Source organism: Gilliamella sp. ESL0443 (assembly GCF_019469165.1).
In the GTDB taxonomy this organism is placed as follows: domain Bacteria; phylum Pseudomonadota; class Gammaproteobacteria; order Enterobacterales; family Orbaceae; genus Gilliamella; species Gilliamella apicola_E.
Map to the genome: position 1 here is coordinate 749729 of NZ_CP048263.1, position 230686 is coordinate 980414.

205 protein-coding genes, 6 tRNA genes, 6 pseudogenes, 1 CRISPR repeat array and 1 riboswitch (1 of these 219 only partly in view) are annotated in these 230686 nt (G+C 35.3%); of the genes and pseudogenes, 114 read left to right on the plus strand and 103 right to left on the minus strand.

What is annotated here, in order from left to right; translation table 11 throughout:
• Window positions 1-165 precede the first annotated feature (165 nt).
• Window positions 166-1239: an alanine racemase gene (alr, locus tag GYM76_RS03390; RefSeq protein WP_220225897.1), complete on the plus strand. Its 1074-nt coding sequence runs from the start codon at window positions 166-168 to the stop codon at window positions 1237-1239.
• A gap of 6 nt (window positions 1240-1245) precedes the next feature.
• On the plus strand, window positions 1246-2259 hold the full coding sequence (gene mltG, locus GYM76_RS03395; protein WP_370632608.1) for an endolytic transglycosylase MltG: 1014 nt from the start codon (window positions 1246-1248) through the stop codon (window positions 2257-2259).
• 44 nt (window positions 2260-2303) lie between these two features.
• Here the strand turns inward: mltG and GYM76_RS11075 are convergent, their stop codons facing one another.
• A complete protein-coding gene (locus tag GYM76_RS11075) occupies window positions 2304-2627 on the minus strand; it encodes a YqcC family protein (protein ID WP_370632609.1) in 324 nt (107 codons plus the stop codon).
• A 3-nt stretch (window positions 2628-2630) separates the two neighbouring features.
• Window positions 2631-3167 (minus strand): annotated as a pseudogene (gene ampD, locus GYM76_RS11080) (1,6-anhydro-N-acetylmuramyl-L-alanine amidase AmpD); the annotation flags it as partial.
• Between the two features lie 175 nt (window positions 3168-3342).
• On the opposite strand from ampD, the gene ppdD reads away from it, so the two are divergent.
• The 5 genes from ppdD (at window position 3343) to GYM76_RS03425 (ending at window position 8174) form a co-directional block, all read left to right on the plus strand.
• Complete coding sequence (gene ppdD / locus GYM76_RS03405) at window positions 3343-3774, plus strand: prepilin peptidase-dependent pilin (protein ID WP_220225900.1); 432 nt, start codon at window positions 3343-3345, stop codon at window positions 3772-3774.
• 6 nt (window positions 3775-3780) lie between these two features.
• A complete protein-coding gene (locus GYM76_RS03410) occupies window positions 3781-4899 on the plus strand; it encodes an ATPase, T2SS/T4P/T4SS family (protein WP_220225901.1) in 1119 nt (372 codons plus the stop codon).
• A gap of 6 nt (window positions 4900-4905) precedes the next feature.
• Window positions 4906-6075 carry a protein transport protein HofC gene (gene hofC / locus GYM76_RS03415; protein WP_220225902.1) on the plus strand — a complete coding sequence of 390 codons (1170 nt, stop codon included), beginning with the start codon at window positions 4906-4908 and terminating at the stop codon, window positions 6073-6075.
• Window positions 6075-6830: an A24 family peptidase gene (locus tag GYM76_RS03420; RefSeq protein ID WP_220225903.1), complete on the plus strand. Its 756-nt coding sequence runs from the start codon at window positions 6075-6077 to the stop codon at window positions 6828-6830. Before hofC ends, GYM76_RS03420 begins: the two co-directional genes overlap by 1 nt.
• 177 nt (window positions 6831-7007) lie before the next feature.
• Window positions 7008-8174, plus strand: coding sequence for a M20 aminoacylase family protein (locus tag GYM76_RS03425; protein WP_220225904.1), 1167 nt, complete (start codon window positions 7008-7010; stop codon window positions 8172-8174).
• 54 nt (window positions 8175-8228) lie between these two features.
• On the opposite strand, the gene ygfZ is transcribed toward GYM76_RS03425, so the two are convergent.
• Entirely contained in the window at window positions 8229-9104 is an 876-nt protein-coding gene (gene ygfZ / locus GYM76_RS03430) for a tRNA-modifying protein YgfZ (RefSeq protein ID WP_220225905.1), read from the minus strand.
• A 297-nt stretch (window positions 9105-9401) separates the two neighbouring features.
• On the opposite strand from ygfZ, the gene ilvI reads away from it, so the two are divergent.
• The 13 genes from ilvI to GYM76_RS03495 all read left to right on the plus strand — a co-directional run bounded on the left by ilvI (window position 9402) and on the right by GYM76_RS03495 (window position 26192).
• Window positions 9402-11120 (plus strand): acetolactate synthase 3 large subunit, encoded by a 1719-nt coding sequence (gene ilvI / locus GYM76_RS03435; protein ID WP_220225906.1) that lies wholly within the window; start codon window positions 9402-9404, stop codon window positions 11118-11120.
• The gene (gene ilvN, locus GYM76_RS03440) at window positions 11120-11617 is read left to right on the plus strand and encodes an acetolactate synthase small subunit (RefSeq protein ID WP_065563307.1); all 498 of its coding nucleotides are present in this window, start codon (window positions 11120-11122) and stop codon (window positions 11615-11617) included. Before ilvI ends, ilvN begins: the two co-directional genes overlap by 1 nt.
• Before the next feature lie 64 nt (window positions 11618-11681).
• Window positions 11682-13373, plus strand: coding sequence for an IgaA/UmoB family intracellular growth attenuator (locus GYM76_RS03445; protein ID WP_220225907.1), 1692 nt, complete (start codon window positions 11682-11684; stop codon window positions 13371-13373).
• Window positions 13374-13601: 228 nt separating this feature from the next.
• Complete coding sequence (deoD, locus tag GYM76_RS03450; RefSeq protein WP_065563305.1) at window positions 13602-14309, plus strand: purine-nucleoside phosphorylase; 708 nt, start codon at window positions 13602-13604, stop codon at window positions 14307-14309.
• A 25-nt stretch (window positions 14310-14334) separates the two neighbouring features.
• Complete coding sequence (gene tsgA, locus GYM76_RS03455; protein WP_220225908.1) at window positions 14335-15507, plus strand: MFS transporter TsgA; 1173 nt, start codon at window positions 14335-14337, stop codon at window positions 15505-15507.
• Between the two features lie 150 nt (window positions 15508-15657).
• Window positions 15658-16350, plus strand: coding sequence for a Crp/Fnr family transcriptional regulator (locus GYM76_RS03460; RefSeq protein WP_065734165.1), 693 nt, complete (start codon window positions 15658-15660; stop codon window positions 16348-16350).
• Between the two features lie 79 nt (window positions 16351-16429).
• Window positions 16430-17107, plus strand: coding sequence for an IgaA/UmoB family intracellular growth attenuator (locus tag GYM76_RS03465; RefSeq protein ID WP_220225909.1), 678 nt, complete (start codon window positions 16430-16432; stop codon window positions 17105-17107).
• Between the two features lie 246 nt (window positions 17108-17353).
• The gene (locus GYM76_RS03470) at window positions 17354-18997 is read left to right on the plus strand and encodes an IgaA/UmoB family intracellular growth attenuator (RefSeq protein ID WP_220225910.1); all 1644 of its coding nucleotides are present in this window, start codon (window positions 17354-17356) and stop codon (window positions 18995-18997) included.
• A 201-nt stretch (window positions 18998-19198) separates the two neighbouring features.
• Window positions 19199-20836, plus strand: a complete 1638-nt coding sequence (pyrG, locus tag GYM76_RS03475; RefSeq protein WP_065563301.1) for a glutamine hydrolyzing CTP synthase — start codon at window positions 19199-19201, stop codon at window positions 20834-20836.
• Between the two features lie 46 nt (window positions 20837-20882).
• Window positions 20883-22184: a phosphopyruvate hydratase gene (gene eno / locus GYM76_RS03480; RefSeq protein ID WP_065563300.1), complete on the plus strand. Its 1302-nt coding sequence runs from the start codon at window positions 20883-20885 to the stop codon at window positions 22182-22184.
• A gap of 223 nt (window positions 22185-22407) precedes the next feature.
• Window positions 22408-23334 carry a VirK/YbjX family protein gene (locus tag GYM76_RS03485; protein ID WP_220225911.1) on the plus strand — a complete coding sequence of 309 codons (927 nt, stop codon included), beginning with the start codon at window positions 22408-22410 and terminating at the stop codon, window positions 23332-23334.
• A 93-nt stretch (window positions 23335-23427) separates the two neighbouring features.
• Window positions 23428-24330: a lysine exporter LysO family protein gene (locus tag GYM76_RS03490; protein WP_220225912.1), complete on the plus strand. Its 903-nt coding sequence runs from the start codon at window positions 23428-23430 to the stop codon at window positions 24328-24330.
• Window positions 24331-24659: 329 nt separating this feature from the next.
• Window positions 24660-26192 (plus strand): hypothetical protein, encoded by a 1533-nt coding sequence (locus GYM76_RS03495; protein WP_220225913.1) that lies wholly within the window; start codon window positions 24660-24662, stop codon window positions 26190-26192.
• A 227-nt stretch (window positions 26193-26419) separates the two neighbouring features.
• Here GYM76_RS03495 and GYM76_RS03500 read toward each other — a convergent pair whose 3' ends face one another.
• Window positions 26420-26944, minus strand: a complete 525-nt coding sequence (locus tag GYM76_RS03500; RefSeq protein ID WP_220225914.1) for a methylated-DNA--[protein]-cysteine S-methyltransferase — start codon at window positions 26942-26944, stop codon at window positions 26420-26422.
• A gap of 140 nt (window positions 26945-27084) precedes the next feature.
• Here GYM76_RS03500 and GYM76_RS03505 point away from each other — a divergent pair, with 140 nt between their 5' ends.
• Window positions 27085-28368, plus strand: coding sequence for an MFS transporter (locus GYM76_RS03505; protein WP_065562680.1), 1284 nt, complete (start codon window positions 27085-27087; stop codon window positions 28366-28368).
• A 39-nt stretch (window positions 28369-28407) separates the two neighbouring features.
• Here the strand turns inward: GYM76_RS03505 and GYM76_RS03510 are convergent, their stop codons facing one another.
• From GYM76_RS03510 to GYM76_RS03545, 8 genes are all read right to left on the minus strand, one after another.
• Window positions 28408-29172: a histidine phosphatase family protein gene (locus GYM76_RS03510; RefSeq protein WP_220225915.1), complete on the minus strand. Its 765-nt coding sequence runs from the start codon at window positions 29170-29172 to the stop codon at window positions 28408-28410.
• A gap of 14 nt (window positions 29173-29186) precedes the next feature.
• Window positions 29187-30527: an OprD family outer membrane porin gene (locus tag GYM76_RS03515; RefSeq protein WP_065562678.1), complete on the minus strand. Its 1341-nt coding sequence runs from the start codon at window positions 30525-30527 to the stop codon at window positions 29187-29189.
• Window positions 30528-30664: 137 nt separating this feature from the next.
• Window positions 30665-31495: a histidine phosphatase family protein gene (locus GYM76_RS03520; protein WP_220225916.1), complete on the minus strand. Its 831-nt coding sequence runs from the start codon at window positions 31493-31495 to the stop codon at window positions 30665-30667.
• A 66-nt stretch (window positions 31496-31561) separates the two neighbouring features.
• Window positions 31562-32953, minus strand: coding sequence for a glycoside hydrolase family 1 protein (locus GYM76_RS03525; RefSeq protein WP_220225917.1), 1392 nt, complete (start codon window positions 32951-32953; stop codon window positions 31562-31564).
• A 3-nt stretch (window positions 32954-32956) separates the two neighbouring features.
• Complete coding sequence (locus GYM76_RS03530; protein WP_220225918.1) at window positions 32957-34822, minus strand: beta-glucoside-specific PTS transporter subunit IIABC; 1866 nt, start codon at window positions 34820-34822, stop codon at window positions 32957-32959.
• Between the two features lie 185 nt (window positions 34823-35007).
• Window positions 35008-35847 (minus strand): BglG family transcription antiterminator LicT, encoded by an 840-nt coding sequence (gene licT, locus GYM76_RS03535; protein WP_220225919.1) that lies wholly within the window; start codon window positions 35845-35847, stop codon window positions 35008-35010.
• Between the two features lie 175 nt (window positions 35848-36022).
• Window positions 36023-37891 carry a molecular chaperone HtpG gene (htpG, locus tag GYM76_RS03540; protein WP_065562674.1) on the minus strand — a complete coding sequence of 623 codons (1869 nt, stop codon included), beginning with the start codon at window positions 37889-37891 and terminating at the stop codon, window positions 36023-36025.
• A gap of 215 nt (window positions 37892-38106) precedes the next feature.
• Entirely contained in the window at window positions 38107-39480 is a 1374-nt protein-coding gene (locus GYM76_RS03545; RefSeq protein ID WP_218058410.1) for a sodium-dependent transporter, read from the minus strand.
• Between the two features lie 323 nt (window positions 39481-39803).
• Here GYM76_RS03545 and ubiG point away from each other — a divergent pair, with 323 nt between their 5' ends.
• The 5 genes from ubiG (at window position 39804) to GYM76_RS03570 (ending at window position 48163) form a co-directional block, all read left to right on the plus strand.
• Window positions 39804-40508, plus strand: coding sequence for a bifunctional 2-polyprenyl-6-hydroxyphenol methylase/3-demethylubiquinol 3-O-methyltransferase UbiG (gene ubiG / locus GYM76_RS03550; protein ID WP_220225920.1), 705 nt, complete (start codon window positions 39804-39806; stop codon window positions 40506-40508).
• Between the two features lie 122 nt (window positions 40509-40630).
• Window positions 40631-42094 carry an IMP dehydrogenase gene (gene guaB, locus GYM76_RS03555; protein ID WP_065733929.1) on the plus strand — a complete coding sequence of 488 codons (1464 nt, stop codon included), beginning with the start codon at window positions 40631-40633 and terminating at the stop codon, window positions 42092-42094.
• A 459-nt stretch (window positions 42095-42553) separates the two neighbouring features.
• Window positions 42554-44056 (plus strand): hypothetical protein, encoded by a 1503-nt coding sequence (locus GYM76_RS03560; RefSeq protein ID WP_220225921.1) that lies wholly within the window; start codon window positions 42554-42556, stop codon window positions 44054-44056.
• Window positions 44057-44315: 259 nt separating this feature from the next.
• On the plus strand, window positions 44316-45716 hold the full coding sequence (locus GYM76_RS03565) for a hypothetical protein (protein WP_220225922.1): 1401 nt from the start codon (window positions 44316-44318) through the stop codon (window positions 45714-45716).
• A gap of 986 nt (window positions 45717-46702) precedes the next feature.
• A complete protein-coding gene (locus GYM76_RS03570; protein WP_220225923.1) occupies window positions 46703-48163 on the plus strand; it encodes a hypothetical protein in 1461 nt (486 codons plus the stop codon).
• A 142-nt stretch (window positions 48164-48305) separates the two neighbouring features.
• On the opposite strand, the gene pgm is transcribed toward GYM76_RS03570, so the two are convergent.
• The 3 genes from pgm to GYM76_RS03585 are packed head-to-tail and all read right to left on the minus strand — an operon-like array spanning window position 48306 to window position 50708.
• Window positions 48306-49937: a phosphoglucomutase (alpha-D-glucose-1,6-bisphosphate-dependent) gene (gene pgm / locus GYM76_RS03575; RefSeq protein WP_220225924.1), complete on the minus strand. Its 1632-nt coding sequence runs from the start codon at window positions 49935-49937 to the stop codon at window positions 48306-48308.
• A gap of 57 nt (window positions 49938-49994) precedes the next feature.
• Window positions 49995-50507 carry a hypothetical protein gene (locus tag GYM76_RS03580; protein ID WP_065562668.1) on the minus strand — a complete coding sequence of 171 codons (513 nt, stop codon included), beginning with the start codon at window positions 50505-50507 and terminating at the stop codon, window positions 49995-49997.
• A gap of 21 nt (window positions 50508-50528) precedes the next feature.
• Window positions 50529-50708: a hypothetical protein gene (locus GYM76_RS03585; protein ID WP_065733934.1), complete on the minus strand. Its 180-nt coding sequence runs from the start codon at window positions 50706-50708 to the stop codon at window positions 50529-50531.
• A 163-nt stretch (window positions 50709-50871) separates the two neighbouring features.
• Here GYM76_RS03585 and GYM76_RS03590 point away from each other — a divergent pair, with 163 nt between their 5' ends.
• Both GYM76_RS03590 and gloA read left to right on the plus strand, forming a co-directional pair.
• The gene (locus GYM76_RS03590; RefSeq protein WP_065733935.1) at window positions 50872-51366 is read left to right on the plus strand and encodes a glycine zipper 2TM domain-containing protein; all 495 of its coding nucleotides are present in this window, start codon (window positions 50872-50874) and stop codon (window positions 51364-51366) included.
• A 222-nt stretch (window positions 51367-51588) separates the two neighbouring features.
• Window positions 51589-51996, plus strand: a complete 408-nt coding sequence (gene gloA, locus GYM76_RS03595; protein ID WP_255561379.1) for a lactoylglutathione lyase — start codon at window positions 51589-51591, stop codon at window positions 51994-51996.
• 43 nt (window positions 51997-52039) lie between these two features.
• Here the strand turns inward: gloA and gmk are convergent, their stop codons facing one another.
• Window positions 52040-52669 (minus strand): guanylate kinase, encoded by a 630-nt coding sequence (gene gmk / locus GYM76_RS03600; protein WP_220225925.1) that lies wholly within the window; start codon window positions 52667-52669, stop codon window positions 52040-52042.
• Between the two features lie 170 nt (window positions 52670-52839).
• On the opposite strand from gmk, the gene GYM76_RS03605 reads away from it, so the two are divergent.
• On the plus strand, window positions 52840-53535 hold the full coding sequence (locus tag GYM76_RS03605; RefSeq protein ID WP_220225926.1) for an AzlC family ABC transporter permease: 696 nt from the start codon (window positions 52840-52842) through the stop codon (window positions 53533-53535).
• A complete protein-coding gene (locus tag GYM76_RS03610; protein ID WP_220225927.1) occupies window positions 53532-53855 on the plus strand; it encodes an AzlD domain-containing protein in 324 nt (107 codons plus the stop codon). Before GYM76_RS03605 ends, GYM76_RS03610 begins: the two co-directional genes overlap by 4 nt.
• Before the next feature lie 39 nt (window positions 53856-53894).
• Here GYM76_RS03610 and GYM76_RS03615 read toward each other — a convergent pair whose 3' ends face one another.
• The 8 genes from GYM76_RS03615 to GYM76_RS03650 all read right to left on the minus strand — a co-directional run bounded on the left by GYM76_RS03615 (window position 53895) and on the right by GYM76_RS03650 (window position 62017).
• Window positions 53895-54788 (minus strand): heme biosynthesis HemY N-terminal domain-containing protein, encoded by an 894-nt coding sequence (locus GYM76_RS03615; protein ID WP_220225928.1) that lies wholly within the window; start codon window positions 54786-54788, stop codon window positions 53895-53897.
• Between the two features lie 10 nt (window positions 54789-54798).
• The gene (locus GYM76_RS03620) at window positions 54799-56154 is read right to left on the minus strand and encodes a uroporphyrinogen-III C-methyltransferase (RefSeq protein ID WP_220225929.1); all 1356 of its coding nucleotides are present in this window, start codon (window positions 56152-56154) and stop codon (window positions 54799-54801) included.
• Between the two features lie 8 nt (window positions 56155-56162).
• Window positions 56163-56903 (minus strand): uroporphyrinogen-III synthase, encoded by a 741-nt coding sequence (locus tag GYM76_RS03625; RefSeq protein ID WP_255561405.1) that lies wholly within the window; start codon window positions 56901-56903, stop codon window positions 56163-56165.
• On the minus strand, window positions 56903-57832 hold the full coding sequence (hemC, locus tag GYM76_RS03630) for a hydroxymethylbilane synthase (RefSeq protein ID WP_065562659.1): 930 nt from the start codon (window positions 57830-57832) through the stop codon (window positions 56903-56905). The genes GYM76_RS03625 and hemC overlap by 1 nt, the downstream gene beginning before the upstream one ends.
• A gap of 112 nt (window positions 57833-57944) precedes the next feature.
• Entirely contained in the window at window positions 57945-59312 is a 1368-nt protein-coding gene (gene purB, locus GYM76_RS03635; protein WP_220225931.1) for an adenylosuccinate lyase, read from the minus strand.
• A 37-nt stretch (window positions 59313-59349) separates the two neighbouring features.
• Complete coding sequence (gene hflD / locus GYM76_RS03640; RefSeq protein ID WP_220225932.1) at window positions 59350-59991, minus strand: high frequency lysogenization protein HflD; 642 nt, start codon at window positions 59989-59991, stop codon at window positions 59350-59352.
• A gap of 1 nt (window position 59992) precedes the next feature.
• Entirely contained in the window at window positions 59993-61111 is a 1119-nt protein-coding gene (mnmA, locus tag GYM76_RS03645; RefSeq protein ID WP_220225933.1) for a tRNA 2-thiouridine(34) synthase MnmA, read from the minus strand.
• Window positions 61112-61330: 219 nt separating this feature from the next.
• Window positions 61331-62017, minus strand: coding sequence for a LexA family transcriptional regulator (locus GYM76_RS03650; protein ID WP_220225934.1), 687 nt, complete (start codon window positions 62015-62017; stop codon window positions 61331-61333).
• Between the two features lie 155 nt (window positions 62018-62172).
• On the opposite strand from GYM76_RS03650, the gene GYM76_RS03655 reads away from it, so the two are divergent.
• A complete protein-coding gene (locus tag GYM76_RS03655) occupies window positions 62173-62400 on the plus strand; it encodes a helix-turn-helix domain-containing protein (protein ID WP_065562654.1) in 228 nt (75 codons plus the stop codon).
• A gap of 54 nt (window positions 62401-62454) precedes the next feature.
• Here the strand turns inward: GYM76_RS03655 and tpiA are convergent, their stop codons facing one another.
• Entirely contained in the window at window positions 62455-63219 is a 765-nt protein-coding gene (gene tpiA / locus GYM76_RS03660) for a triose-phosphate isomerase (protein ID WP_065733946.1), read from the minus strand.
• A 100-nt stretch (window positions 63220-63319) separates the two neighbouring features.
• On the opposite strand from tpiA, the gene zapB reads away from it, so the two are divergent.
• From zapB to GYM76_RS03680, 4 genes are all read left to right on the plus strand, one after another.
• The gene (zapB, locus tag GYM76_RS03665) at window positions 63320-63565 is read left to right on the plus strand and encodes a cell division protein ZapB (RefSeq protein WP_065562652.1); all 246 of its coding nucleotides are present in this window, start codon (window positions 63320-63322) and stop codon (window positions 63563-63565) included.
• Between the two features lie 75 nt (window positions 63566-63640).
• Window positions 63641-64942, plus strand: coding sequence for a DUF2868 domain-containing protein (locus tag GYM76_RS03670; RefSeq protein WP_220225935.1), 1302 nt, complete (start codon window positions 63641-63643; stop codon window positions 64940-64942).
• Window position 64943: 1 nt separating this feature from the next.
• Window positions 64944-66302, plus strand: a complete 1359-nt coding sequence (locus tag GYM76_RS03675; protein WP_220225936.1) for a DUF3482 domain-containing protein — start codon at window positions 64944-64946, stop codon at window positions 66300-66302.
• Entirely contained in the window at window positions 66250-66774 is a 525-nt protein-coding gene (locus GYM76_RS03680; protein ID WP_081299493.1) for a C40 family peptidase, read from the plus strand. Before GYM76_RS03675 ends, GYM76_RS03680 begins: the two co-directional genes overlap by 53 nt.
• Window positions 66775-66897: 123 nt before the next feature.
• Here the strand turns inward: GYM76_RS03680 and nifJ are convergent, their stop codons facing one another.
• From nifJ to rsmE, 7 genes are all read right to left on the minus strand, one after another.
• A complete protein-coding gene (gene nifJ, locus GYM76_RS03685) occupies window positions 66898-70434 on the minus strand; it encodes a pyruvate:ferredoxin (flavodoxin) oxidoreductase (RefSeq protein ID WP_220225937.1) in 3537 nt (1178 codons plus the stop codon).
• A 309-nt stretch (window positions 70435-70743) separates the two neighbouring features.
• Entirely contained in the window at window positions 70744-71781 is a 1038-nt protein-coding gene (gene purM, locus GYM76_RS03690; protein ID WP_220225938.1) for a phosphoribosylformylglycinamidine cyclo-ligase, read from the minus strand.
• A 90-nt stretch (window positions 71782-71871) separates the two neighbouring features.
• Window positions 71872-72291, minus strand: a complete 420-nt coding sequence (gene ruvX, locus GYM76_RS03695; RefSeq protein ID WP_065562647.1) for a Holliday junction resolvase RuvX — start codon at window positions 72289-72291, stop codon at window positions 71872-71874.
• A 3-nt stretch (window positions 72292-72294) separates the two neighbouring features.
• The gene (locus GYM76_RS03700) at window positions 72295-72852 is read right to left on the minus strand and encodes a YqgE/AlgH family protein (protein WP_220225939.1); all 558 of its coding nucleotides are present in this window, start codon (window positions 72850-72852) and stop codon (window positions 72295-72297) included.
• 20 nt (window positions 72853-72872) lie between these two features.
• Entirely contained in the window at window positions 72873-73325 is a 453-nt protein-coding gene (locus GYM76_RS03705; RefSeq protein ID WP_220225940.1) for a GNAT family N-acetyltransferase, read from the minus strand.
• 4 nt (window positions 73326-73329) lie between these two features.
• Window positions 73330-74286 carry a glutathione synthase gene (gene gshB, locus GYM76_RS03710; protein WP_220225941.1) on the minus strand — a complete coding sequence of 319 codons (957 nt, stop codon included), beginning with the start codon at window positions 74284-74286 and terminating at the stop codon, window positions 73330-73332.
• Window positions 74287-74484: 198 nt separating this feature from the next.
• On the minus strand, window positions 74485-75210 hold the full coding sequence (gene rsmE / locus GYM76_RS03715; protein ID WP_220225942.1) for a 16S rRNA (uracil(1498)-N(3))-methyltransferase: 726 nt from the start codon (window positions 75208-75210) through the stop codon (window positions 74485-74487).
• Window positions 75211-75308: 98 nt separating this feature from the next.
• Here rsmE and folB point away from each other — a divergent pair, with 98 nt between their 5' ends.
• Genes folB through GYM76_RS03735 form a run of 4 tightly spaced genes read left to right on the plus strand, consistent with a single transcriptional unit; the run spans window position 75309 to window position 77376 of the window.
• Window positions 75309-75677 (plus strand): dihydroneopterin aldolase, encoded by a 369-nt coding sequence (folB, locus tag GYM76_RS03720; protein WP_065562642.1) that lies wholly within the window; start codon window positions 75309-75311, stop codon window positions 75675-75677.
• 12 nt (window positions 75678-75689) lie between these two features.
• Window positions 75690-76697 (plus strand): MBL fold metallo-hydrolase, encoded by a 1008-nt coding sequence (locus GYM76_RS03725; protein ID WP_220225943.1) that lies wholly within the window; start codon window positions 75690-75692, stop codon window positions 76695-76697.
• A 39-nt stretch (window positions 76698-76736) separates the two neighbouring features.
• Window positions 76737-76946, plus strand: coding sequence for a hypothetical protein (locus tag GYM76_RS03730; protein ID WP_141673930.1), 210 nt, complete (start codon window positions 76737-76739; stop codon window positions 76944-76946).
• Between the two features lies 1 nt (window position 76947).
• On the plus strand, window positions 76948-77376 hold the full coding sequence (locus GYM76_RS03735) for an EamA family transporter (RefSeq protein WP_220225944.1): 429 nt from the start codon (window positions 76948-76950) through the stop codon (window positions 77374-77376).
• Here the strand turns inward: GYM76_RS03735 and moeA are convergent.
• The 3 genes from moeA to rsmI form a co-directional block, all read right to left on the minus strand.
• Window positions 77368-78594: a molybdopterin molybdotransferase MoeA gene (gene moeA, locus GYM76_RS03740; protein WP_220225945.1), complete on the minus strand. Its 1227-nt coding sequence runs from the start codon at window positions 78592-78594 to the stop codon at window positions 77368-77370. The two genes, GYM76_RS03735 and moeA, sit on opposite strands and share 9 nt — an antisense overlap.
• 118 nt (window positions 78595-78712) lie before the next feature.
• Window positions 78713-79804, minus strand: coding sequence for a redox-regulated ATPase YchF (gene ychF, locus GYM76_RS03745; protein ID WP_220225946.1), 1092 nt, complete (start codon window positions 79802-79804; stop codon window positions 78713-78715).
• A gap of 158 nt (window positions 79805-79962) precedes the next feature.
• The gene (gene rsmI, locus GYM76_RS03750; RefSeq protein WP_220225947.1) at window positions 79963-80790 is read right to left on the minus strand and encodes a 16S rRNA (cytidine(1402)-2'-O)-methyltransferase; all 828 of its coding nucleotides are present in this window, start codon (window positions 80788-80790) and stop codon (window positions 79963-79965) included.
• A gap of 371 nt (window positions 80791-81161) precedes the next feature.
• Here rsmI and nlpD point away from each other — a divergent pair, with 371 nt between their 5' ends.
• The 6 genes from nlpD (at window position 81162) to GYM76_RS03780 (ending at window position 86134) form a co-directional block, all read left to right on the plus strand.
• Window positions 81162-82181 (plus strand): murein hydrolase activator NlpD, encoded by a 1020-nt coding sequence (gene nlpD, locus GYM76_RS03755; RefSeq protein ID WP_255561380.1) that lies wholly within the window; start codon window positions 81162-81164, stop codon window positions 82179-82181.
• 112 nt (window positions 82182-82293) lie between these two features.
• The gene (gene gpmA / locus GYM76_RS03760) at window positions 82294-83046 is read left to right on the plus strand and encodes a 2,3-diphosphoglycerate-dependent phosphoglycerate mutase (protein ID WP_065562634.1); all 753 of its coding nucleotides are present in this window, start codon (window positions 82294-82296) and stop codon (window positions 83044-83046) included.
• An 88-nt stretch (window positions 83047-83134) separates the two neighbouring features.
• Window positions 83135-83710, plus strand: a complete 576-nt coding sequence (locus GYM76_RS03765; RefSeq protein ID WP_065562633.1) for a thymidine kinase — start codon at window positions 83135-83137, stop codon at window positions 83708-83710.
• A 59-nt stretch (window positions 83711-83769) separates the two neighbouring features.
• Entirely contained in the window at window positions 83770-84978 is a 1209-nt protein-coding gene (locus GYM76_RS03770) for an aldose 1-epimerase family protein (protein ID WP_220225949.1), read from the plus strand.
• 129 nt (window positions 84979-85107) lie between these two features.
• Window positions 85108-85695, plus strand: a complete 588-nt coding sequence (locus GYM76_RS03775; protein WP_220225950.1) for a UbiX family flavin prenyltransferase — start codon at window positions 85108-85110, stop codon at window positions 85693-85695.
• 4 nt (window positions 85696-85699) lie between these two features.
• Window positions 85700-86134 carry a pyridoxamine 5'-phosphate oxidase family protein gene (locus GYM76_RS03780; protein WP_220225951.1) on the plus strand — a complete coding sequence of 145 codons (435 nt, stop codon included), beginning with the start codon at window positions 85700-85702 and terminating at the stop codon, window positions 86132-86134.
• 59 nt (window positions 86135-86193) lie between these two features.
• Here GYM76_RS03780 and GYM76_RS03785 read toward each other — a convergent pair whose 3' ends face one another.
• The 3 genes from GYM76_RS03785 to pdxS form a co-directional block, all read right to left on the minus strand.
• Window positions 86194-86598, minus strand: a complete 405-nt coding sequence (locus GYM76_RS03785) for a GFA family protein (protein ID WP_220225952.1) — start codon at window positions 86596-86598, stop codon at window positions 86194-86196.
• 328 nt (window positions 86599-86926) lie between these two features.
• Entirely contained in the window at window positions 86927-87508 is a 582-nt protein-coding gene (gene pdxT, locus GYM76_RS03790; protein WP_220225953.1) for a pyridoxal 5'-phosphate synthase glutaminase subunit PdxT, read from the minus strand.
• A 2-nt stretch (window positions 87509-87510) separates the two neighbouring features.
• Window positions 87511-88392, minus strand: a complete 882-nt coding sequence (gene pdxS / locus GYM76_RS03795) for a pyridoxal 5'-phosphate synthase lyase subunit PdxS (protein WP_305054773.1) — start codon at window positions 88390-88392, stop codon at window positions 87511-87513.
• 109 nt (window positions 88393-88501) lie between these two features.
• Between pdxS and GYM76_RS03800 the strand changes: the two genes are divergently transcribed.
• The 5 genes from GYM76_RS03800 (at window position 88502) to tenA (ending at window position 92566) form a co-directional block, all read left to right on the plus strand.
• Window positions 88502-89905, plus strand: a complete 1404-nt coding sequence (locus tag GYM76_RS03800) for a PLP-dependent aminotransferase family protein (RefSeq protein WP_220225955.1) — start codon at window positions 88502-88504, stop codon at window positions 89903-89905.
• A gap of 399 nt (window positions 89906-90304) precedes the next feature.
• Window positions 90305-90568: a SemiSWEET family transporter gene (locus tag GYM76_RS03805; protein ID WP_081299490.1), complete on the plus strand. Its 264-nt coding sequence runs from the start codon at window positions 90305-90307 to the stop codon at window positions 90566-90568.
• A gap of 402 nt (window positions 90569-90970) precedes the next feature.
• A complete protein-coding gene (locus GYM76_RS03810; RefSeq protein ID WP_065562626.1) occupies window positions 90971-91204 on the plus strand; it encodes a hypothetical protein in 234 nt (77 codons plus the stop codon).
• A 135-nt stretch (window positions 91205-91339) separates the two neighbouring features.
• A complete protein-coding gene (locus tag GYM76_RS03815) occupies window positions 91340-91744 on the plus strand; it encodes a DUF1161 domain-containing protein (RefSeq protein WP_220225956.1) in 405 nt (134 codons plus the stop codon).
• A gap of 36 nt (window positions 91745-91780) precedes the next feature.
• Window positions 91781-91869, plus strand: a riboswitch (TPP riboswitch).
• Window positions 91870-91921: 52 nt separating this feature from the next.
• The gene (gene tenA / locus GYM76_RS03820) at window positions 91922-92566 is read left to right on the plus strand and encodes a thiaminase II (protein WP_220225957.1); all 645 of its coding nucleotides are present in this window, start codon (window positions 91922-91924) and stop codon (window positions 92564-92566) included.
• Window positions 92567-92612: 46 nt separating this feature from the next.
• On the opposite strand, the gene asnA is transcribed toward tenA, so the two are convergent.
• Both asnA and GYM76_RS03830 read right to left on the minus strand, forming a co-directional pair.
• Window positions 92613-93605 carry an aspartate--ammonia ligase gene (gene asnA, locus GYM76_RS03825; protein WP_065562623.1) on the minus strand — a complete coding sequence of 331 codons (993 nt, stop codon included), beginning with the start codon at window positions 93603-93605 and terminating at the stop codon, window positions 92613-92615.
• 242 nt (window positions 93606-93847) lie between these two features.
• Entirely contained in the window at window positions 93848-94261 is a 414-nt protein-coding gene (locus GYM76_RS03830; protein ID WP_065562622.1) for a hypothetical protein, read from the minus strand.
• A gap of 908 nt (window positions 94262-95169) precedes the next feature.
• On the opposite strand from GYM76_RS03830, the gene GYM76_RS03835 reads away from it, so the two are divergent.
• The 3 genes from GYM76_RS03835 to GYM76_RS03845 all read left to right on the plus strand — a co-directional run bounded on the left by GYM76_RS03835 (window position 95170) and on the right by GYM76_RS03845 (window position 98766).
• Window positions 95170-96498 (plus strand): hypothetical protein, encoded by a 1329-nt coding sequence (locus GYM76_RS03835; RefSeq protein WP_220225958.1) that lies wholly within the window; start codon window positions 95170-95172, stop codon window positions 96496-96498.
• Window positions 96499-96563: 65 nt separating this feature from the next.
• Entirely contained in the window at window positions 96564-97202 is a 639-nt protein-coding gene (locus tag GYM76_RS03840; protein ID WP_220225959.1) for a hypothetical protein, read from the plus strand.
• 106 nt (window positions 97203-97308) lie between these two features.
• Window positions 97309-98766, plus strand: coding sequence for a hypothetical protein (locus GYM76_RS03845; RefSeq protein ID WP_220225960.1), 1458 nt, complete (start codon window positions 97309-97311; stop codon window positions 98764-98766).
• Window positions 98767-98966: 200 nt separating this feature from the next.
• Here the strand turns inward: GYM76_RS03845 and allD are convergent, their stop codons facing one another.
• The 5 genes from allD to allC all read right to left on the minus strand — a co-directional run bounded on the left by allD (window position 98967) and on the right by allC (window position 104305).
• Window positions 98967-100016, minus strand: coding sequence for an ureidoglycolate dehydrogenase (gene allD / locus GYM76_RS03850; RefSeq protein WP_220225961.1), 1050 nt, complete (start codon window positions 100014-100016; stop codon window positions 98967-98969).
• Between the two features lie 23 nt (window positions 100017-100039).
• The gene (locus GYM76_RS03855; protein ID WP_220225962.1) at window positions 100040-100936 is read right to left on the minus strand and encodes a carbamate kinase; all 897 of its coding nucleotides are present in this window, start codon (window positions 100934-100936) and stop codon (window positions 100040-100042) included.
• A gap of 20 nt (window positions 100937-100956) precedes the next feature.
• Window positions 100957-101736 (minus strand): (S)-ureidoglycine aminohydrolase, encoded by a 780-nt coding sequence (gene allE, locus GYM76_RS03860; RefSeq protein ID WP_220225963.1) that lies wholly within the window; start codon window positions 101734-101736, stop codon window positions 100957-100959.
• Window positions 101737-101845: 109 nt separating this feature from the next.
• Window positions 101846-103066 carry an MFS transporter gene (locus tag GYM76_RS03865; RefSeq protein ID WP_065733976.1) on the minus strand — a complete coding sequence of 407 codons (1221 nt, stop codon included), beginning with the start codon at window positions 103064-103066 and terminating at the stop codon, window positions 101846-101848.
• 12 nt (window positions 103067-103078) lie between these two features.
• A complete protein-coding gene (gene allC, locus GYM76_RS03870) occupies window positions 103079-104305 on the minus strand; it encodes an allantoate deiminase (RefSeq protein WP_220225964.1) in 1227 nt (408 codons plus the stop codon).
• Window positions 104306-104703: 398 nt separating this feature from the next.
• On the opposite strand from allC, the gene fdrA reads away from it, so the two are divergent.
• The 7 genes and pseudogenes from fdrA to GYM76_RS03905 form a co-directional block, all read left to right on the plus strand.
• Entirely contained in the window at window positions 104704-106371 is a 1668-nt protein-coding gene (gene fdrA, locus GYM76_RS03875) for an acyl-CoA synthetase FdrA (protein WP_220225965.1), read from the plus strand.
• A gap of 11 nt (window positions 106372-106382) precedes the next feature.
• A complete protein-coding gene (locus tag GYM76_RS03880) occupies window positions 106383-107642 on the plus strand; it encodes a DUF1116 domain-containing protein (protein ID WP_220225966.1) in 1260 nt (419 codons plus the stop codon).
• Between the two features lie 3 nt (window positions 107643-107645).
• Window positions 107646-108572: a DUF2877 domain-containing protein gene (locus GYM76_RS03885; RefSeq protein WP_220225967.1), complete on the plus strand. Its 927-nt coding sequence runs from the start codon at window positions 107646-107648 to the stop codon at window positions 108570-108572.
• Between the two features lie 3 nt (window positions 108573-108575).
• Complete coding sequence (gene allS, locus GYM76_RS03890; RefSeq protein ID WP_065562976.1) at window positions 108576-109499, plus strand: HTH-type transcriptional activator AllS; 924 nt, start codon at window positions 108576-108578, stop codon at window positions 109497-109499.
• Window positions 109500-109549: 50 nt separating this feature from the next.
• Window positions 109550-110782 carry an alanine--glyoxylate aminotransferase family protein gene (locus GYM76_RS03895; RefSeq protein ID WP_220225968.1) on the plus strand — a complete coding sequence of 411 codons (1233 nt, stop codon included), beginning with the start codon at window positions 109550-109552 and terminating at the stop codon, window positions 110780-110782.
• 192 nt (window positions 110783-110974) lie between these two features.
• Window positions 110975-112246, plus strand: coding sequence for an MFS transporter (locus tag GYM76_RS03900; protein ID WP_220225969.1), 1272 nt, complete (start codon window positions 110975-110977; stop codon window positions 112244-112246).
• An 85-nt stretch (window positions 112247-112331) separates the two neighbouring features.
• Window positions 112332-112766 (plus strand): annotated as a pseudogene (locus GYM76_RS03905) (amino acid ABC transporter ATP-binding protein); the annotation flags it as partial.
• A gap of 78 nt (window positions 112767-112844) precedes the next feature.
• Here GYM76_RS03905 and fabB read toward each other — a convergent pair.
• Entirely contained in the window at window positions 112845-114056 is a 1212-nt protein-coding gene (gene fabB, locus GYM76_RS03910) for a beta-ketoacyl-ACP synthase I (RefSeq protein ID WP_065562982.1), read from the minus strand.
• 310 nt (window positions 114057-114366) lie between these two features.
• Here fabB and GYM76_RS03915 point away from each other — a divergent pair, with 310 nt between their 5' ends.
• Together GYM76_RS03915 and GYM76_RS03920 are read left to right on the plus strand one after the other, a co-directional pair.
• Window positions 114367-115632 (plus strand): putative DNA modification/repair radical SAM protein, encoded by a 1266-nt coding sequence (locus tag GYM76_RS03915; RefSeq protein ID WP_370632610.1) that lies wholly within the window; start codon window positions 114367-114369, stop codon window positions 115630-115632.
• Window positions 115633-115635: 3 nt separating this feature from the next.
• Window positions 115636-116415 carry a TIGR03915 family putative DNA repair protein gene (locus tag GYM76_RS03920; RefSeq protein WP_065562983.1) on the plus strand — a complete coding sequence of 260 codons (780 nt, stop codon included), beginning with the start codon at window positions 115636-115638 and terminating at the stop codon, window positions 116413-116415.
• Between the two features lie 45 nt (window positions 116416-116460).
• Here GYM76_RS03920 and GYM76_RS03925 read toward each other — a convergent pair whose 3' ends face one another.
• Window positions 116461-117219, minus strand: a complete 759-nt coding sequence (locus tag GYM76_RS03925) for an MlaA family lipoprotein (RefSeq protein WP_220225972.1) — start codon at window positions 117217-117219, stop codon at window positions 116461-116463.
• A 119-nt stretch (window positions 117220-117338) separates the two neighbouring features.
• Between GYM76_RS03925 and GYM76_RS03930 the strand changes: the two genes are divergently transcribed.
• A tRNA-Arg gene (locus GYM76_RS03930) sits at window positions 117339-117410 on the plus strand.
• Window positions 117411-117949: 539 nt separating this feature from the next.
• On the opposite strand, the gene GYM76_RS03935 is transcribed toward GYM76_RS03930, so the two are convergent.
• Window positions 117950-118564: a type VI secretion system-associated protein TagO gene (locus GYM76_RS03935; RefSeq protein ID WP_065563035.1), complete on the minus strand. Its 615-nt coding sequence runs from the start codon at window positions 118562-118564 to the stop codon at window positions 117950-117952.
• A gap of 91 nt (window positions 118565-118655) precedes the next feature.
• On the opposite strand from GYM76_RS03935, the gene GYM76_RS03940 reads away from it, so the two are divergent.
• Window positions 118656-119060, plus strand: coding sequence for a tail fiber assembly protein (locus tag GYM76_RS03940; RefSeq protein WP_220225973.1), 405 nt, complete (start codon window positions 118656-118658; stop codon window positions 119058-119060).
• 3 nt (window positions 119061-119063) lie between these two features.
• On the opposite strand, the gene GYM76_RS11030 is transcribed toward GYM76_RS03940, so the two are convergent.
• The gene (locus tag GYM76_RS11030) at window positions 119064-119636 is read right to left on the minus strand and encodes a serine O-acetyltransferase (RefSeq protein WP_255561383.1); all 573 of its coding nucleotides are present in this window, start codon (window positions 119634-119636) and stop codon (window positions 119064-119066) included.
• A 480-nt stretch (window positions 119637-120116) separates the two neighbouring features.
• A tRNA-Val gene (locus GYM76_RS03950) sits at window positions 120117-120193 on the minus strand.
• A gap of 300 nt (window positions 120194-120493) precedes the next feature.
• Between GYM76_RS03950 and recQ the strand changes: the two genes are divergently transcribed.
• The 5 genes from recQ (at window position 120494) to ruvB (ending at window position 126889) form a co-directional block, all read left to right on the plus strand.
• Entirely contained in the window at window positions 120494-122323 is a 1830-nt protein-coding gene (gene recQ, locus GYM76_RS03955; RefSeq protein WP_220225974.1) for a DNA helicase RecQ, read from the plus strand.
• A 249-nt stretch (window positions 122324-122572) separates the two neighbouring features.
• The gene (gene dnaX, locus GYM76_RS03960) at window positions 122573-124639 is read left to right on the plus strand and encodes a DNA polymerase III subunit gamma/tau (RefSeq protein WP_220225975.1); all 2067 of its coding nucleotides are present in this window, start codon (window positions 122573-122575) and stop codon (window positions 124637-124639) included.
• Window positions 124640-124672: 33 nt separating this feature from the next.
• On the plus strand, window positions 124673-125011 hold the full coding sequence (locus GYM76_RS03965) for a YbaB/EbfC family nucleoid-associated protein (protein WP_065563043.1): 339 nt from the start codon (window positions 124673-124675) through the stop codon (window positions 125009-125011).
• Window positions 125012-125257: 246 nt separating this feature from the next.
• A complete protein-coding gene (ruvA, locus tag GYM76_RS03970) occupies window positions 125258-125866 on the plus strand; it encodes a Holliday junction branch migration protein RuvA (RefSeq protein WP_220225976.1) in 609 nt (202 codons plus the stop codon).
• A gap of 18 nt (window positions 125867-125884) precedes the next feature.
• Window positions 125885-126889: a Holliday junction branch migration DNA helicase RuvB gene (gene ruvB, locus GYM76_RS03975; RefSeq protein ID WP_267331857.1), complete on the plus strand. Its 1005-nt coding sequence runs from the start codon at window positions 125885-125887 to the stop codon at window positions 126887-126889.
• A 78-nt stretch (window positions 126890-126967) separates the two neighbouring features.
• Here ruvB and cysK read toward each other — a convergent pair whose 3' ends face one another.
• From cysK to yfbV, 3 genes are all read right to left on the minus strand, one after another.
• Complete coding sequence (gene cysK / locus GYM76_RS03980; protein WP_065563046.1) at window positions 126968-127933, minus strand: cysteine synthase A; 966 nt, start codon at window positions 127931-127933, stop codon at window positions 126968-126970.
• A gap of 310 nt (window positions 127934-128243) precedes the next feature.
• A complete protein-coding gene (gene priC / locus GYM76_RS03985; protein WP_220225978.1) occupies window positions 128244-128750 on the minus strand; it encodes a primosomal replication protein PriC in 507 nt (168 codons plus the stop codon).
• Window positions 128751-128760: 10 nt separating this feature from the next.
• Complete coding sequence (yfbV, locus tag GYM76_RS03990) at window positions 128761-129210, minus strand: terminus macrodomain insulation protein YfbV (protein ID WP_220225979.1); 450 nt, start codon at window positions 129208-129210, stop codon at window positions 128761-128763.
• Window positions 129211-129401: 191 nt separating this feature from the next.
• Here yfbV and GYM76_RS03995 point away from each other — a divergent pair, with 191 nt between their 5' ends.
• The 4 genes from GYM76_RS03995 (at window position 129402) to GYM76_RS04010 (ending at window position 136870) form a co-directional block, all read left to right on the plus strand.
• Window positions 129402-130607 carry an acetate kinase gene (locus tag GYM76_RS03995; RefSeq protein ID WP_220225980.1) on the plus strand — a complete coding sequence of 402 codons (1206 nt, stop codon included), beginning with the start codon at window positions 129402-129404 and terminating at the stop codon, window positions 130605-130607.
• 67 nt (window positions 130608-130674) lie between these two features.
• Window positions 130675-132819, plus strand: coding sequence for a phosphate acetyltransferase (pta, locus tag GYM76_RS04000; protein WP_065734033.1), 2145 nt, complete (start codon window positions 130675-130677; stop codon window positions 132817-132819).
• Between the two features lie 366 nt (window positions 132820-133185).
• The gene (locus GYM76_RS04005) at window positions 133186-133662 is read left to right on the plus strand and encodes a toxin-activating lysine-acyltransferase (protein ID WP_065563051.1); all 477 of its coding nucleotides are present in this window, start codon (window positions 133186-133188) and stop codon (window positions 133660-133662) included.
• A 19-nt stretch (window positions 133663-133681) separates the two neighbouring features.
• On the plus strand, window positions 133682-136870 hold the full coding sequence (locus GYM76_RS04010; protein ID WP_220225981.1) for an autotransporter outer membrane beta-barrel domain-containing protein: 3189 nt from the start codon (window positions 133682-133684) through the stop codon (window positions 136868-136870).
• 315 nt (window positions 136871-137185) lie between these two features.
• On the opposite strand, the gene GYM76_RS04015 is transcribed toward GYM76_RS04010, so the two are convergent.
• Window positions 137186-137650 (minus strand): MarR family winged helix-turn-helix transcriptional regulator, encoded by a 465-nt coding sequence (locus GYM76_RS04015; RefSeq protein ID WP_065563053.1) that lies wholly within the window; start codon window positions 137648-137650, stop codon window positions 137186-137188.
• A gap of 3 nt (window positions 137651-137653) precedes the next feature.
• Window positions 137654-138085 carry a hypothetical protein gene (locus GYM76_RS04020; protein WP_065563054.1) on the minus strand — a complete coding sequence of 144 codons (432 nt, stop codon included), beginning with the start codon at window positions 138083-138085 and terminating at the stop codon, window positions 137654-137656.
• Between the two features lie 327 nt (window positions 138086-138412).
• On the opposite strand from GYM76_RS04020, the gene guaA reads away from it, so the two are divergent.
• Window positions 138413-139996 (plus strand): glutamine-hydrolyzing GMP synthase, encoded by a 1584-nt coding sequence (guaA, locus tag GYM76_RS04025; protein WP_220225982.1) that lies wholly within the window; start codon window positions 138413-138415, stop codon window positions 139994-139996.
• A gap of 236 nt (window positions 139997-140232) precedes the next feature.
• On the opposite strand, the gene GYM76_RS04030 is transcribed toward guaA, so the two are convergent.
• Entirely contained in the window at window positions 140233-140982 is a 750-nt protein-coding gene (locus tag GYM76_RS04030) for a glycosyltransferase family 25 protein (RefSeq protein WP_220225983.1), read from the minus strand.
• A 202-nt stretch (window positions 140983-141184) separates the two neighbouring features.
• Between GYM76_RS04030 and GYM76_RS04035 the strand changes: the two genes are divergently transcribed.
• Together GYM76_RS04035 and GYM76_RS04040 are read left to right on the plus strand one after the other, a co-directional pair.
• Window positions 141185-141655, plus strand: coding sequence for a YhcH/YjgK/YiaL family protein (locus GYM76_RS04035; RefSeq protein ID WP_220225984.1), 471 nt, complete (start codon window positions 141185-141187; stop codon window positions 141653-141655).
• Window positions 141656-141682: 27 nt separating this feature from the next.
• Window positions 141683-142621, plus strand: coding sequence for a sugar kinase (locus GYM76_RS04040; protein ID WP_220225985.1), 939 nt, complete (start codon window positions 141683-141685; stop codon window positions 142619-142621).
• A gap of 87 nt (window positions 142622-142708) precedes the next feature.
• Here GYM76_RS04040 and GYM76_RS04045 read toward each other — a convergent pair whose 3' ends face one another.
• On the minus strand, window positions 142709-143446 hold the full coding sequence (locus tag GYM76_RS04045) for a cyclase family protein (RefSeq protein ID WP_255561386.1): 738 nt from the start codon (window positions 143444-143446) through the stop codon (window positions 142709-142711).
• Window positions 143447-143762: 316 nt separating this feature from the next.
• On the opposite strand from GYM76_RS04045, the gene uvrA reads away from it, so the two are divergent.
• The 5 genes from uvrA (at window position 143763) to truC (ending at window position 149612) form a co-directional block, all read left to right on the plus strand.
• Window positions 143763-146597 carry an excinuclease ABC subunit UvrA gene (gene uvrA / locus GYM76_RS04050; protein WP_370632611.1) on the plus strand — a complete coding sequence of 945 codons (2835 nt, stop codon included), beginning with the start codon at window positions 143763-143765 and terminating at the stop codon, window positions 146595-146597.
• Between the two features lie 43 nt (window positions 146598-146640).
• Complete coding sequence (gene plsY / locus GYM76_RS04055) at window positions 146641-147240, plus strand: glycerol-3-phosphate 1-O-acyltransferase PlsY (RefSeq protein WP_141673967.1); 600 nt, start codon at window positions 146641-146643, stop codon at window positions 147238-147240.
• A gap of 144 nt (window positions 147241-147384) precedes the next feature.
• Window positions 147385-147990, plus strand: coding sequence for a recombination mediator RecR (gene recR / locus GYM76_RS04060; RefSeq protein ID WP_220225987.1), 606 nt, complete (start codon window positions 147385-147387; stop codon window positions 147988-147990).
• A gap of 73 nt (window positions 147991-148063) precedes the next feature.
• The gene (locus GYM76_RS04065) at window positions 148064-148885 is read left to right on the plus strand and encodes a pyridoxal phosphatase (RefSeq protein ID WP_220225988.1); all 822 of its coding nucleotides are present in this window, start codon (window positions 148064-148066) and stop codon (window positions 148883-148885) included.
• A gap of 16 nt (window positions 148886-148901) precedes the next feature.
• Window positions 148902-149612 carry a tRNA pseudouridine(65) synthase TruC gene (gene truC / locus GYM76_RS04070; RefSeq protein WP_220225989.1) on the plus strand — a complete coding sequence of 237 codons (711 nt, stop codon included), beginning with the start codon at window positions 148902-148904 and terminating at the stop codon, window positions 149610-149612.
• Window positions 149613-150090: 478 nt separating this feature from the next.
• Here the strand turns inward: truC and GYM76_RS04075 are convergent, their stop codons facing one another.
• The 7 genes from GYM76_RS04075 to GYM76_RS04105 all read right to left on the minus strand — a co-directional run bounded on the left by GYM76_RS04075 (window position 150091) and on the right by GYM76_RS04105 (window position 155274).
• On the minus strand, window positions 150091-151149 hold the full coding sequence (locus GYM76_RS04075) for a tyrosine-protein phosphatase (RefSeq protein WP_220225990.1): 1059 nt from the start codon (window positions 151147-151149) through the stop codon (window positions 150091-150093).
• 14 nt (window positions 151150-151163) lie between these two features.
• Window positions 151164-151979: a PTS system mannose/fructose/sorbose family transporter subunit IID gene (locus GYM76_RS04080; RefSeq protein ID WP_065563530.1), complete on the minus strand. Its 816-nt coding sequence runs from the start codon at window positions 151977-151979 to the stop codon at window positions 151164-151166.
• Window positions 151976-152767: a PTS sugar transporter subunit IIC gene (locus GYM76_RS04085; protein ID WP_065563529.1), complete on the minus strand. Its 792-nt coding sequence runs from the start codon at window positions 152765-152767 to the stop codon at window positions 151976-151978. Before GYM76_RS04085 ends, GYM76_RS04080 begins: the two co-directional genes overlap by 4 nt.
• Before the next feature lie 45 nt (window positions 152768-152812).
• The gene (locus GYM76_RS04090; protein WP_065563528.1) at window positions 152813-153286 is read right to left on the minus strand and encodes a PTS sugar transporter subunit IIB; all 474 of its coding nucleotides are present in this window, start codon (window positions 153284-153286) and stop codon (window positions 152813-152815) included.
• A gap of 11 nt (window positions 153287-153297) precedes the next feature.
• Complete coding sequence (locus GYM76_RS04095; RefSeq protein WP_220225991.1) at window positions 153298-153729, minus strand: PTS sugar transporter subunit IIA; 432 nt, start codon at window positions 153727-153729, stop codon at window positions 153298-153300.
• Between the two features lie 197 nt (window positions 153730-153926).
• Window positions 153927-154778 (minus strand): MurR/RpiR family transcriptional regulator, encoded by an 852-nt coding sequence (locus GYM76_RS04100; protein ID WP_220225992.1) that lies wholly within the window; start codon window positions 154776-154778, stop codon window positions 153927-153929.
• Window positions 154779-154977: 199 nt separating this feature from the next.
• Window positions 154978-155274 carry a DUF6694 family lipoprotein gene (locus GYM76_RS04105; protein WP_220225993.1) on the minus strand — a complete coding sequence of 99 codons (297 nt, stop codon included), beginning with the start codon at window positions 155272-155274 and terminating at the stop codon, window positions 154978-154980.
• 389 nt (window positions 155275-155663) lie between these two features.
• On the opposite strand from GYM76_RS04105, the gene GYM76_RS04110 reads away from it, so the two are divergent.
• From GYM76_RS04110 to GYM76_RS04120, 3 genes are all read left to right on the plus strand, one after another.
• Window positions 155664-155737 (plus strand) — tRNA-Cys (locus tag GYM76_RS04110).
• A gap of 396 nt (window positions 155738-156133) precedes the next feature.
• Window positions 156134-157261: a CRISPR direct-repeat array (repeat unit 29 nt; unit sequence GTGTTCCCTATATACATAGGGATAAACCG).
• A 118-nt stretch (window positions 157262-157379) separates the two neighbouring features.
• On the plus strand, window positions 157380-157634 hold the full coding sequence (locus tag GYM76_RS04115) for a hypothetical protein (protein WP_220225994.1): 255 nt from the start codon (window positions 157380-157382) through the stop codon (window positions 157632-157634).
• A 672-nt stretch (window positions 157635-158306) separates the two neighbouring features.
• Complete coding sequence (locus GYM76_RS04120) at window positions 158307-158501, plus strand: thermostable hemolysin delta-VPH (protein WP_065734052.1); 195 nt, start codon at window positions 158307-158309, stop codon at window positions 158499-158501.
• 25 nt (window positions 158502-158526) lie between these two features.
• Here GYM76_RS04120 and GYM76_RS04125 read toward each other — a convergent pair whose 3' ends face one another.
• The 3 genes from GYM76_RS04125 to GYM76_RS04135 form a co-directional block, all read right to left on the minus strand.
• Window positions 158527-159675 (minus strand): sugar diacid recognition domain-containing protein, encoded by a 1149-nt coding sequence (locus GYM76_RS04125; protein ID WP_220225995.1) that lies wholly within the window; start codon window positions 159673-159675, stop codon window positions 158527-158529.
• Window positions 159676-159906: 231 nt separating this feature from the next.
• Window positions 159907-161046, minus strand: a complete 1140-nt coding sequence (locus tag GYM76_RS04130) for a glycerate kinase (protein ID WP_220225996.1) — start codon at window positions 161044-161046, stop codon at window positions 159907-159909.
• Window positions 161047-161063: 17 nt separating this feature from the next.
• Window positions 161064-162368 carry a GntP family permease gene (locus GYM76_RS04135; RefSeq protein WP_220225997.1) on the minus strand — a complete coding sequence of 435 codons (1305 nt, stop codon included), beginning with the start codon at window positions 162366-162368 and terminating at the stop codon, window positions 161064-161066.
• Window positions 162369-162757: 389 nt separating this feature from the next.
• Between GYM76_RS04135 and yegQ the strand changes: the two genes are divergently transcribed.
• The gene (yegQ, locus tag GYM76_RS04140; RefSeq protein WP_065734056.1) at window positions 162758-164101 is read left to right on the plus strand and encodes a tRNA 5-hydroxyuridine modification protein YegQ; all 1344 of its coding nucleotides are present in this window, start codon (window positions 162758-162760) and stop codon (window positions 164099-164101) included.
• A gap of 52 nt (window positions 164102-164153) precedes the next feature.
• Here yegQ and proA read toward each other — a convergent pair whose 3' ends face one another.
• From proA to gpt, 4 genes are all read right to left on the minus strand, one after another.
• On the minus strand, window positions 164154-165407 hold the full coding sequence (gene proA, locus GYM76_RS04145; RefSeq protein WP_220225998.1) for a glutamate-5-semialdehyde dehydrogenase: 1254 nt from the start codon (window positions 165405-165407) through the stop codon (window positions 164154-164156).
• A 352-nt stretch (window positions 165408-165759) separates the two neighbouring features.
• Window positions 165760-166869 carry a glutamate 5-kinase gene (proB, locus tag GYM76_RS04150; RefSeq protein WP_065563543.1) on the minus strand — a complete coding sequence of 370 codons (1110 nt, stop codon included), beginning with the start codon at window positions 166867-166869 and terminating at the stop codon, window positions 165760-165762.
• 26 nt (window positions 166870-166895) lie between these two features.
• Window positions 166896-168149 carry an esterase FrsA gene (gene frsA / locus GYM76_RS04155; protein ID WP_220225999.1) on the minus strand — a complete coding sequence of 418 codons (1254 nt, stop codon included), beginning with the start codon at window positions 168147-168149 and terminating at the stop codon, window positions 166896-166898.
• 22 nt (window positions 168150-168171) lie between these two features.
• Window positions 168172-168702, minus strand: a complete 531-nt coding sequence (gene gpt, locus GYM76_RS04160) for a xanthine phosphoribosyltransferase (RefSeq protein ID WP_081299561.1) — start codon at window positions 168700-168702, stop codon at window positions 168172-168174.
• Window positions 168703-168852: 150 nt separating this feature from the next.
• Between gpt and GYM76_RS04165 the strand changes: the two genes are divergently transcribed.
• The 6 genes and pseudogenes from GYM76_RS04165 to serC all read left to right on the plus strand — a co-directional run bounded on the left by GYM76_RS04165 (window position 168853) and on the right by serC (window position 176581).
• A complete protein-coding gene (locus GYM76_RS04165; RefSeq protein WP_065563516.1) occupies window positions 168853-170316 on the plus strand; it encodes an aminoacyl-histidine dipeptidase in 1464 nt (487 codons plus the stop codon).
• Window positions 170317-170503: 187 nt separating this feature from the next.
• Complete coding sequence (gene argC / locus GYM76_RS04170; protein ID WP_220226000.1) at window positions 170504-171514, plus strand: N-acetyl-gamma-glutamyl-phosphate reductase; 1011 nt, start codon at window positions 170504-170506, stop codon at window positions 171512-171514.
• A gap of 59 nt (window positions 171515-171573) precedes the next feature.
• A complete protein-coding gene (gene argB, locus GYM76_RS04175; protein WP_220226001.1) occupies window positions 171574-172353 on the plus strand; it encodes an acetylglutamate kinase in 780 nt (259 codons plus the stop codon).
• A 107-nt stretch (window positions 172354-172460) separates the two neighbouring features.
• Window positions 172461-173678, plus strand: a pseudogene (locus GYM76_RS04180) (argininosuccinate synthase); the annotation flags it as partial.
• 294 nt (window positions 173679-173972) lie between these two features.
• Entirely contained in the window at window positions 173973-175349 is a 1377-nt protein-coding gene (gene argH / locus GYM76_RS04185) for an argininosuccinate lyase (protein WP_220226003.1), read from the plus strand.
• 152 nt (window positions 175350-175501) lie between these two features.
• Window positions 175502-176581: a 3-phosphoserine/phosphohydroxythreonine transaminase gene (gene serC / locus GYM76_RS04190; protein WP_220226004.1), complete on the plus strand. Its 1080-nt coding sequence runs from the start codon at window positions 175502-175504 to the stop codon at window positions 176579-176581.
• Between the two features lie 57 nt (window positions 176582-176638).
• Here the strand turns inward: serC and GYM76_RS04195 are convergent, their stop codons facing one another.
• Window positions 176639-176998, minus strand: coding sequence for a DUF4156 domain-containing protein (locus GYM76_RS04195; RefSeq protein WP_065734066.1), 360 nt, complete (start codon window positions 176996-176998; stop codon window positions 176639-176641).
• Window positions 176999-177217: 219 nt separating this feature from the next.
• On the opposite strand from GYM76_RS04195, the gene GYM76_RS04200 reads away from it, so the two are divergent.
• Window positions 177218-177294, plus strand: a tRNA-Ile gene (locus GYM76_RS04200).
• Window positions 177295-178003: 709 nt separating this feature from the next.
• Here GYM76_RS04200 and GYM76_RS11085 read toward each other — a convergent pair.
• Window positions 178004-178084 (minus strand): annotated as a pseudogene (locus GYM76_RS11085) (ogr/Delta-like zinc finger family protein); the annotation flags it as partial.
• A gap of 254 nt (window positions 178085-178338) precedes the next feature.
• On the opposite strand from GYM76_RS11085, the gene GYM76_RS04210 reads away from it, so the two are divergent.
• The 4 genes and pseudogenes from GYM76_RS04210 to GYM76_RS04225 all read left to right on the plus strand — a co-directional run.
• Window positions 178339-179130: a Cthe_2314 family HEPN domain-containing protein gene (locus GYM76_RS04210; protein ID WP_065562784.1), complete on the plus strand. Its 792-nt coding sequence runs from the start codon at window positions 178339-178341 to the stop codon at window positions 179128-179130.
• Between the two features lie 367 nt (window positions 179131-179497).
• Window positions 179498-179734, plus strand: a complete 237-nt coding sequence (locus tag GYM76_RS04215) for a tyrosine-type recombinase/integrase (RefSeq protein ID WP_065562783.1) — start codon at window positions 179498-179500, stop codon at window positions 179732-179734.
• Window positions 179703-180374 (plus strand): hypothetical protein, encoded by a 672-nt coding sequence (locus tag GYM76_RS04220; RefSeq protein WP_220226005.1) that lies wholly within the window; start codon window positions 179703-179705, stop codon window positions 180372-180374. Before GYM76_RS04215 ends, GYM76_RS04220 begins: the two co-directional genes overlap by 32 nt.
• A gap of 249 nt (window positions 180375-180623) precedes the next feature.
• A pseudogene (locus GYM76_RS04225) lies at window positions 180624-180881 on the plus strand (terminase TerL endonuclease subunit); the annotation flags it as partial.
• A gap of 877 nt (window positions 180882-181758) precedes the next feature.
• On the opposite strand, the gene GYM76_RS04230 reads toward GYM76_RS04225, so the two are convergent.
• Window positions 181759-182082 (minus strand): YnfA family protein, encoded by a 324-nt coding sequence (locus GYM76_RS04230; protein ID WP_065562096.1) that lies wholly within the window; start codon window positions 182080-182082, stop codon window positions 181759-181761.
• Between the two features lie 220 nt (window positions 182083-182302).
• On the opposite strand from GYM76_RS04230, the gene GYM76_RS04235 reads away from it, so the two are divergent.
• The 4 genes from GYM76_RS04235 to GYM76_RS04250 all read left to right on the plus strand — a co-directional run bounded on the left by GYM76_RS04235 (window position 182303) and on the right by GYM76_RS04250 (window position 185082).
• Window positions 182303-182665 (plus strand): hypothetical protein, encoded by a 363-nt coding sequence (locus GYM76_RS04235; RefSeq protein WP_065562095.1) that lies wholly within the window; start codon window positions 182303-182305, stop codon window positions 182663-182665.
• A 342-nt stretch (window positions 182666-183007) separates the two neighbouring features.
• The gene (locus tag GYM76_RS04240; protein ID WP_220226006.1) at window positions 183008-183616 is read left to right on the plus strand and encodes a hypothetical protein; all 609 of its coding nucleotides are present in this window, start codon (window positions 183008-183010) and stop codon (window positions 183614-183616) included.
• Between the two features lie 641 nt (window positions 183617-184257).
• A complete protein-coding gene (locus GYM76_RS04245; RefSeq protein WP_065562090.1) occupies window positions 184258-184464 on the plus strand; it encodes a hypothetical protein in 207 nt (68 codons plus the stop codon).
• Window positions 184465-184656: 192 nt separating this feature from the next.
• A complete protein-coding gene (locus GYM76_RS04250; RefSeq protein ID WP_220226007.1) occupies window positions 184657-185082 on the plus strand; it encodes a hypothetical protein in 426 nt (141 codons plus the stop codon).
• Window positions 185083-185173: 91 nt separating this feature from the next.
• Here the strand turns inward: GYM76_RS04250 and GYM76_RS04255 are convergent, their stop codons facing one another.
• The 6 genes from GYM76_RS04255 to nikA are packed head-to-tail and all read right to left on the minus strand — an operon-like array spanning window position 185174 to window position 191463.
• Complete coding sequence (locus GYM76_RS04255; protein WP_220226008.1) at window positions 185174-186487, minus strand: MATE family efflux transporter; 1314 nt, start codon at window positions 186485-186487, stop codon at window positions 185174-185176.
• Between the two features lie 3 nt (window positions 186488-186490).
• Window positions 186491-187264, minus strand: coding sequence for an ABC transporter ATP-binding protein (locus GYM76_RS04260; RefSeq protein WP_220226009.1), 774 nt, complete (start codon window positions 187262-187264; stop codon window positions 186491-186493).
• Window positions 187264-188106: an ABC transporter ATP-binding protein gene (locus GYM76_RS04265; protein ID WP_220226010.1), complete on the minus strand. Its 843-nt coding sequence runs from the start codon at window positions 188104-188106 to the stop codon at window positions 187264-187266. The genes GYM76_RS04260 and GYM76_RS04265 overlap by 1 nt, the downstream gene beginning before the upstream one ends.
• A complete protein-coding gene (gene opp1C / locus GYM76_RS04270; protein WP_220226011.1) occupies window positions 188103-188933 on the minus strand; it encodes a nickel/cobalt ABC transporter permease in 831 nt (276 codons plus the stop codon). The genes GYM76_RS04265 and opp1C overlap by 4 nt, the downstream gene beginning before the upstream one ends.
• Window positions 188930-189874, minus strand: a complete 945-nt coding sequence (gene opp1B / locus GYM76_RS04275) for a nickel/cobalt ABC transporter permease (RefSeq protein ID WP_065734078.1) — start codon at window positions 189872-189874, stop codon at window positions 188930-188932. The genes opp1C and opp1B overlap by 4 nt, the downstream gene beginning before the upstream one ends.
• Before the next feature lie 23 nt (window positions 189875-189897).
• Window positions 189898-191463, minus strand: a complete 1566-nt coding sequence (gene nikA, locus GYM76_RS04280) for a nickel ABC transporter substrate-binding protein (protein WP_220226012.1) — start codon at window positions 191461-191463, stop codon at window positions 189898-189900.
• Window positions 191464-191915: 452 nt separating this feature from the next.
• On the opposite strand from nikA, the gene rhlE reads away from it, so the two are divergent.
• On the plus strand, window positions 191916-193202 hold the full coding sequence (gene rhlE / locus GYM76_RS04285) for an ATP-dependent RNA helicase RhlE (RefSeq protein ID WP_220226013.1): 1287 nt from the start codon (window positions 191916-191918) through the stop codon (window positions 193200-193202).
• 26 nt (window positions 193203-193228) lie between these two features.
• Entirely contained in the window at window positions 193229-193570 is a 342-nt protein-coding gene (locus tag GYM76_RS04290; protein WP_065562082.1) for a YggL family protein, read from the plus strand.
• A gap of 61 nt (window positions 193571-193631) precedes the next feature.
• On the opposite strand, the gene GYM76_RS04295 is transcribed toward GYM76_RS04290, so the two are convergent.
• Window positions 193632-195224, minus strand: a complete 1593-nt coding sequence (locus GYM76_RS04295) for an ABC-F family ATPase (protein ID WP_220226014.1) — start codon at window positions 195222-195224, stop codon at window positions 193632-193634.
• 260 nt (window positions 195225-195484) lie between these two features.
• Between GYM76_RS04295 and GYM76_RS04300 the strand changes: the two genes are divergently transcribed.
• Window positions 195485-196342, plus strand: coding sequence for a carboxylate/amino acid/amine transporter (locus GYM76_RS04300; RefSeq protein WP_065734082.1), 858 nt, complete (start codon window positions 195485-195487; stop codon window positions 196340-196342).
• A 5-nt stretch (window positions 196343-196347) separates the two neighbouring features.
• Here GYM76_RS04300 and GYM76_RS04305 read toward each other — a convergent pair whose 3' ends face one another.
• Entirely contained in the window at window positions 196348-197301 is a 954-nt protein-coding gene (locus GYM76_RS04305; RefSeq protein ID WP_220226015.1) for an AEC family transporter, read from the minus strand.
• Window positions 197302-197308: 7 nt separating this feature from the next.
• The gene (yaaA, locus tag GYM76_RS04310; RefSeq protein WP_220226016.1) at window positions 197309-198076 is read right to left on the minus strand and encodes a peroxide stress protein YaaA; all 768 of its coding nucleotides are present in this window, start codon (window positions 198074-198076) and stop codon (window positions 197309-197311) included.
• A gap of 76 nt (window positions 198077-198152) precedes the next feature.
• Here yaaA and GYM76_RS04315 point away from each other — a divergent pair, with 76 nt between their 5' ends.
• The 3 genes from GYM76_RS04315 (at window position 198153) to GYM76_RS11090 (ending at window position 199620) form a co-directional block, all read left to right on the plus strand.
• Window positions 198153-198380: a YccJ family protein gene (locus tag GYM76_RS04315; protein WP_065562077.1), complete on the plus strand. Its 228-nt coding sequence runs from the start codon at window positions 198153-198155 to the stop codon at window positions 198378-198380.
• Window positions 198381-198386: 6 nt separating this feature from the next.
• A complete protein-coding gene (gene rnz / locus GYM76_RS04320; RefSeq protein WP_220226017.1) occupies window positions 198387-199304 on the plus strand; it encodes a ribonuclease Z in 918 nt (305 codons plus the stop codon).
• Between the two features lie 202 nt (window positions 199305-199506).
• Complete coding sequence (locus GYM76_RS11090) at window positions 199507-199620, plus strand: winged helix-turn-helix transcriptional regulator (protein ID WP_370632612.1); 114 nt, start codon at window positions 199507-199509, stop codon at window positions 199618-199620.
• A gap of 45 nt (window positions 199621-199665) precedes the next feature.
• Here GYM76_RS11090 and argE read toward each other — a convergent pair whose 3' ends face one another.
• Window positions 199666-200823 carry an acetylornithine deacetylase gene (argE, locus tag GYM76_RS04330; RefSeq protein ID WP_220226018.1) on the minus strand — a complete coding sequence of 386 codons (1158 nt, stop codon included), beginning with the start codon at window positions 200821-200823 and terminating at the stop codon, window positions 199666-199668.
• A 539-nt stretch (window positions 200824-201362) separates the two neighbouring features.
• On the opposite strand from argE, the gene GYM76_RS04335 reads away from it, so the two are divergent.
• Genes GYM76_RS04335 through GYM76_RS04345 form a run of 3 tightly spaced genes read left to right on the plus strand, consistent with a single transcriptional unit; the run spans window position 201363 to window position 206384 of the window.
• Entirely contained in the window at window positions 201363-202436 is a 1074-nt protein-coding gene (locus GYM76_RS04335; protein WP_220226019.1) for an HlyD family secretion protein, read from the plus strand.
• A gap of 13 nt (window positions 202437-202449) precedes the next feature.
• On the plus strand, window positions 202450-205248 hold the full coding sequence (gene rbbA / locus GYM76_RS04340; RefSeq protein WP_220226020.1) for a ribosome-associated ATPase/putative transporter RbbA: 2799 nt from the start codon (window positions 202450-202452) through the stop codon (window positions 205246-205248).
• 5 nt (window positions 205249-205253) lie between these two features.
• The gene (locus tag GYM76_RS04345; protein WP_065562073.1) at window positions 205254-206384 is read left to right on the plus strand and encodes an ABC transporter permease; all 1131 of its coding nucleotides are present in this window, start codon (window positions 205254-205256) and stop codon (window positions 206382-206384) included.
• Between the two features lie 111 nt (window positions 206385-206495).
• Here GYM76_RS04345 and GYM76_RS04350 read toward each other — a convergent pair whose 3' ends face one another.
• Together GYM76_RS04350 and GYM76_RS04355 are read right to left on the minus strand one after the other, a co-directional pair.
• Window positions 206496-207755 carry a Y-family DNA polymerase gene (locus tag GYM76_RS04350; protein ID WP_220226021.1) on the minus strand — a complete coding sequence of 420 codons (1260 nt, stop codon included), beginning with the start codon at window positions 207753-207755 and terminating at the stop codon, window positions 206496-206498.
• Window positions 207752-208198 (minus strand): LexA family transcriptional regulator, encoded by a 447-nt coding sequence (locus tag GYM76_RS04355; RefSeq protein WP_220226022.1) that lies wholly within the window; start codon window positions 208196-208198, stop codon window positions 207752-207754. The genes GYM76_RS04350 and GYM76_RS04355 overlap by 4 nt, the downstream gene beginning before the upstream one ends.
• Before the next feature lie 366 nt (window positions 208199-208564).
• Here GYM76_RS04355 and GYM76_RS04360 point away from each other — a divergent pair, with 366 nt between their 5' ends.
• Both GYM76_RS04360 and GYM76_RS04365 read left to right on the plus strand, forming a co-directional pair.
• Window positions 208565-210895, plus strand: coding sequence for a TonB-dependent hemoglobin/transferrin/lactoferrin family receptor (locus tag GYM76_RS04360; protein WP_220226023.1), 2331 nt, complete (start codon window positions 208565-208567; stop codon window positions 210893-210895).
• Window positions 210896-211367: 472 nt separating this feature from the next.
• Window positions 211368-212222 carry an aldo/keto reductase gene (locus tag GYM76_RS04365; RefSeq protein ID WP_220226024.1) on the plus strand — a complete coding sequence of 285 codons (855 nt, stop codon included), beginning with the start codon at window positions 211368-211370 and terminating at the stop codon, window positions 212220-212222.
• A 17-nt stretch (window positions 212223-212239) separates the two neighbouring features.
• Here GYM76_RS04365 and GYM76_RS04370 read toward each other — a convergent pair whose 3' ends face one another.
• Window positions 212240-213199 carry a YafY family protein gene (locus GYM76_RS04370; protein ID WP_220226025.1) on the minus strand — a complete coding sequence of 320 codons (960 nt, stop codon included), beginning with the start codon at window positions 213197-213199 and terminating at the stop codon, window positions 212240-212242.
• A 126-nt stretch (window positions 213200-213325) separates the two neighbouring features.
• Between GYM76_RS04370 and GYM76_RS04375 the strand changes: the two genes are divergently transcribed.
• The gene (locus tag GYM76_RS04375) at window positions 213326-213706 is read left to right on the plus strand and encodes a VOC family protein (protein WP_220226026.1); all 381 of its coding nucleotides are present in this window, start codon (window positions 213326-213328) and stop codon (window positions 213704-213706) included.
• Between the two features lie 291 nt (window positions 213707-213997).
• Here the strand turns inward: GYM76_RS04375 and GYM76_RS04380 are convergent.
• From GYM76_RS04380 to GYM76_RS04450, 15 genes and pseudogenes are all read right to left on the minus strand, one after another.
• Window positions 213998-214073 (minus strand) — tRNA-Gly (locus GYM76_RS04380).
• 19 nt (window positions 214074-214092) lie between these two features.
• Window positions 214093-214180: transfer RNA gene (locus GYM76_RS04385), tRNA-Leu, on the minus strand.
• 221 nt (window positions 214181-214401) lie between these two features.
• Window positions 214402-214956, minus strand: a complete 555-nt coding sequence (pgsA, locus tag GYM76_RS04390) for a CDP-diacylglycerol--glycerol-3-phosphate 3-phosphatidyltransferase (RefSeq protein ID WP_065562116.1) — start codon at window positions 214954-214956, stop codon at window positions 214402-214404.
• A 107-nt stretch (window positions 214957-215063) separates the two neighbouring features.
• Window positions 215064-216899, minus strand: coding sequence for an excinuclease ABC subunit UvrC (gene uvrC, locus GYM76_RS04395; protein ID WP_220226027.1), 1836 nt, complete (start codon window positions 216897-216899; stop codon window positions 215064-215066).
• A gap of 1 nt (window position 216900) precedes the next feature.
• Window positions 216901-217578, minus strand: coding sequence for an arginine ABC transporter permease ArtM (gene artM, locus GYM76_RS04400; RefSeq protein ID WP_220226028.1), 678 nt, complete (start codon window positions 217576-217578; stop codon window positions 216901-216903).
• 9 nt (window positions 217579-217587) lie between these two features.
• Complete coding sequence (artQ, locus tag GYM76_RS04405; RefSeq protein ID WP_370632613.1) at window positions 217588-218313, minus strand: arginine ABC transporter permease ArtQ; 726 nt, start codon at window positions 218311-218313, stop codon at window positions 217588-217590.
• Between the two features lie 129 nt (window positions 218314-218442).
• Window positions 218443-219177 (minus strand): transporter substrate-binding domain-containing protein, encoded by a 735-nt coding sequence (locus GYM76_RS04410; protein WP_065562113.1) that lies wholly within the window; start codon window positions 219175-219177, stop codon window positions 218443-218445.
• Window positions 219178-219206: 29 nt separating this feature from the next.
• Entirely contained in the window at window positions 219207-219935 is a 729-nt protein-coding gene (gene artP, locus GYM76_RS04415; protein WP_220226030.1) for an arginine ABC transporter ATP-binding protein ArtP, read from the minus strand.
• 310 nt (window positions 219936-220245) lie between these two features.
• Window positions 220246-220875: pseudogene (locus GYM76_RS04420) on the minus strand (ElyC/SanA/YdcF family protein); the annotation flags it as partial.
• A gap of 1 nt (window position 220876) precedes the next feature.
• Entirely contained in the window at window positions 220877-221566 is a 690-nt protein-coding gene (locus GYM76_RS04425; protein ID WP_220226032.1) for a CidB/LrgB family autolysis modulator, read from the minus strand.
• Window positions 221563-222006 (minus strand): CidA/LrgA family protein, encoded by a 444-nt coding sequence (locus GYM76_RS04430; RefSeq protein ID WP_081303336.1) that lies wholly within the window; start codon window positions 222004-222006, stop codon window positions 221563-221565. Before GYM76_RS04430 ends, GYM76_RS04425 begins: the two co-directional genes overlap by 4 nt.
• 106 nt (window positions 222007-222112) lie before the next feature.
• A complete protein-coding gene (sbcB, locus tag GYM76_RS04435; protein WP_220226033.1) occupies window positions 222113-223549 on the minus strand; it encodes an exodeoxyribonuclease I in 1437 nt (478 codons plus the stop codon).
• Between the two features lie 232 nt (window positions 223550-223781).
• Window positions 223782-224843 carry an alpha/beta fold hydrolase gene (locus tag GYM76_RS04440; RefSeq protein ID WP_220226034.1) on the minus strand — a complete coding sequence of 354 codons (1062 nt, stop codon included), beginning with the start codon at window positions 224841-224843 and terminating at the stop codon, window positions 223782-223784.
• A gap of 260 nt (window positions 224844-225103) precedes the next feature.
• A complete protein-coding gene (locus GYM76_RS04445; RefSeq protein ID WP_065562107.1) occupies window positions 225104-225610 on the minus strand; it encodes an SCP2 domain-containing protein in 507 nt (168 codons plus the stop codon).
• On the minus strand, window positions 225611-227239 hold the full coding sequence (locus GYM76_RS04450) for a Na+/H+ antiporter (protein WP_065562106.1): 1629 nt from the start codon (window positions 227237-227239) through the stop codon (window positions 225611-225613). It lies immediately after the preceding gene.
• 150 nt (window positions 227240-227389) lie between these two features.
• Here GYM76_RS04450 and recO point away from each other — a divergent pair, with 150 nt between their 5' ends.
• A complete protein-coding gene (gene recO, locus GYM76_RS04455; protein ID WP_220226035.1) occupies window positions 227390-228082 on the plus strand; it encodes a DNA repair protein RecO in 693 nt (230 codons plus the stop codon).
• Window positions 228083-228176: 94 nt separating this feature from the next.
• Here the strand turns inward: recO and GYM76_RS04460 are convergent, their stop codons facing one another.
• Window positions 228177-228734, minus strand: coding sequence for a hypothetical protein (locus GYM76_RS04460; protein ID WP_220226036.1), 558 nt, complete (start codon window positions 228732-228734; stop codon window positions 228177-228179).
• Between the two features lie 436 nt (window positions 228735-229170).
• Here GYM76_RS04460 and thrS point away from each other — a divergent pair, with 436 nt between their 5' ends.
• On the plus strand, window positions 229171-230686 hold the 5' portion of the coding sequence (thrS, locus tag GYM76_RS04465) for a threonine--tRNA ligase (protein ID WP_220226037.1). 410 nt of this gene lie beyond the right edge of the window; only the first 1516 of its 1926 coding nucleotides appear in the window; the start codon lies at window positions 229171-229173; its stop codon lies off the right edge, out of view.

Genomic DNA, 230686 nt, shown 5'->3' on the forward strand with positions numbered 1-230686 from the left:
ATAATTAAATTAATTCGAATTGTATTAATTGCGAGGATAAGTGTGGATTTTTTAACTTTGTCACATTTTTAACAACAAAATCACGCAAATTGCCGATTTTTTATTTGTGATTATCGATAACAAATTTTACAATAACCATTCAATATATAAGTTAGGTTATGCAAAATGTCTATTGCTGTTGTAGAAGTTAATCGTAAATCAATTTTACACAATGTTGAATTTTTTAAACAAAAATCTCCAAACTGTACTTTAATGGCAGTGGTTAAAGCGAATGCTTATGGCCATGGCATGGAAGGGGTTGCTCAGTTGTTGGATGGTAAAGTTGATTGTTTTGGTGTTGCACGAGTTTCAGAAGCAATAGCTTTGCGTCAAGTTGGTATTCGTGGTCCTATCGTGCTTTTGGAAGGTTTTTTTCCGCATGATGATATTAACGATTTGCTTGATTTTAATTTGCAACCAGTTATCCATTCAAGTTGGCAAATCGATGTTTTAAATACGATCCCTTTTGCAAATGAGATCACAGTTTGGTTTAAGATTGACACTGGTATGCACCGTTTAGGTTTTCATATTGATGAAGCAATAAACGAGTTTCATCGTTTAGCTAGCTGTAAAGCTGTTCGCCAGCCGATCAATATTATTAGTCATTTTAGTAGTGCAGATGAGTTAGGTTCTTCACAAACCAATACGCAAATAGCACGTTTTAATGAATTTGCTCGTTCAGTTAATGGCTGTCAACAATCGATTGCAGCATCAGGTGGTTTGCTTGCTTGGCCTGATTCTCATCTTGATATGATTCGAGTTGGTATTGCGTTATATGGGGTTTCGCCATTTTCTGATGCAGTCGCTGATTTACAACCCGCTATGACGCTCAAATCTGAATTAATCGCAGTACGTAAGCACGAAAAAGGACAATCAGTTGGTTATGGTCAAACTTGGACAAGTGAAAGTGACACTGTACTAGGGGTTGTGGCGATGGGATATGGTGATGGTTATCCGCGCGATATTCCAGAAAATACACCCGTGAGTATTAATGGTCGCTTGGTACCGATTGTTGGTCGTGTTTCTATGGATATGATTGTGGTCAATTTAGGACAACACTGCCAGGATAAACCCGGCGACGAAGTCATTTTTTGGGGCAAGGAGTTGCCGGTTGAACAAATCGCTAAGCACACGGGAATGAGTGCTTATGAGTTATTAACGCGCTTAACTTCACGCGCAAAAATTCGTTATAAAGACTAGGTTATGATTAAAAAATTTATTTTGTATACGTTACTGACGGTAGTTTTACTCGTCGGTGGTTCATTAGCTATTGGTTATTATTATTTACAACAATTTTCTAAGCAACATATGAATGTCACGGCTGATAATCAGATGTTTGTGTTGAAAAAAGGCACCTCTTTGCATCAATTAGTTGAGCAAGTTAAGGAGAGTGATTTAATGCAACAAGCGTATTTGTTGCCTTATTTGTATAAACTCAATCCCTCTTTAAGTTCGATTAAAGCGGGAACTTATCAATTACATCCTCATATGACTGTTGATGAGTTTTTAAAATTGTTGGTGTCGGGTAAAGAGAGCAGTTTTTTTGTGCAATTTGTTGAAGGTAAGCGTGCTAAGGATTGGTTAAGTGTGCTTAGTAATACGCCTTATATCAAGCAAACATTGACCGGTAAGTCACATGATGAGATTGCGAAGATATTGGGCATTGATGATGGAAAATTGGAAGGTTGGTTATCACCAGATACATATCAATATACCGCAGATAGTTTAGATATTAATATTCTTAAGCGCGCCCATTTGACTATGAAAAACAATCTACAAAAAGTGTGGGATAATCGCGATAAAGATCTGCCTTATAAAACACCTTATGAGTTGCTGATTATTGCCTCGATTATTGAAAAAGAAACAGGCATAGGCTCTGAACGTGCTAATGTTGCTTCGGTTTTTGTTAATCGTTTAAAAGCAAATATGAAGTTGCAAACCGATCCAACCATTATTTATGGGTTAGGGGATAATTATACGGGTACGATTAGGCGTGTTGATTTGACTGATACCAATAATCCTTATAATACTTATGTGATTGAGGGGCTACCACCAACACCAATTGCTATGCCAAGTTTAGCATCACTTGAAGCAGCCGCACATCCAGCTAAAACGAATTATCTATTCTTTGTTGCTAATGGTACTGGTGGCCATACATTTAGTAGCAATTATAGTAATCATCAACAAGCGGTTAATGAATACCGCAGAATGAACAATTAATTTTTCAATTTTACAGCCACGGTTGTGGCCGTCTCTCTTTTCGATTATTCATCTGTTGACCGAGTGGTGGTTAATTCATCAAGTTGTTTAATTAGCGCTAATAAATCATCTACCTCTATTTCTTGCTGTTTGAATGCCTCTTCAAAATATGGGTGAAGAGCAAATTTAGGTATTTCGCTTTTAGCATCGATTAACGCCTGTATGCGCGGAATAAAGATCCACTGTAACCATTCATGCGGTTGCATGGTGTCGAGTGCAAATGGCTGCTCACTTAAAAAAGCTTCTGCCTCAGGGGGTGAGGGTTGCCATAAGTTAAGGTTTTGCAGTTCATCTTTAATTAAGTTCAGTTGTATTGAAATTGTTTTCATATTAATCAGTGTTTGATAATAATTCCAATCAAAATAAGGACCAGGATCGGTTTTGCGATCTGGGGCGATGTCACTATGTCCAGTTATATTTTCGATTGGGTAGGTTTGTTGTAATAGTATGGTAACGTTGGCAAGTTGCTGGTATTGTGCCTCGGTAAAGTTGTCGGTATCACATCCTTCCATTTCTATGCCAATTGAGAAGTCGTTGCAGTTTTCTTTATCTTCAAATACTGATTTACCTGCGTGCCAAGCACGTTTATTAAATGGCACAAATTGAATAATTTCGCCATCGCGTCTTATAAATAGGTGACTTGATACTTGTAATTTATAGATATCGGCAAAATAAGGGTGCTGATTCGGATCGAGCTTACCGGTAAAAAGTTGTTCAACATAAGGACCGCCATATTGGTTGGGTGGCAGGCTAATATTATGAATAACTAATAATGTGATGGGGTCAGTGCGATCATTATAATACGGCGATTTGACCTGTTTGATATTGCTTATCCAACCATCAACTATTTTTAACACTTTCAAGGTCATTATGGCTCCAATAGTGTGTATTGCGATCTTGTTCACAACTTTGATTAATACAATGTTGATTGTGGTAATCAATTTGTATTTTAACTTCCAAATCTTTTATCTGGTTATTATTTCATTTTTTCAGTTTGCTATAAAGTCACTCTATCTATCATTTGATTAATCTTTAGAGGAATTTATGTACAAGCAGTCTGGATTTACCTTATTTGAGTTAATGATCGCCATTGTGGTAGTCGCCATTTTAACAGCTATCGGTTTGCCAGCCTATCAAAGTTATGTCAAAAAGGCCGCTTTAACCGATATGCTTCAATCAATGACAGCCTATAAAACAGCGATTGAAATTTGTGCTATTGAGCAGGGCGCATTAAATAAATGTAATGCTGGAGCAAATGGTGTGCCCACGACAAGATCGACTAACTATGTTACTTCGATCAATGTTACTAATGGCGTGATTACTATTGTCGGTAAGAGCGCGTTATCTAACTTAACCACAACTTTAACACCTAAGTTGAACTCATCGTTAGGCAATTTAGATTGGTCACGTACCTGTGTCACCAATCCTGTTGATGACAGTTTAAAAGCTGCTTGTGAAGATATTTTTAAATTTTAATAAATTATGATGCAAGAAGATCAATTGGTTGAAAGTCTCGATAAGCTATTATTATCAGCACTGGATAAGCGAGCATCTGATATTCATTTCGAGCCTTATCAAAATTACTATCGAATACGCATGAGAATTGATGGCGTTTTGCAAAATAGGCTAATACCACCACTTAGCCTTGCTAAGCAGATCACCGCCCGATTAAAAATTATGGCTAATTTAAATATTGCTGAACACCGCTTACCGCAAGATGGTCAATTGGTAATTAATAACTATGCAATGCGAATTGCTACCTTGCCGGTGATCAATGGTGAAAAGATTGTATTGCGGGTTATGGATAATCATGAATCTGAGCTAACCATTAATGATTTAGGATTAACCGAACAAGATCTTCTCACACTTAAACAGATTTTAGATTATCCGCAAGGGTTGATTTTGGTTACTGGCCCAACCGGCAGTGGTAAAACTATGACTTTATATAGTGCGTTAAAGCATCTAAATAAAGCTGAATGTAATATTTGTTGTGTTGAAGATCCGATCGAAATACCTTTAGAAGGTATTAATCAAACTGCGATTAATCATAAAGCCGGTCTAACTTTTTCGGTGATATTACGCGCTTTATTGCGCCAAGATCCAGACGTGATGATGATTGGCGAAATTCGTGACCATGAAACTGCCGAAATTGCCATTCAAGCAGCTCAAACAGGCCATTTAGTATTATCCACTTTGCATACTAATTCGAGTGTTGAAGCAATAGTTCGGTTAAATCAAATGGGCATCAAAAATTATCTTTTATCGTCCAGTTTGAAATTGGTTATCGCTCAACGCTTGGTACGAAAGCTCTGCCAACATTGCAAAGTCGTTGCTAGTGAACTAACCCTTATTGATAATCAACCTTCACCACACTTTATCGCCATGGGGTGTGACAAGTGTGTTGGTGGTTATTTAGGCCGAGTAGGTGTATATGAACTGTTAATGGTGACCCCAGAAGTGCAACAACAGATTATAACTAATCAACCAATCTCACCCCAAAATAGAGTCACATTACTGCAAGCTGGCTTTAAGTTAGTACAACAAGGTATCACTACTTTGGCTGAACTAAATCGGGTTTTAGGTGAAGTTGTCATTGGGTGATAGTGTATGAAGCGGATCTATTTTTGGTATGACATTAATTTTCATCAAAATAAGATTATTGCCACATCAAAGCAAGATGTGAAAAGACAGCTATTATTGCAAGGGAAAATCGCGATTAAAATTCGTGCCGGTAGTATTATTACTAAAAAAAGTTTTAATCCGAGCGATTTGTTAATTATCACAAAACAGTTAGCCACTATGTTAAAGGCAGGATTATCGATTATTGATAGTTTGAGATTACTTCTTGATGATCAGCCTAAACCTCAATGGCAGTATTTGTTATCAGACATTAGTCAGCAAATCGCCAAAGGTGAATCACTGTCATCTGTTTTAAAACAATATCATTCGGTATTTCCTGCGCTTTATTGTGAAATTATTGCTATTGGTGAATTAACCGGACAACTCGATCACAGTTTTGAACAACTAACTGCGCATCTTGAAAAATCATTGCAATTACAAAGACAGATTAGAAAGGCAATGCGTTATCCGCTTTTTTTATTGTCAGTGTCAGTAGTGGTTATTATCGTGATGATGTTTATTGTATTACCAAAATTCGCCGACGTTTATCAAAGTTTTGATGCTCAATTACCTTATTTTACCCAGCTAGTGATTGATATTGCTAATAAGGTTCAGCAAAATGGTGTACTCATATTATTAGTGCCATCGCTGGGTTACTTTTTATTCCAGCGTTTTTTTAAAGTCCGCTATCAACTCACGATTGATCGGCAAAAATTAGCATTGCCGTTATTGGGGCAAGTGATTCAATCACAATGCTTAATGCAGATTTTCCATACATTAGCCATCACTCAGCAAGCAGGCATTCCATTACTAACAGGGCTTAGAGCTTCGGCAAATACAACAGGAAATAGTTACTATCGTGACATCATCAAAAAAATGATTAGCGGTATTGAACAAGGCAATGCTTTTAGTCAGATGTTATCGTCCTATTTTCCTAAACTTTGCGTGCAGCTAGTTCATGCTGGGGAAGAGTCAGGCGCATTAGATGTTATGCTTAATAACTTATCCCTCTACTATCAACAACAAAATCAAACTTTAACCGATAATTTAATTAAAGCATTTGAACCTCTATTAATGTTATTTTTAGCTGTCATCATCGGAGGATTAGTGATTGCGATGTATTTACCGGTTTTCCAAATGGGCGAGGTGATTCATTAATGGCTGTCATGATTTTTTGTGTTGGGCTTGCTGTCGGTAGTTTTTTGCAAGTTGCTTATTGGCGATATTCGCCTTCACAATCTTTGTTTGATTATTTAATCGCTATCACGTTTCCTCGTTCTTCGTGCCCACATTGTCAACACTCACTTTCTGCTTGGCAGTTAATTCCAGTGCTATCATGGTTAATATTAAAAAGGCGATGTTATTTTTGTCAGCAAAAGATCGCTTTTTGCTATCCAATTTTTGAGTTGGCTGTAGCGGGATTATTTTTACTAATATATTTGAACAAAGATCTCAATTTTCAAAGTATGTTATTAATGCTACTTGCGAGCTATTTTTTGCTTTTAGCACTGATTGATTTTCGCTATTTTTTACTGCCTGACTTTTTTACTCAACCGTTGATGTGGGGTGGGTTGATGATGGCTTATTTTGATTTAAATTCATTAACCATTAGCGACGCTTTAACAGGGATTTTTTGTGGTTATTTAATGCTTAAATTACCTGCTGTCTGTTATTTTTGCCTAACTAAACGAGAAGGTTTAGGCGATGGTGATATCAAACTCGCTGCAGCTTTGGGGGCTTGGCTGCCTTATCAATTAATTCCATTATTGTTAATTATGGCTTCATTGTCAGGCATAGTCTTTTTTATTTTTGCAAAATATAAGCAAACTAAATACAAGCAAAATATGCATGACATGATCGCCTTTGGTCCTTTTTTGTTGTTATCTGGTTATTTAATCATTTTCAGTTTGTAATCTTGATTGTTTTTTAATAACTATCTCTTTCGGTATTCACTTAAAATTCTTGCACCACTTTGCTTATAACTAAAAAAGATAACGTTAAAAGAATTAGTTATTTTTACTTTATTCAAATTAAGATTATAGTGCGAATAAAGTCTTTTCAGATTTATCGCTAAATGTAAGGAATAATCAATGACGAGTACTACCGCTAAAAGCATTGCTGCATTAAAAGATGAGATGATTACATGGCGCCATCAAATTCATTCTCACCCTGAAACTGCATTCGAAGAGAAGCAAACAACCCAGTTTATTATCGAAAAGCTAAAATCGTTTGGAATAACCGAACTGTATACCGACTTTGCGCCAACTGGTGTGGTGGGGGTGATTCATGGTAAGAATAAAGGTCGTACTATTGCTTTACGTGCAGATATTGATGCGTTGGATATTGTTGAAGAAAACAAAATTGGTTACTGTTCAAAAATTCCCGGTAAAATGCATGCTTGTGGGCATGATGGTCATACTGCAACATTGTTAGGCGCAGCAAAATATTTAAGTGCTAATCGTGATTTTTCTGGTACGGTGGTGGTGGTCTTCCAACCCGCTGAAGAAAACGAAGGCGGTGGTCGAGTGATGGTGGAAAATGGTCTATTTGAAAAATTTCCTATCGAAGCTGTTTATGGTATGCATAATCAACCTAATTTAGCGTTAAACCATTTTTTAATTAATCATGGTCCGGTCATGGCATCATATGATGTTTTTGAAATTAAGATTACCGGTGTTGGTTCACATGCTGCTGCACCACATTTAGGTAGAGATACCATTTTAACCGCTACTAATATTGTCAATAGCTTGCAAACAATTGTCAGCCGTAATTTAAATCCAACTGATTCGTTGGTTATTAGTGTGACACAGATTCATAGTGGCGATACTTGGAATGTGCTTCCACAACATGCGGTGATTCGTGGAACAGTTAGGGCATTGAGTGCTGAAGATCAAGATTTGGCAGAAGAAAGAATCAAACATATTTCAACCGGAACCGCTTTAACGTTTTGTACTAAAGCCGAAGTTGATTATCAACGCCGTTACCCAGCAACTATCAATCATGCTAAACAAGCGGATATAGCAATTAAAGTTGCCCAAAAGCTTGTAGGTAACGATAAGATTGTGATTGATTCACCACCAACAATGGGGTCAGAAGATTTTGCTTTTATGTTGCAAAAAGTGCCGGGCGTTTATATCAAAATTGGTGCGGGAGAGGGCGCGAATCTTCATAATCCGTCGTATAATTTCAATGATGAGCTGTTAATAACTGGTGCACAATATTTTGTTGAAATTGTTCATCAAGAGTTAGGAAATTAAGATATTAAAAAGCAGGAATAATTATAAAACTATTCCTGCTTGATCGATATTAAATTATAAATTTAATTCACTATCAGGTTGGCCTTTGACTCTGAATTTTGTTTCACTATCAAGACCATTTGCTAACACTACTTGAACATAAATTTCATCATTTTGCCCAACTTTTAATGCCGCCAAGACCTGACCACCTTCACGCCAGTTTCCTTCAAGTTCATATTCAAGTTTATCACCGATTTCCGGTAATGCTTTACTATGACCTTTTAATAGATAAAGCCCGCGATTATTTGCACCTCGGAATTGCGCTCTAGCTACCATTTCTTGCCCACAATAACAACCTTTATCAAAGCTTATTGCTTTAAAATGTTGTAAATTACAAGCTTGAGGAAGCAGACTTTCAATATTAGGAGCATCGATAATAGCGTGACCAGCTTCTAATTCAAGTTGTAACCAGTGATCAGATGGCTGTAAATCAGTAGGTAATGGTTCAGACGATACTTTTATCACTCGCAATTTAGGCGATGTGAGTTTAATATAAGTCACACCACCAATAGTAATACAATTGTGATCGCCCAATGCTGAAATCACAGAAGGATCTATTGCATCATCTTCCAATCCGACTAGATTTAAATCCAGAACGGGCTCTATAGTTACTTTAGAAAAAACTGCCGTTTTTTTCAATTCACTAATTTGTCTTTCGGCAACACTTTTACGTAAGATATAGAATATATCTTCACCTCGTTGGAATAATATAAAATTACTCCACATACGTCCTTTTGCGTCACAATGTGCTGCGAATGATGCTGAGTTTTCGTTAATACGACTAAGGTCAGCTGTTACTTGTCCCTGTAAAAATGTACGGTTATCCATACCTGATACTTTGACTAATTGCCAATCAGATAGGGAGGTTTGTTTGTAATAAGAATTGGCCATTAAAAACACCTTTTAATTATAATGAGCCCTAATATACATATATAAAAGAGCGTAAACAAAAGCGAAAACGCCTTTAATAATTCAAAATTAATCAATTAGTCGATCGATTAATTTCTCACTATTATTGCATTAAAATAGATAAAATAAACTTTTACAAGTTATTTCTTTCAAAAATGAGTACTAGTACCCAAAATTGAGAATAAGTTAACTTATATTGTTGACTTTATTGATTTTCTGTATTAGTTCATGCAAAATGGGGAAAAAATGACAAATTAGTTATAAATGGAGGCAACAACCATGGCAAAACTGTCAGGCGCAGAAATGGTCATTCAATCCTTGATTGATCAGGGAGTTAAGCAAATTTTTGGTTACCCAGGAGGCAGTGTTCTAGATATTTATGATGCCATTCATACCCTAGGTGGAATTGAGCATATTTTAGTTCGTCATGAACAAGCTGCTGTCCATATGGCTGATGGTTATGCCAGATCAACTGGTGATGTCGGTGTCGTTTTGGTTACCTCTGGTCCTGGCGCAACGAATACTATTACCGGTATTGCTACTGCTTATATGGATTCTGTGCCTTTAGTTATCTTATCAGGTCAAGTCGCCAGTAATTTAATTGGTAATGATGCTTTCCAAGAGTGTGATATGGTTGGGATCTCTCGCCCGATTGTTAAACATAGCTTTTTAATAAAAGATAGCAAAGATATTCCAGAAACGATAAAAAAAGCATTTTATATTGCCTCAACAGGCCGACCAGGTCCAGTTGTGATTGATTTGCCAAAAGATATTGTTAATCCGGCAAACAAATATAACTATAGCTATCCACAATCAGTCTCAATGCGCTCTTACAATCCAACCATTCAAGGGCATAAAGGACAAATCAAAAAAGCATTAACTACATTATTATCAGCTAAAAAACCTGTTCTATATATTGGTGGCGGTGTAATTAGTGCCAATGCTAGCGACGCGGTTAAATCTTTAGCTGATAAATTAAATCTTCCTGTTGCCTCAACATTAATGGGAATTAGTGCTTTTCCAGGAACTGATAAAAAATATTTAGGTATGATTGGTATGCATGGTGTCTATGAAGCGAATATGGCCATGCATAACGCCGATGTGATTTTTGCTGTCGGTGCTCGCTTTGATGATAGAACGACTAATAATGTTGAAAAATATTGTCCTAAAGCAAAAATTATTCATATTGATATTGATCCAACGTCAATATCTAAAACAGTATCCGCTGCAATTCCGGTAGTTGGCGATGCTAAAAAAGTACTTGAAACAATGTTAACTCAACTCAATGAAATTAATGTTGATCGTGATTTAGATGCGCTAATCGATTGGTGGAAGCAAATAGACCATTGGCGTGCACGTAAATGTTTAGCATACAGCCACAAAGGTAAAAGCATTAAACCACAAGAAGCCATTGAAGTTTTATATAAATTAACCAAAGGTGACGCATATATTGCTACCGATGTAGGTCAACATCAAATGTTTACGGCGCTTTATTACCCATTTGACAAACCGCGTCACTTTATTACTTCTGGTGGACTGGGTACTATGGGATTTGGTTTGCCAGCGGCATTAGGTGTTAAACTTGCGTTTCCTAAAAAGCATGTAGTTTGTGTGACTGGTGATGGAAGTATTCAGATGAATATTCAAGAGCTTTCAACCGCATTGCAATATGGTTTGCCAGTGATTGTATTAAATCTTAACAATCGCTTTTTAGGGATGGTTAAACAGTGGCAAGATATGATTTATGCAGGTCGTCACTCTTCATCTTATATGGAGTCACTCCCCGATTTTGCAAAAATTGCCGAAGCTTATGGTCATGTAGGTATGAGGATTGATAAACGTGAAGATCTGGAACCGAAACTGAAAGAAGCGCTTTCGATAAAAAATCGTTTAGTCTTTATTGATGTCATGACGGATGCTACGGAACATGTTTATCCAATGCAAATTCGTGGTGGAGCAATGAATGAAATGTGGCTAAGTAAAACGGAGAGAACCTAATGCGTTATATACTATCAATTTTAACAGAAAACGAACCGGGTGCTTTGTCACGAATCATTGGTTTATTTTCGCAACGTGGATTCAACATTGAATCGATTACTACTGCACAAACCGAAGATCCAACCATGAGTCGTATGACGATTCAAACAACGGGGGATGAGCATGTAATTGAGCAGATCCAAAAACAACTGCATAAGCTGGTCAATGTTTATCGGGTGAATGATTTAACCGAAGGTCCTCACGTTGAGCGTGAAATCATGCTGGTTAAAGTGGCGGCGAAAGGTTCTGATGCGCGTGATGAAGTAAAACGCTGTGCTGATATTTTTCGAGGCTCGATAGTCGATGTAACTGCTACTCATTATATTGTACAGTTATCAGGAACGAGCGAAAAGTTAGACTCGTTTTTAGCCTCAATTCGTGAAACGTGTAATATTGTTGAAATTGTGCGTTCTGGAATTATCGGTCTATCCCGGAGTGAAAAAACAGTCAATCATTAATTTTATAATTAAAAGTTAAATTTTTACTTTATTATAAAATAAGACTTATAAGGAATAAGTTTTAATGCCATTTATTGTTTTTTTGACGATAATTCAATTAATTATTTCATTTATTTATTCTATTATTTCTTATCCAATAAAAAAATTTAGAATAAATAAATATAAAAATAAGCTAATAGCCGGTAGTTTTACTGACCTCAAACCTTTTAGAATGTTAACTAAACAGGAAAGAGATGGTTTAGAAACCTATTTATCGATGAACCAATCTTCTGGGAAAAAAAAGTCATCATTAGTTTCTCGAGAAGTGATGTTAATATCCGGTAGTTGTGTCAAACAAACTAAATTTTCGCATACCGAAAACACTTGTTCCTATAAAATCCAAAATATTGATGTTGTATTTCCTTTCAATATGGATCGTTACCTTACTGATTATAACGAAGTTGAAATTGCGCTTACGCAAAATTTCGCTATTGCTGTTAAGGTCAATGATCACCAAATAGGTTCAGCATTATATGCGACCTATTTGGCTGATGAAAAAAATGATAAACAGAGTTCGGTATATTGGCAGAGCGGCGTTTCAAAATACTCCAAAGACGAAAACTTCGATGAAAATGCTATTCATACAGTAAGGCCAAACGTTAAACTCAGTAAAAAATTGGGTTACGAAATTTTATCAGTTCGAAAAGAAACATCTCAAGAATCAGCTTCCCGTAACAAATTAAATAAAGGAATACTCACGGTATTTTTTTGTTCTTTTGTCGTAAGCTATTTTAATCGTTTTTGGGACACAAAAGAATTAAACGATCTGTTTTGGTTTGCAGTGAATTTGCTGGTTGCTATTTACTTTTATTTTCGTAAACCAAAAAATAAAGCTAAAGTACGATTTATTAATCAAATAAAAGGAAAAATAGATAAAAAAATTGTTAAATCTAATGAGATTATAATTGGCCATGGTTTGAAATTAAAGTATCCCAAAAATTGGCAATCATTTATCCCTGAAAATAGCGCTTTTGATGTTGATTTAGATGTTGATGTTGAGAGTAAAAAAATTGTCCGTTATGGCTACGATATGTCGGTTAATAAAGAGGTTGAACAATTTGGGACACCAAAATTTTGGGGACGTAATCTATGGCTTTTTTTAGCTGGCATGTTCTACCTTTATGCTATCAATAATCAAGCAAAGGTGAGTGACAATTTCTTATTTGCTTATCATCAATACAATCACGATTCTAAAAGTTGGTTTTTTGATGATCCATCAAAATTAGTTACTAGCGACATCAAGTCGGGTGATGTAGTGAAATTAAATTTTTTAGATGTGTCATGTGAAGTACCTGTTAAAAATAAAGCCGATAGATGTATTGAAGCATTAATTCAAAGTGCCGATACCTCTTTTCATTTAGCCAGTTCCTCAAGCTATTTTCTTCTACATGGTTTAAAAGAAAATACAACTTCTCAATCAGGTGAGAGTGAAGATCCACAATCTATCGTTCATGCAGATCATGTCACGGTGTCGGGATTCGTTTCGAATGTTGATTATGACGCTAATCATACCATTTCAACATTAACCATAAATACGCAAGAGTTATACCAAAAAGATATAAGCGAAAATCTATTACCAATTTGTGTAAACCTGCTGTTATTTTTGCTTTTCGCATCAGCCACCGTTTTTAACGGTATTATGTTGTTATTGAAACCCATTGTGAATCGAATTCGTAACTTTAAAATTAAAAATATCTATACTTATCGTCTACTTTAAGTTGATTTTTACCATTATTGAGATTTTTTTTAAAAAAAATTGGCAGATTAAAGACGAGAAAATTTAAATCTAACGGCGCATTAAGCGCTTTTTTTATCAACAGTCATTTATTTCCAAATTAATTTCTAAAAATGTGGCATAGAACATTGGCTTCGGACTTATGTCCTAGTTAACTGAAAAATTTCCTTATTATAATTAATTCAAATCACTAATTATTTAGGAAATATTATGACCGCACATATTAATGCTAATCCCAACGACTTTGCACAAACCGTTATCATGCCAGGTGATCCTTTACGGGCGAAATTTATTGCAGAAAATTACTTAACCGACGCCAAAGAGGTTTGTAATGTACGTAATATGCTTGGATATACTGGTTTATATCAAGGAAAAGCCGTGTCAGTAATGGGGCATGGAATGGGAATTCCATCAATAACCCTTTATGCACATGAACTAATTAATGACTTTAATGTTAAACGGATTATTCGAGTAGGTTCTTTAGGTGCCACACAGCAAAGCGTTAAAATGCGTGATGTTATTTTAGCTGTAGCAGCAGGAACCGATTCGATGACAAATCAAAAAAGAGCAAATGGTTATAACATTGCTACATCAGCGACATTTTCCTTATTACATCGAGCTTATGAAATGGCTAATAACATGAATTTACCGGTTAAAGTAGGGAATGTATTTAGCGGTGATCTTTATTATGATCCTGACGAAACATTAATAAGTACACTCGAAAAATCAGGGGTGTTAGGTATCGATATGGAAGTGGCTGGTCTATATGGAATTGCTCAACAATTCAATGTCGAATCGTTAGCGATTTTAACCGTTTCAGACCACTGCTTAACTGGTGAAGAAACAACCGCGGAAGAGAGGCAAATGACATTTAATAATATGATCAAACTTGCTTTAAACGTGGCTGTTAACTCTTAATTTATTGCGTTTCTCGGATGGAAATATGAAAAATAAATTATCGCTCACACTTATTAGTTTTTTAGCTAATTTTATTATGGCTGGCTTTGCCAGTCAGTTTGGTATGCTAATAGAACCCATAGCGCAGAGTTTTAATGCAGATGTAAACAGTGTCGCATTCATTTTTTCTTTATTAAATGGTGGGGCGTTAATAGGCACTATTTTGGCATTCTTTTTAATCGATATTATTGGGATTAAACGCATCACCTTGCTTAGTTATTCGATTATAATTGCCTGTTCGCTCATTTTATATATCACAAACTCGCTTTTGATACTTCAAGTTTGTATGACTTTGATTGGTTTGTGTGGTGGAATAGGGCTCTGCATTGCGGGGACGATTGTGGTATCAACTTGGCAAGATAAGATACAAAGTACAATGTTAGTTGTACAAGATGCGACATTTAACATTGCTGGTGTCATCTTCCCACTGATTACTACCTACGCTTTAACGCATGACTTATCTTGGGCAAGTAGCTATTTAATGGTTGGGTTGGTAACAGTCTTAATGTTATTCATCATTATATTGACTAATTTCGATTTAGTTAGTCATCCAACAGTCAGACAGTCTCAGCCATCAGAGTGGAATTTTGGGATATTATCTGCTGGTATTGGATTATTTTTGGCAATGTTAGCATTATATACCTTCTTAACGTGGGCCCCGTTATTTGTTAGCCAAAAATTTTCTATATCGTTTGAATTGGCTGGCAATATTATTACCCAATATTGGGCAGCAGCTTTAATTGGGGCATTAGTTTCAACGGTGATCGTGACGCGAGTTAAAATTGTACACTTTTTTATCTCAATTATTTTATTAGCTTTTATTATGACATTGATGATCGTCAACACCGAATACAGTGATAACGATAGCCTTGATCGCATTGGCTACTTAACTTATGGATATGGATTCGTCTGCTCTGCTTTATATAATGCCTTTGTCGCTTATGGTGTAACCTTTGTAAAAAATGCATCAAGCAAAAATGTTTCATTTATTTTAATCAGTGGCAGTGCAGGGGCGATGTTTAGCCCAGCTATTAGCTCAATACTGCATAACTATTTAGACATTCAAGTTATTATGAATACCATACCAATATATTATGCCGTTATTATCGTTATGTTGGCTATATCAATGTTCTTAAAGAAAAGAGCTCTAAAAAAGTAATCAATGAAATTAACTTAGGATATCGCTTTTATTACAATGGTTGACTATAATGATGCCTCTTCAGAATGAGATAACGCGATAGATAATTAACTATCAACATGTTATCGATTCTGATGGGGTATATATTTTGTGGTTAAAAACTTCGGTGATATGCAATTAAAATCTTTAAATAAAGGTCGATTTAGCCGTTATTGGCAGGAAAACAATAAATTACTCGAGTCAATTATAGAACAATGCATTGTAGAAAAGAAAATTGTCGATGAAAAAACCACTCTTTTTCATCAAGGATGTAAAGTCGATAATTTAGTTGTTGTTTATAATGGTACGATTTCGATACGCTATCAGGCTAATAATGGTCGTCGATTCCATCTTGGTACAGTAGATTGTGATGAGCATATATTTGGTGAAATGGAGTTTTTTACCGACTATTTATGTCAATTTGATATTATTGCCGAAGAAGCCCTAACTGTCGCTATCGTCAGCATTGATAAATTATATCAATCATTACTCAAATATCCTAAATTAGCACTGTTTTTTGCAAGTGCTATTGCTTTTGATTATCAAGAAACATTAGATATCTTCTTAAAAAGAACTTTATATTCAATTTGTTATAACATTGCTTATGATATATATCAGCATCATCTAAATATTCATCCCGTTAATAATTTTCAAAAAAACTACTTAGAAGCAGAACGTTTTGGCACTACCGATCGTGTCTATCGTCGGGCCGTTAATGAATTAATTCATTTAGATATTATTCATAAAGTTGCTGGTAAATTGGAAATTAAGGATATTGATAATTTAAAAGATTTTATCGAATTCAGAGGAAAATTCGCTAAATAGAGTAGGAATAGATTAAAAATAAAGTCGCTTTTAAAAACGCTGTTTGTCAATAAAAGAATTATTGGATTAAGGAAAAACTATGGATTGGTTTACGCTCGTAAAAATTGGCATTTTAATTTTTGGAATGGTTAGCTTTATTCTTTTTAAAGGCGAGCGCAGTATAAATAAGGATAATTTAGACGACCACTTAAGCCTACGTGAACCAATAAGAGATCTAACGGATGAAGAGCTAGACCTATTACAACCTTTTTTAACCAGTAAAATGGCGGTTTATCCCTATAAATTTCAATCCTCATTAGTTGATAACAAAGTATCACAACTTCAAGGGATTTGTTGTCGTCATAGTCTTAACAAAAATACTGATGAAATTGACTATTATTATGAAATAGACGATATAGAGCTGTTCTTTCCATATAATATGGATAAGTATATTGATCAATTTAATCTCATAGAAGTTGTATTTACCAAACGGTATGGGATTGTCGTTAACATTAATAATCACGATATTAAGACAGCACAAGAAAACTATGATCCAAACGAGGAATATGAATTTAAAGATTTTGGGCATTTAAAAGAGCATGCTGACAAATTTTATGAAAAACGCAACGATAATATAGATGCTTTTGATATTGAATCACTCACTATTTATGATGGTGAGCGCGATTACACGCAAATTGATCAAAAAAATGATTTGAAAAACCTCGATGAGGTAAATTCAGACGATTTAATTAATAAAAAACTCTACCAACGAGAATAAACACCATTGGAAGCCACAATTCGAAGCAAATTTAGAAATTATTTACCATTTGCTATTAGCAATGTTTTTATTGATATTGTCATGTCATTAACCACGATGATTAACGGTGTTAAAAGAGTTAATAAAAAAAGTTAATCAACGTCGAATTAAAGAAATTAAAAAATATTATGAAAATAGATTAGGTACTATCATTAATCTTGAATAAACCGTTTTAATATAAAGTTTAAATAAAAAGATCTTAAAATTATGTTAACTATTTTAGCCACTTTAGCCACTATTTTTTTCGTATTCGTGATGGTTTGTTCAATCATCTTGATACGACAAGTAAAGAAAGATTTAAATAAAAAAAGGCCCACTAAAAAAGAAACCTTTATCCGTGAAAATGCAACTCGACAACTGACTGAAGAAGAAGCTACTTTTCTTCAGCCTTATCTTGATGATAAAGAAAAAATTACGCCGCCTTATCAATGGGAAAGCTCACTAATTAATTCTGATGTTACGACAATAAAAGGGTATATTGAAAAAGAATTTACTGATGCAATCAGTTATGAATATTATTACAAGATAGGTAATATTCAGTTATTTTTTCCTTATAATATGGATATCGGTATTATGGGCTTTGAAGCTCGATATCAAGGGGAATTTATCACCAAGACTAAAATTCTCAATACGGTTGAAATTGTCTTTACTAATAGTTATGCAATCGTTGTTAAAATAAACAGTTATGATTTATTGCAAGCTAGTTTAAAACTACCATCTCGTAAACAGGAACAACTCAATGATTTTTGGCAGACGGGAAAAATTAAACCTATTCGTATGAATAATATAGAAAGATCTAATGAGACCTTAACACAACTAGTAACAGAGACATCTGAAAAAAAACCGCCTTTTGAAATTCTTAGCAAACGAGAAAAAAATCAATTTGAAACCGCGCTTCAAGACCGAAGCAATTCTGGCAAATTAATGACAGTTTTTTTTGTTTTAGGCGTAATATTTTTATTAGCTTTAGAACATTTTCAGTCGATTGCCTTGGTTATTTTTTCAATCATCTGTTTTATTTTTTCCCTAATAGCATCGCATATAAAACGAGAATTGCCGACCGAATATGTTAATCATATCAAAGCTGAAATAAGGCTTAACAAGCCTAGCTATTGCCGATTGTTTATCGATTCGAACATTGATGTTTACTATCCTGCATACTGGAAAATGTTTCTCCCCAATAACACCGATATACCGATTGATATGCAGGTCGAACTTAAAACTAAACAATTGCTTAGTTGTGGTGAATATTTATCGATTAGCGAAGAAGTAAAAAACTATGGTGCCCCCAAATTTGTTCATCATAATATTATATTAGCCATTACGGGATTTATATTGGCTATCTTAATTTTCTTTTTTACTTATGCGGGTGAAAAATTTGATTTTACGTATCAGCAATTAACCGCGCCAGATACTACTTGGATTATTGATGATAAAGTAAGTTTGAAGCAATCCGCCATCCACTCTTTGGATCGAGTTAATTTGGATCTATCTCGTATTTTATGTGATATTCAAAATACGCAAGATATCAAATCTCAACACCTTCAATGTGATAAAATAAAGGGTATTTCATCAGGTAATAGTAGCAAAATTACGGATCAAGTTAGCAAAGAAAACTATCATAATGGAGAAATTTCGAAACTAACACTTTCAACTGATTATGGAAATGATATCGATAAAAATCAGTTATTTTCATCGCCAATTTTGATCAACAATTTTGTCTTTCTGTTTGTTATCTTCATCGCCTTAATTAATACTATTATTTATATATGGAAAAAAGCCGCCAACCAATTTAGGCTCGAAAAAATTATTAGTCATTATCAAGATAAAATTCTTGAATATAACGATTAACTGTTCTGGGTTAATAGCAGTAATTAAATAATAGACACCAAGTTAGTAAACAAACTGAATAATTAAACTCAATTATTCAATTGTGAGAGAAACCATATTCTGTTATACTAATTTCCCGTCTGATTCATCATATATTGCATGGGTTTTATCATTTAAACTAATGTGATATTGTTCAATTAAATTAATAATGGTCTGGTATTAATGGTCACGAATTATATTTTTGTTACAGGCGGTGTCGTTTCTTCTTTAGGTAAAGGCATTGCCGCAGCCTCATTAGCTGCAATTTTAGAAGCCCGCAATTTAAAAGTCACCATGCTAAAACTCGATCCCTACATCAACGTCGATCCGGGAACAATGAGCCCAATTCAACATGGTGAAGTTTTTGTGACTGAAGACGGTGCCGAAACCGATCTCGATTTGGGTCATTATGAGCGTTTTATTCGCACCAAAATGAGCCGAAAAAACAATTTTACAACTGGACGTATTTATTCTGACGTTTTACGAAAAGAGCGTCGTGGAGACTATTTAGGCGCGACAGTCCAAGTTATCCCTCATATTACCAATGCGATTAAAGATCGTGTTATTGATGGTGCCAAAGGTTACGATGTTGCTATCGTTGAAGTGGGTGGCACAGTGGGTGATATCGAATCACTACCATTCTTAGAAGCAATTCGCCAATTAGCGGTTGATGTTGGTCGTGAACATACCTTATTTATGCACTTAACATTAGTGCCTTATCTTGCATCATCAGGTGAAGTTAAAACCAAACCGACCCAACACTCAGTTAAAGAGTTATTATCAATTGGTATTCAACCTGACATACTAATTTGCCGTTCAGATCGCGCAATTCCGGCTAACGAAAGAGCTAAAATTGCACTATTTTGTAATGTGCCTGAACGAGCGGTGATTTCACTTAAAGATGTTGATTCGATTTATAAAATTCCAGCATTATTGAAATCACAAAATTTAGATACCTACGTGTGCAATCGTTTCCATCTTGAATGTAAGGAAGCCGATCTTTCTGAATGGGAACAAGTCATCTATGAAGAAGCGAATCCAGTAGGTGAAGTCACAATTGGCATGGTAGGTAAATACATCGAATTACCTGATGCATATAAATCAGTAAATGAAGCGTTAAAACACGGTGGATTAAAAAACCGTTTAACTGTTCATATTCGTTATATTGATTCAGAAGACCTCGAATCACGCGGTACCGATTTACTTGCAGGCTTAGATGCGATTTTAATACCGGGTGGATTTGGTTATCGTGGCGTTGAAGGTAAAATTATTGCTGCGCGCTATGCACGTGAAAACAAAATACCTTATTTAGGAATTTGCCTCGGAATGCAAGTTGCTATGATAGAGTATGCACGTAATGTAGCGGGTATTAAAGATGCCAACTCTACAGAGTTTGTAAAAGATTGTGCAAGCCCTGTTATTGGATTAATCACTGAATGGAGTGATGAGTCTGGTAATGTGGTTCAACGTAATGAAAATAGCGACTTAGGTGGCACCATGCGTTTAGGTTCGCAAATCTGTCATTTAGAGCCAAATTCATTAGTCGCTCAAATGTATAAAAAAGAGTCGATAACCGAACGTCACCGTCACCGTTACGAAGTCAATAACAACTTATTACCAGAAGTTGTCAAGGCTGGCTTAAAAGTGACAGGGTTATCAACTGATAAAAAATTAGTGGAAATTATTGAAATTCCAGACCATCCTTGGTTTGTTGCATGTCAGTTCCATCCAGAATTTACATCAACTCCACGTGATGGACATCCATTATTTAGTAGTTTTGTTAAAGCTGCCAAAGATTATCAAGATCAGCAGCAAAAATAATTTATGTTTACATTAGGTATATATCTGTCATATAGAGGAAAATAACATGGCAAAAATCGTTAAAGTACATGGTCGTGAAGTCATCGACTCTCGTGGTAACCCAACTGTTGAAGCTGAAGTTCATTTAGAAGGTGGTTTCGTTGGTCTTGCAATCGTTCCATCTGGTGCATCAACAGGTTCACGTGAAGCGTTAGAACTTCGCGATGGTGACAAATCTCGCTTTTTAGGTAAAGGCGTACTTAAAGCTGTTGAAAACGTAAATGGACCAATCGCTAAAGCAGTTATTGGTAAAGATGCGTTAGATCAAGCTGCAATCGACCAAATCATGCTTGATTTAGACGGTACTGATTTCAAATCTAACTTAGGTGCTAACTCAATCCTAGCAGTATCTTTAGCAACAGCTAAAGCAGCAGCTGCAGCGAAAGGTGTACCACTTTATCAACACATCGCTGACCTAAATGGTACTCCAGGTCAATACTCTATGCCATTACCAATGATGAACATCATTAACGGTGGTGAACACGCTGATAACAACATCGACCTTCAAGAATTCATGATTCAACCAGTTGGTGCTAAAACAGTTCGTGAAGCAATCCGTATGGGTTCTGAAGTATTCCACAACTTAGCAAAAGTACTTCACGCTAAAGGCATGAATACTGCTGTTGGTGACGAAGGTGGTTTTGCACCTAACTTAGGTTCAAACGCTGAAGCATTAGCATGTATCAAAGAAGCTGTAGAAAAAGCAGGTTATGTACTAGGTAAAGACATCACTTTAGCGATGGACTGTGCTGCATCTGAATTCTACAACAAAGAAACTGGTAAATACGTATTAAAAGGTGAAGGAAACAAAGAATTCACTGCTGAAGAATTTACTCACTATTTAGAAGGTTTAACTAATGAGTATCCAATCGTATCAATCGAAGATGGTTTAGATGAAAGCGATTGGGAAGGTTGGGCATACCAAACTAAAGCATTAGGTCACAAAATCCAATTAGTTGGTGACGATCTATTTGTAACTAACACCAAAATCTTCAAACAAGGTATTGAAAAAGGTATTGCTAACTCAATCCTAGTTAAAGTTAACCAAATCGGTACATTAACTGAATCTATCGCAGCAGTTAAAATGGCGAAAGATGCTGGTTATACAGCAGTAATTTCACACCGTAGTGGTGAAACTGAAGATTCAACAATTGCTGATTTAGCTGTTGGTTTAGCTGCTGGTCAAATCAAAACTGGTTCTATGAGCCGTTCTGACCGTGTTGCTAAATACAACCAATTAATCCGTATTGAAGAAGCGCTTGGTTCAAAAGCACCATTCAACGGTTTAAAAGAAGTTAAAGGTCAATAATTCGTTTTTTTAAACGATCATAAAAACGGTGACACAGTTCACCGTTTTTTTATTCATCACACCGCTAGGGTTGCGTTGACTAAGGTTGTGTTGTACTCTTATCAGCTTACTTAAAACATTTAAATTTACGTTAATATTAAATTGATATTTAATAATTTAGCCACATATAATTTTCTTACAAACTTACGAACACATTTTTCTGCTTATGAACAATATTACGAATATGTCCCAGCCTAAAAGTAAATGGCAACTTTTTAACTGGCTTTGTACAGGTAAACTACCGCTTAATGAACTATGGCTTAAACCGACTTATCGTTATAAATTTTTTTTCAGGACCCTATTTTTAAGCCCAATAACGCTTAAATTATTAGATAAATTAAGACAATACCCATTACTTGGATACTATCTATCATGCCAAACCAATTTACCCTGTAAATTACAACGACCTTATTTAGCATCTTGCTTAAGTCAACAAGAGCGCTATGAAGCCTTAGCCTATCATTATGACTTTTTAGCAAATCATCCTGATAGCATGACTAAAGCTTTTTACAATCCAAATTCATCATTTGAACTAGCAAGTGTTGTGGCTAAGAACGAAGCTAACATAAAAATCGCCATCCAAGCACGTAACAAGTTTGCTCGTGAAGGTGAGCTAAGCTTATATTTTTATGACAATGATGGCATTGATTTAGCCACGTTAACCTTCACCATTAACCAATACCAACAAAAACCAACACTGTTTATAGCAGGATTACAAGGAACAGGGCATCAAGACGCTCGCACCAGAGTTCAGCAAGCAACAAAACAGAGTTATGGACTATTTCCTAAACGTGTTGTGGTGGAAGCCGCATTAATTATTGCTCGTTATTTCCAGCTTGAACAAATTATTGCTGTGGGCAATAAAACCCATGTTTACAACAACTGGCGCTACAACAGCCGACAAGAAAGAATCTTATCTGATTATGATGATTTTTGGTTAACTATTGACGGTAAACAAGACGAAAGATCGTTATTTATTTTACCCACCCAAATCAACCGAAAAGCCATTGAAGATATTGCCAGTAAAAAACGTTCTGAGTATCGCAATCGTTATGCATTATTAGATGAACTGCAAAATAAAATTGAAACTCAATTAGCAGCATTAACATAATAGTATGGATTAACGACAAAAAAAATCGCTTGTTTAAATTAGCAAGCGATATAAAAAATTCGACTTTTAAAAATGAAAATAAAGGAATAAAACATGTATTTTGGTATTCTTATTGCTTTAGTGCCGTTATGTCTAGGTTATTTGATTAAATTCAAAGAGCAAAAATGGATCACCAAAATAAACCTAATCTTAAGTTGGATGGTCTATTTTATTTTATTTATCATGGGAACCGAGTTGGCTCACTTAGATAATCTAGCTTCTAACATAAAAGTTATCCTATTTTACACCGCGATCATTTTTGTTTGCACCTTTGGTGGCAATTTCATCTTTTTAGCGCTAATTGACCTATTTTTACCGTGGCGCACCACCCATAGTAAACAAAATTATGAATCACGATTCAAAATGATCTTAGAATCACTGCGAGTGTGCATAGCGCTAATCGCCGGCTTTATTGCCGGACTCTTTCCACTCTTTATTTGGCAATATAGTGAAGACATCACCAAAGTGGTACTCGTCTTTTTATTGCTACTTATTGGTATACAATTACGAAGTAACAACATCTCACTAAAACAGATCCTACTCAACAAAGTCGGCATAGTTACCACTATTATTGTGGTACTAAGTACCTTCTTAGGCGGGATTATTGCAGCACTCATATTGTCACAACCCGTACGAGTAGGGCTGGCAATGTCATCAGGCTTTGGCTGGTATTCACTATCAGGAATACTCATGACCGAAGCTCATGGCCCAATTATAGGCAGTGCCACTTTCCTAAATGACATCCTACGCGAATTATGCGCCATTATCCTAATCCCAACCCTAATCAAACGATACAAATTCACAGCGTTAGGTTTATGTGGGGCTACATCGATGGACTTTACGCTACCTATGCTACAAAAAGGCGCCGGAATCAGCATCGTACCACCCGCCATCGTCCAAGGCTTTCTATTAACCTTAATCATGCCGATTTTTATGACCTTGTTTAATTATGGTTAAGAATTGATATTAGAGTAAAAAAGTTGAGGAGCGGGGTTTTTGGGATTTAAAATCCTCCTTAAATAAATAAAACTTTTATAGTCAAAAATGATGTTTTTTAGAAAGTTGTAAACTTGATATTTATCAAATAATAAATACTTTATTTAATGATTATCTTTAGATATTTTCTGATATTCTTTACAAAGATTAACTATCCTAAACGCAAAAAATATTGCGTCATATTTTTCGGGTCACTATACTTTGAAATTGGGTTAGCTGAGTAGCTAAAACATTAGCAGCAAACATAAAAAATAAATAAATCAAGAGCTTAATTGACAAGGCAGTCTAAAATGCATTATAATTTTCAATTGGCAACTTGGCCAACCTATAATTTAAATACGCTTAATTTAAACTCTCAAACTCCTTTTTTTCACTTCAGTTTATTAATCGACGAAAATTTAAGATCGCGTAGTCGATCGTTGCGTCTACCGTTACTTCGATCGTCATTTGAATCATCATTCCGATCATCTCTAGGATCTAAATTATTCCGACTGATCGTTTTACCGCTAAGCTTTTTGTTAATACCTTTCTATTCCAGCTATGCATTAACCTCTAAAACCTTAAATCAGATTCACGGTAATGCACCGTATTTAACGTTTGATGGTGGTTATACACGAGTTACAAGCACTGACGGTCTGCTTGGTATTACGTTATCTGACGGTACACAATATACGCCTTCAACCAATCCTTCATCTTCTTCAAGACCTATCGCCTTGCCGGTTGTGGGGCAGAGTTTTGCTGATATAGGTATGTTGGTTCCTACTGATACTAATTCAGTCACTTTAAGTTCTCTTATCGGTCCACCTTATAATTATTGGGGGGATGATGATGGTGATTCTGGCGTTACAGCTACAGGTTCTTTGAGTTTATCTATCGTCGATAAAAACGGGCAATCAGTATCACGTAATGCAGTACCAAAAATTTGTAATGCACCTTATCAAGTAAAATTAACCAATACAGATGGTATATTAAGCACACGTTATGGTCTTCCAAGTCATAGTAACTTTAGTGCAAGTAATGTGACCTATTATATCAATCCTAAACCATCGCCAACGGTTTGTTTTGCAAGGCCTAACCTATTGTATGGTAAGAACAAGGAGAATAATTGGCCGCTAGATTTTAGCGGTCCTGCCTCGATTTGGGACCCTGCTAATGGTTTTCTTCCTCAATCATCTTACGGTTTAAATTTTCCGACTACTGGTGCTCATGGTTTATACTTTGATTTAGTCATTTCGAGTAGTAATCAGGCATTGTCTTGGGCTCCTGTTTCTAAGGGGGGGATAACCGCTACTATGAGCAATTCCACAAGTACAGGTGTTCGAGTCACATTAACAGGTCCTGTCGCCACTGAGTCCCAACACGATTCTGGCTTTCCAGGTCCAATACCTAAGCCACCTTTACCTCTGACCTTTGAATTAGTCGGTCGCGATAGTCAAGGTAATGCAATTGTTAAATATGGTTTTACGCTAAAGCAGTGGTTCGTTAACCGTGGTACTAGCTATGAGGACTTTTATCCTGATCTTGTCTTTTGGTGTAACAATTTAGGTTATCGCGTATCACGTGTAAGTGATTTAACTAATTCAAATCATCGTATGGGCGCAATCCCTTCGTCATCTGGCAATCATTATCAGCGTCGCATTGGTTCAGGTTTTTTCACGGAGTGGGGCAAAATGGACGATTACTCAGGAGCTGACTTCATAAGCGCTTACTATTGGACTAGTGATCAGGATGGTAATCGCAATTTTATTGTGTACGCACTCAACGGTTATGTGAATTCGTACCAAAATGACGCAAATAACGGCGGACTTTGTACTTATCCTTAGTTCTTATTTCTTCGTCCTTATCCTTAGGCCGGGGGGGAAGTGATAAAAAATAGTATTAAGTCATTAAAAGTAAGCTACGAGTCAACGTCGTTTAGCCATAAAAAAGCAATTTTGTGGCTAAGCGACGTTTGAATTACCCGCCTAGGCGGGTTTATTTTTGAGGTGTTTTATCGAAAAAAAGTTGAGGAGCGGGGTTTTTGATTATTTTGGCTAAAAAATATTTATCTTTAAATAGCGGTTCCTTTTTTGGGGACAAAAAAATCTTTTATATCAACTTGTTCATGTTCTAGCAACCACACCTTTTTATCAATTCCGCCTGCATAACCTGTTAAGTTGCCATTTGTGCCTACTACGCGGTGACAAGGAATAATGATGGAAAGGGGGTTGTGGCCGACGGCACCGCCGACTGCTTGGCTGGACATGTTGGCGCTGATTTGTTTAGCAATATCACCATAGGTAATCACCTTACCATAAGGGATTTGTACCAATATATCCCACACTTTATGTCTAAATTCGCTACCTTGTGGTGCTAAAGCCAGTTTTGTGATAGTTGGTTTTTTGCCGGCAAAGTAGTCATCCAACCATTTTTTGGTTTGATTAAATATGGCTAAATTTGGCGCCTCTTCTTTTTGGGCGCTTAGCATTTGGCCAAAATATTTTTGTCCTTCAATCCAAACACCCACTAATTTATTGTGCTGACTTGCTAGGGTGATTTGCCCCAGTGGTGATGAATAATGACTGGTGTGATACATATAAAATCCTTTTTGACCGATTATATTATTATAGCAAGTTCTTATATTGAAATTAGAAATATTACTTTTTTTATTTATGATGGTAAACGGAATAACTATAATATTTGCACTTATTTAAAAATAAAATAATTTTGGAATGAATGATGAATACTAAACCAGCCAATTCAATGTCGAACGTAGCGTTAGCTAGTTTTATCGGCACTGCAATTGAATTTTATGATTTTTATATTTACGCCACCGCTGCTGCGCTAGTGATTGGGCCGGTATTTTTTCCTGATAGTTCGCCATCGGCTCAAGCGTTGCAATCATTTGCAACGTTCGGTATAGCTTTTGTTGCAAGGCCTATTGGGGCGATTTTGTTTGGTCATTTTGGTGATCGTATTGGTAGAAAGTCCACCCTAGTTGTATCGCTTATTTTGATGGGCGTTGCTACGGCGTTAATTGGTTTGTTACCTGGGTATAGTGTGATTGGCTTTTGGGCGCCATTTTTGTTGTGTATTTTACGTTTGGCACAAGGCTTAGGTCTTGGTGGTGAGTGGGGTGGTGCAGCATTATTGGCAACGGAAAACGCGCCAAAAAATAAACGCGCTCTGTTTGGGATGTTTCCTCAGTTAGGCCCTTCGATTGGGTTTTTATTATCTAATGGGGTATTTTTATGTGTTACGCTTTCGCTGAGTAATGAGCAGTTTTTAGATTGGGGTTGGCGTATTCCTTTTGTTCTTAGTGCGGTTCTTGTGGTTATTGGTTTGTATGTCCGATTAAAATTAGTTGAAAGCCCCATTTTCACTCAAGCTTTAGCCAATAAAAAACAAGTTAAAATGCCAGTAATGAATATGTTTGTTCACCATTGGAAAGCGTTGACGTTAGGCTCCTTTTCGATGGTAGGTTGTTATACGCTTTTTTATATAACCACAGCCTTTTTATTGCAATATGGCACTAAATACTTGGGCATTGAAAAAGGTCATTTTTTAGGATTTTTGTGTGTAGCGATTGTATTTATGGCGATCGCTACCCCGATTTCTGCCCGACTTAGCGATAAATACGGGCGTAAGCCGGTGTTAATTGTTGGCTTAATGCTTGTTGCGCTATCTGGTCTGTTGATGACTCAATTTATGGCTAGTGGTAGTGAATTATTGGTGATGACCTATTTATGCTTATCACTATTTTTGATGGGGATTATTTTTGCGCCTATGGGGGCATTTTTACCCGAGATTTTTCCGACTAATATTCGTTATACCGGGTCGTCAGCAGCGTATAGTATTGGTGGGATTTTAGGGGCATCAATTGCGCCAATTATTGCTAATTATTTAGTGGCACATGGTAGTTTGACGTGGGTAGGCTATTATGTGGCGGTGGCGTCAATCATTAGTATCATCGCAACATGGTTGATTAAAGAGACATTAAATAGTGATTTTTCTGAGTAAAAAGTTAAAAGGCTCACTTCGGTGAGCCTTTTTTATCGATTATTTTACTGCTTTGCCTTTTTCGACATAGCTCATGTCACCTAATGATTCAACAATGAATTTGCCATCATCAGTGTAACGAATTTTAGTGACGCTCGCGTTACCTAGTCCACTTGTGATTGGTTTATCTAACATTTCTTCAACCATAGCCATAATTGCCATGCCGTGAGAAACAACAAGAACATTACCGCCACCTTGTTCTTGGGCTGATTTTGCAATTGCTCTTAATGATGCTTGCATACGTGTTTTAACGGCATTGTAGTCTTCTGCTTCGCCTGATTTTTCAACGGCTTTGATCGCATCCATCATTTTTTTAAGGGTGACTTTACCTTTAGCTAAATCAGCCATTAATGCTTTGTCAGACTCATAACCTAGGTGCTGTGCTGCGGGGTTCCACATGTTGGGATCAAGATCGCCTTCAAAATCACCAAAACACGTTTCTCGTAATCCTTCCATTTCGTTGATGCTTAATTTTGTATCACCTTTAGATTCAAGAACAATGCGCGCAGTTTGTCTTGCTCGGCCTGAATCGCTTGAATAGACCGAAATAAAGTCGATACCTTTTAAGCCACGACCAAGTTGCTGTGCCACTTCAATTCCCGGTTTTGTTAGTGGCGTGTCTGACCATCCTTGAGCACGATGGACGTTGTTGAACATGGTTTTACCATGACGGGTAAAATAGATATTCACTTCGTCAGCAAATGATTGTGCAATTGATGCGGTAAGGATAGCGGTTAATCCAATAAGTTTAATGAGTTTTTTCATAGTTTCTTCCTTTTCTATAATAAGTTGAATCGATAATCAATAACGGTTTCGGCTGAAAGTGTTGGTGAACGTTGAGCTTTGCCGTCTCTTAATTTTGGCGTAATGTCTTTACTGCTTAAGGTTTTATAAGACCAACCATAACCAAATTTTGACAAAATAGATAGATTTTTAAATGTGCCACTTGTTGGTTTAAAGATGTTAAACACGTTGATTTCGCCATTTTTTAAGGTTTCATGTTTGTAGTTAAATTCACCGTAGTTGAGATATAAACCTGTGGTATTGTCTTTAAAGAAGTCGTAAGTCAATATGCTTGAAAATACCAGTTCGCCATCACGCATATAGTCGGCCGCAGCTGCTGCCATACCGTTAAAACGTCCACGATTGTTTTTACCAATATGACGACCATAGTAACCGATAGCACCTTTGCGGTTAGCGTCAGTATAGGCGATACCGAATTTAGCACTCCAGTCGGCTTCTTTCCATTCAATGTCAGTTGCGTAATGCCATGCTGAATCATCAAAATCACGGACATTAGCTTTCATTTTGTCATGGTTTTTAAGTGCGGTACTACCGTAAATTTGTGAACCAAGAATAAGTTTATCCATCGGTTTATAAGAGAACTCGATTGCATGACGTTTGATGTAGTCTTTAGCAACGCCATAGGAGTAATCAAGTTTTACTATTTTGTCATTATACGCAATACCGGCCGTTTTGATATTATCAATGACGTGTTTTCTATCTAAGCTATAAAAATGCACTTTTTTCGATGATTCACGCGGGAAGGCGCTGTCGATGTAAGCAAGTTGTAGCGCTAAGTTTGAGTATTTTAATACGCCACTGTATCCCAAATAACTATAACGAGTTAAATGTTGTGATGAACTCATTACCCCCGTATCTTTTAAGCTATGCCATCCGACTTTACCATTAAAGTTGATATTTTTATCACCGAGTTTGACTTTGGCATAACGTTGAGTAAATTTGTTAAAACCATGCGCATTGTGTTTGTTTGGTTTTTTGCCTGAGTTATAGAGTAGGTTACGAGTTGCAAAGTAGTCACTAGCACCAAGTTTTATAACGTTATCATAGGTGAAATCAAAACCTAGGGTATCGAATAAATAACCCGATTTATAATTGAGCGTAAATGCTTGACCCCATGCACTATGGACTTCTTTAGGTTGGGATGCGTTTTCTTTTAAATACTTCCAATGGTTACGTGTTGAAAATTCAAATTTAGTATCTTTGAAAAAGGCATTATTCAAAAAGCCATTTTCACTATTGATTGAATTTGAATCAGCGGCAATAGCTGAAAAACACATGATGTTAAGTAATGCTAAGGAGACGTACTTTATTTTCATTATTATTTCCTATTTTTATAAATTTTTTTTCCAAAAAAAAACCTAAACACAACCCAAACTATCAAGCTTGAGTCATATTTAGGTTTTGCCTGCAAAAGCAGTAACAATCCTATTCGACTAAATTTTACTAATTGTTTCTAATTTTGACGATTTTCACCGATATTTAATGATGATTTACCCTCATTAACATAGTCCATACTGCCAATTTCAACGACCTTATATTTACCATTTTGGTAAACAATTTTGACGACAGTTGCATTCGCTAATGGTCTGTTTTTAATAGGATTATCAGTTAAGTCATAAATCATTGCTTGAATCGACATGCCTGATGAGATCACCAATATATTTTTTTGATGCTTAGCCAGTGCGGTCTCTACAATAGTGTGGAGTGCGTTTTGAGTGCGCTCTTTAACTTGGGTAAAGTTTTCCGCTTCATGCTTAGGATCACTTTTGGCAATCGCTTCGGTTAACGTTGTTACTGGGATCTGCCCTTGTACATAACTTTTATAAAAGGCATCAACCGACTTGTAACCCAGTGATTTCATAGCTGCGGATACCATTTTCGCATTAGTACCGCCTTCAAATCCGCCGTAAAAAACTTCGCGTAGGCCTTTTAACTCTTGTATTTTGTAATGTTTTACCCCTTTTTGAGCTAACAACACTTGCATGGTTTCGCGTTGACGACCTGAATCGCTGGTGTAATAAGCATCAAATCTGATGTATTTCTTTTTAAAGCCTTCACCTAAATAACGCGCCGTTTCTATTCCTTTGTCGGTTAAGGGTGAATCGGCCCAGCCTTGTACTAGATCATAGGTATTGAATAACGTTTTACCATGCCTTGCAAAATAGATGGTAACCACATCATCACGATTAGCATTAAACCTACTGCTTGGTTGATTACTACATCCAGTCGAGAGTGCGGTCAACAACAGTAAACTGGTGGTGATTTTAATTATTTTATTTATCATCTTTATCCTCGTAATCTGCTCAGTACATTTGCAGGTAATGCCGAGCAGACATTACCAGCATGATCATTATTTTAAAGTTGCACCTTTGGATAAAATCACAGACTGATACCAATAAAAGCTTTTCTTTTTATAGCGTTTTAATGAGCCTGAGCAATCTTGGTTTAGATCAACATAGATAAAACCATAACGTTTGGTGACTTCTGCTTTTGATGCACTAATGAGGTCAATTGGTCCCCAACTGGTGTATCCCATTACTTCAACGCCGTCGTTAATAGCTTCGCGAATTTGCACTAAGTGATCATTCATATAGTTTATACGATAATCATCATTAACCGTGCCATCTGCTTCAAGTTTGTCTTTGGCGCCTAAACCATTTTCAACAATAAACAGTGGTTTTTGAAAACGCTCATAAAGTAGGTTTAATAAGTAACGAATACCAACCGGATCAATCTGCCAGCCCCATTCAGATGCTTTAAGGTGAGGATTTGGGACCATATCAAGAATATTACCTTTTTGACGGAGTGAATCGTCCGCTGTGCCACAACAACTCATATAGTAACTAAATGAGATAAAGTCGATGGTTTCTTTTAAATCTTCACGATCTTGATCGGTAATGGTTAGCTCAATATTGTTCTCTTTAAAGTAACGATTCATATAAGTTGGGTAGTAACCACGCGCCTGAACATCTCCAAAGAATAACCAACCATGATTTTCTACATGTGTCGCCCATACATCTTCTGGTTTTGGCGTAAGCGGGTAGGCGATAGCGCCAAGTAACATATTACCGATTTTGGCATCAGGAATGATTTGATGACACAATTTTACCACACGTCCACTGGCAACTAATTGATGATGAATCGCTTGATAGATTTCGGCTTTAGTACTGTTACGATCTAAACCAACGCCAGTAAAAGGTTCGTGGAGTGACATATTGATTTCATTGAAAGTTAACCAATATTTCACTTTATTTTTATAGCGTTCAAATACTGTTTTGGCATAACGAGTAAAAAATTCGATGACTTTACGATTTCCCCATCCACCATATTGTGTGACAAGGTAGTAGGGCATTTCATAATGCGATAAGGTGACAAGTGGCGTAATGTTGTGTTTTAACATTTCGTCAAATAGTTTGTCATAAAACGCCAGGCCTTTTTCATTTGGTTGCTCTTCATCACCATTTGGAAAGATTCGGGTCCAAGCGATAGATGTTCTTAAACAGGTGAATCCCATCTCAGCAAACAGGGCAACATCTTCTGGATAGCGATGATAAAAGTCGATTGCCCGATCTTTAATACTGGTAATATCGACTTTATTGCGATCGACAATATCACCAAATAGACCATTAGGCGTGCAGTCAGATGTTGATAGCCCTTTGCCATCTTCACGATATGCACCTTCAACTTGATTGGCAGCAATAGCGCCACCCCATAAAAAATCACTAGGAAATGTATTTGCCATGTTTTACTCCTTTTTTGCACTTAACGCTAATAACGCGTCACCTTGTTGAACGTCTTGTTTGAATATGCACTGCACATCGATATAGTCATCACTATTGGTAATAATAATTGGTGTGGTGACTTCAAAGCCGGCTTGTTTAATCGCTTCGATATCAAAGCTAACAAGTCTATCACCTTTTTTCACCTTTTGGCCGGCTTCAACATGCGCTTCAAAATGTTGCCCATCTAATTTAACCGTATCGATACCAATGTGAATAAGGATTTCCGCCCCTGATTGAGTTTGAAATCCGATAGCGTGTTTAGTTCTAAATAGCGAAACAACTTCACCATCTTCAGGCGCGACAGTTTCGCCAATGGTTGGAATAATTGCGGCACCTTTACCCATCAATCCGCTGGCAAAAGTTGGATCATTGACTTGATTTAAATTAATGAGTTTGCCAGTCATTGGACTTGAGATAGTATCGATCTGCGTTTGACTGTTTATTGGCGATTGTTCTGCATTATCCGCTTTTTTATCTTTAGGAATACCAAATAGATAAGTTACCACCAATGCAATCATAAATGAGACTATCGAACCGATTATGGCAGCAAAGAATTTATCATCCAAACCATCACTTGGAATCATTTGTAAAAATGCAAAGATACTGGTGAAGCTAAATGAGAAGATAACCGATTTGAAATAACCAATAATCGCACCGCCAGCCATGGCTGAGAGACAACCAATCACAAATGGGCGTTTTAATGGTAAGTTAACGCCATAAATTGCTGGTTCTGTTACCCCAAATACACCGGATAATGCGGACGAACTTGCCAACGCTTTAACTTGCGGATCTTTACTGCGCATCATCACCGCCAATACCGCACCGACTTGGGCAAATACCGCTGGGAATAAGATTGGCAACATAAAGTCTTGTTGATATACGGTAATATTATTTATCGCAAAAGGTACCAAGCCCCAATGGATACCAAACACAACCATTATTTGCCAAAGTCCTGCTAAAAGCATACTGGCAATAACAGAATTAAGTTCATAAACATAAATAATGCCACTAGCAACAATGTTACATAAAAATGCAACGACTGGACCAATAAGCGCAAACGTTAATGGCACAGTAATGATAATACCGAGTAGGGGCGAAATGAATTTTTTAAATGAGTCATGCATGATTTTGTTGAAGTTACGTTCAAGCAATGAATAAAACCATGCCGCTAAAATTACAGGGAAGACTGAAGATTTATAAGGAATTAATTTAATAGGGATATTGAAAAATTCGGTTTGTAATTCAATTGCTTTTCCTAGCATCTCGGTAATACCCGGATAGACTAACGCGCCACCGATCGCCATTCCAACATAAGGATTACCACCAAATTTTTTAACCGCTGAAAAACCTAAAATGATCGGTAAATAATAAAATGGCGCATCAGCAATAGCGTTTAAAAAAGTAAATGTTGGCGTTTTTTCCTGAACAATGTCACATACTTGTAATAGAGACACAATCCCTTTTAAAATACCGCCGGCAACCAGTACCACTAAAACTGGAATAAAAATGCTTGATACTAAATCAATCAGTCGTGACACAATCCCTTTTTTAGGTCCCGCTTCTTGAGGAGCAGGGGTATTATTAAGGCTAGTGATATCCATAATTGCATTAAATACGTCAGCAACATTATTGCCGATAACGACTTGGAATTGTCCACCACTTTGAACGACAGTAATGACGCCAGTTTGTTTTTTAATTATTTCGGCATCTGCTTTTGATTCATCTTTCAATACAAAGCGAAGTCTGGTAGCACAGTGTACTAGACTGACGATGTTTTCCTGACCACCTACGTTCTCAATAATTGATTCAGCAAGTTGTTTATTTTTCATAGCTTATCCTTATTTAAGCGCAAAAAAAAACCTAAACCCCAGTAAACACGGGATTTAGGTTTTGCTTGCATCGATAAAATTAACCAATGCAATAACAATCCAAAAAAAGATTCCTTATTAAATTAACATAAAATAAATTAGCTTGTTGACAATTCATTCGTTAATTTGTGATGTATATCACATAATTATTTTTTTAATTCCGACCTCAATCGTTCAATATGAATAGTGAGATATAAACTTTCATCATCAGATAGCGGATGTTGATATTGTTGGATTAAATGAAGATCTATCTGTTTAGTGCAAAGATAGGCTTGTTCATATTTTTCACGGATAATCTCATACAACGAGGTATCTTGCTGTGCGGATTTACCTTTACTCAAAATTCGGTGTGCAAAAAACTTTAAATGGGTAACAAATCGTTGATAAGAAAGGCTGTTTTCGTCATATTCGAACCGAAAGTGATATTTTACGATATTTAAAATTTCACGCATGATTTTGGTCATATTAACAATATTGGGCATGGTATCGTTAAGCTCAGCATTGATAATATGAAACGTAATAAATCCTGCTTCATCTTCATGAAGCTCAACACCCAACCGTTTTTTAATGACATCTAAAGCGTACACACCGATTTCATACTCTTTAGGGTAGAATTTTTTTATCTCCCAGATAAAGTTATTAGGAATATTAAAACCTTGTTTATGCCGCTCAATGGCAAAATAAATATGGTCAGTTAATGAAATATAGATACTATCTTGTAATTTACTGCCTAAAAATTGTCTGGCATGATTGATAATAATATCGGTTGTGGTATGAACTTCGATTGGAATTTCAGAAAGCAGTTCAGCAAATTTGGGTAATATTTCTTGATTATTTAATGAAAACTGTTTTTCGATAAGTTTCGGGTCGATCTCATCACCTTCCCGTTTTTTAAATCCAACTCCTCGACCCGTAACAATCAATTCATTCCCTTTGGAATCTAAAGTCACTACAACATTATTATTTAATATTTTATGAACTTTCATCTGATTCTGTCTAAATTTTAAGATTGATTTATTATCTATCGCAAAACGAAAATGGAAAGGAGGAATATAAAAAAGTGTGACTGACTTCATAAATTTGAGAAAAATAAATTGATTATTCTCAAAAAATAAACCCGATAGGCGAGCCATATCGGGTTTGGGTGAATAAATTAATTAATTATTGTGCAAGTAGTTTATTCATTGTTTGAATAAATTTGCTTGGATCATTTAACGATCCTTTTTCTGCTAGTAACGCTTGATCTAATAGCAATTCAATCCAATCACTAAATGCGGTTTCGTCTTGCGTATCAGCAACACGTTTAACTAATTGATGATCAGGATTGATTTCAAAAGTATATTTTATCTCTGGTGCTTTTTGTCCTGCTGCTGCAAAGAGTTTTGCCATTTGAGTAGACATCTCGTCGGCAGCGGTAGTGACAATTGCTGGCGTATCAGTTAAACGATGTGTTAATTTAACTTCTTTAACTTTATCGCCTAATACTTTTTTAACACGTTCGATAAATGGCTCAAGTTCTTTTTCGACTTGTTTTTGCTCATCACTATTTTGATCAGCTAACTTCTCGATTGACTCGTCAGATTTACTGATTGATTGGAACTGTTTACCATCAAATTCAGTTAAATTGCTCATCATCCACTCGTCAATACGATCAGATAATAATAAGACTTCAATGCCTTTTTTGCGGAATAGCTCAAGGTGAGGACTATTTTTCGCTGCGCCATAACTATCAGCAGTGATGTAATAGATCTTCTCTTGGCCTTCTTGCATACGGCTAATGTAATCGTCTAAAGATACAGTTTGCGCCTCGCTATCACTTTGTGTTGTTGTAAAGCGTAATAATTTCATAATCGCTTCACGATTAGCATAGTCTTCACCAGTACCTTCTTTTAAGACTAAACCAAATTCACTCCAAAATTGTTGATATTGTTCTTTATCATCTTTGGCAAGTTTATCTAGCATTTGTAAAACACGTTTAGTACAAGCATTACGAAGATTTTGTGTCACTTTATTATCTTGTAATATTTCGCGTGATACATTTAATGGCAAATCATTTGAATCAATTAAGCCTTTAACAAAACGTAAATAATTAGGCATAAATTGCTCAGCATCATCCATAATAAACACACGTTGTACATAGAGTTTTAAACCGTGTTTATTGTCACGATTCCACATATCCCAAGGCGCTTTAGATGGAATATAGAGCAAACTTGTATACTCTTGTTTACCTTCAACACGGTTGTGGCTCCAGCTTAGTGGATCGGCAAAATCATGTGAAATATGTTTATAAAATTCTTTATACTCTTCATCACTCACTTCTGATTTGCTTCGTGTCCAAAGTGCTTGGGCTTTGTTGACTTTTTCCCACTTAACTTCATTTTCTTCAGTAGTTTGAACTTCAACCGGTAATGAGATGTGATCTGAATATTTGCTAATAATTGAACGTAGACGCCAATCATCTAAAAACTCTTTTTCATCTTCTTTTAAATGTAAAATAATTTCAGTACCGCGACTCTCTTTTTCTGTATCAGAAATCGTGTATTCACCTTCACCAGCTGATTCCCACATTACTGCTTCATCGGCTTTAGCTGTTGCAGCGCGGGTTTTTACTGTCACTTTATCGGCAACAATAAAGGCAGAATAAAATCCAACACCAAATTGACCAATTAATTGGCTGTCTTTCGCTTGATCACTACCAATGGATTCTAAAAAGGCTTTGGTACCTGATTTGGCAATCGTACCTAAATTTTCAATGACTTCATCACGAGTCATCCCAATACCATTATCTGCAATGGTTAATGTGCCAGCTTCTTTATTTGTTGAAATGCGAACACCAAGCTCAGCATCACCCGCATATAAATCTGCATTTTCAAGTGCTTTAAAACGGAGCTTGTCGGCTGCGTCAGATGCATTTGAAATAAGTTCTCTTAAAAAAATCTCTTTGTTTGAATACAAAGAGTGAATCATTAAATGCAGAATTTGTTTAACTTCGGATTGAAATCCACGCGTTTCTGTTCCTTGCTTACTCATTGACTAATACCTCAACTATTTTTAGCAATTAAAAGTGATCGATACATTTTAATTGATTAACTTTGACATAATGTTTTGATTAATTGTTGTATTGCTATATGGGAATTAAAAAAAGAATTTCAAGAGGAGAGGTTGTGATAAAAAGTTGATTGGTGATTTTTTAATTGATTAAAAAAAGCCCTGATAATGTATCAGGGCTATTGATGATAATTTAATTATCGAGTTTCTGGTAAAAAGCCACAAACTAAAATAAGAACAACGGCAACCGGAATAATTACGCGAGTTAAAATCGTCCAAACGCCAAACCAGAAGCTATTTAAGTTAAGCTCTTTACGAATGACTTTTTGGTTCATCATCCAAGCACCAAAGATAACAGTACCTAATCCTGTCACAGGTAACATAATCTTACTTGTGAGGTAATCAAGCAGATCGAAAATATTTTTATCAAATAGTTTCAGGTCTGCCCATTCATTGAATGATAAAATACAAGCGATACCCAATGCCCAAATTAATACACTACTAACCACTGTTGCGGTTTTACGACCCATGTGCGTTTTTTCTTCTAATAACTCTACCGTAGGCTCAAGTAATGATATTGATGAGGTTAACGCAGCAAAAGTTAGGAAGATAAAGAATAAACAACCTAAAATTGAACCTGCTGCCATATTACCAAAAGCGATAGGTAACGTTACAAAGATCAGACCAGGACCAGAACCCGCTTCTAAACCATTAGCAAATACTAATGGGAAGATCGCCATACCTGACAACATCGCAACGATAACATCTAAGATAACAACGGTGCGAGCAGTAGAGATTAAGTTCACATCTTTACCAAGATATGAACCGTAAGCCATCATAATCCCCATTCCTAATGATAAGCTGAAGAATGCATGACCTAAAGCCGCTAAAATGGCAGTACCATTTAATGCCGACCAGTTTGGTGTGAATAAAAAGTCAAACGCTTGACCAAATGATGATCCACTAACGATGGCTGCATAAGCAACTAAGACCAATAATAAAATGCCAAGGCCAGGCATCATTACCTTACAAGCACGCTCTAAACCAGCGCCAACGCCCATTGCAACAATAATGGTATTGGCTGCCATAAACACCGTATGCCAAATCAACAAGCTAGAGGTATTACCAAGAAAACCTTTGAAGATTTGCGCCGTTACGGCACCATTCGCACCATTAAATGTACCATTGATAGCTAAAAAGATATAATCGGTAGCCCAACCGCCAATTACACTATAAAACGAGAGAATTAAAAATGAGCCAAGTACGCCGATAATCCCAACCCAGCGCCACAATTTTGAGCGACCTTCTGAAACAGCAACATCTTCCATGGTATGGATTGGATTTTTTTGCCCGCGACGGCCAATTAACCACTCTAAAACTAGAATAGGCAGACCAATAACAAACATAAATAGTAAATAGGTAAGCACGAATGCTGAACCACCCATTTCTCCAGCCATGTATGGAAATTTCCAAATGTTACCTAAACCCACAGCAGAACCCGCAGCTGCAAGCATGAATCCCATGCGAGAGCTCCACTGTGAATGACTTTTCTTCATAGTACCTGTACTCATGAATATATTTTCCCTTGAGTTTTTGATTAAATATTTAATTTCTAGCATCAGCCGAGGCTGAACTATTTTTTATTAGATAAATAAAGTGCTAAATCATGCCATGAATTAAGCCTATAGACAAGAAAACATTACGATTTATAGTTATAGCCAATGAAAAAATTTAGCCTATATCGCTAAGTAAAACAGAGTTTTTAAGTGGTTTAGTATAGAAATTATGAGTAATAAAAAAAGTTGAGGAGCGGGGTTTTTAAAACGGTTTGATATTGCTAATCATCAACTCATCGCATATATTACATCAATTCCCCTTTTTGATAAGAATACCCATGACACAAAACATCGATTTAAACGAGATAGATAAGTTTGCCAAGTTAGCTGCACAATGGTGGGATCCAAATGGTCAATGCAAACCATTGCATATCATCAATCCATTGCGAGTTGATTACATTAAATCAAACGATTTGAATCAAAAAAATGTATTAGATGTTGGTTGTGGTGGGGGAATATTGTCTGAAAGTTTAGCCAAGTTAGGTGCAAATGTAACCGCTATCGATCTGGCTGATGAATCATTAGCAGTAGCGAAATTACATGCCGAGCAAAATGGTCTTTCTATCAACTACCAAAAACAAACCGTTGAAGAGCACGCCACACAGTTTCCATCACACTATGATGTGATAACTTGTATGGAGATGTTAGAGCATGTGCCTGACCCATTTTCTATTATCAATGCCTGCGCAAAACTGCTCAAACCGAACGGAAAACTCTACTTATCGACCATCAACCGTAACCATAAAGCAAAACTTATGTTGATTTATGGCGCTGAATATATAGCGCGCTTAGTGCCAAAAGGGACTCATGATTTTAATCGTTTTATCCGTCCTTCTGAATTGATGAATTGGGTTGAACAAGCGCAGTTAACGGTTAAAGATATTATTGGAATGGAATATCACTTACTCAGCAATCAATTCCGTTTAGGTCGTAATGTTGATGTAAATTATATTTTGATGGCTCAAAAAGACGAGCTCAATTAAAAGTGGGTGATTGATTATCGCCTAAAAATAAATATCAAATTCTACTAGTCTTTTATATCGAATGTGAGTAAAATGCATCGGCAATATTTTATCAACAATCCAACTCAATGGTGAATATTGTCATGTCTCGTATAGTTAAAGAAGCCCTCACGTTCGATGATGTTTTATTAGTTCCAGCTCATTCAACTGTTTTACCTAATACTGCTGATATTACAACTCAACTGACGCAAACCATCAAATTAAATATTCCAATGCTATCTGCTGCCATGGATACGGTAACCGAAGCCGAACTGGCTATTGCCCTTGCTCAAGAAGGTGGCATTGGTTTTATCCATAAAAATATGCCAATTGAAGTTCAAGCTGAGCATGTAAAGCGTGTTAAAAAACATGAAAGCGGAATTGTTCAAGATCCAGTAACAGTACTACCAACAGCAACTATTCAACAAGTAATCGATCTTGCTAAAGAATATGGTTTTGCAGGGTTTCCGGTTGTGACAGAATCACAAGAATTAGTCGGTATTATCACTGCTCGAGATGTTCGATTTGCAACTGACTTATCACTATCTGTAACTGCGGTAATGACACCTAAAGAGCGCTTAGTCACCGTTAAAGAGGGCGAATCTCGAGAAAGTGTACTGCAAAAAATGCATGAACATCGTGTTGAAAAAGTTTTAGTGGTTGATGATAGATTCCACTTAAAAGGCATGATAACCGTTAAAGATTACAATAAAGCAGAACAAAAACCTAATGCATGTAAAGACGAAAAAGGTCGCTTACGCGTTGGCGCAGCAGTGGGTGCGGGTGCGGGTAACGAAGAGCGTATTGCTGCTTTGGTTGAAGCCGGCGTTGATGTTTTACTTATCGACTCATCACATGGCCATTCAGAAGGGGTACTTGAACGCATTCGCCAAGCAAGACAAGCCTATCCAAATTTGCAAATTATAGGTGGCAACGTTGCTACGGGTGAAGGCGCAAAAGCGCTAATTGATGCAGGCGTGAGTGCGGTAAAAGTGGGTATTGGACCGGGTTCTATTTGTACCACGCGTATCGTCACTGGGGTAGGGGTACCGCAAATTAGTGCCATTATGGACGCTGTTGAAGTGGCTAAACAACACAATATTCCAGTTATTGCTGATGGTGGCATTCGTTTTTCAGGTGATATTGCTAAAGCTATTGCCGCTGGCGCATCTTGCGTTATGGTTGGTTCAATGTTTGCCGGAACTGAAGAAGCACCTGGCGAAATCGAACTATTCCAAGGTCGTGCTTATAAATCTTATCGCGGTATGGGTTCGCTCGGTGCGATGGCAAAAGGATCATCGGATCGCTACTTCCAATCAGATAATGCTGCCGATAAGCTAGTACCAGAAGGTATTGAAGGCCGAATTGCTTACAAAGGTTTATTAAAAGAGATCATCCACCAACAAATGGGTGGCTTACGCTCATGTATGGGGCTAACGGGTTGTGGAACTATCGATGAATTACGCACCAAATCGAAGTTCTACCGCATTACTGGCGCAGGTATGAAAGAGAGTCATGTTCATGACGTCCTAATCACTAAAGAGCCACCTAATTATCGAGCGGGTTAATCAATAAATATAAATAAAAAAGGATTCAGTGTAATCCTTTTTTTATGAGTAAAATTTGCTTTCTAAAAAAGTTGAGGAGTGGGGGTTTTGGGGGTTAAAATCACGCTTTATAGCGCTGCATACATCGCTTAACACATTTATTTTATAGGTGCTTCATAAAAATTTGAATAGCGGTTTTTGGGGAGGCAGCCCTAAAATCCAAAAACATCAAATTTTAATTAAAAAATTATGAATTTTTAAAGGTTTGTTAAGGAAATATTTTTAATTAAAACAATAGTATATGGTCATTTTTAGATCTTTTTGTAATCTCCTTTACGAATGTTAGCAATTAAGTCTGTTGAGGGCTATTGCATCGTATTTTTGCCGTAACTATAATCTCCAAGTGTTATAGATTTGCAGTTAGAATCTAAAGTGTTAATTATATAAAAAATCATAAAGTTACTTGACAGGATTGTCGTTATGCATTACAATTTGCACCATTGTTCGACTTTAAATTCATCAAAGTTAAGCTCTCAACTTTCATTTTTCCGAGAACTTCATTTTTTCATCTGTTCAAGCAAAATTCTACGAATTTTGGCGCGATCTTTTCATCGATCCAAATTATTTCGGCTGATCTTTGTCGTACTATTACTTCCTTCTTTTAGCCATGCATTAACCGTTAATACCTCGAATTCTATTCACGGAAATGAGCCATATTTAACTTACGATGGCGGTCGTACTCGTGCGGTTAATAATGACGGTTTGCTCGGGATTACACTATCTGACGGCACGAAATATACGCCTTCAACCAATCCTTCACCTACAACCCCAATCGTCTTGCCAGCTACAGGTCAAAGCTTTGCTGATATAAGTATGTTCGTCCCAACTAATACTAATTCAGTCGATTTAAATTCTCTTATTGGTCCTCCTAATAATTATTGGGGAGATGATGATGGAGATGGTGATGTTTCTGCGACGGGTAGTTTAAGTTTATCTATCGTGGATAACAGTAATCAAGCTGTATCACGTAATACCGTGCTCGATATTTGTAAAGCACCTTATCAAGTAAAATTAACTAGTACTAATGGCGAATTAACTACGCGTTACGGTCTTCCTCCTAATAGTACTTTCAATGAAAGTAGTGTCACTTATACTGTTAATCCTAAGGCTGTTCCGGTGGTTTGTTTTGCTAGACCAAACTTAAAAAATGGTAAGTATGGCGATTTTGGTATTTCTCACGACTTCGCTGGTCCGTCTTGGATGTGGGATCCTGCTAATGGCTTTATTCCTCAATCAACTGACTCATCACGTTATAGTTCAAACTTTCCTACTACTGCTGCCAACAAAATGTACTTTGATTTAATCATTGGTGGTGTTAATCAGGCTTTGTCTTGGTCTCCTGTTAAGCTTGAAGGTATCACTGCGACTATGAGCAATTCTACAGCTACAAGTGTACGCGTTACCTTCACTGGTCCTATCCCAACCGAGACAGGCATGAGTCCTACTCCTAAACCTATTGGCCAACCTAATTTACCTCAGACTTTTGAGTTAGTTGGCCGTGATAGCAATGGTAACCCTGTCGTTAAATATGGATTTGTATTAAAGCAATGGTTCGTCAACAGTGGGCCCGCGGCAAATTCTTATTCTCGTGCAACACTTTGGTGTAATGGTCTGGGTTATCAAGTGGCTGAGATAAAGGATTTAACCAATGCATCTTGTCGTGGTAAGGAGTCAGGTAATTGGTGTAGAGGGTTAGTCGGTGCTACTCCTTCCTCACCTAATAATTTTTATCAACGTTATATTGGTGGAGGTTTTGTTTCTGAATGGGGGATGATGAGCGGTTACCCCGACGTCAAATTTTACGGCGATACGTACTGGACAAGAACCCCAAACAATGATGGTAAGACTTATGTCTTGGATATGAGGCATGGTTCAGCGCTTAGGGACAGTTACAGCTCGAATGCGGTTTGTGTTAATCGTTAGAACTTATTATTAAGGTAGATCAATAGCAAAAGTAAATCAATTCGCTGATGAATCGTTAATTTGATGGCTTTGGAATGATATTTTTTATACATTTTTATCTAAATGACTAAAATAGTATAAGTATAAAAAAGTTGGTAATGTATTGATTTATAGAGTTTATTTGTGGTGTATGTTATAGTTTTAAAGAGTTAAACTTTCGATGTTTATTTTTTACAAAAGTATAATTTTAAATATTCTCCATAGTGGATCGCGAATTTTGGTGCGATCCTTATTTCCAACCTTTCATTTATTATTTAGGCAAATTTTTTTAACTATTTTGCTTTCTATTTCTTTTTACAGTTATGCATTAACAGTTAAAACTTCAAATATTATCCATGGTAATGCTCCATATTTAACGTTTGATGGTGGTCATACACGAGCTATAAATACTGATAGTTTACTAGGAATAACTTTATCTGATGGAACTCAATATACGCCATCAACCAAACCTTCATCCATTACACCGATTGAGTTGCCAGCTGTAGATCAAAGTTTTGCTGATATTGGAATGTTTGTTCCAACTGATAGTGATTCAGTCGAACTCAGTACGCTTATTGGTTCTCCTTATAATTATGGAGAGGATGATGATGGTGATGGTGATTTCTCTGTTACTGGTAGTTTGAGTTTATCTATTTGGGATAAAAACTATAAGTATGTATCGCGTAATGCAATGGTAGATATTTGTAAGGCGCCTTATTACCTTCGTTTATCTACGACAGGTGGTAAATTAGCTACACAATATGGTATTCCAAACAGTATTAAATTTGGTGCCGGTGATGTCATTTATATGATAAATCCTAAGAACGCTGTGCCGAAGCTTTGTTATGCTAGGCCTAATTTATCACCCGGTGATATGGATGAGAACTATTCTCATGACTTCCGTGGTCCAGCTACGATGTGGAGTCCTTCTGATGGCTTTCTTCCTCAATCATCTTATGATTTAAATTTTCCTACAGCTGGTGCTCATGGATTGTACTTTGATTTAGATATTGGTGGTGGTGGTGAAGATTTATCATGGGAACAAGTCTCTCAAGGTGGCATCACTGCGACTATGACAAAGTCACCGGTTACATCAGGTGTTCGTGTTAAATTAACAGGTCCTTTTGCAACCGAGTCCCAATGGAATTTAGACAATCCAGAGCGTATTGCAACACCTGTTTTACCACAAACATTCGAGTTAGTTGGTCGTGATAGTAATGGTAACGCTGTTGTTAAGTATGGGTTTGTGTTAAAGCAATGGTTTGTCAATCGTGGTACTAATAGTTACACTTATCCTTCGACACTATCTTGGTGTAACAGTTTAGGTTATCGTGTGCCTAAGGTAAAAGATTTAACTAATGCATCTTGTCAGGGAAGCAATTCGCGCACAGAGTGTGATGGTTCAGTTGGTGCGACTCCTTTTTCACCTGATAACTTCCACCAACGTCACATTGGTGCTGGCTTTTTTTCCGAATGGAGCGACTTGTCTCGCTACTCTGGAGCCAATTTTGACTACGGTGAGGTTTGGACTAGTGACGCTAATGGTAGCAATCGATTTACCGTGAACTCAATATTAGGTTCTGTGTATGGATCTGAGTATTCTGGCGACCCCAACAATGGGGGAATCTGTGTTTGGCCTTAGTTTTTATTTTTTGTTCTTAATCCATAGGCTTTAGTCATATAAACGATAGCGTGAAAAGAGTAGCGGAATCGAAGGCTCAACGTCGTTGAGTGATAAAAGCAATTTTGTGGCTTAGCGACGTTTGAATTACTCGCTTAGGCACGTTTATTTTTGCGGTTTTTTATCGCAAAAAAAAGTTTAGGAGTGGGGTTTTCTAAGCCCCCAAAATATTATTTTTATAACCCTTTTTTTACTCAAAAAATAAAATAATTAAAAATCACAATGTTAAAAAAATACTAAAAAAAAGGGTTTTTAAAACTCCAAATGCACTTTGCCTTTTTGCAAACAACGATTATAGTATGTCTTGTTCTAGGTTTATGCCGTGTAGGCAGTTTATAAAATATAATTTTCGAATCAATCAACATCAGTCAGTTTATTCAGTGCAGATAATATCCTGTTTCTTAAAAAGTTGAGGAACGGGGTTTTTGAGGGGTTAAATTTTACTTAAAAAATTATTCAAATATCAAAATCACTAAATTTCTAATTCAAAGCCCTAAAATAAAATTTTTCAGGATCAATTACCCTGATTTTAAAGATTTGTAATGACAATATCTTTAGTTAAAACAGTGTATAATCAATTATAATTTAGATCCTTTTTAGATCCCGCTTACAAAAGTTAACATAAATGAGCGAAAAAAAGTGTTGCATCGTGTTTTTCCAATCACTATACTTTTTACACGGTTTTAGCTAATAGGCTAAAATTTGACAGAAAAGTATAAAATTGTAAATTAATCAAGAAATTACTTGACAGGGTGGTCTAAAATGCATTATAATTTTCAACAGGCAACAGGCAACAGGCAACCTGGCCAACCTATCTTTTAAATTCGCCTAAGTCCAGTTCCCAGCGTTTATTTTATATACAAGCACATTTTTCCACGAGAACAAGTAGAATTCTTCGAATTTTGGTGAGTTCCTACTGTCGTTCTAATTTATTTCGGCAAATTTTTTTGAGTGTACTTTTTTTGCTTACTTTTTCTAGCTATGCATTAACATCTAAAACTTCAAATGTAATTTATGGTAGTGCTCCATATTTGACCTTAGATCATGGTCAAACCAAAGTTATGACTTCTGAAGCTTTATTAGGGATTACATTAGAAAATGGTCAACAATATATAGCGCCGGGGAGTACAGCAAATTTATATCCTAATGCTATTGTTGATTATTCCAGTCAGTCTAACCCGATTACGTTACCAAATGGATCAAATCAGTTTAGTAGTGTTAAAACACTTGTTCCAATTACAGGAAATAATAATTATCCAAAAATTAATCTTAGTAATTTAATTGGTTCCCCTTATAACTATTGGCAGGATGATGACGGAGATAGTGATATTAGTGCTACAGGCTCTTTGACTGTTAAATGGCAAGATGTGGTAGGTAATGATATTACTTCAGTTGTAAAACACAACCCTTCACAAAAACTTTCAGCATGTGATGCTCCTTATAAATTAACTGTTACAGCAACTAATGGGCAACTATCTACTCAATATGGCCATCCGAAAAGTAGTACTTTTCGTAATGGTTACCATGTGTATTATTTAAATCCAACAATTGATCGACCTAATGTTTGTTATGCTCAACCTAATTTAAATGGCACCGGTGGTGATGAATTATCTTCGCAATGGAATGCGATGAAAGGCTTTAAGGTACAGAATATTAATTCACCAGAAGTAAACTTTCCTACAACAGGCTTTAATGGTGCTGTTTTTTACCTTTTATTAGGTGGAATTAGTCCTGAACAGGTTATATCAGCCAATGGATCTACCATTTATCCAACAAATGGTAGATCAAATGTTTCATTAGCACTTTCATCAACAGTGACACCAAGATGGGGTTCTTATTCTTCAATACATAAAGGCGGTGATATTGCATTAAGAGTTGAATTGCGAGGACCTACTATAAATTCTTCAAATCCTCAATTTAATCCTTCAGTATTTAAAATTTATTCCGATAGTTCAAGACGTAATATTTTGTATACTTTTAAAATTCAACGTTGGTTTATTGTAAAACCGTATGGATTTGGAGGTCGTTATCGTGCAGAAGATTACTGTGCGGGATTTAGTGGTTATAGATTACCAAGTTTAAGGGATTATAATAACGCTAACGGTCAAGGTTGGACAGGAGGGATTCTTGGGCGCACTGATAGATCTGGGCGACGAGAAATTAGCTATAAAAATTATAATAATGAATGGGTAGGGGGATTATCAAATGAATGGGGATATCTTATTAAAGATGTAGATAGATCACCACAATATCCAAATGCTGAATGGGAGTTTGAACGTTATTGGGTTAAAGAAATTAAATATTCTAATCGGCCCTATATAGCAGTTAATTCACCTTTTGAGGCTGGAGCTGTTTATTATAATGATTGGGATGATCGGTCCCCTCGCGTTAGCTGCGTATCTCCATAATCAATCTACCTTTAAATTTAAGTTTTATTAATTAATGAAGATTCAGATAATTAAATAAAAAAATCAGAAGCGGGGTTTTGGGCGCTAATAAATAATTATATTTAGCTTTATTACCCCGTTTATCCGTTAACTTATTAGCTTTTTATTTTATTGCTTTTGCCACTATTTGTTGTGCTTCTTGCTGTAAGGTGGCAAGGTGTTCGTTGCTGATAAAGCTTTCGGCATAGATTTTATATGCGTCTTCCGTTCCCGATGGGCGAGCTGCAAACCAGCCGTTTTGGGTGATCACTTTTAATCCACCAATTGGCGCATTATTTGCTGGCGCGGTAGTGAGGCATTGGGTTATTTCTTCACCGGCTAGTTTGTCTGTGGTTAATTGGCTTGCATCAAGTTTGGCCAGTTTTTGTTTTTCAGCAAATGTAGCCGAAGCTTGAATGCGTCCATAGTATGAGATACCAAAATTGTCTTCAAGCTCTTGATATTGTTCTTGCGGATTTTTGCCAATTTTGGCAGTCATTTCTGCAGCAAGTAGACATAAGATGATGCCGTCTTTATCAGTTGTCCAGACTTTGCCGTTGGTTCTTAGGAATGATCCGCCTGCGCTTTCTTCACCAGCAAATCCGAGTTTGCCGTGATAGAGTCCATCAGCATACCATTTAAAACCAACCGGATATTCAAGGTATTTTTTGTTTAAGCTGTTAGCTACGCGGTCGATCATTGAGCTAGTTACAAGTGTTTTACCGATTGCGATATCTTTGTGCCATTGTGGGCGGTTTTGGAATAGGTAGTTTACACAGGTTGATAAGTAGGCATTTGGGTTCATTAGTCCTTTTGGGGTGACGATACCGTGGCGGTCAGCATCGGTGTCGTTGCCAAAGGCTAGATCGAATTTGTCTTTTAGATTTAGTAATCCTGCCATTGCCCAACGGCTTGAGCAATCCATGCGGATAATTTCATCATGGTCAAGATGCATAAAGCTAAATGTTGGGTCGATTTTGTTGTTAACGATTTCTAGGTTTAGGCCATATTTTTCAGCAATGCGTGGCCAATAGGTAATACAGGCGCCACCAAGCGGGTCAACCCCAATTTTGAGTGATGATGATTTGATAAGCGATAGATCGACGATGTTTTGCAGATCATTAACATAATCGGTTTCATATTCTTTAGTATGCAGGTAGTCAGATTTTATCGCTTTTTCGATCGTGACGCGTTTGACACCATTTAGGTTGGCTTTGAGTAGTTCGTTAGCGCGATTTTCGATCTGTTTGGTGATGTCAGTATCAGCAGGCCCGCCGTTAGTTGGGTTGTATTTGATTCCGCCATCTTCAGGTGGGTTGTGTGATGGCGTGATAACGATGCCGTCAGCTAATTGTGATTGTTTATTGTAAGTTAAGATGGCGTGCGATATTACTGGCGTTGGTGTGTAACCCCAGTTTTGAGCGATAACTACGGTTTGTTCGTTAGCAATAAAGACTTCTAAAACGGATTTTAGCGCAAGTTCGGATAAGGCGTGGGAATCTTGGCCAATAAAGCAAGGACCAGTGATGTTGTTAGCTTTGCGGTATTCCGCCACCGCTTGTGCAATGGCTAGAATATGAGCTTCGTTAAAGGTGCCTTTGTTTGAGCTACCACGGTGACCCGATGTACCAAAGATGACCAGTTGGCTGATATTGTCTGTATCTGGTTTGATTTGGTAGTAATTGTTTTTTAATGTTTCGACATTTATTAGGTCTGTCGGTTGCGCTAACAATCCCGCACGACTTGGCTTATCCATTTTTTACTCCTCTTTCACAATTCGTTTTATTCACTTTTGTGTTCATTGCGTGAATTTTTATTTACTTGATGGTGAGAATGCATGAGTCACTTGGTTTATCATGCTTTCTGATATTCCCATGTCACTCATAATCGATTCAATAATGAGTATTTTACGAGCAGTATTGGTGTTGCTAATGACCCAGTATGGGGTGCCAATGATTTCTCGTGGTTTGGTATTTTTACCTGAGGTTTCAAGTGCTTTTTTGTCTTTAGCTAGGTATTGACGCTTTCTACCATGGAGTGAGGTCGCTGCAATGGAGAATAGTGCTGAGTTGTAGTTGTATAGCGCGTTTAATACCGTTAAAAATCGACTGATGGTAGATCTTTCTTTTGTAAATCTTTCACTTTTAATGAGGTTTTCAATAACTGAATAATTGTTTTCAGTGAGTTCTGATGGGGCAATTTCGATTGCTGACAATTGGTTGAACTTTAATAATCGTCTTAAAATACTTGAAGCATCTTCACCTATATGTTGAGTTTGACCTGCAATAAATTGATAAAGTTCTTCGTCGATTTCGATAGTTTTCATGCTGTTATTTTGCCTATAAAATTATTTTACTGGACAACCATCAGCTGCGATGGCGTCAAGATTTAAATTCGGTTTGTCATTCATACAATCAAGCTTAGATTGATGAGTGACGGTTTCATTTTTCGTCGTTGCTTTTTGATTTTCATCATGACAGGCAGTTATCATAACTGATAATATTAAAGGAAAAAATAACCGTTTCATGTACTTATTGTATGGTAGATTAACTATTGAGCTGAGTATAACCTAAGTTGATTATAAATTGTATTATCAAATGATAAAATTGTGAAAATGATGTTGTCGTTTTTGCAAAAGAATATTATGCTATTAGAGGTATAAAATTTTATACTCAATATATGAGGAATAAATTATGAAAAAAATCGTCACATTAACTATACTAGCAGCAATTTTATCTGGGTGCAGTAATAGTGATATTTATTCTGGCGATGTTTATACAACCGATCAAGCTAAGCAAGTTCAACAAGTAAGTTATGGTACAGTTGTTGCTGTAAGAGCTGTGAAGATTCAAGCTAACTCTGATGGCAAAAATGGTGGCAATGTTGCGGGTCCTTTAGGCGGCGCAGTCATCGGGGGAGTATTAGGTAATACAATTGGTAATGGTACTGGGCGAATTTTAGCTGCAGCTACCGGTGCTGTAGGTGGTGCAATTTTAGGTGATGCTATCGAAAACAAAGCAAGCCAAGCTGCAGCGGTTGAATTAGAAATCAAACAAGATAAAGGTTCAACGATTGTTATTGTTCAAAAAGGTGATGCTAAGCAGTTTTACCCTGGTCAAAAAGTGAAACTGATCTCTAACGGTAAACGTATTAGTGCAGCACCAAAATATAATTCAAGATATTAAAGGTTCCTTTTCAAATCTTACTGATTTGTTCGCCTTCACTTATTGTATGATTCGTGAAGGCATTTTTTTTCTTCTCTTTCTTCCATTTTTTCCTTTTTTCCCATTTTACCTATTTTTAAATTCTCTTAATTGATTATTTTGTCAGCATAAAAATTTGCTTGGTTTGGTGCAAATAGATAAACTCAAGTTAGATGTTTAATTGTAATAAGGAACAGTACTGCAATGCGTATTTTACATACTATGATCCGCGTCGGCGATCTAAAACGTTCAATTGATTTTTATACTCGTATAATGGGAATGAAGTTGCTTAGAACAAGTGAGAATCCTGAATATCAATACTCGCTTGCTTTTGTTGGTTATAGTGATGAGTCTGAAAGTTCGGTGATTGAGTTGACCTATAATTGGGGGACGGATAAATATGATCATGGTACGGCGTTTGGTCATATTGCTATTGGGGTTGATGATGTGGCTAAGATGTGCGAAGACGTTCGTCAAGCGGGTGGTCGTGTGACTCGTGAGGCGGGGCCGGTTAAAGGTGGTAAGACGATTATTGCTTTTGTTGAAGATCCCGATGGTTATAAGCTGGAGTTAATTCAAAATAGCCAAGCGTCTGAAGCGTTAGGTAATTAGTACGTTATATCGCCGATTTTTCGGCGATTTTTTTTCAATTCTATTAGTATGTTGGTGCAAGCAGGTCATCAATAAGTTGTTGGTGTGTGATGGTTTGTTTTGCTTGCTCAAGACTCGCTGTTGTCATAATGGCATTAAGTGCTGTTAATGATTCATCAAAATCATCATTTATTATGATGTAGTCATATTCGTTATAATGCGATATTTCAGATTGGGCTTTGTGCATTCTTTTGCTGATGATATTCGCGTCGTCTTGGCCTCGTTTAATCAGTCTATTTTCAAGCTCTTTTAGTGATGGCGGTAAAATGAAGATGCTTTTTGATTCAGGCATTTGTTGTCTTACTTGCTGTGCACCTTGCCAATCGATATCAAGAAAGACATTTATTCCTTGCTGTAATGATTGTTCGATTTCAGCTTTGGATGTGCCATAGTAGTGGTCAAAGACGTGAGCATATTCAACAAAGGCATTTTGTTTTATAAGTGATTCAAATTCTTGATTGTCTACAAAATAGTAGTGTTCACCTTGTTTTTCGCCCGGTCTTGGGTTTCTGGTTGTATGAGAGATTGAAACTTTAGCCGGATGGTGATTAGTTTGTGCTAAATAGGCGCGAATCAGGCTTGATTTGCCTGCACCACTTGGTGCTGAAATGATAAATAAAGTGCCTGTATACATAAATAATTTTACCGTAATATAATAAATAGTTTTAATAGAGCGTTGTTATACTCTATTATAGCAAAGTTTGATTATAAAATGCGGTTAATTGTTTTTAGTCTAATTAATTGTCTGCAATCTAATCTTTATTATTATAATTATTCAGGATATCAGTTTGTAAGGAATGAAAGATGTCATTAACGTTTGAAGATGGTGTGCGCGCCTGTATTCCCACCTTATTGGGGTATATTGGAATTGGTATCGCTGCGGGTGTAGTGGGTAAAGCCTCTAATTTGTCAGTGTTAGAAATCACCTTGATGGCTGCTATCATTTATGCGGGTGCATCGCAATTTATCATCACGGGTTTAATGATTGTAGCAACTCCGATTTCGGCTGTGATATTTACTGTTTTTTTGGTTAATTCACGCCATTTTTTGATGAGTATGGCTACTGCACCTGCTTTTCGGCGTTTTTCGCTTTTAAATAATATTGGGATTGGTAGCTTATTAACCGATGAGAGTTTTGCGGTTGCGATGAATGCCATTGCTAATAAAACGCCGATCAATCCGCCTTGGATGCATGGGCTGAATGTTACTGCTTATTTGGCGTGGATATTATCCTGTTTAGTTGGTGCATTGATTGGCGAGTGGTTGCCGAATCCTGCTCAGTTTGGTTTAGATTATACATTAGTTGCGATGTTTATTGGTTTATTATATTTGCAGTTAACTGGTGATAAAACAAAAACCATTAGAAATCTGATTATTGCAATGTTAACTGTAACTGTGGTGCTGGTCTTTTTATTGCGATTTGTATCGTCCGAAATGGCAATATTATTTAGTACTTTTGCTGGCTGCTTTATGGGTATTATTGTGGAGCGTAAAGCATGAGTTTGTATAGTTTGTTGATTATTTTGGGGAGTGGTGTGGTGACTTGGTTACCGCGAGTTATTCCATTTTTATTAGTTAGAAAATTGCAATTGCCTGAAATCGTGATTCGTTTTCTATCTTATGTGCCTATCTGTATTTTAACTGCGCTATTTGTGCAAAATTTGTTTATTGTTAAGCAAGGTGAGTTTCCTACTTTTAATTTGGAATATTGTTTAGCCGCTGTGCCAACTATTATTGTGGCGGTATTGACACGAAACCTGATGTGGGTGGTGATTACGGGCATGAGTTGTATGGCTTTGATTCGGTATTTTATTCTCTAGCGATAAATAAAAAACAGGGCGATTGCCCTGTTTTTTATGTCAACATTGTTCTTTTTGCTCTAATCGCATGATGTTTCTTTTTAGTCTTTCAGCTTCGGCGGTTTGACCTAATTGAGTTAGGTAGTTGGCCATTGCTTTTTGATTGGCAAGATTGTTAATGATAGATTTTGGTTGTTTTTTCCACCATTTTATTAAAGCTAAAGAATCAATATCCGTAGATAACTGTTTTATACGACCAATATAAGCCGCTTGTTTGAACTGATCGAGTTGCGAATCAGGGTAAGCTTTGGTTTTGTATAAGATCGGTAACAGTTCTATCACCGCTTGATAATCTTGTGATTCATAATATAGCTGGTCTGCTAATTTTAGGAGCTCAATGTTACGCGGTTTTTCGTTTAGCAGTTTTTCGATTGTGATTTTGGCTGAGCTATATTCGTGATTTTTGATTTGTAACCGAATTTGTACAAGCTGAAAAGCAAATAATTCATTTGGTTGACAACTTTTAGCTGCTTGCTCTAAAGATTGATTAGCGGCGATAAGTTGGTCATCATCAATTTGTGCTTGAGCAGCAAGTAAGTAAGATAGTGTCGAACTTTTTGCTCCTTTGGCACTTTTCATAAATAGTTTTGCTGCTTGTCGGTAATCACCTTCTAATAAATAAAATTGCGCTTGTTCAATACGTTTAATTGATTTTTTTGGCGATCGTAATCTAAACCAATTACCCAATTTGGTATTGAAGATTTTAGAGAATAATTTATAGATTAAGTATAGGCAGAGCAAACCAATGATTTGCAAAATCATAAATGAGTTAAATGACATGCTGATACGATATTTGGCAACTTCGAATACCGCAGAACCTTGGTGGCCTTCAAACAATGGCCCAAGGAAAAATCCACCAACTAATACTAGGAATATAATGAGTATTTTGAACATTATTATTCTCCTATTTACCTAATATCGATTTAACGCGGGTTTGCATTAATTTTTCAAGTTCAGTAATGCTGTCGAGTTTATCAGGTATATTTTGGTTACTGATTGGTTGGTTTTGTAAGTTTTCAAGCTCATCTATGAATGCTTTTACGCTAGGGGCATTGCCATCAAAATAAGCATTGACCCAAATTGCGGTATCATTTAGTGCTTGTTGATAAATGAGTTCTTGATGTCTTGGTACTGCTTGAGCAGCAATCAATAAACGGAAACGGATGTTTTCGCGCAGGTAAAGTGATTGTTCTGCACTAAGTGGTGTTTTTAGGATCTGGCATTTTACAATTTGTTTTTCGTCACTTCCTGCTTTTTCTAGACACTCAGAAAAATGGTTATCTTTTACATCTAACTTTTCAATTTTGATGAATTTATCCATAAATGTTGAAGCATTAGCAAATAAATTATCTGACCAATCATCTGTTGAATGGGTAACATTATCTGCTGAAGTATTGGCGTTGTTAGCAAGGGTGTCGTCATGTTGATTCATACCCAGATCGATATCTTTATAGTTTCCAACTAATGGTAATTCTGTTATTGATTCAGTTAAACCAAGTAATTTTAGGATTATGCCATCAGCGTCAACAAAAGTGACTTGAGATAGTGAGTTAATATCTTTGGTGATGGCTTGTCGAGCAGGGAGTAAGCTTGGATCATTTGTTTTCGCTAAGCTTTCATCTGCACTTTTGAGTAATAAACGGGCGCTGGTGTAGTCTTGATCGCTCCAGATTTTTCTTCCAGCTAAATGCACTAGGTAGTTTGCTTGCGAGATGAGCCAAACGTTGTTATCCAGAGTCGATACAGCTGCTAAACGTTCGTTGAGGCTGTTTAGATTTTGCTCGTTTAATTTATTGGTATCGTTAACTTGTTCAGTAAGTTGCTGTTGAGCTTTTTGGTTGTCGCTTAATTGACGGTCAACGCGTTGTGTTAATAATGAAAACTGTTGGTTTTGTTTATTGATGGCATCATCAATATTACTTTGAAGATCTTTAATTATACTTGCTTTGGTATGTTGTTTTAAATTGGCAATTTCAGTTTGTAGCGTTGAGATTTCATGTGTTTGGTTTTGAAGCTGTCTATAACCTTGAAAATAGATCAATCCACCTAAGCAAACTGTTAATCCGATGGCGAGTATTGAGAGTTTTGATACTGGCGCTTTTAGCGTATTGACTGATGGCTCAGGTTGAGGACTAGAAGGTTTTGTCTCTTTTTTATTTATATTCATCATATTATTCGCTTCTGTCTTTTTTATTTGGCTAAATGAAGTGGTGCTGATGTTTGATAGTGTTGCATTGGCACCATAATATCTAGATGGCATAAATTACCTCATTTAGATTTTTGAGAAATATTTTCCGCATTATGACATAGAGTTATCATTGTTTTAAATAAAAATTCATTATTTGCGCTAACAATTTGTAAAACGTTATGCCATTTTAGTTGCTTGGCTTTTTCGAATATCCGTGGGCTAGTTACCACCAATTGTGCTTCATATTTATGTTTATTTTGGCAATATGTGTCGAGTTGGAGTAGGTGATCGACACTTGTTACGAGTAGGATTTGTTGAGCAATATCATCAGTTAGTATGTTGGCTGGATATTGAATTGGTTGACGAAAATAACATTGTATTGAGGTCACGTTTGCTTTTTGTTGCAACTCTTGAGACAGCAATTGCCGTCCATTGTTTCCACACAAAATTAAAACGGAACGGCCTTGCAAGTCAGTCAATAGTGGTAATAATCCCTCACTATGTTCTTCATTTGGATAATCAACGTGAACGTCAGCTTGTTGACTAAACAATTGAGCTGACTTTTTGCCAATGGCAAAATAGCGTAGATGTTTAGGAAAGCTTAGATTAGGTTGATGTTCTTTTATCATATAGCTGACTTGTGGCGATACCACAATTACGATATCTGATGGCGCAAGTTGGTTAAGCTGTTGTTGAAGGCTATTTAGTCCGTGACCTGCTAAGATTTTGAATAATGGGAGATGGGTTGCCGGAATATTTGCTTGATTTAATTGCTGGGTTAGCTTATCCCCTTCGGGGGAAGGGCGAGTAATATAAATCATCAATCAATTATTTCCGCTAAAATTTTATCAGCTCCTTTGGCTAACAATTCTGATGCCAGTTGTTGACCTAAGGTTTCAGGCTCGGTTGCTGATTTGGTTAGCGTCGCTTTAATGATTTTGCTTCCATCAATACTACCAACTAACCCGGTTAAAGTTAATAAATCATTCGTTAATTGACTATAGCAGGCGATTGGCACTTGGCAACCACCTTGTAAGGCTTGATTCATTGCTCTTTCTGCTTGGATACAAATCCGGCTGTTTTTATCGTCTAGAGGTGCAAGTAATTTAAGAATCGTGTCATCATTTGATCGGGTTTCAATGCCAACCGCACCTTGCCCAACCGCCGGTAAGATTAGATCTGTTGTTATATATTGTTTGATTCGTTCTTGTAATCCTAATCGCTTTAAACCGACAGCAGCGAGGATGATTGCATCGTATTGTTGATCGTCTAATTTCGCTAGACGAGAGCCTACATTTCCACGTAAATCTTTTATAATGAGATGTGGATATTTTGCTCGCAATTGACATTGGCGTCTTAGACTTGAGGTACCTACAATGGCACCTTGCGGTAAATCGTCCAAGCTTTGATATTGGTTTGATATGAGTGCATCACGTACGTCATCGCGTTGGCAGATGGTTGATAGGGTTAGTCCCTCCGGGAATTGGGCGGGAATATCTTTTATTGAGTGAACAGCAATATCAGCTTCGTTGTTTAATATGGCTTGCTCTAGTTGCTTTACAAATAATCCTTTTCCACCAATTTTTGACAGTGGACTATCTAAAAGCACATCACCTTTGGTTACCATAGGAAGCAGTTCCACGGTCAGATCGCTATGGATAGCTGTCAGTTGTTCTTTTACATAGTTAGCCTGCCAAAGTGCTAAGGGGCTTTTACGAGTGGCGATGCGAATTTTCAATGGTGTTTCCATTCCTTTCAAATCTTTGTTTATCTTTTCTTTAACTCTTGAGTCGATTTGCCTAAAGTTTTGAACGCTTTAGGCATGAAGACATTTTTATTTTTTTACGGTTTAAATGTGCCGCTTAAAGTTCATCGACAAAACGAATTGCATAACCAATATAATTTGCCGGTGTTAATTGTTTTAATCTTGCTTTTTCATGTTCAGGTAAAGCTAACGAGTCAATGAATTGTTGCATTCCTTGTGCATCAACACGTTTACCGCGAGTGAGTTCTTTTAATTTTTCGTATGGTTTTTCGATACCATAACGGCGCATTACGGTTTGAATTGGTTCGGCTAGCACTTCCCAATTACGGTTAAGCTCTTCAAGTAGATATTCTTGATTGACTTCAAGCTTATTTAAGCCTTTTAGGGTCGATTGATAAGCGATGATCGCATAACCAATACCTACACCAAGGTTACGTAATACTGTTGAGTCAGTTAAATCTCGTTGCCAACGAGAAATAGGTAGTTTGCTACCCAAGTGACTCATAATAGCGTTAGCTATGCCTAAGTTACCTTCAGAGTTTTCAAAATCAATTGGGTTAACTTTGTGTGGCATGGTTGACGATCCGATCTCACCAGCGATGGTTTTTTGTTTGAAATGATTTAGTGCAATATAACCCCAAACATCACGATCAAAGTCGATCATGATGGTATTGAAACGTGCAACACAATCAAAATATTCGGCAATATAATCATGTGGTTCAATTTGTGTGGTGTATGGATTCCATTGTAATCCCAATGATGTGACAAATTCTTCACTAAATTTGTGCCAATTGATTTGTGGGTAAGCCACCATGTGTGCATTATAGTTACCTGTCGCCCCATTGATTTTACCTAGAATTTCAATTGACTGTAGTTGTTTAAGTTGTCTTTTTAAACGGTAGGCTACATTAGCAAACTCTTTACCAATGGTAGATGGTGTAGCGGGTTGTCCGTGCGTTCTTGATAGCAATGGCAGATCACGATAAGCTTTAGCTTGAGCGGTGATAATATCAATCAATTTATTCCAATAAGGAACGATTACTGTATCTCGAGCTGCTTTTAGCATTAATGCGTAAGATAGATTGTTAATATCTTCTGAGGTACAGGCAAAGTGGATAAATTCGTTAATAGCTTGTAGCTCTTCGTTACTGTTTACTTTCTCTTTTAGGAAATATTCAACCGCTTTAACATCATGGTTTGTGGTTTTTTCGATGGTTTTAATGCGTAGTGCATCTTGTTCATCAAAGTTTTCTACAATTTGGTTAAGGTGTTTAGTGGCAAGCTCACTTAAAGCTGGAACCTCCAGAATATCTGCTTGGCTAGCTAATTTTTGTAGCCAACGTACTTCAACTTGAACGCGATATTTTAATAAACCATATTCACTAAAAATTGTGCGTAATTCTGTTGTTTTGTCACCATAACGACCATCAATTGGTGATAGGGCGGTTAGAGCAGATAATTCCATCGGTTTTACTCCGTTGCTATTTTTTAATTTAATAACTTTATTGATTAATTTCTTTTAATAACTCTTGCGCTGCATTAGCTATTCGTTTGCGACTTAATAGGAATTGGAAGCGACTTCCTCCAACTTGATACCATAAAATGGCCGAGCGAACACAACTCAATAGTGAAGATCTGACTTTGGCTTGAACTAATGAATTTTGTAGATATTCAGCTTTACCTACCACTTTGATTTTTGTTGCTAACGGGCTGATGATATCAGAATAGATTCCAGCTAATGAATAAGAGAGATCGTCAATATGATTGTCGATTGTTTCATTATTCATTTCAGGATACAGGCCTGATATTCGTTGTAAACGCTGATCTATTTTATCTAACGCTTCATTATTTTTTAATAGTTTGCTGGTAATACTTAAGGTGCCAAAAAGGTAACGAATCAGTTCAACATGCTGTTTTTGGTTGGAGGAAAGTAGGGTGATAAGTGTCTCTAACCCTGTTTTGATATTGTTTATACCATCATAAACATCATCAGTGTTTTTTGGTGATGTGTTGAATATGCTTTTTATCGATACTTGATAAATTGTAGTATTACAAACCCCAGTATTAGCAAGCTGGGGGATAAGTGTTGCGCTTTGTGTCGCGCCGGCAAGAGCTATTGCAATATGATGGTATTTATTGTTCACTTTAATGCTCCTTATTGCTTATAATTCGTTCCTCAATAATTCCACCGCCAAGGCAAACTTCATTTTGATAAAACACTGCTGATTGTCCTGGTGTGACGGCAGCAACAGGTTTGTCAAACATAACTTCAATTTTATCTTCACCTAGTGGTGTAACACAACAAGAGATATCTTGTTGACGATAGCGCGTTTTAACTGTGCAGTGAAATGGTTGGGTAACAATTTTACGATCAACCCAGTGCAGTTGTTGGGCAATTAAACCATTTGAAAATAGTGCTGGATGGTCATGACCTTGAGCAACAATTAATTCGTTATTTTTAATATCTTTATTAACTACGTACCATGGAGTGTCGTCGGCTTGTTTTAGACCACCAATGCCAAGCCCTTTGCGTTGACCTAATGTGTGGTACATTAATCCTTGGTGTTGACCAATAACTTCACCATTTACGGTTCGAATAACGCCTGATTGTGCAGGTAAATAACGCGCTAAGAAGTCACTAAATTTTCGTTCTCCGATAAAACAGATACCTGTTGAGTCTTTTTTGGCTGCAGTTGCTAAGCCAAGTTGCTCTGCTATCTTTCTTACTTGTGGTTTTTCAAGTTCGCCAACAGGAAATAAACTTTGACGAATTTGGTCTTCACTAAGCGTATATAAAAAATAACTCTGATCTTTGTTGTTGTCGATTCCACGGAGTAATTCAACTTTGTCGCCATTTTCGCGTTTACGGACATAATGACCTGTCGCAATATAATCTGCATTTAAATCTTCTGCTGCATATTCAAGAAATGCTTTAAATTTGATCTCTTTATTACATAAAATATCTGGATTCGGCGTTCGCCCAGCTTTGTATTCAGACAAAAAATGTTCAAAGACATTGTCCCAATATTCTGCAGCAAAGTTGATGGTATGGAGTTTAATATTTAATTTGTCACAGACTGCTTGTGCATCAGCAAGGTCGATAGCTGCAGAGCAATATTCTTCTGTGTCATCTTCTTCCCAATTTTTCATAAATAGACCAACAACATCATAGCCTTGTTGTTGTAATAAATAAGCAGAAACGGAAGAATCTACGCCGCCAGACATGCCGACAACGACTTTTTTTCGAGTGTTTACATTTGGCATAATAACTAAATTAATGGGCAAAAATTTTGTGGTGATTTTAGCATAATTAAGGCTAAATGTATAAGGTTATGCTATGTGGAATGTGATTAGATTGCTTAATTTTATTAATGACATTTTTATTACAATGTTGTTCGCAGAAAAAAATGTAATATCGAGTGATAAAAAACTCCATTGATTTGCATCAATGGAGTAAAAATAAAAAAAAGCGCTATGGCAATATTAATTGAGATTTTTCAATAAATAGATTACATGACCAATTATTTTAAAATCTTTTTGCTCATTTTTCGCTTTCGTAATAGTCGGGTATTTTGGGTTGTCTGAAATCAATAACAGATTTGAACCTTGATTTTGAATTCGTTTAATAGTAATTTGATCGTCATATTGTACAGTATAGAGGAAACCATCAACTGGTTTATTATTTGCTGTATTAATAATGACTATATCATGATTGGATATAGTTGGTTCCATACAATCACCTTTAGCCCAAACAGCAGCAAGATCATCTGCTTCACAACCTTGATGTTTAGTTAAAGTGAGATCAAATGGGATCGTATCTAAAATTGTGAATGCGTTAATGGTTTCGTTCTTATTAAGAAACGGAACATTCACTGTACCTCGGCTTAGCGTTTCAGGTAGTAATCGACATTCACCTTTACCTGTTGCTAACCATTCAATTGACACATCGCATTTATCTGCGATAGTAGCCAACCGACTGAGTGATGGATAGGTTTTTCCACTTAAGTAATCACGGATTACGGCTTCGGACATACCAACACTTCTGGCAAATGCATTGCCTGAGCGACCTTCTAATAGGAGAGTTAATCGGTTTTTAAAAGTTTCAATACAAGTATCGTTAAGTGTTCGTGTTTTTTCTTTGGTTTTTTGTTTTTTTTCTTTAGTTTCCATTATATTTCATTCCATTTTCGGTGTTTTTTTTGTTTTTATTGTTTTAATTCGTTTTTTTATGTGCTATTCTTTGCCGGTAACTTTTTATCGTTCTAGAATCGTAACACCGATAATCTTTACAATAGCAAAAAATTTAACCAATAGAGGATCTCATAATGAGAGAACAAGATCAAGACTGGACACCATCAAGAGTTGTAGGTGAAATTAAAATTCGAGGCGGAAATTTAAGGGCGCTTTCACGTTCAAGTGGTTTACAGGCTGATACTTTACGTAATGCTTTATATCGTCATTGTCCAAAATATGAACGTATTATCTCTGAATATTTGCAAGTGCCTGTTGAAAAAATTTGGCCATCTAGGTATGAAAATAAGGTTAAAAAATAAGTTACAAAGTTTAAAAGAAGACGCCTTCTATAGGCGTCTTTTTTATTTTAATTCTTATTTTTTAGCTTGTTCTGCTGCTCTAACAATCGCTGCAAAAGCATCTGCTTTTAATGAAGCTCCACCAACTAATGCACCATCAATATCTGGTTGAGTGAATAGTTCTGCTGCATTTTTGTCATTTACAGAACCACCGTATTGAATTATAACTTGTTTAGCGACAGCGGCATCTTGTTTTGCAATGTGGTCACGAATAAATTTATGTACTGCTTGCGCTTGAGCTGGAGTTGCAGATTTTCCAGTCCCAATTGCCCAAACTGGTTCATAAGCAATTACTGCACCATTAAATGCTTGAACACCTAATGCATTAATTACTGCATCAATTTGACGAGCACATACTGCTTGAGTTTGACCTGCTTCGTTTTCAGCTTCTGTTTCACCAATACATAGTACAGGAACGAGTCCAGCTTCTTTTAATACACCGAATTTTTGAGCGATAAATTCATCTGATTCTTTATGATAAGTACGACGTTCAGAGTGACCAATGATCACGTGAGTCACACCGATTTCTTTTAACATAGTGGCTGAGACTTCACCAGTATAAGCACCTGAAAGATGAACACCAACATCTTGTGCGCCTAAAAGAATAGTTGAGCCACCTAATTGATGTTTAACGAAATCTAAGTACACAGTCGGTGGTGCAATTGCAATATCGCAGTTTGCTTCAGTTGATAGCTCAGCTCTTAGTCCTGCAACTAAGTCTTTAGCCATTTCGATACTTCCATTGAGTTTCCAGTTACCCATTACGAGTGGTTTTCGCATAATTTTCTCCAACTTAAGATTTAAAAAGGTGTTGATTTCAGAATGAATTCGTTATAATACTCCTTATTATACACCAAATAAATTGAGCTTGAGGAAAAATATGTCATTAGAAATATTGAATCAATTAGAAACTAAAATTCAAAACACTGTAAACACTATTAATACCTTGAAAGAAGAGATTTCGAGATTAAAGCAAGGCAATCATGAACTTGAACAATTAATTAATGATAGTTCAGATGAGATGAAAGCATTACGTGACGAAAATGAGAAGTTAAAACAAGATCAACAAGTTTGGCAACAACGTATTCAAACCCTTTTAAGCAAAATTGGTGAAATAACCCAGTAAATGATTCAATTTTTTTAACGCGACTTAGGTCGCGTTTCTTTTATGACGACTAATTAATGTGAAGATGATATTTAAATGCGCGAACAGCTAAAATCTTTATGGCTTACTCAAACCATCCATTTAATAGAATCCGAATCAGGTCGATTTGCTGATCAAGATATTAATCGACAAGTTAAAGCTATGCCAACCTCTTTGGTTAACCGTATCATTACCCGCGCAACGATACTGTCTAAACAAAATGGTTTATATTCTGCGCAAAAGGTTATTTTACGTTCTATTAAAATTTCTTTCTGTTTATTACTGTTAATTTCGATTTTTTTAGGTGGTTCATTAACATTTAGCGCTTTGAGTCAAAATCCAATCAATTTGTATTGGGCGCTATTGTGTTTATTAGGTGTTCATTTTATTACGCTCATTATTTGGATTGGTTCATTTTTTTTCTTTTCTCGCTTTGGTGGTAGTTTATTAATCCATTGTTGGTTGTGGATAGCCCAAAAGCTTTATCAAAAAAAGACTGTGCAACAGCTTGTACCGGCTTTTATCACTTTATTTGGTTCTTCAATCCGTTGGTTGCTTGGTTTTGTTCTGAATCTTTTTTGGGTCGTTATTTTATGTAGTGCTTTATTCGTTTTATTGATGCTATTTTCAACTCAGCACTACAGTTTTGAGTGGAAAACTACTTTATTAAGTTCTGATACCATTATTAAGTTAACTCATTATTTAGGTTATGTTCCATCTTTGTTTGGTTTTCCGATTCCAAATGATGATGTGATTAAGCTTAGTGAACACGCTTTAAGTGAGGGTGACATTCGTTCTTCTTGGGCGATTTGGCTATTAGGTGTTTTTATCTGTTATGGATTAGCCGTTCGATTTCTATTAATGACTTTTTGTGGCATCGCTTGGATTGTGAGTAGCCGAAAAATTAAATTAAATTTGGATGATCCTGACTTTCAAATCCTATCCCAACAATTACAGCCACTTTTAACCCAAATGGTGGATGAAGATAAGTTAGGCGAACCTAAATGGCAACTACCAATCTCACAGATTGAAGAAGGAAGTGGTGTCTATTTAGTGGCTGTGGATGTAGATGAGAGTTGGAATCCACCGCATGACGGGCATTTTTACGGATTTTTAAATACTCGTGAGCTGCGAAATGCAATATTAGATCTTTTGCAATTAAAACCAGCGTATAAAGTGTTAATTGCAATCGATACTGATCGAGCACCAGATCGCGGGGTATTAAATTTTGTTCAACAATTAATGAATAAATCACAGCAAAGTCGAATATGGTTTATTAATCAAGGTAAACAATTACATAATTGGCAATCGTTATCTTTACCGTTAGCTAATCCTAGCTGGTTAGATCAGGATAATTAATATGATAACTTCATTGAAATTAGCGATAGTTGGACATGCAAATTTTGGTAAAACTTCACTTTTGCGTGCATTAATAAGAGATAGTCATTTTGGTGATGTTTCTGATAAGCCAGGTACTACTAGACATGTAGAGTCAATCAAACTTCCACTAGCGGATAACACCGACATCACTTTTTATGATACACCTGGATTTGAAGACAGTTTGGCGCTTTATGACTATATCAATCAACTTGTATCGCCTAATAGTAAGCTTGATGGAGTCGATAAATTAACGATTTTTTTACAAAGCCCAGAAGCTGAAAACCTCTTCAATCAAGAAGCAAAAGTAATCCGACAGGTGTTAAATTGTGATGCTGCTATCTATGTGATCGACGTGCGAGAGCCAGTTCTACCTAAATATCACGATGAATTAGCTATCTTAACCAATAGCGATAAACCGATTCTTGCAGTACTTAACTTCATTTCTGCTGAGGAACAGAATGAAAAGGAATGGAAAAGATTGCTTTCAAGAATGGGTATTCATGCTATCATTGGGTTCAACGCTGTTTTTCCACCCTTATACGGTGAAGAAAAATTGTACAATAGCTTGGCGTTATTGGTTGAACCAGCAAAAAAAATATTGGATAATTGGCTAGTTAATATTGCTGAAACTCGTGAATCACGTAATCGTACAGCTAACCAAATCATTGCAGAAGCATTAGTTGATGTGACTGCTTTTTATGAAATGGCAAAATCTGATGATAAGCAAGCTGTCGCTGACATGCAAAATAAAGTCAGGAAACGTGAACAGAAAGCAATTAATGATTTATTGAAGCTCTATCAATTCGATTCAACTCAAGAGAGTGAAGAGAATTTGCCTTTAATCAAAGGCCGTTATAATGCAGACTTGTTTAATCTTGATGCATTAAAAACGATGGGGGTTCACTTGACCAAAGGTTTTGTGTCGGGCGCTACAATCGGTGCTAGCATTGATTTAGCAACTGGTGGATTATCATTTGGTTCAGCTGCGTTAATAGGTGCAGCCGTTGGTAGTTTAATGCAAACTGCTAAGCATTATGGATCGAGAATGCGCTATCAGCTTTCTGGATTTAGTAAACTAAGTGTTGATGATGTGATCATTTGTTTTCTTTCTTTACGATTAGTTCAGCTTAAAGAGAGTTTAAATTTTCGCAGCCACGCGAACCTTAGCCCAATTAAGTTGTCTAAACTTGATGAGCATAAGTGGCAAAAAGGCGTTTTACCTAAAAGTTTAAAGGTAGCAAGACGTTATTCGCAGTGGTCTACGTTGAATAAAGGAACAAGAAGAAATGACAAGAAAAGACAATCGATTATTAACGAAGTTGCGCAGCAGCTGCGGTAGCGTTAAAAAGCGATTATTAGTAAGCTCACTAATTTTATCATTATTCGTATTATTTGGTTGTAGTAGCAGTCATAGCCAAGTATCAGTTAAATCTGATCCTGTGATGTTAGCCAAAATTGAACAGCACTACTCAAAATGGAAGAGAACACCTTACCGTTATGGTGGTACTACTTTAGCTGGTAGTGATTGTTCTGGTTTAGTTATGAACTTCTACAAAAATAGATTACAAAAGACCCTTCCAAGAAGTGCTGCTGAACAAGCTAAATTAGGTTATAAAGTTACCACGCCTAAAGCGGGTGATTTAGTCTTCTTCAAAACTGGACGTAGTCGTAGCGGATTACATGTTGGTATTTATTATGCAGATGGTAAATTCTTACATGCTTCAACTTCAAAAGGTGTTATCTATTCAAATCTGAATGAAGATTACTGGAAAAAACATTACTGGATGACACGTCGTGTGACTGGTCGTTAAAAAAGTTTAATAAATATAATAAAAAACTCTCTATATTTAGAGAGTTTTTTTTATTCCCAAAAATTGGATCTTCATTAATAATGATTAAACGGATTAATTTAACCAATTAATCCGTTTTTAGATTTAGCTGTCAGCTGGCGTTTCTATATCGGAATAGGTTGCTAGCATCTGCAAGAATTTAAATTTGGAATTAACCATTTTCGCAGATTGCTCATGCAAGGTATTAGCAATCACTGGCTCAAGTGTTTCTAAACGACGGAATCGCTGTTCTTTGAGTAACACATCAGATAATGATTCACTGTTTGGTGCTTTTGAGTCTAGCACTAGACCCGGTTTTCCTTCTTGCATACGACGAGGATCATAACGGTATAGTGGCCAAAAACCTGATTTTACTAAATATTTCATTTGTTCATGAGATTTAGATAAATCATAACCATGTTCTTCACAAGGACTATAAGCAATAACGAGAGAAGGGCCGTTATAGGCTTCAGCTTCTTGTAATGCTTTTAGGGTTTGATTTAGTTGTGAGCCTAAGGCAACTTGAGCAACATAAACGTGACCATACATCATCACACTCACACCTAGATCTTTACGGGCTTTATTTTTACCTAAATCAGCAAATTTTGATACAGCACCCATTGGTGTAGCCTTTGATTGTTGACCACCAGTATTTGAGTAGCATTGAGTATCAAGAACTAAGATATTTACGTTTTCAGTGAGACTCATTACATGGTCTAATCCACCAAACCCAATATCATATGCCCAACCATCACCACCAATTGCCCATACTGATTTATCAATTAAGTAGTCAGCATCTTGTATTAGCTCTTTAGCTTCCGATGAGGTTAAATGAGCTAATTGTTGACGCAGTAAATTGACTTGCGTACGTTTTTCATCAATTGAAAGATCCGGAGATTGTAAATTGATTACAATTTCTGGTGAAATTTCGCCTGCAACATGTTCCAACAAACGTAATGCTCGTTTTTTATGTTGGTTATAGGTAATTCGATAGCCAAGGGCGAATTCGGCATTATCTTCAAATAATGAATTTGCCCATGCTGGTCCTCGACCATTACGATCGGTGGTATATGGTGTTGACGGTAAATTACCCCCATAAATTGATGAACAACCGGTGGCATTAGCAATAGCGAGATGATCACCATATAATTGCGTTAATAATTTGATGTAAGGTGTTTCACCACAACCCGCACATGCACCAGAATATTCAAATAATGGTGTTAATAGTTGCGATGTGCGTATATCTATACGTTCGAGGTTTTTTATTTCACGATCTGGTAGTGCAGTAAAGTACTCGTAATTAGTCCGCTGTGTTTCAAGATTATCAATGCGCGACTGCATATTGATAGCTTTGATATCAAAGTTATTGCGGTCACGTGAAGGACAAACTTCAACACACAAATTACATCCAGTACAATCTTCAGGCGCAACTTGTAATACGTAGCGTTGACCTTTCATATCTCGCGCTTTCACTTCTAGTGAGCTTAACGATTCTGGTGCATTAACTATTTCACTAACCACTTTGGCTCGAATAGCCGCATGAGGACAAGCTACTACACAATGGTTACATTGGGTACAAAGTTCGGGTTTCCAAATTGGAATTTCTTCCGCAATGTTGCGTTTTTCCCATTTGGTGGTACCAACTGGCCATGTTCCATCGGGCGGGAACGCCGAAACGGGTAAAGTATCACCTAAGCCGGCTAACATTGTTGCAGTAACCATTTTAACAAAATCAGGCGCATTGCTTGGTACGACTGATGGGCGCAATGGGCTACTTTCATCAACACAACTTAATGGAATTTGTTCAAGTGATGCGATGGCTAAATCAAGCGCTTTCCAGTTATTTTCAACAATATCTTGCCCTTTACTGCTATAACTTTTGGCAATAACTTCTTTCAGTTGAGTGATACTGAAATCATTTTTAAATATTTCAGATAAATGGAAGAAAGCGGCTTGCATTACGGTATTTATTCTTGCCCCTAAGTTACATTCTCGAGCAATTTTAGCCGCGTTGATAATATAAAAGTGTGCTCTTTTCTTAATTAATTGAACTTGAACTTCTTTGGGTAATCTATGCCAGACTTCATCCTTACTATAAGGCGTATTAAGCAAAAAGATTCCATCGTCTTTCAATCTTTCAACGATCTGATACTTGTCAATAAACTGATCTTGATGACAACCAATAAAATGAGCACTGGTGATTAAATAAGGTGAATCAATAGGCTTAAGGTTGACTCTAAGATGAGAGGTTGTTAAACCACCTGCCTTTTTCGAGTCATAAACAAAATAACCTTGAACATAAAACGGTGAGTTATCACCAATAATTTTAATATTATTTTTTGTTGCAGATACGGTTCCATCACTTCCCAAACCATAAAATAATGCTTCAAGTGCCGATTTTTTTGGTATTGATTGTTCTGGTAATGGTAATGATAATCCAGTTATGTCATCGTAAATACCAACAGTAAATCGAGGTTTTGGCTTCTCAGTTGCTAATTCATTAAAAATAGCTAATACCGAGCGAGGATCGAACTCTTTCGAAGATAGACCATAACGACCACCAATAATTTGTGGTAAATAACTACGTTCACCGCGAGAAAAACTTTCAGCAAATGCTGTCATTACATCTAAATAAAGTGGTTCTGCTTGAGCGCCTGGTTCTTTGGTGCGATCCATCACCGCGATTTTTTTTACGGTTTGAGGAATAATATCAAGCAGATGTTTTGCTGAAAAAGGGCGGTATAATCTGACGATGACTACGCCAACTTTTTCATCATTTTTGATTAGATGATCAACCACTTCTTTGGTGGTACTGACCCCCGACCCCATAATAACAATAATACGTTGCGCATCTTCTGCGCCATAATATTCGAAAGGTTTGTATTTTCTACCTGTCTCTTTTTCAAATGCCTGCATCGCATCAACAACATGGTTGTAAGCATTGTCATAATAGGGATTAATGGCTTCACGACATTGGAAGTAGGTATCAGGATTAGCTGATGTCCCGCGTATTACCGGCTTATCTGGTGTTAATGCGCGAGCACGAAAAGCTTCAATAGCTTGATTAGGTAGTAAGTTACGAATTTGTTCATCACTGATTGGGTAAATTTTATTGACCTCATGTGAGGTTCTAAATCCATCAAAAAAGTGGACAAATGGTACACGACTATTGAGTGTTGCTATTTGTGAAATTAACGCTAAATCTTGAGCCTCTTGCACCGAGCTAGAACAAAGCATGGCGAAACCAGTTTGCCTGATTGACATGACATCTGAATGGTCACCAAAAATAGATAATGCATGAGTTGCAACAGTACGAGCAGCAACGTGTAAAACAAATGGTGTTAATTCTCCCGCTATTTTGTATAGCGAAGGAATCATTAATAGTAAACCTTGTGATGAGGTAAATGATGTTGCTAGTGCGCCAGTCATTAATGCGCCATGCACGGTCGAGATTGCGCCAGCTTCGGATTGCATCTCAACTACTTTTGGGGTATCACCAAATACGTTGGGCTTATTAAATTCTGCCCATGTGCTGGCTTGCTCAGCCATTGATGAACTCGGTGTAATTGGATAAATAGCAATGACTTCGTTTGCACGATATGCGACAGATGACACCGCACTATTAGCATCTGATATGATCATTAAAAAACCTTGTATTTTATCGTTTTATGACATTACTTAATTATTATATTTTTTGACTATTGTACCAGAAAGTAAGATAGCTTTTAGTTATTTTTGTGTTAAATTTTTCCGTTATGACTATCTGTTTTTAATCATTACCAAGCGAATTATCATTGGTAAATCGAATTGCAAAAGTTGATGATTAAGCTAACTTAACAAGTTATTTAAGTTGAAGATTTTTTGAAGGTTTATCAATGAGTAGTATCAATAGCATTGATTAGATAAAAAGTTTATATTATCCAAATGGTTGGATAATATAAACGAATAGTATTATTTAATAATTACACGCTCAGTGGATGATGATGTTTTTATTTCACCTAGTAGCCAAGCTTTTTCACCATGCTCATTAAGCAAATTGATGGCTTGGTCAGCTAACTGTTTTGGTAAAGCGATGATTAAACCAACGCCACAGTTGAAAGTACGATACATTTCATGGCGACTGACATTACCAGCTTGTTGTAACCAATTGAAGATTGACGGCCATTGCCAGCTTGATTCATCAATAATCGCTTGAGTGTTATCCGGTAAAACACGAGGAATGTTCTCCCAAAAGCCACCACCAGTAATATGGGCAATTGCATGAACTTCGATATTGGAAATCAAATCGAGAACAGATTTGACATAAATTTTGGTTGGAGCAAGTAGATGATCAGCTAATGGTTTTCCATCTAATTGTTCAGTAGCTGGATTTACACCACTCACTTCAATTATTTTTCGAACTAAAGAGTAGCCATTAGAGTGGGCGCCACTTGATGCAAGAGCAATTAAAGCGTCACCATCTTGTACTTTACTCCCATCAATCATTTCTGCTTTTTCAACTACGCCAACACAAAAGCCGGCTAAGTCATAATCATCACCGTGATACATTCCTGGCATTTCAGCTGTTTCACCACCAACTAAAGCGCAGCCTGCTTGTTTACAACCTTCAGCGATACCTGTAACGACTGTTGCTGCAACATCAACATTAAGTTTGCCTGTTGCATAGTAATCTAAGAAGAATAACGGCTCCGCACCTTGAACAATCAAATCATTAACGCACATTGCAACTAAATCAATACCAATTGATTCATGGCGGTTTAAATCCATTGCCAGACGTAATTTTGTGCCAACACCATCAGTTCCTGATACTAAAATAGGTTGCTTATATTTTTGCGGAATTGCACATAATGCACCAAAACCACCTAGTCCCCCCATAACTTCAGGACGTTTGGTCTCTTTTACAACAGATTTAATGCGATTTACCAGTTCATTGCCTGCATCGATATCGACACCGGCATCTTTATAGCTAAGAGATTTGTTATTTGACACGGGAGCAGTCCTTACAGTAGAAAAATTGTTTGATATTTTAGCAAGGATGAAATTTATTAGCGACTAATTATTGATAAAATAACTTATTAATTAAAGAGATTCATTGTTCTCAAACCAACTCTCTAAAATAATAATGGCAGAAGTTGCATCAACATGACCTTTTTCAAGCGCCCGATAACCACGTGAAGCAAAAATGTGTGATTTAGCCTCAACTGTGGATAATCGTTCATCTTGTAGATGTACTTGATAACCAAACATACCATGCAAACGGTTAGCAAATTTGCGAGCTCTAGCGGTTAAAGGTTGTTCTGTGCCATCCATATTTAGCGGTAGTCCAACCACTAAATAATCGGGTTTCCATTCATTAAGTACTTTTTCAATCGCTTGCCAATTAGGTATTCCATCACGAGCTTTAAATGAACAAAGTGGGTTAGCGGTTTTGGTGATGTCCTGACCAATAGCTGCACCAATACTTGCAGTACCAAAATCAAATGCAATAATAGTTGCCATTGCCTATGCATTACCCATTTGGTGAGAAATAGTACTGATATTAATGCCCAATGATTCAGCCGCTTTTTTCCAACGATCCTCAATAGCCACTTCAAAGATAATTTGTGGATCAACTTCAGTAACTAACCAGTCATTTTTGGCAACCTCACTTTCAAGTTGTAATGATTGCCAACTTGAGTATCCCAGTGCTAAAAAGATATCTTTTGGTTGTTCTGGAGAGCCAATCGATTTCAATGCGTCAAGTGATGTGGTTATCATCACATCATCAGAAATCTGTATACTTGATGCAAACCCCTTATGAGGAGTGTGTAAAATAAAACCTTGCTCCTCGGCAAGTGGTCCACCACAAAATACTGGGTGCTCAAGTTCAGCACAACTTTTTGAGGCAGTGATTTCAAGACGGGACAATACGGTTTCAACATTGAGATCTATAATAGGCTTATTCAAAATAATACCCATTGCACCATCACGATTATGTTCACAGATATACACAACAGAACGACTAAATACTGAATCATGTAGTGTTGGCATTGCAATAATAAAATGATTTTTTAAATTCATACGCTCACATTGTTGTTAAATTATAATGCACATTTACCAATTTTGACTTTATGTTCTACATTACAACGCATTAATACTTCTGGATGATTGGTTTCTTCGTTAATTGATTCACCAATAATTTCAAAATCCTGCGATAAGTAAAAGTTAATCGCATCACTATTTTGTTTATACACATGTACCAATAATTCATTGTGGCGCTGTTTTGCTTTTTCAACTAGCGCAGCTCCGGTTCCTTGATGACGAAAACCTTCTTCAACAAAGAGTCCAGAAATATAATCCTCAGTTAAACCTATAAAACCTACTACGCCATTAAGATCTTGAACATAGATAGTTGACATTGGAATCAACATTTTAACTATATCGTAGTTCTGTTTAAAAAATTCAAGATCAATAAAGTTGTGAGCTTGTTCATTACCTTGTAGCCATATCTTCATAATGGCTTCTAAATCTTTTGGTTGGTATTCTCTAATCATTTTTTTAACTCTTCTTATTTAATCTTGATTCAATCGCGTCCATTAAAAGCCCAGTGATTGATAAATCTGGATGGGCAGTTTCAATTTCTCGTACACAAGTTGGACTAGTGACGTTAATTTCAGTTAATTTATCCCCAATTACATCAAGTCCGACAAATAAAAGTCCTTTTTGTTTTAATGTTGGTCCAATACTGTTGGCAATTTTCCAATCACTATCACTTAAAGCTCTTACTTCACCATGTCCACCAGCGGCTAAGTTTCCACGTGTTTCACCTTTTTGAGGTATCCGCGCCAAACAATAAGGAACCGGAACACCATCGACAACTAAAATACGTTTATCACCATCTTTTATTGCTGGGATAAAATTTTGCGCCATACAGTAACGAGTATTATGCTCGGTAAGTGTTTCAATTATCACAGACACATTGGGATCATCTTGTTTGATTCTAAAAATTGACGAACCACCCATACCATCAAGTGGTTTTAAAATAATGTCATGGAATTGTTGATGGAAAGCCTTAATTTGTGATGTTTGGCGAGTAACTAAAGTTTCCGGCGTAAAATCAGCAAACCAAGCAGTAAATAATTTTTCATTACAATCACGTAAGCTTTGTGGCTTATTAACCACTAATACGCCTTTATCTTCAGCGCGTTCTAAAATATAAGTCGCATAGATAAATTCGGTATCAAAAGGCGGATCTTTACGCATTAGTATCACATCGAGTTCACTTAATGCTATTATTTGCTCGTCACCAAAATCAAACCAATGTTCACTATTGTTATGAACTGTTAGTATACGAGTGGTTGCACTTGCTTCACCATTACGTAAAAACAGATCATTCATCTCCATATAATAGAGTTGATAACCTCGCTTTTGTGCTTCAAGCAGCATAGCAAAGCTGGTATCTTTTTTTAATTTGATATGGCTGATGGGGTCCATAACAATACCAAGTTTAATCATGTTGACTCCTTACTGATTTTATCTGATTGCATTGAATTTGCTGTTGATGACTTGCACGCTTTTCTACCTATTTAATATTGCTTATGAGAAAACAAAGCCGAGCGTGGTTTTAGCAATAAAAATCAAGTTTTGAACTATCATACTCGTTACCGATTAATAAGCAAAGCAATCAATTGTTAACTCATTCATTTTGGGTGATTAACCTAAATCACCTAAACGAACTTGAAGGGCGGTTATTGCTGTTAGTGCAGCTGTTTCAGTTCGTAAAACTCGTGGACCGAGTAAAATATCTGTAAACTGATATTGATGCGTCATCTGAATTTCTTCGTTAGATAGCCCACCTTCTGGTCCAATTAATAAACTAATTTTTTTATCCTCAGACGACAGTTGATTTATGCCTTTTTCTGCTTTTGGATGTAAGTTGAGTTTTAAGCTATCAGTTAAACTTGCACACCAATTTTCTAATTTCATTACCGAGTTTACGGTAGGGATGATGTTACGCCCACATTGTTCACAGGCAGAAATAACAATTTTTTGCCATTGTTGAACCTTCTTTTCAAGCCTTTCTTGATCGAGCTTTACGCCACAGCGTTCAGAAAGTAATGGGGTAATGGTACTCACGCCTAATTCAACTGATTTTTGAATAGTAAACTCCATTTTATCACCACGAGAAATAACTTGGCCTAAATGAATGTTTAAAGGTGATTCTCGATCATCAAAAATAGTCGTTGCTGTTTTTACAACAACGTTTTTTTTGTTTACTTCATGGATCACTGCTGGCGTAATTTGGTTAGATCCGTCAAACAACGTCACTGATTCGCCAGGCTTCATTCTTAATACACGGATCAGGTGATTAAAAGCATTATCGTCCAAGGTAATTAAGCTATTTTGGTTGATGGTGTAGGGTTGAAAAATTCGAGTCATATCATCTTTTATTCACTAATATTTGAAATAAATTATAGCGTAATTTAATAAGATTCGGTAATCTCTATTTTAAACAATATCAATGCTTGGAATTGAATATGACATTAACGATTAAAGATAGAGTATTAATTGAATCTCTAACAGTTTATACCACAATTGGTGTTTATGATTGGGAAAAAAACATCAAACAGAAGCTAGTCCTTGATTTAGAAATGGCTTGGGATAATAAGCCAGCAGGAAAGAGTGATAATGTAGAATTTTGCTTAGACTATTTCGTTGTTTCACAATCAATAACATCATTTATTGAGGCAAATAAATTTGAGCTTATTGAAACGGTAGCTGAACGCGTTGCACAGTTAGTTATTGAACAATTTTCAGTTCAATGGTTAAAAATCAAAGTTTCAAAACCAGATGCGATTGCTAATGCAGGCAATGTTGCTGTGATTATTGAACGTAGTATTAATTAACTCAACAAATTAATGAATAAAAAAAACGAAACGCTAGATAAAGCCCTTAATGAGCGAAGTGATAATTTACATCATAGAGCTTTTAAAAATAGTGAGCCTTTTTCAATTAAATTGACTGACGCTTTACGTTGGCGCCTTAAACGTAAAGTCTTACCCCCAAAAGCGGGATATCAAGTATTTAACCAAACTTGGTGTAGCTCAATTGATTTAAATTTAGAAGGTGATAGAGTCTGGTGGATAGGGCATTCAACTACGTTAATAAGACTTAATAATAAATGGATATTAACTGATCCGGTTTTTTCCAACCGAGTCTCGCCGTTCCAATTTATTGGCCCCAAACGACGAACCAAACCCGCTATTACTATCGATAAATTACCAACGATTGATGTGGTTTTGATATCGCATAGCCATTATGACCATCTTGATTTTAATAGTATAAGGCATCTGGTAAAACGTTTTCCACAAATGACTATTTTAGTTCCCCTAGGGCTCAAAACCAAACTATTAAAATGGGGAGCGAAGCAAGTTATTGAGTTGGACTGGTGGCAATCTTCTAATATTGGTGGAATAACGTTTACTGCGACACCAGCAAAGCATTGGAGTAATCGTGGTGCTTTTGATGTCAACAAATCATTATGGTGTGGTTGGGTAATGCAGAATGATGACTCGCCGTTATCGAAAAATATCTACTTTATGGGGGATACCGGCTATTCAACCAGTTTAAAGAAAATTGGCGAAAGGTTTAAGCAAATCGATCTAGCCTTAATCCCCATCGGCGCATATGCACCGCGTTGGTTTATGCAATCACAGCACATCGACCCTCAACAAGCATTGCAACTGTATGATGAATTAAATTGCCAATCAGCGATCGCCATTCATTGGGGAGCTTTTGAATTAGCGGATGAATCGTTAGATGAACCACCGTTTTTATTAAATTCTTTGAAGAAAGGTCGTGCTTTTCACGTAATAAAAATAGGTGATAGCTTTGCTATCAATCAGTTTAATAATGCATTAGAATAATGAATAAATTATAAGATAACGAAATATTTGCGAGGGGATATGATGAAACCAGTAATTATCGCACTAACTTGCCTGACACTAAGTTTAAGTTTAACAGCTTGTGGTGGTAAAAATGATGAAGGCAAACAGTACCATTGGTCAAAAGCTCACGGTGTGCTTGAAGATTGCCGAGGAGTGATGAATAAATCAGAACAATGCCAAAAGAATTCAAACAATCAACAGTATTTATTCCAAATAGATAGGTATTAATATGAGCGCTTGGCTTGTTTATGCTTTGCTATCGGCAATTACCGCTGCCTGTGTTGCAATTTTAGGTAAAATTGGTTTACAACACCTTGATGCCAATACTGCAACCGCAATACGGGCTACTGTTATGGCGATTTTTTTAGTTGGCGTGGTTGCCGTGCAAGGAAAGCTAAATCTAATTAACACGTTCTTTAACGATAAGAAAGCATTACTTATTATCGCATTGAGTGGAGTCGCTGGGGCATTATCTTGGTTATTCTACTTCATGGCAATTAAAGAAGGTAAAGTCTCGCAAGTTGCCCCGATTGATAAACTTAGCGTTGTTTTTGCCGTAATTTTTGCTGTTATTATCTTTGGCGAAAAAATTTCATTTCTTTCAGCCATTGGTGTTGCCATGATTGCTGCAGGTGCTGTTTTAGTTGCGCTATTTTAATAAATTATTAAACAGCTCAACTGTCACATATTCACCTTTGGCAACATTGCCTCTTTCTTGCTCAAGGATGATAAAGCAGTTGGCATGATTAAACGACTGAGTTAGATGTGAGCCTTGTTGACCCGTTGAAGCAACTTCTAACTCACCTTCAGAATTAACTTGCAACACACCGCGTTGAAAATCTAATCGGCCAACACTTTTTTTAAGATTCGTTGCTGCTTTCACTTTAAATGACAGATTGTTAGAGGTTAAATGCTCTCCTGACAGTGCTAAAATCAAAGGCTGAACTAACTGATAGAAAGTGACCAATGTCGAAACAGGATTGCCGGGTAATCCACAAAACAACGCATCACCTATCTTTCCAAAAGCAAACGGCTTACCGGGTTTTATAGCAATTTTCCAGAAATTAATTTTACCCAGTGCTTCTAAAGCTGTTTTTGTATAATCTACATCACCAACAGAAACCCCACCGCTTGTAATCACTAAATCAGCAAGTTTAGACGCTGTTTCAAGTGATTGCTTAATTCGGTTCGGATCATCGGCAATAATACCTAAATCGATAACTTGGCAATTTAATTTAGATAATAATAATTTTAGCGTAAATCGATTACTATCATAAATTGCACTTTTGTTTGTTAGCGGATCACCAATATCGGTTAATTCATTTCCGGTTGAAAAGATAGCGACTTTTATTTTTTTATAGACGACTAATTCAGTTATACCAAGCGTGGCTAAACTTGATAGTGTTGGAATGGTTAAACGTGTACCTTTAGTCACCACCACCGAATCTTGTTTAACATCTTCGCCGATACAACGAATATTGCTACCTAATTTAATATCACCTAAAAAATTAATACCTGACTCTGTTTGCTCTGTCTCTTCTTGCATCACCACGGCATCAGCTTGTTCAGGAACAGGCGCGCCAGTCATAATGCGTAAGCAACTCCCTGAAGGCCAATTCAGATTAGAGATATCATCTCCAGCAAAAATAGTACCAGCTAAAGGTAATAATTTCGATTGATTGATATCAGCTAACCTTACCGCATAACCATCCATAGCCGAATTGTTAAAACTTGGTACATTAATTGGAGAAATAACCGGTTCGGCAGTAACACAATCTAAGGCGTCAAATAATGCAACTTTTTCACTTGAAAGTTGATTGTATAATGATGATGCTTCAAGTATATTTTTTTTAGCTTGCTCAAAGGTTAATAACATAAATGAAGCTCCTTATAATTGATTATCCATTCAGGGAAGAGTGATATTGGCGAGTTATTAATTTTACAAAATTGAAATAAATAGGGTGCGGTATTAAACTGCACCCATTAAACGTTGATTATACATTGAATAAGAAATTCATAATATCGCCATCTTGCACGACATAATCTTTTCCTTCTGAACGCATTTTTCCTGCTTCTTTAGCACCTTGTTCACCACCATATTTGATAAAATCTTCAAAGGCAATGGTTTGTGCACGGATAAAACCTTTTTCAAAATCGGTATGAATTTTCCCTGCTGCTTGAGGTGCAGTATCACCAACCGAGATAGTCCAAGCACGAACTTCCTTAACGCCAGCAGTAAAATAAGTTTGTAAGTTAAGTAAACTATAACCCGCGCGGATAACTCTATTTAGACCCGGTTCGGTTAAACCAAGATCTTGCATAAATTCATCACGATCAGCATCATCAAGCTCAGCAAGTTCTGCCTCAATAGCAGCACAAACTGGTACTACGACTGCTTTTTCTTGTTCTGCGATGGCTTTCACTTTATCTAAAAACGGATTGTTTTCAAAACCATCTTCATTGACATTCGCGATGTACATAGTGGGTTTTAACGTTAAGAAACTAAGATATTTAATCGCATCTAGTTCTTCTTTACTTAAATCTAAAAGTAATAATTTTTTACCTTGTTCAAGGTGAGGAAGGCACTTTTCAAGAATCTCAAGTTCATATTTAGCGTCTTTATCACCACCTTTAGCTCGTTTTTGTAAACGGGTAATAGCGCGTTCACAGGCTTCAAGATCGGCTAACGCAAGTTCTGTGTTAATAATTTCGATATCTTCAGCTGGATCGATTTTACCTGCAACATGAACAATGTTTTCGTTTTCAAAACAACGAACAACATGGCCAATTGCTTCGGTTTCACGAATATTAGCTAAGAATTGGTTACCAAGTCCTTCACCTTTAGATGCACCTTTTACTAAACCTGCGATATCAACAAATTCCATGGTCGTTGGTAATGTTCGTTGCGGCTTAACAATTTCCGCTAATTGATCTAAACGCGGATCGGGCATTGGCACTACGCCTGTATTAGGTTCGATAGTACAAAACGGAAAGTTAGCCGCTTCAATCCCAGCTTTAGTTAGTGCATTAAAAAGCGTTGATTTACCCACATTTGGTAGACCGACAATTCCACATTTAAATCCCATATTGTTTATTACCTTGTGTTATAAAAATCTTAAACATTGATTATATACTAAATTGCACTAATTGTGCTAATGTTGATGATATAAGAAGATCGAAATCAACACTTAAAACGATATTATGCTTAATCTCAAAATAGTTTTATTGACAATATAATTGTTAGCTAATTTTGAAAGGTTAATCCGAGCTGATATAATTGATTTTTTTTCAGTCCATAAATTTCAGCAGTTATCGCTGCGGCTTTTTTTAAAGGTAGCTCATTTAATAACAGTTTTAGTGTATTAATTGCTTTTGCATCAATCACATCATCCGTTTTACTCACACCTTCGGCAATCAAAACGAATTCGCCTTTTTGCCGGTTGCTATCTTCTGCTAACCATTCAATCAGATCTTTTATGGAAAAATGGACGATGGTTTCCCATGTTTTGGTCAGTTCTTTGGCTAATACAATCTGTCTATCGCTTCCCCAAATGGTTTGCATATCATGCAAGGTATCTAAAAGTCGATGCGTTGATTCGTAAAAAATCATAGTTCGTGGTTCATCAATTAACGTAGTAAGATAATCTTGTCGTGCTTTTGTTTTAGCCGGTAAAAATCCCTCATAACTAAATCTATCCGAAGGTAATCCAGCCACTGAGAGTGCCGCAATGGCCGCACATGCACCAGGGATGGGTACTACATTAATATTATTTTCACGGCAAGCTTTCACTAAATGATAACCGGGGTCATTAATTAATGGTGTACCTGCATCAGATATTAACGCTATTGATAATCCTGATTTAAGTTTTTCAATTAATAGTTGTGATTTTTCTTGCTCATTATGATCATGTAAGGCGAACAATTTGGCTTTAATCCCCAAATGTTGCAAAAGCAGTCCACTATGACGGGTATCTTCAGCCGCAATTAAGTCAACTTGCTTAAGTGTATTAATCGCGCGAAGGGTAATATCATCTAAATTACCAATAGGTGTTGCTACAATATATAAAGTCATTATTTTGGGATCACTGTAAATTTTTAAGTCTTAAATATACTATACCAAATTTAATGTAAATACTCCTAGTGCCGAAAAAAGTCTTAATCAATAAAACATAGACGAATAATAGGGCATTTATTAAACCAAATTTTAGCAATCATTTTATACTCAATTTGGTGACAGATTTCATCTAAAAATCGCCTAAATAACTTACAATAAGCAACATAAACTGTAAAATTTGCCGAATTTACAGTTTTTAAGCAATAAAAATGCTATTTTAGCTGTGATTTTATTGATTTAGCTTGCTGGTAATTAATATAATAGCTTTTTGTTATAAAAACGATAAAATGTTCGTATTAAAACTATATATATAAATGAAAGGTGTTATTGTGAAAAAAATTCTCACATTAAGTTGTTTAAGTTTGATGATTTCTGCTTGTACGCAGACAAATCCAGCTGATATCGAAGATATATCTGATTCATCGAGATCTTCTACCTCCTCGGTTTACACAAAGCCGCCTGAAATTATTTCCAAAGGTAATCGAGCGCCATCATCTACATCAACTTATACACCATCGGCGCCAGCATCTCGTAATTCGACTAGCGGTTCAACTAGTCAAGGTGTTGTGACATCAAATGAACGTATTGTCTATAATCGTGATTATAATGATATTCCAAAAGGTGGCTATCAAGGTGATACTTACACCGTCAAACGAGGCGATACACTGTTTTATATCGCTTGGGTAACCGGTAATGATTATCGAGCATTAGCTGCTAAAAATAATATCAAAGAACCTTTTGCTGTAAGTGTAGGTCAAGTGCTTGATGTTAGCGGTGGCACAACGATCGTTGAAACTAAAAAAACCACATCAACGAATACTCCTGCTCAGACTAGTTCAACAAAACCAGTTGTAACAACAGTAACTACTACAACAACTACTACATCTGGTACTAATAAACCAACAGTTGAAACTACTGAAACTGTAACTGAACCGGCTTCAACCACATCGCCATCGCCATCGCCATCTAGCTCAACATCGAATGTTGCCAATATTACATGGCAATGGCCGGCACAAGGTAAGATCATTGAAAAATTTTCTAATGCCACTAAAGGTATAGATATTGCTGGTTCATTAGGCGCTAAAGTCGTTGCAGCAGCGGATGGTCGAGTGGTTTATTCTGGTAATGCATTACCAGGTTATGGTAACTTAATCATTGTAAAACACAATGATGACTATTTAACGGCGTATGCGCATAACCAAACTATTTTAGTTAAAGAACAACAAAATGTTCGAGCAGGTGAACAAATTGCGACAATGGGCGCAACGGGAACTTCATCAGTACGACTACACTTTGAAATTCGTTATAAAGCGCAATCAGTCGATCCATTAAAATACTTATCTAAATAATAAGTGTTTAAAAAGATTAAAACGTTAAAAATGCACTTAATCAAACGTGCATTTTTAACGAAAGTCCAATTCATTTAACCATTTTATTTTACGTAACTAAGGAGTTATATTCATGGCAGTAAAAAAATTAGTTCTTATTCGTCACGGAGAAAGCGTTTGGAATCAAGAAAACCGTTTTTGTGGTTGGACTGATGTTGATTTATCTGACAAAGGTAACAAAGAAGCTGCTGAAGCAGGTAAATTACTAAAACAAGAAGGCTTTACATTTGACTATGCATATACTTCTGTTTTAAAACGTGCTATTCATACATTATGGCACATCCTTGATGAAGTAGATCAAGCATGGTTACCGGTTGAAAAGAACTGGAAATTAAACGAACGTCATTATGGTGCGTTACAAGGTTTAAATAAAGCTGAAACTGCTGCTAAATATGGTGATGATCAAGTTAAATTATGGCGTCGTGGTTTTGCTATCACTCCTCCTGCACTTGAAAAATCAGATGAGCGCTTCCCTGGTCACGATTCACGATACAGCAAATTACCAGAATCAGAATTACCATTAACTGAAAGCCTAGCATTAACAATTAAACGTGTACTTCCTTACTGGGAATCAACTATTGCACCACGTGTTGCAAAAGGTGAACGTGTTATTATTGCAGCTCACGGTAACTCTCTTCGTGCTCTAGTTAAGCATTTAGACAATATCAGTGATGATGACATTATCGATGTTAACATTCCAACTGGCGTACCATTAGTTTATGAATTTGATGACAATATGAAAGTTGTTAAACATTACTACTTAGGTAATGCTGATGAAATCGCAGCTAAACAAGCAGCGGTAGCAAACCAAGGTAAAGCCAAATAATTTATTCATCAAAAAGGTAAGTCGAGAGACTTACCTTTTACTTTTAGTGTTACTGATAATTACTATTTAACTTTTTGAGACGCAAATTTTGTCTAAAATTTACTATATTTATGGCGTAATGAATGCCGGAAAATCCACTGAATTACTACAAATAGATCATAACTATTTAAGTAATAATATGCAGACATTATTACTTAAATCATCGGTCGATACTCGCGACTCCGCAGTTGAGATTGTATCTCGACTTGGATTACGTAAAAAAGCATTACAACTTGATGATAATACTGTTGATGGTATTATTGAACAGATCAAACAAAATAACTATGCGTGTATTTTGATTGATGAAAGTCAATTTTTATCGTCCAATACCATATGGAAGTTGTCAGACGTATGCGATGAGTTTGGAGTTCCAATGATGTTTTTTGGATTAAAGACCGATTATATGGGACATTTGTTTGAAGGTTCGAAAACATTATTAGAAATTGCTGATAATTATAGAGAACTTAAAACCGTATGCTGGTGCGGTAAAAAAGCGACAATGATTCTGTTAGAAGGTGAAAACGGACAAATCGTTAAATTTGGTAATTCAATTCATCTTGGTGATAGTGAATACCATTCAGTTTGTCGAAAACACTGGAAAGCAGGGAAGGTAAGACCCAATTAACGCATATCCTTGCTCATGATGGATATATATTTTAATTATAATTATAAGGAATTAATCTCATGAAAATTAGAAATCTTACGTTAGCTCTAGCGCTTGGAGCAATCTCCTATTCTGCCAATGCTACACATTATATTATTACTGACACCGACATTCAAATTAGAAAAGGTGGCTGGGTAGTATCGAGTGATCAGCATGCAAAAGGTGCACCGAATTTTTATTTAAGAAATACAGTTCTTAGAGGTGGGCTTCAAAATGATGTTGAAGTTTTAACTATTAAAAGTGATGGATTGACTATTAAATTAAGCCCAACTCGTGGTCTAGGTATCCTTTCAGTTGAAGGTGATGGAGTCCGCTTAGGTTGGGATTCCCCGGTTGAAGAAATCGTTCATCCAAATAATATCAACTTAGAAAGCCGTGGTGGTAATGGTTGGTTAGATGGTTTTAATGAAATGATGGTTCGTTGTGGTTTTGAATGGACAGGTCATGCAGTACAAGCTGATGGAATGATGTATACCCTTCATGGACGTGCGCAAAATACACCTGTTTCAAAACTGTTTGTTGATATTGAAGACGAAGCACCATACACCATTACCGTTAGTGGTCTTATCAAAGAAAAAGCTTTCAAAAAAAGCAATTTAGAAACTTGGGTTAGAATTTCTCATGTACCAGGAACTAAAGAATTTACTGTTCACGATACTGTGACTAACCAAGGTGATTACCCGCGTGATTATCAAATTATCTATCACAGCAATTTTGGTACACCAATCCTTGAAGAAGGGGCAAAATTTGTTGCACCTGTTAAAGAAGTTTCACCATTCAATGATTATGCGGCTACCGGCCTTAAAAATTGGCAAACCTATTTAGGACCAACAAAAAACTTTGACGAAATGGTTTATAACATCTTCCCTTATGCGGATTCAAAAAATCAAACTCAAGTGATGTTGGCTAACAAAGCAGGTGATAAAGGGGTTGGTATTTCATTTAATACTAAACAGTTACCAGTGCTTACATTATGGAAAAACACCGATACGCTTAAACAAGGTTACGTGACCGGTATTGAGCCAGGCACAAGCTTTGCCTATCCAGTTACTATTGAACGTGAACAAAAACGTGTTCCTCAATTAGAACCAGGTAAAAGCGCTGAATTTAAGCTAACATATAGCTTATTATCAAATAAAGAAGCTGTAAAAACTTATGGTGACAAAATTAAAACCATCCAAGGTAAACAAACTACAAAAGTAGTTGAACAACCAATGGCTAAAGAATAAGTTATATCAAATTTCACCGCTAACAAAAAGGTTAGCGGTGACTTTCACTCCGCGATTAAACAAATTCCCATACCTTAACGCACTAATCTAAGTTAAAATAAATTCAGAAATTTAACTGTAGGAATCAATATGAGAAGAATGATAGTTGGTATAAGTGGCGCAACAGGTTTTGCTTATGGTATAAAAGCTTTAGAACTCCTAAAACCAATGGACATTCAAACCCATCTTGTCATATCAAAAGCGGCCAAAATAACCGGGAATTACGAACATTCTAAATCCCAGTTAGCACAATTAGAATCTTTAGCCGATATGGTCTATTCGGTTGACAATATTGGCGCTGCAATTGCTAGTGGGTCATATAAAACAATGGGCATGTTAGTTGCACCTTGCTCGATGCGAACACTGGCAGCAATAGCTCATGGTCTATCTGATAATTTATTAACACGCGCTGCTGATGTCGTTTTAAAAGAGCGTCGTCGCTTAGTGTTAATGACACGAGAAGCCCCATTACATCTAGGACACATTAAAAATATGGAAGCGGTGACATTAATGGGGGGAATTATTTTTCCACCTGTTCCTGCGTTATATCAACATATTGAAAGTGTCGATGATATTATCACTCATAGTGTTGCCAGAGCGCTTGATCTGTTTGATATTGATGTACCTAGTTTACCGCGCTGGGGTGAGGATATGAGTCTTAATCAAAAATCTGAATAAAATAATGAAATCATCTGACCATAAAATCGTGCAATTTATTAAACAGCAACATGTGTTAAGTCTAAGCGTGATATTAGCCGGTCCATGGGCATGTAATGCATTTTATGTATTTGATGAAGTCAATTGGTGTTTATATTTCTTATCAGAATTGAAAACCCAACACGCACAAGCGATGCTAAAAAATCCTAATGTTGCTGGCACAATTAGCATTAGTCCAAAATCGGTTGCTAAAATACAAGGGATACAATTTACAGGCAATGCTCAATTGCTTGCTGAAAATCAAGCAAGTCATGCTTATAAACTTTATTATCATGCCTTTCCTTTTGCCAGAGTGATGAAAGCACCGATTTGGTCTATTCAATTGCAACAAATCAAGATGACAAATAACCTAATGGGTTTTGCGCATAAAACCCATTGGCAACGTAATGGAGAGCTTTAAAAGCAGACTTAGCTTTCGAAAATAAACATCATCCAGCGAATGATATTAACATCGAATTATTAGGGTTTTGGGGGGATTCCTTCTTCGAATTCAGGATAACCATCACAAATAATATCCCAATTCGCTTTTGAACCGGTATAAATATGAATACGTTTTTCCGCATTAATTGGTTCATTAATTAGGCCAATACGTAATCGATAATTATTATTATCATTATCACGACTAGAAAAAAGGTGTGAACCACATTGACCACAAAAATGGCGATTAACGCCTGAGCATGAAAAAACTTTTATCTTTTCTTCGCCCTTAATAAAAGTTAAATCTTCCTTGTTAATGGCTGTTGCAGCATTAAAAGCCGAACCTGTTTGTTTGCGACAACGCGAGCAATGACAATACACAATTGTTTTAATCTCATTATTTAGTTGATAGACAACCTCGCCACATAAACAACTTCCTGTCATCATAATTTATTTACCTTTTTTATTTATCATTTGTTAACACATTATAAAGACAGATAAAAATAAGTTACAAGTAATTTAAAAATAGATAAAAAAAGTTGAGGAGCGGGGTTTTTGAGGAAAAAAGCACCAATAATTAGTGCCAATAATCAAATAAACTAAATTTACTTTTTTATTTATCCGATTTATTCCCTTCAAATACATTAAAATCAGAAATAAGTCAGGAATAACTTAAAAAATAGAAAAAAAGTTGAGGAACGGGGTTTTTGAGGAGAAAAAGGCACCAATAATTAGTGCCTATAATCGAATATCTTTTTATATAAGAGAAAAACAGTCAGCATTTTTCAATAAAATAGCGCATTATGCGATTATCGGTCGTTAGTTCGGGATGGAATGAGCAGACTAAAATATTATTCTGCTCTGCCATTACGCAATGATTATCAATAAAAGCAAGTTGTGTGACTTGCTTGCCCGCCTTAGCAATATAGGGCGCTCGGATAAAAACGGCTGGAACTTGCTGGCCAATAGGTGCAATATCTAACATCGTCTCAAAGCTAGCAATTTGCCGACCAAATCCATTACGTTCAACCACAATATCCATCAAACCCAGTTGTTCAACTTCGCTATGGCTTGTTTCATTACCGCAAAGCACCAAACCCGCGCAGGTACCAAAAATCCCTTTACCTTGCTTGGCAAACTCTTGGATTGGTTCAAATAAGCCATTTTGCCGAATTAAACGACTTATTGCAGTTGATTCTCCACCCGGAATAATTAAACCATCAACTTGACGCAATTGTTCGGGCTTTTTTACTGCAATTGGGATGACTAAATCAATAGTTGCAAGCATATTTAAATGTTCAGTCACTGCGCCTTGTAAATTAAGCACACCAATGGTTTTACGTGCTTTTGAGCTCATTATCAACCTCGCTCCTGCATTCTTTCAGATTCGCGTAATTTGCTGATTTCGATACCTTTCATCGCTTCACCTAATCCTTTTGAAAGTTCAGCTAATCTTGGATAATCGTCAAAATAAGTTGTTGTTTGAACGATTGCTTTAGCGAATTTTTCCGGATTTTGCGATTTAAAAATACCTGAACCAACAAACACACCATCGGCACCAAGTTGCATCATCAATGCAGCATCAGCAGGCGTAGCAATGCCACCAGCAGCAAAATTAACAACCGGTAGTTTACCCAGTTGTTTGATTTGTAATATCAACTCATAAGGTCCACCAATCTCTTTAGCAAATGTCATCAACTCATCTTTTGATTTACCAACAACTAAACGAATTTGTTCATTTACTCGGCGCATATGCCTTACTGCTTCTACAATATTACCTGTTCCTGGTTCACCTTTGGTGCGTAGCATCGAAGCTCCTTCACCAATTCGACGCAGTGCTTCGCCTAAGTCACGACAACCACAAACAAAAGGTACGGTAAATTCATCTTTCAATAAATGATATTGTTCATCCGCTGGTGTCAGCACTTCGCTTTCATCAATATAATCTACGCCCATGGACTCCAAAATGCGTGCCTCAACGATATGACCGATTCGCGCTTTTGCCATAACAGGTATGGTAACTGCTTTCATCACTTCTTCAACGATTGTTGGATCAGCCATTCGTGCTACGCCTCCAGCAGCGCGTATATCAGAGGGAACACGTTCTAAAGCCATTACAGCCACTGCACCTGCTTGCTCAGCAATTTTTGCTTGTTCGGCATTAACTACATCCATAATCACACCGCCTTTTTGCATCTGTGCCATGCCACGTTTTACTGTTTGTGTACCTGTTTTCATGATTACTCCTAATTAAATAAAGTATTATTCAAAATAAAATTGCTACAATAAACATCCAATTGGACTATAATTAACCCATCCAATTATGCATAAATCAAAAAACTGATAGACGATGTGGAATAAACAAAAATTAGCGGCTTTTGACGGAGCACTATTTAAAAAAGTGATCCAGTTGATTGAAAATTACATTGAACAAGGGGTATTAATAGCGGGTGAGAGATTACCATCAGAGCGAGAGTTGGCTAAAAATCTGCACGTTAACCGCTCAACTATTGTCCATGCGCTAGATATCTTAACTGAACGCAATGTATTGGTTCGTAAGCAGGGTAGTGGAACCTTTATTAATGATCAAAAATGGGGGCTTCAAGCTTACTCCACCATTAACTGGCGACTACCAGCCCATTTCTATCAAAATCGCAAAAGTGTATATCAACAAAAAGTATTTCAGACTCGTCAGCAAATGGCGAACATCTGTGATTTGGCTAATGGTGATTTACCAACTCATATGATGCCCAAATTAATGTTACCCAATATCACCTCTCATGAAATGGTTGCTTATGAAAAGCAAAGCGACACATTGCAATTGGGTCTACCTACACTCAAAGTGCAGATCGCCAATTATATGTTGAACCAATTTGGCATGATGGTTGATACCGATCAAATTTTAATAACCTCAGGAACGCAGCAATCCCTCTTTTTAATTACTCAAGGATTATTAAAACCTGGCGATGCAATAGGCATTGAATCACCTTCATATTTCTATTCATTACCACTATTTCAAGCAGCAGGCTTGCGGTTATATGGTATTGAGTGTGATGCCGAAGGGATAACTTTAGAGAGTTTACAAAAAGTCAGTTTAGAACGGCAAATTAAATGGTTATTTCTAAATCCAATATTTCAAAATCCAACGGGATGTGTGATGAGTAATCATCGAAAAAAACAGATATTGGCATTTTGTCGAAAGCAGTGTATTGGTATTGTTGAGGATGATGCTTATAGTGGGTTAGCTTTTGATCAAAAGAGTCATATCGACCCGATAAAAAAATATGATACCAGTAATCAAGTTATCTATTTAGGATCATTATCCAAATATATTGGTCGCAACATACGTATTGGTTGGATGATTGCACCGAAAGAAATTATCGAAAAACTAGCCAATATAAGGCATCACATTGACTCAGGATTAAGTATATTACCGCAACTTTTAGCTGAAGAATATTTGACTCATCACTACCAATCCCATCAAGAATGGTTACGCCAGCAATTAAAACAGAAGGCTAACCAACTAATAGATTGGCTTGATGACTATTTTAAAGGTGACATCAATTACCAGATACCCACAGGCGGTTTTCATCTATATGCCCATTTGCCCGTTAGCAGTCAGGCGCAGGAGTTGGCTATTTTAAATCAATTACTAGCAAAGCATATAATAGTGTCACAAGGCACTGACTTTGGGGATCGAGTTGGCGCTATACGTTTAAGTTATGGTCATTTTGCAAAAGATTCGATGAGATAAAGCGAACTAAGTTTTTATTGATTGTTCTAACAGGTATTTGGCGTTAATAAATAGATCATAACTGCTTAGACAAACAAGGCAGGGTTAATCGGTAAACTTCAAATCTCATTATTGGATTGAATCTCAGCTAAATAATCACAAAACTATCAAAAAATCGCGGTTTTTATGCCTTATTAGCTACATTATATGATATAACAATTTGCGTTTGATATAAGGCATTCGTAGCAATAACATTTATTATTAAAAACCATATCCGATTACTTAAAATAGATTCACATAAAAAATCTTATCATTTTATTTACAAAATATTATCTGAAACCACGGTACACCAATATTTAACTCACTTGTTATATATGTTAGATTATTTGCTCCTTTCATATATAAGCAGGTAGGCTGATTTTGAATCTTTCTCCAAAAGCTTTTCACTATTTGGGTGTTATCGCAACACTTGCATCATTAGGAATGTACGTATCGTATATCCCACAAATTATCGACAATCTTCATGGATTTAAAGCTAATCCAACTCAACCTTTAGCGGCAGCAATTAACTGCTCATTATGGGTCTGTTATGGCTTATTACGACAAAAAAAGGATTGGCCAATTGCAATAGCTAATTTTCCAGGAGTATTATTTGGTTTAACCGCGTTTATTACTGCTTTATAAATTCTTGTTTTAACTCCCTTATATTTTCTTTATACAGCATAATATATGCTGTATTTTTTTATAATCACAATTTTTGTGAAATAGGCTAGATAATTGTTACTCAAAAATTGAGAAATCAGAGAAGATTAAAAATTAACCTTGCATATAACTTATTAATTATTATATTGTTATTGAGTTATCAACAGGTTTGTTAAATACTTATCAAATAATAAAGTGAATAATTTAATCGATTAATCTAATTTATCGATTTACTATTGTTATCTAATAGTGATTAGACTATAGTAAAAGTCAGCCTATTTTTTAGGCTGGATTCATCTTCAAAATCTATCAGAATGTTATTTATACAAAGATTAACTAAATTTGATGATTAACAAATGAGTTTTATAAAATAAGGAAATCACCATGGCTGATATTAATCTTTCCGATGATTTGATAAAAGATTTTATCTACTCAATGTACCGTAAAGAGGTATTATTAAATTTAAAAGGTGTGGTTTTGACTGAAGAAGATCGCAAACAACTCCACGCAAAAAGAGACTTTGTAAATCAATTATCTGAAGCCGAATTATCCGATATTCGCTCATGGGTTCTAGATAAATTAAAATTACTCGAAAACCAACACCAAGAGCAGAATTAACTAAAAAATCTATACTAAGCTAGCTTTTTCAAATCTATTGATAAAATTTATTTGCAGCGTTATTCAAAACGATATGGACAGTTTAAACAATCGTTTTATAATGCATCAGTTACTCGATAATCTTAAGGAAAGATCATGAAAAAGTTAGCAGTAGTTTTATTATTAGGTCTCCCAGTTATTGCATCTGCGTCCAATTGTGACGAAATTAGTGCAAATATCGCCGAAAAAATTAAAAATAACGGTGTTAATGAAAATAGCTTCCAATTAAAACTTGTTCCTCAAGGTGAACAAAATATTGAAGGTAAAATCGTTGGATCATGTGATCGAGGTAAACAAAGCATTGTTTATATTCGTACACCATCATCAAAATCAGTTAAAGATGAGCCTGAAACACCTGTTGAAATCACACCACAACCCGTTGAGAGCGACAGCCCTAGTAACGCTCCAGTTCAAACGCCAGCTTCGGCACCAGTAGAAAAAGTTCAAACTCCAGAGCCGACTTCTACAGAATCTCAGGAAACTGAACAAAAAGCAGAATAAACAGAAATTTAAGTAACCATTTTATAAATTTTATAATTTGTTTAACCGGGGTGCTATAGGCTGAGATTATACCCGTTGAACCTGATTCGGTTAATACCGACGAAGGGAGTTTAAAACACGTCTATTATAGAAATCTGTTTAACTCCTTATAGCGAATTTGTCAAAAAAGGAGTCATTATGCCATCATTTAACTCACTGATTGAATCAAGCGAATGGAAACACTATATTCAACATGATTTTGTTCAACAATTAGGAAAAGGCACATTAGACTTAACCTGCTTTCAATACTACCTTAAACAAGATTATCTTTTTTTAATCAACTTTTCCCGAGCTTGGGGACTTGCAGTATATAAAAGTCACGACATTGCTCAAATTCGGCAATCATTAGAGAGTTTAAAAACCATTGTTGAAGTTGAACTCGATCTGCATATTGAATATTGCAAAAAATGGCACATAACTGAATATGAACTAAGCACATTAAAGGAAGCCAAAGCCAATAGTGATTATACACGTTATGTGCTTGATATTGGATTACACGGCGATATATTAGATATACACATAGCAATGGCACCCTGTTTAATTGGGTATGGGATGATTGCCAATTGGATTCAAGGTTGGGACGAAAACAACCCATATCGCTCTTGGATTGAGATGTATGCCAGTAAGGAGTTCCAACAAGCAGTACAAAAAGAAATTGCTTGGATAGAACAACAATTACTTAATATTAGTGAAAACCGATTTAAACAATTAAGCCAAATATTTAAGCAAGCGACGCAATTGGAAATAAATTTTTGGCAAATGGCATTGGATAAAAGTGACTAGTAAACAGCATGTTTTACCAGTTTAGATAAAACATGCTGAGCATGAATTATAAAAGTTGTTGATAGTTTTGCTTGGTTACATCATCCCAAACACTTGCTTGGACTTGCCCAATATGATGTTGTTGTAAAAGCAACATAGTTAGTCGAGATTGTCCAATCCCGCCACCAATTGTCTGTAAAAAATCACCATTAGCTAATGCCTTATGCCAAGCATATTGCAGACGATCTTCATTATTGGTTAATTTTAATTGACGTTTTAACGTCTCAGGATCGACGCGAATACCCATTGACGAAATTTCAAAACCACTATTTAAAACTGGATTCCAAACTAAAATATCACCATTTAATCCTTTAGAACCCATCTCATTATCGCTACTCCAATCATCATAATCAGGGGCGCGCACATCGTGTTTTTCTTTATTTGACAAATCACCACCAATACCGATTAAAAATACTGCGCCTAACTCCTTAGTAATCGCATTTTCGCGCTCTTTTGGTGATAAATTAGGATAACGTTTTAATAACTGTTCACTATCCATAAAAGTGATCGACTCTGGTAAAAAACAAGAAAGATGATATTTTTCTGAAACCACTTTTTCTGTAGCCTTAATAGCACTATAAATCTTCTCTACCGTCTGTTTTAAATAAGCAAGATTGCGATCTTCAGGACGAATCACTTTTTCCCAATCCCATTGATCGACATAAACAGAGTGAATAGGGGAGAGCTTATCTTCATCAGGGCGAAGTGCTTTCATATTGGTATAAATACCTTCACCAACTGGAAAATTATGTTGGCTCAAGATCTTACGTTTCCATTTAGCGAGTGAATGAACCACTTCAAATTGTGCATCAGGAATACTCTTAATATTAACTTGAACCGCCTTCTCAGTCCCAGATAAATTATCCTGAACACCATCACCAATTTGACTCAAAAGTGGGGCTTGAACTTCAATTAGTGATAAATTATTCGCTAATTGCTCAGCAAAAAATTGTTTAACAAAATTGATCCGTTGTTGCTGCTCTTTAAATGATATCGTCATGTCTCATCTCAAAAAGTGAATGGGTTAGTGACGATAAATTAAACTAGAAAACAGAAATATGCAAGTTAGAACATATTCGGACTTTTTATAAAGCGCAAAGCACTATAATCAAATTCACGGATTATTGATGCGGGTAAGGACTGCATCACACATTAAATGTAAAAATTGAAATCAAATTACCCAATAATACAATATATTAGGTAATTATGTTTCATAATATAGGTAAAAGATAATTGAGTTAATTATTGATTAAAATAGGTGGAAACAATATGGGTTAAATTTGGCTTTTGCCATTTTGCGATGAACACAAAATTAGGTACTATAAATGGATACCTTTTGTTTTCAGCCAAAGTAAATTCAAGTTTGCTGGTAATCCAGCCTTTTTTGAACTTGAAATTTGAAATTGATGTCACCGGGATTCGAATAACATCATTCGTTAAATCTCCAGCGAGAGTTAAGCCAATTAAAATAATTTCATCGGACTTAAAATAAATAAGGTAGTGTTTAATATCAAAAGCGGCTGCGCCCTGAAAAAGTGCAAATCTCCAAAGTTTTGGGTGGATAGAACCATAAATTACTGATGAGCTATTAAAATCGGGTAATTCAAGTTTTTCAAATAAGGCTTTTATTTTTTCTAGTTTTAACCCATCATTCATGTTAATACTCCCTTGCGTTGAAAATTTACTCTTAATTAAAACATTGTTTTTATTAAAAATCGAAGATTGTAAGAAGTTGAGGGGATTGATTATAAAACTATTCAAAACTAATTAAAATAGAAATGTAGTAAGAGATCATAACTATCATATAGAAAAAATTTAGACTTACGAATGGATGAAATATGATCAGATAAGTTATTGCATAAAATCCTTTCATAAAGGGAGAGGATATGTATTTAAAAATTAAATAGTCGAAGAGATCATAATAAGCGATTAAGCGGCTTAGCGATGTTTTAATCACCCGCCTAGGCGGGTTTATTTTCGAGGTATTTAGTAGCAAAAAAGTTGAGGAACAGGGTTTTTGATCTTCTAAATTCCACTTCAGAACTATTTAATGATCAACATCATTAATTCTAAATGCTAAGATAAAATTTTTCAGGATCAATAATTATAATTATTAAAGTTTTGTAAATGCTATATTTTTAATTAAAACAATGGTTAGTTATTTTTTAATCATGCTTTTTTATGATCATCTTTACGAAAGTTAACGATCTAAATTAAAAAAAGTATTGCACCTGGTTTTTTCAGTCACTATACTTTTTACATAATTTTAGCGGGATAGCTAAAACAATAATTAGAAAAATAGTAAATAAATCATAAATATACTTGACAGGATTGTCGCAGATGTTCTATAATTTTCAACAGGCAACAGGCAACAGGCAACTTGGCCAACCTCTAATTTAAATTCGCTAAAGTTAAGCACTCAATCTTCTTTTTTCACAAAAGTTCATTTTTTCGCCAGAGTCAGCGAAATTTCCAAAATTTTCGCGCGATCCTTTTTAGGATCTTTTCAACGATCTTTTTATCAATTCAATTTATCGCAGCCGATCTTTTTTGGGGTGTTTTTTTTGATCCCTTTTTCAAGTGATGCATTAACCTCTAAAACAACTAATATTATTCATGGCAGTGCGCCGTATTTAACCTTCGATGGAGGTCGTACACGCGTAGTTAACACTGACGATTTACTAGGGATATCCTTATCAGATGGAACGCAATATACACCATCAACGAATACTTCATCCAAAACGCCAATAGAGTTACCTGATGTAGGTCAGAGTTTTGCTGATATTAATATGTTAGTGCCACCTAATACTGATTCAATAACATTGAGTAAGCTCATTGAATCCCCTTATAATTATTGGGGTGATGATGATGGTGATGATGATATTACAGCTACGGGTAGTCTACATTTATCTATCGTGGATAGAAACAAACAAGCTGTATCACGTGACACGGTGTTAACGATTTGTAATGCGCCTTATCAGGTTAAATTAAGCAGTACAAAAGGCACATTAACTACACGTTATGGCGTTCCTCAAAGTCGTACTTTTAGTGAAAGTAAAGTCACTTATTATGTAAGCCCTAAGGCGGTACCGGTGGTCTGCTTTGCAAAACCTGAATTGGATGATGGTTTTGATGAATATGCCGGCCCAGCTTCGATATGGAACCCTAATAAAGGTTTCCTCCCTCAGTCTTTTGAGTCGTCATCTTATGGTTTAAATTTCCCTACAACCGGTGCTAATAATCTGTACTTTGATTTAAATATTCGTGGTATTAATGAGGCATTGTCCTGGGCACAGGTTTCGCATGGTGGTATTACCGCGACGATGACCAATTCCAAACGTACAAGCGTGCGCGTTACCTTAACCGGTCCTGTTGCCAGTTCATCCCAATGGGCATCTAATTCCCCTGGTAGTATTGCTATACCTACTTTACCTCAGACTTTCGAGTTAATTGGACGAGACAGTCAAGGTAATGAAGTCGTTAAGTATGGATTTGAGTTAAAACAGTGGTTCGTCAATCGAGGCACCAGCTATTACGATTATTCAAATACATTATCTTGGTGTAATAGCCTTGGTTATCGGATGCCTAAGGTTAAAGATTTAACTAATGCATCTTGTCAGGGGGCGGATTCTTCTCCCAATTTGTGTCAAGGGGTAGTTGGTGCGACGCCTCCGTCACTGAATAATCATTATCAGCGTCGAATTGGTGCCGGGCTGTTTACGGAATGGGGCGATACGACCACTTACGCCAGCGCTAATTTCATCAATCATTGGTACGGGACTAGTGACCTCTATGATAGTAGTAAACAATCTGTATTTTTTGTCGTGAGCGCTGTCGATGGCATGGTTGTTAATTCGAATGCTGGAGGCACAGGTATTTGTGTTTCACCTTAGTTACGTTAATGAGTAAGCATAGAAAAATATATAAATTAGAATATTAATCAGCAAGGATGCCAGCTATGCATTATAATTTCAAACATGGACAAAACAGGCCAATTTATCATTTAAATTCATTTAATTTAAGCATTCAACGCTTATTTTTCCATTTCAGTTTATTCATCCACGAAAATTTAAGAACGCTTTGCCGCTCATTGCGAAGTGCTTTTCAATGCTTATTTCGTGGTTCCAAATTATCCCGGCAAATCTTTTTAGTGTTAATGGTGGTTACTTTTCATCCTTTTCCTGGCCATGCGTTAACATCTAAAACATCAAATGTTGTTAATGGTAATGTTCCGTATTTAACATTTGATGGCGGTCGCACACGTGCAATTAATACCGACGGTTTGCTAGGGATTACTTTATCAAATGGAATGAGATATACCCCGTCAACGAATAATTCATTAAATTTTCCAATTGTACTACCGATAGTAGGCCAAAGCTTTCATTTTCAGCGACGAATTAGTATCGGGCTATTTGCGGGATGGGGCGATGTGTCATCTGACTCCAATGTTAATTCCATCAATCATTGGTACGGGACTAGTGACCTCTATGATAGTAGTAAACAATCTGTATTTTTCATCGTGAGCGCTGTCGATAGCATTGTTGTTAATTGGAAAAGGACTAATGGTGGAGGCACAAGGCTTTGCGTTTCGTCTTAGTTTTTATTGCTTCTTTTCTTTTTATACATAAATGTTAATGAGTTAGTGTGAAAATATATATAAATCATGATATTAATCATAATATTAATTAGCAAGGATGCCAGCTATGCATTATAATTTCAAACAAAAACAGCACAGGTCAATTTATCATTTAAATTCATTTAATTTTAGCATTCAACGCTTATTTCGTGGTTTCAAATTATCCCTGCAAATCTTTTGTGGGTTGAGCATTTTGATCTCTTTTTCAAGCAATGCATTGATCGCTAAAACCCAAAATGAAATTAATGGTCATGCACCATATTTAACTTTCGACGGAGGTCAAACTGAGGCGGTTGACGCTAGTGATCTGCTCTGGATTACTTTATCCAATGGTGTTAAATACACGCCTTCAACTAATATCTCATCCCCTTCTGTACCAATCGTGTTGCCTGTTGAAGGGCAAAGTTTTGCGGATATTAACATGTTGGTTCCAACTAACAATAGCGGTAATTACTTCGATATTGAAGGTCTTATTGGTTCATCTTATGATTATTTTTATTTTAAGGATAATGATGGAGATGAAGTCAAGGGTATTAGAGGAAGTATATGGTTATCTCTCTTTGATAGAAAGGGTGCTTATTTATCGCGCAATACAGTGCTAAATGTTTGTGATGCACCTTATAAGATTACGTTAAGTAGTTATAATATCCAATTGTATACTCGTTATGGTATTCCTAATAAAAGTAAAATTTATAGTGATAGTAGTGTGAATTATTACATTAGTCCTAAGTCTCCGCCTGTGGTTTGTTTGGTGAGCCCTCAAACGACTTTCGATGTAGTATCAACTGCTGCTCCCGATACGATGTGGATCTCAGGCAAAGGTTTTCTTCCTCAGTCAACTGATCCATCACGTTATGGTTTAAACTTTCCTACCACTGGTATGAACAATATCTACTTTGACTTAATTATTAATGGAGTTTATCAGGCGTTGTCCTGGTCTCCTGTTTCTCAGGGTGGTATCACTGCAACTATGAGCAATTCTACAGCCAACAGTGTACACGTTACTTTAACTGGTCCTTTTGCAACTGAATCCCAAAAAAACTCAACCAAGCCTGGTCGTATTCTCACACCTTCTTTGCCTCAGACCTTCGAGTTAGTTGGAAGAGATAGTAGAGGTAATGCAGTCCTTAAATATGGATTTACGTTAAAGCAGTGGTTCATCCATCGTAATAATAAAGATTACACTTATCCTAAAAGTTTATCTTGGTGTAATCGTATTGGTTATCGGCTTGCAAAAGTAAAAGATTTAACAAATGCAACTCGTCCAGATCGTCCAGGTGTATACATACCTAGTGCTACACCTCATTCACCTTATAGGGGGTACATGCGTCATATTGGTGGTGGCTTTCTCGCGGAGTGGGGCGATGTGCATCATTACATAGGAATTGACACATTCGACAGCTATGATTTGTGGACTAGCGATCGGTATGGTAACGAACAGTTTATCGTGCGTACACTTAGTGGTGAAGTTGATTGGATAGGTCAAACGGGTTACCCAATCTATGGGCTTTGCGTCTCCCATTAGTTCTTATTTCTTCGTGCTTAATCCTTAGGCCTAGGATTGGAGTATTAAGTTATTAAAAGTAAGCTAATAATCAACGTTGCTGAGCCATAAAAAGCGATTTTGTGGCTTAGCGACGCTACAATTACCCGCCTAGGCGGGTTTATTTTTGCGGTGTTTTATCGTAAAAAAAGTTGAGGAGCGGGGTTTTTGAAACCTTGATATTATTCGGCAAATTTATTTTTATGATCATAACGATTGTAATGAATATCATCACTAATTAAATAATTATAGATATCATCAACTATCTCTATGCCATTTTTTAAGTAATCGGCTTCACGTTTTTTGCTTCTTTCGCCTGGAAAGAAGATTTCACTATTGCCTTTGGCTGGTTTGGTTTGTTTTAGTTGGTCAAGCATAGCTGACATGGTTTGTTTAAAGATTTCGAGTCCAACAAAGTATTGTGGGTTGATTACAATATGCAGATGACCAAGGTTGCGCCCTTGGGATAGATCCGCATACATTGATGAAACGTTTTTACCAAATGGTAAGCCAAGTAATATGCCTGAAAGTACATCGACCATCATCATTAGACCATAACCTTTGGCGTCGGCTATTGGTAGTAGGGCGTTTACTTTGTGGGGATCGGTTGTTGGTTCACCATGTTCATCAACCGCCCATGTTGGTGGAATGGAGGCGCCTTTTGATCTGGCGTATAAGACTTTTCCCCAAGCTTGGACAGTGGTTGCCATGTCAAATGAGACAATCCTTTCGTCGTTCGTTGGTGCTGCAAATGCGATTGGGTTGGTTCCAAAAAATTCTTCCGCGCCACCATATGGAACAGCCATTGGGTCAGATTGGCACATGGATATGGCGACTAAGTTTTGTTTAGCTGCCATTTCGGTAAAGTAACAAAGCGAGCCACTATGTGACATTCGACGAATTCCGACTACGGCAACGCCATTTTTCTTCGCCATTTCTATGGCTTTGTCCATACCAACTTTAGCGGCAACTAATCCGCATCCGTTATCAAAATCTAATATTGCTGATGATGAACCGGTTTCTTTATAGGTGACATTGGGGGAGTGAGTCATGCCTCCTTTTGCAATGCGTTCAGCATAATATTCAACGCGTACAGCGCCATGCGAGTGGATGCCTCGTGCATCGGCAAATGCAAGCGTATCGGCAGCAATATCGGCGTGCTCTTGAGTTAATCCAGCTTTATGTAGTTTTTTGGCAATTAAGTTGTGTAGTGTTTGTCTGTCTAGTCTCATTTTATCACTCCTATCTATAGTCGCTATTTGGTGATGATAGTGCCTTTTGTTTGTGCTAATAGCGCTTCGATATCTGTTAAGTTGCCTATATAGGCGGTATTGCCAGTTTGTTCGACAAATTCAATAACGGATTTGATTTTTGGTCCCATAGCACCATCATCGATTGCCATTGGTTGTATTCGTTTGGTATCAACCTTGCCTAGAGCGGTTTGCTCAGGTGTGCCCCAGTTTTCATATACGGCGTCAGTGTCGGTTAATATCATTAAGTGGTCAGCCTTTAGTTCGATTGCCAGTTGGGCGGCGCTATGATCTTTGTCGATAACCGCCTCGATACCTTTATAACCCGATTTGTCTTTTATTACGGGAATTCCACCCCCACCATTGCAGATGACGATGGTATCTTGGTTAATTAGCTCTTTGATGGTATTAAGTTCGATAATTTTTTTTGGTTTTGGGGATGGAACAACGCGTCTTAGGTATTTGCCATCTTGTTTAAATTGCCAACCATATTGGGCTTGTAGTTTTTGTTGTTCTTCAGGTTGATATACCGGACCTATAAATTTGGTTGGATCTTTGAATGATGGGTCGTTGCTGTCAACTTCGACTTGTGTTAATACGCAGGTAACTTGGTTGACATATTGCTGTAAGCTTCGCTGTATCATATACCCTAACATGCCTTGTGTTTGAGCAACAAGGACATCGAGCGGGTAGGCGGGTACGCTTGGGTAGCTGGCATTTTGTAGAGCAAGTAATCCAACTTGTGGTCCATTGCCGTGAACAATAACAAGTCGATATTTATTGGCTAATTTGGCAATAAATTGGGTCGTGCTGTTGATGTTTTGGTATTGGTTGTCAATAGAGAGTAATTCATTTCGTTTTGAAATCGCATTACCACCTAATGCAATAACTATTAGTTCCATACGGTGTCCTTTATTTTTGTTTAGATGTCCACATCCCGATGACAATCTTTTGAGTAGATATAACTCAGTGGTTGTTGGCCAACAGCGTAACACGCTTGTAGCGCATAGGCTCCCATAAAGATGTAGTCGTCTTTTTTAACCGGTATCCACTGGTTATCAAGTAGGTACATACCTTCACCACTAAGTAAGTAGGCGCCATGTTCTTGTACATGGGTTTCGATATAGCCATGACTTGCACCCGGTAGGAAGGTAAGAATATGGAAGTTCATATCAAAACCGAGTTCTTTGGGGAGAAGGTCTTGAATAAATACGTTATCCATATTTTCATAATTCATGCGTTCTAGTTGTTGAATATGATTAGCAATCACACGTGTTTGATAACCGGAAATAGGGTTGTAGCGACGTTTGTACAGGAATAAGCGTGATGAAGCGGTCATATTTTGTAAATAGAGTTTAACCCCAGCGGGGCAGTAGATGTAGCCACCAGTTTGTAAACGGTGTGATTGGTCATTGGCTTTTGCGTTGACGTCACCTTCTATCACATAGGCAAATACTTCAATATCATCATCCCCAAATCCTTGTAAGTTTTGACCACCTTGGTGCATGGTGACAAGGTAATCGACAAAGGATGCCCCCAGTTTAGGTGTGGCTAAGATGGTGATGTCACAATTTTCAAAACCGGGAATGATATTTTTAACTAAGCCATCAGGCGGTATTAAGGCAAAATTATGACGTTTGATTATCGCGCGGGACGCTAATAGGTCTTTTGGGTAGCCGATGTTGTTATTGATATATCCCATAATGATCTCCTTGGAACATATGCTTTAGATTTAGGCAAGGTTTGCCGTGAGTACTACTTTTTTCGACTATTTATCAAATATCGATAAATAGTCGATGCTTTTGCGTGAATCAGTTGGTTATGTGTTTACGCAAATTAATTAAAAAGAATAATGCTGTTGCAATAACTAAGATTGCAATAGCCACATAGAACCCCGTAATTTTGGTTCCTGTTATATCCGCTAATAATCCAGTTAATGGTGGTGCTATCACTGATGAGCTCATGCCAAAGAAGTTAAATACACCAAATGCTGTGCCGTAACTGCTTTTTGGGGCAATTTCAGCCACGTGAGATATTAGAATCGGTTCAACAACAAACTTGCCAAATAATCCATAGAGGATTAATCCCATCAGTAATAAGGTGATGGTGGATGATTGGACTGCCATAAATAGTGTTCCGGCTGAAAGCAGTTCTAATACGATAATAAAGAATAGTCGTTTAGCACGAAATTTATCCGAGATTTTACTGATGACAAGTGCGCCAGGAATAGCGGCGAATGCGACTAAAGATGATGCAGAGCCAATGCTTCCGCCAGTAAAGCCTCGTTCAGTTTCAAGAAAGTTGGGTAACCAGCTTACCACCATGTAATAGCCATAGCATGTTGCAAAGTACATTATGTAACAAGCAACCATTGGGCTACTAAAGAAGTTATGTTTTTCTTTCGGCGCCGTTTCCGTTTTCTGTTTTTGGGTGATAACGCTTTTAATCGATGGCTCTTTAATGATAATTGCAAATCCAGCAATTAAGCAGAGTGTTAGAGCCGCAATAATATAGAGCATATATTGCCATGGCATATCCAACGCTTTAACTAGGAAGCTAGTGGATAATAAGCAAACACCCATACCTAACGCCGCGCCAGTATTGATAATGGCAGAGGCGAAGCTACGATTTTCAGCTGGAATATTTTCGGCTGATAGTGACCAAGCCGAACCATAGTAAGAACCACAACCAAGACCCGCCAGTAAGCTACCAATATAGATCATCATCATTGAGTGTGCATTACCAATCATGATAGCGGCAATGGTAAAGAGTATGAAGCCAGGAATCACCACGGCTTTTTTACCATATTTGTCAACTAAGATCCCAGCTGGAATTTGCATTAAGGTGTAGGAAAAAAAGTAACAGCTAGCAATTAAGCCCAGTTCAGTATTTGATTGAGGTCCTACAGTTTGTTGAATTTCAGGAAAAATCGCTGCTAATACGGGGCGATAAATCCACATCACTAACCAACCGAGGAATAATAAAGCGACGATTTTATGCCAGTACTGTATGCCACCTTTTTTTTCTGTCATTTTAATTCCTTATTATTCTTGATAAGCCAATTGGTAAAGGGCATAAGTTAATGCTTTTATTCCTTCAACTAAGTCTTCAGTTTTGGTATCTTCAGCAGGGTTGTGGCTGATGCCTTTGATGCTTGGTACAAATAACATGGCGGTCGGTACTCGTGGTGCAAAAATTTGTGAGTCGTGACCGGCACCACTATGCATTACGCGATAACTTAGTTTTTCTTGGTTGCAGATGTTTTCGAGCATTTTTATGAGTTTGTCATCCATTGGAATTGGGGCTTCATCCATCCAACGATTTATTTCGATCTCAAGGCCCAGTTCTTTGGCGATGCGGATCATGTCAGCTTCAATCTCTTCGGTAAAGCTTTTAAGTTCTTCTTGGTTAGTGTGACGACAGTCTATTGTGAACATCACTTCCCCCGGAACGACATTAACCACATTGGGTTTTGGTTCAACATGACCGAAGGTTAATACTAATGGATCACCCACTTTAATTGCTTTGTTAATGGATTCGTTGCAAATTCGGCTAAAAGCGTAGATAGCATCTTTACGGTAACTCATTGGTGTGGTGCCCGCATGATTTGCTTCACCCATTAAGCGGATGTTGTAACGACGTTGTCCAACGATGCTGGTTACAACACCTATGCTTTTTTCTTCCCGCTCAAGTACGCCTCCTTGTTCAATATGTAACTCTAAAAAGGCTTTGATATCGGAGCGTGCTTTTTGGGTGTTAAATTTAAATCCGCAGTTTTTCATTGCATCGACAAATTTAATGCCATTGTTGTCTTCGATATCGGCAACATCATCATTGTTGGCGATGGCAAATACGTTTTTGCTTCCCCAAAAGACATAAGGAAAGCGACTGCCTTCTTCTTCTGCCATGGAGATAAGTTCTAAGGTGCGTAATGGTTGGCCGTAGTTCTCTTTTAGGTATTTCATGGCAAGCATAGCTGCAATGATGCCAAGTTGGCCGTCAAGTTTGCCACCATTAACAACGGTATCAACATGCGAGCCAGACATGATGACTTGTTCTTTGTATTTACTGCCTTCAAATCGACCATATAAGTTACCAATATCATCAAAATAGGTATTCATGCCAATTTGTGAGAGTTTTTCTTTAATTGCATTTTGGGCAGTAAGCCATTGTTCAGTATAAAGTAATCGAGTTGTTCCGCCTTGTTCTAAACCACCAAAGCTCGATATCCATTTAACTGCATTAGCAACATCATCATATAAAATATTCATAAATATTTACCTGCTATTTAAAACTCCATCATCGTTAACATTTTGCTTTTAATGTTAACCGCACATATCGTGTCGATACTACGGACCATTTTAAATGTTTTTTTTGTTTACCATACTATTAATATCAAATAATAATGTGATCAAACTAGCTTTTTTATATTTGTGAAATTTAATTAAATTAAGTAGTTATTATTATAAAAAATTTTTTAACAATCTTTTATAATACTGATTTTAAATAATATTATATTTTTGATATCGTTAATGTTTTGTGATGTATAACCTGCTTATTGTTTATTTTTTCCGTAATATATAAATATAATCTAACTATTAGATTTTTTTAATGAGCTTAATGAGGTTCAAAGTTAACAGTATTTATCCTATTTGAGGGGCCTATTCTCATGATTCAATCTTTTATAAAAAAGGGAAGCTTTCAAGATTCTGTTAGTTTGATGTTGATATCAAAAAAACTGAGTAATCTTGATGAGGTTGATGAAGTATCTGTCATGATGGGTACTCCTGCCAATAAATCTTTATTAACCGCAACAGGTTTTTGGAGTGATAGTTTTAATGATGCAACGCCAAATGATATTTGTGTTGCGATTAAAACCAAAGATGACTCTAATGATGTTGTCGAGTTGATTAGTCAACAACTTGAGGATGCACTAAAAAATATCGCTCAAGCTCAGCAAGGTGGTGCAAAACTACTTAAAGCAAGGCGTTTAGCTAGCGCAACGAAAAAATTACCTGATGCTAATTTAGTGTTAATTTCGATTGCTGGGGAGTACGCTGCTGAGCTAGCCGATCAAGCTTTAGACGATAATAAAAACGTGATGATTTTTTCTGATAATGTGTCAATCGAAGATGAAATCCGTTTAAAAACTAAAGCGTCTAAAAAAGATTTAATTGTGATGGGCCCCGATTGTGGGACGGCCTTTATCGCGGGTGCACCCTTAGCGTTTTCTAATGTTATTCCTAAAGGGAATATTGGGGTAATTGGGGCGTCTGGTACGGGTATTCAAGAAGTGGTTTCACAAATCGCTCTATTGAATCAAGGTATTACGCAAGCTATCGGTTTGGGTGGGCGTGATTTGTCGCTTGAAGTCGGGGGGATTAGTGCTCTTACTGCCTTAAATATGCTCGCTGCCGATGCTGATACACAAGTGATTACCTTTATTTCTAAACCGCCAGCAGACAGTGTGCGGGAAAAAGTGATTTCAGCCATGAAGTTAATCCCTAAACCGGTGGTGGCTTTATTTTTGGGCTCGAAAATCGATAAACCTCAAGACGATAATATCTATTTTGCACGAACATTAGATGAAGCAGCTCGATTAGCCTGTTTATTAAGTCCAGTTGAAGCGATTGCGAATAAGTTGCCTAATTTAGCCAATAAAACGATTACAGGATTATATACTGGCGGTACCTTAGCTTCAGAAGCGGCGATGTTGCTTGCTCAAGAACTAAATCTCACTACCAGTCATCATCATGATAAAGGGATTATGTTAGATCAACAGGGGCATAAAATTATTGATTTAGGTGATGATTTTTACACTGTAGGTAAACCTCATCCTATGATTGATCCATCTATTCGCGAAGATAAAATCGCTCAGCTTGGTGAAAATCACGACGTAGGTGTATTACTTGTTGATTTGGTTATTGGCTATGGCGCAAATGCCAATCCGGCTGAGTCAGTTATTTCAGGTTATCAAAAAGCCTGTGCTAAACGAGGTGATAATCATCCATTGATAGCTATCGCTACTGTGACTGGTTCAGAGCAGGATCCGCAATGTCGTAGTAAGCAAATTGAAGCGTTAGAATCAGCGAATATTGTTGTAATGAATAATTTACCAGAAGCTATTTTGTTAGCTAAAAAACTGATTACACCGCTTAAATCAAATAATTTCATTAAACCATATCCTTTATTAAGCCATATTAGTGTGATTAATGCTGGTTTAAGAAGTTTTGCTGAAGATCTTCAATCATCGAATATTCCTGTTGTGCATTATCAATGGGCGCCAATAGCCGGCGGTAATAAAAAATTAGCGGCTATTTTGCAAAAATTAAATTAAGAGGTTTTGATATGTTACGTACTGCAATAAATGAAGCAAACCAAAAAATTATTGAACGAATTAAAGCTGCTAGACCTCATTGGGTAGGCGTTATATCCGCTAAAGAAGCTGTACCAACCTTGGCACAAGGTAAAAAATTACTTCACGCCGGACCACCGATTGTTTGGCATGATATGACTGGGCCAATGCAAGGTGCTTGTATTGGTGCTTGCTTGTTTGAAGGATGGGCTCAAGATGAGAAGCAAGCTTTACATTTGTTAGAGTCAGGTCAAGTTGAATTTATCCCTTGTCATTCTGTTAATGCAGTTGGTCCAATGGGAGGAATTACGTCAGCCAATATGCCAATGATTGTGGTTGAAAACATTACCCATGGTAATCGTGCTTACTGCAATTTAAATGAAGGTATTGGTAAAGTGATGCGTTTTGGTGCTTATGGTCAGGAGGTTTTAGACCGTCATCGTTGGATGAAAGAGTCGTTAGGGCCAGCTTTGAATGATGCATTAAAACTGTTTGATAATGGTATCGATTTAACCGCTTTGATGGCACAAGCTATTACAATGGGTGATGAATTCCATCAACGTAATATTGCCGCTTCAGCACTATTATTAAGAACGCTTTCACCAAAATTAATTTTACTTGATCGTAGTAAAGCGGAAATGGAGAAAATCTTTAGCTTTTTAAGCGTGACAGATCAGTTCTTCTTAAATGTTGCTATGGCATTTTGTAAATCAATTATGGATAGCGCAGCGCAAATTAAAGAGGGATCTATCGTTACAGCAATGACGCGTAATGGTAAAGAATTTGGTATTAAAGTCAGTGGTCTTTGCGATCAGTGGTTTACCGCGCCAGTTAATACTCCACAAGGCCTATTCTTTACTGGTTATTCACAAAAAGATGCAAACCCAGATATAGGTGATAGTGCTATTACTGAAACCTTTGGTATAGGCGGGGCGGCTATGGTTGCAGCGCCAGGGGTAACTCGCTTTGTTGGTGCCGGTGGCACGGATGTTGCATATGAAGTATCTGAAGAGATGAGTGAAATCTATTTAGAACATAATATGTTATTCCAAATTCCTACATGGAATTTCCAAGGATGCTGTTTAGGCTTAGATCTTCGTTTAGTTGTCGAAACCGGGATCACGCCATTAATTAATACTGGTATTGCCCATAAACAAGCAGGAGTGGGCCAAATTGGTGCAGGTACAGTTAGAGCACCGTTAGCTTGTTTTGAAAAAGCACTCGAGGCATTAGCAAAAAAATTAGACGTATAGGCTATGAGTTTGATGTATGTAGATGATGAATGCTTAAATAAGTCGCTAAATAATCAGCGACTTACTATCCCCGCTTTTGATTATTTGCAAGAGCGTGGTTTGTCGCAAGCATCTCATATTATCAAACCACTTTTAGTTAGTGCGGATGTTCCGATAAAAGCGGGTGAGTTGTCGCTCTTTAGTACTCATCAGCAAACGATTAATTTAATCAATGATGATCAGCAATTAATTACTATACATCGTTATAACAGCGGTTTGTCGCCCATGGGCATAGTACTTAAATCGTCTGATTTTGATTATGTTTTGTCGTTAGGTAGTGATTTATCTATTTATCAATCGGCAACGGGTGATTTGCAAGTTGGGATTTTTTTAATTTCACTTGATACGCATGTTTGTCAATTAAATATAAAAAAACATTCATTAGTTAATAAATCACAAATTGCTAATCTATTGAAAGAGATAGAAAATCCTACCGGCTTATTTGGTAAATTAAGTGACAATTTATCTGGTCAATATCAACTCGAATTATTATGTAATACCATGACTAATTTGATGAATGGTAAAGCAGATGATATTACGTCGTTTATTGGCTTAGGACCGGGTTTAACGCCAAGTTTTGATGATATTATCGTGGGGATGTTGGCGGTTATCTCAAGCGATTGCCGTTTTGACAATCAAATTCGACAGCTTAAATTCGCCTTTGAGCGTTTGTCATTACATTTGTTAACCACAACTGTTAGTGCTAGTTTTTTGACTTATGCACTTCAAGGTAAATTTTCGTTGTTGGTGCTACAAGTGATTAATTCATTTGCACAACATAAATATCACCATTCATCAATAAAAAATTTATCGAATTATGGTCACACCTCTGGATCCGATCTCTTACTTGGTATATGGTTAGGTATTGATCGTTTTGTTTTAAGGGATTAAATCGTGCTAGATACAGAAACCATGCGGACCTTTATTAAAGTAGTTGAGAGCAATAGCTTTTCAAAAGCGGCTAAGCTACTTTACAAAACACCAGCAGCGATTAGTTATCGTATTAAATCATTGGAAGCCGATCTTAATACTCAACTTTTTGAACGAACCACACGGACTGTGACACTAACGCTGGCAGGGCAACATCTTTATGAGCAATGTAGCCAATGGTTGCTTTGGTTATCAACCATGCCTGATGAGTTACAACAGATTCGTGATGGTGTTGAGCGAAAAATTAATATTACCATCAATAATCTGCTCTATGATGTTGAGGCGGTAGCCGATTTGTTGACGTTTTTAAAAGAAAAATTCCCTTTTACTACTTTCAATATAAATCGACAAGTTTATATGGGAGTGTGGGATTCGTTATTGCATGGTGAGTGCCATTTAGCGATTGGCGCAACAGGCACTGAATCGCTTGATACGATGATTAATATACTACCTCTTGGTGAAGTAAGTTGGGTGTTTGTGGCAGCCAAAAATCATCCGATCACCCAAATTGATGGGGCGTTATCTAATGATACTTTACGTAAGTATCCGGCAATTAATGTTGAAGATACCTCTGTGCATATGAATAAACGAGTGGCTTGGTTATTACCAAGTCAATCTGAGATTATTGTGCCAAATATTACCACTAAGTTGGCTTGCCATTTAAGAGGATTAGGTATTGGTTTTTTACCCAAATCAATCTGCCAATCTTATTTAGATTCAGGTGAATTGATTGCCTGTAAAGTGGTTAATGAACGTAAGCCATCGCCATTGTCATTAGCATGGAAAAAATCGCATATGGGCAAAGTGATGAATGAAATTGTTAATCTGTTTAAGTTTCATCATCCCATTGCCAATAATTTTTTGAAAAATATAGATAAGAGAAGATGAGTTAGTGTAATCTTCAAACAATTAACTCGATATTAATAAAGGAAAAAATAATGTTAGACCTAGATAAATATGACCAAATTAATCCGCCTACGCGACTATTAATGGGACCAGGTCCAATCAATGCTGATCCTCGTGTCACTAGAGCGATGGCGGCACCTTTAATTGGCCAGTTTGACCCAGTTATGACTGATTATATGAATCAGACTATGTCACTTTATCGAGATATTTTTAAAACCAAAAATGAACAAACTTTTGTTATTGATGGTACTGCAAGAGCCGGTATTGAAGCCGTTCTTGTGTCAACAATTAAACCGGGTGACAAAGTATTAGTACCCGTATTTGGTCGTTTTGGTTTATTACTTTGTGAAATTGCCCACCGTTGTCGTGCTGATGTGCATACTATTGAAGTGCCATGGGGTGAAGTTTTTGATCCTAATGTTATTGAAGATGCTATCAAAAAAGTCAAACCCAAACTATTACTTTGCGTGCAAGGTGACACTTCAACCACATTATTGCAACCATTGGATAAAATTGGTGAAATTTGTCGTCGTCATGGTGTGTTGTCTTATGTCGATGCAACTGCTTCGATTGTGGGTAACCCACTTGAAGTTGATAAATGGCAACTTGATGGCGTTTCAGTGAGTTTACAAAAATGTTTAAGTGGACCTCCAGGTGTTGCTCCTCTTACTTTAAGTCCAAAAATGGTCGAGATTATTCAAGCTCGTAAATGTGTTGAGCTGGGTATTCGTGCTGAAAATGATGCGGGTGGTCGAGATGAGATGATCTATTCTAACTATTTTGATATCGATATGATTATCCGTTACTGGAGTTCTGAACGTATCAACCACCACACTGAAGCGACCTCAATGCTTTATGCTGCACGCGAATGTGCTCGAATTGTGTTACAAGAAGGTTTAGATAACGTGATTGAGCGTCATCACGTTAATGGGGCAGCAATGGTTGCTGGTTTACAAGCTATGGGACTTGAGTTGTTTGGCGATCTCGATCATAAAATGAATAATGTCGTTGGTGTGGTTCGTCCGGAACATATTAATGACCTTGAAGTTCGCAATTTAATGTTAAATGATTTTGGTATTGAAATCGGTGCTTCATTCGGTCCGCTTAAAGGTAATGTATGGCGTATTGGTACTATGGGCTATAATGCTAGAAAATCTTGTGTCATGCAAACATTAACCGCGTTTGAAGCTGTGTTAAATCGAGTTGGTTTTAAAACAGTACAAGGGGCTGGTTTACAAGCTGCCTGGAACGTTTATAACAGCTAATAATAAAATAATAATAAAAGTTCACTGAAGTGAGCGGAATTATACCCATTGGATTTTTGAGCTTTTAATTTAGAACGAAGTAATTTGTTGGTCAAATTGTCAACAAATTACTCTAAAAATAGAGTAAATTTAAAATAGTAGCAAAAATGTTAACTTTAAGTTAATTGGGATGATATTATTTAAGGAAATTTTATGAATAAATTGAATACTAAAATTCCTACCTCTGGGTATAATCAAAAAAAATGGAAAGGGCGTTATACCATTTTATTACTATTATGGTCAGGTTGGTTACTTTCGTTTCTTGATCGTATGGTAATGAATGTCTCATTGCCGTTTATTGGCCATGATCTTGGTATCGATAAAACTGTACAAGGTTCAATTATTAGTGCATTTTTTATTGGTTATGCACTGTTCCAAATTCCCGGTGGTTATTTATCAGATAAATTTGGTCCGCGTAAAGTGATGGCTTTTGCCATTATTTGGTGGTCGATGTTTACGCTTTTTACCGGTCTAATTTATCTATTGCCATTAATGTTACTGACTCGCTTTATGTTTGGTGCCGGTGAAGGTTGTTTCCCAGCTTCGTCTTGGAAAACTATCGCCACTTATTTTCCTGCCAAAGAACGAGGACGAGCAACAGCAATTCAATCTTCCGTCAACACATTAGGACCAGCAATATCTGTAATTGTGGCAGTTGCCATTATTGAATGGTTAGGTTGGCGCGATGTATTTATCATCTTAAGTATTCCTGGTTTTATATTAGGCTTTTTTATCTATAAGTTTATTCGCAATAATCCATCTGAAAATAGTCTGATTGGTGCTGATGAACTGCAAGAATTAGAAATAATCAACGATAATGTCTCAGTCGAAGAGAGCTCGTCTTCGTTAATAGATGTATTGAAAATGCCAATACTCTGGAAGTTATCGCTAATTTGGTTCTTATTTGATATCACATTCTGGGGATTCACCACTTGGTTACCAAGTTATTTGCTTGAGGCAAGAGGATTATCGCTCTCCAAAACCGGTATCTTAGCTGCAATCCCATTCTTATTTGGTGCATTAGGGACTTTAGTCGGTGGTTATTTTGCTGATAAGTTCGAACAAAAATTAAAATATGTATATGGTTTAACCGCTTTTATCTCTGGGATATTTCTTTTCTTAATGTTCCAAGTCGATAATCTTGAGGCTGCTATAGTCTTCCAATGCGTATCAGCACTCTTTATGTTTATCGCATTTGCTATCTTTTGGGGAATGCTAATGCATATGATTCCGCCGGTAATCATGGGCAAAGCCTCAAGTATTGTCAACTTTGGTGGACAAGTTGCAGGCGTATTATCACCATTCATCATCGGCTTCCTTATCGACAACGCCAACGGAGGCTACAACCACGCCTTCTTATTTATGGTGATCGCGTTAATAAGCTCAGCGGTATTGACCTTTTTCATTAAAAAAATGAATATTTAGTTAATCTACATGATGAGAAATCTTGGGAAAATACTCAAACTTGGTTTGAGTATTTTTTCTTTGATGAATTGTTTATTCTAAAAGTAATTTAATTTTGGCACCAATGGATGTCAAGAAGATGCCAAAAAATGATGCAATCAATAAGGCTGAAGGTTTATTAGTTAAGGTTGGTTTGATTGATAAGATTGATGCTTATCCAAATCAATTATCCGGTGGTCAACAACAACGTGTCGCGATTGCTAGATCATTGATGATGGACCCGAAAGTTATGCTTTTTGATGAACCTACTTCGGCGTTAGATCCTGAGTTAGTCGGTGAAGTTTTAGCGGTGATGAAGGCATTTGCTCAAGAGGGGATGACCATGGTGGTTGTCACTCATGAGATGGGTTTTGCTAGAGAGATGTCAACACGTGTTATTTTTATCGATCAGGGCATCATTCAAGAACAAGGCTCACCTGAGCAAATTTTTAATCATCCTCAAAATGAAAGAACACAGCTATTTTTAAGTAAAGTATTATAATTGATCTACTTGATTGATTAAGCTATAAAAAAACCGCACTAATGAGTGCGGTTTTTTATTAAACATTAACTATCAGACTTAAGCTTTATATTTTTTCATGACAATTGAAGCGTTAGTGCCACCAAAACCAAAGCTATTTGACATTACTGTTGTTAATTCACGTTCAGTTGGCTCGGTAATAATGTTCATTCCAACTGCTTCATCAGCGAGTTCGTCGATGTTGATACTTGGTGTGATAAAGCCATGTTCAAGCATAAGTAATGAATAGATTAATTCTTGAGCGCCGGTTGCACTCAATGAGTGGCCAGTCATTGATTTAGTCGAAGAGATAGCTGGAATGTTATCTCCAAATACTTGTTTGATTGCCCATAATTCTTTAACGTCACCAACTGGTGTTGAAGTTCCGTGAGTGTTGATATAATCAACTGGTGCGTCAAGATCTTGAATAGCAAGTTGCATACAACGCATTGCACCTTCACCAGACGGTGCAACCATGTCATAACCATCAGATGTTGCACCATAACCAACTAGTTCACCATAGATATGTGCACCACGTGCAAGGGCGTGTTCAAGTTCTTCAACAACTACCATTCCAGCACCGCCAGCGATAACGAAACCGTCACGGTTTTTATCATAAGCGCGTGATGCTTTTTCTGGGGTGTCGTTGTATTTGGTTGATAATGCGCCCATTGCGTCAAATTCACATGACATTTCCCAGCAAAGTTCTTCTCCACCACCAGCAAATACAATGTCTTGTTTGCCAAGTTGGATAAGTTCTGCTGCATGACCAATACAGTGAACTGATGTTGCACAAGCAGATGTCATTGAGTAGCTAATACCTTTAATTTTAAATGGTGTGGCTAAACATGCAGATATTGCAGATGACATTGATTTAGTTACTGCGTAAGGACCAACACCTCTTAAACCTTTTTCTTTCATGCCGGCAACAACATTATATTGAGTTTTGGTTGAGCCACCATAACCAGCGATTAGACCTGTACGAGGATTAGATACTTGTTCTGGGGTTAATTTTGCATCTTCGATTGCTTGTTGAAGAGCCAGATAACCATAAATAGATGCATCATTCATAAAACGGACAACTTTGCGATCAATAAGCCCAGTTGTATCTAATTTAACATTACCACATACATGACTGCGCATTCCGCTATCTTTCATTTCTTGAGAGAAAGTAATACCACTTCGGCCCACTTTCAATGATTCTAAAACTTCTTTGGTATTATTCCCAATACTTGAAAGAATACCTAATCCTGTGATTACTACACGTTTCATCTAATGCTTTACTCCTAAGTTAACCAGCTTCGTATGAAAAATTGGTGTGATTATAGCGTACACTTGTAAGCTGAACAATACCCTATGATTGATTTTATTTCACAATTTTTAAATAAGATAGGGTTAGTGGAATAAGTAATCAATGATACTCCCGCTTTTTACATTTTATTTATAGTCTCTTAATAAAGTAGAGTTTATATGCAGTTTTATTGAGCAAATATTTCCTATTTTTGATCTGATAATTTACTTGCAGATGCAAGTAAAATAGTTATAATTCTGTAAATATATACAGTAATTGGTGGTAATTATGATTCAAGACAAAATGATGTCAAAGCTTGAGATATTGGCAGAATCTGCAAAATATGATATTTCGTGCGCATCAAGCGGTACCTCACGCAATAATAAAAATAAAGGTATTGGTAGTGCCTCTCGTTGTGGTATCTGTCATTCTTTTACCGCCGATGGTCGATGTGTCTCGTTATTAAAGATTATGCTAACCAATTACTGCATATTTGATTGTGCTTACTGTATTAATCGCCAAAGTAATGATATCCCACGAGCTGGATTTACTCCAAAAGAGTTAGCCGATTTAACCATTGAATTTTACCGTCGCAATTATATCGAAGGACTTTTTTTAAGCTCTGGCATTATACGTAGTGCTGATCACACAATGGAAAAAATGATTCGGGTAGTCAAAATTCTACGTCAAGAATACCATTTTAATGGTTATATCCATATGAAAGCTATTCCTGGCGCAAGTAATGAGCTTATCAAAGAAGCCGGTTTATTAGTTGATAGAATGAGTGTCAATCTAGAGATTCCTACTGAACGTAATTTAAAATTACTTGCACCGGATAAAGATCATCAAACGATCTATCAACCAATGCGTCATATCCAACAAAATTTGATGGAAAATATTGAAGATCGCAAAAAAATTAAGTCTACTCCAAAATTTGTACCATCAGGGCAGAGCACCCAGGTAATTATTGGGGCGACAGATGAAACCGATAATCAAATATTACAACTTACTGCCAAACTTTATAAACGGCCAAGTATGAAGCGGGTTTACTATTCGGGGTTTATTCCGGTCAATAGTTATGACAAGCGATTGCCGGTGTTGCAAGAAGTTCCACGAGTTCGCGAAAATCGTTTGTACCAAGCTGATTGGTTACTTCGTTTTTATGATTTTAGCGTTGATGAGATTGTTAATGATGAACATCCTGATCTTGATTTAACTGTCGATCCAAAATTGTCTTGGGCGATTCGTAATCCGCAGTTTTTTCCGGTAGATATCAATCGTGATAGTTATCGAAAAATTTTGCGAGTTCCTGGCATTGGTGTTAAATCAGCTAAATTAATAGTGATGGCAAGGCGACATCGAAAACTTAATATTGAAGCGTTAAAACGCATAGGCGTTGTGCTTAAACGTGCGCAATTTTTTATTGTTTGCCATGAAATGAGTACCTATAAATTGCTCGAGTCATCTGCTGAATATATTCGACTGAACCTGCAAGATCCGCCATTACTTGAAGCTAAAAAAGATCCTATTCCTCAGCAGCTTGTGATGGGATGGTAAGTTATGCTAGCTTTTTATTATGACAAATCTTTCGAAGGATTGTTATGCGCGGTTTTTGATGCGTTTAAACTTAAAAAAATGCCGGAATGCTTGTTGTCGGATGATGATGTTGTACCGCTTTTGGTATCTGATTCTCACCATGTTGAATTTCGTAATAGCAAGTATGAAAGGGTATATTCGGCGCTACAAAAAAAGTTATCTAAGATTGCACTAAATCAGATCTTATTTACTTGGTTATCAGAGCTGCCTGAAAGTGATTTAATCATTTTTCGTTATATTTGCAAAGTATTTAAATCTAACTATTCAATTGAAACTGATTTTGGCGATCCAGATGTATTAGCCATTCATGATATCGCTAAAAAAGTGAATAAAGAAAAACACCATATCCAACAATTTGTTCGATTTAATGCTATCAAAAATCCAACAAGTGATGAAAAGATCTATTTTGCGGTTATTGGTCCCATTTATAATGCTTTACCATTAACGACACGATTCTTTAAAGATCGTTATGCCGACCAAAAATGGGCTATTTATGATGAAAAACGCCAGTATGGTTATTTTTATGATTTAGAAAAATTGGAGAAAATATCGTTAAACGATGATCTAATTATTAATAACAAAATTAACCAAGATTATTTAACTGATGATGAAAAACTTTTTCAGACCATGTGGTACCGTTATTGTAATGCACTAACGATAAAAGAAAGAATTAACCCAAAATTACAACGACAAAATATGCCAAGACGATTTTGGCAACACTTACCTGAAATGCAGCAAAAATAAAAAACGCCGAACAAGCCGGCGTTTTTTATTAATGTAGGGAAAATTCTATTGGGCGTCGATATCGCCAATAATACCGTTGATACTTTCTTGACGTTGTTGCTCTTTTTTCTCATCAACTTTACCGCCTGACGCATTAAAGTCATTACGTTGGAAGTAAGCATTACGCATAAAGTTATAAGGGTCATCACTATTTTTAAGCAGATCTTCATACTCAATAGCTACGGCACGAGCTTCAACGCCATCAACAACACCACGAACTAACGCCCATTCCCAATCTAACCAAACAAGTGGTGGGTATAAAGTGTCAACGATGTCACCACCTTCCTGACGAAGTGTCGCAGAACCATAGAAAGGTAATACAACATAAGGACCATAAGGTACATCATAGTGACCTAATGTCTGACCAAAGCTACGTTTTGAGCCTTTTTGTAATTGAGGATCCGCCATTCCAGCAACATCAAATATACCCGCCACACCAAAAACGGTATTGATAAAGAATCGAGCTAAATGTTTACCAGATTCACGGCCTTCGCCTTGTAGTGCACTATTGACTACTGATGCTGGTTCAGAAAGGTTAGATGAAAAATTAACAACGCCTTTACGTACAGGTGTTGGTACATAATCTTTCCATACCACAGCTGCCGGGCGTAAAATATAAGGATCAAGGGCATAATAGTTAACATCAAACATGGTTTTGTTAAAACCTGATAATGGGTCACTATAACTGTTGGTTTCAGCTTGATAAGTGGCACAACTTGTCAGTGCTAAAACCGAGAACATCATACCTATTATTCTTTTTTTCATAATGTTATAAATCATAATTGACGAATGTTAAGATTGTATCATGTTTGTTCAAAATAGAAAATTTTTCATTATTTAAATAGTAATATCTTGATAAATTTATTAGAATAACCGCCCGAGATGACCTCATAGTTAAATGGATATAACGAGCCCCTCCTAAGGGCTAGTTGCAGGTTCGATTCCTGCTGAGGTCGTATTTGTTAATCATGCCAAATTAATAACACGTCTTTGTATGACCTTATCTGAACTGATTTTTTCATTGAAAATGTATCTTAAAAACCTCTTCACTTACCCCAAATAGATAACTTTTCTGAACTGTTTGCAGTTATTTGACAATATTTTGAGATAATACATCAAAAATACCGTGATAGGACTAATTCATAGAAGGTATCAAATCAGCAAAGCTTAATGACAGATTGTATAATATGCTAAATGTCGAAAGCTAAATTTCATATATTTAATTTAAATGTACTATGAATTAATAACGTCATCAGTGTATAAAAGGTTATGATCGTTGTTTTATCTGAATGAGTTTTTAATAAAATAATAGATATCACTTTCAATTGTTGGTTAGGAAGGATCTTTTATAAGTTAAAATTTATGATCATAATGATGAAATTGATCTTTTTACTTGAAGCGAAACGGATCAATTTCATCTTTGTTTAACATTTAATGTTGAGATTTGTGTTAATGGTAATGTAAGGTATTTTGAGAAATTTAGTTTTCCAAACCATTACCAACCACATGTTTCCCTTAGTGGTTTTATTGCTTCATCAAGTCCAGTTAATGTAAAAGTTGTATTTACTGTTGTTTCACCGTATGGTGTGACTTGAATAAATAATTTATTTTTTCCGATTAAATCCTTAATAAAATCCTTTGTCTTTTTTGATCGGGTGCTTGGATAGAATATTGCTTTATGATCATTTGAAATATCCCATCTTCTATTCGATACCGCTTTTTCAGAGTCAATACGTGTTACAGGCGTTAAACCATTAGAACTTAAAAATGTATCAAAATCGACATATAACTCAGTTTTATTCTCTTTACATCTGATATATAAATGAGGTGTTATTAAATCATATCGCGCATTTATTGGACGATCAGCATTTAGTCTTATGGTTACAGATTTACTATCATCAACTGGTGATACACCTTCTTGGACAAACCATTTGCCCATGGCATTTTTATCTATCGAGCTTTCAGTTTTTGTCTCGAATATCTTATCATAACAAGCGAGTCTTTGTGTTGAGTCTGTCAGCGATTTACAGCTGTCAATTTTTTTCTCAAGTTGATCATCAGCGAGGGTTAAAAAAGGTAAAGCAATTAAGGTAAATAAAATCTTTCTCATAATAAAAATCAATAAGTTAAATGCTCTTTAATAGTATTGTATTTTTTGGGGGAAATCAATGCTTAATTGTTGATTATCCAAAGCTGATTTGGTGAATAATCAACATAAGTGGACATACCCAGCAGATCATCGAGGTAAGGCAATCTACTCAAAAGAAACCGACGCAGTATCAACAGTAACAGAAATTGGAGATATTCCGAATGATTATACGTTATTAAAACCGTCCAGCGAATTTGATACTTGGAATGGTAAAAAATGGGTGCTAGATAAAGAAAAACAACATCAGCATGACATTTTAGTAGCACAATCACAACAATCACAATTACTGAATGATGCGAATAATACAATTAATAATCTGCAAGATGCTGTCGATGCAGAGATTGCAACAGAACAACAAATCGAAACATTAAAATGCTGGAAAAAATATCGTTTTGAATTAAATCAACTAGATGTTAATACTGCGCCAGATATTGAATGGCCAGCAAACCCACAGTAACAATTAATTATTCTGGATAATTGTATTTGTTTTTTGCGTATAAACAGTGCAGTTATCTGGAATATCTTTATTTACAAATGACATTGCACCAATTTTTACATTATTACCTATTTTTATTTCACCACCCAAAATAACTGAATTGGCACCAATAGAAACATTATCACCAATTATTATTCTGATCGGACTGTGACTTTGTCCAATTGTTACATTTTGGTGGATTGTTAAATTATCTCCAATTGTTACATTTCTATTTATAGTAATAGAATAAGGGTGAACTAATAATAAATTTTTGCCAATTCTGGCGCCAAACATTATATCTATACCAAATTTACTAATCAATTTCGGTTGGATTTTCTTTGCAACGTCTCTTTGTTTATCACTGCCATGTAAATACATTTCGTTAGCTAGACGCCACCAAAATAAATAAATTTTTTGTAGTGATCGTGTTTTGAGATACGATTTTATTACTCGATAAAAAGACACTTTTTTATCAGATGTTAATTCAACTAACCAACACTCTTTCAAATGCGTCAAATCATGAGTCATTAAAAATTTAATTATATGTATATATTTCATAAAACTATCCAGGCTAATTAATAATACTAGTTTAACATATTTGGTAAATTAATAACTAAACGCTATCAATTTTCAACTTCACATACTCTACAGCAGCTTGATACGATTCAAAAATTCCGATTTTGTTTAATCTATCGTTTTTATAATAACACCACTAGTCGTTGTTTATATCGCATGACGGAAAAATCAAATACGAATCCTTGTCGCAATCTTAAATTGAATAGTTATCAGGGTCGGTTAGTATGTAAATTGTTTTTGTGTAGTTTATTATGATCATGTTATGAAAGTTTAGTTAGTTTTATTCATCATAAACTAATATTTTTCTGTAGTGTGAATTGAAGTGAAAAGCAGGGATGTGGATAGCAAAAATTTGCTAAAAATGGTATGGCTTTTACCCCAGTTTTACCCCGATTTTACCCCTTTAATAAAATTGAGGAAAAAATTAATTCTTTTGAAGCCTTTTAGTATAAGGCTTTAGGATGGTACGCCCGGGTGGACTCGAACCACTGACCCCCACCATGTCAAGGTGATGCTCTAACCAACTGAGCTACGGGCGTATATTTAGAAAACACGCAAATATTAGCGGGCAAATAGTTTTGTTTCAAGTAAAATAATTAAAAATAGCTGTTTTTTTAATCTTTTGAACTAGATTGGTGATAAAATAGGCAAAACCAATATTGAAAATTCAGATATTTGTCACATTTTTGTACTTTTTATTTTCACTAATTCATTTAACAGTTCGATATGGATTCTGTTTTTTATATTGTTTATAGGTAAATGCATATTCTCGGTGGTTTGTTGGTGCTAAATTAGCTATACTCCACAGCGTCGTTAAGTTATTACTGGTTCAGGTTGTTATGTCGTTTAAAGATCAAATTGAAGATGTTCTACATAATATTTTTGGTTATAAGTCGTTTAGGAATCAACAAAAAGATATTATTGAATCAGTGATTGACGGGCGTGATGTTTTGGCCGTTATCCCTACCGGTGGCGGTAAGTCGCTTTGTTATCAAATTCCAGCGGTCGTATTACCAGGCACAGCTATAGTCATTTCGCCACTTATTTCATTAATGAAAGATCAGGTCGATCAATTGTTGGTGAATGGTATTCCTGCCGCATTTTTAAATGCAACTCAATCAGGCATCGAACAACAAAATGTTATCAACCAGTATCTAAACCATTCAATTAAATTGTTGTATATTTCCCCCGAGCGGTTGACAGTATCATCTTTTGGCGCGTTACTGGATCAGCATCCTCCTTCTTTAATTGCGATCGATGAGGCGCATTGTATTTCACAATGGGGACATGACTTTAGACCTGATTATCGCCAATTAAACCAGTTATCAAAACGTTTTGCTGATGTACCAATTATCGCGCTTACAGCCACTGCCGATGAGATGACACAGAGGGATATTCTTAATCAGCTCAATTTAGTTGATCCGTTGTTTGTGGTTCGTAGTTTTGATAGGCCGAATATTCGCTATACCGTGGTAGAAAAGTTTAATCTTACTGAGCAAGTTGTGTCGTTTATTGAAACGCAAAAAGGGAATAGCGGGATTATTTATTGTTCTAGCCGTTCTAAAGTTGAGGACATGACAACAAGGCTTGTGGCAAGAGGGTTTTCGGCTATCGCTTATCATGCTGGATTGTCTACAAGTGAACGGCAAAGCGCTCAGGAGAGTTTTTTAAAGGATAATACACAAATTATTGTGGCAACAGTTGCTTTTGGAATGGGGATTAATAAGCCAAATGTTCGGTTTGTTGTTCATGCAGATTGTCCGCGTTCAATTGAGGCTTATTATCAAGAAACAGGTCGTGCTGGGCGCGATGGTGTTCCTGCAGAAGCGATGCTATTGTTTAAAAGTAATGATTTAAGTTGGTATAAGCAGCAAATCATTGAAAAGTATGATAACGATCAGAAGCAAGTGGAGCTTCATAAGATTCAGGCGATGGAGTCATTTGCGCAATGTATGACGTGTCGTCGTATTGTACTGTTAAATTATTTTGGTGAACATCGAACTGAGTCTTGTAATAATTGTGATATTTGCCTTTATCCACCTAAGCAATATGATGCGTTGATTGATGCGCAAAAAGTTTTGTCTTGTGTTTATCGGGTTGAACAGCACTATGGTGCCCAATACATAGTGGATATTTTACGTGGTTCGGGGCGTTCACAAATTAAAGATAATCGACATGATAAGCTTTCAGTTTATGGTATTGGTAAAGAGCATAACGCTGATTATTGGCTTAGTGTAATAAGGCAGTTAATTTTTTTAGGTTATTTGCGGCAAAATATTTCCAATTTTAATACTTTGCAATTGACTGAAAACGCACGGGCAATATTGAAAGGTGAGGTGCAATTAAAGTTAGCAAAACCACGATTAGAAATTGTTAAGAAGAGTCGTTTAAATCGTTATGCTCGATCAATTAATTTAACGACTATTCTATCTTATGAAGAGCGAATTTTATTTAATAATCTTAGACGATTACGTAAAGAGATTGCCGATATGGAAGATATCGCTCCTTATATTGTATTTAGTGATGCAACCTTACTTGAAATGGTGCAAACGATGCCTGAAAGTAAGACACAACTTATTAATGTGTCAGGTGTTGGTAAAATTAAATTGGAGAAATACGGCAATCTGTTTTTGGATGAGATTAATGACTTTGTAATTAAAAATATATAACGCTGTAAGTTAAAATTTAAATCAATTTATTCGTTGAAAAAAAAGTTGAGGAACGGGGTTTTTGAGCAAAAAAATCCTGTAATATGACGCTAATTATTATATGTTTTACTTAAAATTGCGTTTTTATAATCTAATTTGTTTATAAATTAATTAAGGTCTATTATTAATTCGAAAAGTGGCATCTTAAAGACTAATTTGGCTCTTTATGATATGATTAGCAAAATTTAATCGTAATAAGTAATGGTGATTATGAGTTATCAAGTTTTAGCACGTAAGTGGCGACCAAAGTCGTTTTCTGAGGTAGTAGGGCAACAACATGTGTTGAAAATTTTATCTAATGCCCTCTCTCTTGGTCGGGTGCATCATGCTTATCTGTTTTCTGGTACACGAGGTGTAGGAAAGACGTCGATTGCTCGTTTGTTAGCTAAAGGCTTGAATTGTGAAAGTGGTATCACTGCAACACCTTGTGGTGTTTGTGATAATTGTCGTGAGATTGAGCAAGGTCGTTTTGTTGATTTGTTAGAAATTGATGCTGCCTCACGAACTAAAGTCGAAGATACGCGTGAAATTCTGGATAATATCCAATACTTGCCAACTAAAGGGCGTTTTAAAGTTTACTTGATCGATGAAGTGCATATGTTGTCTCGCAACAGTTTTAATGCATTATTAAAAACTTTGGAAGAACCACCTGAACATGTTAAATTTTTGTTAGCGACAACCGATCCTCAAAAATTACCTATTACTATTTTGTCTCGCTGTTTGCATTTGCATTTAAATGTGCTTGATACATCTTTAATTGGTGATCAGTTAAATCACATTTTACAATTAGAGCATATTGAAAGTGAGCCAAAAGCTATTCATTTATTAGCCAAAGCAGCCAATGGAAGTATGCGAGATGCGTTAAGTTTAACCGATCAGGCTATTGCGCTAGGTAATGGTAAAGTCGATGCTGTATCAGTTGCATCAATGCTTGGAACATTAGATAAGGCTATTCCTTTTGCGTTAGTTAATGCACTTTACCAAGGCGATGGTAATGCGTTAATGCAACAAATTGAATTGGCGGCAATGCAAGGAGCTGATTGGGATAATTTATTAGCTGAAAGCATTTCTTTGTTGCATCAAATTGCTTTATTACAAGTAGTACCTACAGCCTTAGGTGATTATGCCGATAGTGAGGAGCAATTGCGCTTTTTAGCTCAATACATTTCGCCAAATGATGTGCAATTGTTTTATCAAATTTTATTGATGGGTCGAAAAGAACTCGCGCTTGTACCTGACAAGAAAATGGGCGTGGAGATGAGCTTTTTACGTGCGTTAGCCTTTATGCCAAAAGATGTTGATTCGATTTCTCAACCGGTTTCAACCACTAATCCTTCAGCTGTAGGACATCCACCTGTCCCAAAGTCTAATCCGCCAAAAGTTGAATCAGCAACATCAGCTTCTGTGCCACCGATTCCAGTAAAGAAGGATGCAGCTAAGTCATCAGTTCAATCAACGGCACAGTCACAATCGTCATTAGCTGATAATAATGTTTCTCCTGTGCATCAAGCTAATAATTCGATGCCAGCCCATTCTATATCGCTTCCAGATGATGCTTCGTCTATCACTAAAAATATTTTAGAGATGCGAATGCAGTTAATGGAGGAACAAAGTTCAAAAAAGTCTGAACCGGTTGGTGCCAATCAACCATCAAGCGATTTAGTTAAATCGAGTCGTGTTAAACAGGCTACTAAGACTGAAGTTAATAGTGCAGTGGTGGATGAGGTTGTAGAGGACGACGAAGAGGAAATTACAGCAGAAAATTATCAATGGCAATCGACTGGACTGTTTGAGTCTAAGAATGAGCCGGTGATTGATGCGAAGTCAGTTAGGGAGTCACTTAAGGTTGATAAAACTCCAGAGATGACAAAAAAATTGATTGAAGAGATGGTCGAAAAAGATGCTTGGAGTGCGGAAATTGAAAAATTGGAGATTGCACCGTTAATTAAACAGATTGTAGTTAATTCGTATCCTGAAATAGTCGATGATAATAGTGTAATTTTGCATACGCGTTCGGCTGTTGAGCATTTAACTAAGTCGTCGGCAAATTGTATTAAGCTACGAACTGCGATGTCAGCTTATCGTCAAAAAACTCTTAATGTAGAGGTTGTGATTGATGATAGTAAGGATATAAAAACGCCATTAGAATTACGTGAAGATTTATATCAGCAGAAGCTTGAACAAGCTAAACAAACGATACATCAAGATCCTAAAGTTGAGACGATTTGTCAATATTTTGATGCCAAGATTGATGAATCGAGTATTCGTCCTGTATAATTACAGACTAAATGTTTTTAATGAGGAATAATTATGTTTCCAGGTGGAAAAGGTGGTTTGGGCAATTTGATGAAACAAGCCCAACAAATGCAAGCAAAAATGCAGCAAGCTCAGGAAGAGATTGCTAAATTAGAGGTTACTGGAGAGTCTGGCGCGGGTATCGTTAAAGTTACTGTAAATGGTGCACATAGTTGTAAACGCGTTGATATCGATCCGTCTTTATTAACCGAAGATGATAAGGAGATGTTAGAAGATCTTATCGCTGCAGCCTATAATGATGCTACTCGCCGTTTGGAAGAAGCTCAAAAAGAGCGTATGGCTCAAGTTACTGGTGGAATGCAATTACCACCTGGTTTTAAAATGCCATTCTAATTTGAATCTTTAACTCTATTTTTCTGATATTGCTGACTTTTGTCAGCAATATTTTTGTCTACTGACTGTTTATTTATACAGTTTGTCTTTATTAATTTTCTCCTATCAGGTAAACTAACTCACAATTGTTTTTTTAATTCACATTCAATTTTGATCATAATAATTAGGCTGATGTTGAACGAGAGTTTTTGTTTAATACTGATTGATCAACGTTGTTTAATTGACATTATTTATTAAGGATATATTGTGATAGGTCGTTTACGTGGAATCATTATTGAAAAGCAACCACCCAAAGTGCTAATTGAAGTTGGTGGTGTTGGCTATGAAGTGTTTATGCCAATGACCTGTTTTTATGAATTACCTGATAATGGTAAAGAAGTGATTGTGTTAACTCATTTTGCCGTTCGTGAAGATGCTCAAGTGCTGTATGGCTTTAATCATGAACAAGAGCGTGAATTGTTTCGTGAGTTGATTAAAGTGAATGGTGTTGGTCCCAAATTAGCGTTAGCAATTTTATCAGGAATGTCAGCAGGGCAATTTATTAGTGCAGTTGAGCAAGGTGAAATCAAGACGTTAGTTAAATTACCTGGCGTGGGCACAAAAACGGCTGAACGATTGATTGTCGAAATGAAGGATCGAGTTAAACGGTTTGGTGACGAGTTAGCTAATGTAAACGTAACTGTTGAGACTGGAAGTCTTAAAAAATCCTCAAGTCAGATTGAAGGTGAAGCCGTTTCGGCACTTATCGCTTTGGGTTATAAACCACAAGAAGCAAGTCGTATTATTAGTAAAGTCATTAAGCCAGACATGGATTGTGAAATGCTAATACGTGAAGCATTAAAGTCAGCATTATAAAGAAAATAGGGAACGATGATGATTGAAGCGGATCGTTTAATTGCGCCACAGGCTCAAAAAGAAGAAGAGTCGTTAGATCGGGCTATTCGTCCTAAATATTTGGATGAGTATATTGGTCAACCTCAAGTGCGAGAGCAGATGAAAATCTTTATTCAGGCAGCCAAGCAGCGTAGTGATGCGCTTGATCATGTTTTAATTTTTGGTCCTCCAGGTCTTGGTAAAACCACTTTAGCTAATATTGTTGCTAATGAAATGAATGTTAATTTGCGCACTACCTCTGGCCCAGTGTTGGAAAAAGCAGGTGATCTGGCTGCAATGTTAACCAATCTCGAGCCTAATGATGTGCTGTTTATTGATGAAATCCATCGATTATCTCCTGTCGTTGAAGAAATATTATATCCTGCTATGGAAGATTATCAGCTCGATATTATGATTGGTGAAGGTCCAGCCGCACGTTCAATTAAAATCGATCTTCCGCCCTTTACACTTATTGGCGCCACTACTCGAGCGGGTTCGTTAACATCGCCATTACGCGATCGTTTTGGGATTGTGCAACGCCTTGAGTTTTACCGCGTGGAGGATTTGGAGTATATCGTTAGCCGTAGTGCTAAGTTTTTAGGTTTAGATCTTTCCAAAGAGGGTGCATTTTTAATAGCTAAACGCTCACGCGGAACGCCTCGTATTGCTAATCGTTTATTGCGACGTGTGAGAGATTATGCGGATGTTAAATCCAAAGGTGTTATTGATGAGCGTATTGCTACTCAAGCTTTAGATATGTTAGATGTGGATAATGAAGGCTTTGACTATATGGATCGTAAGTTACTTCTTGCCATCATCGAAAAATTCATGGGTGGTCCAGTAGGATTAGATAATATAGCTGCAGCAATTGGTGAGGAACGTGAAACGATTGAAGATGTGTTAGAGCCGTTTTTGATTCAGCAAGGTTATATCCAAAGAACACCAAGAGGACGAATTGCAACACCTCATGCTTATCGACATTTTGGTATTGTTCAAGATGATTAATTTGATTTATTCTAATTTGATTTATCCGATTTTTAATCCAACACCGCCAACAGGCGGTGTTTTGCGTTTATAGGATAATTAACCAAGTTCTTTTTCAGTGAAAATACCACTAAATAAATCAGTACTAAGGTAACGTTCACCTGAAGAGGGTAATATTACCACGATGGTTTTATTCGCATTTTCTGGTAATCGAGCCAAACGATCAGCTGCAAATACTGCAGCACCGGATGAAATTCCTGCTAAAATACCTTCTTTTTCCATTATAATGCGTGCTGTTTCGATTGCTTCTTCGTTAGATACTTTTTCGACCAAATCAATCAAACTCAAATCTAAGTTACCAGGAATAAATCCAGCTCCGATACCTTGTATTTTGTGTGGGCCAGGTTTGATGGGTTCGCCGGCAAGTGCTTGTGTAATTACAGGTGAGGTAGTTGGCTCAACTGCGACAGCCGTAATGTTTTTTCCTTGAACTTTTTTGATGTATTTTGTTACACCAGTAAAGGTTCCACCTGTTCCCACACCTGCAACGAAAATGTCGATTTTTCCATCTGTATCAAGCCAAATTTCTGGTCCTGTGGTTTTTTCATGAATTTCTGGATTGGCGGGATTGCTAAATTGTTGGAGCATAATATTGTGTTTTGGATTACTAGCAACGATTTCTTCTGCTTTTTCAATCGCACCTTTCATTCCCTTGGCAGCTTCAGTTAATACAAGGTTTGCACCTAACGCTTTTAGAAGTTTTCGGCGTTCAATACTCATGCTTTCTGGCATGGTTAAGGTTAATTTATAACCACGAGCAGCGGCAACAGCAGCTAATGCGATACCAGTATTACCACTAGTTGGCTCTATAAGTTCGACGTCAGGGTTAAGTAAACCACGTTTTTCTGCATCCCAAATCATATTTGATGCAATTCGGCATTTGACGCTGAAACTTGGATTACGAGATTCGACTTTAGCTAATATATTACCATTCCCAAAATGTTTTAATCGAACTAGGGGAGTATGGCCGATGGTTTGTGAGTTATCATCAAATATCTTACTCATGGAAAAAGTCCTTATTAGTTTATTCTTAGATTCAAAAGTGGTGGCAAGTAATTAATTAATGTTGATGACTATATTATAGATTGAACTGAAAAGATGATACTAATTATTAATTATATTCATATGCATTTTTGATATAAGGGTCTTTATTTTGACTAGCTGGTATCCTTTTTAGTGCTGGGATCTTACTATAGTATTGAAATGTGAATTTACATATACGCTATATTCAGGCGTGTTTTGTTAAGACATTATTTTAAGTTAGGTAATCGTTGATCATCAAATATTCAGAAATTTATGATTATCTATGAAACCATTATTCAATGAAACTATTTTCCATGTCTAATTCAATTCTTTTAATAGCTTGTTCGCAGCGGTATATTCGATTATCAAGGGCAGCGATTTTGGTGTGTTCTATTGACTCTAAAGAGAGTTCGAGCTCATATTTCATCTCTTGTAATCGTCGCAAATAATCTAAATGTCTTGAATGTTTTTCAGCTAATGTTTCTGTAATAATATGGCCAGTAGTTTGTTTACGTAAATGTACTGTGGCAAGCTCACGTGTTAGGGCGGTAATTTGGTTTATAAGTCTTTCTGATAAAAATTCGATTTGTGTGCGTTTTTCCGAAAGTACTGCATCACAAAGTGCTAGATAGGTTTGCTTTACTTTATCTAAATAGAATTGATTGTCGGTTTCAATTTTACTGGTGTTAAACAGATGCTCATCAAAATAATGCTCTTGATAGCTTTGTTGTTCGGATAAGTTCAACTGCTGTTCAAGCTCGTTTATTTGATTTTTCAATTTTTCCAAAAATTTTTGCATGAATATATCTTTATGGTTGGTTATCGTCATTTTGCCCAAAATAATTCCCTAAATGAATTTTAGATAAGTTTATTAGTTTCATTAACGATTCAAAAGTTAATTTTTCATTTGGATTTTTATTCGGACTTAATATCTTTTTTTCAATTAATTGCAATTTGATTCGGTTATAGCTGTCAATTAAGTTGAGCGGTAATGGCGATTTAGACCGATATCCTAACCACAAGATCCCTTGAATAGGTAAACTTAAGGCAAATAGAATTGTGATTGCTGTTACCGCTAATTGCGCGGGTAAATAATATTGCCAAAGAATTAAGCCGATGATGATTGGCGGTAAAATTTTTTTTGCAACTTTGATGTAGTTAATAATTTTTAATTCAGGAAATGAATAGGATAGGGCTTTATCTTTTGGGCAAATATCCATATATATTTGACCTGCCTTAAAAATTTTAACTAAGTTCATCTGGTTTGGATTCCTCGACATTCACATTTTATTGTCTTAAAATAGTGCCATTCAAATTGGGGGCTCTCTTTATTTTATCTCAAATTTCAAGATATCAGAAGTCGCCTTATATAACACATTGATTATTTGTCATGTGTAGAGTTGCCAATATTGATTGGTAAAAATCTTTTATTCAATTTATAGGAATTACTATGTCATCAAGTAATAACGCTCTCGTTCTGAATTGTGGAAGTTCATCTTTAAAATTTGCTATTATTAACCCTGAAAATGGTGATGAGTTTTTATCTGGTTTAGCTGAATGTTTTCACCTTCCTGATGCACGTATCAAATGGAAATTAGATGGTGAAAAACAAGAAGCTTCTTTAGGCGCTGGTGCAGCACATAGCGAAGCGATTAAATTCATTGTTAATAACATTTTTCCACAAAAACCAGAATTATTAGACAGCATAAAATCAATTGGGCACCGTATTGTTCATGGTGGTGAGAAGTATACCCAATCAGTTGTGATTGATGATTCCGTTTTAAAAGGTATTGAAGAAGCTTCTGCTTTTGCGCCTTTACATAATCCAGCACATTTAATTGGTATTCGCGAAGCTTTTATTGCATTTCCTCATTTAAAAAATAAAAATGTTGCAGTATTTGATACAGCTTTCCATACTACAATGCCTAAAGAAGCATATTTATATGCAATTCCTAATGAATTATATACTAAGTACGGTGTTCGCCGTTATGGTGCTCATGGTACTAGTCATTATTATGTCAGCCGAGAAGCTGCAAAATTATTAAATAAACCTGTTGATCAAACGAATGTGATTACATGCCACTTAGGTAATGGTGCTTCAATCACTGCTGTGAAAAACGGTAAAAGTATTGAAACTTCTATGGGCTTAACACCACTTGAAGGTTTAGTTATGGGGACACGAAGTGGTGATATCGATCCTGCTATCATGTTCTTTTTACATGACAATTTAAATATGTCAGTTGCTGATATTAATAATTTATTAAATAAAAAATCAGGATTATTAGGTTTTACTGGTGTAAGTAGCGACTGCCGTTATGTAACAGATAATGCAGATAAAGACGAAAATGCTAAAAATGCTTTAGAAGTATTTGTTCACCGTTTAGTCAAATACATTGGTGGTTATGCGATGTTGTTAGACGGCCGTTTAGATGCAATCGTGTTTACTGGTGGTATTGGTGAAAATGCTGAATGTATTCGTCGTAAAACTTTAGAAAAATTAAGTATACTTGGTTTTGAGATTGATAAAGAACGCAATTTAGCTGCACGTTTTGGTAACGGTGGTGTGATCACTAAAGATGGTTCTGCTATTGCAATGGTTATTCCTACCAATGAAGAACTTGTCATCGCACAAGATGCAGCACGCTTAACAGCTTAAGCACTTTAAAACCGCCGTTAAGGCGGTTTGTTTTTGGATTTAATAAAGAATTAAGAGGAAACTTATTATGTCTCGTACCATTATGCTGATTCCAACTGGTACCAATGTTGGATTAACGGGTGTAAGTCTTGGTGTTATTCGAGCAATGGAACGTCAAGGTATTAACTTAAATGTATTTAAACCAGTTGCCCAACCAAGAGCAGGTGGTGATGCGCCTGATAATACAACGACTTTAGTTAGTAATAATACATCGATTCCAACTTTGAAACCTTTAAAAATGAGTTATGTTGAAAACTTATTAGGTTTGAATCAACAAGATGTTTTGATGGAAGAAATCGTTGCACTATATGCAGAAAATACTAAAGGTGCTGATGTTGTTTTAGTTGAAGGTATTGTACCAACTATTGATTATCCATTTGCTAATGAGCTAAATAATAACATCGCGAAGACTTTAGGTGCTGAGATTATTTTTGTGGTTAATATGGGTAAAGATGATCCAGAGCAGTTAAAAGAACGCATTGAGATTGCTCGTTCTAATTTTGGTGGCATCAAAAATGATAAGATTATTGGTGTGATTGTTAACAAAGTCAATGCACCAGTAGAAGAACAAAATCTCGCTCGTCCAGATGTTGTTGAAATTTATCATACACCTAAATTTGATGGTAAGAAAATTACAATTAATGATTTAAGCGAGCATAGCCCATTACCTGTACTTGGCTGTATTCCTTGGAACATCGATTTAAGTTCTTGTCGTACATATGACATTGCTAATCATTTACAAGCTAAAATCATTAATGAAGGCGGTATTAAAAATCGTCGAATTAAACATGTTTCTTTCTGTTCTCGTAGCGTTCCAAATATCATTAATCACCTTCAACCGAACGCGTTATTAGTAACTTCAGCTGATCGTGCTGATGTTTTAGTAACAATCTGTTTAGCTGCAATGAATGGTGTTGCTATTGGTGGTGTATTATTGACTGGTGGCTATGATATTGATGAAAAAATCTATAAATTGTGTCAACCTGCTTTTGATACAGGATTACCAGTATTTACTGTTAAAACCAATACATTCCAAACTTCAATCAATTTACAACAATTCAATTTAGAAATCCCGGTCGATGATAAAGAACGTATGGATAATACTCAGAATTTTGTTGCCGATCACATTGATCCAAGTTGGATTAAATCATTGAATGAAGTGGTTAGTTCTGCTCGTCGATTATCTCCTCCAGCATTCCGTTATCAATTAACTGAGCTTGCACGTAATGCGAAAAAAGTGGTGGTGTTACCAGAAGGGGATGAGCCGAGAACAATTAAAGCAGCTGCAATTTGTGCAGAGCGTCATATTGCTAAGTGTGTGTTAATTGGTAATCCTGATGAGGTCCGTAAAGTGGCTGCGTCGCAAGGTGTTACTTTAGGTGCAGGTGTTGAAATTGTTGACCCAGAACGCATTCGTGATAAATATGTACCTCGTTTAGTTGAATTACGTAAAAACAAAGGTATGACTGAAGTTATTGCGCGTGAGCAATTAGCTGATAATGTTGTGCTTGGTACAATGATGCTTGAAGCAAATGAGGTTGATGGTTTAGTCTCTGGTGCTGTTCATACTACAGCCAATACTATTCGCCCTCCGCTACAATTAATCAAAACTGCTCCAGGTAGTTCGCTTGTTTCATCGGTGTTCTTTATGTTAATGCCTGATCAAGTTTATATCTATGGGGATTGCGCTATTAATCCAGATCCAAATGCGCAAGAACTTGCTGAAATTGCTATTCAATCTGCTGATACTGCTATTGCTTTTGGTATTGAACCTCGTGTGGCTATGATCTCTTACTCAACCGGTAGTTCTGGTCAAGGTGCTGATGTTGAAAAAGTGAAAGAAGCAACACGTATTGCTCAAGAAAAACGTCCAGATTTAATGATTGATGGCCCTTTACAGTATGATGCTGCGGTTATGCCTGATGTTGCGAAATCAAAAGCGCCAAATTCTAAAGTTGCAGGTAAAGCGACGGTGTTTATATTCCCTGATTTAAATACTGGTAATACAACTTACAAAGCTGTACAACGTTCAGCTGATCTTGTTTCAATTGGACCTATGTTACAAGGTATGCGCAAGCCTGTTAATGATTTGTCTCGTGGTGCGTTAGTTGATGATATTGTTTATACTATTGCTTTAACTGCTATTCAATCCGCGCAAGAAAAAAATAGCTAGTAAATTATTAATATTTATGTTTAAATTTATGAGAGGTTTTTCATAGACCTCTCATTTTTTATCTATCCGATAAGTCCAATCACATAAAGTGACGAAATTAGTTAAGGATGATGTAAGTTATACATTATTTAGCGCTGTTTTTTGTTCCGATTCTATACATTATAAAGTTCTTTTTGATTAATTTATTTAAGCTATATGGCTATACATGGTCTATATCTCCCTAATTTAATCAATTTGTTAATTATTTGTCCATTTCATTACCCGTTTAAAGATTAAGCAAAGCTGTTTTTATATCCCTAAGTTTTAAGAAAGATAAGGTTTATTTTCAATATTATTTTTAATTAAAAATACTAAAGGTATAACGGAATGAATTGTCTTAATCAGGACTCCATTAGAGTCATTGCACCCAGCATTTATCATGATACTTCATGGAATGAAGCCGAAGTATTAGGCGCTATGGTTTGGTTATGGAACAGGAATTCCAATTATAGAAATGTTGCCATAAGTTCAGCATTGGAAACTTTACTGCCTACTATTCAGTCTAGGAATTTCATTTTACTCATTAAAAATAATCGACCACTCGGTTATCTCAATTGGGCTTATTTAAATAAAGATGAGGAACGGGAATATCTAAACAAAACGAAAAGTTATGTGAATTTTGTTCAATGTAATAAGAGAGATGAAAGTAAACAGTTATGGCTTTTATCTTTCTTTTGCCCATTTGGACGGAATGAATCTTTCTTATTGAAATCTATTTGTAAAAAAGTTCTAAAAAATAATCTCTGCTTTTATGGTTACCACAAATCAAAAACAAACACCGTTGTAAAAAAAGTTCAATGTTAGAGTCTATAAGGATAGAATTATGAATCAAATATACCAAACAAAATTTAATTTTCTAACTGGTACTAGCATAGTTTGTTCTGAATTGGCACGACGTGTTAGTAAAGTAGTGATAACTGTTTCAATTTTATCAGCTTCAACTTCTTCGTTTGCATTGGATTGTATAGCAAATTCTGATGGATCTTATTTAGTAGGCCAAAATGATCCTAGTTGTAATAATATTAATGCTGCTACTGCAACGCAAAGTGGCAATGCTAGTTTTTATATTTTAACTAGGAGTAAATTACATGAACAACTCAATGTGGGTGATACGACCCTTACTGCAAATGTCAGTGCCGATTATACTGGATTAGGTAACCAATATACTTATGGTGTTTCTGGTGGCTCAATTAAAGCGGGTAATTTAAATTTCACTATAAAGAATGATGGTAATGTGATGGGGCTTACGACTTATCACAATGTCGATATTACTGCTAAAGATGTTGTATTAAATATAACTGATAACTATACACGTGGTCGTAACTCTAGTGGTGGTGTGGCTGCTTATGGGATATTAACGGGTTCAGCTGCAAATGCCGGTGAGAGAAACGCCTATAATGGTAAATATAGCACAGTGACAGTTGATAAACTGACGATCAACCAAACAACGTCAGGTGGTAAAACCTCTCCAATATTAAATAATGGTATTCGTGCTATTCAAGGAGCATATGACAATAATGGTCAAGGTTCTGCAGGGCGAGTTATTGTTAATGATGATTTGGATATGACTTTGACTGGTAATCGCGCCATCGGTATTTATGTATCGGGTAATGCAACCAATCATGGTGGAGCGAATGATACTGGTGCTGATGGTCAATTAACACCAATAGTGATTTTAAAAGGCGCTAAAAATAGCATAGTGTTGAATAAAGGTAGCGATAGTTCATCATTGAACTGGGACAGTGTGGGTGTCAAATTAGGAAAGACGCGTAATACTGGTGAAGGTGCTGGTATTTTAGAATCTCATGGTGAACTTAATATTGATACTACAAATGCTTTAAATGGTTCTGGTATTAAGATGGTTCGCAATTCTTTATTAAAAGCAGATTATGACGATAGTTCGACAATCATCAAAACAAATGGTTATGCACTTGAAATCGGGACTCATGATGATGCTAATTCAAGTGGTGTATTTGAACAGGCTGCATCACATGGTGTAAGTGCAAGCTTTAAAAATGCGATATTTACTACGAATGGTACTAGTGCTGACCCGGTTATCAGTGGTTCTGTTGGTCGCAAAGATTTAATTTTTGTCGATCAAGGTCAAGTCGATACTGTATTATCTTTTACCGGTGATAAAACTGATCTAACAGCAAATGATGCGGGTTATATTCTTAACGTGAGTGGAAATTATACCGCATCTGGTTATCAGTTCTTTTCAAATACCTATGATCAAACTGGCACAGAACAAAGTCATGATGATTATCAAGCGTCATCAGTTACCTTTAATGCTTCTGACAATGGAAGTATGACTGGGCTGGTTTATAAAGGTTTGGTTAAAACTGAAGAGGGTGAAGTTTTAGATACCAATAAAACTCCTACACTCAACTTAAACTTAAATAATGGTTTTACTTGGAATTTGAAAGCAAATGATACCAGTAAAACTGCTTTATTTGATAATTTAACTTTATCAAATGGTGCATTACTTAATGCTGCATTTGATGATGCGGGCGCAAATGAGTTTATTTTACAAGGTAATGTTATTAGTGATGGTGGTATTATCAGTTTAGATAATCATTCCCATGGAAAATATAATGATAGTTTAACTATTCAAGGTAATTACTCGGCATCAAATAATGCAATAGTTAAGATGAATACGTTATGGAATAATAATACTTCACAATCAGACTTACTAAAAATTACTGGAGCTGCAAGTGGTGTTACTAAAGTTATTCCTGTTAATGCAAATGGAACTGAAAATTTCATTGATGGTAACATAAAGCAAGTTGCTGCAATATTGAATAGTATTCCTGTTATTGATGTCGGAACTTCAAGCTCAGAAAGCAATTTTACTGGTGAGGCACAAACGACAGGTGCAACAGAAGTTCAGTTGGCAAAACGTCAAACAACTAATGGTGATGAATACTATTGGACTATGAAGGCAAGTAATCCTATTCACCCAATCGACCCATTCGAACCAGTCAAACCCGTTGAACCAGAAAAACCTAAAAAGGTGATCTATTCAAATGCCGTTTCTGGTTATGTATCAATGCCACGAGTAAACCAAGAACAAGGATTATTAAGTATTGGTACTTTGCATGAACGTAGAGGCGAATATGCTAACTTTAACTTAGCTAATTGTAGTACTTGCAAAGAACATTTAAGTGAAACTTGGGGAAGAGTATTAGGCAAACATCTTAAATCAGACGGAAAAAAACGGTTGAATTTAGAAACTGACGTTTATGGATTACAACTTGGCCATGATCTGGTAAACAATTTATTCGAAGATGGAAGCCACAATTATACTGGTGCCTATCTTTCATATACTAAAGCTAATACTGATTTTTCCGATAAATATCGTGCTGTTAATGGTTTAATTTCTCATAACAAAAAAACTGGGAAAGGTACTTCGGAAGCATTTAGCCTTGGGTTAACTAATACCTATTTTTCAGCTAATAACAGTTATTTAGATTTAGTTGGACAGTTCTCTTCAATCCGCAATAAATATGACGCACGAAAAGAAGCCCGTTCTATCCATCAAAATGGGTTTGGTGTAGCTGTTTCAGCAGAAGCCGGACATGCCTTCAACTTTAGTCAACTTGATTCAAGCCAATGGCTAATCGAACCTCAAGCTCAACTTGTTTATCAATATCTTAATTTGGATAGTTTTAAAGATAAATATCGTCAAGTCGATCAGAATAATCAGGATCAATTGCGTGGTAGAATAGGTGTACGAGTAGACCATAATAATCAAGCAGCAGATCGACAAATTATGTCGATTTATGCAATTGGTAATGTTTGGCATGACTTTATTAAGCCAACTCATGTCACAATAGGTAAAGATAGTTTACGTGAAAATTATGCAACTACTTGGGGAGAATTGGGGGTTGGTATAAAAATGGAATTAGGCAAAGATAATTTTCTTTATGGTGATGCTCGTTATGAATATGATTTTGGAAGTACCAAGCATCAAGGCTATAAAGGAAATATTGGAATAGAACATAAATGGTAATTTAGAATTATAAGTTTATTTCTTTGTTCTATACGTAATGGCTAGTCATGCATTACGTATAGACTTTTTTATAAAAAAGTAACTAATAATCAAGTTAAATAAAATAATATAGCTTAATGTTCATCGCGTAAAACTTATTGCAAATGGCAAAAGTGATATTTTTAAGATTGGAATAAATTTAACCCAACAAATCATTTTATTATGAAATTTTTGTTAAATAGAACTCATCTATTAGTACTTAACAAATTGATTTTTAGATGAATTAAAGCCATTTGATGTTTTAAACTTGAATAAATATGATAAAGGATAATTACTTTATTCACCTTGACTTTCTAATAGTGTTAATAACATTGACATAAATAGTTTTTTATCATCCTTTAATGTTGAAAAAAACTCTTTATCAATTTGTTCAACTAAAGGTACAGTTTCATTTGCTTTATCAAACCCTTTTTGTGTCAGTTGAATGGATTTTGCTCGACTATCTTTGCTTGAACAGTGGCGCTCAATATAATCTTTTTTCTCTAAATTCTCTAAAATTTGTGAGATTGTCATCACATCGATATTTGTTCGATTGGATAGAGTGACTTGTGTTATTTCATCGTTGTATTGTGATAAATAAGCAAGTGTTGCAAGTACGATAAATTGAGGATGAGTGATAGACTGTTTTTTCAAACAACTTTTGATATTTGTATGCCAGGACGAATAAGTTTTCATAAAAATAAAACCAATGGATTGAGAATCATTTTGAAATTGTGTCAAAAACTTATCGCCCTTTGCCATAATTTATCCTTCAACTAAGCCATTTAATTTGTAAGTTTTATCAATAATATCATCAGAAATCTGTTTTATAAAATCATAGGATGCTTTAGTGTCCATTTTTGTATCTGGTTTTAATGAAATCTCTGATTTCAAAGCATATTGATTTTCTGAAATTTCAACAATTTGATGCGAGAAAAATAGTAAACCTATTTCAGGCATATCAAATTGTTCAGTAAATTCTTGCTCATCAATGATTTTTGATAAAGTCACTTCCATTTCTGGTATATTTTGTAATTTAAAAATACCTTTAGTGCCTGTTTTCAAGTCACCAAAAATACGAAAATCTTCAAGATCAGTTTCCCATAATTTTCTTAAATTAAGATCGGTATAGTATTGCCAAATTTTAGATGGTTTTGCCTTTGTTGGTAATACGAAAGAGATTGAAATTGTGTTCATTATTTTTCCTCTATTTAATAAGTAAACTTATTATAAGTATACTTATTAAATAAGTAAAGAAAATTTTTTGCATAGATTAAAATTGTGGGATTATTCAAAATTCCTCAACTAACGTAATGAATAAATAAGTATTATATAGTCAGGTATTTGATTCTTTAATATAATTAATTATCTAATAAAATTAACAAGATTAAATGTTTAACCGATTTAAAATATATTAATGTAAAATATTTACAATTGTTTTTCATTTAATCCGTTCAATTTAATCGGTAAATGATACAATAGCGCCTTGATTTTGTATTAGTCCATAGTTTAGGAATAAATTTGATGAAAAATGACATCCACCAGCAACGTATTTTAATTCTTGATTTTGGTTCGCAAGTTACCCAATTAATTGCTCGACGGGTTCGTGAAATAGGTGTTTATTGTGAACTTTGGCCATGGGATGTTTCGGAAGAAAAAATCAAACAATTTAACCCTAAAGGTATCATTCTATCTGGTGGTCCTGAAAGTACTACTGACCAAAATAGCCCTCGAGCACCAGAATATGTGTTCAACGCTGGCGTGCCAGTGTTAGGTATCTGCTATGGTATGCAAACTATGGCAATTCAAGTAGGTAAGGGTGGACAAGTTACAGCTTCTAATCAACGAGAGTTTGGTTATGCTAAAGTTGATATTGTTGCAAAATCAAAATTAACAGACGGTATTTTAGATAGCACCAATGATGCTAGTATAGAGCAACTTGATGTATGGATGAGTCATGGTGATAAAGTTACTTCATTACCTGACACATTTACCTTAATTGGGCAAACAGAAACTTGTCCATTCGCCATTATGGCTAACGATGAAAAACAGTTTTATGGCGTACAGTTTCATCCAGAGGTCACGCATACGGTTAAAGGATTAGAGTTATTAACGCGTTTTGTTATTGATATTTGTCAGTGTGAAAAGCTATGGACACCGTCTTCTATTATTACTGATGCAATTGCTCGTATAAAAGAAAAAGTCGGTAAAGATAAAGTATTATTAGGTTTATCAGGTGGTGTTGATTCTTCGGTTACTGCATTATTATTACATCAAGCCATTGGTGACCAGTTAACTTGCGTATTTGTTGATCATGGCTTATTACGTTTAAATGAAGCAAAACAAGTCATGGATATGTTTGGTGATAAATTTGGGTTAAATATTATCGCAATTAATGCCGAAGATCGCTTTATGGCTGCTCTGAAGGGAGAGGCTGATCCTGAAGCTAAACGTAAAATCATTGGTCGTGAATTTGTCGCTGTTTTTGATGAAGAGGCGGCAAAATTAAAAGATGTCAAATGGCTTGCTCAAGGTACTATCTATCCAGATGTCATTGAATCTGCTGCTGCTGATACAGGTAAAGCCCACGTGATCAAATCACATCATAATGTTGGTGGTTTACCTGAAGATATGAAAATGGGGCTAGTAGAACCATTAAGAGAATTATTCAAAGATGAAGTACGTAAAGTTGGTTTAGAACTCGGTTTACCTTACGATATGCTTTACCGCCATCCATTCCCAGGTCCAGGTTTAGGGGTGCGTGTTCTTGGTGAAGTGAAAAAAGAGTATTGTGATTTATTACGACAAGCCGATGCTATTTTTATCGAAGAACTTTATAAAGCTGACCTATACCACAAAGTCAGCCAAGCATTTACCGTATTCTTACCAGTACGTTCAGTTGGAGTGATGGGAGACGGACGTAAATATGATTGGGTTGTTTCATTACGTGCTGTTGAAACTATCGACTTCATGACCGCTCACTGGGCACATTTACCTTACGAATTCTTAGGGCGAGTATCAAATCGTATTATCAACGAAGTCAATGGAATATCACGAGTTGTATATGATATAAGTGGAAAACCGCCTGCCACTATTGAGTGGGAATAATTGCAACAAATACCATATAATCTTTTTATCTTAAGCCTTGTTTATCAAGGCTTTTTTATATCATTGGTATTTCATAATAATTGTTTTAAGGCTTATGATATAAACTTAAAAACTTGGTATTCATTGGTTGAGCGTATTCGATTAATAAAAATAAATACCTTAATTGTATTAATTAAGAAAAATATCTTTTCATGAATCTTATATAAATCAAAAATAACAGAAAAGTGATGCTTACTTTAATCGATATAATATTTGGTTTTTTCAAAACGATTGATAAAGTGCTTCCAAAACCATAGTGCGATCCGTCTTTGCTTTTTGTCTTTTTTAAATAATTTTTTTCTGTACTCTGAACGTTGTTTGATTTGGTGTATTCGCTCATTATGGATTGATGAGTTTAGTGAACATACATCATTACTTGTTATTAACGCCGGTAAAGTAGCATACAATTTAATATTGGCACATAATTTAAAAACTTTGAACATATCCGCTTCATAACGAATAGGAAATAAGAATTTTATTAGTTTTTTGGCTGCGTCATTAGTAATGATATAACCGTTGGCTCTCACGGCGCGAGTAACTTCAACAATTTCGAAATTATCTAATAGGTATTTTTTATTAATCAGATAATGGAAGTCGGCGGTTAATAAAAAAATGCCTTTTTTGGTATTTTTAGTTTCAAAGCTGTTTAAAAAATCAGGAAGATTGTTAGCTATGACTGAGTCATCTTCAATAATCAAAGCATAAGGTAGATTATCATTAACAATTTTTTTATAGATATTAAAATGACTAAGTGCACAGCCAATCTCACCTTTAGTTAAAAAATTATTTGGATAATCAAGAACATTATTTTTAATAAATGATTCTGTCAGTTTACTTCCATCGACTGCATTATAAATTTCAAAATCAAGCTTTAATCTTTGACACTCTTGTTGTATATATTGTTTTTTTTGGGGTTGTCTTTCTAAATTTATTACAAATGTTTTCATTTTTTCAGTTTTTTATGATTTTTTTGAAGTATAGCATGTCAATTACAACATAAAAACCTTTGAAAACTTATTGCTAAATGATCTACAAAAATGACTAACTTAAGTATATACTTCTTTTTATATAGGTTTCTTCGCTATTGATAAAAGCGGATAAAGCTAATTTAAGTTATTACCTCATTTGAGAAATTAAGGACCGTTAAGTATGATTTTAGGTAATGTTAATCATTTGGATTTAATTCCTTATTTGCCTACCAAGATTAAACAATCAATTGAATATGTAAAAGACAACGTTAATAGCAATACACCAGCTGGTCGTTATGATATTGACAGCGATAATATGTTTTTTATGGTTTCTGACAATTCATTAAGATATATTCATGAAGCAAACCCTGAGTACCATAAAAAGTATATTGATGTGCAGATTGTTTTAGATGGTCAAGAAGGAATGGCTGTTTCCACTCTACCTCCTCATACACAAGTATTAGAAGATAAAATAACAGAAAATGATATCGCTTTTATCAAAACACCTAACGAAGAAACTATGTTAGTATTACAGAAAGACGATTTTATTGTATTTTTACCTAATGAAGTACATAAACCGCTTTGTGCTGTCGATAATAAGATTGCAACGGTTCGTAAAGTTGTGGTAAAAATCGCATCAGATTATTTATAAATAGAAGTAAGGATTTTAGGTAGCACTATGACAACAAAAATCGCTGTTATTGGCGAATGTATGATTGAACTTTCAATAAAACAAGATTCAACAACCCGTAGCTTTGGGGGAGATACTCTTAACACGTCGGTTTATTTATCTCGTTTATTAAAAAATAAAGATTTTTCGATTCATTATGTGACTGGTTTAGGAACAGATCCTTTCAGTCAAGAGATGCTTGATAGCTGGCAAAAAGAGCATATTTCAACTGATTTGGTACAAAGAATGTCTGATAAAATGCCAGGACTTTATTCTATTGTTACTGATGAACAGGGTGAGCGTTCTTTCTATTATTGGCGTAATGATGCAGCTGCTAAATTTTGGTTAAAAACAGCTGAAACAGAAAAAATTGCTGAGCAAATTGCTAAATACGATTATGTCTATCTAAGTGGTATCAGTATTGCAATTTTAGATGCGGAAAGTATTATCAAATTATTAGATCTATTAAAACAAGTTAAAGCCAATGGTGGTAAAGTGATTTTTGATAATAACTTCAGACCACGTTTATGGAGTAGCTTGGATTTGGCTCGAAGTGTCTATTCTGATATTTTATCATTTACTGATATTGCGTTTTTAACTTTAGATGATGAAGACTTATTATGGGGCAAGTTACCGTACGAACAAGTAATTGAACGAACTAAAAAGTTTGGTGTTTCTGAAGTAGTCATTAAACGTGGTAGCGATAGTTGTATTATTGATTCTGTGGAAGGGCGTTTTGACGTTCCAGCAAATAAAATCGCTAAAGAAGATGTTATTGATACCACGGCAGCTGGGGATTCATTTAGTGCGGGTTATTTAGCTGCACGTTTAAGTGGTAAAAATCTTTCACAATCAGCAAGCCAAGGTCACCTAGTTGCCGGTACAGTGATTCAGTATCGAGGTGCTATTATTCCTTTGGATGCTACGCCAAAACTAATTGAAGGTTAGTAAATAAAACGGTCAGTAATGACCGTTTTTTATATCAGAATAGTTTGGCTCTAAAAATTTTTAATATCGATTTTTAGGCAAAATAGATTACGGTAGTATTGCAAAAGAGCGTACTGGAAAACCCGAAGCGTTATTTGGTTTGGCTACAATATTAAAGATAACCGCGCCTTTGGTTGGTAATTGATCTAAATTTGTCATTAATTCTACTTGATAAGTATCTTGCTCTAAAACATAGTATTCGCCTTTTAGCGCATTATTTTCTCGAAATGTTTTCGCTGAATCAGTATCAAAAGTTTCGTGGCCAATAGCTTTAATCTTTCGCTCTTCAAATAAAAATTTTAATGCATCAAGTCCCCAGCCTGGAATTTGATTGTTTCCATCCTCATCTTTATTTTCCATTGCAGATTGTGATGGCCATTTTTTACTCCAGTCTGTTCTCAACGCAACAAAACTACCCGCTTCAATTTGCCCATGTTGCTTTTCAAAAGCTAATACGTCATCTTTAGAAAAAGAAAAATTGGGATCTTCTTTTGCTCGTATAGATTGGTCAATTACGATTAGAGGTAATACTAATTCCTGTAATTCAAGTTCATGCAAATAACGAGTATTAGGAACAAAATGAATTGGTGCATCTAAATGAGTACCATATTGACCAGCAAAACTAAAGTTTTGCGCTAAAAAGCCATCACTGTGGTCAAATAGTGTTTTTATTTCAGCCGGTTTAAACATAAAAAAATGGGGTGAATTGTGATCAAATGCATGAGTCAAATCTATCCATTTTTTCGATTTTAATAAATTTAATGCTTGTAAAACGTCGTTATTCAAAATTATTCCTTATATCAAAAAAGTGTATCAATGATTTATTGTAAGATGATTAAATTCAAGAAACCAATAATTTAGAGTTATAGAAATATAACTTTTAGTTCTAATCTATTTTGAAAAAAAGTTGAGGAACGGGGTTTTTGAGGGGTAAAAAATGCTTAATTTGTGCTATTTAATTTACAATTTTGGCTTATATTATTGAATTTCTGCTAATAGACCCTATTGAGCTATATAGTTGTATATTTAATCACTTGATACTGGTATAATATACAGTTAATTTTATTTATTTAAAAACACACATAAGAAGAGATCTATGTCAATTAAAGATATCGATATTCGTGGTGCAAGAACACACAATTTAAAAAATATAAATGTAGTTATACCAAGAGATAAATTGGTTGTTATCACCGGTCTTTCCGGCTCTGGTAAATCATCATTAGCATTTGATACCTTATATGCTGAAGGCCAAAGGCGATATGTTGAGTCATTATCAGCTTATGCTCGTCAATTTTTATCACTAATGGAAAAGCCTGACGTCGATCATATTGAAGGATTATCTCCTGCCATTTCGATTGAGCAAAAATCAACATCGCATAATCCTCGCTCAACAGTGGGAACAATCACTGAGATTTATGACTATTTGCGACTTTTATTTGCTCGAATCGGTGAGCCACGCTGTCCAAATCATAATTTACCCTTAGTTGCGCAAACTGTGTCGCAAATGGTTGATAGTATTATGGCTCTGCCATCTGAAAACCGCTATATGTTGCTTGCGCCGGTTGTTACTGAGCGTAAAGGTGAGTTCGTTAAATTATTTGAACAACTTGCAGCAAGTGGTTATATTCGAGTTCGAGTTGATGGTGATGTTTATGACCTTTCAGATCCACCAATACTTGAGCTTCAGAAAAAACACACAATTGAAGTCGTTGTTGACCGTTTCCGAATTCGGGATGATTTGAAACTACGTTTAGCCGAATCAATCGAAACAGTGCTTTCCATAACTAATGGTATTGTCAAAGTCGCGAATTTAGATGATCCGAAAGCAGAAGAGCATCTATTTTCTGCCAATTTTGCTTGTCCTATATGTGGTTATAGCATTCCTGAACTTGAGCCGCGATTATTCTCATTCAATAATCCTGCTGGTGCATGTCCGGAATGTGACGGTTTAGGTGTACAACAATATTTTGATCCAAAGCGTATTGTTCAAATGCCTGAGGTTTCTTTAGCTGCTGGAGCAATCAAAGGATGGGATAGACGTAATTTCTACTATTTTCAAATGTTAAAATCGTTAGCAAACCATTATAAATTTGATATCGATAAGCCATATGAAAAATTATCTGACAAAGTAAAAGATATTTTATTAAACGGCTCTGGTGATGAAGAAATACAGTTCGTTTATACCAATGATCGTGGTGATGTCGTTAAACGTAATCACCCTTTTGAAGGGATCATCAATAACCTTAGTCGTCGTTATAAAGAAACTGATTCACAAACTATACGTGAAGAGTTAGCTAAATATATCAGTAATCGTCCTTGCCCGTGTTGTGGCGGTTCACGATTATGTAGAACTGCGCGTCATGTGTTTATTAATGATACTAATTTACCAACAATTAGTGATTTAAGCACACAACAAGCCAAAGATTTTTTTGATAAGCTTAATTTAACTGGACAACGAGCGCAGATAGCCGAAAAGATTTTAAAAGAAATTAATGATCGTCTGCAATTTTTAATTAATGTTGGTTTGAATTATTTAACCCTGTCACGTTCGGCTGAAACCTTATCCGGTGGGGAAGCACAACGAATTCGACTGGCTAGTCAGATTGGTGCGGGGCTTGTTGGTGTTATGTATGTTCTCGATGAACCATCAATTGGTTTGCACCAGCGTGATAATAGTCGCTTGATTGATACATTAACTCACTTACGCGATTTAGGTAATACCGTCATTGTTGTTGAACATGATGAAGAAGCGATAATGGCTGCTGATTATGTGATTGATATTGGACCAGGCGCTGGTGTCCATGGTGGTGAAGTTGTTGCTCAAGGTACGCCAAAACAGATTATGGCAAGTAAGAACTCTTTGACTGGTAAATATCTTTCTGGAAAAGAGAAAATTGAGATCCCAGCTAAACGTCATAAAGTTGATAAGAAAAAGATGTTATCATTGATTGGCGCGACAGGAAATAATCTTAAAAATGTCACATTAAACATTCCTGTAGGGCTATTTACTTGTATTACTGGCGTCTCTGGATCAGGTAAATCAACATTAATCAATGACACCTTATATCCATTAGCTCAAAACGAATTAAATGGCGCTGAAAAAACCGAAATTGCACCATTCAAATCAATTAAAGGATTAAACTTTTTTGATAAAGTTATTGCAATAGATCAGAGCCCAATTGGACGGACACCACGATCTAATCCAGCAACTTATACTGGCTTTTTTACATCAATTCGTGAGCTTTATGCAGGGGTACCAGAAGCAAGGGCAAGAGGCTATAATCCTGGACGTTTTAGCTTTAATGTTAAAGGTGGACGTTGTGAAGCTTGCCAAGGTGATGGTTTAATTAAAGTTGAAATGCATTTTTTACCTGATATCTATGTACCTTGTGATCAGTGTCATGGCGCACGATATAATCGAGAAACATTAGAAATCAAATACAAAGGTAAGTCGATTAATGAAATCCTCAACATGACTGTTGAAGAAGGTCGAGAATTTTTTGACGCGGTACCGATGATTTCACGCAAATTACAGACTTTAATTGATGTTGGTCTTGCTTATATTACCATTGGTCAATCAGCAACAACATTATCTGGAGGTGAAGCGCAACGAGTAAAACTTGCAAAAGAGTTATCTAAGCGAGATACTGGTAGCACACTTTATATCCTAGATGAACCAACTACGGGCTTACATTTTGCGGATGTAAAACAATTGCTTGCTCAACTACACTCATTGAGAGATAAAGGCAATACTATTGTAGTTATCGAACATAATTTAGATGTTGTCAAAACTGCTGATTGGATTGTCGATTTAGGTCCAGAAGGAGGTAGTGGAGGTGGAGAAATCATCGCCGAAGGAACACCAGAAGACGTTGCTAAATCGAAAAAATCTTATACTGGTAAATACTTAAAACCATTACTGGAAAAGCAAAAGTAGTAAGTATTGTTATATAAATAAAGTTAACCATAGGAGAAGGGTTTTGTCATTACAGATTATACTAATGATCATTATTGCTTATCTCTGTGGTTCACTTTCAGGTGCTATGATAATTTGCCATTTGATGAAGTTACATAATCCTTCTTTATATGGTTCTCATAACCCCGGTGCGACAAATGTATTAAGGATTAATGGGCGATTACCTGCTGTTTTTGTATTAATCTTTGATATGTTAAAAGGTGCTATTCCGGTCTATATTGCTTATCGACTTGGAATATCACCTTTCTTTTTAGGTATTATTGGTATTTCGGCTTGTCTTGGACACATTTTTCCATGCTTTTTTCATTTTCGTGGTGGAAAAGGTGTTGCAACTGCGTTAGGAATGATGGCGCCGATTGGACTTGATTTTACAGGTTGCTTTTTGTTGACTTGGTTTTTTACATTAATTACAACGGGTTATTCTTCTGTCGCGGCAATAGTCGGTTTTCTTTTTGCACCTTTATATGTTTGGTTATTTAAACCAGAATTGACATTACCTGTTACAATGCTTTCATGCTTAATCATTATTCGCCATAGTAGCAACATAATGCGCCTATTAAAAGGCGAAGAGCCCAAAAGCTTTTATCGTCGCAGTAAAAAATAATCTAAAACACAACTAAGCTTAATTTTCAGTTACTAATCGTATGAAAGATTAATTATTTTTAAATTAAAGTAATAGAATATTTTTTGTTTTACAGAGAATTCAAACAAGGTATTATTATTCATCTTTTAATTATGTGGTTAATTCATGCAAATCAGTCCGTTATTAGAATCACTTATTAGCGCACTTCGCTGCTTACCTGGGGTTGGTCCAAAATCAGCACAACGAATGGCTTATCATCTATTACAACGTAATCGCCAAGCAGGTCTCAATTTGGCTCAAGAGTTAAATGAGGCTATGAATAATATTGGTCATTGCAAACAATGTCGAACCTTTACTGAACAAGAGATCTGCAATATCTGCGCGAATGTCCGTCGGCAAAGTAGCGATCAACTCTGTGTGGTTGAATCGCCAGCAGATATTTTTGCTATTGAGCAAACAGGGCAGTATAGTGGTCGTTATTTCGTTTTACTGGGGCATCTGTCACCACTTGATGGTATTGGCCCGAGTGATATTGGTCTCGACCTTTTAAAAATTAGGTTAAGTTCAGAATCAATTAGTGAAGTTATTTTAGCTACCAATCCAACGGTTGAAGGTGATGCTACAGCCAATTATATCGCCCAGATGTGTAATGAATTTAATATCGTTGCGACTCGAATTGCGCACGGTGTACCAGTGGGTGGAGAGCTTGAAATGGTTGATGGTACAACATTGTCACATTCCTTTGTTGGTCGACAAAAGATAGATTTTTAGCTTTTTGCGATTTATGAACAACTAGGTTGTTAACGGTTAATATGTATTAAGAAAAAATAGGAAGAGAGAGCTTATGAAATATAAAGCAGTCGCATTTGATATGGATGGAACGTTACTTGGTAGTAATCGTTTAATCCTTCCTGAAACAGTAGATATGATACAAAGAATTAGTGATAAAGGAATTAAAGTCATTTTGGTATCAGGCCGTCATCATACCGTTATTCACCCTTATTACTACCAACTAAAATTATCTACACCTGCGATTTGCTGTAATGGAACCTATTTATACGATTTCGAAAAGCAGCAAAACTTTGCTGCGAAACCAATGACTAAACAACAGGCAAAGACATTGTTAAATTTAGTTAACCAATATGGCATTCATACTATGATTTATACTGATCAGTTTATGAATTATGAAGTTCTTGATGATCATTTAGAAGGTTTCTTTCAATGGGTGAAGTCTTTACCTGAATTTCTACAACCAGAAGTTAAAAAAGTTGATGACTTCGAGAAACTGATTGATCAAGCAAATTTGATTTTCAAATTTGCGACCAGTAGTCATGATATTTCAGCATTAAAACAATTTTCAAATGAGGTTGATGCGCTCGGTGAGTTTTCTTGTGAATGGTCATGGTCAAATCGTGCTGATGTGGCGGTAAAAGGGAATACTAAAGGAAACGGATTAAAGCATTGGGCTGAACATGAAAATATCAAATTAAGTGAAATTGTAGCTTTTGGTGATAGTTACAATGATATCAGTATGTTATCCATAGCAGGATTAGGCATTGCAATGGGTAATGCGGATAAAGAAGTCAAAGAAAAAGCTAATTATTCAATTGGCGATAATAACAGCCCAAGTATTGCCGCTGAACTTGAAAAAATATTTTCAAATTAGAAATATTAATTTTAAGATGGTCTTTGAAATTCTTTATCAAGATAATGATTTAATCGCAATCAACAAGCCAGAAGGGTGGTTAGTACACCGAAGCTGGCTTGATAAAAATGAAACTGTCGTTGTTATGCAAACGTTGCGCGATCAAATCGGACAGCATGTTTACCCCATCCATCGCCTTGATCGACCAACATCAGGTGTATTAATTTTTGCTTTATCTAGTGAGATTGCAAGATTGTTGTCTGAACAATTTGCATCCAAGCAAATTGAAAAAGTTTATCATGCTATTGTACGTGGTTATGTTGATGATGAAGCAATCATTGATTATCCTTTAGTTGAAGAGTTGGATAAAATCGCTGATAAGTTTACACGTAAAGATAAGCCGGCCCAAGATGCTATAACTTTTTATAAAGGTTTGAGTAAAATAGAGTTGCCTATTGAAGTGGGTAAATATAAAACAGCTAGATATAGCTTTGTTGAATTAAAACCACAAACAGGAAGAAAGCACCAATTACGCCGTCATCTTAAACATATTTTTCACCCTATCATAGGTGATAGTAAACATGGTGATCTTCATCAAAATCGAGCTTTTAGTCAATATTTTGATATTAAGCGCCTGATGTTACATGCTAGTACTGTTAAAATGATTCATCCCATTACATCTACCCCTATCACTATTCATGCAAAATTAAGTGATGATTGGTTAACGATATTACAAAATTTTAAATAAGTTTATTTGGGTTAAATGTCTTCTAACAATATTAGTTTTTGTCATTTAGCATGATAAACATTACAGCGTTATGCATTATTAATGATGGGTATATTCTTTGTCTCAATTAATGCTTCAAAAAATAATTAAAAGCATTAGATTAAGAATTTAATCAAATATAGTAATGGATTCATAGCGTTATAATCACCAGTTTTTTAAAAATTTTCTTCATTATTGAATATAAATTCAATTTCACTTCAGCATGGAAATATATCTGACATCTTTTGATAAGTGGTGATTATTGATTTTCTTGTGCTTTCGAAAATTATACTGAGATCAATTAGATTTAGTTGAACAGTGGAAAAAGTAGAAAGCTCATTTTAAAGTTTTTCAGCACTTTTTATTTATGCTTCATGTTTTTACAATTAATTTCAATAATTTATTTAAATTGAAAAAAGCGCAATTTTACAATTACGCTTTTAAATTATTAACTGAATGATTAAGCTTCGAGATAAATAGACGCCATTTTTTCGAAATCTTCATCGGTAAAACCAAGTTCTTGCTTAATGTAATTGCTAGGTGAGCCTGCAATTTTTCTCATAGTATCGAAAACCTCATTAATAAAGATTTCTCGGGTATCAATTAAACTTAGTAGATAACCCAAAACGTCTTCATTATCAGTGATCTCTCGATAAGCAGCCATTTTTATTTTATTGCGTTCCAATCGATTATCATGTGTTAGCATATAATCATATATAATATCTGATTCAGATACACCTAACATAACTTGAATTAACAATACACCATAACCCGTCCGATCTTTACCGCCTCGACAGTGTTGAAGGCTAGGGCTGTTATTTGAATCTAAAATTACTCTTAACATTTCTCGATAGGCTTTTTTAGATTTTTCACTTAGTACAAAGTTACGATATTGCTCAAGTACTTGTATACCGTCACCATTAACTAACTCCTTTGGAATATCACGAAGAACACTTTCAATTAATGCCCGATCTTCATTGCTTGGATCAGCTGCAAATTGTGCAGCTAATTCTGCTGTTTGAGCAGAGGCATCCAAATTAAAAGTTTGTCTTTCACCAATTGAACAATTCGGGCTTGTTTTAACCTCATTTTCACAACGATAATCAATGATTGTTTTTATATTCAATGCTTTTATATATTGTTGTGCATCAGGTTTTAGGCCGTGAAGATGATTAGAACGATACAACATTCCCCATTTTATACGTTTTCCTTTTGCACCGACATAACCACCAAAATCACGGAAATTATTTAGTCCATTGATTGGTAATGTTCGTTCTCCAAATAAAAATGGTTTTTGGCCATTTATTTGTAATATGAGATAGATTCGGCTTTTAGCGTTTAATGGATCATCAAATATTACTGGGGATTTTAATGCATTTCCAATTAGTGTTTTATTATTAGTGTTTACATCAGCTTCGGTTGTCCAATATAAATCTGCAGGCTTATCACTATTAAAAGTAACTTCTAATTTTCCTTGCTTATTCCTAATTACTGATATTTCATTATTTTTTTCTAACATAACTTTCTTCCTACCTAGTGTAATATGCCGACTGATGAAAGAACGACTCCAATTACCATTACAGCAATAATGAGCGATACTGTATATTTACCTTGAAATTTCCTAACTAAGAAAAAAACAGCTAAGGTAAAAAGAAGCGTTAATAAATTTGGCATTACCTTATCAAACATTTCTTGAACTTTTATTGATTGCTCACCAACTTCAATTAAATAAGGTGTTGATACTTTTACTGTTGAGGCTATTAACGATCCTAGCACCATTACGCCAACGACATTTGCAACGTTACTAATTCGCTGAATAATATTTGAATTTTTAGATTGCTCTATAAGATCAATTCCTTTGTTATATCCATAATGAACAAAGAAATATTTTGTAAAAATGTTGACTAAATTATAGATGAAAAACATTAATATGGGTCCAATGATATTACCTTGTAACGCAAAAGCTGCACCAATACTTCCACATATCGGCATCCAAGTAAATTTCAGTAGACTATCACCCAAACCTGCAAACGGGCCCATTAATCCAGCTTTTAACGAAATGACCGCATCTTTTTCTTCTTCCGTTGTTTTCTCTTCGACAGCAGCTGTAACGCCAAGAACTAATGCTCCGGCATTAACTTGCGTATTGAAAAACTCAAAATGGCGTTGCATTGCTCTAACGCGAGTTTCTTTATCGGCGTCCTTATAAAGACGGTCTAGAATTGGAATCATACAGTGAGCAAATCCAATCGTTTGTAATTTTTCATAGTTGAATGAAAAAGGGATTGTTTGTATTTTCCAAAAGACACTATTAAGATCTTTTTTAGTAATTTTCTTTTCATTGTTCATAGGTCATATTCCTCTTCAATACTGTCATTTTGCATAGGTTTTTCTTGATTATTTTGATTATTGTTTTTGCCCGCGGTGAATGCCATGTCATATAAAACAGCAAAGGCAAGTGCAACGAAGGTAACAGGTATGATTGGTAGTTTTAGGTAACTAGTTAAAACAAATCCGAGTAAAAAGAAGAACCACATTGAGCCTTTTAATAACATCAACAATAGAATACAAATACCTACTGCTGGGATTAATTTTGAAGCGACACCCATACCATCAATTATATTCTTTGGAATAGCGTCTAAAATTGTTTTAATAAGATCACTGCCAAAATAAATTGCTAAAAAGCATGGAACAGCTCTAATTAAAAACCATATAGGTGTTGAAAAATAATGTACTTTAACTAGTCCTTTATAATCTCCATTTTGTATGCTTTTTTCTGCCCATGGATTTAAGAAACAAGCAAATGATCGCCATAGAATAAGTAATTGTTGGCAAAGTATTGAAACGGGTAGGGCTAATGCAACTCCAGTGGCAACACCACCGCCAGTTGAAATACCTAATGAAACGCCAATAATTGCACCAGCAACAATATCTGGCGCAGAGTAAGCTCCAACATTTCCAACGCCCATCCACATAAGTTCAAGTGTTGCACCAATGGCTAATCCTTGAACCATATCACCCATGATGATGCCTGCTACAGTACCGGTTAATAAAGGCCGACGTAACATTTGTGGCCCAACATCATCGAGTGAACAAATTCCCGCCCAAATGGCGACAAGAATAGCTTGTGTTAACATGTGTTAACCTCCAAATTATAGAAATAAATGTTTTAATAAATAGTGTTAGCTGAGTAGGGTTTTTAGATCGACAATGGGATCTTTAGGCACCATCTGAATTTCAACTTCAACATTTTTTGCAATGAGATTTCTAAATGCTTGTTCTTCTTCTGGTGTGACAGACACCGCTCTTGATAATTGATGACGACCATCTTGCATACGCATTCCACCTACATTGAGTTTTTCTAGTGACAATCCACCGTCCACTAATGCGTCAACGTCAATACTATTGGTGAACAGTAACATTGTTCTTTTTTTGATAGGTGTCTTTTTTAAGATTTCGATAAATTGCTGTACTCCAAAGATCAAAACCTTTAATCCTGGCGGTGCAGACATGGTTAATACTGATTGTTGAACTTTGTCATCAGCAACTTTATCGTTGATGACTAATACTTGCTCGATATCATAGTTTTTCACCCAAGTTGTAATAACTTGTCCATGAATTAATCGGTCATCGATTCGTGCTACATTAATTGGCATTGGTGTTCTCCTTACAATTCATTAACTTCTTCATTTTTAATATTTAGCAGTTGTCTAACGTCTTTACAGCTTTGAGGAAATGCTTCTTCAATAGCTTGTTTGGCATCGTTCAATGTTCCTTCTCTATTGTTTAAAACTTCAAGTAGTACGGGAATATTAAAACCACAAAATAGTAAAACATCGTCATGGGATATCAGTAATTCGCTAGCAAGATTGCAGGGAGTTCCTCCCATAATATCAACCAAAATAATTACTCCATTGCCTTGATTAAGTTTTTTATAACTACTTTGCATTTCTTCTCGTAAATTATTGATATTGCTATCAACTAAAACTGAAATAATGTGGATACTTTCTTGCTTGCCCATAAGCATCTGTGCACATTCAAGTGCACCCTGAGCAAAAGGGCCATGACTTGCTAAAATGATAGGTAAAGGATTAGACATAAAAAATTCCTTATTTGTAACTTTATTACTAAATATGTAAGTATGTTTAGTAATAAAGTTACATCTACATTTAAAAATAGTCATCCATTTTTTAAGAAATTTTTATAATTTTGTGAACAAGATCAAATTTATTAAAGGAAAAGTTTAAGTTAATGACTTTTCAACTTGATGAGATTATTTGAATGGTAAATTTGTTATTACTTCTGGGTATATCGAGGATATTTTCGTTTTTCACGATTTTGAGTTTGCTGTAGTAACCTTTCATCATATTTACGAATAAATAAGTTAGTTAACAACATATTAATGACTGATATTTGTGAAATTTTGGAACGAACAGGAATCAATCTAGAAGCGTGTTCCATAGATGTCGTATGTAAGACAAAAGAGGCTGATGATGAAATTTGACTTTGTCCCATTTTAGTAATAGCAATAGAAGGGACTGATGATTGACCAGCAAGTTTAAGTAAATCTACACATTCAGGTGTTTCACCAGAATGCGAAATAATAATAACAAGATCATTCTTGTCTAACGTGCTGATCAAACTACGTGAAATATGAGCATCAAAATGACAATTTACATCTTTCTTGATTTTAATTAGTTGATATTCAAACTCTTTACCAACCAAGCCACTGCTTCCAACGCCAAATATCACAATTTTGTTACTTTTGATTATTAATTCGATGGCACTGTTTAATGCATGAGTATTAACAATGGAATGAGTTTCGTCTATAGAGGATTTTTCCATAGCTTGAACTTTGCTATTTACTTCCTCAAGAGAGTCATTCAAATTAATATCATCTTGAAGAATTTCAGTACTAAGCTTTTGAGGAATTGAACCGATAAGATCAACCTTAAAATCACTAAAACCTTTATAACCTAATTTGTTACAAAGTCGTAAAATGGTCGTTGTGCTAACATGATTGTGTTTTGCTAAGGTTTGTATACTCATATTTTTTAGCGCTTGAGTATTTGCAATAATATATTCGGATACTTTTAACTCCTTAGTTGATAAGTCTTTTTTTACTTCTCTGAGTTTTAGTTCAATCATTGCATACCTCAAAAAACTATTTTAGTGAAGCAAGTATATAAAATTCGTCTTAGAAATTAAAAATAATTTTATAATTTATTAATCAAATTTACTTCACATAATCCTATCAGTTGCTATCAATAATAAAAAAGATTCAATAATATTAAACTTTTCCATAAAAAAACCCGCAAAAGCGGGTTTTTAGTATAATAAAAGAAAATTATTTATCAAATTCACTGATAATTTCTTTTGCTGTTTTTCCATCAAGTTTATTTTTCATTTCAGTAAAGATTTTATTTTGATCGCCAGCATTAGCTGGGTTAAGTGCTGCAGTAGAAGCTACTTTAGTTACTGCTCGTCCAAAAGCAAGTTTATCAGAGTCACTTAATTTTTCAGTAGCTTTTTGAATAGAAGTTGCATAAGTTTCTTGAGTAGATAAATCAATTTTAGGTCCATCGTCACCACAACCAACTAGGACAAAACTTAATAATGATACAGCTAGTAATTTTTTGAACATTTCCTTTCCTTAAAAATATATTGTTAAATGCAGCGCTATTTTTATACTAAATATGGTCAATTATCAAGTGATAAATCAATTTCTATACAAAAATAAATATTATTTTAAAAATGTGGAATCTATAATACGAATTATATTCTTTTTATTTCTAGGCATATAAAAAGGTAATTTTTTACGGATAAAGTCGATTTTTAAACTCAAAAACCCCGTTCCTCAACTTTTTTTTGCAATAATTTATCTTGACGTAGGTGATTTTAAATTTTTTATTAATGTCCTAAATATAGGACAATTGAAATAATCGCTACGACTGCTGTATTTATAACCTATTTAACCTTGACGATAGAGTAAGCCAATGCTAATATTTGCCACCTATTCAGATAGACCTCTACGGCGCGTTGGCAGAGTGGCCATGCTGCGGATTGCAAATCCGTCTACCTCGGTTCGACTCCGGGACGCGCCTCCATTAAAATCCCAAGAATTTTATTTTGCTCATAAAACAATACAGGCTAAATTTTTTATTAATAGTATTGGGTTAATGTATCCAATCCACAAGAAGTTTTTTAAAATTCTCTTTTCTTAATATTTAAAATTATCAAAGATAAAAGTAACGCGACATTAGATGTTCGTGAGCTTACTATAGGCTATGAACTATTAACCAACAAAATATTGCTTGGTACCAACAAAAAACACAAAAACGGGTAGTATACAAAACTCTTTATTTATTTCATTTAACACATTGATAAAATTATAGATTTAACCAGTTGAGGTTTATGTACCATCTGATTAAAAAAACATCAAAAAAATTGGTAGAATTTTATACCTTGCTATTTTAATTAATAAACAATAAGTTATAATAAGGGTGTTCCCTATATACATAGGGATAAACCGCGGTAATCAAGAGTATTTGTGCCTACCAATTTGTGTTCCCTATATACATAGGGATAAACCGCTGGTAATTGCTTTTGATTTGCTGACTTTTGGGTGTTCCCTATATACATAGGGATAAACCGTTGGCTGGCCAAAATTAGCCGACGTTAAATTAGTGTTCCCTATATACATAGGGATAAACCGCTAAATAATCAACATGCCCCCATGGTCTCTTAGTGTTCCCTATATACATAGGGATAAACCGTTGAATTTGATAATAATTCAGCATCTCAGATAGTGTTCCCTATATACATAGGGATAAACCGAAGGCCTGTGAATGATGAATTAGATTGTATAGGTGTTCCCTATATACATAGGGATAAACCGCAAATCACAACCGATTAAGCTCGATCGTGTAAGTGTTCCCTATATACATAGGGATAAACCGTTTTTTGGATGTCCAAATTTATTGACCTGTACGTGTTCCCTATATACATAGGGATAAACCGTAAATTATCTGGTATAGCTAAAATGCTTTCAGGTGTTCCCTATATACATAGGGATAAACCGCCAATAATGAGTTAATCAAAGGTAAGCAGTGGGTGTTCCCTATATACATAGGGATAAACCGGTTTCTATTGTAAATGGTAAAGAGGTTGTCACGTGTTCCCTATATACATAGGGATAAACCGATGTTCGAAACCACTTTAATGCCCCGGTTTACGTGTTCCCTATATACATAGGGATAAACCTATTAACTGTAATATTGTATTAGAATTAAATGCGTGTTCCCTATATACATAGGGATAAACCGAGGTTCACTTTCTCCAAAACTAAAACACGCTAGTGTTCCCTATATACATAGGGATAAACCGAGGTTCACTTTCTCCAAAACTAAAACACGCTAGTGTTCCCTATATACATAGGGATAAACCGCCCATTGCATTAAATATTGAACCGGTTTTTTTGTGTTCCCTATATACATAGGGATAAACCGTAGTCAAACAGCTATCATCTAATAACACACGGGTGTTCCCTATATACATAGGGATAAACCGTAATGCAGATAAAACTAGAAAATCTATAGATCTGTGTTCCCTATATACATAGGGATAAACCGGTAATATATTCAATATAAAACATTATCAAATCGCGTTCCTATGTACCTAGGTAAGTAAAATACCTGAGTGCGTAATAAAAAATAAATCATATAATGGCCTGAAAAATAAGGGATAAAGATGAGTAAATTAAAAAATGAAGATAAGGCTTTTAAAATGGATTTTTCTTTAGTGAATGATACAGATGATAATGAAAATCGAATCAATAAAAGCACACATAGAGATTATATTGATTGCTTAATGGATTTCTCTTTAAATGGAATCAGTATAACCCCATGCAATGAAAGTTTTGATATAGGTCCCCCTAGATTTGGTAATTTTTCTAGTGTGAGTGAATATTTAATATATCGTCAAATATTTCCGGACTGCTTTTAAACATTAATAAATTATTATATTAACAGTTGATCAGTAATATTTCTAAAAGTTAGTTATTTGAGTAAAAATTATGAGTAATAAAAATCTCACACAAGGTGGCCTGTTTTTTTTGTGCTTATTTAATGAAATTAATTAAATTTGTCAAAAACTGATATTTAGTTATAAAAGATTTACTCTAACAACGTTGAGACGAATTGAAAAAATGTTAGGGTATGTAAGAATTAAAATTATAACAAATTGAAAATCCGTCTACCTCGACTAGGGGACTCGTCTACATTAACGTCAATGTTTTAATTAATTAAAATTTCTATAATAAAACTAAGTTGCTATAAATTAGTGGTAGAGATACCAACCTTAATCCAAATTTTTTAAAAATCATTATATAATTCATTAGGTTAAAAAATTCATTAATGGTTTTATGTAATATTTATTTATATCTTATTATTTGATATTGCTCGATAATCGGAATTTGCCATATTATTAATAAACTAAATTAAGCCGTTGCATTTTATTTTTATTAAATCTTTGTGGTTAGCACTTTTAGCCATGGTTCCGATTTTTATTTTTAAAAATTAACTTTATATCTTCAATGAAGATTTATCATTCAAAATTCAAAATTGATTAATTTGCGTTTTTCTATAATTTTGATTAAAAGTTAGGATAATATAAATTATGAGTTATTTTAATTATCACGCTAAAGCCAAAAAATTGATAAAAGAGGGTTTTCTTACTCGATATGAGTTTGTTGATAATTGGAATGGTATCAAACCAGCACTAGTTTTATATTTTGAGAATTCAAATCCAATGCCGATAAGAGAATATCGCTGGCAAGAGTATTTGCCGCTTATTGAAGCTGGCGATGAATAATTTAATTATATTTAAAAATATAAGGTTATTTATCGAGTTGAAGTGCAATATAAAGCAGTACACGATCATCAAATTTCGATAAATCTAATCCAGTCAGTTTGGCAATATTATTCAATCTATACTCAAGTGTATTGCGATGTATAAATAGATTTTTGGCAGTATTGCTATTGTGCAAGTTATAAAAAAACCAAGTTTCAAGCGTATTTTGCAATAAACCATTTGTATCAGATGCTTTTAATTTATTTAAAGGGGAAAGTAATTCTTCAGCTTGCCAATCTTGATTTAAACCATCTAATAAAACCGGTAAGATGAGATCTTGATAATAGTAGTTACGGCATTCTGGTAATCTTTTTTTACCGATTTCTAAAGCTGTTTTAGCTGTTTGATAAGATCTTGCTATTGTGTCGTTTCCTTGATGAAAATATTTTCCTAAAGATATTTTTATTGCAAATTGACTAAGCAATTTTGTATGGCTAACTAGTTTTTCTAGTTTTGTTTTATGTTCTGAAAAATCCCATCGGTTAAACTTATTTAAAGCAGGAAGTAATATAACAATTTCGGTTAGTGACTTTATGGCCACGAGTTTGGTTAGTGTTTCGAGTTCATTTCGGATTTGTTGTAACTCCTCCATTGCTGTTTGAATTCCCAGCTGACCACTCTCTATTTCAATAATAACAGCAACATAAGCTAACGATAAGTCAATATTTAATTTTCGACTCCATTCATTTATATTTGAAAGCGTTTTATCTGATTGAATTACTGATAAAATAAACTCTTCTTTTAATCGATTCTCTTGAGATTGTTGATTAAATGATAATGCTTGTTCCATTATCATTTCTGCTGTCATACTCACAAGTTCAGCAAATTGGATTATTTGTGCTGGTTCACCTGTTACGCCAATAACGCCAACAATTTCTTTTTTTAGTTTTAGTGGAAAATTAACACCAGGTTTAACACCTTTAAGTTTCTTTGCAGTTGGATTGTCAATGGTAACAACCCTGCCTTGTGATATTGCTAACACTGCACCTTCATGTAATTCGCCAATACGTTGTGTATCACCACTACCTATAATTTCACCATGATTATTCATTATATTGACATTACAGTTGATGATTTTCATAGTTTTATCAACAATATATTGAGCAAGTATTGGTGAGATGCTTTGCGATTTCATAGCGATAAACCTTATATTATTAACAAGTTCTAATTTATAACTTATTGATTCTAATTTTATTACTATAATTCTTGTTGAGATCGTGTTAAAACTTTTTAATTATAGCAGACTTTAGGTCTGTTACTTTAAGATTAAGATTTATTTATGTTTAATTAGATAATAATTGGGGAATAAAGAATAGCCTCTTTATTTCCCCATGCTTTTGTTTGTTAGTGTCTAAAAATGTTAAAGTTAAGTAATACTAATTAAGCGACCAATATTTTCACTGGTTCGTTCAATATTTTTGAATCCATCAGCCAATAAATCTTCAATCTTAGATAGAGATGGGATAATTCCAAAAATGGCATTAATTCCTTCTGGATAAAGTTCTTCGATGTTTTCACCAATCATTCCTGCTAATGCAATAACTGGAATATTGTGTTTTTTGGCAGTTTGTGCAACACCATAAGGCGTTTTTCCAAATTTGGTTTGAAAATCAATTCCACCTTCTCCTGTAAAACAAAAATCGGCACCAATTAATTGGTTTTCTAAATTACTATATTTGATAACAATATCGATGCCTTTTTCCATTTTACTATTGGTAAATGCCATTAATCCTGCCCCTAATCCGCCAGCAGCACCAGCACCAGGAATAGTCGCAACATCTTTATTTAACTGAGATTTTATGATTGATGCATAATGTTGTAAGTTCGCATCCAATTGTTCAACCATCTCAGGGGTTGCTCCTTTTTGTGGTCCAAATACTCTTGAAGCACCTTTTTCACCACAGAGTGGGTTGGTAACATCACTTGCAACAATAAATTCTACTCTATCAAGTTGAGGATTTACTTCAGACATATCAATTCTAGCTAAATTGCCCAATGCTCCTCCACCTTTAGGGAGTAGTTGGTTGTTTTTATCGTAAAGCTTTACGCCTAAGGCTTGTGCCATTCCGGCTCCACCATCATTTGTCGCGCTACCTCCAATACCCAAAATAATTTTTTTAATACCCTGTTTTAAGCAGGCAAGAATCAATTCACCTGTACCAAAGGTTGTAGTAATTAATGGATTACGTTTTTCTTTGGTAACAAGATGGATACCACTTGCTGAGGCCATTTCAATGACTGCAGTGGTGTTATCTCCTAGGATTCCATAATAAGCCATCACTTTGTTACCAAGTGGACCAGTAACTTCACAAGCATGTAAGGTTCCATTAGTCGCATCGACTAGTGATTGTGTTGTACCTTCACCACCATCGGCCATTGGGACATGAATATATTTGGCATATGGAAATACCTTTTTTAAACCTGACTCCATTGCTTGACACACTTCCTTTGCTGTTAAGCTTTCTTTAAATGAGTCAGGAGCAAGAACAAATGTTTTCTGTTTCATAAAAATTACTCTTAATATTACATAATAAATTGATAGAAAATAATGGCAATAATTGTCATTGTTCCACCAACCATCGCTTCATATGGAATCAATTTCATACGTTGTTTAATTGTCATATTCATACTACCGCCAGTTACATGAAAGTAATTCCCTTGCGGTAATGAATCAATAACTGTTGCACCTGTATGCATCATAACAGCTGCACTAATAGCTGGTATTCCTAAATCTGTGATGGTTGAACCAAATGTACCTGTTGCTAAAATTACACCTGTTGAAGTTGATGCTGTAGCTGCTGCCATTAAGACACCTGAAATTGGTGATAAGTAATAACCAGAAATTCCCATTGAATCAATGATATTGATAACTTGAGCTGCTAGGTTTGATGAACCAATCAAACCTGCAATAGCACCAGCACCGACAAGAATAAGTACTGTTGGTGTCATTTTTTCAATCCCAGATTTGGTATACATTGCAATGTTACGATGTTGTCCCATTGCTAACATGCCGATGATCCCTGCTACAGGAAGCACATATAATGCATCAATCTTTAAATTAGCTAGTGCTTCAATATGGAAAATATTGCCTATAGGGCTAATCATTAATAGAAGGATTGCTGTTACAGGAGCAACGATTGCTTTACCTAATGATGGATTTTTATTTTTCTGTTCAGCATCATTTTTTTGTAATGCAACGACTTCGTCGTTAGCAATTTTATCTCCTTTATTTTTTATCAATGAAGCGATAACGACAGTTGCAATTAAACCAAATAGAGCAGGAATAAAACCTGCTATCATCACATCACTTAAGCTTAAATTGAAACCATTGGCAACAGCGATGGTATTTGGGTTAGGTGATATAATATTCCCAGCTTTACCACCACCAGAAAGCGCTAATAATAAGGCTAATCGAGAAATTCCCATTTTATTACCAACTGATAAAGCAATAGGTGCAACGATTAATACAGCAACTGGAATAAATACGCCTGATGCAGTAATAATACCTGTTGCTAATGCTAAAGCGAGTAATGCTTTTTTCTCACCTAATTTTCTAACAACAGCTTGAGCAATAGTTTCCGCTGCGCCTGATTCCATCATTACCCCTGCTAGAATACCCGCGGCTAATACTCTAATCACCGTGCCCATAATACTTTGTGTACCAGTAGTTAAAATCGTGACAGTTTGTATTAGATTTGCTCCACCAATGAAAGCACCAATTATCGCCCCAAAAAATAACGAATAGACTGGGTTTATTCCACGTAATATAAGAAAAATTGCAAGAAAAAGTCCTATTATAGCTCCATACCAACTAATGAGTTCAGTCATTTAAATTTTCCTCATGTTTTTATGACTATTAAAAAATATTGCGCTAATTTTATTATCGAATTAGTTTGCTATCTATGTGGTTTTGCACAAATGTGAGCTATAAAAACAAAAAAATATTGGGCTTTATAATAGCGTTATGTGATCTTCATCACAAATTTAGTGCGTTTTACATATCTAATTTTATAAAAATCTTGGTCAACAGCTTAATTAAAATTAGGCGATAAAATTAGATTTGAGAAATTTTTGTTTCTTATTGTGATTTTTCTGTTTCTTATTGTAAATACAATTAATTTGCCAATCATATAGCTAAAGCGTAAAATGCCCATCCTATTTTGCTTAATCTATTACCTAATAGGGTAATACTGACTTGAAATCAGAGGCATTTTTTAATGACAAATTTATATTCAAAACCAGAATTACTTTCTCCTGCTGGTTCGCTTAAAAATATGCGGTATGCTTTTGCCTATGGGGCAGATGCAGTTTATGCTGGTCAACCACGCTATAGTTTGCGTGTTCGAAATAATGAATTCAATCATGAAAATTTAGCGATTGGAATTAATGAAGCACATGCACAAGGCAAAAAATTTTATGTAGTTGTAAATATAGCTCCCCATAATTCAAAGCTGAAAACCTTTATTCGAGATTTAGAGCCTATAGTAAATATGAAGCCTGATGCTTTTATCATGTCTGATCCTGGCTTAATTATGTTGGTACGTGAGCATTTTCCTGAAATGGAAATTCATTTGTCTGTACAATCAAACGCCGTTAACTGGGCAACGGTAAAATTTTGGCACAATATTGGATTAACTCGCGTTGTATTATCACGAGAGTTGTCTCTTGACGAAATAAAAGAAATTCGTGAAAAAGTACCCGAGATGGAACTTGAAGTTTTTATTCATGGTGCGCTTTGTATGGCTTATTCAGGACGATGTTTATTATCTGGTTATATTAACAAACGTGACTCTAACCAAGGAACTTGTACCAATGCTTGTCGTTGGGAATATAAAGTATCCGAAGGTAAGGAGGACGAAGTAGGGCAGATAGTACATAAATATGAACCAATTCCTGTAAAGCAAATTGAACCGACTTTGGGCATTGGCACAACAACAGATCAAGTCTTTATGTTAGAAGAATCAGGTCGTCCTGGCGAATATATGCAAGCTTTTGAAGATGAACATGGAACTTATATCATGAATTCCAAAGATTTAAGAGCGGTTGAATTAGTTGAAGATTTGACGAAAATTGGCGTACATTCATTAAAAATTGAAGGGCGGACAAAATCCTTTTATTACTGCGCTAGAACCGCTCAGGTTTATCGTCAAGCTATTGATGCTGCGAGTGAAGGTAAGCCATTTGATCCTCGTTTATTAACTGAACTTGATTCACTCGCTCATCGAGGATACACCGAAGGCTTTTTGCGTCGTCATAAACATGAAGATATGCAGAACTATGTTCATAGCCATTCAGTGTCAGATAGACAACAGTTTGTTGGTGAGTTTAGTGGTCAACGTTTAAATGGATTAGCTGAAATTATTGTGAAAAATAAATTTTCAGTAGGTGATAGTGTTGAGATGATGACACCAAAAGGTAACACAACGTTCATTATTGAACGAATGGAAAATAAAAAAGGCCAACCTGTTCCTGCTGGACTCGGTGATGGCCATATTGTTTATATTCCGGTAGCTGAAGATATCGATTTAAATTATGCGCTTTTAATGCGTAATTTTGATTAGTCCATCTCTATTTAGCTAACTGTTTGAATTTATAAACAGTTAGCTAATATCATTATTGACGGATTAAATCTTCACCATAACCAATCCATTTATAAGTTGTTAATGCTTCTAGACCCATTGGTCCTCTGGCATGTAATTTTTGAGTACTGACAGCAACTTCGGCACCTAAACCAAATTGTGCGCCATCCGTAAATCGAGTTGATGCATTAACATAAACTGCAGCCGCATCAACTAGCTTAATGAATTGCTCTGCATTAAGTAGACTTCGAGTTAGAATGGCTTCTGAATGGCCACTTCCATATTCCCGAATATGTTCAACTGCTAATTCAAGTGAATCAACAATCACTATGTTCAGATCTTTGGAAAGCCACTCTTGTCTAAGTTCCTCATCTTCTATTGGAAATAGATTTGCTACGCCTGAATTTAAAATTTTATAAGCATCAGGATCAGCATGTAATATGACGTGATTATCAGCCATAATTTGACTAAGCTTAGGCAGAAAAGTATTTGCAATTTCAGTATGTACGAGTAATGTTTCTACAGAGTTACATGTACTTGGTCGTTGAGTTTTGGCATTTAGAATGATTGAAAAAGCTGCGTCAAAATCTGCGCTTTCATCGACAAAGATATGGCAAACTCCAATACCGCCAGTTATGACCGGAATGGTTGAATGTTCACGGCAAAGTTTATGTAGAGCCTCACCGCCTCGAGGAATAATCATATCTACATATTTATCAAGTCTGAGTAACTCAGTGATATATTTACGATCAGGATTATCGATTGATTGAATAGCAGTTTCAGGTAAGCCGGCTTGATTTAATGCTTGTTGGATAATGGATATGATAGCCGCATTAGTATTAACCGTTTCTTTTCCACCACGAAGTATCGCTGCATTACCTGTTTTTAAACAAAGAGCAGCAATATCTATAGTAACATTAGGGCGGGCTTCATATATTACACCAATTACACCTAGCGGAACTCGGTGACGTTGTAACTTTAATCCGTTCTCTAAAACTGACCCATCGATAGTTTGCCCAATAGGATCGGTTAAGGAGACAACTTTGCGAACATCATTAGCAATAGAGGATAATCGCTCTGGCGTTAATAATAAACGATCAAGCATTGCCTCACTTAATCCTTGATTTTTTGCTATAGCAATATCTTTTTGATTCGCCTCTAAAATGCTTTGAGAGCTTTGCTCCAATAAATCAGCAATACTAATTAAAGCCTGATTTTTGATTTTAGTTGGGCATTGTGCTAATTGATATGAGGCTTGTTTTGCTAACTTTCCAATTTGGTTTATCATTGCTTAACCTTAATAGATTTTACTCACACTGTGTTTGACAGAATACAGATTCTCTAAAAAATAATTTATCTAATGATATTATACATCCCACTCTAATTCTTATTTATAAAACATATAGAATAAATAATAGAGTTAAAGAGGTATAAGCTGTCACCTTAAACAAATTTTGCTAATAGGAATCAATTTATTCCAACAATAATGTATTTTTCAGGCGATTGTCAATTATGAAGCTTAAAAGCAAGCTGAGATATATTCGATAACTTGAGTTGTATAGTGAATTCTAGTAAACAATTAATACACCTAACCAGTTGACTATTACGCCACCTATAGCTAGTTCCATTTAACCTCCTTATTATTTGATAATCATATCATTCCGATGTACGGCTACAGATCCATATTCATAGCCAATAATTTGACTAATTTCTTGTGAGTGATGTCCTGCTATTTGTTTTAGCGCATCACTATTATAACGGCTTACACCTCGTGCGATTTGTTTTCCTGACTTATCACAGATATTTATTACTTCTCCCCGCGAAAAATCTTTTTCAACCGCTATAATTCCTTTTGGTAAGAGCGAACTACCATTATTCAAAATAGCATTTATAGCACCATCATCAACTAATACCTTCCCTGCATTAGGTGCACCATATAGCCAATGCTTACGATGCTCTAATGGGGTTTTCTGTGGTAAAAAACGCGTGCCTACCGATTGATTATTGACTGCATCAATAATCACATTTTCTTTATTCCCAGCGGCAATTATTACTTCTATTCCTGCACTACCTGCTACTTCAGCTGCTTGAATTTTTGTGCTCATACCACCGGTTCCCAGCCCTGAAACACTATCACCAGCTATGTTTCGTAAACTTTCATCAATATGAGAAACTTCTTTTATTAATTGAGCATTGGTATCAGATCTTGGATCGGCAGTATATAATCCTTCAATATCTGTAAGTAATATGAGTTTATCGGCTTCCGCTAAAATTGCCGCTAGTGCTGATAGGTTATCATTATCACCCACTTTAATTTCGGCTGTAGCTACGGCGTCATTCTCATTGATGACAGGCACAATATGATTATCTAGCATCGCTTTTAGAACATCTTGTGCATTTAAAAAGCGTTCACGATCTTCTAAGTCAGCTCGTGTCAGTAACATTTGTCCAATAAAAATTTTATATATTGAAAACAGTTGTTCCCAAAGCTGGATAAGTTTACTTTGTCCAACAGAAGCAAGTAATTGTTTTGATGCAACAGTATTTGGAAGGTTAGGGAAGTTTAGATACTCTCGACCAGCAGCAATTGCTCCCGATGTAACTATAATAATTTTGTGACCAATTTGATGTAAATAAGAGCATTGCCGAATCAGTTCAACTATTCGAGCGCGATCTAACTGTTTAGTTCCACCAGTTAAAACACTGGTACCTAACTTAATAACGACAGTTTGCTTTTTTTTATTAGTCATAGCAATAATCTTATTTAAATCATCTCTTACAAAATAGATTCCATCCATTTAACTGATTGAGTTAAGGCATTTTGTAAGCCTTTTTGTAATGGTGTTTTAGGAATAGTCACAATTTTGCTTTGCTTTGAAGATTGAATTAATTTTGCTTCAGTTAAATTACTTAACTTATCATCTTCAAAGATGACATTCATAATTGGCACAGGACAAGAATGAGTTAATAATCCCTGGTTTTTTAGAGAAAAGTAATTTAATTCAGCAGCTAACTGCTGATTTGAAATTGATGTTAAACCTAATCGACAAGCTAGCATATCCTTATAACAATTTGGTAGATTCTGTTGTAAGGTTTTATCAACAAATATTTGATGTACAAAAGGTGTAAAGTTGAAAAGTCCTTTTATTTTATTTGGCATTAAATAAGCAAGACGTGTAGCAATGTGTGAACCAAAACGGAATCCTGCCACAATTACACGATTACTATCAACCCAAGGTACTGTCGCTAGTTGTTCAATTATAGCTTGATGAATTTGGCTACTATTTTGTGTTAATACAAAATTTCGACTAAAGCCCACTGTTGGCAAATCCACTGTTAGCATTGCAAAACCTTGTGGCGCTAGGTATTCACTAAAGTAGCGATAATAGTCGATTTGTAAATTACCTAATGCATTACAGACTAACACGACAGGGCATACGCCATCACAGTTCTTAGGTAAATGTAAAATTGTTTTAACACTGCGATTTTCAACTTTAAATTCTATCTGTTTTGTCGTGTAAGGCGAAAACTCAAGTGCTTTTATATAAGATTGATATGCACAAGTTTGTGCATACATGGCAAGCTCATCATTTTTAAAATGAGGATAGCTAGCAATACTAGCAAATTCACTTGCAATTAAATAATCTTGATGTAAGTTATTTTTTGCTTCTTCAGATAAATCAGATTGATCTATTGAATCCGCTTTAGCTTGCCATTTTGCAGCTTGATTTAAAAACTCATAAATCCAATTGCCAGGTTGATAACCAATAACCGAATCTAACCACTTTTCATTGGTATGACGTTTAGTCGAAATTGCGATTTGCGATAAAACTTCTTCGATTTCCAATTTCGGTAAGCCACGCCAAAACCATAGGATAGGATTAATGATTCGGTACCATTTTGAATCTACTTCACCATCAAATGGACTAATACTGCTACCATCGCTACTATCTAACCGATTGATTAGCGATGATGTTTCAGGATAATCATATTGTGGTTTAAATATCTTTTCAGAAAGGTTTTCAGTCATAGCAACCTTATTAAATTAATTATTAATGATCACTAAGTGGCTTAACAAACATAACGCCAGTATCCCATGGCTGTTCGATCCAAGTATCTTGAGCGATATCGACAACATAATCATCGACTAATGGTTTGCCAGCAGGTTTAGCAAAAATAGTTACAAAGTGAGCCTTTGGATACATTTCACGAATAGTATGAGCTGTGCTTCCGGTATCAACTAAATCGTCAACAACAATAAAGCCTTCGCCATCACCTTTCGCTTCTTTTAAAATTAGTTTTTCACGTTGATGATCGTGGTCATAACTTGAAATACAAACGGTATCGACATAACGAATGCTAAGTTCACGAGCTAGAATAGCCGCAGGAACTAAGCCTCCACGACTAACGGCAATGATGCCTTTCCATTGTTTGGCGGGTAATAATCTTTCAGAAAGTTGACGACCATAAGCTTGAAGCATTTCCCAAGTAACGTTGAATTTTTTCTTTTCAGCGATGAGCTCTGCTTTATGCTGTTTTTTGGCTTTGATTTCTTCTTCTGTTAAAGTTTGTTCTATTGACATGTGTAACCTGCAATTTTAATCGAATAAACGAATTTAATAAATTAATATTAATGGACTTGAAATAGATGTAAAATTGCACCTTATTATAGAGTGATTAGATAAAAAAAACCACTGATTAATTTGTTACCTAGCTAATACTGAGGATAAATTATGCTATCAACCCTAAATCCAAAATTTGTTTGGCAGATTTTTAATGATATTTGTAACATTCCCCATCCTTCTCATCATGAACAAATGATAACCAAATATATTGTCGATTTTGCAGCAACTCATCACATTGATTGTCAGCTTGATAAAGCTGGAAACATTTTACTAAGCAAAACCGCAACTAAAGGTATGGAAAATTGCCCATCTATTGCTTTACAAGCCCATATGGATATGGTTCCTCAAAAAAACGAAGGTACAGAGCATGATTTTCTAATTGATCCAATCCAAGCTTATATAGACGATGAATGGGTTAAAGCAAAAGGTACAACATTAGGTGCTGACAATGGTGTAGGGCTTGCATCTGCTCTAGCTGTATTAATTGATCCATCTGTCGAACACGGTCCTCTTGAAGTTTTAGTTACGACTTCTGAAGAGACTGGTATGCATGGTGCTTTTGGTCTTCAACCGAATTGGTTAAAAAGCCGTTATCTTATTAATACTGATTCTGAAGATGAAGGTGAGATATTTACTGGTTGTGCAGGCGGTATAGACTTCTCAATGAATTTTACAATTACATACGCGGTTATGCCGGAGATTCACGATTGCTATGTACAACTTTCTCTAAAAGGTTTGAAAGGTGGACATTCAGGTTGTGATATCCATCTTGGGCGAGGGAATGCCATAAAATTAATGGCAAGATTGCTAGCTCAATACGCACAAGATATCTCATTTAGATTAGCTGACATTCGAGGCGGTTCATTACGTAATGCAATCCCTCGTGAAGCTTTTGCTGAATTAACTTTAAGCAAGCAAGATTTGCCTAAGTTAGAAGCAATTGTTAAACAATATCAATCTGTATTACAAAATGAATTTAGACAGATTGAACCAGATATTGAATTAACTTTAAAAGAAGTGAAAACGGATAAAGTTAAAAGAGTTATCGCGATTGATCAACAAAACAAAATCATCAATATTTTAAACACTGCGCCTAATGGTGTTGTCAGCATGAGCAAAGAGATCCATGGTGTGGTTGAAACTTCTTTAAATCTAGGCATTGTCAATATTAGTGACAATCAGTTAAGTGTAAACTTTTTAATTCGTTCTCAAGTTGATAGCGCGAAAGATGCAGTTGTTTCAACCTTAATATCATTAAGCCAATTAGTGAATGCCAATTATGAAATCAGTGGTGGTTATTCAGGTTGGGAACCTAATTTGAATTCTAGACTACTACAATTAGCTAAAGATAAGTACTTAGAGATTTTTTCAAAGCAAGCAAAAATTATGGTGATCCATGCTGGTTTAGAATGCGGTTTATTTAAACAGTCTTATCCATATATGGATATGATTTCAATTGGACCAACTATAGTTTCACCTCATTCACCTGATGAAAAAGTCAATATTCATAGTGTATATCGTTATTGGGAATTATTAATTGCGATCTTAAAATCGGCTTGTTATTTGAAATAAAAATTGCGGTTCCTCCTCCTGATTGATTAGAGAGGAGGAATCATCCGACTTATTTGCTTTACTAAAGATCGACTAATTTGAAAATAAATTCACTAAAAGTGAATAAAAATGCATTTTATGCTTGCTTTGTTTTTTCAGAAAGCCTACTATACTACCAAAAAAAACTTAGTGATAGATAAGGAAAGGTATGTTAAAAGCAATAGTTGTCGGAGCAAGTGGTTATGCAGGCGCAAAACTAGCATATTATTTAACAAAGCATCCAAATATTGAGTTAGTCGCGTTAACCGTATCTGAAAATAGTCGTGATGGTGGAAAGTTAATCTCGGACTATGATTTATATCCTCAATTGAAAGGTGTAGTTGATCTCCCCTTAATTGCAACCGCTGACTATTCATCTCTTATTCATGATATTGATATTGTTTTTTTAGCAACAGAACATTCAGTTAGTCACGATATCGCACCTTATTTTTTAGACAAAGGATGCACAGTATTCGACTTATCGGGCGCATTTCGTGTCAATTCATCCTCTTTTTATACTCAATTTTATGGTTTTGAGCATCAACATAGACAGTGGCTTGAGAAGGCCGTTTATGGATTAGCTGAATGGAATTATGAGGCTATAAAACAAGCTCAGTTGATTGCAGTTCCTGGCTGTTATCCAACAGCATCCCAACTGCCATTAAAACCGTTGATTGAAGAAGATTTGTTAGACAAAAGTCAATGGCCTATTATCAATGCTGTAAGTGGTGTAAGTGGCGCTGGACGAAAACCTTCGACTAACAATTTATTTTGTGAAGTGAGTTTACATGCTTATGGCTTATTTACACATCGTCATCAACCTGAAATTGCAACACACTTAGGCCAAGAAGTTATCTTTACGCCTCACCTAGGATGTTTCAAACAAGGCATTCATGCCACTATTACCTGTATGGTAAAGAAAGGCGTAACATCTGATGATATTCGTAACGCATTAAATAAATATTATCAAAATAAACCGTTAATTAGGGTTTACCAAAAACATTGGCCAGCATTAAAATCAGTAATAAATCTGCCATATTGCGATATTGGTTTTGTACTAAAAGGGCAACATTTGATTTTAATTTCAGTCGAAGATAATTTATTAAAAGGTGCAGCAGCACAAGCGGTACAGTGTATGAATATTCGATTTGGCTTTGATGAAACTACAGCCTTATTATAGATACTCATTTGTTAATAATATTAATCAAGTGACTTTGTTTAAATGGATAGGGAATAAAGATGAAACCATTAATTATTAAGTTTGGCGGTGTATTACTCGATAACAAAGATGCGTTAAGTAAATTATTCATTATTATTAGCGAATATAAAAAGAATTTTAATAGGCCTTTAATTATTGTTCATGGTGGTGGTAGTGTTGTTGACGCCTTAATGGATCGTCTTTCATTACCGGTAGTACGACGCAATGGTTTACGCGTTACACCCGCAGACCAGATTGATGTGATTGTAGGCAGTCTTGCCGGTAGTGCCAATACGACAATATTGTCAGAGGCAAAAAAATTACAAATATCAAGTATCGGACTCTGCTTAGCCGATGGTGATAGTGTCAAGGTTAAACAAATTTCTGAAGAGTTAGGGTATGTAGGAGAAGCTGAAATAGGTGATCCAACCTTAATCAATTTACTGCTTAATAATGGTTATTTACCAATTGTTAGTTCAATTGGCATTACTGATCAAGGCAAGATGATGAATGTGAATGCCGATCATGCAGCCGTTGCACTCGCAAAAACAATAGATGCAGATTTAATTTTATTATCTGATGTTTCCGGTGTTTTAGATGCTAACAAACAACGAATTGAATCATTAACGCAAGCAGAAGCTGATCACTTGATCGCACAAGGCATTATTACTGATGGCATGATTGTCAAAGTCAATTCGGCATTCGAAGCAGCAAAAACGCTTGGGCGACCAATTGATATAGCTAGTTGGAAAGAATCCGACAAACTTATTGAATTATTTAATGGAAAATCAGGAATAACAGGTACAAGAATTATTGCTTAAATATAAATCAGTTAGTATATTATTTGAGTATATTTTTTATTAAATATACTTAATTTAATCTTTAAATCATTTATTTTTTCGTCAGTAAATTTAAGAAAGGGTATAACATGAAAAAAAGTGCAACAAAAAAGGTGGTTTTAGCCTATTCAGGTGGATTAGATACATCAGCTATTATTCCATGGCTAAAAGAAAATTATGGCGGTTGTGAAGTTTACGCTCTAGTCGCTAACGTTGGTCAAGATCCTAAAGAGCTAAAAGATGTTGAGAAAAAAGCGAAAGCATCTGGAGCAGTAGCTTGTAAAGTTGTCGATTTACGAGAAGAATTTGTTAAAGATTATGTTTACCCTGTTTTAAAAACTGGCGCTTTATATGAAGGAACTTATTATCTTGGAACTTCAATGGCTCGCCCAATTATTGCTAAAGCCCAAGTTGAATATGCATTAGAAGTTGGTGCCGATACCCTTTGTCATGGAGCAACAGGTAAAGGTAATGACCAAGTTCGCTTCGAAACAACTTATACAGCTCTAGCACCACAACTTAAAGTTATTGCACCTTGGCGTGAATGGGATTTACGTTCGCGTGAAGCTTTAATTGATTACTTAAAAGTACGAAAAATTCCAACAACAGCAACCGTTGAAAAAATCTATAGCCGTGATGAAAATGCTTGGCACATTTCTACCGAGGGTGGTGTGCTTGAAAGCACTTGGAATCAAGCCAACGCGGATTGTTGGGCATGGACTGTCTCACCAGAAGATGCACCCAATAAACCAGAACTTGTTACCATTGGTATAGAAAAAGGTGAAGTCGTTTCTGTTAATGGTAAAAAACTCTCTCCATATAACTGCGTAGCAACACTTAATAAAATTGGTGCTAAACATGGTGTTGGTCGAGTTGATATCATTGAGAATCGCTTGGTGGGCATCAAATCTCGCGGTTGTTATGAAACCCCAGGTGGTACAATCATGATGACTGCATTACGTGGTTTAGAACAATTAATTTTAGATCGTGATAGCTTCAAATGGCGTGAACAACTTGGTTTAGAAATGGCATACGTTGTTTATGATGGTCGTTGGTTTGCACCATATCGTCGCTCAATTCAAGCCGCTGCTGATGTATTAGCAGAAGATATGACAGGTGAAGTTGTAGTTAAACTCTACAAAGGAAATGCAACAGCTGTTCAGAAAAAATCACCAAATAGCTTATATAGTGAAGAATTTGCGACTTTTGGTGAGGATGAAGTCTATGACCACAGTCATGCAGGTGGATTTATTCGCTTATTCTCATTATCTTCACGCATTCGAGCTCTAAATGAAGGTAAGAAAAAACAACCAGCTAAAAAAGCTACAGTTAAAAAAGATACAGCTAAAAAAACTGAAAAAACAGTCAAAAAAGTAGCTAAAGCTGATGCTAAAGCGACAACTAAAGTTGCTCCAAAATCTAACGCAAAAGTGAAAGCGAAAGCCAAAGCTAAAAAGTAAGTTTTAATGACTTTTTACTTAGATATAAAACACAATATATACAGACTTTGGTCTGTATATATTTTTTATAGTATTATTGAATTATCATTATTAAAAAAGCGATCAAACTAAAATCGCTTAGGATTAAAAATTGAGGTAATTATGGCATTATGGGGTGGGCGTTTTAGCCAAGCAGCAGATCAACGATTTAAACATTTTAATGATTCTCTACGCTTTGACTATCGGCTTGCGGAGCAAGATATCATTGGATCAATTGCATGGTCTAAAGCTTTGGTCACTGTTGACGTTTTATCTTATGATGAACAAAAAAAATTAGAAAAAGCTTTAAATGAATTATTAGAATCAGTACGGCAAAACCCAGAACAGATTCTACAAAGTGATGCGGAAGATATTCACAGTTGGGTAGAGCAAAAACTTATTGAAAAAATCGGTGATTTAGGTAAAAAATTACATACTGGTCGTAGCCGTAACGATCAATCAACAACCGATCTAAAATTATGGTGTAAAGATGAAATCGCTCATCTTATCACAGCTATCAATGAACTCAGAAAACGCTTAGTACTTACCGCTGAACAGCATCAAGATGCCGTTATGCCTGGCTATACTCATCTACAACGCGCACAACCAGTCACTTTTGCTCATTGGTGTTTAGCGTATTATGAAATGCTAACACGTGATGAAAGCCGTTTACAAGATACACTTAAACGCTTGGATGTAAGCCCTCTAGGTTGTGGCGCTTTAGCTGGAACTGCTTATCCAATGGATCGCGATCAGCTAGCCGATTGGTTAGGTTTTGCAACAGCAACCAATAATAGTTTAGATTCGGTATCTGATAGAGATCATGTACTTGAATTACTCAATAATGCATCTATAGGAATGGTGCATTTATCTCGGTTTGCAGAAGACTTAATTATCTTCAATAGCGGTGAAGCAGATTTCGTTGAACTGTCTGATCGTGTCACATCAGGATCATCATTAATGCCACAGAAAAAAAATCCTGATGCATTAGAACTTATTCGAGGAAAAATAGGGCGAGTTGTTGGTGCACTAACTGGCGCCATGATGACTTTTAAAGGCTTACCACTTGCTTACAATAAAGATCTACAAGAAGATAAAGAACATCTATTTGACGCACTTGATACTTGGCAAGAATGTTTAGACATGGCAGCGTTAGTTCTTGAAGATATTAAAATCAATTACCAAAATTGCCAAAATGCAGCTAAACAAGGCTACTCAAATGCAACAGAACTTGCTGATTATCTCGTTGCTAAAGGTATTCCATTTAGACAAGCTCATCACATTGTAGGTGAAGCCGTTGTTGGCGCGATAGCTAAGCAAAAAGCATTAGAAGAGTTAACGTTGGATGAATTAAAAGTCTATAGTGATGTTATTGAAGATGACGTTTATCCAATTTTATCACTCGAATCTTGCCTAGCTAAACGATCTGCTAAAGGAGGCGTATCGCCTAAACAAGTTAAATTGGCAATCGACAATGCTAAAAAACAGCTCTGTTTATAGTACTTTTTATTTTAAATACCGACTTTTGTCGGTATTTTTATGCTTCAAAAACCCCGTTCCTCAACTTTTTTTTGATAAAAATCTGTTTGTATATCGCTCAATAGAGTGTAAAAATAGATTTTCAATTTTTAGATGGATGAAAGTGAATTGCAATGAATAAAAGTTATAACTTTAGTGCAGGCCCAGCAAAACTTCCTGCAGATGTTTTAAAACAAGTACAAGCTGAATTATTAAATTGGCACAACACCGGCGCATCAGTAATGGAGTTAAGCCATCGCGGTAAAGATTTTGATGCATGTGCGATTGAAGCAACTAACGATCTTCGTGATATTTTAAATGTCCCTGAAAATTATAAAATTCTATTTTGCCAAGGTGGGGCTAGGGCACAATTTGCTGCTGTGCCAATGAATATTTCGGCAAAAAATGCTGATTACATTAACAGTGGCTATTGGAGCCAATGTGCAGCCAAAGAGGCAACCAAATACTGTAATGTGATTGAACAAAATGTGACAATTAATAATCAAGGTATAACCTCAATTAAACCCATGTCCGAATGGCAACTAAGTGATAACAGTGATTATATCCATTATTGCCCTAATGAAACCATTGATGGGGTAGAGATATTCGAACAACCTAATTTTGGGGCTAAAATCGTAGTTGCTGATTTATCATCTTGCATTTTATCGCAACCGATTGACGTAAGTCGCTATGGCATTATTTACGCGGGTGCGCAGAAAAATATCGGTCCTTCAGGAATCACAATTGTCATTGTTCGAGAAGATCTAATTGGACATGCTCAAAAAGCATTACCTTCCGTGTTAGATTATAAAATCTTAATGGATCATGACTCAATGTTTAACACACCACCTACATTTGCTTGGTACATGTCAGGTTTAGTCTTTAAATGGATTAAAAGCTTGGGTGGATTGAATGCAATGCAGCAACGAAATCAAGCTAAAGCAAAATTACTTTACCAATTTATCGATCAATCCGATTTTTATCGTAATACTGTGGCTATTGCTAATCGATCAATCATGAATGTCACCTTCTTATCACCAAATGAAGATCTCGATAAAAAGTTTGTTAGTGAAGCAACACAAGCAAATATCATTGGAATTAAAGGTCACCGGATCGCAGGTGGAATGAGGGCTTCGATTTATAATGCAATGGATATTGATGGAGTCAACTACCTAATAGACTTCATGAAACAATTTGAAAAACAAAATGGTTAGTTATATCGGCAAATAAAAAAAGGATACAGTAGTATCCCTTTTCTATTTTACACATTCTTATTTACAACTAAAGACTTCACCAGTCATCACAGCATCTGTCGGCGCAATATCTGAAACATATTGTAACGATGCATCTTGTGCGTTATAAATCACATTACCACCCATAGCAGCAGCTTTATTCATCAAATCATTAGCTGCATCACGAATCAACTCACTATGGGTTTTTAGACCAGAAAAGAAAGTACTACGGCGGCCTTCAGCTTTACCGATAAATTGGCAATTTGCTGCTGGTTTAGTATCAATAAACTGAACTTGTCGACCAGCTGAAGTGGCTTGATAATCTGAGCTACTACAACCATTTAAAAACAATGCAGAAGATAACGCTGCACTAATAAAAAGAATTTTCTTGATAGACATAATATTTCCCCAACCAATATAACGAGCATTAGTAATAATAATTTAGAACATTGTAGCAGGTTAATTAACTAAAAAATATCGCTTATTACAAATGATGAAATGATAATAGGTTTCAGTTTAATAATTAACCAAATCAACCTATTTAGTTAATTAAATGTAGCAAATTAATTTTAACTCTATTATAATCGCAACCCTACTAAGTCAGTAGCACATCCAAATGGCCCCTTAGCTCAGTTGGTCAGAGCAGTCGACTCATAATCGATTGGTCACTGGTTCAAGTCCAGTAGGGGCCACCACTCTAAGTAAATAAAGTTTTACGCATAACAAGCATATCATAAAAATCAGCAAATTTTATTAAACGCGGTTAAAATTTTTCATTACTATTTTTATAAAAAAATAAAATCCACTAGGTGAGCTTTAATACTAATAATTATAGTATTTTATAATTTCGCTTGCACCATGGCATTAAAGAGTAGATCAACGATACAACTCACAGCAATAATAAATTCCTTTTTATTAATATTACATGATTTGAATTTAATATATCGGGTAAGTAGCTCAGCTTGTTCAAGTTTTGTAAGGCTGTCTAAGTTTTATTTAACAATATCGTTTGAAGATGCAATGTTTAAGGTAGATATTTTTTCATAAAATAGTTCGATACATTGAAGTTTTTTATGTCATTTACAACCCACCAACATTGGAAGTGAACTAGACAAAGTCGGCGTATTGGTCACATTGAGCAAAAACCAGAAGCTTGTCAGCTCCATTATCTAGCCCGCTCTAGAAACTAGATATAAAAAAATTAATATGCAGTTAGTCTGCTCTATACTTGATTCAAGAATCCAGTATTGATGTTGGATTCTGTTGACATGGTTTTAATATAAAAGCAAAAAAGTGCGTTAGTTAACATAATAAATTTGGAATTAAAGTTTTTAGTTATTGATTTGTTATTTCTGAGTTCTTACATTTTATGAAAAAGGTATTTTTATATTTGGGTTGGGGCAGTTACTTGGTACAATTGTTTTTTGATATTAATTGCATCGCTGTAAAAGTATGTCCACAAAATATATTTGAACACTGATAATATTGCTTTCAAGTTAATTTGGATGATACTTGACTTGAGCGAATAACAGCTTTTAGTTTGCAGCGAGGACATTTCATTCTATAACCTTAGCGTTAACTATTAGTTAATTATATATTATTAAAATTAACTTAAATTTATTTTTGTCAGGTGTTTTTTATCTAATCAAGGAATGCTTACTGCTAATCATATAAATATTTATTATCAAATCCTGTACTATATGTTAAAACAAAATCTAGTAATAAGAGAAAAATTTATTATGAAAAAAGAATATTATTGGTGGGATCTAAATGAGTCAAAATTTAAAGCAATACTTTATGATTCAATGAATATTTATTTTCTGCATGATCAACCATATGAAAATTGGGATGAGTTTGTTAAAATTGAACCTCATATGGCTTATGCCCATTTAATTTATGTTCGTTTTCATACATTAGAGCAACAATTTGTTGATTTAAGGGTGATCCCTCAAATGCTTGGTGTACAAAAAATACCTCTAAAGTCTATTGTGAAAGATATAAATAGGTATGATTGGCTTAAATCAATTGTAGATTTATCATTATATAGATTTTCGAGTATCCGAGATATTGTTTTTCACTTTGTTAATCAAGTTTTAAAACTTAACATTCCTGATCACATATTAAATATAAAACAACTTAGTAAAATGATTAAAGATTCTCATCCTGAAATTTTTAATATTTTAAAAATATTGGAAAATTCTGGATCTACACTCCGATTAGAAAGAAATGATAGGGCTCATAAAGGATTTTCTAATTTATGCACAGACGATGATGAAATGTTTAAAAATATGTCTTGGTCTGAACAAAGTAATTCAAAAATAGTTGGTTATGATTTAGTTGCAGTTTATGAAGCATCAAGAGATAAAATTTATTCAATTTTTGTAGAAGAAGTTGAAAAAATATTAATTTCCTGTAATGAATTGCTCAATAAACTTTATCCCTTTTATCGAGATGAATATAAAAACCTTTCAGAAAATTCAAAAACAGGACCGTCTTTACATTTTAAAAGCTATCATATGAATCATGCTTAGTTATCTTTTATTAATAGATATGCTATTTATACAAATCGCTTGAAAAAATACACCTGTTTACAAAGATGAGCAAGAAAGAAATGGTTTATCTTAATAAAAAGCCAATTCATGAACTCTGTTATCTTGTGAGCAAAGCACTACCATTGATTTATCAATTATTGTCAAATTTTGCATGGCTACAAGTCTAAGGAGGAGCGAAGCCGAAGCCTATAGAGTGTGCTAAGTAAAAGATGCTAAAATCACCTTCATTGACACCAAGAGCAAACATAATCATACTTATAAACTCTTTAATGAAATCCCTAAAAAGAATTGTTACTTATTTACTCCCAGTTATTTAGCGTTCCGTTAGGCAATCGATCGGGCAGAAATGGAATTACCAGATCGACATCTAACCCACGAATTACGCCTCACTTCTTCTAGACATTTTATTATGAGTGGCGGTAATATCCTAGTATTACAAAAAATCTTCGGTTACACTGAGATCAAAATGACCATGCGATATGCACACTTTGCACCAGAACACTTTGAAAATGCTGTAAGCTTTAATCCATTAATGACTAAGAGAAAATTGAATGAAATTATTAAGTATATTAAAAAAAATTGAATTAGAAATTTATTATAAGAAAAATAAGCGTAATCTAAAATTTAATTTAAAAGCAATAAAATCATTATTCACCATTCAAAATCTATCGTTCATAATAGCCATTATTTTATATGTGACTGCAATAATAATATCAATTAAAGATAAAGATTCGATTTTCCCATTTTGGTTATTTCTAATATCTCTTCTATTGATTTATTTTAAATATTCCCAATTTATATATAGAAGTTTAAAAAAAAATATTAAAAGTTTTATTTTACCAATGAATTATTCAATTAATTTAAATGTGAAGGGTAACTACGTCATAGATAAAAAGTACTTAAAAGCTCTTATATCATTGGATATAGAACAATTGAAATTTGGTTATTTAGAATTAAATCATGAATATGAATGTCTAAAAAGAAGAATTAGCCTAGTGCTTGGACCACTAAATAAGTTGGGTATATTTCCCGGTATTATATCTTTACTAGGTCTATTACCTCAGGTTAAGGAACTTTCTTGGCAATGGATTGAAGTAATTCCTTATTCTTATGGTGGGCTAATGATTTTAGGTTTGTTTTTTTATAACGATCTTGATAAGTATGAAAGAATGCTAGCTTTATTAAAATTTGCTATTGAACGTAAAGAAAAAGAAACTAATTAATTGGCGAAAAAATGGCGGTTGAGAATATTTTTATATAGTAAAATATGTCTATATATGTATGCCTAACCGATTGATTTAATTATAAGTCATTGACTTTAAAAACAGCTTTAAAGAAATCATAATCGATTGGTCACTGGTTCAAGTCCAGTAGTGGCCCATCACAAGAATCAAGTAAGATTAAAAACGTTCAAAAAAGCTATTTCTAAGACGTTATTCATTGTTTATAACTTGCGCACGCTATAGCTCAACATCAAAAAAACTGCAAAGGTATTTATCAGTCGTAAACGCATTAGTCACAATGGTGATACTGTTTTATCTTGGGCGGTAAGTAATATAGTGATGGAAACCGATGCGAATGCCAATATTAAGCCCAACAAAAAGAAAGCTGCCAACAAGAACGATCCAACTGTCGCTTCCCTGTTGTCATTTGGCGCTTACCTGCTTGAGTATGGCGAGATCGATATTTTCTTATCAGATGAACAAAAGCAAGCATTAGATGAGTTTTAGTGGATTGAATTATGATACTTTTTTCTCTTTAGCTAACTCACTTAGTAAATTTTCTAACTTACTATAAAGTTCAACTGTATTATTAGAAATTTTATTATCATAATCTTTTAGCTTATCAAAAAATTCAATTCTTTTTATAGTGTTAGTATATTAAATACTAGGCTCATTGTAGATATACTTAATGATCTCTTTAATATAATTTTTAATTTCATTATATTCAGACGAATTTTGAATTGTTTCTGTCTTTTTCCTATAACTACTTAACCACCAATAGAACCCAGGTATATTATTCATACAATAATAAGACAAATATTTAGAAGATAATTTTCCTAATTCATCAAAAAAATAATCATTAACTTCTAGATCAGTTTCAGAAGTTTTTACTGTTCTAATTTTTTTCTTTTGAATATTTATCTATTAATTCAATCAACTCATTTTTAAAAGTTACGTGTTGATGCAAATAAAATTTAATTTCTTGCATTAGTTCAGCTTGAAATCTAAAGAAAGTATCTTTATTTTTAGCAATTGCAGTTTGTTTGCAAATAAACCAAAAGCCAATAATAGTACAAATTAATAATCCAAAAGCAGCTATTGCTGATAAACCTGAAAAAAAACAAAGTCTAACAATCCATTTTATTAATCCTATTCATTTATTATGTGATAATATTTTACTATGTCATTAACAACATACAACACTATAATAACACAAGGTTAATTTATTGATTATTTTATATAAATTTTGTAAGTCTTGTTAGTTCTGTAAAATCGCAAAAAAAAATTTTCTTTTAACTTTATATGTTTACTATAAATTAATTAATGTGATTTGCTTATATTTTTTAAAAGAATAGGATATATCAATTTAATTAAACAATTAATTTTATGTTCTCCAACCCCAAATAATAACTAGCGTTCCGAGTAGGATGATCATGGAACCGATTAAATCAAAAGTTGATAGTTTGACATGATCGACTAACTTAAGCCAAATAATGGATGCTACTACATAAATACCACCATATGTTGCATAAATTCGACCACTAGCTTCAGGGTGTAAAGTAAGTAACCAAGCAAATAACATAAGGCATAATGCCGCCGGTATAAGAAACCAGGCAGAAACCACTTTTTTAGCCCAAATATAAACAAAATAACAGCCTGAAATTTCAGCCAAAGCGGTAAATATAAATAACACGATAATTTTTATCATAATTAAATTAAGCTATCATTAATAAGTTTCAGATTAGTATGAACAATACTAGATTGGTTTGAACATTATTTCTGTTTTGTTTTTTATAGATTTTTAAAGTTTAACATGGGCGTTATTTATAAACCTATGTTAATATCAAATTAGTAAATTAAATGTAAGATTGATTTATGGTAGCAAAGAAAATTTTTAATTAAAATTAATAGTCAAAAAAGGAGATTTTATGTTGAAAAAGACAATATTACTTTCGATATTATTTTCGACAGCTGCGCAAGCTAAATTTATTCATCCAATGGACTTTGATGGTTCAGATGCACAAAAGCAAGAAGTTATCGAATATATTAAGGATAACGTAAAGAAAGATTATTGTGAACAAATTGACATGTGCCAACCTTCCAATTTGAGAATGATGGAGCAAGAGAATTTAGATGCATTTAAAAAAGCAACTAAGGCCACAAATAGAAAAATAATGGATCAAGTAATTAAAGATTATTGTAATAGTGGTATAGATATGTGTAGTTATAGCACCATACTAATGATGTATGAAGAAAACAATAAAGCTGATAAAGAGGAATTAACTTGGTAGATGTTTCATAATAGTTCTCACAATAAAAAACATTACATTAATGGTTATATTTATAACTGATTGACTTTAAAATAGAATACTGTCATTAAATTTCATTTATTGTTATATATAAAAGTGAATCAGAAATTCATTTATGAAAATCAATTTTCAAAAAGCGGGGCGATTGATTGGATTATCAAGGTTTATGGTTTCAGCATGAAATTAGAGTTAAGTACCGTTTAGACCCCAGTGAATCTATTTTCTGATGAAATGTTGAGAAAGTTGGAACTTGGAAAAAGAATAAAATAGTCGATCAAGCGTTTTATGAATTTAAAGCTAGATTGATTTGATAGGAAATAAATAATGCGAGCATATAAGATCACCGTGAAGAAGGTTTTAATTTTTAGTTTAATAATTTTTGCCATCTATATCATTACTTTTCCTAATGATGATTCGCCTCCAAATCCAACGATGGTTGCTTTAGCCGGTATTTCCGTTATTTCATTTATTGTTTGTTGTTTGATTTTGTTAGTTCGAGGAATATGTGGAATAGGCAAGAAATTTTTAAATTATAAGGCGCACAAAAATTTAAATTTAGAAAAAGCATCGTCTCAAGACACTTCATTCAATTATTCAACCAATTTTGAAGATTCTGTTGATTACGAACAGCAAGAATTAGATTCTGATAATTTTAGAAATCACTTAACCACAATATGGAATTCAGACTTGTTTACGATTTCATTTAAACATTCCAATGTCAATAAAGAATTATTATTAGATAGAGTCCAAATAAATTCATCTAACGAGCTTTTTTTCACTGGTTACTGTTTTGAAAGCAAAGATGAACGTACATTTAAAATTGAAAACTTCAAATCTTATATTCAATACGCCGGAAGAGAATACAGCCTACGCCACTTTTTTACTAAAGTCCTTGAATTGGATTCAGATTATGTTAAAAGACTGGGAGTTTAACTAAAAAGGGGCTCAATTAAAATGATTGGTTAATGGAGAATAGTTAGTTGAATATAGTTATCAAAATTAAAAAATACTCAATAATTACTATTCTACAACCTATATTTATAATTAATTAATGCAGCTACATTAATCCAATTCGGTAGATTAGCAACCTCATCAATTTTATTATGAATCTATACATTATTCTGAATTTTACACAATTGTTTTAAATCTCTATTTTGCTTTCAGATTAATTCTAAATAAGTGTTATATGAACAATAAAAATATAAAATCTGATGTGTTCCTAGTTAAGTATTTTTTATTGCTCCAACCTCTTAAATAACATACCATTATTTGAAAAATTTAACGAGATGGTATGAAAAGAATGTTTGATATGAGGTGTTTAACTCTATAGTCAAACACTAAAAACTTTTGGAAGGGAAAAATCATTGATTATTGAGTAGGAGCAAACTTTTTTATCAATAAATATATTAAGTTTTCATATGTATCCCAATTAAAATCAAACAACCATTAAATTACTTAATTAAGAACGATTGTATCGACTATGATTAAAAACATACTTGCTTTTTTTTTAATCAGAGCTTATAAATATCACTGATAAGCATTCGCTTATCTTAAATATACTGGAGGAGCTTATAATGGTACAAAAATTTGCTGCATACGGTAGTGATGTTTCAGCTGGCACTTATAAATGTGCTGACTGTGGATATATTTATTCCAACCAAAGTAAGAAATCGTTACCCCCTTGTCCGGATCATAATAAAAAACCACATAGTAAAAATGGTTGGTATATAGTTAGTGGGCAAGGAGATTCAGTTAAAGATCCTCATCCAAATAAAAAATAATTTTTGTCTTTAAAAGGTAACACAATGTGTTACCTTTTTTGGTTTTAAGGTAAGATTAAAATAGTTGAAAATATACACATTATTAACTTTCAACTTAATAAAAAGTTATATAAAACTATGTTAGAATTTAAATGTGTTATCATTTCTAAAACTATAATAATGGAAATATAGATTTGTTAGATTAAGGTATTGATGATGAAGCAAGTGATTAAATTGGCAATTTTATTTTTGTGTTTTGCAATATTTTCAAATGTACATGCGTCTGAAACAGATAATGCTGTTGAGATTTCCAAAGCATTAGCTGATAGTGCAAAAAAATCTTTGTTAGGCGATGAAGGAAAGTTTCCTTTAAAAGTCAAATCAGATTATGAAATAACAAATATTTCAGCTAATCACAATAATGTTGTTTTTGAATATAAAATGCCAACTGATAGCAAAAATACCGCACTAAATGAATTTATAGAAAATGTTAGATTAGGAATAAAAGGTCAGTTTTGTGATAAACCAGACGTATTTAATGTATTAAATACATATGATATCGGCTTTATTTTTCAGTTTGAATTTAGTGATAAACGAAAAATTCCTGTCACATTATCAATAAAAGAAATTTGTCTATGATTGAATCATGAATGCAAATTCCCTCCCTTATTGAAGGGGCTGAAAACATAGCTTAATAGCAGTACGTTTTCTATTTGGCTATCATTTTTAATTAAATATAGGCTCGTGATTTTTTAATCCAGATAATTAAAAATATCGACCTTCCAAAACTAAATAGATTATAAGCTAACCATAAACCTTGGTTTCCCCAGATTGGTACAGCAATGTATTGTGCTACAAACCAAACCAATAACGCCAATAGCATTGAGTCGCGTATTGATGTTGTATAACTAATTCCAGAAAAAACACCATAATAGATTAATCCACCCGATGCAACAATTGGAAAAATGATTAACCAATATTGATATTGAAGCGATAGCGTTATGATATTAGTTTGATTGGTTAATAACTTTATGATGGTTGTATCGAAGGTTAGCCAAATTGCAATTAAGATAATTGGGCAAATAATGCAGGCTTGTAGTGACCACCGTAAAGTTTGATTGTAAAGGTGGATATTTTTATTTCCTTTAGCTCGTCCACTGAAAACGCTGGAAGCATTAGCAAAACCGTCAAATAGATAAGCCATCATATAGTGAACTTGAAATAAAATGGCATTGGCGGCTAAAACTTCAGTATTGAACGTTGAACCAATAGAAATAAAGTGGTTAGTTACAATTAATAAGCAGATAGTCCGAATCATTAAATTAGTATTGACTAGAATTACACCTTTTAATGATTGCCATGACAAAATAGATCTTAAATCCACTTTTTGTTCACTTTTAGGCAAATAACGGCAGGTAAACCAAATACCGACTAAAGTGCAACATATTTGTGCAATTAATGTTGCAAATGCTACGCCTTTAATGTCCCAATGAAACCACCAAACAAAAATTACTGCCATCAAAATGTTGAGTAAATTAATAAACACTTGTAAAAACAGAACGGCTTTTATTTTGGATATCCCCATTAACCAGCCAACTAGGACATAATTAATCAGAACAAAAGGTGCCCCCCAAATTAATATAGAAAAATAGATATCAGCATAATGTTGAACATCTTGATTCGGTTTGATGATGTGCATTGAAGCAACAAAAATCAATTTTTGAAAAATTATAAATGCCAAACCTAAAAAGATTGCGATAAAAAGCGGCCGTATAAGAGACGATCTTAATAACAAACAATTATCCAACGCTTGCGCGGCAAAACCGGTGGTACTTACTCTTAAAAATCCAAATAACCAATAAATAGTATTAAATATTACTGTTCCTATCGCAATTCCAGCAATAAAAGCTGGATTGGGTAAATGACCGACTAAGGCCGTATCGACCACGCCAAGAAGAGGGGTAGTAATGGTTGATAAAATAAATGGAATAACTAATTTAATATAATCTTTAAACTGATATTGCAAATTTGATGTTGATGACATTGTTTAAAAACCTAAAATTGATTCAAGTAACAGTTTAGAATAAGGATTTTTAACTTGACTGAGTTGTTCTATTTTATCAACGTATTCCACGATTTCACCTTGATAAAAAAATGCAACTTTATCACAAAGATAAGTAATTGTAGTTAAATCATGTGTGATAAAGATACTGGTCAAATTTAGCTGTTTTTGTAGATCGGCAAGTAATGTTAAAATTTGGCTTTGAACTGAAATATCCAGCGAGCTTACCGCTTCATCAAATAAAATAAATTGAGGAGAGCAAGCTATTGCTCTGGCAATGCATACACGCTGTAATTGACCACCACTCATTTCGTGAGGAAACCGTTCATAAAAAGAATGGTCTAATCCAACTTGTTCTAATAACGCATTGATACGATGCTGACGTTCCTCTTTTGATAGCTTTTCGTAAATATCAAGTGGCTCAGCAATAATTTGGCCGACATTAAAGTATGGATTAACCGAAGAATTATAATCTTGAAATACCGCACTGATATTTTTGCGTATAGCTGCTTTATTCCATGTACGTTTGTTAATATCTTGCCCGCTAAAATAGATTTTGCCACTGTCAGGTTTCTCAAGGCCTAAAATCAGCTTTCCTAATGTACTTTTTCCGCTACCACTTTCACCAATAATGCCAAGACACTCACCTTGTTTTAAATCGAATGATACATTTTTGATAATTGTGTTTTTTTTATGGCTAAATATACCAGGTTTCAAAAACGATTTTTTTACATTTACAACTTGCAATAACGGTGGCATCAAATTGTCTCCGAGATTAAATTTGGATTATTAGCGTAAATAACCGTATTAAATTTATTCAATAATTGCTTGCGAGTATCAATCAGGTAACGAGTATATTCATGTTTGGGATGATAAAAAATCTGATCACGGCTGCCAGATTCAACAATTTTACCTTTATTCATTACGATAATATCATTGGCAATATGATGAATTACACCTAAATCGTGAGAAATAAAAATCATAGTCGTTTTAGATTTTATCTCTTCAAGCATTTTTAAAATATAAAACTGACTAATTGAATCTAATGCGGTTGTTGGTTCATCGGCAATAATAAGCTCAGGTTCAAGTACTAATGCCATACCAATCATTATGCGTTGTAACATACCACCACTTAACTGATGCGGGTATTTTTTATAAATCTCTTTGGCATTATCGAGTCCTATATTTTCAATCATCAATAAGGTTCTAGCAATAGCATCATTTTTATTGATAGTGAGATGAGCTTGAAGGGTTTCAACTACTTGTTTGCCAATACAATAAAGCGGATCAAAAGCAATCATAGGTTGTTGTAATATTATCGAAATAGCACTACCGCGAATTGGTCTTAATGTCTTTTTATTCTGTTTTAGCAGATCTAAAGTTGAATTAGCCTGTTTGAATAGAATTTGTCCTGTCACGCTAAAATAGGATTCTAATAAGCCGATGATTGCTTTGCAAGTTAAACTTTTACCGCTGCCACTTTCACCAACAATACCTAAACATTTATGATGATTGACGGTAAAAGATATATCATCAAGTAACTTGTTACCATTATTAAGCGTAACGGTCAGTTGCTTTACTGCTAACAATGGGCTACTCATACTGTTTTTTCCTTAGGATCTAAGATATCTCGTAAACAATCACCTAACATATTAAATGCCGCTACAACAATTAAAATAGCTATACCAGGATAAACCATCTGCATAGGGTGCTGAGTCATTACGTTTTTTGCTTCACTTAACATTAGTCCCCATTCGGCAGTAGGCGCTTGGACGCCTAATCCTATAAAGGATAACGCTGAAATATTCAATATCACCCAGCCAGTGTCTAAGGTAGCCAATATAACTACTTCGGACATGACATTAGGCAATAAATGACGATAAATGATAAAAGAATGAGGTGCACCAATTACTCGTGAAAAAAGGATATAGTTTTTTCTGCTATATTTAATTACTGAACTTCGGATCATCCGACTATACCAAGCCCATTTGACTACAATATTAGCAATAATAATGTTTTCAATACCCACACCTAAAACACCAACTATAGCTAAAATCATCACTTGGCTCGGAAATGACAACATGATGTCACAAAGACGCATAATACATTCGTCAAGTTTACCTCGTTGATAACCAGAAATAAGACCAATGATACTACCAACAATTATTGTGATAATCATGGTTAACAGAGATAAGAATAGGGTAGAACGGATACCGTAAAGTAACCGAGAAAAAATATCACGTCCAAGGTGGTCACAACCAAGCCAATGCTCGCTCGATATAGCGGCATATTTTCGCACTATGCGAACTTTATTTGGATCAAAAGGTGCAATATAAGGGGCTAATATACCTAAAACAATTATTGTAATGATGATTATCAAACAAACTAAAGCGGTTTTATTGCTAATTACTTGCTTAATTAAATTCATACAGAGCCACCATTACTTCGTAATCGTGGATCTAACCATTGATGAATAACATCAACAATAAAGTTACATACTACAAATAAAATGGCCATAATTAATATGTAAGCCTGAATTACTGGATAGTCGCGATTCATAATAGCGGCTATACATAATCTTCCTAAGCCAGGCCAAGAAAATATATATTCGACAACAAAAGACCCTGCAATTAATTGAGGAATGGTCATACCTAATGCGGTAATTGTGGTATGTAGTGAATTGACTAATACATGCTTAAGAATGATTGTTCTCTCTTTCAAGCCTCGACTACGGGCATAAAAGATCGAATAATTATGCATATTTTCCAGCATATTATTACGGATAAAACGAATATACGTTGAGATGTAAACAAACGATAAAGTTAACGTCGGTAAAATAAGGTTCTGCCAGGTTCCATACCCGTTGGTTGGCAATAGATCTAAATAAGTAGCAAACAGCCAAATAAATAGCAAACCTAACCAATAACTAGGCATTGCGGTACCTAAAAAAATAATAATTCGAACAATATGATCGAATGCTGAATTAGCAAAAATTGCACATAACACACCTAAAACTAAACTGACAATAAGTGTAAATAGAAATGACGACATTGCTAAAACTAATGTAGGAATTAAGCTACGGATAACTTCATCCCAAACTAATCTGTCACGATGAATAAACGAACGCCCAAAATCAAGATGTAAAACGTCATATAGCCAAGTAAAATATCGTTCAAAAAAAGGTTTATTTAATCCTAATTCCTGACGCATACTTTCAATAGCATCTGGGGTTGGCATTATTTCATTTAAGCGTAAGGCAACTTCAGCAGGATCGGAAGGGGCTAGATTGATAAGCAAAAAAGCGATAAAAGAGATACCGAATAATATCGGTATCATCATCGTTAAACGTTTAACAATATAATTTAACATTATTGATCAAAAATATTTATGTACTAAAAATGCATTTTCTCAAATGGAATATCAAATTGAGAAGGCGCAAATTCAATTCCTTTTAAAGATTTAACAGCAATAGCTCGATTTCGTTCATAAGTTAATGGTATGTAAACCGCTTCATTATGTAATGTTTCAAGCACGTAACGGAAAAGATCTTGTCGCTCTTTTTCATCTGTTGAAATTAATGCTTTACTAATACTTGCATCGATTTGCGGTTTCTCTTTTAAGCCTTGTTGAGCCATATAGTCACCATAAACAGGTAGTTTCATACCGGATAAAAATGATTGTGGCTCATATGGTGTACCCCATGAGATATCAAATACCATATCAAAATCACCCGCTTTTTGGCGATCACGATAACCTTGCTCTTCTTCACCGTGAATATTAAGCTTTAATCCAACTTGCTCAAACTCATCTTGCATATATTGTGCAATTGTTTTTTGTGAAGCAGTATTACTATCATAATAAAGTGTGATTTCAAAAGGTTTGCCATCTTTCTGACGATAATTTTGGCCTTTAACTTTTACCCAACCTGCTTTATCAAGTAGCGTTTCGGCTAATTTAGTGTCATATAAATAAGGTTTTAACCCAATGTTAGCATAAGGAATATTGGTTGCCATTAAAGTATCAGCAGGTGCTTCACTATTATTGAAAATACCTTCTGAAATATCTTTTTTACTGATGATATGTTCAATCGCTTGGCGGACATTAACATCATTTAGCTGGTCACGAGTCGTGTTCATTAATACAATTCGACTAGATACAGGTTTAGACATTAAAGTCTGAAACTTATCCATTGTTGAAAAACGTTCAAATGAATCTGCATCAACCATATTTTTACCATAGATGAGATCGATTTCACCTTTTTCGAGTGCCATTAGTCGGCTTTGGTTATCAGCAATAACTTTCATGGTCACTTTATTGAGTAATGGTTTAGTTCCCCAATAAGTTGGATTAGCGTTAAACACTGCATATTGATCTTTCTTATGATCACCTAATACATAAGGGCCGGTACCAATGTAAGATTTAACGCCATTTTTAGTTTCACCATCAATCATAGAATTTGGTGAAATAAAGCGCATCGGTCGGGTTACGGCAATTTCAATCATAAAAGGGTAATAGGGTTCGGAAAGGTTAACTTGTAGGGTATAATCATCTACTGCTTTGATTTCAGTAATTAAGCGAACCATTTCAAGCCAAGTGTGACGAACTTTGTTTGATAACACGGCATCCCAATTCAGTTTTGCACTGTGCGCATCAAATTTTGCGCCATCACTAAATGTCACGTCTTTTCTTAGCTTGAACGTGTAAGTTTTACCTTCGTTAGTAATAGTCCAGCTTTCTGCAAGCCAAGGTGAAAAAGTGCCATCTTCGTTATAATGAACCAATGATTCATACAACATATTTTGCGCCCACATTTCACCGGAATAGAGATGAGGGTTTAAGTCACGAATATCACGAAAATTAGCAAAAGTTATATCATCTTTAGCAAAACAGTTAATACTAACGCTAGCTAAAACTAATGCTAAAAGTAGATTTTTTATACGAGTGAAATTAAAAAACATATTTAGTCCATTAATTTATTGGGATTAGGCGCGAGATAGTAACATAAATGAGAATGATAATAAATATCACCTGTATGTTTTTTATAAAAAACATTTTAAAAATCATGGCATTCATTTTATCAAATTCTATTAATTGATTTAAATCTAATTAAGTTTAAAACTAAATTAAGTTAACTTGATTAGTTAAAAATATAGCTTAAAACTTTTTAAAAGTCTTTATGAATAAACAAAAAATATAATTAAGCATTTTATTACCATTGTTTGGCAGCCCCAAAATTGAGTTTAGATTGATCTATCTAATTTTAATAGAGAAGAAAAAGAAAAAATCATAGCCAATATAAATCGCTAAATGGTGTCTGTTCTATGCCTCGTTAAATATTCAAACATTTATTATTGAATTGCTTTATAATAGATTTGAATAATTTGTTTCACGTTTATTTAGGAATCATTGCATGTCATTTGACTCTCTTGGCTTAGATGCCAAGATTTTAAAAGCTATTGAAGAACAAAACTATACCGATCCAACCCCCATTCAACAACAAGCTATTCCAGTAATTTTGTCAGGTAAAGATTTAATGGCGAGTGCTCAAACTGGTACAGGAAAAACAGCGGGGTTTGGTTTACCTATTTTACAAAAATTGCATGAAAAGCAATTTAATACAGAACCTAAAAGAGGAAAGCGTCCTTTATATGCGCTAATTTTGGCGCCCACTCGTGAATTAGCTGCGCAAATAGGTGAAAATATTCGGGATTATAGCCGATATCTATCTATTCGTTCTTTGGTGGTGTTTGGTGGAGTAAGTATCAATCCTCAAATGATGAAACTTCGAGGTGGGGTGGATATCTTAATTGCAACACCGGGTCGGTTGTTAGATTTGGTTCATCAAAATGCGGTGGATCTCTCTACAGTAAAAATATTAGTACTTGATGAAGCGGATCGCATGTTAGACATGGGCTTTATTCATGATATTCGTCGCGTGATCGCTAAATTACCTAAAAAGCGACAAAACTTACTTTTTTCAGCGACATTCTCAGATGAAATAAAATCATTAGCTAATACAATTTTAAATTCACCTGAATCGATCGCTGTAGCCAAAACCAATAGTGCATCTGAGCAAATTACTCAATATATCCACCGAGTTGATAAACGCCGTAAACGTGAACTTCTTTCTTATTTAATTGGTAAAAACCAATGGCAACAGGTATTAGTTTTTACGCGAACGAAATACGGCGCTAATCATCTTGCCGAACAGCTTACTAAAGATGGTATTAAAGCCTCGGCAATTCATGGTAACAAAAGCCAAGGAGCAAGAACTAAAGCTTTAGCTGATTTTAAGTCAGGACAAATACGCGCCCTCGTTGCTACCGATATCGCAGCCAGAGGTTTAGATATTGAGCTATTACCTCATGTTGTCAATTATGAATTACCACAAGTGGCAGAAGATTATGTGCATCGTATAGGTCGAACAGGACGGGCACAAAATCAGGGGCAGGCAATATCATTAGTTTGTATTGATGAGCTTGCTCAATTAAAATCAATTGAGAAATTGATTAAAAAAACGATTCCAGAAATTTTTACTCAAGGATTTGAAGTCGATCCTCGAATTAAAGCGGAGCCAGCAAAAAAAGCCAAGCCTGCTCCAGCAAAAAGAAGACGTGTTGATAAAACTCGAACTTCTAAAAATAACCAGAATAGTATGAAGCAATCTAGCCATCATACATATTCTAAAACTAACTAAATTTTCTAAAGTAGAAGGATATTATTATGGCTAAGGTTAATCGCAGTCGTCGTTTAAGAAAAAAATTACATATTGAAGAGTTTAAAGAGTTAGGTTTTACCGTAAGTTGGTCATTTGACGAAGGGACGAGTGAAGACACTATTGATAACGTTGTTGATCAATTCATCATTGAAGCAATACAAGCAAACGGTTTGGCTTACGAAGGTAGCGGGTATTTAAACTGGAAAGGTATCATTTGTACGCAAAAATTGGGTAATTGCACTGAAGAAAATCGTGACGTTGTCACTAAATGGCTTGAAAGCCATGGCTTAAAAAATGTCAAAACCAGCAATTTAATTGATATTTGGTGGGATGAATTAGAATTTTAATTTCTAAGTTGAATAAATACTAAAATAGCCACTAATGTGGCTATTTTTATGGATTTTAACGTTACTCAATTCCTTGGCTACGCAAATAATCCTCATAATTACCGGTATAATCAATGACTTTTTCCGGCGTGATTTCAACAATTCTTGTTGCAAGTGAGCTAACAAATTCACGATCGTGCGACACAAAAAATAGCGTTCCTTGATAAAGCTCTAATGCCATATTTAACGATTCAATTGATTCCATATCCAAATGGTTGGTTGGTTCATCCATGACAATAATGTTTGGACGTTGCATCATTAATTTACCAAATAACATACGTCCTTTTTCACCACCAGATAGGACTTTAACTTGCTTTTTAATGTCATCTTGTGAAAATAATAAGCGACCTAAAATGCTGCGCACTGCTTGTTCATCATCGGTTGGTTGTTTCCATTGACTCATCCAATCAAATACGGTTAGATCCTCGTCAAATTCGTATTCATGATCCTGTGCGTAATAGCCAATATTGGCATTTTCTGACCATTTAATATCACCTTGTTCTGGCACTAGTTCACCCATAAGGGTTTTAAGTAGGGTAGTTTTACCAATGCCATTAGTCCCCAAAATAGCCACTTTTTCGCCAACTTCAACCATTAAATTGAGATTTTTAAATAGTGGTCCGTTATCAAATCCTTTAGTGAGATTTTCAACGACCAGAGCATTACGAAACAGTTTTTTATCCTGTTCAAAACGAATAAACGGATTTTGTCGGCTTGATGCTTTCACTTCTTCTAATTTGATTTTCTCGATTTGTCTTGCACGTGAGGTTGCTTGTTTGGATTTTGCGGCATTAGCACTAAAACGACTAACAAACGATTGTAGTTCACTAATTTGTGCTTTCTTTTTCGCATTATCCGCTAATAGCCGTTCTCTCGCTTGAGTAGAGGCGGTCATATAATCATCATAATTACCAGGATAGATACGTAATTCACCGTAATCCATATCAGCCATATGAGTACAGACCATATTAAGAAAATGACGATCGTGCGATATGATAATCATCGTGCTTTCACGTTCATTTAAGGTATCTTCTAACCACCGAATAGTATCGATGTCTAAGTTATTGGTCGGTTCATCGAGTAATAAAATATCTGGATTAGAAAATAGGGCTTGGGCTAGTAATACTCGCAATTTCCAACCCGGAGCGATTTCACTCATTAATCCGTAATGTTGCTCAATTGGTATACCCACTCCGAGTAGTAATTCACCTGCGCGTGATTCAGCGCTGTAACCGTCCATTTCAGCATATTGGGTTTCTAAATCTGCAACCTTAAAACCGTCTTCCTCACTCATTTCAGGTAATGAATAGATACGGTCTCGCTCTTGTTTAATTTGCCATAATTCGGTGTGCCCCATAATTACGGTATCAAGTACGCTGTATTCTTCAAAAGCAAATTGATCTTGGCGAAGTTTACCTAATCGTTCATGTGGATCAAGTGAAACATTACCTGAGGTTGGCACAAGATCACCACCAATAATTTTCATAAACGTGGACTTACCACTACCATTTGCGCCGATTAATCCATAACGATTACCATTACCAAATTTTACTGAAATGTTTTCAAATAGTGGCTTACTGCCAAATTGCATTGTGATATTACTTGTTGTTAACACGGATAATTACTCTCGAATTGATTTGTGCAACTCGTACTTAAAGCGTTCCCTTAAGCTAAAAGTGAAGTGGCTAAACTGTGATTTGGCGCACATTATGCCATAATAAAGCGATTTTTAGCACTTTTGTTACTAAATTTATGTTTCAAAAACCCCGCTCCTCAACTTTTTTTGATTAGTAAACATATCATCCTTATTACTGTTTACATTTATAAGCCGAATTGATACTATGCCAAACTTTCTTTTATCAATAAGAATTTAATATGTATTATCTTATTTTTGTGACGATAGTTTGGTCGTTTTCATTTAGTTTTATTGCTGTTCATTTAAGTGGGCAAGTTGATACGTGGTTTGCAGTTGTAATGCGCGTCTTGCTGGCTTTTATAACCTTTATTCCTTTTTTACGCTTTAAAGGTATTTCTGTAAAACAGATGGTGTTGTTGATGGGCGTTGGTGCTTGTCAATTAGGTATTATGTACTTTTTTTATTACAACTCTTTCCAATATATTTCAGTGCCTGAAGTGTTATTATTTACTATTTCAACGCCAATTTATGTCACGCTAATTTATGATTTCTTGCAAGGACATCGACTCAGACTTGTTTACCTATTAACCGCTGTTATAGCTGTAATTGGCGCAGCCGTTATTCGTTACGATCATATTAGTCGAGATTTTATTATTGGTTTTCTCCTGATTCAGGGCGCTAATATAGTTTTTGCCTTGGGGCAGGTTGGATATAAACGTATTATGGAACTTTATCCATTACCGCAACATCAAGCTTTTGCATGGGTCTATTTAGGCGCAATACTGGTGGCTAGTATTGGCTGGTTTTTATTTGGCAATCCCGAAAAACTACCCACTACCCAATTACAATGGGGGATAATTATTTGGCTTGGGGTTGTGGCATCTGGATTATGCTATTTTTTATGGAATTATGGCGCAACCAAAGTCGATTCGGGTACGCTTGCCATTATGAATAATTTGGTTATTCCAACTGGTATTTTAGTTAATGTTATTATTTGGCATCAATCGATTGATTGGGGCCGATTTGCGCTAGGTAGTGCAATTATTGTTTCTGCTTTGATCTTGCATCATAAATTCAAAAAGCTAGAGGCAAATTAATTTTTCTAAGCAAACTGTAACATTATTGATAGAATTAGCGGTGTTGTCACGGATGATAATGCCGTTGATATCAATAAACTTGAAGCAATAGGACCTTGCAATACCTCAAACTGTCTTGCCATCATATAACAATTTATCGCAATTGATACCGAACTTAGTAATACAATAACTTGCAGTTCTAAAAGTGGTAATCCGACTATTATCGCTAAAATATAGGTTACAATCGGTAAGATAAATAGTTTTAAAACACAAATGGCTATGGTGATCGGTAAATCATCGCGAATCTTATATTCAGCAAGCCCCATTCCTAAAACGATTAATGAGAGAGGCGCTGTCATATCGCTTACCATCTTCGTCGCTTGATTGATGAAGAAAGGTAGTGGAATGTGTACATAATTGACAACTATTCCTGCAAAAATACCAATAATAATCGGATTTTTTGCTACATTTTTAAATGCTTTTATAAATCCTGTAGTCGATAATTTTCCCATCTGGACAAATTCGATGGATACCGTGGCTAATGTCCATAAAATTAACGCATTAAAAATCACAATAATAGCAACAATCGGAATGGCTTTTTCGCCTAATAACATTTTGATAATTGGTATGCCCACAAACACAGTATTGGTATAAATTCCACCCATTGCAAACATGGTACTTTGCGAGCCATTGAGTTTGAAAAATTTAACCGCAATAAAACAGCCCAATGCAAACACAATAAATGAGCCACCAAAAAAGATCAACAAAAGATTGGCATCAATTTCAGAATGCTCTGAAAAATGGCTCATAATCTGAAATAACATAATTGGGAAGGCAATATAAAACGTAAATTTGGTAACACTATCTGTCACCGTTTTTTGCCAACGACCCGCTCTAACTGCTATGTAGCCTAATAAAATCAAAACGAACAGAGGCAATGTAGTTAAAAACTGTTGCCATAATGTGATTAGAAATTCCATGTTACTTTTATGCGTGATTTCGGGTGAAGTACCATTCTAATTCAGTTGAGCGTTTTGAATCAAATTGGTAGCCTTCTAAATTAAAACTTTTAATATCGTCACTGTTATTAATGCTATTTTTTATAATAAATCGACTCATTAAACCTCGTGCTTTTTTAGCATAAAAGCTGATCACTTTATAATCATTTTTACTTTTATCTAAAAAGATGGGTTGAATAACCTTCGCTTTGAGTTGTTTAATTGCTTTGAAATATTCATTAGAAGCTAAATTAATTAACGTTGGATTGGTTGATTTTGCCAACTCGTGATTTAAACACTCTGTTAACTTATCACCCCAAAATTGATATAGATTAGTATTATTACCATTTTTAAGGCGAATACCCATTTCTAGACGGTAGGGTTGAATTAAATCAAGTGGTCGTAACAAGCCATATAATCCTGATAGAATGCGTAAATGAGATTGTGCAAATTTTAGATCGGCATCATTAAAATCTTCTACATGCAAACCCTCATAAACATCACCTTTAAAAGCCAGAATAGCTTGCCTTGCATTATCAAAATTGAAGTCAGTATGCCAGTTCTGAAAACGTTCATAATTGGTAGTGGCAAGTTTTGGGCTGATCGACATTAATTTAGCCAAGTCATCACTGCTAAGTTTTTTACAAATATCAATAAGTTGTTTAGTCGATTCTAAAAATTCGGGTAAGCTATGTTGTTTGGTAATTAAAGGAGTTTGATAATCAAGCGTTTTGGATGGAGAAATAATTGTTAGCATAAAAAATACCACCTATTGTGTTTTGTACCAATTGGGTTTATTTTACATCTAATCTTAGCAAATAAGGAGAACAAATATGAATAGTACCAAAAAAGAAATACATGAAATTCGATCTTGGGCCAGCATTCGTGAAACTTCTATTGAGATAGCTGAAGCTATTTTTGAATTAGCTAAAAATGATGAAAAACTCGCTGAGCAAATTTGGGAAGAAGGTAGCGATGAAGTCTTAAAACTCGCTTTTTCCAAAACTAAAGCAGACAAACTCTTCTGGGGTGAACAAACCATTGAGCGCAAAAACGTTTAATCTTTTATGAAATTAACTTTTTTAGGAACGAGTGCTGGGTCACCAACAGCTGAACGCAATGTTAGCAGTATTATGCTTGATCTCCGGCAGGAAAGAGGGCGTTTATGGCTTTTTGATTGCGGTGAAGCGACTCAAATGCAAATGCAAAAGGCCAAATTTAGTCTGGCTAAATTAGAGATGATTTTTTTGACACATTTACATGGTGATCATCTGTTTGGTTTACCTGGCGTGTTAACAACTCGTTCTTTGATGCAAAACCAATCGCCATTGACCTTAGTTGGTCCAAAAGGCATTAAGCAATTTATTCAAACTGTTATTGATATTAGTTATTCTTGGCTGACTTATCCTTTAAATATTATTGAACTTGAGCAAGATGGTTTGGTTTTTGAGGATAATAAGTTTCGCGTTGAAGCCAAATTATTAGCGCATCGTGTTCCGTGTTTTGGGTATCGGATTATAGAAAAAGATCTGCCAGCGTCATTGGACATTGATAAGTTAAAAAAGGATAACATTCACATTGGTTCTTTTTATCGTGATTTAAAAGAAGGTCGAACTGTTACGTTAGAAGATGGTAGGATTATTCATGGTAAGGACTATCTAGAAACCATTAGAAAAGGTAAAAAAATTGCTATTTTAGGCGATACCATTCCTTGTCAGGCTTCAATTGATTTAGCTCAGGATGTCGATTTGTTAATCCATGAAGCAACCCAAGAGCAAGCTCTTGAAGAAAAGGCGCTTGAGCGAGGACATTCCACAACTGTACACGCGGCAACTATTGCCAAACAAGCTCATGCTAGGCGCCTTATTATTACGCATATTAGTCCTCGCTATAGCTTGAATGACAAAACAAAATTAGTCAATGAGGCTAGGAATATTTTTGCGCCCACTGAAATCGCAACTGACTATGCTACTTTTGAAGTATAGTAAAATGAGCCGATCTTGTCGGCTAGTTGATTTTGTATAAGTTAGCTTACCTTGGTAAAAAATAATTCATCTTAAAAAGCCTCAATTTTGTAAAAAACATTGAGGAGTCTATACCGTCTTATTTTTCTTTACAGCATAAAATTAATAAATCTTATTGGGAGGTTTTGGATGAAGTGGTATATAAGGGTATGAAATAATATCCATAAATTCCCCTAAAGCGGAATATGGATTATTAGACCGAGGTAAAACTTTGGTACCGATTTTAAATATGCTTTGCCAATGGGGAAATAACCATAAAGATGACAAATTATCCTAATTTAAAGTAACTTCATTCGCCGACGATGTCGGCGTTTTTATATGATTAAAGGCAGAAATCTTTGATCAAATTTTCTATCGTTAATTTTGTTGGTTTTATAAAGTCCATTGAAATAAACTCGTCTGGTTGATGAGCTTGTTCAATAGAGCCAGGACCTAAAACTATGGTTGGCGCAATTTGATTTAAATAAGGCGCTTCAGTACTGTAATTGACAGTTTGTGCTTGATGACCCACTAAATTTTCAATGTGCTGCAATGCGGGGTGATCTTTTTTACATTCGTATCCTGGAATGGGTGATACTTCATATTCTACTGAAATACGATTAGGGTATTTATCCATAACGGGTTTTAATGTTTCACATAATGCGTTATAAATCGAGTCAACATCATTATCAGGTAATACTCTTATATCAATAATTAATTCACAACACCCGCATATTTGGTTTGCAGCATCACCGCCATGAATCACACCTAAATTCAGAGTTGGATAGGGGACACTAAAGCCTTCATTATGATATTGTTCTTTGAATTTTTGTTTAAGGATTAATAGACGTTCAATGACTAAATGCATAATTTCTATAGCATTAATACCTTTGTCTGGATCGCTTGAGTGACCTGATTTTCCAATCACTTTTATTGAATTGGAAATAAACCCTTTATGTGCTCGTATAGGAATTAGTGAAGTAGGCTCGCCAATTATGGTGCAATCAGGTTTTAATTGAGTTTGTTTGGCAAAAAATGATGCACCAGCCATTGAGGTTTCTTCATCTGCAGTAGCTAATACATAAATTGGTTTGGTGAGTTTTTTTAGATCAATATCTCGCAAAGCATCTAGAATAAAAGCAAAAAATCCTTTCATATCAGCCGTGCCTAATCCGTAAAGCTTGTTATTATCTTCCGTTAACTTAAATGGATCTTTGCTCCATTGCCCATCATCAAAAGGAACGGTATCGGTATGGCCACTTAGTAATAGGCCTCCTTGGCTTTTGTTTTCACTATTTGAATAAGTTGCCAGCATATTGAATTTATGACGTGTGTTAGGGACGGCTTGAACATCAACAATAAATCCTAAATCCGCAAACCATGTCGCTAATTTGTCTATTAAAGGTTTATTGGAATAATCCAATTTTTCGTTGGTGACATTACTAATAGTTGGAGTGGATATCAATTCATTATAAATTGTCAAAAAAGAGGGGATTGCCATAAATTCACCTTATTAAATAATAACGTTTAGCTTTCATCATTCTTTGTTCAATGCGCTTAGCGTTAATACTAGAATGCAAAATACTAAGATTCAAAAAACTAAGATTTAAAATACAATAATTCAAAATGGTTTACATGATAGCTTATTTTATATCAGCATGAATTAAAAAATTAATTATTAATCACTTATAAAATAATAGAAAGTGAAGATTAAATTATTTTAGGTTGCCATATTAGTGAATGTACATCACTTTCCATTTAAAGTTGAGACCGATATTGATGCGTTATAAAAGAATTTATTAGCTGTGATAACACTTTTTTAGATCGAATTAGAGTGATTTATGGTGATGATTTTCTAATGCTAACTTTTCCCCAATAGTAATTTACTGATTTTTAGCATTTACTGCGTTTACATTTAGAGTCGATTCTATTTGTAAAAAACATTTGCTATTATGCGTAAATTGAAAATAAATAGATTATAACGGTTAAATTTTTCGTTAATATTTATTATAAATTGTTACTTTAGAATAGGTGTTATTCATGAAACAAATAAATAAAAAATGGATTATTATCGCAGTTGTAGTTGTTGCTATTGGATTTATCTTATGGCAACAATTTAAGCCTGATGGATATGGTTCAGATTTTAGTAGCGGTAATGGACGTATTGAAGCAACTGAAATCAATATCTCAGCCAAGTTAGCCGGTAGAATTGAAAAAATTAATGTTGATGAGGGTGATTTTGTTAAAGCAGGCCAACCTTTAGTTGTTATGCAAACAGATACATTACAAGCTCAGTTAAATGAAGCTCAAGCGCAATATCGACAAGCCTTGAGTAATGAAGCGACATCTAGAGCTCAAGTTGCCTTAAAAATGAGTGACAAAGTGGCTGCTTTAGCTGGTGTTACTCAAAGAGAAAGTGACTTAGATATTGCCAATAAGCATTTAGAACGAACAAAAGCCCTTTATCAAAAAGGGGCAATTTCAGTTCAACAATTTGATGATGATACCGCTAAAGTAAATAGTGCAAAAGCAGCATTAGACTCTGCTAAATCACAAGTTACCGCTGCCGATGCAGCCATTGAAGCTGCACAAGCCGGAGTAGAAAGTGCTAAATCAGCTATAAACGTAGCGCAAGCAAATATTAATCAAATCCAAGCGGATATTGATGACAGTACATTAACTGCACCAGTTGATGGACGTATTCAATATCGCATTGCTCAACCCGGTGAAGTTTTACCTTCAGGCGGTAAAGTGTTAAATCTGGTTAATCTTTCAGATGTTTATTTAACTTTCTTTTTACCAGAAACAATTGCAGGTAAAGTCGGAATTGGTGACGAAGTAAGATTGGTTCTTGATGCTTTACCCAATAAAGCAATTTCAGCCAAAATTTCATTTGTCTCAAGCGTTGCGCAATTTACGCCTAAAACTGTTGAAACTAAAGATGAACGTCAAAAACTCATGTTTAGAGTGAAAGCACAATTAAGTCCAGAATTGTTAAAATGCTATATAACTCATGTTAAAACCGGCCTTCCTGGTGTGGCTTGGGTAAGACTAGATCCTAATACGGAGTGGCCTTCAGGTTTATCTGATGTTGCAAAATGCCAAACTAAATAATTGGAGATAGCATATGTCAGAGTCAAATAAAAAGGATTTGACGTTACTTGCTGAAGGTAAGGCCATTGATGATGCTGTTGTAAATGTAAGTAATGTATCGTTACATTATAAAAAAACGTGTGCGCTTAATGATGTTAGTATTGCCATCCCGCCTAGATGTATGGTGGGACTAATTGGTCCTGATGGTGTTGGTAAATCTAGCTTATTATCATTAATAGCGGGCGCACATGTCATTCAAGAGGGATTAGTTTACGTTTTAGATGGTGACATGAAAGATAAATCCCATCGTAAAAACGTCTGTACCCGTATTGCTTATATGCCACAAGGATTAGGGAAAAACCTTTATCCTACACTTTCAGTGGAAGAAAATTTGCAATTTTTTGCTCGTTTATTTGGTAACGATGCTGCTGAAAGGCGACGTCGTATTGATGAATTAACTAAAAGCACTGGGTTGTATCCTTTTTTATCTAGACCCGCTGGTCGCCTTTCTGGAGGGATGAAACAAAAAGTCAGCTTATGTTCTGCCTTGATTCATGATCCTGATTTACTTATTCTTGATGAACCAACAACAGGGGTCGATCCTCTTTCTCGCGCGCAATTCTGGCAATTAATCAATAAAATTCGTGAACAACGACCACAAATGAGCGTGATTGTTGCAACAGCTTATATGGATGAAGCGCAAAACTTTGATTGGCTGGTTGCAATGTATGGCGGTAAGATTCTTGAAACAGGCACGCCTCAAGCATTATTAGCCAAAACTGGTAAAGATAATTTAGATGATGCCTTTATTCAATTGATGCCAGAAGATGCTAGAGAAGGTTATGAATCGGTTGAAATTCCCCCATTAGATTTAAATAAAGATTTACAAGTGGCGATTGAGGCAAAAGGTTTAACCAAGCAATTTGGTGATTTTATTGCGGTTGACCATGTTAACTTTTCAATCAAACAAGGCGAAATATTTGGTTTTTTAGGATCTAATGGTTGCGGTAAATCCACAACGATGAAGATGTTAACAGGGTTATTACCAATATCCTCAGGTGAAGCTTGGTTATTTGGTAAACCGGTTGATGCAAGTGATATTAATGTTAGACGTCATTTAGGTTATATGTCTCAGGCTTTTTCGCTTTACAGTGAATTAACGGTTGAACAAAACTTAGTTTTACATGCCCGTCTATTTGGTATTGAAGAAAGCAAAATTCCTGCAAGAGTTGAGGAGTTAGTTAAGCGTTTTGGCTTGGAAAATGAATTAAAAAGTTTACCAGATAGTCTACCGTTAGGGGTTAAGCAAAGACTTTCTTTATCTGTTGCGGTGGTTCATAATCCTGAGATTCTTATCCTAGATGAACCGACTTCCGGGGTTGATCCCATTGCTCGGGATGACTTTTGGCGTTTAATTATCGAACTTTCCCGAAAAGATAAAGTTACGGTATTTATTACTACCCATTTTATGAATGAGGCGGCACGCTGTGATAGGATTTCACTCATGCATGCTGGTAAAGTATTAGCCAGTGATACTCCTGATAATATTATCCATTCCAAAAATGCTAAAACGCTGGAAGAAGCTTTTATTCGTTATTTAGTTGATGCTGGTGCAGATGATACCAATAGTGATGAAAAAGCAAGTGAAGAGCCTAAAACTTTAACTAATAAACAAGCTAATACAACGCAAGATGCTCACCTACAGGGATTTAGCTTAACTCGGATGATTGGGTGTATGTGGCGTGAAACTTTAGAGCTATCGCGCGATCCATTGCGAGCTTTGTTGGCACTTTTAGGTTCAGCTATCTTAATGTTGGTAATGGGCTATGGTATCACCATGGATGTAGAAGATTTAAATTTTGCGGTGTTAGATCGTGATCAAACTATTACCAGTCAAAATTATATTACCAATCTTTCTGGATCTAAGCGCTATTTTATCGAGAAACCGCCAATCCTTGATTATGATGATATGGATCATAGGATGAGAAGTAATGAGATAGCATTAGCTATTGAGATTCCACCTAATTTTGGTCGAGATATTCAACGTGGTGATCCGGTTAGTATTGGAATATGGATTGATGGTGCAATGCCTTTGCGTGCCGATACGATTAAAGGATATGTACAAGGAATGCATCTTGCTTGGTTAAGTGACAAAATTAAAATGACTACCGGAACAACATCAAGTTCATTGGCAAATATCGAAACTCGATATCGTTATAATCCCGATATCAAAAGTTTACAAGCTATGGTACCTGCGGTTATTCCTATTTTATTATTAATGATTCCATCGATGTTAGCTGCACTATCCGTAGTACGTGAAAAAGAGATGGGGTCGATAATTAACTTATATGTTACGCCTGTTACCAAAACTGAATTTTTATTAGGTAAGCAGGTTCCATATATTGTGATTTCGATGCTTAGCTTTTTATTATTGCTGCTTATGGCGGTGACAATATTTGGCGTACCAATTAAAGGTAGCTTGTTAACTTTGTGTTTGGCTGGATTAGCTTATTGTATTATTGCAACAGGCTTTGGATTACTTGCTTCAACAGTTACACGCAGTCAAATTGCGGTTATCTTTTTAACCTGTGTTGGTACCATGTTACCAGCGATACAATTTTCTGGTTTGCTTAATCCGGTTGCATCTTTAGAAGGTAGTGGACGATATATTGGTGAAGTTTATCCAACAACCCATATGCTTATTATTGCTCGAGGAGTCTTTAATAAGGCATTAGGATTTTTTGATTTACATAACTCAATATTTGCCTTGCTGATCACCATACCGATTATACTTGGTGCAAGTATATTCCTCCTCAAGAAACAAGAAGGATAGATATTATGCAAAGTTTTATTAATATTTATCGCTTAGGCATTAAAGAGTTATGGGGATTGATTCGTGACCCAATCATGTTACTGTTAATCGCCTACTGTTTTACGCTTGATATCTATACTGCAGCAACAGCAACTTCAGACTCGCTTCATCATGCGTCGATTGCGGTAGTTGATGAAGATGATTCGCCATTATCCAGACAAATTATTGCGGCGTTTTATCCACCCATGTTTAACCAACCGGTAAAACTAAACTCTATGGATGAAGTTGATCGAGGTATGGATACCGATAGTTATACTTTTGCATTGAATATTCCGCCTAACTTTCAACGCGATGTGTTAAATAATCAAAGTCCAGAAATTCAACTTAATATTGATGCAACACGAATGGGGCAGGCTTTTGTTGGGAATGGTTATATTACCCAAATTGTGACCAACGAAATAACAAAATATTTCAATCAAATCGATAAACCCACCAGTTTGCCGGTGAATATTGAAGTTCATGCTGCATTTAATCCAAACTTGACCCGTTCTTGGTTTGGTTCCGTTATGGAAATCATCAATATTGTGACCACGTTGTCGATTATTTTAACTGGCGCAGCTTTAATGAAGGAGCGTGAACATGGTACTATCGATCACTTGCTTTCAATGCCAGTTACACCACTTCAAATCATGATATCAAAAGTTTGGTCGATGGGGCTTGTCGTGCTTGTTTCAACATGGGGGGCACTCTTAGTTGTTGTTCATGGTTGGCTAAATGTTCCAATTGAAGGCTCGATTACCTTGTTTTTAATTGGGGCAGCTCTACATTTATTCGTGACAACGTCACTTGGAATCTTTATGGCGACTGTTGCCAAATCAACAGCACAATTTGCCATGTTATTTATTTTAATTCTTCTACCTTTACAGATGCTTTCTGGTGGTAGTACACCACGTGAAAGTATGCCTGAAGTAGTCCAAAATATCATGTTGTTTGCACCAACAACGCATTTTGTTGAATTAGGGCAAGCAATTTTGTATCGAGGAGCTGGCTTTAGTGTTGTTTGGACATCTTATGCTTGGTTATTAGCTATTGGTAGTGTGTTCTTTCTTATTGCGCTTAAACGCTTTCGTAGTTCAATTGTTAATATGGGTTCTTAGAATAAACGTGCTGAACATAAGATTCAATCGGTTTTGTTCAGCACTTAAAAATATAGATATACTTGTTTGAAATGATCAAATATACCCATTGTTTAAATTATTATTAATTATCTATTTAGCAAAAGGTAACTCTTCCCAACGCGTTGTATACCGCTGGCTAAGCATATCTCGCTTGATTTGCCAAGCTGCGGTTTGTCTTATACCGCCTAAGTGAATAGTATTTTTTCCCATCTTTTGATTAATGTAATCCATTGTTTTCATTAGCTGTTCACTTTTTTGCGTTTCTGATATGTCAGGAATAAATAAATCGGATTGGAAATAATCATCTTTAGCTTTTAGATCAAGTAGCATCACACCTGATTTCATAAATAAAAAGCCTTTTTTATAAATGGATTGTAATCCTTTTTGAGCGGCATGAATGATTAATCTCGAATCATCAGTTGTTGACAATAATGGAACGACAATTGATGGATTATATTGAGGTAATTCTGGCCGAAATCGATTAGTCTTTAAAAAGACCAGTACTGCACTAGCAACTGATTTTTGCTTTCTTAGTTTTTCTGCACCACGGCTTGCATGTACTCGAATTGCTTCTTGTATATCAAATAGATCACTCGTTAAATGACCAAAGCTACGCGATGTCATAATATTTTTTTTAGGTGTAGATAAATCATCTAATTCAATGCAGTTAATACCACGTAGTTCAAGTACTGTACGTTCAAGGACAACAGAAAATAACTGTCTAATTTGTTTCAAATTAGCTTGATGTAAGTCCCAAGCGGTATGAATATCTAATACTTTTAACCGTTGAGCAATTCGCCAACCAACGCCCCATATATCTTCAATTGAGAATTGCTTTAATATCGTCTTTATCGCTTCTCGATTAGTCGGTAAACAATAAACACCTTGATGAATAGGCTGTTTTTTGGCGATATGATTAGCTAATTTTGCTAACGTTCGAGTTGGTGCAATACCAATACTCACCGGGATACCTGTATCACGCTTTACTATTGTTTTTAAATTTTGACAATGAGTTAACACATTGTTAAATCCATTTAAATGGATGAATGCTTCATCGATAGAGTAAGGTTCAATATCTGCAGTATAATGACGAACGGTATCAAATACCCGCTGACTCATATCGCCATAAAGCTCATAATTAGAACTCAATAATTTAATTTTTTTTCTAATTTTGGGTTCAATTTTGTAGGCGGGCATTCCCATTGGTACTAAGGGTTTTAATTCATTAGAACGGGCGATTACGCAACCATCATTATTAGATAAGATACCAATAGGTTTTCCTTCTAATTTGGGATTAAAGACTCGTTCACATGATGCATAAAAATTATTACAATCAATTAGCCCAATCATGAATGTCCTCGCTTTCGTAGGGAGTGAATCGTATGTATTACGACTCCCCAAATATGGACTTCTTTCCCTGCTAGTGAAATAGGTGGATAAAGTCTATTGCCTGATACTAAATGATGTTCGCCATTAATAAAACTTAAACACTTACAAGTTAGTTCACCGTCAACAGCTGCGACAACAATATCATCTATTTTCGGTTCTAAAGATCGGTCAACAACAAGCAGATCACCACTGTAAATACCGTAATCAATCATTGAGTCACCAATCGCTTTAATATAATAAGTCGCACTAGGGTGCTTAACTAAATGGCTAGTTAAATCTAGTTTTGTTTCTAAATAATCATCAGCAGGTGAGGGAAATCCGGCTCTTACTGGCGTATCAACTAAAGGCAAATAAGTCGCGAGAGAGCTATTAGCTTGCCCAAGAACAACACAATATTTATTCAAGAAAACACTCCTAAAAAACAATAAAAAACGAATAGTGGAGATCTATTCGCATAAAAAAAAGATATATGTATAAATATACAGTATAAAATACTTAATTCAATAAAAACGAGTGTAAAAAATTAAAAATAGATTACTAAAAAAAGATAATCTGTTGTTTTACAAGTAAAGTTGCTAGCTAAACGACTTAGGTGCTTACTTTTCAATTTATCGAGAGATAAATTAAATTTAAATTTTGCTATTTATTTATACCCAAAAAAACTATACTTCCTAACCCTTACATGATAATGATTATCATTACTATTTGTGTGGGTAATATTAATTTAGTCGTGTTTATTTAATAACTATGCTTTTTAAAAGGAACTAGGTATGGGATATAAAAAAATAAGTATATTATTGCTCTGTATGAGTTTTTCTCTTCAAGCGGAACCTTCAAGTGGCGAGAATACTTCACCAGAAGATGAACAAGAATCACAAATAAAAAGAAATAAAGATAACGTAAGTAGTGAAGATATTGATGATGTGATTACCGTTATAGCAAGATCACAAGATCAATTGAAAAAAATTAATAGTGTTATTGCCGGACGATCAACACTTACATCGGGTTTGATAGAACAAAAGCAAGCGGATAATGTAGCCGAATTACTCAATACATTACCAGGCGTGAGCGCCGCCGGTTCGGTTAGACCTGGTGGACAGACATTAAATATTTGGGGATTTGGTAAAGTAGAAGATGTAAAAATCATTGTTGATGGTGCGCAAAAAGGTTTCCAAAAATACCAACAAGGTTCAGTTTTTGTTGAGCCGGAATTACTTAAACGGGTTGAAGTGAATAAAGGCCCGCATGATGTCAAATTTGGTAATGGTGGCTTTGGTGGGGTAGTAACAATGGAAACTAAAGATGCGATTGATTTACTCGATCCTGATAAATATGTTGGCGCTTTGGTTAAATATAGTTTCCATTCAAATAATCATCAAAATATGGTAACAAGTGCTGTTTATGGTAGAACAAAAGATGATATGTTTGATGGGCTGTTTTACTACACTAACCGCGATAGTGGCAATTTTAAAAGACCGGATGGTTCTCGATTTGAATTCTCAGAAGATGATATGGACACTTATATGGGGAAATTGAATTTTAGACCCAATGAAGAGCATACCTTCACGATATCCGGTATCCGTTCAAAACGAGATTCATGGCAGCCGTGGGCAGCAAAATATGTTGAAAAGATGACGCCACCAACTGCTGCCCAAATTAAAAAATATGGATATAGAGCAGCTTGGTTACGAAAATTAGTCAAACGTGATCAAACAGATGAATCAGCGCAATTTAAATGGAACTATCAACCAACTTATAATCCATTAGTCGATTTTACCTTACGTGCCACATATTCAAAAACAAAGCAACATGATATGAGGCCGGCCAAATATAATCCGGTTGCTTCTTTAGGTACCATGGGCAATGAGAGTTGGGTCAGTTACACTGATAAAACCGTTGAGCTTGAAAATAACAGTATTTTTACTACAGGACCAATTGATAATCTTCTAAAAATTGGTGCGCAAGTGCATTTGCATGATCGTGATACCTTGATGTATTACAAAAATTACGAGAAAAAAACAAATTATAATCATGGTTATTTCCAACCTGCTTATATGCCTTCGGGAAAACAACAAACTTATAGTTTTTATCTACAAGATGAATTATCGATTAGCAATTTTGTCTTAACGCCAAGCCTTCGATACGATTATGTTCGTAATCATGGTAAGAAAAATTATGCATCAGCTTATAATGATCCCGATCCTCGTTATGGACACAATTATGCGCCTGTTACCTATACCGGTTGGACGCCAAGACTCGGTTCATATTGGCAAGCGACAGAAAATATCGGATTTTTCGGTGATATCAGTTATGCATGGCAAGCGCCGACTGTTGATGAAACTTATGAGGTTCAATTCACCCCTAAAAATGGCGGTAGTGGTAAAATCTCTGCAACCAGTCGCAATTTGAAAAAAGAGCGTGATTTATCAATCCGATTGGGAAATATCCTCGATTTCAATAATCTAATGTTAAATGATGATAAATTACAAGTTCGAAGCACATTATTTAGACAGCGTGTTACTAACGAAATTTTTGTTACTCGTGGTTTTAATGGCTCCATTTGTGGCCCCGGTAGATTGTGCCCAGTTGGACAATCTAATTATCGAAATCTGCCCGGTAAGTTAGTGGTAAACGGATTTGAACTAGAAACTTTTTATGATAGTAAATATTGGTTTGCCAGTGCAACGTACTCAATTCAAAAAGGAGAGCGAGACACCGCGCCACAAGCTCCATGGATGCATAACAAAACTTATGTTGCGACAATTTCACCTCGTACAGCAACTTTAACTACCGGTTTTAAAATTCCTCAATGGAATTTAAGAGCAGGTTGGAATGCTCAATTTGTCAGAAAACAAGATCGAACAGGATCAGAAGATAGAAACCATGATGGGCTTGCTGATCTTGGGGCGTATGGTTTAGGTCGTTCATCAGGTTATTCATTACATAATTTATTTGCAACCTGGCAGCCAACATTTTTACCGAAAGCTGAAGTTAAACTGGCCGTTGATAATATCTTTAACAAAGATTATCGACTATATTTAGGTGAAAATACTTATGGTTTAGCACGCAACTTTAAAGCAAGTTTTTCATATAAATTTTAATACTTATCTAGCGTTAAGTTGATAAGTTTAAACAGTTAAAAAGTATTGCAGGTTAAACTATTAAAAAATAGTATTGATGCCTTATATAAATAAGGCATCAATAAAAATCACTGAGTTGTTAAACACATAATAAGCATTTCAAAAAGATCTAATATGATCATTGTTAATTTTTCGCCACATCCGATTGAATCAGCATTAAACGATTAAAAGAGGGGTGTGAGTGCTGATTGATATATGAATTATATTAGCTTCATACATATCTCAAATTAAATAATTTTCGATATTGAAATTACTCGTGACTTTTTTTAATGACTTTATCGGGCTTTTCATCAATTTTGAATATCGTGATATTTTAATAAAAAAACTAAGCTAATTAATGAAAATTTTTCATTAGTGCATGTTTTTTTACCTACTTTATCATTGTAGTAAGCTGTTTAATAATAGGCTAACTACAATAACTGAGGTATGAGCTATGAAAAAAACAATAACATTAAATAATGGTATCGAAATGCCTATCTTAGGGTTTGGTGTTTTTCAAATGACCGATAAGAAAGAGTGTGAAACAGCCGTACATGATGCAATTGATTCTAGCTATCGGTTGATTGATACAGCTGCAAGTTACCAAAATGAAACTGAAGTTGGTAATGCTATTCGTGCACATGGGATTGATCGAGCAGAATTATTTATTACGACTAAGTTATGGTTGCAAGATGCCAATTACAGTGGTGCTAAGGCTCAATTTGAACGTTCATTAAATCGTTTGCAATTAGACTATGTTGACTTATATTTAATTCATCAACCTTATGGTGATGTTCATGGTGCTTGGCAAGCAATGCAAGAGCTTTATTCAGCAGGTAAAACTCGTGCTATTGGCGTAAGTAATTTTCAACCTGATAGATTAGCTGATTTAACTGCATTTCATTCCATTATTCCTGCCGTAAATCAGATTGAAGTTAACCCATTCCAACAACAGCTTGAAGCCGTGCCTTATATGCAAAAAGAGAGCATAGCTCCTCAAGCCTGGGCACCGTTTGCTGAAGGGAAAAATGGTTTATTTACCCATCCGGTGTTAGGTCAAATTGCCGTTAAATATGGTAAAACAATAGGGCAAGTGGTATTACGTTGGTTAGCACAACGAGGTATTGCAAGCTTGGCGAAATCTGTGCGTAAAGAGCGTATAATTGAAAATCAAGATATCTGGGATTTTGAGCTTTCAGATAAAGATATGCAACAAATAGCCGCGCTTGATACAAATACAAGTCAATTTTTTGATCATCGAGATCCGCAAAAAGTAAAATGGTTAACCAGCCGGAGATTAGATGTTTAAATTTTTAGTTATTGAGGCTAATTTGACATAAATGGATTGACAGTTTCTTTGTAAGATTTAACTAATTTTTCCGTTCGTTCAACGAGTTTTTGACGTATATGCTCAGGCTCTAAACAAATACATTTATGACCTAAGCTTAGTAAAATGCCATAACTGTAGTCATCATCAATAAAGTTAAAATCTACAAGATACTGTTGTCCATTTAATTTCTTAATATCTTTTTCATCACAAAAATCTAAAATACGTTCCAAAAGCGATTCATCTATTAGCAATTTTATTTTAAAAATCTTTTTTTTCATATCCGCTTGGAATAAAGAGAATGCTTCAGGCGTTGTCTGTTTAATAAATTTAGTGTTTGTTTTTCTAATATTTGACATTTTTGACAATTTAAATACACGAAAGTCATTTTTAGTTAGACAAAAAGCTTGTAAATACCATTCTTTTTCCTTAAAAATAAGTTTATATGGCTCAATTAAACGTGAGGCTTGTTTATTCCTAACACTTAAATAATCAAACGATAAAAGCATTTGCTCTTTCAGTGCCAGTCTTATAATAGATATTTTGTTATCAATATTTTGTTTAGAAAACCAAGGCGATAAATCAACAATAAGTTGATTTAAGTTATTTGTCACTTCATCAAGTTCTTGTTCTGATAAAAAACTCTTTATTTTCTCGAGTGTTCTTAAATTTTCACTTTCTTTTAAAACCGGTGAGGATAATAAGTTGAGGCCTTTTAATAAAACAATGACATCTTCTTTAGTGAATAGACCTTTACTAATTTTATAATTTTTTAAAATACTTATTCCACCGGCACTTCCTTGATAGGTAATAATGGGTATTCCCGCTCCCTCTATAACTTGTATATCTCGGTAAATAGTACGCAATGATACATTTAATTTTTCTGCTAATTCTTTACCAGTTATTTTTTCTCTTTGTAGCAATACCATGATGGTAGTAATTATACGATTAATTTTCATGCTTTATGTTTGCAAAATAATTTAGATTGAATTTTAAATATGACATACAGTTGTCATTAATGCTACATCATAATATTGATCACTAAAATTAAGTAAATCAATTTTCACATTAAAAGGAAAGCAAAAATGTTTAAACCTAATAGCGTTATTGTTTATGTCAAAGATGTCGATGCTAGCACAGAGTTTTACACAAAAATACTAGAGCACCCACCAGTTAAAACCTATCCTGGTTTTGCTGTATTTTTATTGAATAATGGTTTTATTTTGGGACTTCAAGAGGCCGATAAAATAACACCAAAGGCACCTAATCATTATGGAGGATTTGAGCTGTCATTTAGTGATGTAACAAAAAATGAAGTAGATGAGATTTATGCGACATGGAAAGAACTAAACGTCAAAATTGAACTTGAACCTCAAATGCTCGATTTCGGATACACATTTGTAGGAAATGATCCTGATGGTCATCGACTCCGTGTTTGTGCTACCGACACTTCAAAATTTGAGTGAAATAATGTTTTAAGAAATTAAGACAATTGGTGTTTTATTATGTAGCCATTGTTTATGAGGAATTAACTTCATAAAAGATAGGGGGGGGCACCCGAGCATCTCGTGGATTTGATTTCGTATGGGAAGAATCTGATTGAGCTTGCGGTGATAATTTCAGTTGCAATAAACATTAATAAATTAATTGTATTTAAACAAGTATATTTCTCAAATTTCATTCAAGTTTAGAACTAGTTAGGCATTAATCAAAATTTGATCTTTTTGGGCTTCAATGGTTTGTAGTTGATTCAATATTGGAGCGGGAAACGAGGTTCGAACTCGCGACCTCAACCTTGGCAAGGTTGCGCTCTACCAACTGAGCTATTCCCGCATAAGAGAAGTGTTTTAAATGGTGCCCGGGGCGAGACTTGAACTCGCACGGCCAAAAAGGCCGAGGGATTTTAAATCCCTTGTGTCTACCGATTTCACCACCCGGGCTCAAAACTTATTACGTAAGGTAATCCGCTTTGAATGCAGTGCATTTTACCTATCTTGAGATTTCAGTCAACAGAAATTTTGGATTAATTGTTTAATTGCTCAATGTTTAGCTTATTGTTGGTTTAATATTGGTTTTTTGGGGATTGATAAGTGTAATTTTGTGAACTTATAGGAGATGACAAAATTACACTAAAATTAACGGTTATCGACTTTTTGATAAATTATTCTTCATCTAATAAGTCACTTTGCGCTATCCATAAATATTGGAACATGGATAATAACGTTAAAATTGTAGCTAAAAAAAGTGCAGCTAACCCCGCATATATAACAAGATCGCAAGGGCGCCAAAGCAACCAAGTTAATGCTGTCATTTGAGCAATTGTTTTAATTTTGCCAATTGAAGATACTGCAACATTACCTCGTTTGCCAATTTCAGCCATCCATTCTCGTAATGCAGAGATAATAAGTTCACGAGAGACGATAATTATTGCAGGAATAGAAATCCACCACGCCTGATAATATTGCGTTATAAGAACCAATGCGATTGTTACCATTATTTTGTCGGCAACAGGATCTAAAAAAGCACCAAATTTAGTCGTTTGACCTAATCGGCGGGCAAGGTAACCGTCAAAAACATCTGTAACTGCGGCTATTAGGAAAATTAATGCCGAAAAAAAGCCTGACCATTCATGAGGGATTAAATAAAATGCCAACACAAAAAATGGAATCAGTATTACTCGAAATAATGTTAAGAATGTAGGTAAGTTAATTTTCATGTGACATTAGCTCATATTGTTTTATTAATCAAATGGTTAGCGACAATTAAAAAAACAGGGTTTTCTCATTGATTATGTTGCCTGAAAAATGTTAATTTTTCAATGTGTTATTGCTGTAAATTTAGATAAATTTTTTCAGCTAATGATTTTGAAATACCTTGAACTTGTGCAATTTCATCTATACTGGCATTTTTCAACTCTCTAAGCCCACCAAAATGCTTAAGTAAAGCTTGCCGTCTTTTTCCACCAACGCCTTCAATATGCTCTAAAGCGCTGTCAGTTAACTGTTTAACACCTTTTTTACGTTGACCCACAATTGCATGATCGTGCGATGCATTTCGAATTTGTTGAATAAGTAATAAAGCGGGTGAGTTATAATCCAGATAATATCCCTTACCATGAGCTTCAAAGAAGAGCGTTTCTAATCCTTCTCTACGTTCAGCACCTTTGGCAACACCAATTAAAATAGGGTGGTTTTTATCCCAGTTTACGTCTAAATTATCAAAAACCCTTAACGCTTGGTTAAGTTGACCTTTTCCTCCATCTATAAAGATGATGTCTGGGATCTTATCTTCAGGAAGATCTTTCTTACTATAACGACGGGTTAAGACTTGTTCCATTGCTGCATAATCGTCTCCAGGCGTGATACCATTTATATTGTAGCGACGAAACTCTGATTTAACTGGTCCTTTATCATCAAAAACGACACAAGATGCAATTGTGTTTTTACCCATAAAATGGCTTATATCAAAACATTCCATCCGGTTGATTTTATCAATGCCCAAAAACGCTTTTAGTGCATCATATCGTTGTTTAATGGTTGAGTTTTCCAGTAGCTTATTTTTAACTTCGGTTTGAGCATTAACCGTTGCAATATTTAACAATTTAAGGTTATCACCTTTTGGTTCATCAACTATTTTTACTTGATGTTCAGCGACAATAGATAAAGTATCTTCCATTGCTTGCTTATCAGATAATGAAAAATTGAGAAGAATTTTCTTCGGAATATTTCTATTTTGATTTCCTTGTAAATAAAATTGTCCTAAAAATGTCTCGATCACTTCTTCTAGTTCAGTATTAGATGGCACTTTTGGAAAATAAGAACGATGTCCAAATGTTTGACCATTTCGAATAAAGAGTACATAGATACAAGCTAAGCCGAGTTCGTAATGGAAACCAATCACATCTAAATTATCATTATTGTTATAGATAGCTTGTTTTTCATTTATGTGTTTGATTGCTTGTAGCTGATCTCGTAATGCGGCTGCTTTTTCAAAATTAAGTTCACTACTGGCTTTTTGCATATCCGCAGTAATTTTTTGCAATATTTGATCTGATTGTCCGGAGAGAAATAACCTTACATAATTCACTTGTTCATTATAATCTTCGTCGCTAACTAAACCTGGTACACAAGGTCCTAAACAGCGTTTGATTTGGTACTGTAAACAAGGACGAGTTCGATTACGATAAGTGCTATTTAAGCATTGTCTTATTGGAAATGTTTTTTGTAATAAGGCAAGAATTTGTTTTACCGCATATCCACTCGGATAAGGGCCAAAAAACTCATCTTTTTTTCGATTAATTGCACCACGATACAAAGACAATTGAGGATGTCTTTCTTTACTTAATTTGATAAACGGGTAGCTTTTATCATCTTTGAGCAATACATTGTATTTGGGTTGATATTTTTTGATATAAGTTTGTTCGAGTAATAATGCTTCAGTCTCTGTATTGGTGATGGTAAATTCAACTCGATGAATATGACTTACCAATCGATCGGTTTTGATCGTTTTTTTACTGCTATTGAAATAGCTTTTTAAGCGATTATTGAGATCTTTCGCTTTTCCCACATAAATAATGGTATCTTTATCATTAAACATTTGATAGATACCTGGTTTATGTGGGACTGTTTTTAGAAAAGATGCTGTATCAAATTGGTTCATATTAGTTTTCAAAGGTGAGGGCTTTTTTCTCTATTATCCTCATAATGGTGCTTAAAATACCATTTATCAAGAGGTAAATGAGCCCTGCAACCATAAAAATTGAGAAGTCATAGTATTCACCATTTAATGCATTACTATATCCCATTAAATCCATAACAGGAATCATCGACGCTAAGGCTGTACCTTTTACCACAAAAACGACTTCGTTAGAATAAGTAGAAAGAGCACGTTTTAATGCATATGGCATGACAATTTTAAGAGTTTGTCTTTTGTTCATGCCTAAAGCACTACATGCTTGCCACTGTCCTTGCGGAACAGATTTTAATGCACCATAAAATATTTGTGTAGTATAAGCGGCACTATTAAGCGTTAAAGCTAAATAAGCACAGAACCAAGGTGAAGAAATAAAATCATAAAAAGCAGGAAATTTACTTAAATATTCACCAAATTGTGACGGTCCATAGTAGATTAAAAATAGCTGTACCAATAATGGTGAGCCAGTAAAAATAATGATATAAGTCCGAATTGTTTTAGTTAAAACCTTAGAATTTAGCGATAAAAGACAAGAAAAAACAATAGCCAAAATCCCAGCCGATAATATACCAAATATACTTAGACTTAATGTATCAGGTAGACCTTGAAGAATGATTTTTAAATAAAAAATAAAATTATCAGACATAAAATGACCTTACTGACTATTGGCTGATGGTTCAAAATGGGTTGCACGTTTTTCAATACGTGAAATAACTTTTTGACTAAAAACTGATATCACTAAATAAATAATCATCGCAACAAAGTACCATAAAAAAGGCTGATTGGTTCGAGCAACTATTGTTTTGGTTTGCATCATTAAATCATCTATCGCGATTGCTGAAACAAGGGCAGTATCTTTTAATAAGATTAACCACTGGTTGCTTAAACCGGGTAATGCGTGTCGCCACATTTGTGGCATGATAATACGAAAGAAAGTTCGAGATTTGCTTAATCCTAAAACTTGAGCTGCTTGTTTTTGTCCGCTTGAAATCGCTTTAAATGCACCGCGTAACGTTTGTGAGGCATAAACAGCGTAGAGTAATGATAAAGCAAAAACACCGCATAAAAATGGGTCTGGTTGGGTATTATGAATACTCATTTTTACGGTAAACGATGTAAAGCCGAGAGGAACGGTAAAGCCATCATCTAATGCCATCAATAGCAGTGGTAAACCAGTATAAATCGCAACCACAATTAATAATTCGGGTAAAGCTCGAATGGTTAAATTGAATAGCGACATTAGCCATGCAACGGGTTTGAATGGTACTGATTCTAAAATAGTAAAAATGAATGCAAAAAACATTCCAACGACTAACGATACAAATGCTAATGATAACGTAATCGCGGTAGCTTTCGTAAGCGGCAAAATATACCCATCCATAGAAGAGAGTAACAAGTCTATACCGTGTGCAAAAAATTCTGACATAAAAGAACCGTAGTTAAATTTAAAAAATAAACTCGCCGCAGAATATGCGGCGAGATAAATAAGAACTGATTTTGTTATTAATAATTATTTACTAAACCATTTTTTATAAATAGCATCTAATTCGCCATTTGCTTTTAGTTTATCGATTGCTTGATTAAATTGTTCAAGTAATTGATCATTGCCTTGACGTAAAGCAATACCTAAACCTTCACCAAAAAATTCATGATCGGTAATTTTATCGCCTAAAGCAACGATATCAGCATCTTTACCTAACCATTCACCAGCAACAAAAGAGCTTGAAACAATAGCATCAATACGTTTAGCTTTTAAATCTAAGAAAGCAAATTGGTAGCTATCATAGCTTACTGCTTTAACATCAGGATATTTTTCATTTAAATATTTTAAATAAGTTGTACCTTTTTGAATACCAACTTTCTTACCTTTTAGCTGATCAAGACTTGTTAAGGAATCTTTTAATGTAACAAATTGGATTGAGCTATCATCATAATAGATTTTAGTAAATGCAACTTGCTTTTGACGTTCAGGCGTAACATCTATACCAGCAATAGCCGCATCGATTCGACGAGTTTTTAAACTAGGAATTAATCCATCAAATGATTGATTTACAATGTTACAAGTTACTTTCATTTCATCACAAAGTTTATTCATGACGTCAATATCAAAACCGATGATTTCGTTTTTATCATTAGTAAATTCGAAAGGTGCATAAGTCGCTTCGGTACCAATGGTTAACGTTTCAGTTGCTTGAGCTGCAAATGCAGATCCTGCAAGTATAATAGCTAGTAATGTTTTTTTCATATATCCACCCAATCAGATTTTTATTAATATTAATGCGATAGATAAGCTTTGAACTCTTCAGTTTTTGGATGAGCAAAACACTCAATTTGACCTTGTTCAACAATCTTACCATGTTCCATGTAAATCACTTGTGAAGCAACTTTACGAGCAAAATCGACTTCATGCGTAACAATAATCTGTGTAATTCCTGTCTGTGACAGTTCATTAATGATTTCTGCAATTTGAGATGTGATTGCAGGATCTAAAGCTGCTGTTGGCTCATCAAATAGCAAAATTTTAGGTTCCATCATTAAGGCTCTCGCAATAGCCACTCGTTGCTGTTGACCACCTGAAAGGTGAAGAGGGTAACGATGGGCCATTTCATCAATTTGTAAGCGAGCCAAAATTGACATGGCTTTTTCACTTGCTTCTTTTTTCGATAGTTTTAAAACTTGGCAAGGGGCTTCAATTAAGTTCTCTAAAACAGTTAAATGTGGCCATAAGTTGTAATTTTGAAAAACCATGCCAACATTTTTGCGTAAAGTTCGAATAGTTGATTCACTTATCTTTTTTGAAAAATCAAAATGTGAATCCGCAATTGTCATTTCACCAGACGTTGGTATTTCAAGTAAGTTAAACACTTTCAGTAAAGAACTTTTACCTGCACCGCTCTGACCAAGTAAAACAATTGTTTCACCTAAAGGGTAACATAAAGAGACATCATTTAATGCCTGATGTTTACCATAAAAACAGTTAATATGGTTTAATTCGATATTCATTAGTATTAGATAAACTATTTAAATTTTAATTGACTAAATATTACTTTTTTTTGCATAAAAATGCAATCTAAATTATTAGACAACGATACTTTAGCTTGATTTTTAAGCTAAAAACTCGGCTCCTCAACTTTTTTTATTGTCGTTATTTTAGTGTTGTATCAAGTTGTTTGTATAATTATCAGTACTTAGAATTATAAAAAACATGAAGATTAAATAATAATGTGAGATATATGACCATATACTTAGTTCAAAAACCCCGTTCCTCAACTTTTTTTAGATTTATATAATGTTATTAATTTTGATTATTAATGATTGGGATGGTAGGACCAAGAAATTTAGGTTCTTTGTTCAGGATGTAAAGATCAACAAAAGCACTTACTCGTGCAAACATCTCTCTGATTCGAACTAACTTCATGCTTTTGGGCGCAGGGACAGCAAAACATTGAGCTTGAATACCTTGCGCTAACGCAATAAACATTGCTCGTTCACAATGGAATTCTTGAGTAATAATAGTAAATTCATCTGCGTCAAAGACTTTATTTGCACGAACAATTGAATCGAAGGTTCTAAATCCAGCAAAATCTAACACAATGGCATCTTTTGGGATGCCTGCTTTTATGAGATCTTTCTGCATCATTATTGGTTCGTTATAATTTAATTGTGCATTGTCTCCACTTAGCAATAAATAATCAACTTTACCTTGCCAATAGAGATCAATCGCACCATCTATTCGACTGCGATAAAAACCATTGATTCCGCCATTTTTTACATATTTAGATGTTCCTAATACAACACCAATTGTTCGGTAGGGAAGTTTGTTTTCATCGTGATAAATGTAAGGTGCTGTCTTATAGCTTATCCAAAAGTCGAGTCCAATTACTAAGGCAAGTAGTAATGAAAAAAAAGCAATAAAATAAGCAATAAGTTTTTTTAACTTCATACTAAAACCAATCAAAAATAAATACCATTATTGGGAATAAAAATGGTGCTGTTAATGAGGTCATAATACCACATAAAACTAGAGATAGGGAGCTATAAGCCCCTTCGTTATAATTGACTTCAATACAACGCGCTGTACCTACAGCATGAGATACTGCACCAATTGATAATCCTCTTGCTGAAGGTGTTTTTATTCTAGCAACGTTCAGTAATTGATGACCGAAAATACCACCTAGTGTTCCAACAAGTATTACGCATAATGCAGCGATTGATTGAACGCCACCCTCATTACCAGCGATGGTGACCGCGATGGCTGTTGTCACTGATTTAGGTAATACTGATGCAGCAATTTCTTTACTACCCCCTAACCATAATGCAATAAACACACCGGTTACCATAGACGCTATGGAGGCAGTGAAGGTGATAATCATGATTGACTTCCAACGGGCTTTTATTTGTGGAATGAGTTCATATAAAGGATAAGCCAAAGCAACGACAGAGTAAGGAAGTAGATCGTTAATAATTTTTACGTTTTTAACATATTCAACATACTCGGTATTTGTTATTAATAAAATAGGGATTAATACAATAACCGAAATGACTAATGGGTTAAATAACGGATTTTTAATTTTAAATGAGATTCTTCTAATAATTAAAAATACCAAAACGGTTAATGGTAGCATCCATATCATGATTGGTTCTCCCTATTATCGGAGGTTTTAACGACTTTTTTATGCAGATGTTCAGTTAAAAAAGCGGTTAAATATAAGACAATAACTGAACCACCAACACTAGCAAAAATTATCGGTATCCAATTATCTAAGAGTAATGAATAATTATCCATTATCCCCATCGCCGCAGGAATAAAGAGCACCGTCATGTATCGCATGAAAAGATTACAACTATTTTTTATCCAACACGTTGGTATTAATTGAAAAGTTAATAAAATGAACAAAATCAATAAACCAATAATACTTCCAGGGATCATGATTGGTAAGATTGCAGATACGACATTTCCTGCCCATAAGCAAATGGTCAGGATAATCAAGCCTCGACCGTAGCTAAATAGTGTGTAGTATAAAGAATAAAGTCGATGCTTAATGGTTGCATGTTTGGCTAAAAAGTGTTTCATAAATTAAATGCTAATTGTTTAAAACTTAAATTATGATTACCAATTCTATAGTAAGAGATGGCATTGTACTTTAAACAGGCGTATATGATACGCCCGTAATATTTAATTATCCAACTAAATAATGACAATATTGATAGAGTTGTTTTAATAATGCTAGCTTTTCAGGTTTTTGTATATAAATCTCAGCAAGTTGTTCAAGGGTTTGTAGGTAGTCTTGAACTTTAGTTATATCTAGTTTGTCTCGACAGTGATCTTGCCAGATTCGTAACTCTTGATCAGTTAACGTTTCTGGATAGTTTCTCGCTTTATAGCGAAACAGTAATTTTGCTAATCTTGGATCGTCAAAAGTTAACGATAAACTATCTAATAATTGGGGCGGAGTCGTTCGAATCGTTTCACAATTTATTAAATCATTTCCATTTAAAAAGCCAGCATATATTTGTGCATCGACATCACTATTGTTATTTGAGTATTCATTATCCATGCCAAATAGTTCACGCATTTTACTTTGTAATAAACTTTGATGTTCCAGTAGTTTTTGTTGATTTTCTAAGCATTTCTGTTTATCAAGATCGAAACGCTTTGCATTATCGGGTAATAGTGTGCTCAATGGCGCAATGATTGGGCATTTGTTAATATGAATTAGTTTTAATGGGACACGTTGTTCATCAACATCAAGATCTTCAGTTTTAGTGTAGAGTTTCTCTCGAATAGTTTCGACTGGTAAATTAATCAGTGAATCGATATCTCCAGTAAGATCACAAACAATCACTGCATTTTTTTGATTTGCGTGCCATGCAATAGGGCTAACTAATGACATGTTACCGCGATAACTACCTAACATGCCAGAAACGTGAATTATTGGTGTCATGTTGGCAATATCGATAAGCTCGACGACTTTGTTTTTATTACGTAGTGTGAAGAAATAATTGAATAACTTTGGTTGTACTTGCTTAATTAGTTTTGCCATTGCAATGGTGGCGTAAACATCAGACATAGCATCATGCGCGTGTTCATGTTCAATATTATTAGCTTTAGTGAGATCTTCTAATCGAAAACTAGGGAAACCAGATTCATTTATTGGCCAATTAATCCCTTCCGGTCTTAATGCATAACAAGCTCGGACGACATCTAGTAGGTCCCATCTTGAATTACCGTTTCGCCAACTATAAGCATAAGGGTCATAAAAGTTACGGTATAAGATGTTGCGAGTCACTTCATCATCAAAACGAATATTATTATAGCCTAAGATACACGTGTTAGGTTGGCTAAATGCTTCATGTATTTGTTTGGTGAATTCGGCTTCACATATACCTTGTTGATTTGCTTTTTGTGGTGTTATTCCAGTTATTAGCACAGCTTCAGGATTGGGAAGATAATCTTGGGCTATTTGACAATAGATGACTAAAGGTTCTTCAATAATATTAAAATCACTGTCAGTTCGAACACCAGCAAACTGAGCAGGGCGATCTAAAGCTGGATTTATGCCAAAAGTTTCATAATCGTGAAAATAAAAGGTTATCTGCTGTGAATTATTTTTCATTATTTTATAATTTTTTGTATTTTAATTTATTAAATCAAGCTGTTTTGTTTATCGGTTTTAGGATGATATTTAAGTCTGATATTGAAAAATATTAACTAAATATCGATAGTTATATATTTTATATTATATCAGATTTAATGAGAGTAATGTGGGATAAAATAAAATTATTGGAAGATAAGCTCAAATAAAAAAGTGAATATAATAATATATTCACTTTTCTAATCCTCCTAAATTAGTAATAATTATCGAGTTCTTTTAGAAATATTTTTAACTCTTCTATCCATAATTCAGCATTCATGGTTGTACCATGGCCTCGGGTCTTATCACTTGCTGGAATTAGATAATATTTAGCAGCAACAACATCCTTAAGCGCTTTTTCCATTAAACCTGTGTTTGGTGGGTTTCTTTCATCATCTTCTGAATTGATAACTAACATAAATGCTTTAATTTTTGTTAGCTCTTTTGTTGGATCAAAGTTTCTGGCTGCATCCCATTGATATAAAAAATCATTCGCGTCCATTGTTGTTCGTTCTTTTAACTTATTTGCTAATATTTCTTCTGTTTTCTGGGTGTTATAAGCGTTATTTTGCCAGGCAATATCACCTCCGTTAGTCGCGATATCGTAGTAATTATAAACAGTTTGGAATTTTTCAGGTTGTTTGCTATAAAAGCCATTATTCCAATCAGGATCGTCTTTAATTGAATTAATGATCATCTTTCTCATTATCCAATTTCGACTAGACATTGGCGCAGGGGTTGCTGCCATTGCAATTGCTGCTTTCATGTAATTAGGATACATAGTTACCCATTGCCATGTATTCATTCCACCCATCGAGTTACCAATAATAAGTTCAAGATGATCTATATTTAAACCTTTTTTCAAAAGTATGTATTGAGCATTAACCATGTCGGTATAATCATAATGAGGAAAGTTTCCTTTCAAACCGTCAGAGGGTTTCGAAGATTGACCTGTACCAATAGCGTCAGGCAATATTATGAAATATTTTTCAGCATCCAACGGCATTCCTTTATCGAATAAGGCATGACCAAAACTGTCATTAAGCATTGAATCTCCATTGCCAGTTGTGCCATGTAAAACTAATACTGGCTTTCCTTTAGGGTCGCCGATAGTGACATAATGAGTTTTTAAATTTTGAATTGTATTACCATCATTAAATTTAAATTTTTCAATAATATAATCACCTTCTTTTCGGTTATAGAACTCGGAACAATATCCTTGCGATGCGAAAACGAGAAAAATAAAAAATAGTAGCGTTTTTTTTATATTATTCATATGTGGCTCTCTCCTTCATAATTACGTTATGAATCATATGTGTAAGAGATAGGGTAGGAAGGTAATATTTACGTTGAATGAATTTTTTCCAACGTTAGTTTCTATAATAATTTATTAAATGATAGCCATCCAATAAAAATACGTTTATTTGCATTAACTAATTAAATTTTAAAATGAATTTTAAGTATAAACGGAAAGTTCTTTAAGTTATTAAAAAGGGAATTATCAATTCCCTTTCTTGAAGTTATTTAATAGAATTTTTAGTCTTTGGGTGCGCTTTCGATGATATCAGCTAGCTTTTCGAGAGTTAATCTTAAGAACCTTGGCATAGCTTCGATTTCAATCGAGTCCATTAAGTTTTTTACATAGAGACCTAATTCAGTATCGCCTTCAACAATGAGTCGACGTTGGAAGAATAATGTATCAGGATCTTGCCGTCTAGTTGCTATCATTATTAAGTCATTGGCATTGCCGATGAAGCTTACATCAGGTATTTCTTCGCGGCTAACCACAAGTTTGTTATCAATTAAGCTGACAAACCAGACTAATTGAAGATCGACAACTTGGATTTTGAGCCAACGATTTTCTAAAAAATCTAGCTCGCCATCTTCAAGTGAATGTTTGAATTGCAATTGTAATAATTGTTCAATAGCTCTTTTTTTTACGCTAAAGGGTATACATTGTAATGTCATACCCAACATTTGTGGCGCTTTATCGACAAATTGTGAATGAATTCTTCCTAGAAATTGGTGTTTATTGCCAATCATTTACGCATCTCCAGAGATCATCTTCTCATAAATATCTAAATCAGTATTTAGATGCTCGAAAACTTCTTCACTAACTTCATCACGAACTTTCATTTGAAGTAATGCGGTGCGCTCCGCCCCAATTGCAACTAAACGCATACGTCTTTCTAGATTTTCAGCTTCAAGAGCTTTTTGTTCTAAATCTTTTAAGCCAGTTCGACGTCTTAATGAACCTATAACACGTGAACCAACTTCGTGGATAATTTCTTGATCTAGGCCTTCTTCAGACGTTTCTTGTAAAAGGCTAGTTTGCATTTTTTCAAGACTAACGATAGCTTCTTCAGCCATTTGTCCTTTTACGGTTAATATTTCGTTGTCTTGTTCAGAGTTATCCAAGATCACGCTACCACGTAATAAAATTGGTAACATGATAATAGCGGATATTAATGATACTAATATAATACCAGCAGCAATAAATACGAGTTGATATCTGCCTGCAATGGTTATTGGAATAGATAATACACCGGCTAGTGTTATCGCTCCGCGGACACCAGCAAAAGTAGATATCCATAAATCACGTGTGGTATATGAATTAAATGCTAATGGACGCTTTGTGCCAAATGGCATTGTTGGCATTTTTTTCATAGCCCAAAGCCAAGCAAATCGAGTACCCATTAATACTATAAAAACGAACAATACAATTAAGCATAGTTGCCATAATTCAATTGATGCATCGGTTTGGTTTTCAGCAAATGTATTTTTTAAAATACTTGGAAGCTGAATACCTAATAGAACAAAAACAAATCCATTGAATACGAACGTTAACATTGACCATGCACTATCAGATTGTAAGCGAGTTGTTAAAGGGGCATTACGCATCATTCCTGAGTGGTTAACTGTCATACCAGCACTTACTGCAGCTAAAATACCGGAACAGTGACATTCTTCAGCAATGATATAAGCGGCAAATGGTAGTAAGAATAATAGTACGATTTGGATTGCGGGATCATTGTTTGTTAGTTGGTTTATTTTACGCAAAATACGAGCATATAACCAAGTGAATATCACCCCAACAGCTAATCCACCTAAAGCAACCACGAAGAAGGATATACTGATTTGTAATAAGTTGAATTCAAATGCACCCGCTGCAATTGCAAGTGCAAATTTTAAGGAAACAAGGCCAGAAGCGTCATTCATTAAGGCTTCACCTTCAATGATTTCCATCTTCTCTTTTTCAATTCGTCCTTTACCGACAATACCACTAAGTGCGACGGCATCGGTAGGTGATAATACTGCTGCTAATGCAAATACGGCTGGCATTGAAATATCTGGTAGCATCCAATGTAGTAAGTAACCCAGAGCAACAATTGATATAACCACTAGAACCAAGGCTAGCCCTACAATTTCTCGTACATTATGGACAAAATCTTTTACAGAAGTTTTACGTCCATCAGCAAATAGTAAAGGAGGAATGAACAGTACAAGAAATAGGTCTGAGTTAAACTCTAAATAAATACCTAATGCGGCAAGAATACTACCTAGTAGTATCTGCATTAGAGGCAATGGGATCTGTATTGGTAACATTTTTATAATGACACCAGAAAGTGATACAATTAATACTATTAGTAATATTGTTGAAAATAGTTCCATAGCTACTCTTTTAGTTATCCCATATATAGTTATCTATTATATAGGATTTTTAAGAATATTTCAGGTTAAAATTGTATAAAATCACTCAAATTTTAAGCAATCTCTATTATTGATCAAAAAAAGTAATAATTTAATTGATGGGCAGATTAGATGGAAAATTGGCGAAGAGCATTTGTATTACATACCAGAACATACAGTGAAAGCAGTTTGCTAGTCGATTTATTCGTTGAAAATGTTGGGAAAGTAACCATTTTAGCAAAAGGTGCTAGGCGTAAACGCTCTGCATTAAAAGGTATTTTACAACCTTTTACTCCACTAATTGTTCAATATTCAGGTCATGGAGAAATAAAAACTTTACGTCAAGTTGAGGCTGTTTCCCTTACTTTACCTCTTGTTTCTGTTTATTTATATAGCGCCTTTTATTTAAATGAACTATTACACCGTGTTTTAGTCGCCGAAACCGAAATAACTACTTTGTTTGATGATTATCTAGCAAGTATACAACAATTAGCCCAACAAGTTCCTGCTGAAAACGTGTTACGAGCATTTGAATTGGCCTTACTTGAAAATTTGGGCTATCACGTTGATTTTTTCCATTGCAGTGCAACAGGGGAGAATATTGTTGAATCAATGCACTATCAGTATGTTTCAGAAAAAGGTTTCATTTGTAGTTTGTTACAAAATACCACCGCTTTCACTGGCGAAGAAGTCTTAGCTTTAGGGAAAAGGCAATTTCACAATATCGATACACTTAAAGCGGCAAAACGTTTTACAAGGATGGCGTTAAAACCTTATGTTGGTGCAAAACCATTTAAAAGTAGAGAATTATTTTTAAAAATATAATTTGTCTTTTTACTTAATTCAAAAAGATACTTTACGTAAAATGTATTAGATCTATTCCGTCAACAATGCTGACGGAAAGATGATTAATTATAAATTAATAAACCGGAGGTTTGGCATAATTACCATTATCAGCAGGAAAAGCATTTGGACTTAATTTTTGATAGTTTCTACTATTATCTTCTAACTGAAATATTGCCGTGCCTATTACACCTATATTTGTTGCTGAACCTTCACTATTATGATTAGCATAAGCATTAGAGCTGTCAGAAAAAGTGAAAGCGGCTACTTCATTATTGCTTTTACGGAAGCCTTCAATCACAAGTGTGTCATATGGTCTTAAAATATAGCCATTGTTTGATAATGAACCAGCTTTACCATTAATAACGTCTAATCCATCAATAGTTGCTACAATTTCATAGGTATTAGAAGAGTAATTACGATAGAATAATCGGTAACTTTGTCCTACTTTACCTTGTAACTTAACGTTGTTATTTTGTTTAGTTAATGGCCATTTTTTGCCACGATCATCAAGGAAAGCCATACCAATTGTGCCATTATTCAACATAACTTCTGAAATTGCTTTTCCATTATATTGATGTGCTGAATAATTGATAGTAATAATATCAATAGGGCAAAAACCGGTACGTTTCATACTTACTTGTTGAACATCTGATTCAATGCAATCTCCCCATTGAATCCCTAAGGTTTTATTAGCAATATCTGTATTAGATTATGCAACATCACTATTACGATAAGATAGGCATACAATTAAAGTTAATAAAGATAAAATAGCGATAAAATATTTTGTATGCATTACTCTCATATTCCTTTATATATTATGTAGTTAAACATATTTATCTTAATACATTATATTATTATATATAATATTTTTTTGCTGGCTATGTTTCATTTCAGCTATTTATAATTAATTATGACTAATTAAGTGTTATTAAATTATTATAATAAAATCTGTGATAAACCCTCGGTATTCTATTTAAAATCCTTAAGATAAGTGGTAGTATACACAACTATTTTTTATGTACGCATGTGCGCTTTCGTGTGGCGCACCACTGTTATAAGGATTTATTATGCCAATTATTACTCTTCCTGACGGAAGTCAACGTCAATTTGATAAGCCTGTTACTGTTTTAGAAGTTGCTCAAAGTATTGGAGCTGGTCTTGCCAAAGCATGTATTGCTGGGCGAGTAAATGGTGAACGTAAAGATGCTTGTGATTTAATTGAGCAAGATTCAACTTTATCTATTATTACATCAAAAGATGAAGATGGGCTTGAAATAATTCGTCACTCTTGCGCTCATTTGTTAGGACATGCAATTAAACAACTTTGGCCAAATACGCAAATGGCAATTGGTCCAACGATTGATAACGGCTTTTATTACGATGTCGATTTAGATCACTCTCTAACTCAGGAAGATCTTGACGCTCTAGAAAAGCGTATGCATGAATTGGCTAAGAAAGATTATGATGTTATAAAAGAAGTAGTAAGTTGGGAACGTGCTAGAGAAGTATTCTGGGAGCGTCATGAACCATATAAAATTGCTATTTTAGATGAAAATATTCCAAAAGATTCTACTCCTGCACTTTATCACCATGAAGAATATATTGACATGTGCCGCGGGCCACATGTGCCAAATATGCGTTTTTGCCATCATTTTAAATTGCAAAAAATTGCTGGAGCATATTGGCGGGGTAATAGTGATAATAAAATGTTACAACGTATTTATGGCACAGCATGGGCTGATAAAAAACAACTTGATAGTTACTTACAATTTTTAGAAGAAGCAGCTAAGCGAGACCATCGTAAAATTGGTAAACAGCTAGATTTGTATCATATGCAGGAAGAAGCACCTGGTATGGTGTTTTGGCATAACGATGGTTGGATTATTTTCCGTGAACTTGAGGTTTTTGTTCGCACTAAACTAAAAGAATACGATTATCAAGAAGTGAAAGGTCCATTTATGATGGATCGGGTTTTATGGGAAAAAACAGGTCACTGGGGTAACTATAAAGAGTTGATGTTTGTTACTTCATCTGAAAATCGTGAATACTGTATTAAACCGATGAACTGCCCAGGGCATGTTCAAATTTTCAATCAAGGTTTAAAATCTTATCGTGATTTACCACTAAGAATGGCTGAGTTTGGTAGTTGTCACCGAAACGAACCGTCAGGCTCATTACATGGTTTAATGCGTGTTCGTGGTTTTACTCAAGATGATGCACATATCTTTTGTACTGAGAACCAAATCCGCAGTGAAGTTAATAACTGTATCAAAATGGTTTATGACATGTATAGCACATTTGGTTTCAAAGACATTACTGTTAAATTATCAACTCGTCCTGAAAAACGTATTGGTAAAGATGAAACTTGGGACTTAGCAGAGAAAGATTTAGCAGAGTGTTTAACTGAAAATGGTATTGAATTTGAGTATTTACCTGGTGAAGGTGCATTTTATGGGCCAAAAATTGAATTTACGCTTCATGATTGCTTAGGTCGTGCATGGCAATGTGGTACAGTCCAGCTAGACTTTATGTTACCAGAAAGATTAGATGCAACTTATGTAGGTGAAGATAATGAACGTCATG

Coding starts and splice junctions, on each gene's coding strand:
- GYM76_RS03605 (WP_220225926.1), top strand. CDS start 52,840: ATGTCATTAACGTTTGAAGATGGTGTGCGCGCCTGTATTCCCACCTTA.
- opp1B (WP_065734078.1), bottom strand. CDS start 189,874: ATGTTAAATTATATTGTTAAACGTTTAACGATGATGATACCGATATTA.
- GYM76_RS03580 (WP_065562668.1), bottom strand. CDS start 50,507: ATGAAAACTATCGAAATCGACGAAGAACTTTATCAATTTATTGCAGGT.
- GYM76_RS03560 (WP_220225921.1), top strand. CDS start 42,554: ATGCATTACAATTTGCACCATTGTTCGACTTTAAATTCATCAAAGTTA.
- GYM76_RS04135 (WP_220225997.1), bottom strand. CDS start 162,368: ATGACTGAACTCATTAGTTGGTATGGAGCTATAATAGGACTTTTTCTT.
- GYM76_RS04430 (WP_081303336.1), bottom strand. CDS start 222,006: ATGAAACACTTTTTAGCCAAACATGCAACCATTAAGCATCGACTTTAT.
- GYM76_RS03470 (WP_220225910.1), top strand. CDS start 17,354: ATGTTAACTATTTTAGCCACTTTAGCCACTATTTTTTTCGTATTCGTG.
- zapB (WP_065562652.1), top strand. CDS start 63,320: ATGTCATTAGAAATATTGAATCAATTAGAAACTAAAATTCAAAACACT.
- mnmA (WP_220225933.1), bottom strand. CDS start 61,111: ATGCCAAATGTAAACACTCGAAAAAAAGTCGTTGTCGGCATGTCTGGC.
- GYM76_RS03800 (WP_220225955.1), top strand. CDS start 88,502: ATGTGGAATAAACAAAAATTAGCGGCTTTTGACGGAGCACTATTTAAA.
- GYM76_RS03505 (WP_065562680.1), top strand. CDS start 27,085: ATGATGAATACTAAACCAGCCAATTCAATGTCGAACGTAGCGTTAGCT.
- GYM76_RS03705 (WP_220225940.1), bottom strand. CDS start 73,325: ATGATTAGAGAATACCAACCAAAAGATTTAGAAGCCATTATGAAGATA.
- hemC (WP_065562659.1), bottom strand. CDS start 57,832: ATGGAAACACCATTGAAAATTCGCATCGCCACTCGTAAAAGCCCCTTA.
- GYM76_RS03830 (WP_065562622.1), bottom strand. CDS start 94,261: ATGAATGATGGGTTAAAACTAGAAAAAATAAAAGCCTTATTTGAAAAA.
- opp1C (WP_220226011.1), bottom strand. CDS start 188,933: ATGAATTTAATTAAGCAAGTAATTAGCAATAAAACCGCTTTAGTTTGT.
- GYM76_RS04035 (WP_220225984.1), top strand. CDS start 141,185: ATGATTTTAGGTAATGTTAATCATTTGGATTTAATTCCTTATTTGCCT.
- GYM76_RS04350 (WP_220226021.1), bottom strand. CDS start 207,755: ATGATTGGGCTAATTGATTGTAATAATTTTTATGCATCATGTGAACGA.
- nikA (WP_220226012.1), bottom strand. CDS start 191,463: ATGTTTTTTAATTTCACTCGTATAAAAAATCTACTTTTAGCATTAGTT.
- GYM76_RS04195 (WP_065734066.1), bottom strand. CDS start 176,998: ATGTCTATCAAGAAAATTCTTTTTATTAGTGCAGCGTTATCTTCTGCA.
- GYM76_RS04440 (WP_220226034.1), bottom strand. CDS start 224,843: ATGAATAATATAAAAAAAACGCTACTATTTTTTATTTTTCTCGTTTTC.
- GYM76_RS03585 (WP_065733934.1), bottom strand. CDS start 50,708: ATGAAACGGTTATTTTTTCCTTTAATATTATCAGTTATGATAACTGCC.
- artP (WP_220226030.1), bottom strand. CDS start 219,935: ATGAATATCGAATTAAACCATATTAACTGTTTTTATGGTAAACATCAG.
- GYM76_RS03545 (WP_218058410.1), bottom strand. CDS start 39,480: ATGAGTACAGGTACTATGAAGAAAAGTCATTCACAGTGGAGCTCTCGC.
- GYM76_RS04215 (WP_065562783.1), top strand. CDS start 179,498: ATGGAATTACCAGATCGACATCTAACCCACGAATTACGCCTCACTTCT.
- GYM76_RS03895 (WP_220225968.1), top strand. CDS start 109,550: ATGTTAGACCTAGATAAATATGACCAAATTAATCCGCCTACGCGACTA.
- GYM76_RS04410 (WP_065562113.1), bottom strand. CDS start 219,177: ATGAAAAAAACATTACTAGCTATTATACTTGCAGGATCTGCATTTGCA.
- GYM76_RS04105 (WP_220225993.1), bottom strand. CDS start 155,274: ATGTTCAAAAAATTACTAGCTGTATCATTATTAAGTTTTGTCCTAGTT.
- yegQ (WP_065734056.1), top strand. CDS start 162,758: ATGACAAATTTATATTCAAAACCAGAATTACTTTCTCCTGCTGGTTCG.
- GYM76_RS04260 (WP_220226009.1), bottom strand. CDS start 187,264: ATGCCACCGTTATTGCAAGTTGTAAATGTAAAAAAATCGTTTTTGAAA.
- frsA (WP_220225999.1), bottom strand. CDS start 168,149: ATGACTGAAAACCTTTCTGAAAAGATATTTAAACCACAATATGATTAT.
- GYM76_RS03680 (WP_081299493.1), top strand. CDS start 66,250: ATGACAAGAAAAGACAATCGATTATTAACGAAGTTGCGCAGCAGCTGC.
- argB (WP_220226001.1), top strand. CDS start 171,574: ATGAAACCATTAATTATTAAGTTTGGCGGTGTATTACTCGATAACAAA.
- GYM76_RS03655 (WP_065562654.1), top strand. CDS start 62,173: ATGAGAGAACAAGATCAAGACTGGACACCATCAAGAGTTGTAGGTGAA.
- rbbA (WP_220226020.1), top strand. CDS start 202,450: ATGTCAGAGTCAAATAAAAAGGATTTGACGTTACTTGCTGAAGGTAAG.
- priC (WP_220225978.1), bottom strand. CDS start 128,750: ATGCAAAAATTTTTGGAAAAATTGAAAAATCAAATAAACGAGCTTGAA.
- GYM76_RS03845 (WP_220225960.1), top strand. CDS start 97,309: ATGCATTATAATTTCAAACAAAAACAGCACAGGTCAATTTATCATTTA.
- pgm (WP_220225924.1), bottom strand. CDS start 49,937: ATGGATAAGCCAAGTCGTGCGGGATTGTTAGCGCAACCGACAGACCTA.
- pdxT (WP_220225953.1), bottom strand. CDS start 87,508: ATGAGCTCAAAAGCACGTAAAACCATTGGTGTGCTTAATTTACAAGGC.
- GYM76_RS04165 (WP_065563516.1), top strand. CDS start 168,853: ATGCTATCAACCCTAAATCCAAAATTTGTTTGGCAGATTTTTAATGAT.
- GYM76_RS04075 (WP_220225990.1), bottom strand. CDS start 151,149: ATGTTAGAAAAAAATAATGAAATATCAGTAATTAGGAATAAGCAAGGA.
- alr (WP_220225897.1), top strand. CDS start 166: ATGTCTATTGCTGTTGTAGAAGTTAATCGTAAATCAATTTTACACAAT.
- pgsA (WP_065562116.1), bottom strand. CDS start 214,956: ATGAAAATTAACTTACCTACATTCTTAACATTATTTCGAGTAATACTG.
- guaA (WP_220225982.1), top strand. CDS start 138,413: ATGAAAAATGACATCCACCAGCAACGTATTTTAATTCTTGATTTTGGT.
- GYM76_RS04095 (WP_220225991.1), bottom strand. CDS start 153,729: ATGTCTAATCCTTTACCTATCATTTTAGCAAGTCATGGCCCTTTTGCT.
- GYM76_RS04245 (WP_065562090.1), top strand. CDS start 184,258: ATGGTACAAAAATTTGCTGCATACGGTAGTGATGTTTCAGCTGGCACT.
- rnz (WP_220226017.1), top strand. CDS start 198,387: ATGAAATTAACTTTTTTAGGAACGAGTGCTGGGTCACCAACAGCTGAA.
- GYM76_RS03465 (WP_220225909.1), top strand. CDS start 16,430: ATGGATTGGTTTACGCTCGTAAAAATTGGCATTTTAATTTTTGGAATG.
- GYM76_RS03725 (WP_220225943.1), top strand. CDS start 75,690: ATGAATAAAAAAAACGAAACGCTAGATAAAGCCCTTAATGAGCGAAGT.
- GYM76_RS03770 (WP_220225949.1), top strand. CDS start 83,770: ATGAAAATTAGAAATCTTACGTTAGCTCTAGCGCTTGGAGCAATCTCC.
- nifJ (WP_220225937.1), bottom strand. CDS start 70,434: ATGATCATATCAGATGCTAATAGTGCGGTGTCATCTGTCGCATATCGT.
- GYM76_RS04370 (WP_220226025.1), bottom strand. CDS start 213,199: ATGAAAATTAATCGTATAATTACTACCATCATGGTATTGCTACAAAGA.
- GYM76_RS03520 (WP_220225916.1), bottom strand. CDS start 31,495: ATGATAAATAAAATAATTAAAATCACCACCAGTTTACTGTTGTTGACC.
- GYM76_RS03485 (WP_220225911.1), top strand. CDS start 22,408: ATGTCCCAGCCTAAAAGTAAATGGCAACTTTTTAACTGGCTTTGTACA.
- GYM76_RS04020 (WP_065563054.1), bottom strand. CDS start 138,085: ATGAACACAATTTCAATCTCTTTCGTATTACCAACAAAGGCAAAACCA.
- GYM76_RS04125 (WP_220225995.1), bottom strand. CDS start 159,675: ATGAAATCGCAAAGCATCTCACCAATACTTGCTCAATATATTGTTGAT.
- gpt (WP_081299561.1), bottom strand. CDS start 168,702: ATGTCAATAGAACAAACTTTAACAGAAGAAGAAATCAAAGCCAAAAAA.
- recO (WP_220226035.1), top strand. CDS start 227,390: ATGGAAAATTGGCGAAGAGCATTTGTATTACATACCAGAACATACAGT.
- ygfZ (WP_220225905.1), bottom strand. CDS start 9,104: ATGGCCAATTCTTATTACAAACAAACCTCCCTATCTGATTGGCAATTA.
- GYM76_RS03885 (WP_220225967.1), top strand. CDS start 107,646: ATGAGTTTGATGTATGTAGATGATGAATGCTTAAATAAGTCGCTAAAT.
- GYM76_RS04290 (WP_065562082.1), top strand. CDS start 193,229: ATGGCTAAGGTTAATCGCAGTCGTCGTTTAAGAAAAAAATTACATATT.
- moeA (WP_220225945.1), bottom strand. CDS start 78,594: ATGTTATTAACCTTTGAGCAAGCTAAAAAAAATATACTTGAAGCATCA.
- GYM76_RS11030 (WP_255561383.1), bottom strand. CDS start 119,636: ATGAAATATATACATATAATTAAATTTTTAATGACTCATGATTTGACG.
- ychF (WP_220225946.1), bottom strand. CDS start 79,804: ATGGGATTTAAATGTGGAATTGTCGGTCTACCAAATGTGGGTAAATCA.
- rsmE (WP_220225942.1), bottom strand. CDS start 75,210: ATGACTCGAATTTTTCAACCCTACACCATCAACCAAAATAGCTTAATT.
- GYM76_RS03425 (WP_220225904.1), top strand. CDS start 7,008: ATGACGAGTACTACCGCTAAAAGCATTGCTGCATTAAAAGATGAGATG.
- recQ (WP_220225974.1), top strand. CDS start 120,494: ATGTCGTTTAAAGATCAAATTGAAGATGTTCTACATAATATTTTTGGT.
- GYM76_RS03490 (WP_220225912.1), top strand. CDS start 23,428: ATGTATTTTGGTATTCTTATTGCTTTAGTGCCGTTATGTCTAGGTTAT.
- allD (WP_220225961.1), bottom strand. CDS start 100,016: ATGAGACTAGACAGACAAACACTACACAACTTAATTGCCAAAAAACTA.
- GYM76_RS03735 (WP_220225944.1), top strand. CDS start 76,948: ATGAGCGCTTGGCTTGTTTATGCTTTGCTATCGGCAATTACCGCTGCC.
- GYM76_RS11075 (WP_370632609.1), bottom strand. CDS start 2,627: ATGAAAACAATTTCAATACAACTGAACTTAATTAAAGATGAACTGCAA.
- GYM76_RS04120 (WP_065734052.1), top strand. CDS start 158,307: ATGAGTTATTTTAATTATCACGCTAAAGCCAAAAAATTGATAAAAGAG.
- GYM76_RS03625 (WP_255561405.1), bottom strand. CDS start 56,903: ATGATTTATATTACTCGCCCTTCCCCCGAAGGGGATAAGCTAACCCAG.
- hofC (WP_220225902.1), top strand. CDS start 4,906: ATGAAGCGGATCTATTTTTGGTATGACATTAATTTTCATCAAAATAAG.
- GYM76_RS04255 (WP_220226008.1), bottom strand. CDS start 186,487: ATGTCATCAACATCAAATTTGCAATATCAGTTTAAAGATTATATTAAA.
- GYM76_RS04375 (WP_220226026.1), top strand. CDS start 213,326: ATGTTTAAACCTAATAGCGTTATTGTTTATGTCAAAGATGTCGATGCT.
- htpG (WP_065562674.1), bottom strand. CDS start 37,891: ATGAGTAAGCAAGGAACAGAAACGCGTGGATTTCAATCCGAAGTTAAA.
- GYM76_RS03700 (WP_220225939.1), bottom strand. CDS start 72,852: ATGAATTTAAAAAATCATTTTATTATTGCAATGCCAACACTACATGAT.
- fabB (WP_065562982.1), bottom strand. CDS start 114,056: ATGAAACGTGTAGTAATCACAGGATTAGGTATTCTTTCAAGTATTGGG.
- ilvI (WP_220225906.1), top strand. CDS start 9,402: ATGGCAAAACTGTCAGGCGCAGAAATGGTCATTCAATCCTTGATTGAT.
- argC (WP_220226000.1), top strand. CDS start 170,504: ATGTTAAAAGCAATAGTTGTCGGAGCAAGTGGTTATGCAGGCGCAAAA.
- GYM76_RS03780 (WP_220225951.1), top strand. CDS start 85,700: ATGAAATCATCTGACCATAAAATCGTGCAATTTATTAAACAGCAACAT.
- GYM76_RS03775 (WP_220225950.1), top strand. CDS start 85,108: ATGAGAAGAATGATAGTTGGTATAAGTGGCGCAACAGGTTTTGCTTAT.
- GYM76_RS04230 (WP_065562096.1), bottom strand. CDS start 182,082: ATGATAAAAATTATCGTGTTATTTATATTTACCGCTTTGGCTGAAATT.
- licT (WP_220225919.1), bottom strand. CDS start 35,847: ATGAAAGTTCATAAAATATTAAATAATAATGTTGTAGTGACTTTAGAT.
- GYM76_RS03920 (WP_065562983.1), top strand. CDS start 115,636: ATGCTAGCTTTTTATTATGACAAATCTTTCGAAGGATTGTTATGCGCG.
- pta (WP_065734033.1), top strand. CDS start 130,675: ATGTCTCGTACCATTATGCTGATTCCAACTGGTACCAATGTTGGATTA.
- rsmI (WP_220225947.1), bottom strand. CDS start 80,790: ATGACTTTATATATTGTAGCAACACCTATTGGTAATTTAGATGATATT.
- GYM76_RS03965 (WP_065563043.1), top strand. CDS start 124,673: ATGTTTCCAGGTGGAAAAGGTGGTTTGGGCAATTTGATGAAACAAGCC.
- folB (WP_065562642.1), top strand. CDS start 75,309: ATGACATTAACGATTAAAGATAGAGTATTAATTGAATCTCTAACAGTT.
- cysK (WP_065563046.1), bottom strand. CDS start 127,933: ATGAGTAAGATATTTGATGATAACTCACAAACCATCGGCCATACTCCC.
- fdrA (WP_220225965.1), top strand. CDS start 104,704: ATGATTCAATCTTTTATAAAAAAGGGAAGCTTTCAAGATTCTGTTAGT.
- truC (WP_220225989.1), top strand. CDS start 148,902: ATGGTCTTTGAAATTCTTTATCAAGATAATGATTTAATCGCAATCAAC.
- pyrG (WP_065563301.1), top strand. CDS start 19,199: ATGGTCACGAATTATATTTTTGTTACAGGCGGTGTCGTTTCTTCTTTA.
- GYM76_RS04010 (WP_220225981.1), top strand. CDS start 133,682: ATGAATCAAATATACCAAACAAAATTTAATTTTCTAACTGGTACTAGC.
- GYM76_RS03810 (WP_065562626.1), top strand. CDS start 90,971: ATGGCTGATATTAATCTTTCCGATGATTTGATAAAAGATTTTATCTAC.
- GYM76_RS04240 (WP_220226006.1), top strand. CDS start 183,008: ATGCGAGCATATAAGATCACCGTGAAGAAGGTTTTAATTTTTAGTTTA.
- tpiA (WP_065733946.1), bottom strand. CDS start 63,219: ATGCGAAAACCACTCGTAATGGGTAACTGGAAACTCAATGGAAGTATC.
- GYM76_RS04365 (WP_220226024.1), top strand. CDS start 211,368: ATGAAAAAAACAATAACATTAAATAATGGTATCGAAATGCCTATCTTA.
- GYM76_RS04090 (WP_065563528.1), bottom strand. CDS start 153,286: ATGCCAATTAATGTAGCACGAATCGATGACCGATTAATTCATGGACAA.
- GYM76_RS03730 (WP_141673930.1), top strand. CDS start 76,737: ATGATGAAACCAGTAATTATCGCACTAACTTGCCTGACACTAAGTTTA.
- rhlE (WP_220226013.1), top strand. CDS start 191,916: ATGTCATTTGACTCTCTTGGCTTAGATGCCAAGATTTTAAAAGCTATT.
- gloA (WP_255561379.1), top strand. CDS start 51,589: ATGCGTATTTTACATACTATGATCCGCGTCGGCGATCTAAAACGTTCA.
- tenA (WP_220225957.1), top strand. CDS start 91,922: ATGCCATCATTTAACTCACTGATTGAATCAAGCGAATGGAAACACTAT.
- GYM76_RS04115 (WP_220225994.1), top strand. CDS start 157,380: ATGAGTAAATTAAAAAATGAAGATAAGGCTTTTAAAATGGATTTTTCT.
- eno (WP_065563300.1), top strand. CDS start 20,883: ATGGCAAAAATCGTTAAAGTACATGGTCGTGAAGTCATCGACTCTCGT.
- GYM76_RS03840 (WP_220225959.1), top strand. CDS start 96,564: ATGCATTATAATTTCAAACATGGACAAAACAGGCCAATTTATCATTTA.
- GYM76_RS03675 (WP_220225936.1), top strand. CDS start 64,944: ATGATAACTTCATTGAAATTAGCGATAGTTGGACATGCAAATTTTGGT.
- ppdD (WP_220225900.1), top strand. CDS start 3,343: ATGTACAAGCAGTCTGGATTTACCTTATTTGAGTTAATGATCGCCATT.
- GYM76_RS04210 (WP_065562784.1), top strand. CDS start 178,339: ATGAAAAAAGAATATTATTGGTGGGATCTAAATGAGTCAAAATTTAAA.
- GYM76_RS03855 (WP_220225962.1), bottom strand. CDS start 100,936: ATGGAACTAATAGTTATTGCATTAGGTGGTAATGCGATTTCAAAACGA.
- GYM76_RS04005 (WP_065563051.1), top strand. CDS start 133,186: ATGAATTGTCTTAATCAGGACTCCATTAGAGTCATTGCACCCAGCATT.
- argH (WP_220226003.1), top strand. CDS start 173,973: ATGGCATTATGGGGTGGGCGTTTTAGCCAAGCAGCAGATCAACGATTT.
- GYM76_RS03815 (WP_220225956.1), top strand. CDS start 91,340: ATGAAAAAGTTAGCAGTAGTTTTATTATTAGGTCTCCCAGTTATTGCA.
- GYM76_RS03880 (WP_220225966.1), top strand. CDS start 106,383: ATGTTACGTACTGCAATAAATGAAGCAAACCAAAAAATTATTGAACGA.
- GYM76_RS04085 (WP_065563529.1), bottom strand. CDS start 152,767: ATGTTAACACAAGCTATTCTTGTCGCCATTTGGGCGGGAATTTGTTCA.
- allC (WP_220225964.1), bottom strand. CDS start 104,305: ATGAATATTTTATATGATGATGTTGCTAATGCAGTTAAATGGATATCG.
- GYM76_RS04450 (WP_065562106.1), bottom strand. CDS start 227,239: ATGGAACTATTTTCAACAATATTACTAATAGTATTAATTGTATCACTT.
- allE (WP_220225963.1), bottom strand. CDS start 101,736: ATGGGATATATCAATAACAACATCGGCTACCCAAAAGACCTATTAGCG.
- GYM76_RS03670 (WP_220225935.1), top strand. CDS start 63,641: ATGCGCGAACAGCTAAAATCTTTATGGCTTACTCAAACCATCCATTTA.
- GYM76_RS03495 (WP_220225913.1), top strand. CDS start 24,660: ATGCATTATAATTTTCAATTGGCAACTTGGCCAACCTATAATTTAAAT.
- asnA (WP_065562623.1), bottom strand. CDS start 93,605: ATGACGATATCATTTAAAGAGCAGCAACAACGGATCAATTTTGTTAAA.
- purB (WP_220225931.1), bottom strand. CDS start 59,312: ATGGAATTATCTGCTCTAACCGCCCTATCACCAATTGATGGTCGTTAT.
- yfbV (WP_220225979.1), bottom strand. CDS start 129,210: ATGAACTTAGTTAAAATTTTTAAGGCAGGTCAAATATATATGGATATT.
- gshB (WP_220225941.1), bottom strand. CDS start 74,286: ATGATTAAACTTGGTATTGTTATGGACCCCATCAGCCATATCAAATTA.
- GYM76_RS04425 (WP_220226032.1), bottom strand. CDS start 221,566: ATGATATGGATGCTACCATTAACCGTTTTGGTATTTTTAATTATTAGA.
- GYM76_RS03615 (WP_220225928.1), bottom strand. CDS start 54,788: ATGTTCAAAATACTCATTATATTCCTAGTATTAGTTGGTGGATTTTTC.
- GYM76_RS04335 (WP_220226019.1), top strand. CDS start 201,363: ATGAAACAAATAAATAAAAAATGGATTATTATCGCAGTTGTAGTTGTT.
- ruvB (WP_267331857.1), top strand. CDS start 125,885: ATGATTGAAGCGGATCGTTTAATTGCGCCACAGGCTCAAAAAGAAGAA.
- GYM76_RS04080 (WP_065563530.1), bottom strand. CDS start 151,979: ATGAACAATGAAAAGAAAATTACTAAAAAAGATCTTAATAGTGTCTTT.
- GYM76_RS03935 (WP_065563035.1), bottom strand. CDS start 118,564: ATGAGAAAGATTTTATTTACCTTAATTGCTTTACCTTTTTTAACCCTC.
- GYM76_RS04305 (WP_220226015.1), bottom strand. CDS start 197,301: ATGGAATTTCTAATCACATTATGGCAACAGTTTTTAACTACATTGCCT.
- GYM76_RS03460 (WP_065734165.1), top strand. CDS start 15,658: ATGCAATTAAAATCTTTAAATAAAGGTCGATTTAGCCGTTATTGGCAG.
- GYM76_RS04130 (WP_220225996.1), bottom strand. CDS start 161,046: ATGAAACAGAAAACATTTGTTCTTGCTCCTGACTCATTTAAAGAAAGC.
- gmk (WP_220225925.1), bottom strand. CDS start 52,669: ATGTATACAGGCACTTTATTTATCATTTCAGCACCAAGTGGTGCAGGC.
- proB (WP_065563543.1), bottom strand. CDS start 166,869: ATGACTAATAAAAAAAAGCAAACTGTCGTTATTAAGTTAGGTACCAGT.
- GYM76_RS03900 (WP_220225969.1), top strand. CDS start 110,975: ATGAATAAATTGAATACTAAAATTCCTACCTCTGGGTATAATCAAAAA.
- artM (WP_220226028.1), bottom strand. CDS start 217,578: ATGTCTGATAATTTTATTTTTTATTTAAAAATCATTCTTCAAGGTCTA.
- GYM76_RS04345 (WP_065562073.1), top strand. CDS start 205,254: ATGCAAAGTTTTATTAATATTTATCGCTTAGGCATTAAAGAGTTATGG.
- uvrC (WP_220226027.1), bottom strand. CDS start 216,899: ATGAACCAATTTGATACAGCATCTTTTCTAAAAACAGTCCCACATAAA.
- serC (WP_220226004.1), top strand. CDS start 175,502: ATGAATAAAAGTTATAACTTTAGTGCAGGCCCAGCAAAACTTCCTGCA.
- ubiG (WP_220225920.1), top strand. CDS start 39,804: ATGACACAAAACATCGATTTAAACGAGATAGATAAGTTTGCCAAGTTA.
- GYM76_RS03445 (WP_220225907.1), top strand. CDS start 11,682: ATGCCATTTATTGTTTTTTTGACGATAATTCAATTAATTATTTCATTT.
- sbcB (WP_220226033.1), bottom strand. CDS start 223,549: ATGAAAAATAATTCACAGCAGATAACCTTTTATTTTCACGATTATGAA.
- ruvX (WP_065562647.1), bottom strand. CDS start 72,291: ATGGCAACTATTATTGCATTTGATTTTGGTACTGCAAGTATTGGTGCA.
- GYM76_RS04220 (WP_220226005.1), top strand. CDS start 179,703: ATGAAATTATTAAGTATATTAAAAAAAATTGAATTAGAAATTTATTAT.
- GYM76_RS04445 (WP_065562107.1), bottom strand. CDS start 225,610: ATGATTGGCAATAAACACCAATTTCTAGGAAGAATTCATTCACAATTT.
- GYM76_RS03785 (WP_220225952.1), bottom strand. CDS start 86,598: ATGATGACAGGAAGTTGTTTATGTGGCGAGGTTGTCTATCAACTAAAT.
- GYM76_RS04015 (WP_065563053.1), bottom strand. CDS start 137,650: ATGGCAAAGGGCGATAAGTTTTTGACACAATTTCAAAATGATTCTCAA.
- GYM76_RS04030 (WP_220225983.1), bottom strand. CDS start 140,982: ATGAAAACATTTGTAATAAATTTAGAAAGACAACCCCAAAAAAAACAA.
- argE (WP_220226018.1), bottom strand. CDS start 200,823: ATGGCAATCCCCTCTTTTTTGACAATTTATAATGAATTGATATCCACT.
- GYM76_RS03515 (WP_065562678.1), bottom strand. CDS start 30,527: ATGAAAATAAAGTACGTCTCCTTAGCATTACTTAACATCATGTGTTTT.
- GYM76_RS03500 (WP_220225914.1), bottom strand. CDS start 26,944: ATGTATCACACCAGTCATTATTCATCACCACTGGGGCAAATCACCCTA.
- GYM76_RS04265 (WP_220226010.1), bottom strand. CDS start 188,106: ATGAGTAGCCCATTGTTAGCAGTAAAGCAACTGACCGTTACGCTTAAT.
- GYM76_RS04235 (WP_065562095.1), top strand. CDS start 182,303: ATGTTGAAAAAGACAATATTACTTTCGATATTATTTTCGACAGCTGCG.
- dnaX (WP_220225975.1), top strand. CDS start 122,573: ATGAGTTATCAAGTTTTAGCACGTAAGTGGCGACCAAAGTCGTTTTCT.
- guaB (WP_065733929.1), top strand. CDS start 40,631: ATGTCTCGTATAGTTAAAGAAGCCCTCACGTTCGATGATGTTTTATTA.
- GYM76_RS03525 (WP_220225917.1), bottom strand. CDS start 32,953: ATGGCAAATACATTTCCTAGTGATTTTTTATGGGGTGGCGCTATTGCT.
- tsgA (WP_220225908.1), top strand. CDS start 14,335: ATGAAAAATAAATTATCGCTCACACTTATTAGTTTTTTAGCTAATTTT.
- GYM76_RS04065 (WP_220225988.1), top strand. CDS start 148,064: ATGAAATATAAAGCAGTCGCATTTGATATGGATGGAACGTTACTTGGT.
- GYM76_RS03925 (WP_220225972.1), bottom strand. CDS start 117,219: ATGAAAAAAAGAATAATAGGTATGATGTTCTCGGTTTTAGCACTGACA.
- GYM76_RS03995 (WP_220225980.1), top strand. CDS start 129,402: ATGTCATCAAGTAATAACGCTCTCGTTCTGAATTGTGGAAGTTCATCT.
- GYM76_RS03420 (WP_220225903.1), top strand. CDS start 6,075: ATGGCTGTCATGATTTTTTGTGTTGGGCTTGCTGTCGGTAGTTTTTTG.
- GYM76_RS04300 (WP_065734082.1), top strand. CDS start 195,485: ATGTATTATCTTATTTTTGTGACGATAGTTTGGTCGTTTTCATTTAGT.
- GYM76_RS04100 (WP_220225992.1), bottom strand. CDS start 154,778: ATGATTGAACTAAAACTCAGAGAAGTAAAAAAAGACTTATCAACTAAG.
- GYM76_RS03620 (WP_220225929.1), bottom strand. CDS start 56,154: ATGCCATCTAGATATTATGGTGCCAATGCAACACTATCAAACATCAGC.
- ilvN (WP_065563307.1), top strand. CDS start 11,120: ATGCGTTATATACTATCAATTTTAACAGAAAACGAACCGGGTGCTTTG.
- GYM76_RS04040 (WP_220225985.1), top strand. CDS start 141,683: ATGACAACAAAAATCGCTGTTATTGGCGAATGTATGATTGAACTTTCA.
- GYM76_RS04460 (WP_220226036.1), bottom strand. CDS start 228,734: ATGAAACGTACCGGTTTTTGCCCTATTGATATTATTACTATCAATTAT.
- recR (WP_220225987.1), top strand. CDS start 147,385: ATGCAAATCAGTCCGTTATTAGAATCACTTATTAGCGCACTTCGCTGC.
- proA (WP_220225998.1), bottom strand. CDS start 165,407: ATGATAAACCAAATTGGAAAGTTAGCAAAACAAGCCTCATATCAATTA.
- artQ (WP_370632613.1), bottom strand. CDS start 218,313: ATGGATGGGTATATTTTGCCGCTTACGAAAGCTACCGCGATTACGTTA.
- GYM76_RS04315 (WP_065562077.1), top strand. CDS start 198,153: ATGAATAGTACCAAAAAAGAAATACATGAAATTCGATCTTGGGCCAGC.
- GYM76_RS03650 (WP_220225934.1), bottom strand. CDS start 62,017: ATGGAAACTAAAGAAAAAAAACAAAAAACCAAAGAAAAAACACGAACA.
- GYM76_RS03410 (WP_220225901.1), top strand. CDS start 3,781: ATGATGCAAGAAGATCAATTGGTTGAAAGTCTCGATAAGCTATTATTA.
- GYM76_RS03510 (WP_220225915.1), bottom strand. CDS start 29,172: ATGAAAAAACTCATTAAACTTATTGGATTAACCGCTATCCTTACCGCA.
- gpmA (WP_065562634.1), top strand. CDS start 82,294: ATGGCAGTAAAAAAATTAGTTCTTATTCGTCACGGAGAAAGCGTTTGG.
- deoD (WP_065563305.1), top strand. CDS start 13,602: ATGACCGCACATATTAATGCTAATCCCAACGACTTTGCACAAACCGTT.
- GYM76_RS04360 (WP_220226023.1), top strand. CDS start 208,565: ATGGGATATAAAAAAATAAGTATATTATTGCTCTGTATGAGTTTTTCT.
- yaaA (WP_220226016.1), bottom strand. CDS start 198,076: ATGCTAACAATTATTTCTCCATCCAAAACGCTTGATTATCAAACTCCT.
- GYM76_RS03530 (WP_220225918.1), bottom strand. CDS start 34,822: ATGAAAAATAAACAACTTGCTGAATCAATTATTGAGAACGTAGGTGGT.
- GYM76_RS03610 (WP_220225927.1), top strand. CDS start 53,532: ATGAGTTTGTATAGTTTGTTGATTATTTTGGGGAGTGGTGTGGTGACT.
- GYM76_RS04250 (WP_220226007.1), top strand. CDS start 184,657: ATGATGAAGCAAGTGATTAAATTGGCAATTTTATTTTTGTGTTTTGCA.
- GYM76_RS03865 (WP_065733976.1), bottom strand. CDS start 103,066: ATGACAGAAAAAAAAGGTGGCATACAGTACTGGCATAAAATCGTCGCT.